This is a genomic window from Halorientalis litorea, from assembly GCF_023028225.1.
Classification (GTDB): domain Archaea; phylum Halobacteriota; class Halobacteria; order Halobacteriales; family Haloarculaceae; genus Halorientalis; species Halorientalis litorea.
In genome coordinates this window covers 1919262-2141588 of record NZ_CP095482.1, presented here as the reverse complement: position 1 = coordinate 2141588, position 222327 = coordinate 1919262, and the positions used below count along the sequence as shown (strand labels likewise).

Below are 222327 nucleotides of genomic sequence, written 5' to 3'. Positions count from 1 at the left end.
CGTCCGCGCGGTGGTCGTCTCCGGTCCACGCGAAAACGGGTACCTCAAGGCCAACAACGGCGTCGCACGGATGTGCGTCGAACGCCCGTTCGTCGCGTTCGCCCGCGTCACCGGCGCGCGCGACCCGGGGACGGGAGCCGGTGCCCGCCTCCGTAACCTCACCTCCAAGCGCGAGGAGTTTCACACCTCGCCCGCCGACGTGGAGCAGTACGCCTACGACGACCGGTTCGCGGGGTTCAAACTCCATCCTGCGGTCGACGGCCTGCCGGACGAGGCCGTTCTCGACCAGTTGGCCGACGCGGGACTGCCGGTCGTGGTCCACACCGGCGAGCGGTTCCCGCCCGCGGCCGTGGCCGAACACCTGCTGGGGCGCGGGTTCCCGGTGGTGCTCGAACACTTCGGGGGCTACCCCCTGAACCGCGAGTTGATGGCCGACGGCATCGCGCTGTTGGGCAGTCACGAGGCGTGTTTCCTCGACACGAGTTTCGTCCCCTTCCGTGACCTGCTGGAGCAGGCCATCAGGGAACACCCCGACCGGGTCCTGTTCGGGAGCGGCGCGCCGGCCTCCCACCCGAACGCCGCCGTCATGGAGATACTGACGTTGGACGTGACGGAGGACGCGATGCGGAAGGTGTTCTCCAAGAACCCCTCGCGGGTCGTCGCGGAGTTGGGACCCGCCGGCGGGGAGTGAGCGGTCGAGCATCCGCGCGCCGTTGGCGCGCGGTTCACTGAACTCGCGGCGGTGCCGCGAGTTCAGCAGTTTTTCGCCCACGTTTTTCGAGGTTCACGAGACGCACCGCGTCTCGTGAGCAAACCAGAAATCTCCGATTTCTGGTGTGAGTGGTCGCCTCCGGCGACCCGACGACGAAAAAGGTGGTTAGTCGGTATAGACAGCCACGGCGCGGTCGGTGCGGGCGGAGCAACCCTCGGGGTTTCGACGGGGGGTCCGGTCGTCGAGGCGGGCGCGGGCACCGTCTTTCAGCCCGCGACCCATCCCCGACAGCACGTCACGGCCGTTGCCGAGCCAACTCGACGGGCGGGCGGAGCCGGTTGCCACGTCCCGGAGCGCGCCCGCGGCGTCGCTGACGCCGTGGGTGAGGAGACGACGGAGAACGGTCGGACGGACCCCGTAATTCTTCGCGAGGCGGTAGGCGAGCGAGCGGTACCGCCGCTCCCAGTCACGGTCCGTGACGCCGCCGTCGGCACTGTACTCGCGGCGGGCACACATGTCGCTGTTCCAGTCGACGGTCCGGTCCATCCCGGCGAGCCGGTGGGCGGCGTCGCGCGCGCCGCCGGTGTGGAGGTACTCGTCGAAACCGTCGAGCGCGTCGAGCGTCTCTCGAGTGAACGCGACGTTGTCCCCGTTGAAGTAGGAGACGGTCCGGCCCTTGATGATCCGCGATTCGGGCTCCTCCGTGGCGACGCCCGTGTCGAGTTCTTGGAGCGTCGGCCCCGTCACCACGTCCGCACGGTCGATGCCGGTGAGGAGGGCGTCACGCCACCCGTCGGTGACGGTGAGGTCGTAGTTGAGGAGCGCGACGACATCGCCCGTCGCGCGGTCGATGCCGGCGTTGCGGGCGACGTTGATTCGACGGTCCGCGACTTCGACGAGGACGTCCACGTCCGAGCGGTCCCGCACCATGCCGGTCGTCCCGTCGGCCGACGGCCCGTTGACGACGACGATTTCGGCGTCGGGGGCGTGGTCGGTGAGTGCGTCCAGACAGCCCACAAGTTTGTCGCGGGCGTTGAGCGTCGGGACGACCACCGAAAGGCGCATACCACCGATACGCCGCCCGGTCATTAAAAAGCCCGCGGCGTACTACAGCGGGGCCGCCGTCAGGGCACCTGCGTGTTCCAGTAGGAGACGGACGCGAGGTACTTCCCGAGGGGCGAACGCACCACTGCCGTGTCGAGGTCGCGAATCAGGCTGGCGAGGCGGTTGGGCGTCTGTCGGTACAGGCCGTACGGGAGCGCGAAGTCGTGTTCGGCACCCGCGAGTTCGAGGTCGGCGCTGTCGAGCAGGCGGTTGACCTCCGCCTTCGAGTAGAGCCGCGACCCCATCGGGAGTGCCCACGTGTACAACGACCGCGTGGTGTACCGATTGAACGTGTCGAAGAAGACCTGTTCACGGGACACGCGGCGCATCTCGCTGAGGAACGACGCGGGTTGGTCCGCGAGGTGGAAAAAGCGCATCGCCACGATGGTGTCGAAACTGTCGTCCGGGAACGGCAGGCGACCCGCGTCGCCGCGCATGAACTCCAAGTGGTCGGCTACCCCAGCGTCGCGCGCCCGCTCGCGGCCCTGCTGGAGCATCGGGCCGGAGATGTCGAGGCCGACGACATCGGCACCGCGCTCTGCGAGCATAGTGGTGAACCGTCCGGTCCCGCACGCGATTTCGAGGACATCACGGTCTTCGACGGGGCCGACGGCGTCGAGGACGGCCCGCTTCTCGCGCTGGTCGATGAGGCGGCCCCCCTTCGAGAACCGCTTGTCGTCGTACTCTTGTGCGATGTCGTCCGCCTGATACCACTCCTGTCCCTTCACGCTATGTCCCGTGACGCACACCGGGGGAATAAAACGGTACTGGAAACCCCCGCGAACCGGGCGCGTTCCACCCGCCGCTCTGCTTCCCCACGTCGTCGTGTCAGCCGGACAGTTACTGTATAGAGAGAGAGGGGTTCTGCCGGATACCGTGGTCGTCTGCCGGACAACCACTGGACTGAGGGAGACTGTCGGTACCGGCAAATTGTGTCACCCGGCTTTGTATAAGGTCGCATAATACACACATGATTCTTCGTATTGTTTGGACACCCATATAGCCAAGTTTTACCAGTATCCTCGGGTGATACGTCGGTATGAGTACGACGCCCGAGGAGCGCGCGCGGCAGGAAGAGGCGGACGACAATCCACTCGCAGACCCGGAGTTCCGTGACCGTCTCCGGGAGTTGCCGCCGAGCGCGAAACTGGTCGCGAAGGTACTGGAGGGGGAGGCACCGCTGTCACAGGGACAACTGGCCGAGGAGTCGCTGCTGCCCGACCGGACGGTCCGGTACGCGTTGAACCGCCTCGAAGAGTCGGACCTCGTGGGGTCGCGGTACAGTTTCCACGACGCGCGCAAGCAGGTCTACTACCTCAGTAGCTGACCACCGGACCTTTCTTCGGGGCATCCCTCGGGGCGTGTATGCACGTCACTCGCGTTCCAGTCGAAACGCCAACCCGCGGTCCCGGTGGGACGACGAACGCGTACCAACTCGGTCGCGACGACGCGCTTCTCGTCGACCCTGCAGCCCGGACCGACGACCTCGACGACGCCCTCGCGGACACGTCGGTCGCACACGTCGCGGTGACACACCACCATCCCGACCACGTGGCCGCGGTCGAACACTACGCCGACACACACGACGCGACGGTGTGGGCACTCGCCGGCCGCACCGACGAGTTCGTCACCGCGACGGGCGTGACGCCCGACCGGACGTTCCGGGAGGGGACGACCATCGAGACGGGCGACAGGGCGGTCACGGTCCGGTACACGCCCGGCCACGCGCCCGAACACGTCGCCTTCGAGTGTGCGGGCGGCGCGGTGGTCGGCGATCTCGCGGTCGCGGCCGGGAGCCTCGTCGTCGGCGCGCCCGAGGGCGACATGCGCGCGTACCTGACCAGCCTGCGCCGCCTCCACGCGGCGTGTCACCGGCCGATGTATCCGGGCCACGGCCCCGTCATCGAGGACCCACGGGCGACGCTCGAACGACTCATCGACCACCGCCTCGACCGGGAGATAGCGGTCCGCGCGGCCGTCCGCGGCGGCGCGAGTACACTCGACGAGATTCTCGACGCCGCCTACGAGAAGGACCTGACCGGCGTCCGCGACCTCGCGCGAGCGACGGTCGTGTGCCATCTGGAGAAGTTGGCGGTCGAGGGAGACATCACGTGGGACGGGACGAACGCGGCACCGCGGTGACCGGACGCAATCGAAACCTACAAACAATCGACCGCGGTACCTTGGGGTGAGCCGAGGTAGCCTAGCCTGGCCAAGGCGGTTGCTTCGAGAGCAACTGTCCTCACGGACTCAGGAGTTCAAATCTCCTCCTCGGCGTTCTCCACGAGCCACCCGGCGAGTGGGAACGCTGTCGTCGTCGGGCCGTCACCCACGGGAGGGACAGGCCACCCGAGGAACACTGATAAAGACCCACACATGACGAGCGGAGGGACCTTCACGGAACGCGACGACAAAATTGGTATGGCATCAGTTGACACGGGCGAACTCCGGGGACCCGACGGCGTGCCGATACTCGGGAACACCTTCCAGTTCGCCCGGGACCCGTTCGGCTTCTACGAGGAGTGTGCGGAGTTCGGCGACGTGGTTCCCTACAGCGTCGGGCGTCAGCAGTTCTACATGGTGATGCACCCCGACGACGTGAAGCGCGTGTTGTCGACGGAACACGACTCGTTCAGGAAGGGGCAGTTCCAGCGCGAGCAGTTGGACTTCGTCCTCGGCGAGGGGTTGCTCACGAGCGAGGGGGACCGCTGGCGCGAGCAACGGCAGCGGATTCAACCGTCGTTCAGCCCCGAGAAGATACAGTCCTACGTGGCGACGATGACCGACTGCGCCACGGACGCAGTCGAGCGGTGGGACGCCGGCGAGCCGGTGGAAATCGACGAGGAGATGCGGCGAGTCACGGTCAGAATCCTCGCTCGGTCGCTGTTCGGGACGGACATCACCGAACACGTCGACACCATCTCGGAGGCGATGGCCGACATCGGCGCGCTCTCGGAGGCGACGACGATGGTGGCACTGTTGCCGACGTGGGTACCGACGCCGTGGAACCGACGGGCGAAGCGGGGCGTCGACGCCATCGACGGCGTCATCGACACTCTCGTCGCGGAGCGGGAAGGTGACGCCGAGGGCCGGGACGACCTGCTCTCGACGCTCATCGTCGCCCACCGGAACGGCGAGATACCGCGGGAGACGCTTCGGGACCAACTGGTCACGTTCCTGCTGGCCGGCCACGAAACCACGTCGCTCGCGCTGACGTACACGTGGTACCTGCTCGCACGGAACCCCGACGCGCGGGAGCGACTGCACGCAGAACTCGACGCCGAACTCGGGGGCGAGCCACCGGGGATGAGCGACCTGCCGAACCTGTCGTACACGGACCGGGTCGTCACCGAGTCGATGCGGCTCTACCCGCCGGTGTACCGGGTCGTCCGCGAGGCGACCGAACCCGTCGAACTCGGCGGCCACACCGTCGAGTCGGGGGCGAAACTCACCATCCCGCAGTGGAACGTCCACCGAGACGAGCGATGGTACGACGACCCGGAGCAGTTCCGGCCCGACCGCTGGACCGACGACAGCGACCGGCCGGAGTACGCGTACTTCCCGTTCGGCGGCGGTCCGCGTCGGTGCATCGGAATGCGATTCGCGCGGATGGAGGCGAAACTCGTCCTCGGGACTATCGCACAGACCTACGAACTACACCTCGCGAACCCGGAGCGGACGCTCGACCTCCAACCGGGCGTGACGGCGGGGCCTGCCGACCCGGTGGAGATGGTCCCGCGAGAGCGGTGAGTTACGGCTCGGCGTCCGTTTCAGTCCCCCGCACGTCGCCCGTCCGGTCGTTCACGAAGCCGGTTCGGAACGCTATCCACGCGAGGACACAAATGAACAGCACCGGGGGAAGCAGAAGGAAACCCCAGATGCCGTCGAGACCCCACCCGAGGATGAGGACGACGTTTCCGACACCCAGCGCGAGAAACGGCAACACCGCGAGTGCCGCCCGCTTGCGATTGAGCGTCCCGTCGTCTGTCTCGGGGTCAGCCATACGGTCCGTTGGAACCCGGACGACAAAAACACCACGTTCGGGCGTGGACCGCCCGTGGCTCAGAACCGGCCCAGCGACGCCTGTTCCGGGGTCGAGTGGTCGCGCGTTCGGCCCCGTCGCGCACCGCCGACGAGGTAGCCGTCGACGGGCCGCTCGTCGGCCGGTGCGGCGTCCTGCACCCAGACCGTCGCGCCGGGACCACGGCAATCGCGTGCCCACTGGCGGGCCAGTGCCTTCGAGTCGAACCGGCGGCGAGTTCCGTCACGGTTGACCCACTCGCCCACGCGGCGACAGACCCGGCGGGCCGACGGCTTGATTTCGAGGCGGTACGTCGAGTCCGTCACGGACGCTCGTACGTGCCCGGGGCACTTCCATTTCTCGCCGCGGGGTATCTTTTCATACCTGCTCGTCGTACGGATGGGCATGAACGAGGCCACCGTCGAGGGCGTCGGCGTCGGTGTCGGCGACGAGGGGTCCGGTGCCCCCGTCGTCGTCCTGCACGCCCGCGACGAACTGCTCCCCATCTTCGTCAGTAGTGACCAAGCCCAGTCGATGCAGTTGGCACTCGACGGGGAACCGTTCGACCGCCCGTTGACTCACGATTTGTTCGTCCAGATGGTCGCCGAGTTCGGCGGTGCCATCGACCGGGTACGCATCGACGACCTCGCGGACGGCACCTTCTACGGGAAAGTCGACGCCGAACAGTACCACGGCGGCGAGCGCAAGGACCTCGTGTTCGACGCCCGCCCCAGCGACGGCATCGCCCTCGCCCTCCGTGTCGACTGCCCCATCCTCGTCTCCGACACCGTCCTCGACGACGCCGGCAGACCGCCCGAGGAGTTCGACGTGGAAGGCGCGGAGTAGGCCAGCCGTTACCACCGCTCAGCCGTCACTCGCATCGTCCAGAAGTGCCCCGTGTTCGTCTATCTCGCCGCGTGCGATACGGGTCGATGAGATACGTTCACCATCCTCGGCGAGGACGTACGGCGCGACGATGCCCTCCAGTGGGACCATCCCCTGTTCTCGCCGCGTCTCGTTGATGTCGGCCAGTTCGGGTGCCGTCTCCGGCGAGACGACCAGGGCGTCGATGTCCGGGTCCGCGTCGACGATGTCCGCCTCGCTGTCGATGGCCCTGACCTCGTGTTCGCGCCCCCACTCGTCGACTTCGTCGATGGCCGCCTCGACGCCCGCCGCCCGGTCCCCGAACGGGGGGACATCACGAGTCCGTGAAGCCTGTGCGAACGTGTCGGTCGTCAGTCCGACCACGATTCCACCGTCACCGTACTTCAGTGCCGTCCGCAGGAGGTTCCGGTGCCCGTCGTGAAGCGGACCGAACGTCCCGGCGACGGCGACGCGAGTGCCACCCATACTCCCGCTTTGCCCGCCGGGTACTTCAACGCCGACGGCTCCGGCGGTCGGCACCGACCTTTTCAGTCGCGGGAGCGAAGCCCGGGCACCATGACCGCCGACCTCGACGCACGACTCGACGAGGCGTTCGACGGCGACGTGCCGGAGAGCGTCGACGACGCGGCACTCGAACGACTGCGGACGGTCGCCTACATCCTCGACGAGAGCATCCGCGTGCCGGGCACGGAGTTCCGTGTCGGCCTCGACCCGCTGTTGAGCGCGGTGCCCGTCGTCGGCGACGTGCTGAGCGGCGGCCTCTCGCTGTACATCGTCGCGGAGTCGGCCTACCTCGGCGTACCGTTCACCACCGTCGTCCGAATGCTCGGGAACATCGCCGTCGACGTGGCGGGCGGGTCGCTCCCGTTCGTCGGCACTCTGTTCGACGCCGTCTGGAAGACGAACAAACGTAACGTCGACCTCCTCGTTTCGGAACTGGAGTCCAAGGCGGCGGCCGATACTGCCGACGAACCGGTGACAATCACCATCGACGTCGAAGAAGAATCGAAAGCGGTCGAGGAGTGACGGAGGCGCGGCCGCTGTTCGGGTGCAGTCGCGGCCAGCGTCACGGTGCGGGACCACGAGCATCCGGCGCGCGCCGGTTCACGTCACGCGAGGCCAACGACCGAGCGTGACGGTATTTTTATACTAGAGGGTGTCATAGAACACTTCGCAAGGGATTGGTTTCACAGGTTCAGTAGCGAATCACCCGTCAAACTGCTCCTGCATGTGTTTCGCAGTGAGAAATACGTCGAAACTAACATTCAGTAGTCTAAACAATCACGAATATGTCGAAGCTGTCTCTGATAAGTATAGTACTGGGGATTGTGCTGCTCGGAGTTGCTGGATACATGGCATACTCTCAGCAACAAAGCCTCTCGTCCGGGGTGCAGATTGAAGCCACGGTAGAGAGCAAAGAAGTCACCATGGATTCCTCAAAAAGAGGGGACAGGTACACACCCCACGTCACTTACAGCTACACGTACAACGGAACCCAATACACTTCCGACAACATCAGACCGGGAATCGGAACAAAAGCGTCCGACACAAGGACTGCCGCGGAAGACAGAATTGACCAGTACAATGTCGGGGAGACAACCACGGCCTATGTCGTGCAAGGCTCGCCCTCGAAATCGTATCTTGAGAAAAAGAGTAGCCCTCTACCACTTATATTCGGCATCTTAGGCCTATTCCTGATCGGAAGACCAGTCTACAAATCCGTCGCTTCTTAATTTCGAACCGCTCCGTTAGGGTGATGTCCTTCCGCTTGGTTGCTGAATCACTGCTTCATCTGCTGGCTCTAAGTCTCGCACGTGATTCGTAACAATATTATGGTATTTTTGAGTGTCGGGCTGGTATGTGGGTATCCTGAATTGACCGATTCGGGGCGGTGCTAACAGGTATGGGAACCGTTGTACGACACCCTGTTATACTAAATTTTGCGAGGAGCGGTGCCGCGCGAAGCGTGGCACCCGACGACGTAAAATTTAGTCGGCGATGACCTGCTCGTCGTCGTCGGCGACCAGTCGGTCCATCGCGTCGACCATCGCGGTCACGGACGCGCGGGTAATGTCCGAGTCGCTCGCGGTGACGGTGACGTGGTCGTCGCCGCGGGACATCTCCACCTCGACGGTGACGATGGCGTCGGTGCCTTCGGTGATGGCGTCGACGTGGTAGGATTCGAGCGCGGCGTCCGCGCTGTGGCTCAGTGCCACCTCGGCGGCGTTCATCGCGGCGTCGACGGGGCCGCTCCCGGTCGCCGCCTGTTCGCGGACTTCGTCGTCGACGGACAGGCGGACGCTCGCCGTGGGTGGGGAGACGCCGCTGACGGCCGTCAGGTCGAGCAGTTCGACGCGGCGGTCCCGGTCGGTGCCGCGCACGTCCTCGGCGATGGCGAGCAGGTCGGCGTCGGTGACGCGCTTGCCCCGGTCGCCGAGTTCCTTGACGCGGGCCACGATGTCGTCGAGGTGGTCGTCGTCGACTTCGATGTCGCGCTCCGCGAGGGTCGCCTCGACGCCGGCGCGGCCAGCGTGTTTCCCGAGCGCGAGGCGGCGTTCACGCCCCACCGTCTCCGGCGGGTACGGCTCGTACATCGCGTCGTCTTTGAGCGTCCCGTCGGTGTGGATGCCCGACTCGTGGGTGAAGGCGTTCTCGCCCACGACGGCCTTGTTCGGGGCCAGCGGGATACCGGTGAACTTGGCGATGAGTTGCGCGAGGTCGTACACCTCGGTGAGGTCCATCGACGGCACGTCGTAGCCGTGTGAGAGGGCGATGGCGACCTCTTCGAGGGCGACGTTGCCCGCACGCTCGCCGATGCCGTTGATAGTGCCGTGGACGAAGTCGGCCCCGGCGGCGATGCTGACGAGGGCGTTCGTCACGGCCAGTCCGAGGTCGTCGTGTGTGTGGGTACTGGTCGGCCCCAGCTCCGCGAGCGCGGCGACCCGTTCGAGCGTCTCGTCGGGCGTCGCGTGGCCGACGGTGTCGGCGTAGCAGATGCGGTCCGCCCCGGAGTCGATGGCCCCGCCGAGCACCTCGACGAGGTAGTCCACGTCCGCCCGGGAGCCGTCCTCGCCGATGACCTCGACCCAGAGGCCGTGGTCTTTGGCGTACTCGACGAGTTCCACCGTGTTGGCGACGTTCGCGTCGTGGTCGGTGCCGACCTTCCCCTCGACGTGGCGGTCGCTGGCCGGGACGACGAGGTCGATGCCGTCGACGCCGCAGTCCAGCGCGAGGTCGATGTCGTTTTTGATGCCACGGCAGAAACTCGTCACCGTGGCGTCCAAATCGAGGTCGGTCACGCGCTGTATCGTCTCGCGTTCGCCGGGGCCGGTACAGGCACTGCCAGCCTCGATGAAGTCGATATCGGCCCTGTCGAGTCCTTGTGCGATGCGGGCCTTCTCCTCGGGCGTGAGCGACACACCCGGGGCTTGCTCGCCGTCGCGTAGGGTCGTATCCAGGAACTGTACGCGGTCGACCTCCGAGAGCGCGCGGGTCTCGGGATGGCCACCGAAGAAGCGGTTCGCTGTCACGTGCTCTCCGCTTCCATCAGTACGAACCGAGAATTTCGCGCCCAGCCGCCTTGCGGCGACTTCCTCTATCCTCCGTCGGGTTGTGTTCCGACATTGTACACCCACTTCGGTGTGGACCCTTTATTAATCCGTTGGGTTCGTGCCATCGAACGGACCCTTACGCCTCGACGACGATGTCGTCACCGACTGCCACGTCGGCGGCGGTTCCGGCGGGGAACTCGACGACGGTGTCGGCACTCGCCATCCCGAGACCCGTCCACGGCGAGAGCGTCTTGACGTGGACGACGCGGTCGCCGTCGAGCCACACCACGTCGATGGGAGTGCGGACGAACAGGGTGTGGATGACTCTGCGGCTGGCGTCGTCGAACGGGAACACGAGTGCGTAGTCCTCGGGGAGCGACGACCGACCCATCAGACCGACGACTTTCTGCCGGACGGAGTCCGCCGTGTCGACAGTCGTCGCCAGCGTCCGCTGCTCGCCGTCCGGGTCGTGAACGATACGCATACTGTTCGGCAGGCTCAGCGACCGCTAAACTCCTTTGGTCTCGTGCCGTCCGGTTGTTTCGAGTCGATTTGGCCTGAAGAGTTATCTACCGGCAGACAGAGACGAAACTAGCATGCTCGGTGGCCCCGTCGAATTCGTATACGCAGGGCTTCCGATACTCACCGTCCTCGTCGGGTCGGTCGTTCTGTACTGGATACGGTCGCGGTTCTGGGACGCTCGGGGCGCGAAGTGGTACACGGCGACGCTCCTCGTGGGTGGCGTCTGGATGCTGGCACTGGCCGGCTACGTCCTCGCGACGGACCCGACACGGCAACGCCAGTTGGCAGTCCTCGCTCGGACGTTCGGTATCCTCTCGCTGGTCGTGTGGTCCCTGTTCCTCAGTCGGTACACGGGCACACAGCTTCACCGCCGCCGCTGGTTTCGGGCTCTCGCGGCTTTAGCGTCGGTCAGTTTCCCCGTCTTGGCGGTCACGAACGGATTCCACGGGCTGCTGTACACGGGATGGGTCCAAGCGTCGACGCCGTTCCCGCACACGTTCGGCGTCTTCGGCCCGGCGTACGCCGCCGTCGTCGCACTCGTCGCCGCCGTCAACGGCTACGCGTTCTTCGTGCTGGTTCGGTATCTGCTCTCGACGCCCAACCAATCGGACGTTCGCATCACCGCTGTCGTGCTGGCTGGCCTCTCCATCCCGGTCGCAGAACTGCTCGGCGTGGCTGGCGTGTTCCCCGCCGACGGCATCGGACACGCCGGGTACGGAGCACTCCCGTTCGTCACGCTTGCCACGGTCGGTCTCTTTCGGTTCAGCCTGCTGGACGTGCGACCCGTCGCACGCAACACCGTCATCGGTGACCTCCGTGACCCCGTCCTCGTTCTCGACGGCGACTCGCGGGTCGTCGACTTCAACCGTGCGAGTAGCCGCATCTGGTCGGGACTGGAGACCCACGTCGGAGACCCCTTCGAGACGGTCTGTCCTACCCTCGCCGAACGCCTCACGCTCCCGGACGGAGAAGCGAGTACCAGCGCGCAAGTCGTCCTCTCGGTCGACGGGTCGGACCGGCACTTCTCGGTCACCGTCTCACGGACCGAGCAGGCGACCAACGGGGTCGGTTGGTACTCGGTGTTGCTCCGGGACGTGACGGAGTTAGAGCGGTCCCGGTGGCAACTCGAAAAGCAGAACGACCGCCTCGACCAGGTGGCCTCGACCATCTCCCACGACCTGCGCAACCCCATCAACGTCGCCGACGGGAACACCGAACTCCTGCGAACGATGATAGACGACGACGGCATTCCACCGGAGCGGGTCGCCGACGCCGCCGACAAACTCGCCAAGACTCGCGAGACACACGAGCGGATGGAGGAGATAATCGACGACGTGTTGACCATCGCCCGCGAGGGCAAAACCGTCGAGGACACCGAGCGGCTCTCGCTGGTGGCGGTCGCCCGTGAGGCCTGGGGCAACGTCGGCACCGGCGACGCCGCGCTCACCATCACCGGCGACCGGACCCTCCGAGCCGAGCGGAGCAAACTGCTGCGTATCTTCGAGAACCTCTTTCGCAACAGCGTCGAGCACGGCTCGACAGGCAGTCAGAACTCGGGGCGGTCTGACGACAGTGTCGACCACGGCCCCGCGGAGGTGACCGTCGAAGTCGGTCCGACTCCCGACGGGTTCTTCGTCACCGACGACGGCCCCGGCATCCCCGAGAGTCACCACGAGAACGTCTTCGAGTACGGCTACACGACAACCGACCAAGGTACCGGCCTCGGCCTCTCCATCGTCCGCACCATGGCCGAATCCCACGGCTGGACCGTCGAACTCGACGACTCCCACGACGGCACTCGCTTCGTGTTCGACACCAGCGGAGAATCGAGGTCCGCCGACGCCCGGGACGAGTCGGCCGCCCCGTGAGCGTGCCACGACGTTGAAGTAGCGAGCGACCGAGCAGACTGTATGGAGAAGACGCCGTCGGGAACCTCCGTCGGGGTGGACGACCCCTACGCGTTCGTCGACCGGTGCGACCACCTCACCGACGACGGGCGGTGTCGGTTCGCGGTCGAGCGCGGCGAGGAGGACCCCGCCTTCGCCGACGCCCGGAGTGCCGAGGCGTTCCGGTGTCCGGTGGCCGGTGACCCGGATACGGACACCGCCGACGGCCCGTGGAACTGGACCGACTGCCCGCACTTTCGCTGTCGTAACCGTGACCGTGAGTGTACCCGCTGTGGCCTGACCGAGCGGCGGATGGCCCACTCCGACGAGCGACCCCTGCTGGAGGAACACCACCTGTCGTACAGCGACGACTCGCGGGCGGGCGAGGGCGACCCGAGCCACGAAATCACGGTGTATCTCTGCCGCTGGTGCCACTCGAAGGTCCACGACTCGTGGGCTCGAATCGACGACGACGCCACGCCGGACCCCGACGCCATCGCCGAACAGGAGGGGCGGCGCGCCCGGGAACAAGACGAACTCGGCTTCGAGTCGGCCGCCGAGCGGTTCGAGTAGTCTTTCGAGGTGTGAAAGCCCGGACAGGTAATTAAGCAGCCGTCCGTAGAACGTAGTATGGGACCCGGGCCGGACCTCGTAGCGGCGGCGTACTACGGCCTCCCACCACTGTCGACAGTTCTACAGGCAGTACTCGCGCTGTGGATTTCCCGCAAATTCCGGGACCAGCGCGGGACGAGGTGGTTCGTCGTCACCTTGGCCATGGGCACCCTCCACACGCTGTTTTTCAGCATCCAGTTGCTCGGCGAGACGGTCGCGTTCCAAGCGGCGTTCGCGTCGCTCGCGGGGTTCTTCGCGTTCTGCTCGTTCGCCACGTTCACCGTCTTCGCCGGCCGGTACACCGGTGCCGATTTCCACCGCCACCCGCTCCTCGCCACCGCGCTGGTGGTTATGACCGCGGGATACCCCGTCCTGTTCGCGCTCGGACTCGTCACCGACCTCTGGGCAGTCAACCAGCGACTGGTCGAGGGACCGATACTGTATCTCGCGTACGAACCCGGGCTGGGCCTCGCGGCCCTGTCCATAGCCGCGTACGCCGTCTCGCTGTACACGTACTACCGGCTACTCGTGTTCCTGCTCTCCACCTCCCGCCGCGCGACGGGCCAGCTCGTCCTGTTGCTCCTCGGCGCGCTCGCGGTCTCACTCGGCCCAGTCGTCAGCGTACTCGGCGTGTTCCCGGCCGAGGACCTCAATCACGTCCCGTACACGACCGTCGTGTTCGTCCTGTTTACCGGGGTCGCACTGTTCCGTTTCGACCTGCTGCACATCCAGCCAATCGCCCGCAGCGACGTGGTCGAGAACCTCTGGGACCCCGTCCTCGTCCTTGACGGCGACCGACGAGTGGTCGACTACAACGTCGCCGCCACCCGCATCTGGCCAGAGGTGAGCGACGACATCGGCGACTCCTTCGAGGCGACCTGTCCGGCACTGGCCGATGTCGTCGACCCCGACCAGTTGGCTGACACACAGCGCGTCACGCTCCCCGTCGACGGCCAAGACCACCACTTCTCGGTCACTGTCTCGACCGTCCGGAAGCGTGGTGACGACGGCGAGTGGCTGTCGATACTGTTGCGCGACGTGACGGCAGTCGAGCAGTCCCGATGGCAACTCGAAAAGCAGAACGACCGCCTCGACCAGGTGGCCTCGACCATCTCCCACGACCTGCGCAACCCCATCAACGTCGCTACCGGCCAACTCGAACTGATGGACCGCCGACTCGGCGACGCCGACCTCGACGACGAGACCGAGGCACAGCTCCGCGACGCCATCACGGAAGTCGACAGGGCCGCCGACCGAATGCAGGACATCATCGACGACATCCTCACCATCGCCCGCGAGGGCAAAACCGTCGAAGATACCCAGGAACTCTCGCTCGCGGCCGTCGCCCGTGAGGCGTGGCGCACCGTCGACACCGGCGACGCCACCCTCACCGTCACCGACGACTGCGCCCTCCGAGCCGAGCGGAGCAAGCTACTGAGCATCTTCGAGAACCTCTTTCGCAATAGCGTCGAGCACGGCTCGACAGCCGAGAGCGGCCCCGACAGCCACAGCGACTACCAACCGGCGGGGGTGACCGTCGAGGTCACTCCCACCCCCGACGGCTTCACCGTCACCGACGACGGCCCCGGCATCCCCGAGAATCACCGAGACGATGTCTTCGAGTACGGCTACACCACCACGAGGGCGGGCACCGGCCTCGGCCTCTCCATCGTCCGCACCATGGCCGAATCCCACGGCTGGACCGTCGAACTCGACGACGGCTACGAGGGCGGTACCCGCTTCGTGTTCGTGACCGCCGCAGTGGATTCCGTCGCCGACTCGGAGGAGCGCGGCGTCGGACTCCCCTGAGCGGCGGTCGGTCGGGTTCCGGGCCGCTTATACGCCCGCCCGGCCTCTCGGTTCACATGACGCGTATCGACGTGGTGGACAACCACGGTCAGTTCACCCACCTCGAACAGCGGGCACTCCGGGACATCGGCGTCGACGTGGAACTCGTCGACAACGAGACGCCGCCGGCAGACATCGAGGCCGACGGCCTCGTACTCTCGGGCGGCCCCGACATCGACGACATCGGTCGGTGTCCGGACTACCTCGAGTTGGACGTGCCCGTGCTGGGCATCTGTCTCGGGATGCAACTCGTCGCACAGGAACTCGGCGGTACCGTCGGCCCCGGCGACTACGGCGGCTACGCGGACGTGACTGTCGAGATAACGGACGACACCGACCCGCTCGTCGGGTCGCTGGCACCCGAGACGCGGGTGTGGGCGAGTCACGCTGACGAAGTCAAGGAGGTGCCGCCGGGGTTCATCCGCACCGGCCGGAGCGACGTGTGCGGCGTCGAGGCGATGAGCGACGCCGAGCGAGACATCTACGGCGTCCAGTGGCACCCGGAAGTCTCCCACACCGAGGAAGGCGAGGCAGTGTTCCGGAACTTCTTGGCGCGGTGTGAGTGAGGTCCCAGTCGTGACGTTGCCGCGTCGGGTGGCAGGAGAACGTCACAGATGTATCAAGAATTATGCCGGTGAGGGCACTGGTGACGCGTAATGACCGCCACACAGAGTGACCTCGCCAGTCTCTCGCGGTTCGTCTTCCGCGCCCCGCGGTGGTACTCGAGTCTGGCGTTCGCCCTCCTCATCGCGGCGGTGACCGGCGTCGCCGCCTTCGACTCGCGGTTCGTCCTCGAAGACGCGTGGCGGGGCGTCTTCTACGTCGGTCTCCCCACGATTGCGGCCGTCGGCGTGACGCCGTACATCGACGCGCGACTGGGCGGACAGTTGACCGCGAACCGCGCGTCGCTGTTGGCCCTGACCTGTGAACTCGTCACCGTCGCCTTCCTCGTCGTCGCCGGTGGCATCGCGGTGTTCACGACGCTCGGCCAGCAGTTCGTCTTCGACGCGCTCATGGTCTCGCTCGCGTCCATCTTCGCGCTCCGGTTGCTCGTCCTGATGGCCGTCTCCCGGCACACACTACTGGTCGCCGCTATCCCCGCGAGCATCCAGACCGTCGCCGCGGCCGCCCTCCTGTTCGTCTACAGCGGGACGATGCGGTACTTCGAAGTCGGCGGCCCGCTCACCCGGTCGTACCTCTCCCGGCCCGAGGTTGCCCCGGACGAGTTCCTGCTCGTGACGCCGGAGGACTTCCTCGTCCTCGCGTTCATGTGCGTTCTCTACGCCGGTGCCGTGGGGCTGTTCCTGCGGACCATCGACTACCCGTGGCGGCGAAGCCTCGGCGTCTCCGTTCTCGATTTCGTCAGGGGGTTCATCGGCCACATCGCGGAGGGGACACACGAGTTAGAGGAATTCTTCGAGGAAATCGGCGAGGAGGCGGTGGTCCCCGTGACGGTACTCGCCTTCCGCCGCCCGGACGGGAGCGAGAAGGCGCGGTTCGTCCTGCCGATGATACACCCCGGTCCGATGGGTGAAATCGGCGGCGGGAATCTCCCCAAGCGCGTCGCAGAGCAGGCCGACGGACTGGCGTTCCCACCCCACGCCACCGCCGGACACGACTTCAACCTCGTCACCCGTCGAGAGGTCGATACGATTCTCGACACCGCGGCCGACGCCTTCGCCGATATCGAGTTCAGCGACGAGGCGACGGTCAGCCAGCGCGTCACCGAGGGCGAGGCGAAACTCGTCGGCCAGTCCTTCGGCGACGACGCGCTCACCGTAGCGACGTACTCCCCGAGTTTCGCCGACGACGTGGAGTACGCAGTCGGCCTCTCGGCTGCCGCAGAGGCGCGTTCGGCGGGGTTAGACGACGTGATGCTCGTCGACGCCCACAACTGCAACAACGGTCTCGACGGCGAGGACCTCGGCCACGTCGTCCCCGGGAGCAAACGCTCGTTCGACATGATACAGGGGGCCAAATCGGTCGGTGAGCGACTGGCCGGGGCGAAGCGGGGCCGCCCGCACCTCGGAGTCGCGTGGGACGAGACACCGTGGGAACCGACGGAGGGCATCGGCCCGCTCGGCGTTCGCGTCGCGGTACTCGAAGTCGCCGACCAGCGCACCGCCTACGTCCTCGTCGACGGCAACAACATGGAACCGGGACTCCGGGAGAAAATCGTCGCCAACCTCGACGGCGTCGACGAGGTAGAGGTGATGACCACCGACACGCACATCGTCAACACCGTCGAGGCGGACAATCAGGTCGGCGCGGCCATCCCGGACGACGAACTCGTCGCCCTAGTCGCGGACCTCACGGACAGGGCCGTCTCGGACCTCGAACCCGTCGAGGCCGGAATGGCGAGTGAACGCGCCGAGGTCACCGTCTTCGGCAACGACCGCACGGAGACGCTCGCCTCCCACGCCAACGCGATGATATCGATGGGGGGCGCGCTCGCGGCCGTGTTCATTCTCGGCGTGTTCGCCGTCTCCGCGCTCGCCTTCTTCTTGACCTAAAAGAGGTCGTCGACGGCACTCTGTGCGGCCAGCGCGGCGTCGTCGGCGACCCGTTCTGGGTCGCGCGTGTCGGCGGGCGCGTTCAGGTACACGTCGACTTCGAGGATGTCGTCCTCGAACGTCACCGTCACGTCGAGGTCGTCGACATCGCTCTGCTTGTACCGGGAAAAGACGACGCCCTCGGCCGCCTGCGCGGCGGTCTGTACGACTTCCTCGTCGCTCGGGTCGCTCATCTTACGCGCCGCCGGCACCGGGACCCATCGGGCCGCCGCCGCCACCGCCGCCACCGAGCATCTGCTGGAGTTCTTCCTGCAGGCTCTCGAACTGCTCTTGGACGCGTTCTTCCTGCTTTTGGAGGGTGTCGACGCGGACGTCGAGGCTCTCGACCTTCTCTTCGAGGTCCTCGCGAGCCTCGTCGTAGTCGGTCTTCACGAGGAGTTCGCCGACCTCGCGGTACATCGTCGTGTCCTCGTCGACGTCGTCGAGTTCGTCGAGTGCCGTCTCGGACTCGTTCAGTTGAGTCTCAGCCTGCTGTTTCTGGGCCGCGACCTGTTGGGCTGTCTCCTGAAGGTCCTGCAGTTCTTCGATCTTCTCTTGTGCTTCCGGCGGCAGATTACCCTGCATACCCGGTCATCGGACGCCCGGAGTGAAAAACCCCCGCATGTCACGGCGCGCAGCGATGGAGGGCAGAACAGGAGCGTGGCGGACGGTCGGCCTCCGTCCCGGTGTTACGGTTCGTCGCTGACGTACTTGTTCTGCTCACGGACGTGGCGCGCCCACTTCTCGACCGTCGGTTGCCCCCAGTACCGCGCGGTGTTGCTCCGCGGGTCGTAGTCGATGATACCGGCCGCCGAGAGTTTCGGGAGGTGCCGGTGGTGCAGGTCGATAGCCAGTCGCTCCTGTTCGGCGTCCGGACAGTCCTCGGCAACCGCCGCCACGATTTCCTCGACCGTGATAGCCTCGGGGTCCTCACGCGTGAGGTAGAGACAGACCCGACGGCGGTCGTCGTCCGCGAGGACGTCGAAGACAACGTCCATCGTGGGCGTCACCGGTGCCCGCTCGCTGTCCAGTGGTCCGCCGACTACAGTCCCCCCCTCGCGACCCTCAGAGCAGTTGTCGTCGCTCATTCTGACTCTGTGGGTACTCTCTCGTGTAGCACAAAGAGGGGTGTACCTAATCACTTAGGGACGGGGCGAGTCAGTCGCCGAGAAGAGTCCGGACCGCCTTCTCCTGGGCACAGCGGAGGTGCTGGTGGAACGTCGGCGGGGTGACACCCAGCGAGTCGGCGATTTCCTCGGCAGTGCTGTCCCGCGGCCAGTCGTAGTACCCGCCGAAGTAGGCGGCGGCGAGTGCCGCGTGCTGTCGGTCGGTGAGTTGGTCGAGGACATCCTCGCACGCCGCCTTGCGCGGTTGCTGTCTGTGGTCGCCCTCCTGTTTCGAGAGCAGCGAGACGGTGTCGTAGGTGGATTCGAGGCGGTCGATGACAGCCCGGACATCCACGTCCTGCGGTGCCTCCGCGACGATGTCGACCGTGCTGTGTTCGGCCGTGCCTTCGACCGGCCTGACGCCGGCCGCACGCAACAGCGACGAGAGCGACTCTGCGTGGCGTATCTCGAAGACTGCTTCCGCGTCGTCCGTCCGAACGCGACGAACCTCGGCGTCGGGAACGGCGTCCGTGACTGCGTCCGCGGCCGCCGCGGGCACCGCGACGTAGTGGAGTGTCTCGCCTTCCGTGGCCTTCGCGGACCCGAGCAGGTCACACGGCGCGCCGACGTGGTTCGAGAGACGGGCGAGGAGCGAGGTGTCGTCGGTCACACGGAAGGCGAGTTCCAGAGCGGTATCGGCTTCGATGAGTCGGCGGTCCTGCGTGGCACTGATTGCGAACCCGACCATCTCCCCGAGGACTGCGAACGCCTGTATCTCGCGCTCGCTGAACGCGTCCATCCGGTCCGCGTAGACGGCGAGTACGCCGTGGACCACCGTGCCGTGAGTCAGCGGTACCACCGCGACAGACCGGAAGTCCCGGGCGAGTGCCGCCTCACGGAACGCTTCGAAAAGCGGGTCCGATTCGATATCGTGTATTACCGTCACCTCGCCCGTCTCGATGGCGCGTGCCGCCGGCCCGGAACCGAGACTGTCCGTGTCTGTCGGTACCGACACGTCGTCGAAGTACGACGTGCCCTCGCCGGCCGTCGCACGCGGGTTCACGGTGTCGCTGCCGGGACTTCGGCCACCGATGGCCACCATCTTGTACAGCGAGGAACTGCCGAGTCGGGTACACACCGTCTCCTCTATCTGCTCGCGCGAGACGGCCGAGGCCAGCGCGCCGATGGTCTCCTGGACGAGTTCGTTGATGCGGTCCAGCGTCTCCAGTTCGTCGCGCTGGCGGCGAACCCGCTCCTCGCGTTCCTTGCGCTCGGTCACGTCCCAGTGGACGCCGATTGCGCGCACCGCGTGGCCGTCCTCGTCCCGTTCGACTACGCGGCCGTGGTCGCGCATCCAGCGTTTCTCCCCGTCGTTCGTCACCATCCGGTACTCCATCTGGTAGTACTCCGATTCCCCGATGATGTTCTGTCGCACCGCCGCTTTGGCGGCCGGGAGGTCCTCGGGGTGGACGTGGTCGGTCCACGTCTCGTACGGGTCGGCGATGTCCTCGGGAGCGTAGCCGTGCATCTCGGCCCATCGGTCGTTGATGGTGATTTCCTCGGACGGAATGTGCCAGTCCCACAGACCGAGTTCGGCCCCCTCGAAAGCCAGTTCGAGGCGGTCTTTGGTCTCCCGCAACTCCCGTTCGCGCTCCACACGCTCGGTCACGTCCCAGTGGACGCCGACGGCCCGCACCGCGTGGCCGTTCTCGTCCCGTTCGACCACACGGCCAAGGTCACGTATCCACCGCCACTCCCCGTCTTTCGTCTGCATCCGGTACTCGGCCCGGTAGTAGTCGGACTCACCGGCCAAGTGGCGGGCGAGTTCGCTTTCGGCCACCGAGATGTCGTCGGGATGGGCGTGTTCGGCCCACGTTTCGTACGATTCTTCGAGTTGTTCGAGCGAGTACCCCAGCATCTCGGCCCACCGGTCGTCGAACGTCACCTCGTCGGCGTCGAGGTGCCAGTCCCAGACGCCGAGGTCCGCGCTCTCCAGTGCCATCTGGAGACGCTCCTTTGTCTCGCGGATTTCCTGCTCGTGTTCCACGCGCTCCGTCACGTCCCGGACGACACCGACCAGCCCCGGTGGCCCGTCACCGGGAAGCAGCGAGAAGCGAATCTCCACGGGGGCAGTTTCACCCTCGGTACCCGTCGCAACGGTCTCGTGAGAAACGACATCCGCGTCCGACGCACGGAGCCGTTGATACAGCCGCTCTATCTCGGCGGCAGTCTCCGCGTCGGTCACATCGCTGATTCGTTTCCCACGGAGAAAATCCCGGTCGGCCCCGAGCATCTCGGCCATCGCACCGTTGACAGCCGTCAGCCGCAGGTCCTCGTCGGTCATGTACACGCCGTCGCTCATCGTCTCGACCAGCGTGCCGTACTGTTCGAGTTCGCGGTTCTGCTCGCGGACCTCCTGCTCGCGGGCGGCCAACTCGAAGGCCAACCGTGCGTCGGCGGCGAACACTTGGCCGATTTCGAGGTCCCTGTCGTCGAACGCATCCCGTTCCCCGGCGGCGATGGCGATGGTCCCCCACCCCTCGACGGGCAGGACCATCGCGCTCCGCATCGGGTCGTAGTCGTGCGGCGAGTCGGCCGTCGGGAGGTCCGAGACGACGGTTGGCTCACCTTGTTCGTACGCCCGTCCGACGAATCCCTCACCGACCTCGTACGGCGGTTTCCGCTCGCGGAGCTCCGGCCTGTCGGTTTCGACGGCGACCATTTCGAGGCGGTCGTCGCGCAGAAGGCGGACCTCCGTCGTGGCGTACTCGAAGTGACGCTGTGCGAGTTCGGCAGTCGTCTCCGCCACCTCGGCCACCGTTTCGGCGGTCATGAGTTCTCTCGTCCCCTCGTGGAGTTGTTCGAGCAACTGGCCGCGCTCGCGGCGGTCACGGATGTCCCGAACCAATCCTAGCGTGACGTGTTCGTCGCTCTCGGGCAGTCTGGAGAAGCGCGTCTCGACGGGGACCGTCTCCCCGTCCGCCCGCACGAGTTCGTTCTCGAAGGTGACGACCGGCCGGTCGCTCTCGGCGGCGAGTCGCCGGTACCGCTCGGCGGTTTCGAGTGCCGCCTCGGTCAGGACATCTGTGATGTGCGTCCCGACGAGTTCGTCGGGGGTGTAGCCGAGCATGTCGGCCAGAGCCTGATTGACGCGGACGAACTCCCGGTCGGCGTTCAGCAGGTAGACACCGTCACCGACCGTCTCGATGATTCGCTCGTACTGTCTGAGTTGCTCTTCGCGTTCCTTGCGTTCGGCGATACACCGGGCGGTCCCGACCAGACCGACCACGTTCCCGTCGTCGTCCCGGAACGGCGACGCCGTCACCTCGTGTGGTTTCCGCTCACCGTCTTTCGCCTCGAACGTGACATCGAGCGTGATTTCCTCCCCGGCGGCGACCCGCGCAAGTCCCGACCGAACCCGGTCACGGTCCGCGGGTGCGACCAGTTGGAACGGGTCGAAATCGCCGAGTTCCGCGTCGCTGTAGCCCGACATCTCCCGGAACGCGTCGTTCCACTCGACGAGGTTCCCGTACCGGTCGTACACGTAGAACGGGTCCGTGATGGCGTCCAACACCGTCACCGGTACTGTCTCTATCTCGGACGACGCCGGACGGTCGGCACCTGTGAGCCACCAGTCCCGCTGGTCCGTCTCACTCACGCGAGACCCTCCGCTGGCAGTCCGAGTTCCGCGTTCGCACGACCCCCGAAACCATACCCCGAACTGGGGTAATCTGGCGGATAAGCGTATCGGACGGTTCAGCTATTGACAGGTTTCAGGCCGGGACGGCACCGGCAGTCCGCTCGGCGACATCCACGAGCGTCGTCCACGTGTTGACGCCCGCCCGGAGTGCCACGAGGTCGCTCGCGGTGACGGTCACCGTCACCGTCGTCCCGTCGCGGGTGACTGCGGCGCGGGTGCGGTCCCCGGAAATCTCACCGACCTCCTGTGTGACGCTTCGCTCGACGATGCGCGCGCTGTCAGCGTCGTCGTAGGTGAACTCCAGAAGGGCGTCGTGTGTGGCGGCGGTCACTCGACGGGGACTTCCTTCACGTCACGGCTCCGCTCTTTCAGGAGGACGCGGTGCCCACAGTACGGACAGCGGACGCCGCCGTAGTCGTCGAGTTCGACATCCCGCTTGCACCGGGAGCACTTGTAGCTCATGTTACTCCTCGTCCTCTGCCAACGCGGCGCGGATGGACCGCTGGACCGTCTTGCCGCCGGGGGTCTGTGGACTGTACGTGCCACCGGCGAAGCGGTAGCCACAGTAGCCACACTCCCAGATGCCGGTGCCCTGTCGCTCGACGCGGTCGTTCCCGCAGTCGGGGCACTCGTGGTCTTCGCGCATGTCTCCCTCTATCTCTGCGACTCGACGGCGGGCGACGCGCCCGTAGCGAGCACCGAACCGACCCGCACTGCCAGTACGTGCGTCCTTGGCCATAGTACCGTACAATCACCGGACCTCGCTGATAAACCCTGCGAGTTGCGACGGCCCCGCGACGGGGCCGGCCACGTCCCCCGGACCGCACATCACTCCTGTAACTCGGCCTCGGCGAGTGCCTCGTTGAGGTCCGCCCGGACCTGCTCGCCGAGTTCGCGGTCCCCCGCCGTCGTCACGACGCGGTTCTCCTGCACGCTCGACCCGTCCCGGATGAGGAGACGGACGTTCCCGTTGGCGTCGGCCCGCGTCGCCTTCGCCCGGACGCCACCGCGGGACCCGGACCCGCTGGCGTCGATGGGGCCGGGAATCACCTTCTTGACGTGTGGGTGGCCGGCGACCGTCTCGACGGCGCGTTTCCCCGCCCGCTCGCCGATGAGCGTCGTGTGAGAGCCACCGAGAATGTCGGCCATCGACGCCTCGACGACTTCCAGTCCCGCGTGCCCGCCGCGCTCGACGGCGGCACGAACCGGGTCCTCGTCCTCGACACGGTAGAACTCGTAGTGGAGGGCCGCCCGGACCGCGCGGAGGACTTCGCGGTTCCCCGTCGCGTACACCTCTTCTGGGCGTTTGCGCCGCACCTCGTCGGCGACTAGCCCGGCGAAGTTGCGGAGTTCGACGACGCCCGCCTCGCCGCCCTCCTCCGGCGTCGTCGTCACCGTCCGCTCGCCGACCACCTCCTCGTCCAGCAACGCCGTGACCGTCGCGCGGTCCCGTTCGAGTTCGAGAACCACGGTGTCGGCGTTGGCCGTCCGACAGACCAGACAGTAGTCGCCGGGTCTGGCGAGCGACGACGCACACTGCCGACACTGCATACCCGACAGTTGGGGTACTCGGCGGCATAAGCGAGACGGTTCGGGCCGTCAGGAGAGGGCGTCCGGGTCGGCCTTCAGGTACTCCCGGAGGACGACGGTAGCGTAACTCCCCTTCGGGAGCGAGAACGAAAGCGTGAGGGGGTCCTGCTCGACGGTCAGGTCCGTCCGCACCAGCACCGCCCGGCGGGTCCCCGTCGAGTGGAACTCCCCCGGCAGGTCGAAGTCCGCGGGTTCGATACCCACGTCGGTCAGCACGTCGCGCGCTATCTCGCCGGGTTCGCCCCCGTCGAGGTCCGTCTCCGTCCCGACCAGCGGCGCGGTGACGAACGCCCGCCCGCGCTCACAGTGGCGGGAGACGGTATCCACGCGCTCGTCGTCCACGCGCTGTGTACGGTCGGTGTCCGGCAGTGCCAGCCCCTCGGGCGCGTCCGCGTCGGCGAAACACACTACATCGCCGGCGACCGGGCGGTCGAACGGGAGGCCACGCGCCAGTCGCGCCGAGAGAATCCGGTTGAACACGTACGACTGGGCGGCGTTGACGAACAACTGCTGGAGGTTCGTCGGAACCGTCTCCAGTGCCGCGCGATAGTCCGCGGCCCCGAGGCCCTCGCCCCTGTCGGCCAGTTCGTGACACATCGACCGCTCGTACCGGAGGTGTCGAGGGAACTCGTCGAGCGCGCCAGCCCAGTCGCGGGTCTCCGCGGCATACTCGCGGGCGTCCCGCGTCGCCTCCGGTTCCCGCTCCGACGGGTTACCCACGTAGGCAAGGACGGCCCCCTCCCAGTCGCCGCGGAGAATCGAGAGTCCGACCTCGTGGGTGACCGGCCGCTTGCTCCCGAACCGCTGTTGGCCGAAGTAGTTGGGGACGCCGACTGGGGCGTCCGGGTCCTCGGGGGCACCGCCCGCGAACGCGCGGAGGTCTGCGGTGACGGCGTCGGCGCGTTCGGGCGCGTCGGCGTCCCGGACGGTCACCTCGAAGGCGTTGCCCGCGAGGTCACCGAACAGGATGGGGCGACCGGTCCGGCCCAACACCTCGACATCCGCGTCCGAGAGGTCGACGGCGGCGACGGCCTCGGGGTCGGCATTCTTCATCGAGAACAGTTGCGTCGTGACGGCGTGTTTGTCCTTCGTCCCGGCCCACGAGACGCGCTCACGGCTCGCGCCGAGGGCGTCGGAGAGCGCGCTCGCGAAGTCGTTGGTGTCCCAGCCACGGAGCGTCGCCCGGAGGAGGACGTGCGGGTACGCTCCCGGGTCGGCCTCGACGGGTTCGTGGTCGAACGCTTCCAGTTCGCGGACGCGGAAGTCCTCGGTCCGGTCCCTGAGGTGGCCGCCGACACCGTCGCTCTCGCTGACGTAGTGGGCCATGCCGACGGTCCGTTCGACGGGGTGTGCCGGGCGCATCAACAGGTGCCTCCGCGGGCGAGTCCAGTCATACTCGCGTCGTTGGGGGCGGCGGGTTAAATCGTTGGACATCGGCGACGGAACTGCACGGCGGTCGGTCCGGCCTACTCGCCGCTGTCGAGGTACTGGACCGCCTCGTCGTCGCTCACCTGGTCGAACCGCTCGTAGAACTGCCCGACGGCCCGGAAGTTCGCCGGCGTCTCCAGACAAACCACCTCGTCGGCCACGGTTTCGAGGTCCGCGACGGTGTCGGGCGGGCCGACAGGGATTGCCACGACGATGCGGTCGGCCCCGGCCGCGCGGACTTGCTCGATGCACGCGAAGGCGGTCGACCCCGTTGCGACCCCGTCGTCGACGACGACGACCACCTCGTCGGTCAGGTCCGGGGCCGGGCCGTCCCGGTAGCGTTCGGCCTTCTCGCGGGCGGCCTCGGCTTGTTCGGCCTGTTCGCGTTCGAGGTAGTCGTCGTCGACACCGGTGCGGGCCACGGCGTCGTCGTTCAGCCAGACCGTCCCGTCGCTGGCGACGGCACCGACGGCGTACTCGGGGTTGTCCGGCGCGCCGAGTTTGCGCGCCACGACGACGTCGAGCGGCGCGTCCAGCGCGTCGGCGACTGGCCGTCCGAGCGGGAGACCGCCGCGCGGAATGGCGAGGACGATGTCCGCGGCCACGTCCGTCGATACGAGGCGGTCTGCGAGTCGTTCGCCGGCGTCACGCCTGTCGCGGAACATGGGGGCCGATTCGACGACCAGCGGGATATACTTCGGTGCAGGCTCCCGGCGAGGCCCATACACTCAGTTCGGACTACGCGCCCGTTCCCTGCGAGGTCAAAACAGCGAGAGGTCGCCCGTCACGCGGTCGACGGCGTCCTCGTCGCCGGGTCCGACCGCCAGCGCGGTGACGGTCCCGGGGTCGAGTTGCGTATGTCCGGCGTCGCGGACGACGGCGTTCGGGAGACCCTCGCGCTCGGCGGCGTCCGCGAGTTCGAACAGTTGGGCCTCGCTCTCACCCTTTAGGACGATTTTCTTCTGCCCCTCACCCTTCCACGCGCGGCGCGTCTTCGCGTCGGCGTCCTCGAAGGCCGAGAGCGCGGCGTGAGCGACCTGTGCGGCGAGTTTTCCCTGCCCCATCCCGATGTCGGTGCGGGCGACGATGGCCTGTTTCATGTCCGGCGAGAGCGCGCCGACCGGTATAGGTCTGACTCTCGGACGGCAACGACTCGGCGAGTTTTATGTCGGTGGCTCCCGGTGGTCGAGGTATGATACTCTCGGACGCGGACATCCTCGACCGGCTCGCGGCGGGTGACCTCGCCATCGAGCCGCTCTCGGACCCCGACTTGCAGGTCCAACCGGCCAGCGTGGACCTGCGGCTGGGTCGGGAGTTCCTGGAGTTCCAGCACGCGAACATCCCGTGTATCCACCCCGACAGCGAGCAAGAGGTGGCCGAGTACGTCGAGGAGACGTACATCGAGGAGGGCGACGAGTTCATCCTGCACCCCGGCGACTTCGTGCTCGGCACGACCGTCGAGCGCGTCGAGATTCCACCGGACCTCATCGCCCACGTCGAGGGGCGGTCGTCGCTCGGCCGTCTTGCGATTGTGGTCCATGCGACAGCCGGTCTGGCAGACCCCGGGTACCAGGGCCAGATTACCCTCGAACTCTCGAACCTCGGGACTGCTCCGGTCGCCCTGACGCCCGGCATGCGCATCTCGCAGTTGACCTTCACCGAACTGAAGACGCCCGCCGACCGGCCCTACGGCGCGGAACGCGGGTCGAAGTACCAAGGTCAGAAGGGGCCGCAGGCGTCTCGCATTCAGGGGGACGACGAGTTCGGAGGTGACCAGACGTGACGATGGGGAGGGGGAATCACGGATGAAGTTCGTCGAGGAGATAGTCGTCGACGAGTTCCTGCCCACGTTCCGGTCGTTACTGGCGGAGGAGTTGCGCGAGCGGGGTCACACCCAGAGCGAGGTGGCGGACCTGCTCGGCATCAGTCAGAGTGCTGTCTCGAAGTACGTCCACGGCGACGTGGCGCGCAACGAGCGACTGCTGGAAGACGACCGGGTGCGTGGCCTCGTGGCCCGTCTCGGAGAGGGGCTGACCGAGGGGACGATGCGGCCCGTGCAGGCACTCGTCGAGGCGGAAATCGTCATCCGGCAACTCGAACAGGGCGACGTGCTGGCACAGATGCATCAAGCGGAAGTCCCGGACCTCGCCGAGTACGGCCCCTTCGACGTACACGACGCCGACAGCGACGTGCGGGTGGCCGAGCAAGTACTCGCGTCCGTCCGGCGTGGCCTCGCTGTCGTCGAGAACGCCGCCGACTTCGCGGGCGCGATTCCGGCCGTCGGGACGAATCTCGTGGAGTGTCTGCCGGACGCGGACGGCATCGAGGACGTGGTGGCCGTCCCCGGCCGCATAATCGACGTGAAGGGGCGGCCCGAGATTCCGGCGGAACCGGAGTTCGGCATGAGCGAACACGTCGCGGGCATTCTGCTGACCGCACGGGAACACGGGAGCGACGCGCGGGCGACGCTGAATCTCGCCTACGGCCCCGACATCGTCGCCGGGTTCGAGGACGCGGGCTACAGCACCGTCGAATTCGACGCCGAAGCGGACGCTGACGCCGCCATCGCGGCGGCACTGGCCGACGACCCAGACGCGGACGTACTCTACCAGACCGGCGGCTTCGGCATCGAGGCGGTGGCGTACGTCCTCGGCCCGGACGCGCCGACGGTTGCCGGGATGGCCCGCGACGCGCTCAGATGAGCGACCTCGCGGCGACCCAATCGTTCTACGGCCGCTGGGCGCGCCTCTACGACCTGCTCGCGAGCGCGCCGGGTGTCGCCGCGTGGCGTCGCCGCGCCGCCGCGTCGCTCTCGCTCTCGCCCGGCGACACGGTGGTCGAGATGGGGTGTGGGACGGGTGCGAACCTCCCCTACCTCCGCGAGCAAGTCGGTTCCGACGGGACGGTCCTCGCACTCGACGTGACGCCGGGCGTGCTCGCCCGCGCCCGTGAGCGAATCGCCCGGGCCGGGTGGGAGAACGTCCACGTCTGTCGGGCCGACGCGACGCGCCCGCCCGTGGCCGGCGTCGACGCGGTCATCGCCACCTTCGTCGTCGGGATGCTCGACACCCCCGCGGCCGCCGTCGCCGACTGGACCGCTCTCGCGCCCGGTGGTCGGGTCGCGCTGTTGAACTTCCAGCGGAGCGACCGCGCCCTCGCGCTCCCGGTGCTGGTGGCGTTCGAGGCGTTCGTCTGGCTCTCCGCACCGGGGCTGACCGTCCCCAGCGAGTTGCCGTCGGCGGCACTCGACCGGCGCGTCCGGGCCGCCCGGGAGGCACTGACTGCCCGTGCGGTCGACCGGGAGTACGAGACGCTGGCGGGGGGGTTCCTCGGTTTGCTCTCCGGACGGGTCCCCGGCTAGCGGAGGCGGTCTCAGTTCCCTCGGACGCGGCGACCCGAGAGGAGTGTCACCAGCACCGCGACGACGGCGGTCACGGCACCGAACCCGGGGCCGTCCACCGGGAGGGAACTGTCGGTCGCCCCGCCGTCCCGCACCGTCACGCTCGTCGTCTGGTTCGCAACGGTAAAGCGGTACGTGCCGGACGCTCGAACCGGCCGCTGGAAGGTGAGACGGCCGCGTTCGCCGGGTTCGAGGACGACGCGCTCCGTCGCCACGGCCGTCCCGTTCTGCCCGAGCGTGACGTTCCCGACGGCTATCGTGGGGCCGCCGTTGCGGACCGTGACGGTGAGGGTGAGCGTGTCACCGACGGTGGGGTCGGTCGGAGCGGCGTCGAGGCCGACGACCGTCGGGGCGACGGGGTCCCGGACGACCACCGACCGACGGGCACCACCGAACGAGAGGGTGTAGTTCCCCGGGGAGCCGAAGGTGTGAGCCACCGGGACGGTCGTCTGCGCGCCGGGGTCGACGGTCCCGCGGTAGCGGTCGACGCTGACGCCGCTGACCAGAAGCCGGGTGTCGTACGTGCCCGCTGCGGTGCCGTCGTTCGTGACGGTGGCGTCGAGCGTGAGTCGCTCCCCGGTGGCGAGTCGAACCGGGTCACCGCCGACGGTCCCGTTCCGGTACAGTCCGTCGACGCGCTGACCCGACCCGTTCCGTGGGAACTCGTGGATGAGACGAGCGATGGCCGTGTCGAAGGCCCGCTCGTGGGCCTGACTCGACCACATCGACGGGGAGTCGGTCGTGGTCGTGTACCTGTCCGTGGCGGCCGCGACGGACTCGTCGGAGACCCGTGCGACTATCCTCCGGAACTCGGCCGCCGTCGCGCCGTCCTCCCGCGCGTTCAGTGCCCGAAGGACGGACTGGAGCGTCCCGCCGTCGGAGGCGAGGCGGACCCGGCGGTCGATATCGCCCGCGACGAGCGCGCCCTTCCGGTACGGCGCGTCGTTCGACCACGTGGCGGGGTCACTGAGAATTACGGACTGGCGTTCGCCCGCCCGGAGGCGGTCGCTGAACGCGTCGAACCCGACGCGCCCCTGCTGGAGGGTGAACAGTGCGGCGTAGTAGGAGGCACTCGCCTCCGTGAACCACTGAGTCTCCGCCGTCTGCTCGTACTCCTGTCGTGTGTGGACGAGTTCGTGAACCCACACGTTGTTCGCCGAATCGACGCGCTCGCTGGCACGGACCCAGAAGTCCGACTCACCGGTCTGGAGGCCGAAGACAGACCACTCGACGGTCGTCGGTGCCGCTATCATCAACACGCTGTCGTCGGGCGTCCCGACCCGGAGTCGCTCGCTGGCGTCGGTCACCGAGTCGAAGATATCCCCGGGCGAAGAAGCGAGATTGGCGTGCTCGGGGACGACCAACCGGAAGGTCTGCCCGTTCGCGGTCCGCCGTCGCTCGGTGTGCGCGCCGAGGAAGGCCATCCGGTCGCCAGCGACGCCCTCGCCCGCAACGGTGGTCTGCCGGGCCGCGGTGACGCGGTCGCCGCCGCGCCACGTCCAACTCGCACCGACCTGCGGTATCTTGACGAGTGCCCACGGCCCGGTGTCGGCGAACAGGTACTCGCCGTCGGACCGTGGCCCCGAGCGGTCCCGCGTCCGGTTGGCCGGGAGGCGGTACGTCACCGAGGGGTCCGCCGTCTCGCCGTCCCAGACGTAGCCCCCATCGCCGCGCGAGAAGCCGTCCGTCGCGGTCACCGTCGCGTCCGGCGGGAGCGTCGTCTCCAACTCGACGAGGTTGTCGGGCGTCCCGTACTGGAGGGCGACGGTAATCTCGCCCGGCCGTCGTGGGGTGAGCCGTAGCTCTTGGGTGATTTCGAGCGTCTCCGTCGCCGCGTCGACCGTACTGTTCCCGACCGACACGTTCGTCGCTCGCTCCTCGGCAGTCGCCGCCACGGCGGTCCCCGAGAGGGCCGCGAGCGCGACGACAGACAGCGCGCAGACGACGACAACACGTCGTTTCATCTGTTGGGCCGGACGGATCGGCCCGGCTTAGTTCCACGGGCCACACGGCGCGTGGCTACTCGGCCGCTCAGTCGTCGGCCGGTGTCGGGGAGTCCATCTCGACGGGGTCCGCGTCGACGCCGAGTTCCTCGATGGCGGCCTGTGCGGCGCGCTTGCCCGACAGGAGCATCGCGCCGAACGTCGGCCCCATCCGTGGGAGGCCGTAGGTGGTCGCGGTGGCCATCCCGGAGACGACGAGGCCGTCGTGGGCGACGCCGGTGTGTTCGACGACGGCATCCTCGCTCTCGCCGACCCACATCGAATCGTGGCCGGGCGAGTCGTGGCCGGGCGCGCCGTACTCCCCGTCCTCGGTCTGGTCCATCCCGGTGTTGTGCTCGCTCGCGTGTTCGATGCCGGGCGCGTCCAGCACGCCTCGCTCCTGCAGTTTCGAGACGGCGACGGCGTCGTGACCCGTCGCATCGATGACGAGGTCGGACTCGACGGCGATGGGGTCGACGCAGGTTATCTCGCGGGGCAACGCGTGGACTGGCGTCCAGTTCATCACGATGCCGCCGACTCGGTGGTCCTCGCGGACGACGATGTCGGTGAACTCCGTCATGTTCTGCATCTTCGCACCCGCGTCACAGGCGGCCTTGATGAGGCCGGAACAGGCCTCCGGCCCGTTGGCGACGTAGAGGCCCTCGGTGTCCTGGGAGGGCTTGTAGTCCACGTCGAGTTCGTCCAAAACGGTGTGGGCCGGGTCCCGGACGGTCACCTTGTTCATCAGGAAGCCGCCGAGCCAGAACCCGCCGCCGAGGTAGTTGTTCTTCTCGACGACCATCGTCTTCACACCGCGCTCGCCGAGTTCCTTCGCGGCCATCAGCCCCGACGGGCCGCCGCCGACGATGATGACCTCGCTGTCGGAGAAGTCGAGGAACTCTTCGGTCCACTCCTGCCCGATGGCACGCGTGACTTCGGCTTCGCCAACGTCGCTGAACTGGTCGAATTCAGACATAGTACCTAGTGATACTACCGAGTAGTAAAAGGTGTTCTGGTCGCTTTCACCTCGGTAGCCTGAGTGCCGTCAGTCGAGGTCGCCGCGCCGGATGGCGTCCTCCGCGGCGTCGAGGGCCGCCTCGCGGTCGAAGGCCGCGACGATATCCCGCAGGTCGGCCTCGCTCGCGTCCTGCAGGTCGCGGGCGTGGGCGGTCACGTTCGGGACGGCGCGGATGATGTTGTCCACGATGGGGACGGTTGCGGTCTGTGCGGAGCGGGAAAGGGGATTCAGGTCGACGACCAGTTCGGTTTTCCCCATCTCCGCAAGTGCCTCGGCCCGGTCGCCGTCCTCCAAGGGGACCAGCACCACGTCGGCGTCGCCGATGCCGTCGGCGTCCACCTTCGCCCGCTCGTGGTCGAGACCCGGGATGCGCCCGTCCGCCGTCAGCCCCTTCACGTCCTCGGCTCCGTGTTCGCGGAGGTGGTCGGCGATGCGCTCCATCCGTTCCTGGGTCCGGTTGAACAGGTTCACCTCGATGTCCGCCCCCGTCGCATCGGCCAGTTCCACCATCTCACCGGGGACGAGGGCGGCGACGTTCCCGTTGACCGAGAGCACGGGGTGGTCGGCCAGCAGGAGGTGTGCGGCCGCGGCGCGTTCGGCTTGGTCGGCACTCCCGAGCGTGCGCTCGCCGAGCAGGTAGTCGTAGGCCTCGCCGCGGCCCTGTGCGATGAGGCCCTGTTTCGAGGTGATGCCCTTCTCGACGCCCGCCTCGATACGGTGGCGGGTCAACAGCGACTCGTAGCGCGGGTGGCTCTCGGGTACGTCGACATCTGTCATATGTCGAGTGGACGGCGGGCAGGGCAAAAATCGGCCGGTCGGCGCGGCGTGTCAGTCGGTGAGTGCCGCCCCAGTGTGGTCGACCCAGCAGACCGTCGGGTCGTAGCCCGCGTCCGAGAGCCCCGTGTCGAGGGCGAAGACAGTCTCCCCGAGCATCGCCATCGCGGCGTCCCCGTCCGCTTCGTTCACGTCGAGAATCACGTCCCGCACCGCCGTCGTCAGCAGTTCCGCCTCGCGGGCGAACTGGCGGGAAGCACGCATGAACGAGGAGAGAGTGGGTTCCTCGACCACCCGCGAGAGGGCGCGCTTGCCCGCCTGCGTGAGGAGGTCCGGGTCGTCCTCCAACACGTCCGCAGTCGGGAGTTCCCCCAGGGTGTGATACTCCACGCGCGTCCGGGCCGGAATCCCGTCGAGGAGGTTGTCCTGTGGCCCACCGGGTTCCAGTCGGATGGGGATGCCGCCGCGGGCCTGCGCCACAACGTCCCCGAGTCCCGTCCCCGCCTGTACCTCCGCGCCGTGGGCGATGGTGAGGAGTTCGTTCTCGGAGAGGCGGCGGTCGAACGCCGCGTTCGCCGCCAGTGCCGTCCCGAGAGCCATCCCGCCGGAGACGCCGAACCCCGACCCGATGGGGAGGGGCGTCTCGGCGTCGACGCGCGCCGTCGCCTGCAACGTGTCAAGCACCGTCTCGACGGCCGCCATCTCGATGGGAACGTCGTTGAGCCGAACGGTCGTCTCCTCGGCCGGTCGGACCGTGACCGTCACGCCGTCGGACAGCGTCAGTCCCGCCCCCCGTGACCCCGTCTTCGTCGGGTCGTCGCCCCGATTGATGGTGAAAAAGCCAGTGATGTGGCCCGGGACGAACGCCTCCACTTCCGTCATACCTCCGTCTCGGGTTCCCCTTCGGTTAAACTGTTGCCGTCTCGGGGACGCCGGTCACGGCCCCCGGTAGTTTGATTGTATCCGCTGTCATCGTACGTATACATGCCGACGATAAGTGCGCGGCTCTCGGAGGAGGAGCTGTCGGAACTGGAGCGGGTGGCCGAGTTGCTCGACGACGACCGGAGTACGACCATCAGGAAGGCCTTGGAGGAGGGACTGGAGGAGTTGCGCACCCGCGAGGCCGTGGGCCGGTACCAGCAGGGTGACGTGGCCGTCACGGAGGCCGCCCGCATCGCCGGCCTCTCGGTGGCGGAGTGGCTGGCTGTCGCCCGCGAGCGCAACCTCACGACACAACTGACCGCCGCCGACCTGCAACGCGACGCCGACGCCGCGAGCGAACTATGACGGACGTGTACGTCGGCCCGTCGGTCCTCGTCGCGTTGGGGTCCGTCGGCGAACTCGACTTACTGACTGCCTTCGACGGCACCCCCGTCGTCCCCGAGTCCGCTCGCACGGAGGTGACGACCGAACCCGCGAAGACCAACCTCGACCGCTTCTGCGATGACACCGGCGCGGCCCGGACCGTCGACACCGACTGGACCGACGACGCGATGGCCGTGTTGGACACGACGGCGGCGACCAGCGACACGCGCCTGCTCGAAGGCGTCCTCGCCGCGACGGATGCCACCGACGGCGGCCGCGACGGCCCCGCCGTGGGGCTGGTCTCGGACGACCGCCGCCTCCGCACGGTGGCAGAGGGTTTCGGCGCGACGGTCACGGGCACGTTCGGCGTCGTGGTCCGCGCCGCCAGCGAGGACAAGTACGTCTCCGCGACCCAAGCCAAGCGCATCGTCCGCCGCATCGACAGCCACGGCCTCCACCTCACCGGCGAGATGCGCGAGCAGGCCGTCGGGTCGACCGAGAGCTGAGGCGACAGCCGCTGCCGGTCCTGCGGGACTCGTCGCGCTCACGGCCACACCGTCGGCCGTCGAGACACTCTGTGGCTGGTACGTACCACAGGTCATCGGCTCCGCCCGGCGACGGAGACGAACACCGTCTCTGCCCGGAGTGAACGACCGACCACCCGTCTCAGGCACTGGTGTCGCGGCTGTACTGGGTCCGTTCTGCTCCGGCCCCCAGATACCATCCGACGCCGACGCTCAGGAGAAACGGGATACCGACCGTCGTCCACACGCCACCGAAGAGAAACAGGAGTGTGAATCCTGCGAACTCCCGGAGGAAGTTCAGACCGAGCGCAGTGAGTGCCGTCCCGTGGACGACCCGCGCGAGTTCGGCGACATCGACGCTGCCGAGCAGGTACATCAGCGCGACGGCACTGGATGCAGTGATGTAGGTTACGACACCGATGGCGGCGCCGGCAAGTGCTCCACGGGGTGCTGTGAGCCGGTATCCGCGCCGCTCGAACAGGTGTCGCCAGAGCAGGCCACCCACGACGCTGGCGTTGAGGACACAGATAACACAGATACCGACGAGCGACACTCCCGTGGGGAGTCCACCCAGACCGGCCAGAAGCCCCCAGAGCGTCGAAAAGACGACCGCCACTTTGAATAGCTGCCAGCCTGCGGCCCACCCACTCGTCGGATCGGCGGCGCGGCGTCTGACACGGGCAAGCATATCTGTGCGTTCCGTGCCGACGGTCTTCACTGTTGGGTGAGACATCGCGAACCGCCGTTGGCGAGAGCCACAGGGTGAGTGACGTGCTCCCGCTCGACTGCCAGCGACCAGTCCTACGGACTGAGTCGCTGCCGGTCTCGCGGGAAGAGAACAGCCTCGCGGATGTTCCCGAGGCCGAGCATCGTCATGACCAACCGCTCGCCGCCGAGGCCCCATCCGGCGTGGGGCGGCATGCCGTACTTGAACATCTTGGTGTAGTACTCGAAGGCCTCGGGGTCGAGTCCCTGCTGTTCGAAGCCTTCCACGAGGCGGTCGTAGCGGTGTTCACGCTGGCCGCCCGAGACGAGTTCCATCGACGGGTGCATCATGTCGAAGCCCGTCGACACTTCCTCGTCGTCGTCGTGGTCTTTGATGTAGAAGGGCTTGATTTCGCTCGGCCAGTCGGTGATGAAGTAGTGTTCGCCGACTTCCTCGCCGAGCGCGTGTTCGGCCTCGGTCGACAGGTCGTCGCCCCAGACCAGCACCTCGTCGAGTTCGCCCGTCGCATTGACGCGTTCGAGTGCCTCCTCGTAGGTCAGCCGCGGGAAGTCACCCGCGGGTGCCTCGAACTCGTCGGTCAGGTCGAGCGCGTCGAGTTGTTCCTGACAGTTCTCGGCGACGCCCTCGTAGGCGGCTTTGACGACGGCCTCGCAGGCGTCCATCGCCTCGGTGTGGTCGTAGAACGCCGACTCGAAGTCGATGGACGTGGCCTCGTTGAGGTGGCGGGGCGTGTTGTGTTCCTCGGCCCGGAAGATGGGGCCGATTTCGAAGACACGCTCCAACCCGGAGCCGACCATCAGCTGTTTGAACAGCTGTGGTGACTGGTTCATGAACGCCTCGCGGCCGAAGTACGTGATGGGGAACAGTTCGGTCCCGCCCTCGGTCCCCGTGGCGACGATTTTCGGCGTGTTGATCTCCGTACAGCCCAACTCGCGGAACTGCTCGCGGACCGAGCGGAGGACCTCCGCGCGAATCTCGAAGATGGCCTTGACCTCGTCCTTGCGGAGGTCCAGCGTCCGATTGTCCAGCCGCGTCGGGAGTTCGGCGTCGACCTTCCCGGAGGGGTCCAGCGGCAGTTCCGGGTCGGCCTCGGCGACGATGTCCACGGACTCGGGAACGATTTCGACGCCCGTCGGGGCACGTTCCTCCTCCTCCACGTCGCCGGTGACGGCAACGACGCTCTCACGTTGGACCTCGGTCCCGGCTTCGACGAGGTCGTCGTCCATCTCGTCTTTCTCGAATTTGACCTGTATCTTGCCGGTCGTGTCTCGCAGGATGAGGAAGGCGATGCCGCCGAGGTCACGGACTTCGTGGACCCAGCCGGCGACGGTCACGCTGTCGCCCGGGTCGGCGTCCGCGGTGTAGGTTCGGTCGTCCATGTTCACCCGTATCGGTGGGCGGGACTTAAGAACAGTCGTTTGTCCGTGGCATCACCCCCAGCCGAGAGGTGGGTCGCCCGAACACGCTCACCGTGGCGGTACCCTTATCACCGTACTGGACGGTTCGCTGGCTATGAGTGAGCGGGAGGACATCGTGGAACTCGACGAGCTAGACCGGCACATCATCTATCGACTCCAGCAGGACGCCCGCCGAACGTCCGCGAGTACCATCGCCGAGGAGAACGGCGTCGCCGCCAGCACCGTTCGGAACCGCATCAATCGACTCGAAGACGAGGGCATCATCGACGGCTACTATCTTGACGTGGACTACGAACGGACGGGTTTCCAGCTGCACACGCTCATCGTCTGCTCGGCGGCCATCCCGGACCGGGAACGTCTAGCTCGTGACGCACTGGAAATCGAGGGCGTCGTCGCTGTCCGCGAGGTGATGACGGGCAGCGAGAACGTCCACGTCGAGGTGGTCGGCCGCGACGGTGACGACCTGAGTCGCATCGGTCAGGAACTCGACGCGCTCGGCCTCGAAGTCGTCGACGAGGACATCATCAGAAACGAGTACGTCCACCCCTACGAGGGGTTCTCACCGAAGAACCAGTGAGTGCGCGCCAGACTGATATCGGTACGCGAAAATGACACACATTTTGTTGCGCTTTCGCCAATCAGACCGCCCCATTTATGCTGAAGTAGCAGCAACTAGCACGTAGCGGCGCGTCAGCGGCCGTCGGGCGAGGCTCGAGTCCGGGTCCATGAGCACCTGCTGGCGCGTTCACGAGACAGATGAAAACGAAACTGACACAGCGACCACGACTGCCGATTTCCGGGTCGAAGGGACCGGTACTCGTCGTCGGCGACGAGACAGCACGGGGAATCGCGAACCGGCTCGCGGACTCCACGTCCGTCGAGTTCGCGACGGCGGACGCGGCCATCGCCGCCGGTGCGCGTTCGGTGGGCATCGAGACACACACGGTCGACGTGACCAAGGCCGCCGACCTCGCGGCGATTTCTCGTGATGTCGACGTAGCGGTAGTCGCGTCCGGCCAAGACCGGACGACCTTACTCGTCGCTCAACTGCTTCGAACGCGGTGTGAGGTCGACCACGTCGTCGCCGGTGTCGCGGACGAGCGACACACGGAGGCGTTCGCGGCGGCAGACATCACGCCCGTCCATCTCGATGCCGTTCTCGCCGAGGCAGTCTCTGAGGTACTCGAAAAAAGCAGATAGTATGCCGAAAGAACTGGAACGGGACCTCGGTCTCCTGTCGGTACTGGCGATCAGCATCGGTGCGATGGTCGGAAGTGGCATCTTCATCCTTCCGGCACTGGCACTCGACCTCGCCGGGCCTGCCGTCGTCCTCGCGTATCTCGTCGCCGCGATTATCGTCCTGCCAGCGGCACTGAGCAAAGCGGAGATGGCGACTGCGATGCCCGAGGCGGGCGGCACGTACGTCTACATCGAGCGGAGCATGGGGCCGCTACTCGGAACCATCGCCGGCGTCGGGACGTGGTTCTCGCTGACGTTCAAGGGCGCGCTGGCGCTCGTCGGCGGCGCGCCGTACATCGTCCTGTTGCTCGACCTCCCGGTGATGCCGGTCGCCGTCGGGTTGGCCTGCCTGCTCGTCGCGGTCAACATCCTCGGTGCCAAACAGACCGGGCGGATGCAGGTCGCAATCGTGGCCGTGATGCTGGTCGCGATGGGGTGGCTCGTCGCCGGGTCGACGGGGTCGGTCCAGCCCGCCGGTTTCGACGGCTTCTTCACCGAAGGAACGGGCGGGTTGCTGGCGGCGGCAGGCTTCGTGTTCGTCTCCTACGCGGGCGTGACCAAGGTTGCGAGCGTCGCCGAGGAAATCGAGAACCCCGGACGGAACATTCCCCTCGGGATGCTCGGCTCGCTGGCGTTCACCACGGTACTGTACGTGCTGGTCGTGTTCGTGCTGGTCGGCGTTGCACCGTCCATCGACCTCACGGACGCACCCATCGCCGACGTGGCGCGGTTCACGCTCGGTGAACTCGGCCTCGTCGCCGTCGTCATCGCGGCCGTCCTCGCGCTGGTCAGCACCGCCAACGCGGGTTTGCTCTCCTCGTCACGGTATCCGTTCGCGATGAGCCGCGACGAACTCGCGCCCCCGTCACTGTCCCGCATCAGCGACCGGTTCGACACGCCAGCCATCGCCATCCTCCTCACCGGCGGCGTGACGCTGTTACTCATCGTCGGGGTGCCCGTCAGCGACATCGCGAAACTCGGGAGCGCGTTCCAGATTCTCGTGTTCGTGATGGTCAACGTCGCCCTCGTCGCGTTCAGGGAGAGCGACCCCGAGGGGTACGACCCGGAGTTCACCGACCCGTTTTACCCGTGGACGCAGGCGTTCGGCGTGGTCGGCGGGCTCGTCTTGCTCAGTCAGATGGGGTTCCTGCCCGCGGTGGGTGCCGCCGTCATCATCGCCGGGAGTTCCCTGTGGTACTTCCTCTACGCCCGCCCGCGCGTCCGCCGTGAGGGTGTCGCCCGCGACGAGTTCCGCCGCCGCGTCGGCAGGCGGGCCGTCGAACGCACCCGGTCAGCCTTCGAGAGCAGTGCGGAGTACAACGTCGTCGTCGCCGTCACCGAGGGGACGACGGTCGAACAGGAGGACGCACTCACGAGTACCGCCGTCGACGTGGCCACCCAGCGCGACGGGCGCGTCACCGTCGTCCGGTTCGACCGCGTCCCCGACCAGTTGGCACTGGAACAGGCGACCGAGATACAGTCGCCGAGCGACGCGGCCTTCGAGTCGCGGATGGCGTCGGTCGCCGACGCCGTCGACGTACCCGTTGAGTACGGCGAAATCGTCAGCCACGACCCGCGGCACGCAGTCGTGAACTTCGCCGACCACCACGACGCGGACCTGCTCGTGGTCGGAACCGGGTCCGAGAGCCTCTGGTCGCGGCTGTTCGGCACCGACACCGACTGGATGGTCCAGCACACGCCCTGTGACGTGGTCCTCGTCGACGCCGAGGACGTGACTGCCGAGGACGGCGAAGTCGCACTCGTCACCGACGAAGGCCCGTTCGAGCCGGTCAAGGTCAAACTCGCGGACTCCCTCGCCAGCGCGACGGGGGCGCGCCTCACGCTCGTCCAAGGGGTACCGCCGGATGCGACGCCCGAGCAACGCCAGACCGTCGAGGACTACCACGAGGAACTGGTCGCGCTCTGTAGCGTCCCGGTCGTGTCCCGCGTCGTCGAGAGCAACGGGGCGGCCGACCTCGCGGCGTCGGCGGACGAGGCCGACCTCGTCGTCGTCCAGACGAGCGGGTCACCGACCACCGCGCGGCGACGCCAGCGACTCATCGACGCCGTGGACTCACCCACCGTCGTCGTCCGTCCCGAGCGAGAGAACCAGTCGGGACCGCTCGGCCGACTCGCCGAACGGTTGGCCTTCTAGGCGTCGTTCGCGCCCTCGACCGTCTCACGAACAGCGTCGACGCCCTCGTCGTGGACGAGGTCGCCGACCACGACCACGTCGGCGTGCTGGCCCATCGTGTACGCCGAGTCGTAATCGTGGATGCCGCCGCCGTAGAACAGCGTCGCCTCGTCGAGGTCGGCCTGTGCGGCGGCGACGATATCGGGGTCGCCGAGCGTCCCGGAGTACTCGATGTAGACGATGTCCTGTCCGAACATCTGTTCGGCCACCTCGGCGTAGGCGGCCACCTCCTCAGCACCTAGGTCGCAGTCGGCACCCGTGTACTCGGCCACGGAGGAGTCGGGGTTGAGGACGATGTAGCCCTCGGTGAACGTGTTCGCCCAGTCGATGTCGTCGTCGAGGCGCGCCCACTCCTTGTGCGCGCCGGTGACCCACGCGATGTCGCCTGCGTTGAACACGATGGGGATGAGATAGCCGTCGAGGTCGTCGCTGTGGACGACGGCGTTCGAGTGGCTCGGTTCGATGTAGAGTGGGACATCGTGGGTGCCACAGGCCTCGACCACCTCGGCCATCTTGGCCTCGGTCATGCCGGTGGTCCCGCCGACGGCGATCGCGTCGGTTCCGGTCCGGCAGACGTCCGCGAACGTCTCGCCGTCGACCAGCGTCTTGTCCGGGTCTACCTTCAGTATGTGACTCCACTCCGTCCAGGGACCGCCCATACCCGCTCAATCCAAACGGACCGTCAAAACACTTCGGAAACCGCCCGGGGAGGTCAGTCCCCGGCCGCCTCCGCCTCTTCGGCGGTGACCTGTGCCTGCCACTCGCGTACCTGCTCGGCACTGATGCCTTGGACCTCGGTCGCCACCTCGTCGGCGTCGACCCCCCGGAGGTCTGACAGCGTCTCGACGGCGGCCTCTGCGAGTTTCTCGGCCGTCGCGGCCCCGATGCCGTCGAGGTCCTCCAGTTCGTCGACGGCCTGCTGTTGGCGGTACTCCTCGTAGTTGCAGATGGGACAGCCCAGTTCCCACGGGTCGTCGCCGTCGTGGACGACCAACTCGGGCAAGTCGTGTTCCTCACACCGGGCGTCCGTCACCTCGATGTCGCCCCGGCGCGGGAGCGGCAGGGAGTACTCGCAGTCGGGATAGCGCGTACACCCGACCAGCCGCGAGCCGTTGCGGAGGTGTTTGATGGCCAGTTCGCCGCCGTGTTCGTCCCCACAGTCGGGGCAGGTCCCGATGACTTCGTCCTCGCTCTCGTCGGCCTCGTCGGCGCGACACTGCGGACAGCCGTGGACGAACGTGTCCCGCCCGGCGAGCATCTTCACGTGGTGCAGGTCGTGCTCCTCGCACGTCTCCTCCAGCACGAGCGGCTCACCCGTACTCGGCAGGGGGAGCGTGTACCGACAGTCCGGGAAGCCGTCACAGCCGACGAAGTACGACCCGTGGCGGCTCTGCCGGACCAGCAGGTCGTGGTCGCTCTCCGGGCACGGGCCGAGCCGTCGGTCCGCCTTCAGCGACTCCTGGAGGTGGTCGCCCACGGCCTCGCGGGACTCGTGGAGTTCCTCGAAGACGCGTTCGAGCATCTCGCGGGATTCGTCGGTCACGTCGTCGAGCGTCGCCTCACCGTTGGCGATAGCCGCCATGTCGCGTTCGAGTTCCGCGGTCATCTCCTCGCTGACGACGTGGTCGGCGAACTCCTCCGCGGCCTCGACGACGGCCATCGCCAGCCGCGTCGGCCGCGGCGGGTCCTGCTCGATGTACCCCCGGTCGTACAGTTTCTCGATGACGTTGTGGCGGGTCGCCTTCGTCCCGATGCCCATCTCCTCCATCTTCTCGATGAGACGGGACTGTCCGTAGCGGCGGGGCGGTTGGGTCTGCTTGGCGTCGAGCGTCACGTTCGAGATGGCGAGCGTCTCGCCCTCCGTCACGTCGGGCACGAAGTTCTCGCTGGCACTGGAGTAGGGGTACACCGCGTGATAGCCCGGTTCGACCAACCGCTTGCCGTTCGCTTTCAGGTCGCAGTCGTTGGCATCGGCGACGACGCGCAGGTGTTCCCACGTCGCGGGTTCGGCGACGGTGGCGAAGAACCGCCGGACGACGAGTTCGTACACTTCCCACTCGTCCTCGCCGAGTTCGCTCCGGTTCGGGAGTTCCCCCGTCGGATGAATCGGCGGGTGGTCTGTCGTCTCCTCGTCACCCTCGGTGGGTTCGATGCTCTCGAGCGCGAGCAGCGACTCGGCGTCGTCGCCGAAGGTGGGGTGGCTCACGAAGTCGTCGAGGAGTTCGTCCGGGTCCAGATCCTCCGGGTAGACGGTGTTGTCCGTCCGCGGGTACGTCACGTACCCTGCGGTGTACAGTTCCTCTGCGATGGACATGGCGCGTTGGGCCGAGTAGCCGAGCGACGACGCGGCACTGATGAACTGCGTGGTGTTGAACGGCGCGGGCGGCGAGTCCGTCCGGGTGCGTCGCCGAACCGATGTGACGGTCGCACTGTCGGCGTCGCGCAGTCGCTCGAAGGCGTCCTCGGCGGCTGCCTCGTCCCAGACGCGCTCTGCCTCGTTGTCGTCCTCGTCGAGGTAGAAGTACTGAGCCTCGAAGGCCTCCTCGCCCTCGGTGAGGTCGGCAAACAGTTCCCAGTAGTCCTCGGGGTCGAACGCCTCGATTTCGCGCTCGCGGTCCACGATGAGTTTCAGCGTCGGGGACTGGACCCGCCCCACGGAGATGAAGTCCTCGCCCAACTGCCCGGCCGAGAGCGAGAGAAACCGGGTGAGTGCCGCGCCCCACACGAGGTCGATAATCTGGCGGGCCTCGCCCGCGGCCGCCAAGTCGAAGTCGATGTCGTCCGGGTCGGCGAAGGCGTCACGAACCTCACGCTCGGTGATAGACGAAAAGCGTACCCTGCTGATGGGGATGTCCGTCTCCTCGCGGAGAATCTCGTAGGCCTCCTTTCCGATGAGTTCGCCCTCGCGGTCGTAGTCGGTTGCGATGACCGCCTCGTCGGCCTTCCGCGCGAGTTGCCGGAGCGTGCGGACGATGTTCTCCTTCGTCGCCGCCTTCCGCACCTCGGCGTCGATGAGTTCGACCGGTTCCACGTCCCGCCAGTCGTTGTATTCCGGCGGGAAGTCCACGGCGACGACGTGGCCCGACAGTCCCACGACACGCGTGTCGCCCCACCGATAGACGTTGACGCCGTTGCGCCGCTCCGCGTCGGCACTGTCACCGCTGAGAATCTCGGCGATACGCCGCGCGGCGTTGTCCTTCTCCGTGATTATCAGTTCCACGGCGACCCACCTCCGCGTAGACGAGTGCTCATTGGTCCGACCTACGCGCAGGCCGGTTCTAAAGGTTTCGTCCAGAAACCGCATGACAGCGCGGGTACGGGCGCGAGCGTCCGCGTGCGGGCGGTCTACGGTCTTTGGCCGGTCACTCGTCGTCCATCGCTTCCAGCACCTCGCGGAGGGGGTGGTTCACGACCACCCTCTTTCGCCTCGGGTGCGCGGAGCGCGCCACTCGGCAAAAAACGTCCCCAAAAATCTCCGATTTCCGGTGGGTGGTTCGAGAGACGCCGGACGGCGTCTCTCGTCATCCCGAAAGGCCTCGCCTTTCGGACGACTGCGCAAGATATTCGCTCTTGTGAACGTGGGCCAAAAAGCCGCTCGCTCCCACAGTCGCTCGCGGTCTACGACTCCAACTCCTCGCGCAGGAGTTGATTCACGTCGCCGGGGTCGGCACTCCCGCCGGTCTTCTGCATCACCTGGCCGACGAGGAAGTTGATGGCCCCGTCCTCGCCCGCGTGGTAGTCCTCGACTGCGTCGGGGTTCTCTGCGATGGCCTCGGTGACGGCGGCGGCGACCTCGTCGCCGTCCGTCTTGCCCAAGTCCTCGCGCTCGACCACGGTGTCGGGGTCGATACCCTCGTCCAGCATCGTCCGCAGGACCGTCTCGTGGGCGTTCTTGGCGGTTATCTCCTCGGTCGCGACGAGTTCGACCAGTCGCGTCACCTCGTCCAGTCGGTCCTCGATGTCGGTGACCGCCATGTCGCGGTAGTTGAGTTCGCCGAGCAGGTTGTCGGCCACCCACGTCGCCGCCAACTCGGGGTCGAACTCGGTCGCCACGTCCTCGAAGAAGTCCGCGACTTGTTTCGTGGAGGTGAGTTTCGAGGCCGCCTCCTCGCTCAGGCCGTACTCCGCCGCGAAGCGGTCCCGGCGGGCGTCGGGTAGTTCGGGGATGTCGAGTTGCTCTTTCCAGTCCGAGACGCGCAAGGGCGGCAGGTCGGCCTCCCGGAAGTAGCGGTAGTCTTTCTCCTCTTCCTTCGAGCGCATCGAGACGGTGTTACCGTGAGTCTCGTTGAAGTGGCGCGTCTCCTGTTCGACGGCGCGGCCCGATTCGACCAGTTTCTTCTGTCGGGACCGCTCGAAGGAGAGGGCCTTCTCCGCACCCTTGTGACTGGAGATGTTCTTGACCTCGGTCCGGTTCGCCTCTTCGAGTACCGCGTCGTCGATGGACCCGTCGTCGTTCACGTCCGCGGCGGGCACGATGGAGAGGTTGGCGTCGATGCGGAGCGACCCGTCGCGGCCGGGGTCGAACACGCCCAGATACTCGAGGACTTCCTCCAGTTTTTCGAGGAAGGCCCGCACTTCGGCCGGGTCGCGGAAGTCCGGTTCCGTGACGATTTCCATCAGTGGCGTGCCCGCGCGGTTGTAGTCTACGAGGGTGTAGTCGGCCCGCTCGATAGAGACGGTCCGGGATTCGAGGCCGCCCGCCCCCTCGCGGACGTGGCGCAGACTCCCGGGGTCCTCTTCGAGGTGTGCGCGGCGGATGGTGACCGAGCGGCGGTCACCGGCCACCGAGAACTCCAGTTCGCCGTTCTGACAGATGGGCGCGTCGTACTGGGTGATCTGGAAGTTCTTGGGGAGGTCCGGGTAGTAGTAGTTCTTCCGGTGGAAGGTGGTCTCCTCGGGTATCGTCGCGTCGATAGCCTTCCCGACTTTCACGGCGGCTTCGACGGCCCCCTCGTTCAAGACAGGGAGCGCGCCGGGCAGGCCGAGACAGACCGGGCAGGTGTTGGTGTTTGGCTCCTCGGCCGTCTCGGTCGAACAGCCACAGAACACCTTCGTCGCCGTCTCCAACTGGACGTGGACCTCCAGTCCGATGACGGCCACGAGGTCACCCGTTTCGGCAGCCTGTGCAGTCATTACCCGCGGTTGGACGGCCGCTGGCTAAAGGCTAACGACCCGCTGACAGACCACCCCCGTCCCCACGTCGTGGGAACGGTCAGGTGATTCATACCCGTGGGAGCCATAGCGAGACCTGATGTTGGCGACCCTCCGAAAACTCGGGTACGGCTGGCTGGTCGTGCAGGGACTCGTGACTGCACTCTTCCCGGCCAAGAGCATCAAACTGAACGTCAAGCTCTGGGGCTTCCCGTTCGAGAACACCGGCGAGTTGGAGCCGAAAGCGTGGTACGTCAGGGCCGCCCGGGCCGGTGGCGTCGGGATGGTCGTCGCCGGGGTTACCGCCCTCCTCCTCGACGAACGGGCGAGCGACCGGGAGACGGCACCGCCCTCCGACGGGTCCGACGTGACGGCTCCGGAGGCGGACGAGACGGCGTAGACGCGCTGTGGGCCGTGCGAACGTATCAGTCAGTATTTGAATGTCTGACGTAAGTTTATGTCCGGGGAGACGACCAGTAGAGGTATGGCGAGCGGCAATCACGTCGAGGAACTCGAATCGCGCGTCAGGGAACTCGAAGCCACCGTGGACGGCCTGACGGACGAGCTCGTGGAGTGCAAGGTCCGCATCCGCGAGTTGGAGAACGTCGTCGACGCCGAAATCGGTCTCGACAACATCGACACCGTCACCGGCAGTGACGCCGGAGCCGGCGAGTCCCAGAGCGACTCGGCGGACGACGGCGCGAGCGGCGTCCAAGTCGCAGACGAGTCGACACCGGGGCCAGAGGCAGCCGAAGCGTCTAAATCGGAGGGCTCCGAGGAAGCGGACAAGACTGAGGCCGACGACGGCGACTCGGACATCATCATCGCCTGACGGGCGGCGCCCACGAGCACCCCATGCACATCAAAGAGCTCGTCCTCGACAATTTCAAGAGTTTCGGCCGGAAGACGCGCATCCCGTTTTACGAGGACTTCACCACCGTCAGCGGCCCGAACGGTTCCGGGAAATCGAACATCATCGACGCGATTCTGTTTACGCTCGGACTGGCCCGTACCTCCGGTATCCGGGCCGAGAAGCTGACCGATTTGATATACAACCCCGGGCACCAGGACGGCGACAGGGAGACCACCGAGGAGCGCGAGGCCAGCGTCGAGGTCATCCTCGACAACGGCGACGGGACGCTCCCACGGTCGGCCGTCGTCAACGCCGCCGGCACCGAGGACGTGGGTGACGTGGACGAAATCAGCGTCAAACGCCGCGTCAAGGAGACCGAGGACAACTACTACTCCTATTACTACATCAACGGCCGCTCTGTCAACCTCTCCGACATTCAGGATCTCCTCGCACAGGCAGGGGTCGCACCCGAGGGCTACAACGTCGTGATGCAGGGCGACGTGACCGAAATCATCAACATGACACCCGGCGCGCGGCGGGGTATCATCGACGAGATAGCTGGCGTCGCGGAGTTCGACGCCAAGAAGGAAGACGCCTTCGAGGAGTTGGAAGTCGTCGAGGAACACATCGAGGAAGCCGAGTTGCGCATCGAGGAGAAGCAGAGCCGCCTCGACCAACTCGAAGACGAACGCGAGACGGCCCTGGAGTATCAGGACCTCCGCGACGAGAAAGAGGAGTACGAGTCCTATCGGAAGGCCGCCGAACTGGAAGACAAACGCGAGGAGCGCGCGGCAGTCACGGACGACATCGCGGCGTTGGAGGCCGAACTCGACGACCTCCAGCGTGAACTCGACGAACGGCAGGGCAAGGTCGTCCGTCTCGAAGAGGACCTCGCGGACCTCAACGCCGAAATCGAGCGCAAGGGCGAGGACGAACAACTCGAAATCAAGCGGGAAATCGAGGAGGTCAAAGGGGAAATCGCCCGCCTCGAAGACGCAATCGAGAGTGCCGAGGAGAAAATCGCGGCCGCCGAGACCGAACGCCGCGAGGCGTTCGTCAGTATCGACCGGAAACAGGAGGAGATAGACGACCTCGAAGCCGACATCCGCGAGACGAAGGTCGCCAAATCTTCGCTGAAAGCCGAGATTCAGGAGAAAGAGACCGACCTCGCGGACATCGAGGCCAAAATAGAGGAGGTCGGCGCGGAGTTCGAGGAGGTCAAGGAGGAACTCGACGAGAAGCGGGCCGCCGTCGAGGCGGCGAAAAGCGAGAAAAACGACCTCCAACGCGAGCAGGATCGCCTGCTCGACGAGGCCCGACGACGCTCGAACCAGCAACGCGAGAAAGAGGCGGCCATCGAGGAGGCGGAGGCCCGAGTGCCCGACATCGAGGCCGAAATCGAGGACCTCGAAGCCGAACTCGAGAAGGCCCGGAAGAACCAGCAGACCATCACCAGCGTGGTGAAAGACCTCAAAGCCGAGAAGCGGGAACTGCAGTCGGACTTGGACGACATCGAGGACGACATCTCGGCGAAACAGCAGGAGTACGCCCAACTCGAAGCGAAGGCCGGGTCGGACGGAGACTCCTCGTACGGTCGAGCGGTGACGACCATCCTGAACGCGGACCGGCAGGGCGTCCACGGCACCGTCGGGCAGTTGGGCGGCGTCGACCCCGAGTACGCCACGGCCTGTGAGACGGCGGCCGGTGGCCGGTTGGCACACGTCGTCGTGAACGACGACAGCGTCGGTCAGCAGTGCATCGAGTACCTGAAGTCGCGGCAGGCCGGGCGCGCGACGTTCCTGCCCTTGACGGAAATTCACCAGCGGTCGCTCCCGTCGCTCCCCGCCCACGACGGCGTCGTCGACTTCGCGTACAACCTCGTGGACTTCGACGGGGAGTACGCCGGCGTGTTCTCCTACGTCTTGGGCGACACGGTGGTCGTCGAGGACATGGAGACCGCCCGCGAGTTGATGGGCGACTACCGGATGGTGACCCTCGACGGTGACCTCGTGGAGAAGTCCGGCGCGATGACTGGCGGGTCCTCCTCGGGGACGCGGTACTCGTTCTCCGGCGGGGCGGGGAAGTTGGAGCGGGTCGCACAGCGTATCAACGAACTCGAAGACGAACGCCAGTCCATCCGGTCGGACCTCCGGGACGTGGAGGACCGACTGGACGACGCCCGCGACCGCAAGACGGACGCGACCGAGCAGGTGCGGGACATCGAAGCCGAAATCGAGTCGCTGGAGAGCGAACGCGAGGACATCGGTGAGCGAATCGATCGCCTCGAAGCGGAACTGGCCGACATCGAGGACCAGCGTGAGGAGGTCTCGGACCGGATGGACGACCTCGAAGCCGACATCGAGGAGCGGACGGCCGACATCGAGGCCATCGAGGCAGACATCGACGAGTTGGAGAGCGAAATCGAGGACTCGCAACTGCCCGAACTGACCAGCGAGGCGGACGAGGTGCGGGCCGACATCGACGAGTTGGAGGACGACCTCGACGCTCTCGACGCCGACCTCAACGAACTCCAACTCGAAAAGCAGTACGCCGAGGAGGCAATCGAGGACCTCCACGACGACATCGAGGACGCACAGAACCGCAAGGCAGAACAGGAAGAACGCGTCGCAGACCTCGAAACCCAGGTCGCCGAACAGGAGGACGTGCTCGACGAGAAGGAGGCGGCCGTCGCGGAACTCGAAGCCGAACTCTCGGACCTCAAAGACGAACGCGAGGAGTTGAAGTCGGACCTCGCGGACGCGACGGCGGCCCGCGACGAACAGCAGGCCGCCGTCGAGAGGGTCGAGAGCGACCTCGCGGACTGTCGCGAGGAGAAAGAGCGTCTCGACTGGGAGATAGACGAACTGGAGGGGCAGGTCGGCGACTACGACCCCGAGGAAGTCCCGGACCACGAGGAGGTGGCGAGCGAAATCGACCGCCTCGAACGCGAGATGGAGAAACTCGAACCGGTCAACATGCTCGCAATCGAGGAGTACGACGACGTGGCCGAGGACTTGGCGGAGTTAGAGGACAAGAAGGGGACGCTGGTCGAGGAGGCCGACGGCATCCGCGACCGCATCGACACCTACGAGGCCAAAAAGAAGGCGACGTTCATGGACGCCTACGAGAGCATCAACGCGGAGTTCGAGGACATCTTCGAGCGACTCTCGAACGGGACCGGGACGCTGCACCTCGAAGACGAGGACGACCCCTTCGAGGGTGGCCTGACGATGAAGGCCCAACCGAAGGACAAGCCCATCCAGCGGCTGAACGCGATGTCCGGCGGCGAGAAGTCCCTGACCGCGCTCGCGTTCATCTTCGCCATCCAGCGACACAACCCCGCGCCGTTCTACGCGCTGGACGAGGTGGACGCCTTCCTCGACGCCGCCAACGCGGAGATGGTCGGCGAGATGGTCGACGAACTCGCGGGCGACGCGCAGTTCGTCGTCGTCTCGCATCGCTCGGCGATGCTCGAACGGTCCGAGCGCGCCATCGGCGTCACGATGCAGGACGACAACGTCTCCGCCGTCACCGGTATCGACCTGAGTTCGGTCGGCGATGGGGACGGCGACGAGGAAGTGATAGCCGATGACTAGGGACGGCGAGCGAAACGAGTCGGCCGACGCGGGAGACGACGGAACCATTCCGCTCGACATCGCCGGCCACGAGGACCGCGACCCGCCCGGTGACGGCGACGCCTCGTCGCTGTTCGGGGCGGACGGCGACGGTGGGGAAGGAGACACCGACGCGGCGGCCGACGACGAGGACGAGGCGGAGGTCCAACCCGTCGAGGTGTTGGTGCAACTCGCCAAGGACGGCGAAATCGAGCCGTGGGACATCGACATCGTGACCGTGACGGACAAGTTCCTCGACCGGTTGGACGAGGCGGACCTGCGGACCTCCGGGCGGGCACTGTTCTACGCGAGCGTCCTGTTGCGGATGAAAAGCGACGTGATGCTGAACGGCGACGAGGAGGCCGAGGAACCCGCCGAAGAGCCGTGGGAGGCCGCGATGGACGGCGACGCGCCGGTCGAACCGTCGGGTGACCCGTTCGCCGCGTTGGACGCCGAGATGGACCGGCGACTGGACCGCAAGCGCGCCCGCGGGATGCCACAGACGCTCGACGAACTCGTCCGTGACCTGCGCGAGGCCGAACGCGACTCGCGGTGGAAGGAGTCCCGCGAGTACGACACCAGCGACTCGCCGGGCACCTATCAGCGCGGGACGCAGGAACTCGACTACCGGGCGGGCGACGACTTCCGGATGGACGACGAACCGACGGCCGCCGACGTGACCGGAACGGCCCACACCGAGGACATCGACGCCGTCATCGACGACGTGTACACCGCGTGTCTGGAACGTTGGGAGGCGGGCCGGGACGAGGTGTTGTACGCCGAAATCGACGACGCGGGCGGGTCCCGGGTCGAAACCTTCCTCGGGTTGCTCTTTCTCTCCCACCGCGGGCAGGTCCGCCTCCAGCAGGACGACCTGTTCGGCGACCTCTGGGTACAGGACCCCAACGCGGCGACCGGTTCGGAAGAAGCCATCGCCGACTGAGCCACCGTTTTCTCGGCCGTCACCCCGCCTCGGCGAAAGAACTATCACGGTTAATGGTGTATGTTAACAGCACACATGACACCGACGAAGTTCCGGGAGCGCGTGGCGGAGACGGGAGACCGTCTCGACACCGAGCAGTTCCTGACCGCGCTCCGGTACGTCCGCGACGACGGACGGACGCCTCCCAAAAGGTAATCCGAACCGTCGCCGAACCAGCGGGTATGGACACCCGACAGGTGCTGTTGGTCGACGCGTTCACCGACGAGCCGATGAGCGGCAATCCGGCCGGCGTCGTCCCCGACGCGGCGGGACTCGACGGCGAGCAGATGGGGGCTATCGCGGCCGAACTCGGGGCGAGCGAGACGGCGTTTCTCCTCGGTTCCGACGAGGCCGACCGACGGGTGCGGTACTTCACGCCAGCGACGGAAGTCGACCTCTGTGGGCACGCGACCATCGCCAGCCACGCCGCCCTCTTCGAGCGGGGAGACATCGCGGCCGGCGAACACAGCCTCGAAACGAACGTCGGGACGCTCACGGTCACCGTCGAAGACGACGGGACGGTGTGGATGACACAAGACCATCCGGAAATCAGCCGCGTCGACGCGTCCCACGACGAGGTGGCGGCGGCCCTCGGCGTCGACGTGGCGGCCCTCGAAGACGTGGGTGCGGACCTACCGCTGGCCCAGAGTTCCACGGGCCTGCCGTTCCTGATGGTCCCCGTGAACTTCATCGACCACCTGCGCGCGCTCGACCCGGACATGGCCGCCATCGAGGCTCTGACCGAGGCGGTCGACGCCACGGGCGTCTACGCCTTCACTTTCGACACGCTCGACCGGGACGCGACGCTCCACGGCCGGATGTTCGCGCCGGGAGCGGGCGTGCCCGAGGACCCGGTGACGGGGACGGCGAGCGGCGCGGCGGGCGCGTACTTGCGGGAGTACGACGCGTTCGACTCGCTGCCCGACGAGATGGTGTTCGAGCAAGGGCACTTCGTGGACCGACCCGGGCGCGTCCGAGTGCGGGTCGGTGCGGGCGTCGAGGTTGGCGGCCGAGCGGTGACCACGCTGGACGGGGACCTCGTGGTGCCCGAGTCGGCGGACGACGAGATAGTCGAGGCGTGAACGGCGCGCCGGTCCGGGCAGTTCGGCGCGGACCGCGCGGTTCGGAACCTTCTTTAGCAGTGTTGTGCAGGAAACCAGTAAGGACATGGCTGTACTCTGGCTGGACGAAATCGGGGCGGACGACCTCGAATCGGTCGGCGGCAAGGCGGCCTCGCTGGGGGAGTTGACGGCCGCAGGCCTGCCGGTCCCCCCGGGATTCGTCGTAACCGCGGGCACGTACCGGCGGTTCATCGAGGAGACGGGCATCGACGAGGAACTGTTCGCGGCCGTCGACGTGGACGCAGAGGACTCGAAGGCACTCGCGGAAGCGGAGGCGCGCGCACAGGAACTCATTCTCGAAACGGAGATGCCCGAGGACCTTCGCGAGGAAATCCTCGCGGCCTACGACGACGTGGGCGACGGCGAGGCGTTCGTCGCCGTCCGTTCGTCGGCCACCGCCGAGGACCTGCCAGACGCCTCCTTCGCCGGCCAGCAGGAGACGTTCCTCAACATCACCGCCGAGGACCTGCTGGACCGCGTCAAGCGGTGCTGGGCGTCGCTGTTCACCCAGCGAGCGACGTACTACCGGCAGGAACAGGGCTTCGACCACGACGTGGTCGACATCGCCGTCGTCGTCCAGCAGATGGTCGCCGCCGAGAAGTCGGGCGTCATGTTCACGAGTCACCCCTCGACCGGCGAGCCGAGAATCATCATCGAGGCCGCGTGGGGACTCGGTGAGGGTGTCGTCTCCGGGTCGGTCACGCCCGACAACTACACCGTCGACCGCGAGAGCGGCGAGGTGACGGCCGTCGAGGTGGCCGACAAGAAGACGATGTTCGACAAGGACCCCGAGACCGGACAGACCGGCGAGCGGGAGGTTCCCGAGGAGAAACGGACCGAACGCGTGCTCGACGAATCCGAAATCGACCGCCTCTGTGAACTCGGGGAGCGCGTCGAGGACCACTACGACACGCCACAGGACGTGGAGTGGGCTATCTACGAGGGCGACGTGTACATGCTCCAGTCCCGCCCCATCACGACCATCTCCGAGGAGAGCGAGGCCGCCGCGTCCGCCGATGGGGCCGGCACGACAGCCACACAGGCCGACGAGGAGAACGTACTGCTCTCGGGCCTCGGCGCGAGTCCGGGCATCGCCTCCGGCGCGGTCCGCATCGTCGACAAACTCGACCAACTGGACAAAGTCGGCGAGGGCGACATCATCGTCACCGCGATGACGACGCCCGACATGGTGCCCGCGATGAAACGCGCCGCCGGTATCGTCACGAGCGAGGGCGGGATGACCTCCCACGCGGCCATCGTCGCCCGCGAACTCGGCGCGCCAGCCGTCGTCGGGACGGGCGGGGCCACCGAGACACTGGCGGACGACCAGATGGTCACCATCGACGGCGACAAGGGGACCATCCGCGAGGGCGTCGAGACAGTCGAGGAGACGGAACCCATCGAGGAGGTCCGGCCACAGGCACCCGTCAAGCCGATGACCGCGACGGAGGTCAAGGTCAACGTCTCGATTCCCGAGGCCGCCGAACGCGCCGCCGCCACCGGTGCGGACGGCGTGGGTCTGCTCCGCATCGAGCACATGATTCTCTCGACGAACAAGACGCCCGAGCGGTACATCGAGGACCACGGCGAGCGGGCCTACATCGACGAAATCGTCAACGGCGTCCGTGGCGTCGCCGACGAGTTCTACCCGCGTCCCGTCCGGGTCCGCACGCTCGACGCCCCTACCGACGAGTTCCGCCAGTTGCAGGGCGGCGAGGACGAACCACACGAACACAATCCGATGCTGGGGTACCGCGGCATCCGCCGGAGCCTCGACCGACCCGACGTGTTCGCCCACGAACTCGAAGCCTTCCGGCGACTGTTCGAGATGGGCTACGACAACGTCGAGATTATGTTCCCGCTGGTCAACGACGCCGAGGACGTCCACCGAGCCAAGTCACTCATGACGGAGGCTGGCATCGACCCCGAGAAGCGGTCGTGGGGTGTGATGGTCGAGACGCCCGCCGCCGCGCTCGGCATCGAGTCGATGGCCGAGGCGGGCATCGACTTCGCCTCCTTCGGGACGAACGACCTCACCCAGTACACGCTCGCAGTGGACCGGAACAACGAGAACGTCGCCGACCGGTTCGACGAACTCCACCCCGCCGTGTTGGACCTCATCGGACGCACCATCGAGACGTGCCGTGAGCACGACGTAGATACGAGCATCTGTGGGCAGGCCGGTTCGAAGCGGCAGATGGTCCAGTTCCTCGTCGACGAGGGCATCTCCTCCATCTCGGCCAACATCGACGCCGTGCGGGACGTGCAACACGAGGTCAAGCGCGTCGAGCAGAAACTCCTGCTCGACTCCGTACGCTGACGCCGCCGACACGCTTTTTCGCGCGCTTCCCCTGCCACGACTGGATGGACAGCCGTCACGCCGCTACGCTCGTCGTCGCGCTCGTGGCCGTCCTCGCCGGGTGTAACGTCGGCCCGACGACGGCGACGCCGACGGTGACACCGGCACCCGGCGTCGACGTGACGACGGCCCCGTCGGAGCCACGGACGGCCGCCGACGCGGCACCGTTGCCACCGGGCGTGACGGCGACGCGACTGACCGACGTGCGGGCACTGTTTGCGGCCGACGCGCGGGCACTCGCCGGGGACGGGTACGTCGCCGAGGTTCGGATACGTGGTTCGCGCGCTGGGGACACCGGACGGCGGACGGCCCCGCCAGCACCGGGGCGAATCACCCGGACGGTGCGAGTCGGGGCCGGGGGTGACCCGACGCTCCTCACCGTGGCGCGGGTCGCCGAGGGCGAGCGACGGTCACGGGCACACTGGGTTGCCGGGAACCGCTCCGTCGAGCGTCTACAGGCGAGCGACGCCGTCCCGGCCACGGTTGCGGCCCGGAGCAACGCGACGGCGTTGGCGGGCAATCCAGCACTCGGGCGGACGGCGCGTGACTTCGTGGCCGTCGGCAACTGGGTGACGGCTCGCCGGGCCGCCAACGGGACGACGGTCCTCCGAGCGCGAAACGCGTCGGCCCGATTCCGTGACGGCGTACCGCGGAACCTCACCGGCTACGAGGGGCGTCTCGTGGTCGACGAACGCGACCGTCTGCGGTCGGTGACCGTCGACGTGGAGGTGTCCGACAGCGAGCGGTTTCACTACCGGCTAACCTACGCCCTTCGGCAGGTCGGGAACGTCACCGTCGCCCGGCCGGAGTGGGTCGCCGAGTGACCGGCCACAGCGGGCGGCGACAGGCTTTTTCGGCCGTTTCCCTGTTGGGGACACGAATGGACCGTCGAACGGCCGCGGTTCTCGCGCTCGTCGTCCTGACGGCACTCGCGGGGTGTAACACCGGTGGCTCCGGCGGGACACCGACGCTCACGCCCGTCCCGGTCACCGAACCGGCGGCCGACACCGTCGACAACGTGTCCCTCCCGGCGGGCGTGACCAGTGCGGGGCTGGCCGATTCGGCACTGTTCTGGGCGGGCACCGACCGGGCACTCGCGGAGACGGGGTACGTCGTCGAGGTGTGGATAAACGGAACCGCAACGGGGAACGCGAGCGGTATCGACCCGCCAGCACCGGGACAAGTCCACCGCGTCGCCCGTGTCGAACCGGGCGGCGCGCCGACCTCGCTGTCGGCGTCGCGGCGCGTGGACAGCATCGAGCGAGAGTGGTCACAGTGGGCGAACGACTCGTGGGCAGTCGTTCGCCCGGTCCGGTTCGGAGGTATCGTCGCCCGACCAGTCAGGGCGGAGCGAGTGACGAACCCGGCGGTTACTGAGGATGTTCGCCGTCTCGTCGCACTCGGGGACTACCGGGCGGTGTCGACGCGCCGGACCGAGGGGGCGACGCGGGTCGTCCTCCGAGCGAGCGACGTGAGTCCCGTCAGGCGGGACGGCGTGTTCCGCGACGTGACGGCGTACCGCAGCCGCCTCGTTCTCGACGAACGCGGACGGTTACGCTCCGCGTCCGTGCGGGTAGCCACGGACGGTGGCCTCAGGTACCGACTGTCCTACGACCTCCGGCAGGTCGGGAACGTCAGCGTCGGGCGGCCCGTGTGGGCGCGGGCCGCCATCGAAAACGCCCGAGTGCGTGGGGGCTAACGGCCGCCGAAGAGCTCGAACTTGTCACGGCGCGTGATGTCGAGTTCGTGTATCATCGACGGGGACTGCCGGGCAGCGAAGACGATGGCCCGTGCGACTTCCTCCGGTTCCGTCACCTCGCCGGGGTCGTACTTCTCGGCGTAGGGGGTGCCGTACTCGGCTCCGAACTGACTGCGCACTTCCGAGGGGTTCACGAGCGTGACGGCCACGTCGCCGCCGACCTGTCCCGAGAGGCTCTTGGCGAACCCGCGAACCCACCACTTGCTGGCGGCGTAGACGGGGTTGACCGGGCGCGGATACTCGCCGGCGAAACTGGCGACGAACACGAGCGTCCCCTCGCTGTCTTCGAGGTGCGGGAGGGCGGCCCGAGTCGTGAAGAAACTCCCGTCGACGTTGGTGTGCATCATCGTCCGATACTCGTCGGTGGTCATGTCCGCAACCGCCCCGCCACGGGCCAGCCCCGCGTTGTTCACGAGAACGTCGAGGCCGCCGAACGCCTCCACGGTGGTTTCGACCAGCGCGTCGACGGCGTGTTCGTCCTGTACGTCCGTCGGGACGGCGACGGCCTCGACGCCGTACTCCTCGGTGATGTCGGCCGCGATGGCCTCGAGCGTGTCCGCGCTCCGGGCGGCGAGGACGACGTTCGCCCCGGCCGCGGCCAGTTCGTGTGCCGTCGCACGGCCGATGCCGGCACTCGCACCGGTGACGATGGCACTCTGCCCGTCGAGGGTCGGTAACTCAGACATGAGAGGGCGTTCGGCGTACTGCCAGATAAACCCGATTGCGAGTTCTGGAACAACTGGTTTACTGTTCCACGAAGGGAGCGCAACGGCTAAACCGCTCCCCACACAGAACGTGTGTATGCAGCGGGCCGAACCGCAAGACTTCGACCGCGTGCTCTCCTCGATGTGTACCCAGCCACATCCGGCGGCGCGCGAGGCGGCCGAACGGTTCCTCGCCACGAACCCCGGGGACCCCGGGACGTACGAGACGGTCGCCGAGTTGGAGGACCGGGCGGTCGAACTGCTCGGGACGGTCACCGGCCACCCGAACCCGAACGGCTACGTCACGAGCGGCGGCACCGAGGCCAACATCCAAGCGGCCCGCATCGCCCGCAACCGCGCCGACACGGACACGCCGAACATGGTCGCGCCCGAGAGCGCGCACTTCAGTTTCACCAAGGCCGCGGACCTGCTGGGCGTCGAACTGCGGCGCGCCCCCACCGACGAGGACCACTGTGCGGACGTGGACGCGATGGCCGAACTCGTCGACGGGGACACCGTTCTCGTCGCCGGCGTCGCCGGGTCGACGGAGTACGGGCGCGTCGACCCGATTCCGGCGTTGGTCGACCTCGCACACGACGTGGACGCGCTCTGTCACGTCGACGCGGCGTGGGGCGGGTTCGTCCTCCCGTTCACCGACCACCGCTGGCACTTCGGACACGCCGACATCGACACGATGACCATCGACCCGCACAAGATGGGGCAGGCGGCGGTCCCGGCGGGCGGCTTCCTCACCCGTTCAGAAGACCTACTCGACGAACTCGCGGTGGACACACCCTACCTCGAATCGACCTCGCAGGCGACGCTGACCGGCACCCGGAGCGGTGCGGGCGTCGCCTCCGCCGTGGCCGCGATGGAGGAGTTGTGGCCGGTCGGCTACCGCGAGCAGTACCACACCTCGATGGAGAACGCGGAGTGGTTGGCGGCGGAACTCGCCGCCCGCGGCCACGACGTGGTCGAACCGGACCTACCCATCGTCGCCGCCGACATGACGATGCCGGTCACCGAGGACCTCAGACAGCGCGGGTGGCGCATCTCAAAGACCGGTGCGGGTGAGATGCGCGTGGTGTGTATGCCCCACGTCACTCACTCTATGTTGCGGTCGTTCGTCGCGGACCTCGATTGGTACTGACCGCGAGCAGGGCGGGACTTGCGGCCCCGTCGCCTTTTTCGCCCACGGTTTTGCGGTGAGCGGCGTGCGAACAGCGTGAGCGCGCCCGAACTGGAAAACGGTGGTTGCCGGTCGTTCGTCGCGGACCTCGATTGGTACTGACTGAGTTATTTCCGCCACGTCTGTGGCTGTTCTCACGATTTTAGCGGCGAAAGTTATTCAACGGATGGGGGGAAATGACACGGGTAGAGTTGGGGATGGCAGTTCACACCACACACGAGCAGTTACGGGGGGATTCGCGCGTACTGGTACTTGCACCGGTGCAGGGACACGAAGAGCTGTGTGGGAGTGTCCTGACGAGTGGACAGGCGGCGACGCGGCGCGTCCTGTTGGTCACCGACCGCTGGGCACCGTCGGAAGTCGTCGCCGACTGGCGGCACCACCACGGCACGCTCCCCGCGTCGCTGGCACTGGTCTGTCCGGGGCGACCCGACCCGGACACCGCGGACCTCCCGGCGAGCGTCCACGCGACGGGCGTCCCGGCGGACGACTTGACGGGCGTGAGCCTCGCAGTCTCGCGCTATCTCGACAGGTGGGGGCGGAACGCGTCGGTCGGCGTCTGCGTGGATTCGCTGGAGGGGATGCTCTCGGGACTCTCGCGCGACGAGGAGTTCCGATTGCTCCACACGCTGACCGACCGGTTCCTCGCGGCGGACGCCACCGCACACGTCCACGTCGACCCGGCGCGACGGGACGAGCGGACTGTCGAGTCGCTGCGGTCGCTGTTCGACACCGTGGTCCGACCCGACGGCGAGAACTGGACCGTCGACTAGGCTGAAAGCGAGACTTTTAGGCCCGCATCGCGGATACGGGGACACATGAGTCACGAGGAGTTCCCGACGGACAACCCCGCAGTGGTGACCGTCGGACTGCCATACGCGAACGGCGACCTCCACGTCGGTCACCTTCGCGGCTACGTCACCGGCGACACCGTCGCCCGCTCGCTCCGGCGTGTCGGCCAGCAGACAGCCTTCGTCTGCGGGTCTGACATGCACGGGACGCCCATCGCCGTCAACGCCGCCGAGGCGGGCGTCTCCCCCGAGGAGTTCGCCTTAGAGTACCACGAGGAGTACGCCGCAACCTTCCCGAAGTTCAACGTCGAGTTCGACAACTACGGACACACCCACGACGAGACCAACGTCGAGACGACCCGTGAGTTCGTCCGGTCGTGGATAGACGACGACCACGTCTTCGAGAAGGAGATACAGGTCGCCTACGACCCCGAGGCCGACCAGTGGCTCCCGGACCGCCTCGTCGAGGGAACCTGTCCCTACTGTGGCGAACACGCCCGCGGCGACGAGTGCGACGAAGGGTGTCAACGCCACCTCGAACCCGGCGAAGTCGAAGACCCCGTCTCGACGCTGACGGGCAACGCCGCCGAGTACCGCGAGCGCGACCACAAGTTCCTGCGCCTCTCGGACTTTCAGGAGTACCTGCAGGGCTTCATCGACCGCGTGGAGGGCACCGACAACGCGAAGAACCAGCCCCGCGAGTGGATAGAGGGCGAGTTACAGGACCTCTGCATCACGCGGGACATGGACTGGGGCATCGACTATCCGGGCGAGGGCGGCGACGCCGCCGGAGGCGATGACCTCGTGCTGTACGTCTGGGTCGACGCGCCCATCGAGTACGTTTCCTCGACGAAACAGTACACCGAACGCGTCGGGAGCGAGGAGTACGACTGGGAAGATGTCTGGACAGTCGAGGACGAGAGCGAGTTGACCGGCGACGACACCGGGGAAATCGTCCACGTCATCGGCCGGGACATCATCCAGCACCACGCCGTGTTCTGGCCCGCGATGTTGCGGGGCGCGGGCTACAACGAACCGCGCGCGATTCTCGCCACCGGGTTCGTCGGCATCGACGGGAAGGCACTCTCCACCTCGCGTAACCGGGCGGTGTGGGCCGACGAGTACCTCGACGAGGGGTTCCACCCGGACCTGTTCCGGTACTACATAGTCAACGGGAGCGGCCTCGAAACCGACGTGGACTTCTCGTGGGACCGCTTCGCCGAGCGAGTCAACGGCGAACTCGTCGGCAACCTCGGGAACTTCTGTTACCGGTCGCTCCTCTTTGCCCACCGCAACTACGACGGGACGCCGGACACCGACGTGAGCGCGTCGGTACGCGAACGCATCGAGGAGGCCGTCGAGGCGTTCGAGACCGCACTCAACGACTACCGCATCCGTGACGTTGGTGCGACGGCCATCGAACTCGCCGACTTCGGCAACGAGTACATCCAGCGCAACGAACCGTGGAAACTCGTCGACGACGACCCGGCGGAAGCCGCACAGGTCATCCGCGACTGCGTCCAACTGGCGAAGGCCTGCGCCGTGTTGATGCAACCCGTCATGCCCGAGAAGGCCGCCGACCTCTGGACACAACTGGGCGAGGACGGGTCGGTTCACGCGACGGAGTTGGCCGACGCGCTTGCCGCTCCGCCCGCCGAGTTCGGCGAACCCACCGAGTTGTTCGCGGGCATCGAGGACGAACGCATCGCGGAGCTGAACGCCAAGTTGCAGGAGCGCGTCGAGGAAGCGACCGAGGACGCCGACTTCGAGCCGGAGCCGCTCGCCGACGACCGAATCGGCGTCGAAGACTTCGAGGACCTCGATTTGCGCGTGGGTCGCATCGAGGCGGCCGAGCCGGTCGAGGAGTCGGACAAACTGGCGAGGCTGGAGGTCGACATCGGCGTCGAGCGGCGGCAGGTCGTCGCGGGTATCAAGCAGTTACACGACCTCGACGACCTACCGGGGACGCGGGTCGTCCTGCTCGCGAACATGGAGAAGGCGGAACTGTTCGGCGTCGAGTCGAACGGGATGGTGTTGGCCGCGGGCGAGGAGGCCGACCTGCTGACGACCCACGGGGACGTGCCGCTGGGCTCGAAGATTCGCTGACGCCCGTGGTCTTTTATCGCTGAAGCGACTACCGAAGGTATGGCTGATTCCGAGGACGATGAGTGGCAGTTCACGCTCGACGACCTCGACGACGAGACCACGGACGACCCGGCGGCCGTGGACGACGGGAGCGGTGCGCGCGAGCGGAGTGACGAACACGACGGTGGCGACGGGGAGGACGGTGGCAACGTCGCCGGGTCGCTGACCGTCGAGGACGGCGTCGAACCCGGGCAACCGACGGCCGAGAACGCGTTCTTCGTGGCTCTCGGCTTCGCCTCGACTCTCCTCCTGTTCCTCTCTATCGCGGGCCTCATCTGAGCCGGGACCGCCCGACGCGAACCGCACACGAAGAGACACGTAGGCGCGTGTGGTGGTCGCTCCCGAAGGGTTAACCGCCGGGCACCCCTACTCGCGGGTATGGTCGAGTCCCTGATTACGGACCTCCCGGTGTTGCTCGTGTTCGTGGGGGCGGTGCTGGTCATCGCCGAGGCACTCGCGCCCGGCGCGCACTTCATCGTCCTCGGAGTGGCACTCCTGACCGCGGGCCTCGTCGGGTTGTTCTTGCCGCCCAGTCTCGGGCTGTTCGCACCGCTGGTGTTGGCGGCGTTGGTCCTCGTCTCCGGCGGTATCGCCCTCTACGGGTACCGGCAGTTCGACTTCTACGGCGGCAAGGGTGCCGGGCAGACGAGCGACTCGGACGACCTGCGCGGGAAGACGGGCCGAGTTACCGAGCGCGTCACCCGCAACGAGGGAGAGGTGAAAATCGACGGCGGCGGCTTCAACCCCGTCTACCGCGCTCGAACCGTCAGCGGTGAGATCCCGGAGGGTACCGAGGTACTGGTCATCAACCCCGGCGGCGGCAACGTCCTCACCGTCGAGGCCATCGACGACATCGAGGACGAAATCGACCGCGAACTCGCCCGCGACGCCGCCGACGAGTCCGACCCTGACACCAACACCGAGGCCGACGCGGACACCGCCTGAGCCACCGTTCGCTGCCCGTCCCTTCGCCGCCCGCCTCGTTCGACCGCCCGTATTCGTGAAACGCCCAGTCGTACCGAATACAATGAAATTATCTCAACCCCAGAGCGATTTTTGTTATTGTGTCCAACACTGTAGGGCGATATTAGTTCCCTTATACCCAAATTTTATTACCAAGGCCGGACGTTCGTTGAACTGTAATGTCCATCAGACGGCAGACGTACAGCGCGACGGGTGACCGCCCGCACACGTCGGTTGTGAGCCACCCGCCATCGCGGCGGGCTAGCGTGTGTGGGCACGACGGGCCGGGGGTGGTCGATAGGTAAGCCATTTGGAGCCATACACCGGCTGGCTGTCCACCACAGCATGCGGTTCGTTGTCCACACCCTGCGGAAGATGACTCCACGACACCCTTCCGCGCCGTCCGGCACGGCGTCGCCGTCACCACCACCACGGGACTCCGTACCGAACGCTTTTCACTCGCACGCACCAACCTTGAGACGATGCTCCCCGCACTAGTACCACTGGTTTTAGGCGGAGGGTTCGGACTGCTGTTCCTCCTCCTCCTCGGTATCGCCATCATCGCCGTCTACAGCGCGGTGGAAATCGTCGACGCGACGGAGAAGCGGGCACTGACGGTGTTCGGCGAGTACCGGAAACTGCTCGAACCGGGTATCAACTTCGTCCCACCGTTCGTTTCGCGGACCCACAGGTTCGACATGCGGACGCAGACACTCGACGTGCCGCGCCAAGAGGCGATTACGCGGGACAACTCGCCGGTGACGGCCGACGCGGTCGTCTACATCAAGGTGATGGACGCCAAGAAGGCCTACCTCGAAGTCGAGGACTACAAGCGCGCCGTCTCGAACCTCGCCCAGACCACGCTCCGCGCCGTGCTCGGCGACATGGAACTGGACGACACGCTGAACAAACGCCAGGAGATAAACGCCAAGATACGCAAGGAACTCGACGAACCGACCGACGAGTGGGGTATCCGCGTCGAGTCCGTCGAAGTCCGGGAGGTCAACCCCTCCCAAGACGTCCAGCAGGCGATGGAGCAACAGACCTCCGCCGAGCGTCGCCGCCGTGCGATGATTCTCGAAGCCCAAGGGGAACGCCGCTCCGCCGTCGAGAAGGCCGAGGGTGACAAGCAGTCCAACATCATCCGCGCACAGGGTGAGAAGCAGAGCCAGATTCTCGAAGCCCAAGGTGACGCCATCTCGACCGTCCTCCGCGCGAAATCCGCCGAGTCGATGGGCGAACGCGCCGTCATCGAGAAGGGGATGGAGACGCTGGAAGAGATCGGCAAGGGCGAGTCGACGAAGTTCGTCCTGCCGCAGGAACTGACCTCGCTCGTGGGCCGCTACGGGAAACACCTCACGGGGAGCGACGTCAAGGCCAACGGCGAGTCCGACCTCGACAGCCTCGAGTTCGACCAAGAGACCCGCGAGATGCTCGGCCTCGACAACATCGAGGAGATACTCGGCGAGATCGACAAGTCGGCGGAAGTCGACGTCGAGGAGATGGAACAGGCCGCACAGGCGGTCAAGGCTGGCGAGGACCCCGCCGACATCAGAGACCCCGACGAGGTCATCGAGGAGATGGACGCGGAGATGGACGCGGAGGGCGACGACGGAGCAGACGGCACGTAACGGGCCCGGACCCGCAGGCGAAGCGTTTTAGGCCAGTCTTGCTAACCGATACGTATGACAGACGAGGGCGTTGACGAAGACAAGCGGGCGACACTCCGCCGCTTCGCCGCCCTCGGTGCCGCCGCCCCCTTCTCGGGCTTTACCGGTGAGAGCGACAGCGACGCCCCCGACGCCATCGCCGGCTACGTGTCAGCGACCCCCGGCGCGCACTTCTCGAAGATACGCGACGACCTGCAACTCGGGACCGGCGAGACCCAACACCACCTCCGCCGTCTCGTCGGCGACGGGACGCTGGAGCAACGCGCCGACGGCGACTACCAGCGGTACTTCCCTGCCGGGCAGTTCTCGACGTTCGAGCAGGTCACGCTGGGGTACCTGCGCCGCGACACGCCGCGGGGGATGCTCGTCGCCCTCCTGCGCGACCCGGACCTGACGGCCAGCGAGATAGCCACGCAGTTGGGCGTGTCGGCACCGACAGTCAGTAACTACGCGGCCGACCTCGAAGCCGCAGGCCTGCTCTCGCGGACCGACGGCTACACCGTCCAAGACCCGGAGACGGTCCTCCTCCTGCTGGTTCGCTACGCCGACTCCTTCGACGCCGACGCCGCGACGCTCGCGTCCGTCGCGGACGAACTCGTGCAGTACGACCCCTAGACTCTCAGGCGGTCACTTTCCACGTCGTCGAGGAGGAGTAGCCCCACTTCTCGACCTCGATATCGAACTCGCCCTGCTGGATGGCGGGCATGTTCGTCCCGACTTCCTTGGCGGACATGTCGAGTTCCTCGCCGATGAGCCGTGACTTGAAGTAGGTCTGCTCGTCGGCGTTGTCACGGAGATACACGAGAATCGCGCGCTGTTTGTCCGTGAGTGTCGTCTCGGCTGGCGCGTTCGACGACGCTGTAGCACTCATACTAGTCCGAACGGTAGGACGACCCTTAGCGGGTTTGGTACGGTCGATTAACCGGTCGCTGTCTGGCGGTTTGGTGGTTCAGGAGGCGACGAGAGCGCGCGCGAGTGGCTGTGTCCCGGGGCCGTTGGTACGGTCGGGAAAGCTAGACGCCCTCGTCGATGATTTCGCCGACTGCGAAGTTCGACTTGACCTCCGTGACCTCTATCTTGACGCGCTCGCCGATTTCGGCACCGGGGACGATGATGACGTACCCGCGTTCGACGCGGGCGATGCCGTCGCCCTGCTTGCCGATGTCCTCGATTTCGACGTAGCGTATCTCGCCGGGTTCGACCGGCGGCTGTGGCTCGGTCGACGGCTCTTCCGGTTCGGAAGTCGGTTCGGCGTCGTCCTCGCTCGCGATGAGAGCGACGCGATACGTCTCACCGGGGTCGATAGAGCCAGTGTCGACTTCGCGTTTGGGAATTTCGACAGTGTACGAGTCGCCGTCGCTCGTGACCTCCGCACTGAACAGACACAGGAGTTTCTCAGAGATTTCCAAGGGTGTAGACCTCCACAGACGAATAGGCGGCCTCCGTCATAGAAGTTGCCCGTCGCTTCGGGGGACGGGGCGACTCACGGCGTCACTCGACTGGCGACCCGTCCGGCCGTTTCGCCCCTTCGGAGTCGTGAACGACCACCCCACCCGGCCCGGGGTCGACCGCCTCGTAGTTGTCCCTGACCGCGATGGCTTCCTCCAGTTCCCGCACCGCCCGCGTCTTGAGTGCCGCCGCCAACGCCTCGGCGTCGGCCCGCGAGATGTCCCGCCCCAACCCCTCGCACTCGTGCGCGCGGACCAACCGCTCGCCGTCGGCGGACTCGCCCGCCGGGGTTCCGTCCGTACCCGATACCGTCGGCCCCGCGCTGTCGACGGCCTCGCCCATCGGCTGGCTCGTCCCGCCGAGCGCGACGGAGAAGGGGTACGTACGACAGATGAGCGGCCGGTCCCCGTGGACCGTGCAGGCACCGGTGCCGTCGTCGGCTTCGTCGTAGAACGTGCAGTCCCCGCAGTCGTCGGTCTGGAGTGCCCACTCGAAGGTTTCACCCTCCGGGCCGTCACTGCCGTCGGTCAGTCCGTACGGCATCGGGCGCGCCACGTCCCGGAAGTCGTAGTCGTCGGTCGCCTGTAGTCGGCGAATCTCGTCGGGGAACACCGTCGCCGTGTGCGGTTCGGTGTCTCCCCCAGCCGCGTCGTCGGTCTGTGCCGTATCCTCACCGCACGTCTCGGCTTTACAACAGGCCCCACAGCGCGTACACTCGAACCCGATGGACTCGATGGCGTCGGCGATGACGGCCACGTCCAACTCGCGGGCGCGGGCCAACTCGGATTCGAGGCTCTCCATACGGCGAGTTACTGCCAGCGAGGCAAAAGCCTCGCGTCTCCGTGCAACCGGTCCGTCACTCCGTGAGCGGGAGTACGACGCCGAACAGCATCGGCGAGAAGAAGCCGACGAGGAGGCCAAGCACTTCCAAGTCGAACAGGAGCGTCGCCTCCCACTGCGGCAGGGGACCGGCGACTGCCGGACCGACGAGTCCACCGAGCGCGCCGACGAGGAACAGCGCGAGTCCGACGAAGAACCCGCGTTTCGCCATGGTTGGGTAGTCGATGTTGCCGTATCGTCCCATAGTACGACGGTTTCCGGCCACCATCCTAATCGTTTCGAGTCACCGAAAGTGCTATGCGTTTCTCCGGCCCCAGTCGACGTATGACCGACATCGCGTACGGACCGCTCGGGGAACTGCTCGGTTTCGTCGTCACCGCCGTCGGGTCGGTATTTTTCACCGTCGCCGGACTGCTGGCCGAGCAGGCGGCACTCACGAACCTTCTGGCAGGACAGTCGGTGTTCGGACTGTGGGAGCTCTACATGGGAACACTCGCGCTGGTCGTCGGCGTGTACGTCCTCGGCTACGAGAACGCGTGGCACCAGCTACAGGCACTCCGCCAGTCGGCGTGACGCCTGCCTGTCCGCGACGCTGAACGGAGTCCGTACACTACACCCGCACTGGACGCGCTGCAACCGTGTCACTCGCCGTCTTCTACTCGTCGTCCGCGTCACCGTGCCCGCTACCGCCCGGCGTCTCGAACCCGGACGGGACCGCTCAGTCGGTCAGTCAAGCCCCCAAGTTATGTCGTCTGCGCGAGTAGGTGTGTGTATGCAGGGAGACACGGACGAGGGAGCGACAGGCGAGAGTGACACGCCGGCGCGACTCGGTCGGGTACTGTTCGGCCTCGGGTTGGCACTCCAAGCGACCGAGGACTTCCGGGACATCGAGGAGGCAATCGAGTACGCCGAGTCCGAGGGTGTGCCCTTCCCCGACCTCGCGGCCCCGTTGGCCTCGGGAATGATGTTTGTCAGTGGCCTCTGTCTGGCTCTCTGGCGACTGCCGCGGCTGGCAACCGGCGCGGTGGTGACGTTCCTCGCCGTCGTGACTCCGACGATGCACGACTTCTGGAACGACGAGGACGGGAGCGGCGACCGCCTGGCCTTCTGGGGCAACATGGCGATGCTCGGGGCGGCACTGGCGTACATGAAGAAGGCGTGGGAGTGAGACGGTACCTCGGGTCGGCGGCACGGTAGTCCCCGCCCTCCGCTACTCGGCGTCCGCGTCACCGTGTCCGCCACCGCCCGGTGTCTCGATTCTGACGGTCGTCCCCGCGGACACCTCGCAGGTCGTCTTCGCCGGAACGGGGTCGCCGTCTATCAGGTTCCGGCCAGGCGCGCCGTCCGCACCGCCGGCCAATCCGCGGGGCGCGTGCCGACGACGCTCCGTGAGCAAGGACACGGTGGCGTCAGTAAGCACGCGGAGTTCGCGGACGAGGCCGTCGCCGCCGCGGTACCGACCCGCACCGCCGCTATCCTCGCGGAGCGCGTACTCAGTGACCCGGAGCGGGTAGGCCGCCTCGACGGCCTCGACGGGCGTGTTGAGCGTGTTCGTCATCCCGACCTGAACGCCGGCGAGGCCGTCGCCGGTCGGCCGCGCGCCCGTGCCGCCGCCGATTGTCTCGTAGTACTGGAAGTCGGCGTCGCCGACGACGAGGTTGTTCATCGTCCCCTGCCCGGCCGCGGGGACCCGGTCGGGGGCTGCCTCGGCGAGTGCCGCGAACACCACGTCCGTGACCCGCTGGCTGGTTTCGACGTTCCCCCCGACGACGGCCGCTGGCGGCCGCGGGTTCAGCAACGACCCCTCCGGTGCCCGAACCGTCACCGGGTCGTAACACCCCTGATTCGGCGGGATATCCGGGTCTGTGATACACCGAATCACGTAGTACACCGCGCTTTTCGCCACCGACAGCGGCGCGTTCACGTTGCCCGGGACTTGGTCGGCGGTGCCGGTGAAGTCCACATCCACCGTCGCGCCGTCGACGGTGACGGTCACCGCGACGGGGATGTCCCGGTCGGCCGGGTCCTCGCCCGCCCCCCGCCCGGTGACGCCGTCGCCCTCCAGCACGTCTGTGGCGTGGTACTCCCCGTCCGGGAGGGCACCGAGTTCCGCCTCGACGCGCTCGCGGGAGTAGTCGATGACCGCCGAGAAGGCCGTCAGGAGACGCTCGCCGTGAGCGTCGAGGAGGTCACCGGTTCGGGCCTCGCCACGGTCGTTGGCCGCCCGCTGTGCCCGGAGGTCCGCCCGGCGTTCCGCCGGGTTGCGGACGTTCGCCAACAGGAACGACTCCACGTCCGCGACGACCGACCCGCGCTCGACGAGGCGGACCGGCGGAATCCTGACACCCTCCTGCTGGATATCCCGCGCTCCGGCGGGCATGCTCCCGGGGGTCATCCCACCCACGTCGGCGTGGTGGGCGCGGGAGACGGCGTAGCCGAGAATCTCACCCTCGGGAGCCATCGGCGAGACGAGCGTCACGTCGGGGAGGTGTGTCCCGCCACGGAACGGGTCGTTCAGGACGAACACGTCGCCGGGCTCGGGGTCACAGTCGAGGACGGCGTCGACGGCCGCGGGCATCGCGCCGAGGTGGACCGGGATGTGTTCGGCCTGTGCGACGAGTCGCCCGTCGGCGTCGAACAGTGCCGTCGAGCAGTCCCGCCGCTCGGTGATGTTCGGCGAGTACGCGCCGCGTATCAGCACCTGTCCCATCTCCTCGGCGACGCTCTCCAACTGGGTGCGGAGGATTTCGAGGGAGACAGCATCGATGTCGTGGTCGGTCATCGGTCACCTCGTTCACTGCGTGTGACCGACGGGAGCACGCAGGTCGTTTTGGCCCAGCTTTTGCGAGGAGCGGGCGCGGCCGTGCCGCGCCCCGACGAAGTAAAAGGTGGTTCGACAGCATCGAGGTCGTGGTCGGTCATCGGTCAGCCTCCAACACGAGTGCCCCCTCGTCCGTTACGCTCGCGGCCCACGCCGGGGGGAGGACGACGGTGCTCTCCCCGCCCTCGAAGATTGCGGGGCCGTCGTAGGATGCACCCGGTGGGACCCGCTCGCGGTCGTACACAGGCGTTTCGTGGCGGCGTGTGTCGCGTTCGTCCGTCCCATCGCTCGTCGTGAAAACGGCCTCGCGCGTCCCCGTCCGCGGGTCGCCGGTGGGGTCGTGTGGGAGGGTCGGCCGCTCGCCTGGAACCGTCGCCGTCGCGCGGAGGGTGACGAGCGTCACTGGTTCGCCCTCCATCCGGTAGCCGCGAACGCGTTCGTGAGCGTCGTGGAAGCGGGCACGCACGGTGTCGGCGTCGAACGGGTCGGGGACCGGGACGGACAACTCGAAACTCTGGCCGGCGTACCGACAGTCCGCGGCCCGGGCGACAGTGGCCGCGTCGGGGGCCGTCGTCTCCGCGAGCACCTCCTCAGCGAGGGCGGCGTAGGTGTCCTCGACGGCCGTGGCGTCCGCCTCGGCGACGGCGGTCCGCCGGGTGCGGACGGCGTCGTGGCGTTCGTCGGCCGCCAGCAGGCCGAGTGCCGAGAGGACGCCCTCTGCGGGCGGGACGACGACGCGCTCGACGTCGAGTCGGGCGGCGAGGGCGGCGGCGTGCATCGGGCCGGCACCGCCGAAGGCCGCCAGCGCGAACGTCCGCGGGTCGTGCCCGCGCTCGACGGTCACGCCACGGATGGCCCGCGTCATCGTCGCGTTGGCGATCCGGTAGACGCCCCGGGCGGCGGCCGTCGGGCCGTCCAGTCCGGCCTCGGCGGCGAGGGTAGCGAGAGCCTCCGTGGCGGCGTCGGAGTCGAGCGTGAGGCCGTCGCCGAGCGTCGTGTCGGGGCCGAGATAGCCCAGCGCGAGTGCCGCGTCGGTGACCGTCGGGTCCGTCCCGCCCTTCCCGTAGCAGGCGGGGCCGGGGTCGGCTCCCGCCGACTGCGGGCCGACGCGGAGCGCGCCGCCCTCGTCGACCCACGCGACGGAGCCACCGCCCGCACCGACCGTCTCGATGTCGACCATGGGTATCCTGACCGGGTGCCCGCCCACGTCGGCGTCCGTCGTACGCGCCACGTCGCCGTCGCGGACGAGGCTCACGTCCGTGGACGTGCCACCCATGTCGAGCGTGACGAGGCCGGCTTCCTCGACGGCAGGCCCGGCGACGCGCGACGCGCCGACGACGCCCGCGGCCGGCCCGGACAGCACCGTCGCCGCGGCGTGGTCGCTGACGGTTCCAGCGTCGGCGATGCCGCCGTTCGACTGCATCACCCGCGGCGCGGGCAGGCCCCGGTCTGTCGCCCGCGACTGGAGGCGACCGAGGTAGTCGGCGATTGCGGGTGTGACGTAGGCCTCCGCGACGGTAGTGGCCGTGCGCTCGTACTCGCGGAAGGTCGCCAACACGTCGTGGGAAGTCGTCACTGGTACGTCGAGTGTCTCCCGGAGCGTCGCGGCGACGGTCCGCTCGTTGTCGGGGGCGGCGTAGGCGTGCAGGAACGAGACGGCGACGCTCTCGGCGTCGCTCGCCGCCACGTCCTCGGCAATTTCTCGGACGGCCCCCTCGTCGGGCACTGTCTCGACGCCCTCGGGCGTCGCTCGCTCTCGCACCTCGAACCGTCGCTCACGGGGCACCAGCGGGTCCGGTTTCTCGGCGTCCAAGTCGTACAGCGCGGGGCGGTCCTGTCGCCCGATTTCGAGCACGTCGGCGAAGCCCTCGGTGGTGACGAGTGCCGTCCGCGCGCCCGTCCCCTCCAGTAGTGCGTTCACCGAGACGGTCATCGCGTGGCGAAAACTGTCTACCGCCGCCGCCGGGCAGTCGGCGGCCGCACAGGCAGTCTCGACGCCCGCGAGGACGCCCTCGCTTTGGTCCTCGGTCGTCGGAACCTTGGCCGTCGTCCGGTCGTCACCGACGAGCAACACCACGTCGGTGAAGGTGCCGCCGACGTCGACCCCGATCGATACCTCCGCGTCCATACCCGCCCCTCGGCCGCGAGTCCCGTAACGCTGTCCGTCGGTGCAATTCACTCCCCGAACACGCGCTTTGCGTGTTCGGGTTCGTCTCCGGGACGGGCAACGAGGTTCTCCCGGCCGACGCGTATCTTGCGCACGTCGCCGTCCTCGGCCATCGAGGAGAGGACGCGGCTCACCTTCGACTTCGACCAGTCTGTCCGGGCGACGATTTCGGACTGGGGCAGTCGGCCGTCGTTCGCGTCGAGGAGACGGCGGACCCGTTCGGCGTCGGAGTGGGGTGCGTCGGAGCGCGTCCGTCCCGGACGGTGCGGGTCCGCGTCGGCGGTGTCCCTCGCCGCCCGTTCCCGCCACGCCCGGACGGCGACCACGGTCAACACCGCCACGACACCCGACAGCACGGTCCCCAGAAGGAGAGGACCGACCGGTCCCTGGACCGGGACGACGGGGAGAATAAGCCACCCTCCCCCCTCTTCCGGCGCGGTGTTGGCCCGCGTCGGGTCGGTGCCGTACTGGTGTACCTCCGCCCCGTCGTCGAAGCCGTCCCCGTCCGTGTCCGCCCGCGTCGGGTCCGTCCCGTGCTGGTTCACTTCGGCACCGTCGTCGACGCCGTCACCGTCCGTGTCCGCCCGCGTCGGGTCCGTCTCGTAGGCGTTGACCTCCGGGCCGTCTTCGAGGCCGTCCCCGTCCGTGTCTGCCCGCGCCGGGTCAGTCCCCGTCCGGTCGACCTCTGTCCCGTCTTCGAGGCCGTCCCCGTCCGTATCCGCCCGCGTCGGGTCCGTCTCGTACATCGTGACTTCGTCCCCGTCCGGGAGGCCGTCCCCGTCCGTGTCTCTCGCGGTTGGGTCCGTCCCGTACTCCCGGACTTCGAGGTCGTCCGCGAGGTCGTCCCCGTCCGTGTCTCTCGCGGTGGGGTCCGTCCCGTAGGCATCGACTTCCGGGCCGTCTTCGAGACCATCGCCGTCCGTGTCCGCCAGCATCGGGTCGGTCTCGCCTGTACGTTCCGCCCGGTTGGGACGGCCGTCGTCGTCGTAGTCGTCCCCGGGTGCGAGGACGAGGAGGGGCCGCTCGGTACGGTCGAGCGTCCCGTTCGCACCCGCCGTGACGGCGACGAGCGTCACCGTCCCCGACTGGTTCACCGGCCACTGCTCGACGGACACTGTCGCCGTACCGCCGGCGGTGTCAGCGAGCGAACGGCACCCGAGCGGTCGCTGTCGTTCGCTCGTGTTGAGGTGGAGGCACAGGTCCCGCGGTTCGTCCGCGTCCGCGAGAGAGACGGTGACGGTCGCGGATTGCCACGACGCGACGGCAGGCGAGTCGCCGCCGTCGACGACGCCCGGGCCGGTGACGGCGAGAGACGCGAGGGCGGTAGCACCTACCGGGACGCTGCCGACGGTGACCGCGAGCGACAGGACCACGGCGACTGCGACGACGAGGGGACTCGAACGTGCGTGCTGTAGCGGAGTGGCCATCGGGACGTGTACTGTCGGCATCACCGGGCGGTGACTAATGTCTCGTTGCACCGTCCACACCGGTCGCTTGCGGGATGTCTCCGGAACAGTTCGAAACAGTACCCGTCGGTGCAACGGTCGCGCCGATTTATAGGCTGAACAGGCGCAATACCGCGCCGTTCACGGCGTGGATACGCGCCGTCACTCAGTGATTCTTTCCACCGACTCCGACAGGCCGGATATTCCACGTCAAACACATACTTTAATACACTTTGTTTCATAACTAGTTATGAACACAGTACGATGCTGGAGACGACCCGCACCTACGTCGCACGCATCACGAACCACAGTCAGGTTCGTGACGACCTCGACCAGTGCGGGTTTGCCGCATCGAAACTGTGGAACGTCGGTCGCTACTATATCCAACAACGGTGGGATGACGATGGCGAAATACCCGACGAAGCCGAACTGAAATCGGAGTTGAAAGACCACGAACGCTACAGTGACCTCCATTCTCAGTCAAGTCAGCGAGTTCTCGAAGAACTTGCTGAGGCGTTCACGGGCTGGTACAACTCCGACGACGGCAACAACCCACCGGGCTACCGGAAACGTGGCGATGACCATCCACGCTCGACCGTGACGTGGAAACAGAAGGGCATCAAACACGACGACAAGCACGGCCAACTCCGGCTCTCAAAAGGCTTCAACCTGAAAGAGAATCGATCTGACTACATCCTCGCGGAGTACGAAACCCGCCCCGACGTACAGGTGGAGAACATCCAACAGGTGCGTGCCGTCTGGAACGGCAACCGCTGGGAACTGCACCTCGTCTGCAAGAAGGAAATTCCCGTCGAGGACGCCCCCGGCGAGAAGACGGCGGGTATCGACCTCGGCATTAGTAACTACCTCGCCATCGACTACGGGGACGGTCCCTCGGAGTTGTATCCGGGGAATGTGCTGAAAGAGGACAAGCACTACTTCACCCGCGAGGAGTACCAGACCGAAGGCGAGAACGGCCCAAGCAAGCGTGCGCGAAAGGCTCGTCGGAAACTCTCCCGGCGCAAAGACCACTTCCTCCACACGCTCTCGAAACACATCATTGAGCGGTGTGTCGAAGAAGGCGTGGAGAAGATAGCAGTTGGCGACCTCAGTGAGATTCGAGAGGACGACGACGGCGGGTCACGGGACTGGGGAGCGTCGGGGAACAAGAAGTTGCACGGCTGGGAGTTCGACCGATTCGCCCGTCTGCTTGAATACAAAGCCGAGGAACACGGTATCCTCGTTGACCGCGTTGACGAGGAGAACACCTCTAAGACGTGTTCGTGTTGCGGGCAGATTCGAGATAGCAACCGTGTGGAGCGTGGTCTGTACGTTTGTTCGTCGTGCGAGACGACGATGAACGCAGACGTGAACGGAGCGGTGAACATCCGACGAAAGATAACTCAGAGTCCCCCAACCGGGGATATGAGTAACGGCTGGTTGGCACAGCCCGGAGTCTACCTGTTCGACCGCGAGAGCGGACGGTTCACACCGAGAGAACAGGGAGACTGCAAACCCTAATATCCCAACGCTCGGGATTCCTCCGGCTTTAGCCGGAGGAGGATGTCAACCTGCCGTCCGTGGTACGGTCGGACGCGATGCAAGACCGAATCAGCAGACGACGCGCGCTTGCAGGACTCGCCGCCGCCGGTGCCCTCGCGGTCGCTGGCTGTGGCTCACCGGACGGCGAGGGTACCCCCGGCGGTGCCGAAGAGTCGCCGATGGACGGCGAGGAAACACCCGGCGATGCCGAGGAATCCCCCACGGACGACGGCGGCGTCGGGTCCCCGAGGTGAGTACCGTCGAGCGGCGGGACTGGCGCGGTCCCGCGTGCCTGTGACCGACCCGGGTGGTCGAACCGTCGACCCGTCTGCATAGACTACCCAATGGCTACTGTTGTCATTGTAGTCCGAGTCCACAGGTAATTCCACACACCCCTACCAAGTAGTGCGTGTGTTGGCGCAGACTCTCGGTGGGTTCGTCCTCACGGTCAGTCTCGACTCGCTGCAAGAATGGATCGTCTCGATGGACGTCCTCCGGCAGGCCGTCGAGACGGCGACCGGCTGGGTCGGACTCGCCATCGTGGCAATCTACTCGTTTCTCATTGCTATCGTTCTCCCGCTCCCGAGCGAGACGGTGCTCGCCGCGCCAATCGACATCCTCCCCGCGTACGCTCTCAACGTTGGCCTCATCATGCTCGTCAGCGGCCTCGGCAAAGCCGCTGGGAGCGTCATCGCCTTCCAGCTCGGCCAAGGGGTCAAAAAATCCGGGCCGGTGATGCGCGGGTTCGAGCGGCTCGGATTCGATGTCGAGGCGTGGGCACGCAACACCACCGCCCAGCTGACGAACCAGTACGGCTACGCCGGCCTCGCTGTCGCCCTCTCTGTCCCCTTCTTCCCCGATACCGTCTCCATCTACGCGTTCTCCGTGTTCGGCGACGACACCCGTCGCTTCGCCTTCGCAACCTTCGTGGGTAGCGTCGGCCGGCTGGTCGTGACGGTCGCCGTCGTTCAGGGCGTCCTCGTCGTCTGGTGACTTACACGAGGGCAGGTTCGGTGCGGATATGGTGCGGCGACGGCAGCGGAGTTCAGCCCCGCGGCGTACCCCGTCACAACCAGTGCGTGACGGCCACCGCCGAAGGCCACGTCCGGGCGGCCATTTATAATGTAACAGCCCGTACGCCTGTTCGAAATCATGTGCTTCGGTCTCGCGCCCGGGTTCATCCTCCGGGACGAAATCGCTGAGGAACTGCTCGAACAACAGCGCGAGAAGGAGACGGCGGCGGCCGAGTCGTCCGCCGGGACGCCCTCGTTCGCCACCGACGAGACGGCCGACACAGACCTGCTGACCGGCGGGGCCGCCGACGAGGCCGACGGCACGAAGACGCCGCGCTGACGCGAGTTCTGGCCGTCGTTTCCGGCGTCCGTGTCCCGGTATGCCGACCACAAACGTATAGGGTCGTCTCCCGCAACTACCGACGATGCCCTCCACAGACGTGGCCGCCGCTATCGAAGCGCGCGAGTTGCGAAAGACCTACCGCTCGGAAACGGCACTTTCCGGCGTCTCCTTGTCCATTCCGACGGGAACGGTGTACGGTTTCCTCGGGCCGAACGGGGCCGGGAAGACCACCACGATGCGGCTCCTGACGGGTCTCTCGACGCCTACCGCCGGTGCAGCCCGCATCTGTGGCGTCCCCGTCGACGACCGGCGCGCGCTGGTCCCCCACGTCGGCTACCTCCCCGAGGAACCGCCGCTGTACGAGGAGTTTACTGCCCGCGAACAACTCGAGTACGTCGCCGACCTTCGGGACATCCCTGACGGGACGGCCACGGAGCGCGTCGACACGTACCTCGACCGCTTCGAGTTGGCCGACGACGCCGGGCGGCGCGTCAGCACGTACTCCAAGGGAATGCGCCAGAAGACGGCATTCATCCAGAGTGTCCTCCATGACCCCGACGTGCTCTTTCTAGATGAGCCGACCAGCGGGCTGGACCCGCGGGCCGCCCGACGCATCCGTGAGTCCATCGCCGAGTTCGCCGACGCCGGCACGACCGTCTTCCTCTCGACGCACATCCTCCCCGTCGTGGAGGAGGTAGCCGACACCGTCGGCGTGCTCTTCGGCGGCGAACTCGTCGCCGAGGGGACGCCCGACAAGGTGAAGACCCGCGCCGAAACCGAGTCTGCGAGCACGCTCGAAGACGCCTTCCTCGCCGTCACCGACAGCGTCGAGTCCGGAGCCGACGAATGAGCCTGCGCCGTGACTGCCGCCACGGCGGCCGCATCGCTCGCGCCGAGTTCGTCCGCAGCGTTCGCCGGTACTTCCGTGACGCCCGCCGTATTGCCGGGTTGGGCATCGCCGCGCTCTTTCTCGGCGGGAACCTCCTGCTTGCCCTCCCGTCGGTGCAGGCACTCGGGGGGCGCGTCGGGAGCGTCGGTTCGATTCCGTACTTCGGTCCCGTGACGACGCTCCTGCCGGTCGGGTTAGTCCTGCTGGGGGCGTTACGGACGGTCGAACGCATCGGCGGCGTCGACGGCGATGACTTCCTGCTGACTGCGGTCCACCCGCGGGCCGTCGTCCTCGGTCTCATCGCCGCGGAGATCGCGCGGCTGTTGCTCTGGTTCGGCCTGCCCATCCTCGCCGTCGCCGGGGCCTTCGCCGCGGGCCTCGGCACGCCGCTGCTGCTGGTCGGCGGTACGCTCGTCCTCGTCCCGCTGGTCTGTTCGGCCGCGGTGTGGGGCTACGCTGTCGGCATCGGCGTCCTCCGCCTGCTCCGGCACCTCCCGCGGTTCCGCCGAGTGCTGAAAGTCGGTGGTATCGTCCTGTTGGTCGCGTTCGTCGTCCTCTCACAGGTCGGCGTCCAGTACGTCGCGTCGAGCGACGTGTCACTGTTGGGACTGGTCGGCGTCCTCGCCGTCGCGCCGCTGACGGAGTACGCCACGCTCGCCTTCCTCGGAACGCCACTCGCGGCCCCCGTGACCCCGGGCGCGCTCGCCGTCCTCCTCTCCCTCATCGCGCTCACCCCAGTCGGTCTCGCCGTCGCAGAGCGACAGGCGACCGCACTCTGGTTCACCGACGGACCGAGCGGTGACGAACCGGCACAGGAGCGGGCGGACACGCCCGCCCCTGCAAGCGGCTTCGCCCCGCCACGGCCGTTCGCGTGGACGACGACCGGGATTATCGCGTGGGGCCACCTCGTCCGCACCGTCCGCCACCCGCAGAACCTCGCACACCTGCTGATGCTCGTCTTCTTCGCCGGCCCCTTCCTCGGCGGTTTCACGCAGGGGTCGGGCAGCGACCACGCACTCCTCCTCGGGGGTGCTGGCGTCGTCGTCGGGGTGTACCTCGCCGGGGCGACGTTTGGCCTGAACCCGCTTGGCGACGACCGCCCGGTGCTCCCGCTGGTCCTCCTCACCGAGACCGAACCGCGGACCTTCCTCCGAGGCCGACTGGCCGCCGGGTTGGCTGTCGGCGTCCCCGTCGCCGTCCTCGCGCCGCTCGGGAGCACCGCGCTCGGTGCGTCCCCCCTGTGTGCCCTCGCGTTCGCCGTCGCGGGCAGCGGCTTCTGCGTCACCGCGGGCCTGTTCGCGCTCGGCCTCGGCTGTGCGTACCCCATCTACGAGAAACGGAAGATATGGGGTGCCGAGACGGTCGCACCCTCGACGCTCGTACTCCTCGGCTACACGTCCGTCGTCGTCGGAGGCGCGGCGGTTGGACTCGTCTTTACGTTCCTCGGCGTGACCGAGAACTTCGGCCCGACAGGCGTCGTGGTGGTCCTGCTGGCCGTCTACCTGCTCCTGACCCTCGGCGTGCCGTACATCTCCTACCGATACGCCCGCCAGCGCTACCGGAAGTACACGCTCGACTGAGCCGCCGCGTCACCCGGGCATCCAGCCGAGTTCGGTAGTAGCCGTACCTCCTCGTGCCCGCCGCGGATGCTGAAGATCTCGCCGGTTCGAAACCGAACTCGAAGGCGTGTCGTTACCCTCGTGTATGGTGTGGTCGGCGTCGGAGTGCCGACTGTGGCGGTCAGTTCCGCGAGTGGGTCGGCGGACAGCAACGTCCCTCATCTCCCCGGCCGCGTGTACCCGATAGTGATGCGGTTACTGGTCACCGCCTGGCGCTGGATAGTGTCGAGTGCGTCGTCGTGTGCTACCCCGCCCTCGAGCGACAGCCGGCGGTCAAGTGCGTAGGTCTCCACCCAAATTTCCGAGCGTTCGCCCGGCCGCGGACAGGGTGGGTCGTAGCCGGGGTCGCCACCCGGACTGGCTCCCTGCCGCGCGCCGTCGAGGGTGGCGACGGTCGGCTCACGCGGCAATCCCGCTGGTATCGTCTCCGTCGTTGTCGGGACGTTCCAGAGGGTCCAGAAGAGGGGATTGGCGAACGGGCCGCCGACGGTGCGGGCAGTGACCGCGAGTGTCTCGACGGGGCCGGGAACGCGCTCGACACTGACCGGCGGGGAGACGCCCTCGCCATCGCAGGTGAACCGCACCGGGTAGTCCTCGCCGGATGCGAAGGCCGGGCTGTTCGTCTCGAACGCCGGTGTCGTTCTATCGGTCGACTCCCTGTCCACACAGCCCGCGCCGGTAAGCACCGCTCCGAGGGCCGCCACGACCCGCCGCCGTCCCGAGTCCACGTTCCAGTTCGTCATCGTCGTCCCGAGTCCACGTTCTAGTCCGTCGCACCGAGGTCGGTCCCCGGCGTCGGTTGTTGTATCTCCGAACTGACCACCAATATCGCCGTCGGTTCGGCCGGCGTCGGAAGACGGAGTGGTCACTCCGGTACTTCCAGTCCACCGATCGATGGCGTCGCCCGCAGGACTCCGCGCGACGGGGCGGCCGCGACGGATGGCCGCCGCCGTACCGCACACGCACCGTCGTCGACGGCGACCACTCCGAGCACACTGTTCGCTGTTCCATAATTTTAAATCAAATAACACGACGAGCGGAGAGTATGCTCGGCGAACAGGCGACAGTCCCGGCCCCAGCCTTCGCTTTCGAGCGCGGTGACGCAGCCAGTCCGCTCCACAACACCGAGAGAGGCCCCAGGAGACGACCCGAGCGAAGTTATATCCGCCACCAGGTCGATTGATGGACGATGCGCGTTGCTGCGTTCACCGAACTGACCGGCCCAGACGGCGTCACGGTTATCGAGCGAGAGAATCCCCAACCCGGTCCCGGTGAGGCCGTGGTGGACGTCGAGGCGTGTTCCATCAACCGACACGACCTCTGGATTCTGCAGGGTGACTCGGTGTCCGTCGACACCGACGCCCTCCCGTTCGTGAGCGGACTCGACGTGGCTGGGGTCGTCCGTGCCGCCGGTGACGGCGTGACCAGCGTCGAAGAGGGTGACAGGGTCGTCCTCTTTCCGGGCGAAACCTGCGGTCGCTGTCGGTTCTGTCGCGAGGGACCGGAGAACCGCTGTGAGTCGTTCTCCCTCTTCCACGGTGGCCTAGCGGAGCAGGCGTGTGTCGATGCGGACCGTCTCGTCGCTCTCCCCGACTCGGTCGACACGACGACTGCCGCCGCCCTCCCCACCGCCTACCTGACCGCGTATCGGATGCTACAGAAAGCGAACGTCGGCCCGACGGACCTCGTTTTCGTGCCGGGTGTGACCGGCGGCGTCGGTGTCGCGAGCGTCCAACTCGCCCGCGTGTTCGGTGCCGACACCGTCGGGACCTCCTCGTCACGGACGAAACTCGACCGGACGGTGGATTTGGGCCTCGACCACGCCGTCCGCGGGACCGACCCCGACGCCCTCAGAGGCGACGTCGAGGCTGTCGGGACGCCGGACGCAGTGCTGAACCACCTCGGTGGCGACTACACCGAACTCGGGTTGGACGTGCTCCGTCGCGGTGGTCGGATGGTCGTCTGTGGTCGGACGGCCGGGAAGCGGTCCGAGTTCGACGTCGGGGACCTGTTCCTCGGGCACAAAGAGATTCTCGGGAGCACGATGGGCACACAGCGAGACCTCGAAATCCTCGTCGAACTCGTCGCCGACGGCGAGTTGACCCCCGAAATCGCCGACACGTATCCGCTCGCCGAAACCGGTGCTGCCTTCGAAGCGATGGAGAACCGCACGACAGTCGGGAAACTCGTCGTCACGAACGGGAGCGAGGACAAATAAGAGTCGCCGTCCGCTCGCATCCCACCGCAACCACGTCGACTGCGACGACCACTCCGAGCACACTGTTCGCTGTTCCATAATTTTAAATCAGATAACACGACGAGCGAGGAGTATGCTCAGCGAACAGGCGAGCGTTCCGGCCCCGGTTCCACCGGACGACGCCGATGCGTGGTACGCCCCCGACGTGTGCGCACAGGACGAACTCCACCCGGGCGTCGTCGCGACGGTCCGGGAGACGCCCGACGCGTTCGCGTACGAGGTTCGCGAGCCGTCGCTCACCGTCGCGGGTGCGACGGCACTCGACCGGGTCCAGGAACACTTCGCCGACACCGGCCCCGACCGGCCAGTGACTCGGGAGGGGGCGGTCGAGCGGATGACCGACGGGTTCTCGCCGAAGGCACGGCGCGTCGTGGACCGGTTGGTCGAGTGTACCCCCACACAGCGGCGACGCGTCGACTACCACGCGCTCGCCGACCTGCGCTGTCTCGGTGAGTTGACGCCGTACGCGCTCGACGAGCGCATCGACGTGGCCGACACCGCGCGGGACCGGTTGGTCGTCCACACCGAGGACTACGCCCCGGCGGTGACGGCACTGCCCTCGGACCCCGAGCATCTGAAACGCTTCGCTAGCGAACGCATCGAACGCCACACGGTCCCGTTCCACGGCTTCGATATTCCCGTGGTCATCTACCGAGAGAACGTCCTCGGGGCGGACCCGTTCACGACGAAGTACGCCGTCCAAGAGCCGGACCTGCTCCCCGGCGACGAGGAACTCATCGCGGACTGCAAGGAGCGTGTCTGGGAGACGAGCGTCGACGGCGTCGTCGAGGACGCCGCGGCCTTCGTCGAGGAACGCGCCCGTGAGTTGCTCTCCCGGCAATTGACCGCACACAACACGCGGGCGTGGCTGGACTCGCTCGCCTATCGGGTGCGGTCCGCGCTGGCGGCGTACGACCTCGCCGTCCCACCGGTGGACCGGCGATTCACCGACGACCGGCTCTCGGATTTGGTGTACTACGTCCTCCGCGATTACGTGGGCCACGGGAAACTCACGGTGCCGATTCGGGACCCGACGCTCGAAGACGTGGAGGCCAACCGTGTCGGCGAGCGCGTGAAGGTCGTTCCCCGCGCCGACGTGGGCCACAACGAGCGGATTCCGACCAACCTCACCTTCGAGGACGAGGAGACGTTCGTCAACGTCGTCACGCAACTGGCGGCGGCGGACGGCACGGAGTTGAACGCCAGCACGCCGAGCGCGAAGGTGAACCTCCGACCGGAAGGCGTCACGGAGACGATTCGGTGTGCCGTCGCCCTGCCGACCATCAGCGAGGACGGCCCGCACATCTCCATCCGCAAACAGGCACCGGACGTGCTGACGCCGGTGGACTTGCTCGACAGCGACAGCATCTCGACGGAGTTGGTCGCGTTGCTGTGGCTCCTGTACGAACACCACGGCGTCGTCCTCTTTTCGGGACCGACGGGCGTCGGCAAGACGACGCTGATGAACGCCCACATGCCGTTCGTCCGGTACGACGACCGGCCCATCAGCATCGACGAGGGGTCCCGTGAGGTGCAACTTCCCCACGAGACGGGCGTCTCGCTCACCACCCGTGACCACGAGAACGAGTACAAGCGCGTCTCGATGTCGGACCTGATGACCGAAGCGAACTACCTCAACCCGGACGTGGAGGTCATCGCGGAGATCAACACACCGGCCTCCTTCGAGACGTTCGCGGAGAGCCTGAACACCGGCCACGGCATCATCGGGACGACGCACGCCGAGGACGTACAGACGCTGGTCAACAGGGTCGTCGAGCAGGGACTCCCACCGTACCTGATGCAGGAGATAGACCTCGTCGTGTTCCCGCGACAGGTCGACGGCGACCGCTACGTCGGCCGGGTGGTCGAACTGCTCGACGAACACGCGTTCCGTGACCTCGACCGCTCGGACGAGGGCTGTGGGTCCATCCGCAAGGACGGGACGACGGTCCACTGGAACCGGGTGGCAGCGCGTGACCACGACGGCACCTATCGTTTCGCCTACGACCATCCACAGATGGGCGACGACGAGCGGTCCCTGCGAACACGCGTGTTCCACCGCATCGCCGAGCGCGCCGACAAACCGGTCGAGGCGGTCGAAGCCGAGTTCCACCGGAAGCGTCGGTACGTCAAGTACCTCGAACGGGAGGGCATGGACGACTTCGAGGAACTGTTCGGGTTCCTCGCCGACTTACAGACCGACGAAGCCGCCACAGTCGAGCGCGCGAGTCGGGCCGTCGGTACGACCGGTGGCGACGAGGGACTCGAAGCTAGGCCCGACCAGACGCCCGAATCAGACGGAGGGTCCACCAGTGGCGACGACTGAACGCTCGGGCGAGCGGGTCGGCCGGTCGTTCGCGGCACTCGACCGGGGGTTGTACGCGCTGTTCTCCCGCCACGCCGACCGGCCGCGGCACGAACGCGACCGGCAACGCTACCGGGCCGCGGACCTCCGAACCGGCTTCGACCTCTACATCTCCCGGGTGTACGGCGTCTCGTGGCTCGTCTTCGCCGTCGTCGCAGTGGCGGGTGCCGGGACGCTGTTGGCACTGCCGACGGCCGTCGCCGATGCGGTTCTGTCGTTTCTTGGGACGGGGGTGCCGGTGCTGAACCGTCTCTCCCTGCCGACGGTTCCGCGGGCGTACGTCGCGCTCGGGTTCGGAGCCGTCGGGGGACTGCTCGGCAAGCGGTTGGCAGTCCGGTTCGGTGGCGTCTATCTCCGGTGGGTCGGGAGTGCCCGCCGCTCGGACATCGAGCGGACGCTCCCCGGTGCGGTCCGGTATCTCCGCGTCCTCTCGTCGGGCAGCGGCGACGCGGGCGCGATACTGGCGACAGTCGCGGAGCAAGATGCCTACGGCGAGACGGCCGCCTCACTTCGGACCGCGCTCAACAAGGCCGAACTCACCGGGAGTCTCGAACGCGGACTGGAGACTGTCGCTCGGGACACGCCGTCGCGTGACCTGCTCGCGCCCTTCCTCCTGAAGTTCCGCGAACACGCGAATCAAGGCGGAGACGCGCTGGCGAACTACCTCCGGTTGGAGGGGCGGATGCTCTCGAACCGGCAGGCACGCGCCCGCGAGCGGACCAGCGGGTTCCTCGAACTCGTCTCGGAGTTGTTCGTCGTCCTCCTCGTCCTGCCCGCGCTGTTCGTCCTCATCCTGACCGTCATGAGTGTCCTCACACCGGGTCTGTCCGGCAGCGTCGCCACGCCAGTCGGCCCGGTTCCGCTCCGGAGTCTCCTCGTGTACGGGAGTGCGGGGTTCGTCCTGGCGGTCGGTGCGGGGGCCGCGTTCATCGTCGGGACGCTCCGCCCCGCGGACCACTCGGTCCAGCGGTACGAACGGCCCGACGGCGTCCGCGCGACGCTCCGGTCGGTGCCGCACAATCCGACGAGCGCGGCCGTGGTCACACTGCCGTTCGCCTGCGTCGTCGCCGCGGTGTTGTGGGCGTGGGAGTACGCGCTCCTGAACGCGATGCTGTTCGGCTACGTCACCGTCGGGTTGCCCGTCGGTGCGGTCGCCGTCCGGCGCGCCCGGTTGGACGACGCGAAAGACCGGGAAATCAAAGACTTCGTTCACGCGGTGTCCGGGCACGTCAGCCTCGGTCGGCCGTTCCCCGAGGCGGTCGAGCGTGTCGCCCGCGACGTGGACCTCGGGCCGCTCCAGACCGACGTGGACGACCTCGCGTTCACGCTCGGGCTGACCACCAGCGGCGCGGGCGACGGCGACACCGACGACGTACAGGCCGCCGCTCTAGAGTCGTTCGTCGACCGAGTCGGCACGCCGATGGCGGCCCAGACCATCGGGCTGGTCACCGGCGCGCTCGACGCGGGAAGCGACACGGAGGCCGTCTTCGAGACGCTACAGACAGAAGTTGGACGGCTCTACCACGCCCGGAAGCAACTCCGCTCCGCGCTGCTCGTGTACGTCGCCGTCGGGTGGACGACGGCACTGCTGGTCATCGGCATCATGGTCACGGTGAGTGGCTACGTCCTCGATGGCTTCACGCAACTCTCGGCGGTCGCCGGGTCGGGCTCCGGCCTCGCACTCAACCCGGAGGGTGTGACACCGGCGGCGGACCGCTGGCGGTTCTACGTCGTCACGCAGGCGACGATGCTGTCCTGTGGCTGGTTCGCGGGTACCGCGAGCCGTGGCCGGTACGAGGCACTCCTCCACTCGGCCCTGCTCGTCACCGTCGGCTACGTCGTCTTCGCGGGGGTCGGGATGGTATGACGGCGACGCGCGCACAGTCACACGTCGTCGGCGTCGCGCTCCTCATGGGCGTAACTGTCCTCGCACTGGCCGGTCTGACGGCGAGTATCGGCGCGCTCGTGGAGACGAACGCCGCGACGGCCGACGCGACCCGGGTCGCGGACGAACTCGACGGCGCGCTCGACCCGATGGAGACGACTGGGCGGAACAGCGGCCGGGTCCACTTCACCGCCGGGAGGTTGCGAACGGTCGAGCGGGAGGTGCGAGTACTGGACGCACGTGCAACTCGAATACGGATAGACGCCGGCGGCCTCGTCTACGAGTCGGGAGACCAGCAGGTCACCTACGTTACCGACGCTGTTCTCCGCGGGGCGGGTGAGAACGCGTGGCTGTACGACGCGCCACCCGTGACTGCCGAACAGGACGGCGACGTCGTGGTCCTGAGCGTCACGCGATTGAACGTCAGCGGCGTCGCCGTCAGTGGGGCCGGCGAGACGGCCGTCACGCTTCGGTCGAACGTCAGCCACGAACGGACGCGACTCGGTGCCGGGACCCACGGTATCGCCATCGAGACGACGAAACCGGAGCCGTTGCTCCGCTGGTTCCGCGACCGGAACGCGACGGCTGGGCGGTGGGACTTCGACGGGGACGGTATCGAGAGCGTCGTCGCACGGTTCCCCGGGAACCGGACGGGCTATCTCGTCGTCCACGACGTGCGCTTGGAGGTGGGGCATGAATAACCGCGCCGTCAGCACCGTCGTCGAGAAGACGCTCGCCATCGGCCTCGTCACGCTGTTCGTCTCGCTGGTGTCGCTGACGATGTTCGGCGGCGTCGTGCCGGACTTCCGTGCGGCGAGCGGCGAGGAACTCGCCGAGCGAACGTTGGCGAAGGCTACCGAGCGCGTCCAGCAAGCCGTCCCCCCGAACGCGACACGGGCGGACGTGCGGATGCGCGTCTCCCTCCCGGGCACCATCCGGCGGGCCGGGTACAGAGTCCGGGTCGACGGGCGAGCGTTGGTCCTCGACCACCCGAGCGACCGTATCTCGGCTCGAACGCCGCTGGCACTCCCGCAGTCCGTCGTCACCGTCGATGGCGAGTGGCAGAGCGGCGGCCCCGCGTACGTTCGCGTCGAGCGAGTCGAGGACGGGCTGGCCGTTCGACTCGAAACGGAGGGTCGGTAATGCGGGCACAGACGAGCCTTCCCGCGCTCGGTGTGGCGTTGCTCCTCCTGACGACGACGGCCGGCCTCGGTATCGCGTTCGCAGAGGGGGCGTTCGGGAGTGCCGAGCGCGACGCCGCCGAGCGTCGCGTCGCCGTTGCACTCTCTGAGCGTCTCGTGGGTCCCGAGTCGTCGCTGACCACGCGGGCGAACACGCTGAACGCCACGGCCGTCGGGGCACTCACGGAGCGTCGGTTGCGGACCCAGTACCCCGTCGTCGGTGACCGCGATGTTCGTATTCGGCTCGCCGACCGGACGGTGGTCGACGCCGGGACGGCGGCGGACGGCCACACCGTCCGCCGCATCGTCGGCGTCCGCGAGACACAGCCCCGAGCGTACGACCCGACGTTCGACGCGAGCGACGAGACGACGCTCCCCCGGCGGACGGACGAGGTCACCCTCGATTTCGACCCGCCGCGGCGGACGGCCATCCGGACGGTGCGAGCGAACGGGCGGGTCGTCCTCCGGAACGTGTCGGGCATCCGCGGCCGAGCGACGGTCGACGTGTCGCGGTTCGAGACTACGACGCTCCGCTTCACGGCCAACCGCAGTCTCTCGACGGGCGACGTGCAGGTGACGTACACGCCCGCGCGGACGACCAAGGCGACGCTGGTGGTGACGGTCGATGACTGACCGCCGCGGCCAACTCTCGCTGTCGCTGGTCGAGGCCGGCGTCGGCGTCGTGTTCCTGCTCGCCGTCGCCGCCGGGTTCGCCCTCGGCGTCCCGCAACCGGACACGCGCGAGCCACAACTCGACCTGTACGCCGACGATGCCGCGACGGTACTCGCAGGGGAACCGCCGCGGCACAGCGGTGCCACGCGGCTCGACGAGGTGCTCCAGTCACGGGCGGCGTTCGCCCGCGAGCGTGACGCGCTCGACCGGCGCGTCGGCCGGATTCTCCCGGACAACCTCGCCTACCGCGTCGAGACGACACACGGGGCAGTCGGCTTCCGAAAGCCGGGTGGCGTTCCCACGGGACGGGCGACGGTCACGACGAGCAACGGCGACGTGACGGTGTGGGTGTGGTACGCGTGACCCGTCGTGAGCGGGGCCAACTCGTGTTACTCGCCGCCGCAGTTCTCGCGGTAGCCCTCGTGCCGGTGGTCCTCACCTACCTCCAACTGGGCTATCACGAAGACGTGGCCGCCAGCGGCGACTACGACGCGCCCGGGGAGGACGCCGCGCGGTTCCTCGACCGGACCGTCCACGACGCCGCGACGACTGTCGGGACGGACGACTGGGGCAACCGGCGGGCGGTGGTCACGGCAGTCCACGGCGAACTCGACCCCCGGCTAGAGAGACTCGCCGTCTCGCGCGTCGAAAGCGGCGTCGCCTACAGCGTGGCGTACAACCGGTCCGCCGCACGGGCGTGGCGGCGGGAACACTGCCCGAGTGGCCCGAACCGGCAGTTCGGTGGGTGTGTGGCAGACCGGGGCGTCGTCGTCCAACGGCGGGCGGGCAACGCCCACACCCTCGCCGTCGCGCTGGACGTGACCGTCACGACCGAACGCGGGCGGTCGGAGTTGACGTTCGTGGTCGAGACGGTCGGCGGGGCGTGACGGGACGACCCCAGCGCGCGCCGCCGACTCGGCGGTTCGGATGGATGTGTCCGATGTCCGGCGAGACGGACGGTGGTGACCGACGGACACCGGGACTCACACGGAACAGGTCGTCAGGGCGCGCAGTCGCGGGGAGGTCGGCTTCGGCTGGCCGTATCGGGGGCAGTCTTATCAAACGAGACTCGGAGGGTAGGGTATGCCACTCTCAGACGTGCGTGTCATCGACTGTGGACAGGTCATCGCGGGCCCAATCTGTGCGACGTACCTCGGCGACCTCGGGGCCGACGTGGTCAAAATAGAGCGTCCGGGTGGAGAGGTCTACCGGACCGACCGCCGCGAGAGGGACGGCGAAGGGTTCAACCCCGGGTTCGAGCAGTTCAACCGCAACAAGCGGTCGCTGTGTCTCGACATGAAGGCCCCGGAGGGAATGGCGACGCTGTACGACCTCGTGGAAACCGCGGACGTGTTCGTCCAGAACTGGCCGCCGGGCGTCGCCAGCCGTCTCGGCGTCGATTACGACACCCTCCGAGACATCAACGAGGGCATCGTCTACGTCCACATCACCGGCTACGGCGAGACGGGGCCGATGGCGAACAAACCGGCGATGGACGCCATCATCCAGCACGTCTCCGGACTGTCGAGCGTGATGGGCTACGACGACGGGAAGCCCCCCATCCGCGCCCAGTCGTCGGTCGCCGACTACTACGCTGGGTGTCACGCCGCCATCAGCGCGCTCGCGGCGTTGCGCCACCGCGACGTCCACGACGCTGGCGGCCAGAAGGTCGACGTGTCGCTCCTGGAGTCGGTCATGCACAACATGGACGGGGCGTTCGAGTACTACCACAACTGCGGCGAAGTGCCCGGGCGGGGCGGCCGCAACGCCATGTTCAACCCCGAGATGCTCTACGGGGCGGCCGAGGCGGCCGACGGCTGGGTCTGTGTCGCGTTGTTGCTGTACTCCGAGCGTATCTGGGAGGGGTACTGCGATGTCATCGGCCGGGAGGACCTGCTGACGGAGGAGAAGTACCAGACCGACGCGGGGCGGATGGACGACGCCGGGGAACTGACGGCACTCTTGGAGGAGTGGTTGGCCGACAAACCCGCCGACGAGGCCGTCGAGACGCTCGTCGCCGCCGGCGTCCCGGCCGCGAGACACCGGACCATCGACGAAGCGGCGAGTCTCGACCACGTCCGAGAGCGCGAGGTGTTCCGGACGGTCCCACACCCGCGACTGGACGAGGTGACGCTGACCGACACGCCGCTGTCGCTGTCCGAGACGCCGCCGCAGTCGCCCCGCCACACGCCGGTGCTCGGTGAGCACAACCGCGAGGTGCTCGCGGAACTGGGCTACGACGAGGCGGAGATAACCGACCTCGCTTCGGCCGGCGTCATCGAGACCCGCGAGGACGACTGACGGTCGTTGCCGGTCGGTGGGATAACGTTTTGACGGTCCTGCTGTTTGTGGACTGCATGCAACCGTTCGAGGACATCGACGTACTCGACCTGACCCAGTCGATAGCTGGCCCCGTCGCGACGCAGTTCCTCGGGGCATTAGGCGCGAACGTCGTCAAGGTCGAACCGGTCGAAGGAGACAGGTTTCGCAACGTACTCGACGGCGCGATGTTCGCGTCGGTCAACCTCGCGGACAAACGGAGCGTCTGTCTCGACCTGAAGAGCGACGCGGGCAAGCGTGCGGCCAGTGACCTCGCCGCCGAGGCGGACGTGGTGGTCGAGAGTTTCCGGCCGGGCGTCATGGAGCGGTTCGGGTTGGACTACGAATCCGTCGCCGCCGACAACGAGGACGTGGTCTACCTGTCGCTGACCGGGTTCGGACAGGACGGCCCCTACAGCGACCGGCCGGCGTACGACCCCATCATCCAAGCGATGAGCGGCCTGATGTCGACGATCGGCTACCCCGACCGCCCGCCGGTCCGCATCGGCGCCAGCGTCATCGACTGGGGGACCGGGACGACGGCGGCGTTCAGCCTCGCGTCGGCACTGTTGCACCGCGAGGCCACCGGCGAAGGCCAGCGTATCGACGTGAACCTCTTCGAGGTGGCGGTCACGTGGATGGGATACTGGATTTCCCACTACTCCGGTAGCGGGGAGAACCCCGAGCGGTCGGGGCAGGGATTCGCCGGCCTCGCGCCCAACGAGGTGTTCAACGTCGCCGGCGACGGGAACATCTACATGTGTGTCTTCACCGACGGGATGTTCGCGGACCTGTGTGACGCCCTCGACCGGGAGGAGTTGGTGACCGACGAGCGGTTCGAGACGAACGACGCTCGCTGGGCGCACCGCGAGACCCTCAAGGAGATACTCGAAGACGAGTTCGCCGACTACGACCGTGAGGAGCTCTGTGAACAACTGGCGACGGTCGGTATCCCCGCCGGGCCGGTCCAGAGCGTCGAGGAACTGGTCGAGGACGACCCGCACCTCGCCGCGCGTGAACTGCTGGTGGAGTCACACAACGTTCTGACGGACACGCCCGTCGAGACGGCCGGCGTCCCGTTCACGACGAGCGAGGGGCGACCGGACATCTCGGGTCGCCCGCCGGAACTCGGCGAACACACCCGGGCCGTACTCGAAGAACTCGGCTACGACGACGAGACGGTGTCGCGGATGCTCGCCGCGGCCGACATCGCGGACTGACCGCTCCGGGTAGCGGGACCTGCCCGTCGTGGTGGAGCCTGTCTGTCGAGCGTGACTCACCGCCCCACACGGTCGAGAGCGACCGATACCCCGGCGTGGTCGTGACTGCCGGACTCTGAATCCGCGATAAATTTTTCTAAGCGGACGTGTTGTTTCCTCTATGTGCCGTTTCCGGTATCGGAGCAAGTACCCGGAGACAGGACCACACTCGTAGGCAGACGGTTCGAGAGACCCACGTTCTGTGCTCGAGGCGGCGTTCCGAAACCCCACCCCACCGATGATGACCACACGTTCCAGCCGTCGTTTCGCGGACGATGTCCTCGCGACACGCTGTACGACGAGTCACGCACGCTCAGTGGCTGCCCCTGACACGGAGGCCGTCGGCCCATGAGTCGAAACGCCGCCGAGGTGTCCACACCTCAGGGGTCGATTACAGTACTGCACGTCGACGACGAGCCGAGTGTCGTGGACCTGACTGCGACCTGTCTCGAACGCGAGGACGAGCGGTTCGAGGTACTCACAGCCACCAGCGTCGACGAGGGACTCGAACGGCTCTCGGAGAGAGACTGTGACTGTATCGTCTCCGACTACAACATGCCCGAACAGAACGGCATCGAGTTCCTCTCGATCGTCCGTGCGGAGTACCCCGATTTGCCGTTTATCCTGTACACCGGAAAGGGGTCCGAGGAAATCGCCAGCGAAGCGATTTCGACCGGCGTCACCGATTACCTCCAGAAAGGGACCGGGACCGAACAGTACACCGTCCTCGCCAATCGAATCGAAAACGCCGTCGAGCAGTACCGGGCGAAGACGGCACTCGAAGCCAGTCAGGAACGGCTCTCGCTGTTCGTCGAGCAGTCACCGCTCGGCGTCTTGGAGTACGACGAAGACTTCGAAATCGTCCGGTTGAACGAGGCTGGCGAGGAAATTCTCGGCTACACCGAAGCGGAACTTCGCGGAGAGACGTGGGAGACGCTCGTGTCCGAGAACAGTTACGACGACAGCGACAAGGTCACCGACGAACTCGCAGAGGCGGCCGGCGGTTTCCGGAGCATCGACGAGAACGTTCGGAAGGACGGCGAACGAATCGTCTGTGAGTGGCACAATCGCGTCATCACCGACGACGACGGCGACATCGTGACTGTCGTCTCGCTGTTCCAAGACGTCGCCGACCGAACGGAGCGAGAGCGGGAACTCGAACAGTATCAGGCGTACTTGGAGGGGTCGACGGACGTCATCACGGTGCTGGACGAGGCCGGAACGATTCAGTACCAGAGTCCGTCGGTGACGCAAGTCCTCGGGTACGAACCGGGCGAGTTGCTCGGCGAGAACGGGTTCGAGTTGGTCCATCCGGACGACAGGCCGGGGACCATCGACGCCTTCGAGTCCCTTCTAGCGGGGCCGGAAGACCGAGTCAGCCACGAGTTACGGTTCCGAACGGCCGACGACCAGTGGTGCTGGCTCGAAATCCGCGGGACCGACTACCGGGACAATCCAGACATCGGTGGAGTCGTCGTCAACAGCCGTGACATCTCCGAGCGTAAACAGCGCGAGCAGACGCTTCGTGAAACGACCGCGCGGTTGGAATCCCTGTTCGAGGAGTCGCCCGACATGGTCAACATCCACGACGACGACGGGAACATCATCGACCCGAACGCACGACTCTGCGAGCAGACCGGGTACGACGAAGCGGAACTCACCGAGATGAGCGTCTGGGACCTCGACGAAAACATCGACGAAGAGACGGCACAGGACCTCTGGGACGGCATGGCGGAGCACTCCCAAGTCAAAATCGAGAGTCGGTACCGGCAGAAAGATGGAGGGACGTTTCCGGTGGAGGCACACATCAGGCGTCACGACATCGACGGCGAACCGAGGTTCGTCGTCATCAGCCGCGGCATCTCCGAACGCAAACAGCGCGAGAAACAACTTGAACAGTTCGCGTCCGTCGTCAGCCACGACCTCCGGAACCCACTGAACGTGGCCCAAGCACGCTTGCAGTTCGTCCGAGACGAGTGTGAGAGCGAACACCTCGACGACATCGAAACCGCACACGACCGAATGGAGACACTCATCGACGACCTGCTGACGCTCGCACAGAACGGGCGACAAGTCGACGATATCGAGGCCGTGACCCTCGGGTCACTCGTCGAGGAGTGTTGGCAAACCGTCGAAACAGCCGAGGCGACCCTCCGGGTCGACACCGACGTTCGACTCCACGCCGACCGGGGCCGTCTCAAACAACTGCTGGAGAACCTCATGCGAAACGCGATAAAACACGGCGGCGAAACCGTCACCGTGACTGTCGGTGAACTGCCCGACGGATTCTACGTCGAGGACGACGGCCCCGGCGTACCCGAGGCGTATCGCGACGACGTGTTCGAGGCCGGTTTCTCGGGCGCGGAAGACGGGACGGGATTCGGACTGAGTATCGTCGAACAGGTGGCCACCGCACACGGTTGGCGAATCACGCTCGCCACCGAACACGACGGCGGCGCGCGGTTCGAGATTACCGGCATCGAGACTGCCGAGTAGACTGTATCCGGAGCGACTGCCGTCGCCAGTGAGTGCGGAGCGAGCGAGTTCCCGACGCAGATGTGTCAGTACGTTTTTGCGATGCGGCGGATGGACAGGTGAGCGCGTGGCCGAGGGCTGGTCGGCACACACGTCGCGCCCGGACGAAGTGAGAAACAGTTATCGGGGTCCTATGCGAGGACTCGATACCGCGTCCTGAATGAATATTTATAGATCTATCAAGGATGAATTAACCGAGCTGTGGGGCGGCGGAAAGGGCAAGTCACTCGTCGTCATCGCGAGCGGGTGGGGCGTGTTGCTGGGTGCGCGGATGGTCTACCCGGTGTTGTTGCCGTATCTTCGGGAGTCGTTCGGTCTGAGCCTCACCGTCGCGGGGCTGTTGGTGACGGTGTTGTGGCTCGGGTCCGCGCTCGGCCAACTGCCGGGGGGTATCCTCGCGGACCGCTACAGCGAACGCGTGGTCATGACGGCGGGAGCGGTCGTCGTCGCCGCCGCGCTCGTCGTCGTCACGGTCGCGCCCACGCCGTTGGCACTGTTTCTCGCCACGGGACTCGTCGGACTGGGCCAGTCGCTCTACCCCATCGCGCGGATAACGATTCTTTCGGAGACGTATCCCGGGCGCATCGGGAGCGCGCTCGGCGTGACGATGGCGACGGGTGACCTCGGTCAGACCGTCTTCCCGCCGGTCGCTGGCGTCCTCGCCGTCGCCGTGGCGTGGCAGGCGGGCATCGGTTTCCTCGTCCCGTTGTTGGTCCTCGTGGGTGGGCTCCTGTGGGTCGTGCTTCCGGCACAGACGCCGACCGAGAGCGCGATGGACACGCTCTCGGCCGGGAGTGCCCGGTACGTCATCGGAGAGCTGCGTCGCGCGAACATGACCTTCGTGGCCTTCATCCTCTTTCTGTACATCCTCGTCTGGCAGTCGTTCACCGGGTTCTACCCGACCTATCTGGTCGAGCAGAAGGGGTTGGCCTCTTCGACGGCGGGACTGCTGTTCAGCGTCTTCTTCGCCTTCGGCGTCGTCGTCAAGCCGATTGCCGGTGCGGCCTACGACCGCATCGGGATGCGCAACGCCTTGGTCCTCGTCCTCGTGGGTCCGGTCGCCGGACTCGTCCTGTTGCCGTTCGTCAGCGGGTTCGTGCCGCTGTTCGCGATTACTGCCCTCGTGAGTACGATGCTGGGGTCCGGGGCGATTACCCAGTCGTTCCTCTCGGACGCGATTCCCGACGACATCCGAGGGACCGGTCTCGGCGTCGTCCGCACCGTCGCCGCCACGCTGGGCGCGCTCGGCCCGGTGCTGTTCGGTGCCGTCGCGGACCGCGGCTACTTCGACGAGGGGTACCTGCTGTTGGCAGTCGTGCTGCTCGCCGTCGTCCTCCTGACGCTGCGCCTGCCACGGGCCGCGGCGTCGTGAGTACGGCGGGCGTGCCCACCCGACCGGTCACAGTTCGACGGTGCCGAGGTCCGCCTCCAGTTCGGCGACGTGCTCGTTGTACGCGCGGACGAACGCCCGGAATCGCGGGGCGTACTCGCGGATGTCGGCCGCCGACGGCTCGTCGTACTGCGAGAGGAGATACAGGCCGTCGGAGCCGCCGATGCGGAGGTAGGACACGCCGTCGCGGTCCCAGTTCAACTCCCAGCGGGTCCCGTCGACGCGGGTGGTGTAGGTGCCGTAGTCGCCGCCCTCGTAGCGGTGGAGTTCGGCGGCGATGCGGTCGCACACCTCCCGGATGCGACCCAGCACGCGGTCCCGTTCGGCGACCACGCCGTCCGTCGAGGCGGCGTCGGGGAACTCCGTCGACACCCCGTCGAGGACGCCGTCGAGCGAGGCCACGTAGTCGTTGAACCCGCGCACGAACGCGTCGTAGTCGGCCAGCGCGTCGGCGAGCGGTTCCGGGTCCGGTGGGTGTTTGGTCGAGACGACGTACACGTCCTCGCCGCGTTTGGGAGCGAATCGGAGATAGGAGAGGTCGCCGCCCTCGAACTTGACTGTCCACTCGCCGCGGTCGGTTTCGACGGTCTGCTGTCCGTAGTCACCGCCCGTCAGCCGTGCGAGGTGGTAGGCTATCTGCCCGGCGTGGTCCCGGACCGCGGCGACCAGTTCGTCGCGGTACTCGGCGACGGCCGTCGCGTCTTCGAGGTCTGCCGGTGGCCAGTCGGTCACACCGTGAAAAGCGGGTGGAGTGACATAACGGGTGCGGTGCCGGTCGCCGTGCCGACCGGTTCGAGCATCAGGCGTACGCGATGTCGAGTTCGAGTTCGTTGACCGTCTCCAGCAGCGTCGCCCTGAGGTCGTCTCGCACGCCCTCGTGTTGTAGCCGATGGACCGGTGCCGAGACACTCATGCTGCCGAGCAGTCGGCCGTCGCCGTCGAAGACCGGGGCAGCGACCGACCAGAGGTTCCGGATATACTCGCCCTCGTTGTAGGCCACGTCCGCCGAACGCACCCGGTCGAGTTCCTGTCTGAGAGCCGCCTCGTCGGCGACGCTCTCCCGGTCGACCGACTCGAAGTCGATGGCCGCGACGATGGCGTCGATTCGGTCCTCGGGGAGGTGCGCGAGAATCGCCGTACCGCTCGCCGTCGCGTACAGCGGCTCGCGGTACCCGGGCGAAACGTCCGTCTCGACGGCGTTCTCGCCGGTCTCGGAGAACAGAAAGACGGCATCACCGCCCTCTTCGACGATGTAGTGGGCGCGCTCGCCGGTTCGGTTCGCGAGTTGGGTCACCTTCGCCGCTGCCTCGGCACTCGCTCGCGTCCGGCGACGGAGGTCGAGACCGAACCCGAGGAACCGGTAGGAGAGTCGAAGGCCCTCGTCCGTCCGCACGACGTACCCGAGTTCGATTAACGTCTCGACGTGGTCGTGAACGGTGCTCTTGGCCAAGCCCGTCTCCTCGGCGACGACCGTTACGCCACCCTCGTCGGTGTCGTGAATCGCTTCGAGGACCGACAGCGAGTTCCGACTCGATTCGATCACGCCCGTCCCTCCACGCCGAGGGCGTCGATTCGTGTCACGTTCCGTTCACTGGATAGCGACCGGCACGGAACACGGACTCGTTCGGCCTTGCGGAACATATCTCGCTCCGAGGCCCCGGAAACGCAAAAACGTACGGGCGGCGTTCGGCAGAAGCGAACGGAGAGTGGTCGGGCCGGTGCCAGTGCGTCGTCCGAAACCGAGAGAGAACGGCGACTTCGTGTGTGACAGCGGGGCACAGACGTCGCTATCTCGTTCCCCGCCCCGGAACACTATTTCACCATTTGAGGGGGTGAGAGCTATAATTTCACCGTATCTGAGGTCAAAGAACGCGCTGGGTTTATTCCGATAGACGTGGAGATGTGAGCGGAAACGATGATCGGAAAAGACACCAGCCTGACACCAGAGGAGCGGCAGTACCTCGCGGACACTATCGAGACGCTGGAGACGGAGGTGTTCGTCGACGGCCTCGGGTCGGACCACTTCGGCGCGCTGGACGACAACGAGGAGTCACAGGCAGACTGGGCGGAGTACGTCCGGCGGATGGGCGAGGCGGACCTGACCGGTATCGCGGTGCCCGAGTCCCACGGCGGTCCCGGCGGGTCGTTCGTGGAGACGGTGTTGGCCGAGCAGGCCATCGGCTACGCCGGGACCATCGTCCACGCCTGTCAGGTGTCGCTGAGCCAGCACATCGGGCAGACGATGTACCAGCACGGGGACGAACACATCCACGAGGCGTACCTGCGGCCGATACTCGACGGCGAGGTGGTCGTCTCGCAGGCCTACACCGAACCCTCCAGCGGGACGGACCTCCCGAGCATCGGCACGACGGCCGAGCAGGCGGGCGACGAGTGGATACTGAACGGGGAGAAACGCTTCATCGACTTCGCCCAGTACGGCGACTTCTACTTCCTGCCCGCCCGGACGAGCGGGGACGACGGTGACCGCGAGGGTATCTCGCTGTTCGTCGTCGACGCCGACACCGACGGCATCGACATCCGCGACGACATGTCCGACTGGCACGGCTTCCGCGGCACGGGCGCGGCGTGGATGGCCTTCGAGAACGTCCACGTCCCCGACGCGAACCTCGTCGGCGAGGCGGGTGGCGCGTGGCCGTACATGAACCAGGAACTCAACCTCGAACACCTCACCGTCGCCCGCTACTGTCTCGGTGCGAGTCAGAAAGCACTGGAAGTCGCGGCCGACTACACGGAGAACCGCGAGGTGAACGACCGACCGATTTCGGACTATCAGGCCGTCAATCACGAAGTCGCGGAGATGGCGACGAAACTCGACGCCGCCTACATGCTCAACACCCGCGCCGCCCGCGTGCTGGACGAGGACGGCCTCTCGGCCGGCCGCATGGAGAGCGCGATGGCGAAGTGGTACGGGAACGACCTCGCCCACGAGATGGCCGACGACTGCATCCAGATTATGGGCGGCATCGCCACGACGGACAACTACCCGATAGAGCGGACCCAGCGGGACGTGCGGGCCGGACGCTTCCTCGGCGGTGCCAGCGAAGTGATGAAGAGCATCACCCAACACTACGCGTACAAGACGCTGACCAGCGACGAGTTCAACCCTGCCTACGTGGGGAACGAACTCGACGAGGTGCCGTGGCGCGACGCGAAGGCGTCACCGCCGGCCGACGACGACTGAGCGGCATCGGGACTGGTTTTCCGCCGGACGGCGGCTACAGCGTGAGCCGCCAACCGAGGACCGTCGCGAGATACACCACGACAGCGAGAAGCGTCACGAAGAGGGTGAGGACGTACAGGTAGCTCGACAGACTGACTCGGTTCAGCATGCGACGGTCCGTGTGTCGCATCGAGTGAAACGTCGTCAGCACGCCTTGGAATTCGGGGACGGACCCCTCGATGCGGGCGATACGGTCCCAATTTGCGTCGCGGGAATCCTTGTACGAGTTGACGGCGACGGCGAACGCGAACATGACGAGCGACGCCAGCATGGCGACGAACGACTGGGCCGCTGGCGGAACTGCGGTGAAGACCCCACCGAGGACACCCACCACTGCCAGCGCGAAATAGCCCGTTCGGAGGAGGAGTCGGTCACGATAGCGCGCCTCCTCACAGAGTTCGCTGTACTCCAACCGAAGCGACTCGATGTCGCGGTCGCCGTCGAAGGGGACCCCGCTCAAATCGAGCGGTGGGCCGCCATCGTCCGGCTCCCACTTACCCGACTGCGGGAACCACCCGAGTCGATACCTGATACTAACCGGAACGAGCGTCGCGACGGTGAGAACGAGGACGGCTCCAATCGCTGGGACGAGCCCCGTCGGCCCGCGCGCCGGTGGGGCAACGGTCCAGATAGCGGGGAGTGCGTACGCGAACAGCACACCCAACGGCGCGAGCAGTTCCGTGTTGTCGTGTTTGACGCCACGTGGCGACGTGCGATACTCGTCGCTGTCCCCCACAGCGTCCGGACGGTCGTCGGTCATACAGTCGAACGTGTTTCGACGCGTTCAGAAAGGGTACCGGTCTGTGCCGTCGACCGGTGACGGACGGAGAGTGCGACTATCGACGGTTGCAGTCGTGGGAGCCGTCAGCCGGTGTAGTGTTCGACGATGGAACGCAGTTGTTCTTCGGGTTGAACCCCGACCAGTTCCTCGACTTGCTCGCCGTCGGCGAACAGGACGAGCGTCGGGACGCCCCGGACGCCGTAGGCACTGGCGAGTTGCTGGTTGACGTCGACGTCCACCTTCGCGACGGCGGCGTCGGTTTCCGCCGCGATTGCCTCCACGATGGGTTCGAGCATCTGACACGGCCCACACCAGTCGGCGTAGAAGTCCGCGAGCACGACATCGTGTGCGTCTACGGCGTCGTCGAGGGCCGCCTGCCCGTCGACGTGAATCGGTTCGTCCGGCGTGGCACTACTGGCCTCGGAAGCGGTGTCGGTTGTCATCACTCACTCGTACGCGCCGGGAGAAGTTAAGAGTTTTGGGTATTTTGTACAATACTAAACTGCCCGACGGCACGCGACGCTGTCCGTGGGAGTGAGGCAAAAAGAGCCGGGTGAACGTCAGCCCTCGACGGAGGGGGCCGACGCGTCGCCCTCGTCGTACTTCGTCTCGAACTCCTGGATGAGTTGGCCCATCTTGGCGTACCAGTCGTTGAGGAGCCGCTGCATGTCGTCGGCGATTTTCGAGGGGTCGGAGGGGCGGTAGACGTGGTAGTAGCCACCCTGGTCGTAGTTGACCTGCTCTTTCTGGATGAACCCCGACTGGAGGAGCCGCTGGACGGCTCGGTACGCCGTCGAGCGTTCCCGGTCGACGGCGTCGGCGATTTCGTCGACGGTGAGGGGTTCCCCTGTGTCGACGAGTGCTTGGAACACGTCCCTGTCGAGCTGCTTGAGACCGTGGAAACACTCCAACAGACCCTCACACTGCATGTCTCGTTGGAGTTGTTCCGACATCGAGTCTGGCATTACTCCAACGTTGTCGCCGCGCGGTTAAAAGACTTGTGTACGGATCACACAATCCTGTGGAGAATCAGTCGGCGGTGGGTGCCGTGGATTGGGACTGCTCGCGGAGTGCCGTGATGCTGCTGTAGACGACGGCACCGCTGACCAGGAGCGCGGAGCCGAGTATCAGCAGGAGGCTAACCGTGTCGAACACGCCGATGCCGTAGACGTTACCGGCTTCCCGGACGGCGACGGCGACGGAGCCACCGAGCAGCATCAGGCCGAAGTACACCTTGATGTCCTCCTCGTCGACGATGCTGGTGGCCGCCGAGCCGACCCGCGCACCGAGCGCGCTCCCGGCCAGCAGCGGGAGGACGATGGAGAGGTCGACACCGCCGTCCATCGCGTAGAGGAACGACCCGATACCGCCCGAGAAGACGATTTCGAACAGGTCCGTCCCGACGGCGATGGGTACGGGCACGCCGATGAGGTAGAACAACGCGGGCATGCGGATGAACCCGCCACCGACGCCGAGGAACCCGGAGAGGAGGCCGGTGGCGAACGCCACGCCGAGAATCATCCACAGCGACACCTGCACGCCGCCGCGGAGCGACATCATCGGGGGCACCCGGTAGGACTGAATCGTCTTCGCGATGTCGGGAATGTCGGCGTCGTCGACGGCCGCGTCCGCCGCGTCGTGGTCGATGCCGCCGTCGTCGTCACCCTTCAGTGCCTCGTAGGTGACGAAGAGGCCGATGGCTCCGAGCAGGAAGACGTACGTGACGCTGATGATGCTCCCTGCCAGTCCCAACTCCTCTAGGTGCAGGACGATTTCCTTCCCGACTTCGATGCCAGCTGTCGTCCCAGCTATCATCAGTACGCCGAGTTTGTAGTCGACCTGTCCGAGGTCACGGTGTTTCAGCGTCGCGATGACGGAAGTCCCGAACACGAACGCGAGACCGCTCCCGACTGCGACGCGTGACGGGTACCCCATCACAATCAGTGCCGGTGTGACGAGGAAGGACCCCCCCATGCCGAAGAACCCGAACAGGACGCCGATGAGGAGGCCGAACCCGACGAACAACAACAGCAACGCCAGGCTGATTCCGAACACGTCCATATTATGTACTCTTGATGCGGTCTATCAGTCTCTCTCCGACGGCCTGTTCGACGATACCGTAGCCCACGTAGAGGATGATGGCCTCGACGAGGACGGCCCCGACGAGGACACCAGCCTGTGCCGCGGGCGAGAGTGTCGTCACGTCTATCATCCCAACTCACCTTCGTTCTTGTACAGCAGTGTGTGCATCATACTGTTCTACTCGCGTAGTCGTAATCCGAGGGTGGCCTTAACGGTTTTGGATACACCATACAATATTACTGCAACGGATTACACGACTAACCAACCGAGATATTCCCGTATGTTTCGGAAATATAGGGCGCGAGCGGTCCTCCCTTCCTGCGCGAATACATCCGTCTCGTTCGCTCGCACGCGGCCGCTCTCGCGTCTTGTCTGGCGGGGACGGACGACGAACACGACAGCGACGACCCCACCACGGCGACGACACTCGACCGGTATCGTGGCCCGTGTCTCGGGCAGACTGTCTTGTGCAGTCGAAACAATATTATACGTCGCGGTCGAACGCCGAGGTATGAGAGTAGTGTACGCGACAGACCTCTCGGCGGCCAGTGAGGCGGCGATCGAGAACGAGACCTGCCTGAACTGTCTCGGACGCATCGGCGTCGAGACGTTCCACCTCGTGACCGTCATCCCGTCGAACGTCCACGCGGGGATGCCCGGCATGAACTTCGAGGAACGCCGCCAACGCGGCCTCGACCGGTACCGGCGCGTCATCGAGGATGCCGGGTTCGAGGTGGAGACCCACGTCGTCCGCGGGACGCCCCACCGCCGCATCAACGGCATCGCAGAGGCCGTCCGCGCCGACCTGACGCTGGTCGGGTCGCGCGGGCAGAGCCCGCTCGAAAACCGGGTCATCGGGTCGACGGCCCGGAACCTCGCGCGGACCACCGTCGTCCCGCTGGTGGTCAACCGGGTCGAACGCGCCGACGACGACCCCGAGGTACTCCGTGAACACCTCTTCCAGCGGATACTCTACGCGACCGACTTCTCGGAGAACGCCGAGCGAGCCTTCGACGCGTTCTCGTACCTCCGACACGCCACCGAGGAGGCGACGCTCGTCCACGTCGAGTCGCCGAAGGAGCCGCCAGCCGCGGACACGCGCGAGGAACTGGCGGACCTCGCAGACACGCTCGAACAGTGGGATATCGAGACCGAAACCCGGGTCGGGCAGGGCGACCCCGCCGACGAGATTCTCGCCGTCGAGGACGAGGTGACGCCTTCGACCGTACTGCTCGGGTCGCGCGGGCAGAGCCGCCTCCGACGACTGTTGCTCGGGAGCGTCTCCGAGGAGATCGTCGCACGGGCGGCCGGGAACGTCTTCCTCGTGCCGCCGCCTCGGACGGCCTGAGTTAGGCCATCGCGAGGGCGGTCATCGACCCGTACCCCGCGGCGAACGCGAGAACGAACGACCCCGCCCACGCGCCGACGGTGACGAAGATTTTCCGCGCGCTCACCGCGCCGCCGCCACCGACGGCCGCGCCGCTCCCGATGATGGCACTGACGACGATTTCGTTGAACGAGACGGGGACACCGAACAGCACCGCCACCTGCGCGATGAGGAACGACGGGACGAGTGCGGCGATGGAGCGGCGCGGCCCCAGCGAGGAGTAGTCCTGTGCGAGTGACTTTATCATCCGGGGCGCGCCGGTCCAGGACCCGACGAGGATGCCGACCCCGCCGCCCGCGAGGACGACGACCGGCGAGAGCATCCCCGCGTCGTCGAGCAGGGGCAAGAGCGGGCCGACTGCGAGGCCGACCTGACTGCCACCGGCCGAGAACGCGACGAGCGACCCGAGGGTCAGCAGGACGCGCGTGAGCGCGCCCGACTCGTCGTGGCGAACGTCGGCGTGGACGACGGCCGCGACGACGACGGCGAGGCCGAGCGAGAGCGCGAGCGGAGCGACCCACCCACCGAATCCGACCGAACGGGCACCGAACCGGGCGAGCGACCCGGGGGCACCGCCGGGGCCGAGAGAGGCGAACCGGACGTTGGCCAACACGAGGCCGACCACGCCCGCGAGAACCGGGACGCTCGCCCACTCCGGCACGTCCTCGCGGGGGAGGACGCTGGCGATACCGTAGGCGATACCGCCGCCGACGAACGGCGTGAGCACCCAGACAGTTCCGATTTGCTGGTACTTCGCCCAGACTGGCGTCCCGCCGAGCGCGAGGCCGACGCCGATGACGGCCCCCGTGACGGTGAACGCCGTGGCGATGGGGTAGCCGGTGTAGATACCGACCGCCATGAGCGTCGCGCCGATACCCAGCGCGACGATGACGCCCGTGGCCGGGAGACTGACGCCGCCGACGAGGCCGCGCCCGACCGCTTCGGACACGTTTCCACCCTGCGTGACGGCACCGGCGAGGCCGAAGAGACCGACGACGAATGCGGCGCGCATCGTCGAGATGGCGTTGGCACCGACCGCGGGCGCGAACGGCGTCGCGCCGCTCGACCCGGCACCGATGACCCACGCCATGAACAGACTGGCGAGTCCGGCGACGAGGAACAACGCGAGAAGTGAGGGTTCCATCAGTTGTGTGAGAGTGCTGTGCGCTAGTCCGCACCCGTCACCGCGGTGTCGGCGTCGGCTGCGCGACTCCGCCACAACCCCTGGGCGTACGCGCCGAGGAACATCCCGGCGAGTGCCCAGAGAATCGTGACGTTCCCGACGCCGAGGCTAGCGTAGGCCGCACCGGGACAGATGCCCGAGAGGCCCCACCCGACGCCGAAGAGGGCACCGCCCACCAGTACGTTCCGGTCGAACGACTTCAGTCGACGCTCGAACCCCGTGCCGGTCAGCGGCGCGCGGTCGAACAGTCGCGGGGCGAGGAAGAAGGCGACGCCCGTGACTGCGGCACCGCCGAACATCACGAACACCAGTCCGAAATCCTCGAACTGGAGGAAGTTCAGCACCACCTCGGGGCGGGCCATGTGGCTGAACCCGAGCCCGAATCCGAATATTACGCCGCCGACGAGCACCAGCGGCATGAACAGCGGGTGGCGGTCGCTCATCAGGGCGTCACCCCCATCGCCGCGACGAGTTGTGCGGTCAGGATGGCGACGAGCAGGAAGGTGACGACGCCGACGATGGACGTCTTCGACGCCGAGCCGACGCCACAGACGCCGTGGCCGGACGTGCAGCCTTTGCCGACGCGGGTGCCGATTCCGACGAAGACGCCGCCGACGAACAGCCGCCACGGTTGCACGGTGGTCTGCCAGAGCGTCAGGCTCCCAATCTCGTACAGTTCACCGGTCGTTCCGGCCGTATAGAGCGAACTCGTGAGGAGGCCGGACTGGACCGTCGCCGCGAACGCGAGGCCGCCGAGGACGATGCCGAGCGTGAACACGACGCGCCAGTCCCGCGAGGCGACGTACTGCTGGAAGCGCGATTGCTCGGAGACGTACGACAGCGTCGATTCGAGGAACGTACTCGCACCGGCACTGATGCCCGTTCCGAGGTAGATGACCGTCGCGCCGAGTCCGACCAGCAGGCCCCCGACGGCGTAGCGACTGACCCCGTTCGGGAACAGCTCGACGCCCAACTGCAGTGGTACTGGATCAGTCACGGTTGGCGTGTTCAGTCACCCGCGAGCGACTCTTGGCTCGCGGCGCAGTTGTTCGGACCGAGTTCCAGCGTGAACGCCTCCTCGTCGTCGACAGCGTTCTGTCCGAGGTTCGTCGCGATGATGTCCTCGTAGTTGGCCGGCCGGGGCGGCATGTCCGAGAGGATGAGGTCGACGAACTCGTCTTCGTCCATGGTGAGCGCGTCCATCTCCGCGACGAGGTCGCCGATGGGTGCGACGTACGTGCCGTCGTCGGCGGGCACCGCGGCGTCGCTGAAGTGCGCACCGCCGACGAGCGTCTCGTCGGGGAGCGTGAGAACGCGCTCTTGGAGCGTCTCGTAGAGCATGCGCGCAGCGTCGGGCGCGCCCTCGTCGCCCTCTTCGAGGTCCGGACGGGCGACGCTCTCGACGAACAGACCGTCACCGGTAGCCAGCAGGCTGTCGTCGACGAGGTAGGAGGTCATCCCCGTCGTGTGGCCGGGCGTGTGGACGGCTTCGATGGTCGCGTCCCCGACGGTGAACGTGTCGCCGTCGGCGGGCGTCGTCAGTTCGTCGGCGTAGGTGACGCCGCGGTCGACCGCAGGTTCGGGAATGACGCCCTCGACGCCCGCCGCGTCGAGTTCGCGGACGCCCGAGATGTGGTCGGCGTGAATGTGCGTGTCCAGCGCGTACGTCAGGTCGACACCGAGGTCCGCGGCGTCGTCGAGGTAGCGCTCGGTGAAGGCACGTAGTGGGTCGATGATAGCTGCCTCCCCGTCGTCGTAGAGCAGGTAGCCCAGACAGCCACTGGAAGGGCGCTGGTACTGGAGCAGCGTGCCGGCACCGTCGTAGTCGGTGACCTCGACGGCGTCGTAGATACTGGCCCAGCCGTTCATCCCGTCTTCGAGGTGGTTCACGTCGTACCCGCGCTCGGCGAGCGTCCCGGCGACGTACTCGCTCGCGCCGCCCTTCGCACACAGGACGGTCACCTCGCGGTCGCTCGGAATCGCGTCGAGCACCTCGTCGTCGATGTCGTCCTCGAGGAACTCGAAGTACGGGACGTTGACCGAGTCGACGTTCTCGCCGTCGATACGCCACTCCTCGTAGTCCGAACTCATCCGCGCGTCGAGGAGCGTCACGGCCTCGCCCGCGTCGATGCGGTCTTTCAGCGTCTCGGGTGCGACCGATTCGACTTCGACATCCGGCGTCGGGAAGTCTTCAGCGTTCATGTGGTACACCTCCATCTATAGGGTTGATGTACAAAAGAGTTTGCATAGAAATCCACTATTTGCACAATACACTATCCACCAGTGTGAGGGCAAAAACGTTACAGCGCGCCTTATAGATACCATATCGTGCATGTTCGCGCACCTAGCCAGTATCGGATGTTTGCAGTGAGTACAAGAACCAACATTCTTTTAACCGAGGAGTTGGTATTGTGCGATAGCTCCAATACAGACCACGGGGCAGACAAAACAATGAGTGCAGAATTCGACATCACGGAGACGCTCGACGTGAAAGGTGCATCGTGTCCCATGCCGGTCGTCAAGACGAAGACGGCCGTGGACGAACTGGCCGCAGGCGAGGTGCTCGAGGTAGTCGCCACAGACTCGGGGAGCATGAGCGACATCGACGGCTGGGCCGCCGGCACGGACGGCGTCGAACTGCTCGACCAAGCGGAGGGCGACGGCGTGTACAAACACTACGTCCGCGTGACGGAGTAACGATGAGTACGGACACACCCGACGCGTCGGCCGACGACGGTCCTTCGCGCGCAGAACTCGCCGCCCGCATCGAGGAGTTGGAGACGGACCTCGCCGAGGCGACGGCCGACGACGGGACTGAGAAAATGAGCATCATCGCGACGAAGGGGACGCTCGACATGGCGTACCCGCCGCTCATCCTCGCCAGCACCGCCGCCGCTTTCGGCTACGAGGTGACGGTGTTCCACACGTTCTGGGGACTGGACATCCTCCACGAGGAACGCTCGAAGGAACTGAAGCTGAGTTCCGTCGGGAACCCCAGCATGTCGGTGCCGAACCTCGTCGGCGCGCTGCCGGGGATGGACCGCCTGACCACGACGATGATGGAAAAGCGCATCGACGAGAACGACACTGCCACCATCGAGGAACTCATCGAAACGTCGCTGGACATGGGCGTTGAGTTTCAGGCGTGTCAGATGACCATCGAGCTGATGGACTACGACGAGGACGACTTCTACGACGGCGTCACCACCGGCGTCGGCGCGGCCACCGCGATTCAGGACATGGCCGAAGCCGACATCCAACTGCTCGTCTGACGGGGTGACGCGGGAGTCGAAACCGGTCAGGCGTCCGTCTTCGACCGACCGATAGCCTTCGCGACCGCGAGCAGGTAGCCGAGTCCGTGCTGCACGTCCGGGTCACGCGCCGATTTGAACAGGCCGACCAGTCCGACCCGTGTCGACTCCTCGCGTTCGGCGGCACCGACGCCCTGCAGCACCGTCTCCAGTCCGTCGCGGGTGTCCTCGTCGGCGGCGGTGTCGGCGACTTCGCCGAGCGCGCCCCCCGTCTCCGCCAGCGAGCGGACCATCTCGTCGTCGAGTGCAGCCGTCAGCAGCGACAGCACCTCCGCGAGCTTGACGACGTCGTCGAGCGTCCCGGCACGCTGGAGCGTGAGCAGCGTGTCGAGGGCGTCACCGAGTTCGTCACCGTTCTGCCCGACGGTTTCGGCCAACGCGGCGGTCTCGTCGGTCGCGAGCGCGTCGGCCGATTCGGCGAGCGTCGCCGTCGTGTCCGCGAGGTCACGCGCCATCTCGTCCGTGAGCGCGCTCTCGCCGAGCGCGAGGGCGTCCAGCAGTTCGTTGACGGCGTCCAACCGGCGGACGAACGCGGCGACCGCCTCGGGGTTCTCCGCGATGGCCGCTTCGAGGTCGGTGTCCTCCGGTGCGGGTTCGGAGGCCATGCTCAGAGCAGCCCCCGTGCGGTGAGCCAGTAGGACTCGTTGTACGCCAGTTTCGACCAGTGGAGCGTCCGCGACGGCGGCACCGGCGAGGGCGGCTTCTCGTAATCGAACTCCACGAACGAGGCGGCGTCCATCCCGGTCTCGATGAAACAGAGGGTCTTGCCGTCGTAGATAGCGGTCGGCGGGCGACCCCGGACGTGGCTCGCGAGCCGTTGCCCGACGACGCCTGCCTGATAGTGGGCGACGCTCCCGGCGTTCGGGACGCCCGTATCGGCCGTGTCGCCGAGCGCGTAGACGTTCTCGGCAGCGGTGGCCTCTAGGGTGTGTTTGTCCACGTCAACCCAACCGTCGTCGCCCAGTCCCGCCTCCGCTATCAGGTCGACGCCGCGGTGTGGGGGAATCGCCACGAGCAGGTCGTACTCGATGTCGGTCCCCTCCATCGAGGTCATCGTTTGGCCGTCGGGGTCGACCGACTCCGCGTTGAAGAACGTCTCCACGGCGATGTCGCGCTCGTCCATCAGCGGGCGGGCCCACTCGGCGATGTGGGGGTTGCCGTGAACCCGTTGAATCGGGTACGTGTAGGTGATGTCGATAGCCTCGCGGAGGCCGCGCTCGCGGAGCCAGTCGTCGGCCATGAACACGAACTCCAGCGGCGCGGCCGGGCACATGTGGGGCGTCCCGACGACGCTCAGCACGAGGTGGCCCTCGGTGAACGACAGCAACGCCTCGCGGAGACGTTCGGCACCGGACTCGCTGTAGTAGTCGTGCCCGCCTTCCGGGAGGCCGGGGATTTCCTCGGGCGCGAGCGTCGACCCGGTTGCGAGGACGAGGTAGTCGTACTCGACGGACCGGGCGGCGTCGCGGTACCGAATCCGCTGGGCGTCGGTGTCGATGTCGGTCACCCGGTCGATGCGGAGGTCGATGCGGTCGTCGACGAGTTCGTCGAGTCGGCGACGGCCGTCCGCGGGTTCGCGCTGGTCGAACGGGACGTACAGCCACACGGGCTTGTACACGTGGTCCGGGTCGTCGTTGACCAGCGTCACCTGGACGTCCCCCGCGTCGATGTCCGCACCGAGTCTGTCGGCGAGGTCGTTGGCGAGTACCGTCCCGCCGGTGCCGCCGCCGACGATAACGATGTGGTCCGTCATGCCTTCTCCACGTAGAACGCGTAGTGGTCGTCCGCCTCCACGACTTCGAGCAGGTCGTTCCCGGACTCCTCGGTCCACTCTGAAACGTCGGTGAGCGACTGCTCGTTGTCACTCAACAGTTCCACCACGGCCCCGGACTCGACGCCCCGTATCTTCCCGATGAGGTCCATCAACGGCCCCGGACACGCCGCTCCCCGTGCGTCGACCGTTTCGGTCGGCTCGATATCGATGTCAGTCATGGTCACAGGAGATACTCCGGGCCGAGGCGTATTAATATTGTGCGGCAATTCCAATATAATGGAAACAGTGGGCGGTCGTACCGCGGGGCGACAGTCCCGGCGGGTCCCGGAGGGGACACGCCGGTTCCGGGCCGTCGCCGAAAGAACCCAATCTTACTGCGTTCTACAGGTGTCGACGCCGAGGACCCGGTAGATAGGACACATGCTGGTCGCCCCGGTCACGAAAAGAATCGCGCCGACGGCCACCGCGGCCCCACCGGCGATAGGACCGAAGTCGAGTGCCCCCGCGAAGACGGCGACACCGAATGCGGCGAGGACGCCGCCGAGTGCCAGCCGAACTGTCCGGTCGGTCGCGCCGATATTGTTTTCCATACCCATTTCTTTGCACTACTAGCTGTTAAACGTTTCCGCATCGGCGAGAGCGGTGAGTTCTCGGCGCGTCAGTCGGTCGCGTCGCTCCACGCGGTCGGCAGCGTGACGTACACCGTCGCGTTGCCGACGAGCGCGTCGGTGGTCGTGTACTCGTCGACGGCGTGGGCGGTATCGGTTCCGAGTGCGAACTCGACGGTCGGAATCCCGGCGTGCCGGAGTTTCTTGGCGTCGCCGCCGCCGGTCGCACTCCGGCGATACACCCGCGTCCCCGTCACGTCTTCGGCGACCGACGCGACGGCGTCCACGAGGGGGCTGTCGACCGGTTCGACGGTCCCGACGCTCCATGACACGTCCGCTATGGTGATGCCCGGACAGCCGTCGACACACGCCCGAATCTCCGAGAGGACGGTCGGGGTGTCGACCCCCGCCGTCAGCCGGATGTCGATTTCCGCGCTGGCCGACTGGGGGACGCTGTTGATGGCGTCGCCGCCCTCGATGGTCCCGAGGTTGATTGACGGCGACGTGAACAGTTCGTAGGCGGTCCCCGCACCCATCGCCGGGGCGTAGTACTCGACGGACTCCTCGAGGACGGGCTGCATCGACGCGTCGATGTCGAGTTCCTTCGTTCCGAAGCGGTCACGGAGCGTCTGAACGGCCCCGTAGAGACGGTCGATGGCGTTCTCGCCGAGGACCGGCCGCGAACCGTGAGCCGCCTCACCCGTGGCCGCCACCGTGAGCCAGATGCTTCCCCGGTCGGCCACCGTCACGGAGTGGCGGCCGTCCCGACACGTCGGTTCGCCGATGACGCAGGCGTCGGCGTCGAGTCGGTCCGCGTCGAGGAGCGCGGGGAGGCCGGCGTCGCCGCCGACTTCCTCGTCGCTGACGAACGCGAACAGGAGGTCGACCGGCGGTTCGGTGTCGGTCTCGACGAACGCGCGAATCGCGAACAGCATCGCCGCGAGCGCGCCCTTCATGTCGGTCGCACCGCGGCCGTAGATACGGTCGTCGACCCGTTCGCCCAGCGGGTCGACCGACCACGCGTCACCGTCGTACGGCACCGTGTCGAGGTGCCCGTTGTAGAGGAGCGTCCGGTCGGCCGTGCCGGGGAGCGTCACGAGGAGGTTGGGTTTCGCCGGGTCGACGGTCACCCGTTCGACATCGACCGGGAGCGGACGGAGGTACTCCTCGATTCGCGTGACGAGCGCGCTTGTCTCGCCCGGTGGGTTCGACGTATCGACCGCCAGCAGGTCGAGGACGAGTTCGAACAACTCGTCGCGGTGTGCCCGGACGTACGCCGCGGGCGTGTCGGCAGTCGCACTCATTCGAGTTGCCCCGCGAGCACCTTCGCCGCCGTCAGTACCGGGTCCCAGACGGGACTGAACGGCGGCGCGTAGGCCAAGTCAACGTTCTGGAGTTCGGAGACGGTCATCCCGCCGTGGAGTGCCGTCGCAATCGTGTCGACGCGCTTGACCCCCTCGGCACCGACGAGGCTTCCCCCCAAGAGGCGGCCCGTCTCCCGGTCGGCCGACAGCGTCACCGTGAGTTCCGCGCCGTTGGGGTAGTAGTGTGCCCGCGAGCTGGCCGAGATGGTGACCGAAACGGGGTCGAACCCGGCCCCACGCGCCCTGTCCTCGTCGAGGATGCCGGTTCTGGCCGCCCCGAGGTCGAACGCCTTCACGATGGCTGTCCCGGCGATGTCGCCGACCGGCGTCGGCGACCCGGTGACCGTCTGCCCGATGGCACGGCCGGCGCGGTTCGCGGTCAGCGCGAGGGGAACGTGGTCGGGGCCTCCGGTCACGACGTGGCGGGACTCCGCGCAGTCCCCCGCCGCGAAGACGTTCTCGTAGTTCGTCCGCCCGTACTCGTCGGTAGCGACGGCACCGGTCGGCCCGAGTTCGAGACCGGCGTCGGCCGCGAGGTCGACGTTCGGTGTCACCCCCACGCCGACGATTGCGATGTCGGCGGGACGCGTCTCGTCTTCGAGGTGGACGCGTTCGACGGGTCCGTCGCCGCCGAACCCGTCGACAGCGGTGTCGAGGTGGAGTTCGACGCCGTTGTCGCGGAGGTGTGCCTCGACGGCCTCGGCGACTGGCTCCCCGAACGGTTGGAGGACGTGGGGCAGCATCTCGTAGAGGTGGACCTGTACGTCGTGTGCCGCCAGTGCCTCGGCCATCTCGATGCCGACGTAGCCACCGCCGACCACGGCCGCCACGTCCGGCGACTCCTCGGTGACGTACCGCTCGATGGCGTCCGCCTCGTCCATGTCGTGGATGGTGAATACGCCGTCCGTGTCCAGTCCGTCGAAGGGCGGTTCGATTGCCGTCGCCCCCGTGGCGACGAGGAGGTAGTCGTAGGCCTGCGCGAACCGTTCGCCGTCCTCGGCCGCCACGGTCACCCGCTCTGTCTCCGGGTCGATTTCGAGGACTTCGTGGCCCGTCCGCAGGTCGATGTCCCGTTCGTCGCGGAACTCCTCGGGCGTGACCGTCACGAGGTCGTCCAACTCCGCGACGTCGCCCTTGACGTAGTAGGGCATCCCGCAGGCCGCGTAGGACACCCACTCGCCCTTCTCGAAGACGACGACCTCCATCTCCGGGTTCTCGCGCTTTACCTTGCTCGCGGCACTCATTCCCGCCGCGTCGCCGCCGACGATTACGAACGTTTCTCCCATACGTGGGTGTTGGCGCGGCAGGCTCAAAAGTATGCTGTGGATTTCCCAATACTGCAAACACGCGCTGGTCGCGCCGACGGCACGCCGGTCACACGGTAGCGGACCCCCGGCTGAGAGCGGGCGGAGCCGTCCCCGGCGGACCGTCGCCTCAGTCGACGATGCCGTCGAAGCGGGCGCGCAGGTGGTCGAGTACCTCGTCGTCGATACCGGTTCGTGGGAGGGTGAGCGGCGAGACGCTCACGTAGTCGTCGAGTATCGCCCGGCGGTCGGTGTCGTCCTCGTCGGGGATGTCGCCGTGGGCCATCTCCGCCCAGAGGGGATTGTGGATGCTGAACCGCCCGTCGGCCATGTCGGCGTGCATGTCGTACTGTTCGGTCGGGCGGGTAATCGAGAGCCCCGAGAGTTCTCGCTGTGGCCCGGGCACGTTCACGTTCAGGTAGTCGGCGGCCTCGAACACCTCGCCCGCGAGGGCTTCGGCGACGACGTCCCGGCCGATGGCACTGGCGCGTTCGTAGTCCGCGGGGCCGAGGTTCGACCGGCCGGACCCGAGTACGTCCATCGAGACGGCGACGCCGGGGACGCCGAGTGAGGCCGCCTCCGTCGCAGCGCTCGCGGTACCCGACCGGGGGAGGACGTGGACGCCGAGGTTCGCCCCCGCGTTACACCCCGCGACTACCACGTCGGGTTCGAACGTCCCCACGCCGAGGATGACACAGTCACAGGGTGTCCCGTGGACGGCGTAGCCGAGTTCGTGTGACTCGTGGGGGATAGTCACGGTGAAAGGGTCGTCCGCGCTCTCACCGAGGCCAGTGCCGCCGCCGTTGTCCTCGTCCGGCCCCATCCGGCCGTACGAGAGCCCCCGACCGACGGCACTCTGGTTCGTGGCGGGGGCGACGACAGTCACGTCTCCGAGAGCCGAGAGCGCGTCGGCCAACGCCCGGAGGCCGGGCGCGTCGATACCGTCGTCGTTGGTGAGGAGAACGTTCATCCCTGCGTCACGCTCCGTGCGACGCTGTCCCAAACGCGTGGCGTCGGCGTCATCGGTAGAGAGTGCCCTCGCCGGAGGCATAAATCGGTGTGGCCCGGAGGCGGGAGGTGTCACTGAGCAACCGCCGCCACCGAACCGCCGCCGTCTGGCGTGGCGTGGTGCCCCCGGCGGCCACGTTCCCGGTCCGGGAGAATCGAGCGACCGTTTATATCCGAGGCCGTCGCTATGTCAAACGAGATGTACGATACGATTCTCGTCCCGACTGACGGGAGCGACCACGCGGTTCGGGCCGCCGAACACGGTCGCTCTCTCGCACGGGCGTTCGATGCGACGGTACACGTGCTCAACGTCGTCGACGTGCAGGCGGCGGCCGGACTGTTCGATGCGGGCGGCGTCGACGAGGAGTTCGTCGAGCGACTCGAAGCGGAGGGCGAGGCGGCAATCGAGGACGTCGAAGCGGTCATCGGCGCGGACGGCACGCTCCGGACGGCAATCCGTCGCGGGAAACCGGGCGAAACCATCCTCGACTACGCGAGCGAGTGTGACGCCGACATGCTGGCCATGGGGACCCACGGCCGTACGGGCGTCCGCCGGTACGTCGCGGGGAGCGTCACCGAACACGTCGTCCGTCACGCGGCCGCGCCAGTCCTCACGGTCCGAGCGACCGACCGGAGCGTCGTCGGGGGCGACTACGACGACATCCTCGTCCCGACCGACGGGAGCGACCCGGCGACTGCGGCCGTCGACCACGCGCTCGCCGTCGCCGAGGCGACGGGGGCACGCGTCCACGCGCTGAACATCGTCGACGTCGGCGCGTTGGCCACGGACCCCGAGTACACCGTGCCAGCCGACGTGGTGAACAGTCTCGAAGCCCAAGGGGAGAAGGCGACGGACGCAATCGCGACACGGGCACAGGAGGCCGGACTCGACACGGTGACGGCCGTACACGAGGGGTTCCCGGCGAGTAGCATCGTGGAGTACGCCGACGAGAACGACGTGGACCTGGTCGCGATGGGGACGACCGGTCGAACTGGCCTCAGCCGTTACCTCCTCGGGAGCACGGCCGAGCGCGTCCTCAGACACGCCGAGATGCCCGTGCTCGCGGTCAACGCGCGCGAAGAGTGACTGGCGGCCCCGCGGCAACATTCCTGTCTGACCGGCCGCTTTATCACTGAGTTGGAATAATTGTACCCATGACCGACGGTGCCGAGCCACCCGGGTGGCGTGCCCTCGCGGAGACGATACCGGACTGTCTCGGCGTACACGTCGGCGACGAGTTCGTCTACGTCGCCGACCGACTCGCGACACTCGCGGGCACGACTCCCGACGCGCTCACGGGCGAGTGCTGGCGGACCGCAGTCGACGCGGCGGCGGCCGAACGGCTCGCTGGGTCGGTGTTTCCGGCAGTTCGGGAGCGCGGGCAGTGGGAGGGGCAGGTGCGGTTCGGTGACACGGACGACGGCGAGACGTGTCGCGTCAGACTGACTGTGACTGAGACCGGTGCCGTCGTCTGGACGGCGGCCGACACGCCCGGTGCCGACAACCGTTCCGCTACCGCGGACGAACACGAGCAGAGCTACCGAGCCGACTCCGCCGCACTCCTGCGGCCCGTTCTCGACGCCGTCGACGACGTAGTGTACGTCATCGGCGAGGACGGGTTGTTGCAGTTCTGGAACGACACGCTGCTGGAGGTGACGGGGTACAGCGACGAGGAACTCGCCGCGATGCACCCGATGACACTCATCCCGGAGGACCAACACGAGTTCGTCCCCGGGCTGATGGAGGCCATCGAGTCCATCGACGACCGCTGTGTCGAAGTCGACATCCTCACCAAAGACGGGGAGCGGATTCCACACGAGTTCAACGGGACCACGTTCGTGGACCCGGACACGGGCGACCAGTTCCGCTGTGGCTTCGCGCGGGACATCACCGAGCGACTGGAACGCGAGCGCGAACTCGAACGCCAGCGCGACGACTTGGCGACACTCGACCGCATCAACGAACTCCTCTTGGAGACGGTTCGGGCACTGACACAGACGGCGAGCCGCGAGGGGGTCGAACGGACCATCTGTGACCGCCTCACCGCCTCGGAGTTCTACAAGTTCGCGTGGGTCGGCGAGCGTGCGTTCGACAGCGACACCGTCCGTCCCCGGGAGCGCGCTGGCGAGGGGGACGGCTACCTCGACGCGGTGACGATTACCGCCCACCGGAGCGAGACGGGTGCCGGGCCAGTCGGGCGCGCGATGCGGACCGGCGAGGTTCAGGTCACGGATATCGAGGACGAGGCGTTCGAGCCGTGGCGGGCGGCCGCGAGCGAGCGCGGGTTCGCCTCCGTCGCCGCCGTCCCCCTCTCACACCGGGACACCGTCTACGGTGTGCTGGTCGTCTACGCGACGCGCGAGGACGCGTTCAGCCCGCGGGAGCAGGCCGGGTTCGACGTGCTCGGGAGGACCGTCGGGTCGGTGATTCGGGCCGCACGGAGCCGCAAGCTACTGTTCGCCGATACGGTCATCGAACTGGAGTTCCGGGTCACCGAGGCCGACTTCGCGCTCGTCCGAGCGGCGGCCGAGCTGGACTGTACAATCGAACTGGACGGCTACGTGGCCTCGGGAGAGCGGTGGCTCCTGTACGTGACCGTCGACGGGGTGGCCCCCGACGAGGCGGCGACAGCCGTGGCCGCAGACCCCCGAATCGAGACAGTGAGGGTCATCCACGACAGGGGTGACAGCGGCCGTCTCGAACTCGTCGCCGGGGCGTCTGTCCTCGACATCGTCGTCGACGCGGGGGCAACCGTCCGGACGGCGGTCGCCACGGCCGGCGACGCCACGCTCGTCGTGGCGGCACCGGTCGACGCCGAGATTCGACAGGTCGTCGACCACGTCCGAACGCAGTATCCCGCCGCAGATCTCGTCGCACACCGGGAACGTGACCGTGAGGTCACGACCGTTCGTCGTCCCGACGGCGTCCTCGACGGCCTCACCGACCGACAGCGCGAGGCCGTCGAAGCGGCGTACCGCGCGGGCTACTTCGCGTGGCCGCGCGCGAGTACCGCCGAAGAAGTCGCCGAGTCGCTGGACTTGGCCGCGCCGACGCTCCACGCCCACCTCCGCAAGACCGAGCAACACGTCCTGCAAACCCTGTTCGACGGCGAGTGAGACAGCCGCCGGACCGTCAGCGACGCATCGCAGCGAGGGACCCGACGAGGACGACGAGCGCGAGTAGCGCGGTGACGAACCCGAAGCCCGGGCCGTCGGCGGCCGTCGCCGTGTCCGTCGTCACGGTCGGTTCGTCGGCGGGTTCGGCTGTCGTCTCCGTCGCCGGCTCCTGTTCGGTCGTCGGTTCGCCCGGCGTCTCGGTCACGGCCGACCCGACCCCATCGTCAGGCGAGGAGACGCCGACGGCGAACACCGAAAAGCCCGGCGCCGACGCCTCGAACGCCGTCCCGTCACGGGTGGTATCGAGCGTATCCCACGACCCCTCGTGGTAGCGGTACAGCGACACGTCGTCCAGCGTCGCCCCGTCCGGGAGTGCCGACTGCGACACCTCGAACCGGAACGTGCTCGCACCGTAGGCGTCGTTCGGGGCGTCGTGTTCGACTTCGACGTACCCGAGGGAGTCGGCGGTGTCGAGTGCCGGCGTCTGCCCGGGCGTGTCGGCGGTCGACCGGACGGTCAAACCGAGACTCTCGCGGTCGGATTCGGCCGTGATGTCCAGTCCGGTGAGGGTTGCGTCGCCGGCGGCGTCGTCGAAGTCGACCGACGCCGTGGCACCCGGACGGCTGTTCCGAATCTCGACATCGGTACTACCGTCGGTCAGCGTAGACGTGTCCACGGCCATGGTCGATTCGGACCCGCCGTCGCCGCCACTGCTCCCGGAGGACGGTGACGCGGACCCACCGCCGCCACCGCCGCCACCGCCGCCACCACCGCCGTCATCGAAGTCGGCTTCGTCGACCGAGACTGTGACGTTCGCCGTGTCGGTCGCTCCGTGCTCGTCGGTGACTCGGACCCTGACCGTCCGCTCGCCGGCCGTGGAGTAGGCGATGACCGACGTGGGGATGCTCCGCGTCTCGTCGTACACCCCGTCACCGTCGAAGTCCCACTCGTACGTCTCGATGTCCCCCGTCGGGTCCGTCGCGTTCGACGCGTTCAGCGACACCGACTCTCCGACCAGTACCGCCTTCGGCGACGCGTTGAGGGCCGCGTCCGGCCCGCCCGGAGTGATAGTCACAGACTGAGTGACGGTATCGATGTTGCCATCGTCGTCAGTCACTTTGAGCCCGACGGTCCGGTTCCCGGCAGTTGAGTAGGCGATGACCGACGTGGGGATGGTCCGCGTCTCGTCGACTACCTCGTCACCGTCGTAGTCCCATCCGTACTCCACGATAGAGCCGTCCGGGTCCGTCGTGTTCGATGCGTTCAGCGACACCGACTCTCCGACGGACGCCGTCGCCGGGTCCGCCGTGAATGTCGCGTTCGGGGCCCCGTCCGAGACGGTCACCGTCACGTTCGCCGTGTCGGTCGCCCCGTGCTCGTCGGTCACCTTTACGCGGACGGTACGGTTCCCGACAGTGGAGTAGGCGATGACCGACGTGGGAATGGTTCGCGTCTCGTCGTACACCCCGTCACCGTCGAAGTCCCACGCGTACTCCACGATGTCATCGGTCGGGTCCGTCGTGTTCGAGGCGTTCAGCGACACCGACTCCTCGAGTAGTACCGCTCTCGGCGACGCACTGACGGCCGCAGTCGGCGCGCCCGAGACGATTTCGACCGTCCGGGTCGTCGTGTCGGTGTTGCCATCGTCGTCAGTGACCCGGAGCCCGACGGTACGGTTCCCGGCAGTGGAGTAGGCGATGACCGACGTGGGGACGGTCCGCGTCTCGTCGTACACACCGTCACCGTCGTAGTCCCAGGCGTACTCCGCGATTGAGCCGTCCGAATCCGTCGCGTTCGAGGCGTTCAAAGACACCGACTCGCCAACGTACGCCCTCGCCGGGTCCGCCGTGAACGTCGCCGAGGGGGCGGTCCCCGGCGTGTCGACGAACACGCTGGCTGTGTCGGTGTCGTTCTCGCTGGCCACCGTCGCCGTGTAGGACCCGGCGTCACCGGCCGCAGTCGCCCACTCCAGCGTCACGGTCGTCGAGGACTGACTGGCGAGAGTTACCGCCGTCGAGTCGTGCGTCGTACCGCCGGCCGAGAGGGTAACCGTCTGTGTCCCGGTGGCACTCCCGTCGTTGGTCACCGTCGCGTCGACTGTCAGCGTCTCGCCCTCGGTGACAGGGCTGTTCGTGCTGTCGACCCCCACGGAGAAGTTCGCCGTCTGCGAACTGGCGGCGAGTACCTCCACGCTCGTGGACGCCGTATCGTCGTCGCTTGCCACCGTCGGGGTGTACGTCCCCGCGTCGCCTGCTGCGGTGCTCCACTCCAGCGTTACCGTCGTCGAGGACTGCCCCGCGAGGCTCACCTCCGTCGAGTCACGCGTCGCGCCGCCGGCCGACAGGGTGACCGTCTGAGTGCCCTGACTGTCGCCCGTGTTCTCGACGGTGGCGTCGACGGTCAGCGTCTCTCCCTCGGTGACGGGGGAGTTCGTGCTGTCGACAGTGACCTGAAGCGAGGCAGTACTCGGACACGTCGGCGTGCCGTCCGCGAACAGGCCGACGGTGCCGAACGTCGTGAGGTTCGCATGGACCGTCTCGGCCTGCTGGTCCACCGTCGTCGACACTGGTACCCAGTCGGTTCCGTTGTATCGGTAGAGTTGCAGCGAGGACTCGTCGACGCCGCTCCCGACGGCGTCGGCGTAGTCGACGGTGAGGTTCAGCCACGCCTGCTGGGAGGTGTTCGTCGTGTTGAGGAACACGCCCGTTTTCTGGCGGCCAGCCGGGTCACAGGCCGGTTGTGCCGTCTCGACCAGTCCGGCCTCACGGTCGGTGAAGGAGAGGCTGGCACTCGACAGCGAGAGGTTCGTCACGCTCCCGTCCCACCCGCTCGACCCGTACTCGTCGACGTTGTAGTAGGCCCACGACTCGCTGTTCGTGACCGCGTTGTCGGTGACGTCGTAGCTTCCCACGGCCTCCGAGTCGACCCAGATACCGACGTCGCTGGACTCGACGGAGTTGTTCGTCACCGTCCCGTAGCCCCGGAGTCGGAGCGCGTACGTGTTGTTCACGAAGCGGTTGTCGCGGACGGCCGTCCCGCTGCCCTCCTCGGTCTCGTCGTAGACGCCAGCCTCGTCGTCGCTGGTGCCGGTGATTGTCCGGAAGGTGTTGTTCTCGACGGTCACGTCGCCCGCGAACGTCGCCGTCACGACGCCGCTCGTCGCCGTGTCGACGGTGTTGTTGGCGACCGTCACGTTCGACCCGGTGACGTCGAAGGCAATCCCGGAGATGTCCCGGAGGGAGTTGTCCGTCACGAGGCCGTCGTCGCCGGACACCCCAATGCCGTCAGCACTGTCTCTGACCTCGGTGACGCTGTTGTTCCGGACGACCGCACCGGCACCGGACTCGATGCCCGCGTTCGTCGTGTTGTGGACGGTGTTGTTCAGGAGGCGGGTGTCGATTCCCCCGTCGTCGATGCCGGAGGTGTCGGTGTCCCGGACGTCGTTCCCGCGAACGACCGTTCGGTAGACGCTCTGGATTTCGAGTCGAACACCGACGAGTTCGTTGTCCGTCACCCAGTTGTCGTTCGTTCTGGACCCACCCAAATCACGGACGAGGATACCAGTGTCGCCGCGCTCGCCCGGCGCGAAGCTGACGGTGTTGTTGTGGACGAGGTTGTTCGAGGACCCGGCGTCCAGAAGAATTTCGCTGTCCCCGCCCGTGGTCTGCCGGAGGGAGTTGTCACGAACCGTGTTGTCGTCGGCGTAGTACAGGGCGACACTCTGTCTGCCGTTGTTCGCGATGTCGGACTCGACGACCGAGGAGTTGTCAGTCTGCATGAACTCGACACCACGTCGCTGGGTGTCGGTCGTGAGGTTCCGGACCGTGGTTCCGGTCGTGTTGACCGCGAGGACGCCGTGGCCGTTGTTCGAGAGCGCGAGGTCCCGGACCGTCACGTTGGACGCGTCGACGATGCCGACGAACCCGGCGTTCGTGGCCGCGCCGACCGTCCGGTCACTGACGTTCCGGTAGTAGTGGACCGGCCGCCCGTCGACGGTGTTCGAGGTGTCGATGTCGTGACGGTAGTGGTCGAGCGAGTGGGACGGCCCGACTCGCTCGTACTCCTCGATGACGAGGTTCTCCTCGCTCCCGGCCACCTCGTTGTCCCGCAGGGTCACGTTCGTCGACGACGAGAGGACGACGCCGGACTCCTCGCTGTTCGTGACGGCGTTGTCCCGGAGCGTGATGTCGTAGACCGCACCGACGACGTCGTCGTACTGCGCGCGGCTGTCCCCGTCGACCAGAATCCCCTGGTCGTTGTTGTCGAGGGTGTTGTCCGCGACGGTCACGTTGTCCACCGTCGTCGGCGCGGAGTAGCCGATGCCGCTGGCGGTGTCCGCAGTCTGGACGCCGATGCCGACCCGCGAGTGGCCGGTGACGGTGTTGTTCCGCACGGTGTTGTTCGAGGAGTCCGTGACGAAGATGCCGTGCCAGCCGTTGTCGACCACCGTGTTGTTCACGAGGAGATTGTTGTCGGACTCGTCGTCTTTTCGCGTGTACCCCCGGCGTTGGTCCACCTCGAACCCGTAGTCGCCGTTCTCGCTCGCCGTGACGTTTCGTACCACGCTGTCCTCGACCGACTCGAAGAGGACGCCGGTGTCCCCGTTGGACAGCGCGGTACTGTCCGCGACGGTGAGGTCACTGGAGGTGTTCAGATACATGCCGAACGAGTCCTCCGCCGTGGCGGCCGAGGCGTTGACGCCCCGAACCGTTCCCCCGGAGACGTTCTGGACGTAGAGGTTCCGCAGGTCGTTGGCGACGAGCGTCGAGTCGACGACGGTCACGTTCGAGGACTCGGTGACGAGAACGCCGAACCGTTCGCTATCCGAAGCGTGAATGTCCGACAGGCGAACGTCCTCGGACCCGTTCACCTCGATACCCGCTTCCTGCGCGTCGGTGTACCGCTCGGAGGTCGCCCGTGGCGCGGTAACGTTCGTAATCGTCCCACCGGTGAGCGTTCCGACGTAGACGTTCTGGGTCCACTCGGTGGCGTTGAGGTTCCGAACCGTCACGTTGCGGTCCGCGGTGACGTTGATGCCGACCGGTCCCGTCTGGCTGTCGCCCGGCCCCTGCACCGTGTGGCCTTGCCCGTCCAGCACCACGTCGCTCGCCGTGACGTTGAGACACGACCCGGAGCCGCTACTGACGATGTCCCCGGACAGTTCGTAGACGCCCGAGGAGGAAATCGTCGTACACGAACTGACAGTCGAGACGTTGCCCGCGTTGCCAGCCGCGGCCATGCCGACGACGCCAACCGGGGCCGCCAACGCCGACAGCACCAGTACGGTGGCCAACACGAGTGCCCGCACGCCGGCCGCCGGGTTCCGAGCGGTCATCGGTCACCCCGATAGCGGGCACTGTTGGCTCGCGCGCGTGTGCATCGTTCTATCCGTTGAGAGAGCTGTCGTTGCATTGGTTAATTTCACCTGTGGACAGGTCATAAAAGAGGTCGCTACACAGTTAGTGTCCGAGCGACACCGGACCACGGAGCAACTTCGCTCCTCGTCGCCGTCTCGGAGAACGCCGGGTCCCGTCGCTGTCGCCGGCGGAACGACGCCCTCGCAGTCGCCGCCGTGACGCCTCAGTCGGTGCTGGGAATCCGTCTCGGAGCGGGAGAAACAGGTCGGGTGCGGTGCCACCCCCTCCGAGTTGAGAGTCAGTCGCGGCGAGTCGTCGTGGTACTCACGCGTGCGGGCGGAGGACGGCGGGACGGGGTAGCGCGAAACTGCATGTCACTTCGACGTGGTACTGTTGCAGTCGAGACACTCGGGGGCGAGTGCCTGGCGGTCCGGGAGCCACACGAGGTGCACCGCCTCGTAGTCGTGGGTGTCGCCACAGTCGTGACAGCGGTACAGGATGTGCTCCGGTAGCCAACACCCGTCGGCACAGACCGGAACGGTGGTGTCGAGGGCTGGGTCCGGGTGGTCGATTCGGCGGGCCTCGTCCACCAGTTCCATGCACCGCCAGCACCGGACGGCGTCCGACGGCTGTGGTCGCGTCACCTCGGAGAGACCGGTCGACGAGTGGGCACCCGACATCATCTCAGGCGGGTTCTCCACAAGCCCGGCAGCGCGAGCCTTCGAGTTCGGCGTCGTAGACCAACGTTCCCTCACGACAGTTGCGACACGGCATGTAGTTCGCGGACCGGAGGAACGACGGTGCCGCTGGGTCGGTGGCCGATACCGAATCGACGGGCGTTTCGTTTACGCTCATCAACGTACTCATCTGTCGAGAGATACTAAAAACTTCTGCATAGTCGTCCACTATAGTGCTAATATTGTTCTAGTGTATGCTGTAATGCAGCGTCTGGGGTTACAGGAGATGGTATTCTCGCACTATTCGCCAACGTTCGTCCATTCTCGGTCGGCGAGTGGGGGTGAGAGAGCGGACACGCGTCAGACGGGCAGTTTCGGGGCGGTGCCGTCCGGCAGTTTCACTTTCACTCCGCGTGGCGTGGATACATATGCCCGGCGTCCGTGCTACTGAGTAGAGGGCGACCAGCCCTCCAGTGTCACACGCTCCTTCGGGTCACACAGTTCCTCCGAGCCACGGCTGTGGGCACTGGTATTTTGTCGCCCCGGTTCGTATCTCGGCGTACCGTGAGTTCGCCCAGCCATCGGTGTGGAGGCTGTGGGGCACTGCTCGAATCAGTCACCGAACTCGACCGGGAACCGAACCCCACCGGCCGGTCGTGGTCCTGCACCTACTGCGGGACATCCGTCCCGAGCGTCGTCGGCGAGAAACTCAGCCACCGGCGCGACGGGTCGGCGACCGACCGGCGGTCCTGAGTCGCGCCCCGCGAGCGTCCGGCGGTTAGCGTCGGCCCACCCTCGACCCTACTTAAACGCCCACGAAATGGTGGGCGACAACTGACGGGTATCCCCGTCAGTCGTGGTACATGATGGCAGACGAAGAGGCGGTACAGGTGGAAACGGGGCGAATCGACATCGACAACCAGTGGTACGAACTCTACCGGAAAGGCATCGAACTCGGGACGTGGGACGCCGACAAACTGTTCGAGAAGGTGGGGGTCGAACGCGACATCGAAGCGTGGGAGAGCATGGCTCCCGAGGAGAAAGAGCAGTGGGCGCGTCTCATCGCCGCGTTCGTGGACCTCGAACACGCCGTCGCCGAGGACGGCCGTCGCGTCATCGAACAGATGGGGTCGCCGTACCTCGACGACTCCATCGAGAAGGAGATGTACGCGACGGTCTTCACGATGACCGAGGCCAAGCACACGCAGTTTTTCGACATGTACATCAACACGGTGATGGCCGACGTATTCCCGGACACGCATCTGGACATCCGCCGCGGCGGCCAACCGCTCCCGCGGACCGCGGCCTGTGGCATGAGCGACCTCGGCGAGCGGCAAGGGGCGTTCATGGCACAGGCAGCCAACGGCGGCGACCCGACGGACATCGCCCGCGCCGCCACGACCTACCACATGATGGTCGAGGGCATCGCCGCCCGGGGCGGGTACTTCCTGAAGAACAACATGATGCAGGAGGCCCCGCTCCCGTTGCTGAACAAGGGGTTCCAGTTCGTCAGCACCGACGAAGGCCGCCACGTTACCCACGGCCTCTACCTGCTGGGTGAACTACTGGAGAAAGAGCGTGCGGGCGTCCCCGAGTACCAGGGCGTCGACGAGGCAATCTGGGAGGAGGCACTCACCTGTCTCCCCCACGTCATCGACACGTCGTACTTCGTCTCGGCCGCGATGGACGACCCCCTCGGTGCGGACTTCGACGGCCTCATTCAGCGCGGGGCCGAACTCTGGCGCGGCCAGTTCAAGGAGACGCTCGACTTGGAGAGTTACGACCCCGACCGGTTCATGTCGGTCGTGCAGGACGCCGCCGCGGACTGTGAGGCGACCGACTACGACGCCCGCATCGAACGCCACGCCGAAACCTACGCACACAAACTCGACCTCGACGCGTCGAACATCGTCACGGGAGGTGTCGCCGATGACTGACCTGACCGACATCGAGGGCGGCGGCGAGTTCACGGCCACGGACGAGGAGGTACGGGAAGCACTCGAAGAGACCGCCGAGGAACTGGGCCGTCCCGTCGAGGACGTCGAGGAGGAGGTCGCCTACATCCTCGATTCGGGGACCGGCACCGCGACCAACGAGGGCGTCGGCGGCGTCGCCGTCGGGTCGAACTCCAGCGCGGCCTCGGACCCCCGGCTGGAGGCCCTCGAAGTGTACAAACTGAACGAACAACTCTGACGATGCACGAGGTGGAACTGGTCGCCGACGAGACGAGCGAGACGGTGACCGTCGCCGAAGACGAGTCGGTGCTGGCCGCGAGCGACGAGCGCGCGGAGACGGTCACCCTCGACCGCTCCTGTCAGCAGGGCGCGTGTACGTCGTGTGTCGGCCGCGTAGTGGAAGGTGATGTCGACCAACCGGGCGCGACGGGTCTCGACCCGATGCAGGTCGAGGATGGCTACGCCCTCCTCTGTGTCGCCGAACCGACCACCGACTGTCGCATCGAGGTCAACGTGCAGGAAGAACTGTTCGAGTTGGTGTGAGTCGGAGTTCACACGTAGGAGATAAGTAGCAGGGTTCAGACAGCCTACACGAGATGGCAGACCCCGGCCGCGAAACGGAGTTCACGAAGTCGAACGTCGTGGAAGTGTTCAAATCGCGTGCGGACCACGCCGAACCGCTCACCGCGACGGAGGTAGCCGACCGACTCGGCTGTTCCCGGCGGACGGCACTGAACAAACTCCACGAGTTACAGGACGAGACGAACATCACGAGCAAGAAAGTCGGCGGGCGCAGTCGCGTCTGGTGGGTGCCGGTTACGAGTGACTGACGACGCCAGCGAGCGGCCGACGGCCGCTCAGTGTACCAAGAGCCCGTGTTCGTCTCGGGCGTGTTCGAGGAGTTCCGCCGTCGAGTCGAACTCCTTGCCACAGCCACACGTGTGGTAGGCCGCCGAGGGTTGGCGTGTCGCCATACCTCTACACACGTTTTGCAACGGCAAAACTGTTTACCCGTGTGTATCACTCACATCCTCGAGGGTGTCGAAGCCCCACTCCTCGGCACGGGCCTGTGCCTCGCTGCGGGCCTGCTCGCGGATGGCCGCTATCTGCTCCTCGTTCTCTAAGAACGCCTCGACGGGACTGTGCGCGTCCCCGTCGGTCCCGCTGTCGGCGTCGGCGGCAGTCGGTCGTTCCGTCTCGGGTGCGTACCGCCGCGTCCGGTCGGCCAGCGCGGCGTCGCCGGCGAGTCGCTCGGCCGGCATCCCGGGCGGGACTTCGAGTGCGGCCGTCTCGCGGAGGTCGGTCACGGCGTCGGCGGACAGCGCGACGAGTTCGGCGCGGGACGGTCCGGGGACGGCGAGGTCCGCCAGTGCCGCCGGGCCGCCCCGTTCGGTCCCGGTGTGGTAGGCCAGCGTCGGCACGCCGTCCTCGAAGACGAGGACGCCACGGCCGTCGCCGTCCAGCAACAGCGCGTCCTGTGGTTCGAGGACGGCGTACCCGGTCAGCCGACAGTCCAGGGCGTCGGTGAGTACCGTCGCCGGGTCACGGACCACGCGCGAGCGCACGAGGTCACCGCCGGGCAGCCTCATCGTCGCTCCGGGATGACCGCGCTCCGGAACCGGTCGGCGACCGCTCCCGCCTCGCCCAACTGCACGTCCAGTTGTCGGGCCGCACGCCGGTAGGCCGCCGCGGCGTCGGAGGCCGGGGCGTGTGCGAGCAGCGGTTCGCCGGCCCGACGCGCCGCGCGCGCCGCCTCGGCGTCGGGCACCGTCGCCAGCGTCGGCCCCTCGAAGTAGCGTTCGGCCTTCTCGGCGATCCGGTCCACGTCGTCGGGGTCGGTCACCTTGTTGAAGATGGTGCCCGCCGTGTCGGTGCCGTAGGAGTGAGCGTACTCCTGTACCTTCAGCCCGTCCGAGAGTGCGGGAATCGTCGGCTGGAGGACGACGACGACCCGGTCCGCGAGGACGACGGGGAGGACGGCGGCCTTCGACCCGAGCGTCGCCGGGGAGTCGAGCAGAATTACCTCCGTGTCGGCCGCGAGGCGCGCGACCACCTCGCGCAGGCGTTCGGGTTCGGCCGACTCGAAGCCCGCGAGACTCGTCCCGCAGGGCACCACGGACATCCCGAACCGCTCGTAGACGGCCGCCTCGACCGGCGCGCCGTCGGCGACCAACACGTCGTGTAGCGTCGTCTCGACGGTTTCGAGGCCGGCGTGAAAGAGGAGGTTCGCCATCCCCGTGTCCGCGTCGACCACCGTCACGTCGTACTCCTCGGCCAACGCCATCCCCAGCGCGAGCGTGCTGGTCGTCTTGCCGGTACCCCCCTTCCCGCTCGCCACCGCGAACGCCTCGACCATTCGTGACTGGGTGGGCGCGGTTTCCGATTAAAAGGTTCGGATGCTACAGCGAGAGGGGGGCGAGGTCGGCGTGGTCCCGCAGGAGGTCCGCGGCCCGGTCGTAGGGTGACGGGCGGTCCTGGTCCCGGGTCGGCCGCTCGACGCCGGCGGCAGCGAACACCGAATCGAGGAACGCGTCGCGGGCGACGCGGTTCTCGAAGAGGCCGTGGAGGTACGTGCCGAAAGCGCGTTCCGTCGCCGCCCCGTCGGGGGCCAGCCCGTCCGCACCCGGGAACGGTCGCGCCGCCTCGCCGACGAGTCGGGACCGACCCATGTGAATCTCGTAGCCCGCCACCGACCCAGACGCACCCGCGAGCGGCCCGGTCCCGCGCAGGTCACGCTCGACCGGTTCGACCCGCTTGTCCGCCTCGAACTTCGTCTCGACCGGCAGTACGCCGAGTCCGGGAACCGTCTCGCGGTCGCCGGTCCCCTCGATAGCGGCGTCCGTGACGCGCTCCCCGAGCATCTGGTAGCCCCCGCACAGGCCGACCACGGGACCGTCGAAGGCGTCGAGTGCGGTCGGAAAGCCCGCGTCGCGGAGCGCGAGCAGGTCGTCGACGGTGTTCTTGCTCCCCGGGAGGACCACGGCGTCGGCGTCCGCGAGGTCGGTGTCGAGTGGCACGTACGCCACCCGAACACCGGGTTCGCGAACCAGCGGTTCGAGGTCGGTCACGTTCGAGGCACGCGGGAAGCGCGGGACAGCGACGGTCACGCTTCGGTCGGCGGGGACGCCATCGTCGTCGCCGTGGACCGCACGCTCACCGACCGCCGGGAGTGACACGCTGTCCTCCTCGGGCAGGCCGGGGTCGTCGTACGGGAGGACGCCAAGCACCGGCACACCCGTGCGGTCCTCGAACTCCTCGACGCCCGGTTCGAGCAGGGAGCGGTCGCCCCGGAACTTCGTAACGAGCGCGCCCACGACCTGTTCCCGAAGGTCCGCGGGCATCAGTTCGAGCGTCCCGACGAGCGAGGCGAACACGCCCCCGCGCTCGATGTCGGCGACGAGCAGAATCTCGGCGTCGGCGAAGCGGGCTGTCTCGACGTTGGCGAGGTCGCGGTCCCGGAGGTTCGGTTCGGCGATGGACCCGGCACCCTCCGCGACGACCACGTCGGCCGTCTCGGCGAGGCGTGCGTGTGACTCGCGGGCGGCGGCGAGTGCCCGGTCCCAGTGGGCGTCGTAGTACTCGCGGGCGGCGAAGTGCCCGACGGCCTCGCCCTGTATCACGAGTTGTGACTCGCCGTCGCCACGTGGCTTCAGGAGGACCGGGTTCGCGTCCGTCGTCGCGGGCACGCGGGCGGCGCGCGCCTGTACGTACTGGGACACACCGATTTCGCCCGTCCGCCCGTCCGAGTCGGCCACCGCGCGGGCGTTGTTGCTCATGTTCTGGGCCTTGAACGGGGCGACGGCCGTCCCCTGGTCAGCGAGCAAGCGACAGAGGCCCGCGGCCACGGTGCTCTTGCCGACGTGGCTCGCGGTGCCCGCGACCAACAGCGTCCGCGTCATTGTCCGTCTGTTCGGTCCCGCGGCAAAGAGTTCCCCGGAGAGTGATAACCGTTATATCGTTCCTCGGATAACGACGTTGTATCAATGCGAAAACAACGCACAGGAGCCGATGGGAGCGGACAGCAACGCGGGACTTCGCGTCGAGGATTCCTGACGGCGGTCGGGGCCGCCGGGACGCTCGCACTGGCCGGCTGTCTGGCTGGCAGTGACGATGACAGTGGTGGCGGGGATGGAGCCAGCACGGGGACCGGAACCGGCACGGCGGACCTCGCAGATTCGATGAGTATCTTCCACGCGGGGAGTCTCGCGCCGCCGTTCAGCGCGGCCGAACCGCAGTTCGAGGAGGAGTACGGTGTGGACGTGACCCGCGAGGCACAGGGGTCGGTCGCTTCGACACAGAAAATCACTCAGCAAGGGCGGTCGGCGGACGTGCTGGGCGTCTCTGACTTCCGTCTACTCCGGGGTGACGACGGGTCGGGCGACGTGGACCTCCTGCCGGAGTACGGCGATTGGTACAGCATCTTCACCACGAACTCCATGTCCATCCAATATCGCGAGGACTCACCGGGTGCGGACGACATCTCCGCGGACAACTGGTGGGAGGTGCTGACGCGCGACGACATCACCATCGGCCACTCCGACCCCGCGGTGGACCCCGGTGGCTACCGCGCGGTCATGACCCAGCAGTTGGGTGCCGAGGAGTTCCAAGGCGAACGGCTCTACGACGAGTCGACGCTCCAGCAGTTGCGGGACAACTCTACGGTCCCGACGGGCACCGAGACGAACCTCGAAGGCCAACTGGAGAGCGGCGAACTCGACTACGTATTCTACTACCAGTCGATTAGCTCCACGTCCGGACTGCCTTACATCGACCTCCAGCCGGAAGTAGACCTCTCACAGGCGACCAACGAGTACGCCGAACACTACGCGAAGGCCGAAGTCGAAACCGGCAGTGGGACGTTCACGGGCGCGCCCATCGCCTACGGCCTAACCGTCCCGAGCGTCGCCGAAGCACCCGAACGGGGCGCGCAGTGGGTCGAATTCTTTGGAACGGACCCCGGTCGAACTATCCTCGAAGAGCAGGGACTCACCCCAGTTGACCCCATCGTCGTCCCGTCCGACACGGAGGACGCGGTGCCCGACACCATACTCGAAATCGCCAACGCGCAGGACTCGCTCGGCCCGCTCCAGTTGTGACCGAGCGATTGACGGTGCCCAGCCACAGAGGTCAACTACCCACCGAGGACGATGGCGACTGACACCGATTCGCGGTTCGTATCGGGCAGCGTCGGACGAACACCGCTGGTCGTCGCGTTCGTCGTCGCACAGGCTGTGGCGTTCGCGGCGACCTATCTCGCGGGTCGCCCGACGCTGTACGCGTACGCCGTCGTCGTTAGCACGCTCGGCGTCGCCTACGCCTACGAGAGCGATGTCACCGCCGTGGCGGCCATCGGGAAGTTCGCTGCCGTCCAAGTCGTCGCGTTCGTCGCGGCGTACGTCGTCGGGAGCACCGTCCTGCTAGTCCTCTACGCGCGGCCGCTCGCGGGCGTCGGCGACCCGTTCCTGTACGTCCTGTACGTCCTCGTCGCCGCGGCCGGGACGGCCTACGTCGTCGAGGACGGCGGTTTCGCCGTCGTGACAGCGGCGATGGGGAGCGTCGTCGTCGTGGCACTCGGCCTTCCGCTCGTGTTGTTCGTCGCGCGGCAGTCGCCCGCCGCAGTCACAGAGAAGGCACTGGACCCGAGCGTCCACCGTGTCATCTATCTGGGCGTGTACGGTCCACTGCTGGCGGCCCTACTGAGTTTGTTGTTCGGCGTACCCCTCGCACACCTGCTCTCCGAGGGGTTCGCAGGGCAACCGCTGGTCGAGAGTCTGGTCGATTTGCCGCTCGTCGTCCCCCACAGCGTTGCCGGGATTCTCATCCTGTTCGGCTTCGGGCAGGGCGGGGCCTTCCCGGCGCTCTCGGTTCTGGGGACGATGCTCGGGATGGTACTGGCGATGACGTTCGTCAGCGCGCCCTACGCTATCAACGCCACGCGGGAGGCGTTCGAGACGATAGACGACCGACTGGAGTACGCCTCCCGCGCACACGGCGCGAGTCGCTGGGAGACGTTCCGCCGCGTCACGGCACCGCTGGCCGCCCGCGGAATGGTCACCGGCGGCGTCCTCGCGTGGGCGCGAGCGGTCTCCGAGTTCGGAGCTGTCGCGGTGGTCGCCTACAGCGTCCAGTTCTTCTACCCGCCCGCCGGCGGGCGCGTGACCGCCCAGCACGCGCCGGTGTTCGTCTACAACACGTATCTGCAGGGCGGCCTCGAAGAGAGCGGTGCCGTAGCCTTCCTGTTGCTCGCAGTGTCCGGCCTGCTCTTTCTCGTCGTCCGGTCGCTCACGAACGACGGGTCCGTCTCCGGAGGGATGCCGTGACCGGGCTCCGTGCCGACATCACGGCGTCGTTCACTGCCGACGGTACGGACACGTTCACCGTCGACGCCGAGTTCGGGGTCGAGACCGGTGAGAACCTCGTCGTCCTCGGTCCCAGCGGAAGCGGGAAGACGCTCCTGCTGGAAACCGTGGCGGGCTTTCACGGGCACGAGGGACACGTCACTCGCAACGGGACAGTCGTGGGCGACCGGCCGCCGGAACAGCGGGACTTCGGGTTCGTGTTCCAAGACTACGCCCTGTTCCCACACATGACCGTCACCGAGAACGTCGACTACGGTCAGCGGTACCACGACGACACGCGCCCGGCCGAGGACTTGCTCGCGGAACTGGGCGTGGCCCACCTCGCGGAGCGATACCCGCCGACGCTCTCGGGCGGGGAGAAGCAACGGGTCGCGCTCGCACGGGCACTCGCCATCAAACCCGACGTACTGTTGCTCGACGAACCGCTCGCGGCACTGGACGTGCCGACCCGCCAGTCGCTCCGCGACGACCTCGCGGACGTGTTGACCGAGGTGACCGCTGTCTACGTCACGCACAACCGGACGACTGCGCGCGCACTCGCCGACCGCCTCGCGGTGATGGCGGACGGCGAAATCGTCCAGTCGGGGTCCGTGGCGGACGTGTTCGATCACCCCGCCTCGCCGATGGTCGCGGAGTTCACCGGCTCGAACGCCCTGTCACTCGCCGAGGCACCAGCACTCCGGGAGATACTCGGAGATGGCTTCGGGAGCGGTGACCACGTCGCCGTCCGGCCGGAGGCAGTCCACATCGCGGCCGACGGGCGCGCGAACGGGACAGTCCCCGCCACCGTCGAGCGCGTCGTCCGCGAGGACGCAACCAGTCGCGTCACCGTGCGCGTCGACGGCGTGACCGTCGAGGCGTTCAGCGACGACCCGCCCCGGCCCGGCGAGACGGTCCGGTTGCGGGTCCCCCCCGAGCGCGTCCACCGCTATCGGTCGGGCTGAGTCACGCGTCGCCGACGTGTTCCCGCGTCGGGTACGACTCGGGGACCGAGAACCCGGCCGTTCGGAGTCGCTCCCTGCCGGTCACGAGGGCGTCGACCCACGGCTCGCCCGCGTCCGTCGTGGCCGTCGCGGCGTACCGAATCGGCGCGCCCTGCACCGTCCGGTCCCCGATGTCGTAGGAGACAGTCGCGTACGTGTCGGCGTGGGTCGGGTCCGAGAAGTCGACGCTGGCCGGGAGTTCCCAGTATGGGAGGTCACGTTGGACAGCCATGTTCCGGTAGGTGACGGCAACGTCGACGGCACCGCCCTCGACGGCGTTCAGCAGGTCCGTCTCCGGGAAGACGGTCGACTCGGCGAGGACGGCCTCGGCGTCGAACTCGCCGCGTCGCGCGGTCAGCCTGAGTGCCATGACCGTCCGGTAGCCGAGCGGGTCGAGCGTCGGGTCGGTCCGGCCCACCCGCACGTCCGGGCGTTCGAGCGTCCCGCGCCAGTCCTCGCGCAGGGCGTCCGCGACGGGCGTCGCCGGTGCGTGCGTGAGGACGAGCGCGTTCGTGGCGAACAGCGTCGCGCGCTCGCTGACCCCGTCGAACAGGCGCGGGTCGGCCAGTGCGACGGCATCCGGGTCGCGGATGCCCTCGACTATCAGCCGCCGGACTGCCGCGCTCCCGTGGGCTTCGACGGTCGCACCCGGTACCGCCGAGGCGAGTTCGAGGAGACTTCCCGCGACGAGGGCGTCGGCCGTCGGCGACTCGTCGCCACCGTCGGCCCACGTCGTCGCCCCCGCGACGCCGACGGCAGTCGCACCACCGAGGGCGGCGACGACGGTGCGGCGCGAGAGCTTCATCTCAGCGTAACTACTTTCGGGCGCGTAATAACGGCTGCGAGACGCATTGTGATTTCACGCGCGGCCGTGCCGCGAGGGCGGGGAGAACGCGTAAACCGAGCGACGCCGAACGGGGGAGTGAATGCGCAGGGAGTTCGAGACGCGCCTCGCCGTCGGCGACGTGACCGTCACGGAGCGAGACGTGGAGATGCTCCGCGCAATCGACCGACACGGGTCGATGCACCGGGCGGCCGAGGTACTCGGTCGTTCGTATCCCCACCTCCAGCGGCGACTGGTCGAAATCGAGGCGGCCGCCGGTGACCTCACCGAACGGGAGCGCGGCGGGGAGGGCGGCGGCGGCACCACGCTGACGCCGGCGGCCCGGGACCTCATCGGGCAGTTCTCGCGCCACCGTGCCGGACTCGAAGGCGTAGCCTCGGTCACCGAGACGGTCCTCCCGGGGACGGTCACCGACCGTGACGGTGAGATAGCGACCGTCGAGACGGACGCCGGGCCGGTGACCGCACTCGTCCCCGAGGACGCGACGGCCGTCGAGGTGGCCGTGCGGTCCGACACCGTGGTCCTCCGGCGGCCCGACGAGGGGGACGACACCGCAACGACGAGCCTCCGCAACGACCTCGCGGGCACCGTCACTGACGTGACGACGGGCGAGGCAGTCACCCGGGTCGACCTCGAACTCGACGGTGGCCCGACGCTGGCGGCCCTCGTGACGGCCGAAAGTACGCGACGGCTCGCCCTCGAACCGGGGTCGCGAGTCGTCGCCTCGTTCAAGGCGACGGCGACCCGGGGCGTCGCACGGCCGGACGGCGGTTAGGTGAGGTGTACCGGGGCGACCGTCGCCGCGAAGGCGATATCGAACAGCGCGAGGAGTATCACGACGACCGCCCCCGGAACCCCGAAGACCGCACAGACCAGGAGCGTGACGATGGATATCTGGACGCCCAGTCCGAGGACGTTCGCCACGAACAGAATCACGAGGCCGACGACGGCGTTGACTACGAGTGCCCTCAGTGAAACCATGGCACGTGTCGACGACGGAGACGGTTTGTTAGTCGTCGCTTTCGGCTCGAAAGAGTAGCCAAACCGAGACCGGCCCGCCACCCACGGCGCGCAGAGCCACCCCGCCTCAGAACTCCGTGCCCTTGCGCGCGCCCTGACCGGCGTCGATTGGGTGTGTCTCCTTGCGGACGTTCGTCACGAGGTCGGCGTGGTCGGTGACGTACTCGGGTCGGTCGTGGCCACCCGTCAGGACGAGTTCGAGGTTCTCGGGTTTGTCCGCGACCAGCGCGGTCACGTCCGCCGGGTCGAGCAGGTCCCGGTTGGCCGCGTACAGCACCTCGTCGAGAATCAGCATGTGGAGGCCCTCGTCGGCGTCGCCGTCCGCGGCGAGCGGGGCGGTCAGGTCGGCCGCACGCGCGCCGTCGAGCAACTCGCGAGCACGGGCGAGTGCCCCCTGTGCGCGGGCCGCGTGTTCGTCGTCGTCGCTCCCGTCGAGGAAGCCGTGCCAACCGTAGTGGCCCGCGTTCTCGTAGGAAAAGCCCGGCATCGCCGCGATGGCGTTGTACTCGCCGCGCACGTCCTCGACTGTCGAAGTGCCGCCCTTCATGAACTGGAGCATGTGGACGCGGTAGCCGTGGCCGGCGGCACGCATTCCCATCCCGAGTGCCGCCGTCGTCTTGCCTTTCCCGTCGCCCCACCACACCTGCACGAGACCGAACTCCTCGGGCGCGCTCGGCGTAATCGGGGCGGCCGTTGGCGGTCCGTCGGACGTGTCGTCGCTCATACCCATCCCTCGTTCCGGCGGAACCTATGTCTCCCGGTCGGTTGCAGTTGTCGCCCCCACCTCGAACACCGTCGCCTCGCGGTCAGTCACGACGCCGTGGTCGGCGTCGGCGACCGAGGTCGGAACCGAGCAGTCGGCGTACCGCGAGGCGAGACTCGCCCGGACGGCCTCGCGAACGCAGGCCCGTGTCGCCGCACCGACCGGCGTCGCACTCCCCGCGAACGCCGCCGTGTCGCCGTCCGGGTCAGTTCCGACGACCACGCCGTCGCTGGTCGTGCCCGAAAAGCCAGTCGTGGCCGTCAGCGTCGCCGTCTTCGCCTCGACGGCGGTCGCCAGCAGGGTCGCCAGTCCGCCATCGGGGAGCGCGCGCGTCGTCCCGACCAGCAGATTGACCGTCCCGACACGGCCGCCGTCGGTGGTGTCGGACGGAGCACCGTCGGGAGCCATCGGAAGCGCGGCGGGGTTCGAGAGGCCGACCGTCGCCACGGCTTCGACCGGCCCCGAGCGCGCGCCGCGGGCGTGGGCGAGTGACACACCTGTCAGGAGCGCGGGGCCGGCGTCCGGGAAGCCGGCGCGCTCGCGTCGCTCCCGGACGTAGGCCGCCAAATCCGTCCGGTCGAATCCCTCGGGAACGGAGACGTTGTACGCGGCGTCTGCGGTCCGATAGCCGCCGTCGTGGTCGGTGACGAGCCATCGCGTGCCCGGGCGCGCGAGGCGGAGAACCCCCTCGGCGACGCGTGCCGCGAACATCAGACCCCCAGTGCCGCGAGCAAGCGGTCGTTCTCCTCGGGCAGGCGGACGGCGACGCGGACGTGTGCGTCCAGTCCGTGGAACGTCCGAGCGTCCCTGAGTGCGATGCCCTCGCTTCGGGCGTCGGCGAGTGCCGCGTCCGCGGCGTCGCCCGTCCCCGCATCGAGCAGGAGAAAGGGCGCGTCGGAGGGGTGGACCTCGAACCGAGCGGCGAGTCGCTCGGCCATCCGCGCGCGCTCGGTCCCGACGCGTTCGCGAGTGCGGGCGACGAACGCCGACTGTCGCATCGAGTGCGTGCCGACGGCCGCGGCCGGAGCGGACAGCGACCACGTGCGCCGCGCGGCGTCGAGTCGCTCACGGTGGCGACCGGTCGCCACGGCGAACCCGGCACGCAGACCCGGCAGGCCGAACAGTTTCGTCAGCGACCGGGCGACGACCACGCCGTCGGTGCCGGCGAGCGACGGCTCTTCGGTGAACCCGAGGAACGCCTCGTCGGCGAGGAGCGCGGTGTCGGCGGCGCGGCACCGTCGGGCGAACGCCCGGAGCGCGTCCGCGTCGTAAGATTGCCCGGTCGGGTTGTTCGGGTTACAGACGACGACCATCGCGTGGTCGGTCGGGTCCACGTCGAGGACGTCGGGGGCGGGGACGAACGCGGGGTGGCCGCCCTGAAGTCTGACCTCGCGGGCGTACTCGCCGAAACTCGGATAGGGGACTGCCACCGACTGGCCGGGACTGACGGCGGTGGCGACGGCGAGGCGGATGGCGGCCAACCCGCCCGGCGTGGGTATCACGTCGCCGGCGTCGCAGTCGGCGAAGTCGGCGGCCGCGATGCGGTACTCGGGGTAGTCGTCGGCCGGGTACGAGCGGGCGGACGCGAAGGCCTCGCGGTACACCGCCGCCGCACCGTCGGGGACGCGCGGGTTCGTGTTCGCGCTGAAGTCCAACACGTCCGGGTCGTCGACGCTCCCGTGGTGGACGCGGGCGTCGTCAGCCTCCGGGGTCGCTCCGTCGGTGGCTGGGTGCTCGCCGAGCAGGGCCTCGACGGCGTCGGGGTTCATGACTCGTGTCAGGGTCGGAGCCGGGATTAACGCTTGCCCTGCTCGGCGATACTGGCCGCGACGGCCGCGTCCGCCCGGTGGTTCACGTTGACTGCCAGTCGGTCGTCCGCCCGGACCAGCACGCCCCCCTCGTCGTCGCCGAGGACGTTCAGCCCCGTCGGCGCGAGTTCGCGCCCCTCGCGCTCGAAGGTGGTGTCACAGCTCACACCCAACTCACGTTTCAGGGCCGCGGGGACGGCGACGGTCAGCGACGTTGCCTCGCGGTCGGCGTGTGCCGCGAGGACCGCGTCCACCACGTCGGCGGTGAGCAGGGGGAGGTCGGCGGCACAGGTCAGGACTGGGCGAGCGAATCCGGCGGCGTCGAGCGCGACATCGAGGTCCGCAACGTAGCCCTCCCCGGGCGTCTCGACGACCGTACAGTCCGCGCGCTCGCGCAAGTGGGCACGCGTGTCGGGAGTATGTAGAGAGACAGCGGCGGCGACGCGTTCGGCGCGACTGTCGGCGAGTGCGTCACAGACCGCATCGACCATCGGGCGGTCACGAACCGCGAACAGCGGTTTCTCGACGGATGCGTCGAGGCGGGTGCCACGGCCGCCACACATCAGGAGAGCGTCCACGCGACCACCCCCACGTGGAGCGCGGCGGCGCGTGCGAGTTCGTTCGTCGCCCCGAACACGTCACCGCTGACGCCGCCGAGGTTCGTCCGCGCCCACCGGCGGGCCGCGAGCGCGACGACGGGGCCGGCGGCGACTGCGACCCCGGCGGCGAGCGACGGCCACGCGAGGGGGACGACCGGGAGCGCGAGGACGACCGGAACGAACAGGTCGGCGGCGTCGGCCGGCCGGACCAGTTGCGCGCCGAGGCCGTCGTACGGGGCGGTCCCGAGCGCGGACAGCGTGGCGAGGCCGAGTTTCGCGCCCACCTCCGCGGCGACGACGAGGACGACGGCCGTCCGGGTCGGCAGACCCGCGAGGAGCAGGCCCGCGAGCGCGAGCGCGGCGACGAGGATGGCGAGCGCGAGCGTCCCACCGACGCCGAGGTCGCTGTCCTTCATGACGGCCCGGCGCGACTCGTGACGCTCCCGCGGCGTCTCGCCCGTCGCGTGGACGACTGCGGCGTCCCCGAGGTCGGCGACGCCGTCGGCGTGGTTGATGCCGGTGACGGCGACGACGCTGACGGGCACGACGAGGGCGAGCGTCGGCCCGGGAACCGGCACGGCGAGTGCGACGGCGACCGGAAGCGCGACGAGCAGGCCCGCGAGGTAGCCGACGGGGACGAGCGGCCACGGGTCGCGCCGGAAGGCCGCCCACGCGTCGGCGTCGCGTCCGACCGGCAGGCGCGTGAGGAAACCGACCGCACCGCGGAGCGCGAGCGAGGGGGCGGGAGACGCCGCGTCGGTATCGTCCTCGGTTCCGTCACCACTCATCCGACCACCCCCGGCACCGCGAGCGCGGCGGCCGCGAGGACGTACGCGAGCAGGCCGGCGACGCCGACGGTCCGGACCCCGCGCCGCGCCACCGTGACCGACGGGAGGGGTGCGTCCGGGTTGAGTGTATAGACCCCGGGTTTCTCCAGGCGCGCGTCGACGGCCGCCGCGAGCGTCCCCATCGGCCACCCGGAGTTCGGCGAAGGAACGTCGTCGTCCCAGCGGGCGGCGCGACCGAGCGCGCGGGGGGCGCGTGCGGCGAGCGCGAGGAGGACGGCACTCACGCGGGCCGGGACCCACATCACGGCGTCGTCCAGCCGCGCGGGTCCCCAGCCGACCGGTTTTTCGCGGTAACCGAGCATCGAGTCCATCGTGTTGACGGCCTTGACCCAGACGGCCGCGCCGGTCCCGACTGCGAGGGATACCTGCGCGCCGAGCGCGAACGCCAGCAACGGCGCGACCAGGCCGTCCGCGAGGTTCTCGGCGGCACTCTCGACGGCCGCGCTTCGGACTTGCCCGGCCGAGAGGTCGGTCGCGTCCCGGCCCGCGAGCGCGCGGAGGTCCCCGCGGGCCGTCGAGAGGTCGTCGTCGGTGGCCGCGACGACCTCGCTCGCCCGAGTGACGAGCATCCGGAAACTCGTCACCGAGAAGAGGGCGAACCCGGCGACTGCGGCCGCCCCGAGCGGTCGTGCGCGCACGGCCCACACGAGTCCGGCGACGGTCCCGGCGGCAAGGAGCGGAAGGAGGAGTACCGCGATAGCCCCGACGAGGCGCGGCCGGCCCCACGCCCGGTCGAGCGGTGCCACGAGTCGGCCGAACCACGCGACGGGGTGACTCAGTTCCGGCGGCTCCGCGAACGCGGCGTCGAGGACGAGCGCGAACCCGACGATGCCCACGCCCAGCGACGCCCCGGTGACGGTCACGGGACCCCCTCCGCGAGCGCGGCCGGGAGGTCGGCGAGCGGCGTGTCGTCGAGAAGGAGTGCGGTCGCGCCGGCGTCGTCCGCGCCGCCGTCGGTCGCCGGGTCGTCGCCAATGTGGACGACATCGGCGAGCGGAACGGCAAGTCGGCCCGCGACGGTCTCGAAGGCTCGGGCGTCGGGCTTGCGCCACCCACACCCGGCACTCGTGACGACGGCGTCGAACCGGTCGCGGTCGAGGTCGGCCCGGACCAGCGTCCGCCCCACCAAGTCGGGGACGGAGCAGTTCGAGAGCAGGCCGACCGGCCCGTGGTCCGCGGCGGCTTCGACGGCCGCGGGAGCACCCGGCCGCGTCCGGACGTCCGGGTCGAACGCCGCGACGACGGCCCGCCGAACCGCGTTGTCCGCTGGCCGTTCGACACCGCGGCTGGCGAGGGCGGCCGCGACGTGTGCGGGGAGCGGGACCTCCGCGCCGGACGGAACGTCCATGTGTGGTTCCCGGTAGGCGTCGGCCCAGTCCTCGGGGACTGCGACGCCGCGCTCGCGCAACTCGGCGGCCACCGCGGCGGCGGGGTCGTCCGGGCCGTCGACGGTCACGAGCGTCCCGAACAGGTCGAACGTTACTGCCACTGGGCGTGCATCGGCGCAAGTCCACTTGAACGCCTCGGTGGCCGCCGGGACGGTGGGGGGAGACTGGCCCGGCCTCGCCGTGTCGACTGGACGGACGCTCCAGCGGGGCGCGGGACGGGGACAGTTGGAGACGGCTAGTTCGTCTCACGTCCGGCGGTTGAACGGTCTAGTGTTTTCAAGAGCGGCGAGCCCATCTACCGAGACATGACTGAGGTCGAACGAGTGCGCGAACTGTCAGGGGCACCTCGGGCGACAGGCGCGAGGTGTTGAGAGAGATGGGTCGGTGGGCGCGGTTCAAGCGACTCCTGACGAGCGAGACAGTCGACACACCGTATCAGTGTCAGAGCTGTCGGACCGGCCTCGAACGGCGGTATCAGGTCTGCCCGGAGTGTGGCGGGTACGACATCCGACGGTCGGAGTGGGTCGAGACCATCGACCCGCCGAAAGAACACAGCTAAACCTGCTCGCGAAACTCGATTTCGCCGTCGCTGTGGACGACGACGGTCAGTCCTTCGTAGACGAACGAGACCGACCCGTGGTTCCCGGGGGCGTTCCGGGTCGGGCCGAACACGGCGTCGAGCGCGTCCGGGTCGACGGACTTGTCGAGTTGTTCGAGGGCGGTCGGACTCACGTCTTTGATTGCCGCGACGCTCTCGATGAGTCGGACACTCGGCGACTCGGTACCGGGGTCGTATGACGTCCGATAGGTGCCACTGTCCGCGTCGTATTCTACGTGGGTATCGTCGGACGCTGTCATCTGGTGACTCCAGTCGGCCCAGTGTCTGTTACCCGCAGTTCCGCATCGTTCCATATAAGCGGTGCTACTTCGGGACGCGTCGTCTGTCGGAGTCGATTCGTATAGGTGTCCAACGTGCCGCTACATCGGCGGGACAGGCGAGTCGGATACGCCCGACTACGAGTCGACTTCAGGGAAGGACCGCCCTCCCCGATTTGAACACTGTAAGACGGTTCGACTCGCTACGCTCGTCGACTGCGACTCACAAGCTCAACTCGGCTCAGTTGGATTTTCGGAGAAAATCCGCCCTCCCCGATTTGAACGCCGGAAGACGTGCTCGCTTCGCTGCGCGCGCCTTCCCAGCCCTCGTTCGCTTCGCTCACGAGGACGGGGGACAAGTCGATTATGAACCGGCTTGAAAACGAGTCCGCCCTCCCCGATTTGAACACTGTGAGACGGTTCGACTCGCTACGCTCGTCGACTGTGACTCACAAGCTCAACTCGGCTCAGTTGGATTTTCGGAGAAAATCCGCCCTCCCCGATTTGAACGGGGGGCAAGTCGATCTACAGTCGACTGCTCTACCAGTCTGAGCTAAGGGCGGGCGCAATTTTACGTAGGTCGACTGTCGGACTTAACGGTTATCATCCGAGAGCGTCGGCGCGCCGGCAGACACGTGTCGGACACGCGGGAAGATTCAAATACCCCCGAAGACATGGTGTATGACAAGTCGGTATGAGCAAGATTACCTTCCGGGCGGACGACGAACTCATCGAGCAACTCGAAGAGTTCGACGCGTCCAAGAGTGAGGTCATGCGGAAGGCACTCCGGGAGTTCCTCGACGCCGACATCGAGACGCGTGCCGACGCGTCCGCGGAACGACGCGGGGCCGACAGCCTCGACGAACTCGTCGCCGAACGCGTCGACGCCATCGTTTCGGACCGCCTGAACGGCGCGTTTACGCCGAGTCAGCCACAGGATATCAACGTAAACATCACGCTAGACGGCGATTCGGCGGCCGAAGCGGCAGTCGACGCTGACGACCGTAAGACGGGTGTTGACGAGGCCGGAGACGTGTCAGACACGGCCGCCGACGCGCGTAAAACGTGCCAGCAGTGCGGCGACGAACTGGGTTCAGACGACGTTTACTGCCCGAATTGTGGGGAGAAGGCGGCCCACCGGGTGTTCTGCGAATGTGGTGACGAACTCCGGTCTGACTGGGCGTTCTGCCCCGGCTGTGGCCGGCGGACGCCGGCCGCCGATGTCCTCGACCGGCCGTAGACGGGCGTAAACGCCGTTAACCGCATGTTTACCCGCGTAAGCACCTACTGTCTTACGCCCGGGGAAAGTTTTATAATCCACCGGTCAGATGTAAACTCTGCGTAAGACGGCGCGTCTTACACACCGCGAATTCGCGTTGCATCCCGCCGCAGTATGGTGGTATTCGGTGTGTAAAACGATGGGGCGCGGTACCACACCCCGGCTGTCTTACCCCAAAGGGGAATAACAATATGGAGCGTGTGACACTACGGATTCCGAAACAGCAGATAGAAGAGGTCGAACGAATGGTCGAATCGGGAGAGTACCCGAACCGGAGCGAAGCAATTCGCGCGGCCGTTCGAGATATGCTCAACGAGCACGAGGGAACCCAAGAGTCCTCGCAGAAGCGCAAACGCACTTGGGCGCAGGTGTAGACGATGCAGGACCTCGTGAAGTCGGCACTGGAGAACGACGAGCAGGAGAAGAAACAGCAGGCCGAGATGGACGCCGACGGGTTCGGCGACCCGCGCATCGTCATCGTCGGTGCGGGCGGTGCCGGGAACAACACGGTCAACCGGCTGTACAACATCGGCGTCGACGGTGCCGAGACCGTCGCCATCAACACCGACCGTCAGCACCTGGAGATGATAGAGGCCGACACGAAGATTCTGGTCGGCAAGAGCCTCACCAACGGCCTCGGTGCGGGTGGCGACCCCAACATGGGCGAGCGCGCCACCGAGATGGCTCAGGGCACTATCAAGGAAGTCCTCGGTGAGGCGGACCTCGTGTTCGTGACCGCCGGGATGGGCGGCGGTACCGGGACCGGTGCGGCCCCCGTCGTCTCGAAAATCGCCAAAGACCAAGGTGCTATCGTCGTCGGGATGGTCTCGACGCCGTTCAACGTCGAGCGCGCCCGCACGGTGAAAGCCGAAGAAGGCCTCGAACGGCTCCGTAACGAGGCCGACTCCATCATCGTGCTGGACAACAACCGCCTACTCGACTACGTGCCGAACCTGCCCATCGGCAAGGCGTTCTCGGTGATGGACCAAATCATCGCCGAGACGGTCAAGGGCATCTCCGAGACCATCACCCAGCCGAGCCTCATCAACTTGGACTACGCCGACATGTCGGCAATCATGAACAAGGGCGGCGTGGCAGTCATGCTCGTCGGCGAGACCCAAGACAAGAACAAGACCGAAGAGGTCGTCAAGGACGCGATGAACCACCCGCTGTTGGACGTGGACTACCGCGGGGCCTCGGGCGGCCTCGTCCACATCACCGGCGGCCCGGACCTGACCCTCGACGAAGCCGAGGGCATCGCGAGCAACATCACCGACCGCTTGGAGGCCAACGCCAACGTCATCTGGGGCGCGCGCATCCAAGAGGAGTACAAGGGCAAGGTGCGCGTCATGGCCATCATGACGGGCGTCCAGTCCGCCCAGGTACTGGGTCCGACGACCCAGAAGCAGGCCGACCGGTCGAAGCAGGCGATGGGTCAGGACGTGGAGAACGACGGTATCTCCGAGCCCGCCGAGTTCGACGCGAGCGAGAACGTCGGGAACGAGGCAGGCCAGTCCTCGGGTCGCGGCGACGCGTGGGGCGACGGCGGCCAAGACGAGACGACCGAGACGAAAAACGGGCTCGACGTCATCCGGACAAACTGACGCGACCCCGGCGTTTTCTTCGACACGCTACCCCGGTAGTAGCAACCATCCCGCCAGCAGTCGGTTATCCTTCGGCGGCGTGGACAGCCTCGACCAGCGCGCAGGCTCGGCACACGTCACGGGTCGTCGCCGCGCCACAGCGGTCACACTCGCCGACCGACGGCCCGTCGTCGCCGCGGTACCGCTGGGCGGCGAGCGCGGCGAGTTCCTCGTAGCCCGCCAGTATCGAGTGGCGTGTCCCGGGGTGGTTCTCCTCCATATCGAAGAGGAGTTGCTGAATCTCGCCACGGTACGCCTCGCTTGCGTGGGGGCACTCGGTGATGTGTGCGGGGAGGTCCTGCAGTTGTGCGTAGAGGGCGACTTCTTTCTCGGGAACGTCCCGGAGTGGTTTCGCGCGGGGGACGAACGGACCGTCCGTGCGGACGCGGGCGGGCGTCTCCCCACCCCCCTCGAAGGCCCCGAGGCTGGCGTCGAAGTGTTTGGCCATCTGCTCGATGTCACCCTCGAAGAAGTTCATCAGCGCGGTCTGGGCCTCGTCGTCTAGGTTGTGGCCGGTCAGGAGTTTGTCGGCGTCGTACTCGTCTGCGTACTGTGAGAGCAACGACCGGCGGAACACGCCACAGTAGGCACAGGGAGCCATGTTCTCCGGGTCGTCTTCGGCCACGTCGTCCATTTCGAGGTCGAACTCCTCGGCGTAGGTGACGACTTCGTGGCGGATGTCCAACTCGTCGGTGAGTTCGAGACAGGCTTCCAGCGATGCGTCGCGGTACCCCTCGATACCCTCGTGAATCGTGAGCGCGACGAGTTCGACGCGCGGGTCCCGCGCGAACGTGTCGTGGAGAATCTGTGTGAGGACCACGCTGTCTTTCCCGCCCGAGAGGCCGACGAGCCACGTCTCCGGGTCCTCGGGTGTGGCGTCGTCGGGGAGGAGCGCGTCCTCGCGGATTCGGTGGCGGGCCCGCTCCTCTACGGAGCGACAGAGGTGGTCGGCACACAGGTGCAGACCCGAGTAGGCGGCGTGCATCACCGCGTCCGCGCCGCACTTGTCACAGTCCATTGCCGGGGACTTGTCGGCGCGTACTGTTGACCGTTACTCTTCGAGGGCGTCCACACCGCGGTCGATAGCCGCGAGCAGAGTGTCGGTGTGCTCCTCGCGGGCCGACGAGGAGAAGAACTCGTGGCCGCCGTCGTAGGCGACGCGGTTGGCCTCGGGTGTGCGGGCTTCGATTGCGGGGGCACTGACGACGCCGTCGGTGGGCGAGTAGAAGACGACGCCACCGTCGAACGGCGGGAGGCGGTCCTGGCCGCGCTTGGCCTCCCGGAGGAACGTCGGGGCGGACCGACTCGGCAGGGCCTCGACCTGTCGTTCGGTGGCCAAATCGCCCAGTTCCTCGCGTTCGATGCCGGCCGGGAGGAGGGGCGTGGAGACGGGGAGTTTCATGGCGAGAGTGACGAGGGGGTTGTCGAGGTCGTCGTGAAAGCCCCACCACGGGCTGAGGTGGACTTTCGTGACGGGGGCGGGGTCGGTGAGGAACTCGCCGATGAGGCCGCCCGTCGAGTGGGTCAGCAGGCGGTACTCGCCGAGGTCAGCGACGTGGTCGGCGATGGGGGCCAGCCACTCGGCGTCGAAGTCGGTCACGACGGTCGGTATCTCGAAGACGTGGAGGGCGTAGCCGGCGTCGAGGAGTCGGTCCGCCAGCCACGCGACACCCTCGAACTCGGGTTTGGTTCCCCACCCGAGGACGAACACGAGGTCCGGGTCGGACTCGTCGCCGTAGCGTTCGAGTCGCATACCAGTCGTTCAGCCGTCGAAGGTAATTACCTGTGGGCCGTGTCGGCGGCCGACACGGAGCGGAAACCGTTTTGCCGCGCGCCCGGCTACTGGGAGTGATGACCGACATGGACCGCGCGGACGCGGTGGCCCGCGTGGAGCGACTCGTCGAAACCGTCGAGCAGGACCCGATGCCGGTCCCGGTTCGGGAAGTGTGGGTGTACGGCGACGTGGCACTCGGCCTCGACCCGGTGGAGCGACTCGACGTGTACGTCACGAAGGACATGCTGTTCGGGCGGGACGGCGACCGGGAGGAAGCGTTCCGGGAGTCCCACGGTATCGAGGGCGTCGGCAAGACCGTCGACGCCGACTGGGCCGACCAGTTCCCCGAGCACCTCCGGGCGAACGCCAACGGCCACGCCGCACCCGAGCAGTGTCTGGCGGCACATCTGCTCGAACCCGACGAGCCGATTCACCTCGAAGTGTGCAACGCGTCCTTCGAGGACAACGTGACCCAGCGGCTGGAGGGCGCGCTCGCCCGCGAGGACTACACACAACTCCTCGACCCGCGCGGGGTCTGTCTCTGGGTCGAGGGCCAGCGAAGCGACGAGGCGTTCCGGAAACTCCGCGAGAGCGAGTTCGCATTCCCGCCGCTGTCGGGCGCGCTGGAGATGCTCGGGTTGGACCCCGAGGAGGCCGAGACGGCGGCTGCCACCGTCGAGGACCACCGGACGGCACAGGACGGCCGGACCGTCCGCGGGGACGTGCTGTGACTCGGGGCGTTCTCACCTACGGGAGTCTGTTGAACGAGGGCGAACTCACGGAGACACTCTCGGCCGAGTCGGTGGCCGATGCGGTGCCGGTACGAGTCGATGGCTACCGGCGGTCGTTCAACAAGCCCTCGAAGGGACGGGAAGGAGTGAACGGCGAGAAAGCCATCCTGAACGCCGAACCCGAGTCCGGGGCGTGGCTGAACGCGGTGCTCGTTCCCGAGGTGCCCGACGACGAGTTCGAGCGGTACCGTGCTCGCGAGTACCGCTACGACCTCACCGACGTTCCGGCCGCCGCCGTGACCACCTACGACGATGGGGACGGGGCGGCAGTCGAGCGACCCACCGAGCGACTGCTGGCCGTCAGCGAGGGGACGCTGACCGACCCGCGACCGATTCCCTACTACGCGCGGATGTGCGTCGAAGGGGCACGCGAGTGGGGCGAAGCGTTCCTCGCGGACTTCCTCGTGACGACCCACCGCATCTGAAACCGCCAGACTGGGGCAGGGTAGTCTCGTAATACGGTCGCGAAAACATACGTTTTCTGACTGTAATTGTATAATATTTCGTATGTGTAAGCAGTCAGCCGCTTGGCATACAATCATACGTATGCCGACACGAAGGCGGCTCAGACGCGGCCGACCGTAACGTAGAACGGGACGAGTTCCCGGCGGTGGTACTCCTCGGCCTGCATCTGTGCGACGACGGTCCGTCCCATCGCCCGCCACTGCTGGCGGAGGTCGGCGATATCCTCGGGCGTGGCGTCCCCGGCGAGCATCGTCTCGCGGTCCGTCGTGATACCCTCGCCGGTCGCCTTCCGCCGAGCAGCCTCGACGTCCTGCTCCGAGTAGGGTGGGTCGGTTCGCCGTTCGTGGTCGTACCGTCGCGTCGACACTTCCGAGAGCCCCGCCGCCTCGAAGGCGTCGGCGGCGTCGGGGCCGAGCGTCACGTCGGTCGCGATGCCGTCGAGATAGAGTGCCCGGGCACGGGCGGCGAGGCGGGCCTCGTCGTCGGCCGTCGACGTGACCGAGACAGCCGCGTTGTCGGGTTCGACTGCCGCGACCGCCTCCGTGGAGACGCGAGCGAACTCCGCAATCGCGGCCTCGGGGTCGGGGAGGTTGACCAACAGTGCCTGACAGACCACGAGGTCGAAGGTGTCGTCGGGAACGGGGAGCGAAAGCGCGTCCCCGCGGACGACGGGTGGGTCGACGTGGGATAAGAGGGTCGCGTCGGCGTCGATGCCCACGACGGTCCCGGGCACTTCCTCGCGGAGGACGCGGGTGAACTCACCCGACCCACAGCCCACGTCGAGGACGCGCTCGCGGGTGTCGAGTTCGAGGGCGGCGAGCGCGGCCCGGTCGTCCCACATCCCGGCCCGCGTGGTTCGGAGGTACTCTGCAGTGAACTCGCGCACGGCCGCTCTTGGCCGGACGCGCTGAAAAGCGGTCGGGTTCGGGCAGCGGTCAGTTCTCGCGCAGTTCCCGCACGCGCTGGACGTTCCACTCGAAACTCTTGCCGTTCTCGGTGGGCGTCTCCAGAACGAACGGCACGTCGCGCAGGTCTTCGTGGTTGATGAGGGCCCGCATGCCGGCCTCGCCGATTTCGCCCTCGCCGACGTGTGCGTGTTCGTCTTTGTTCGTCCCGCACGCGTGTTTGGAGTCGTTGAGATGGATGCAGGCCAAGTCCTCTAGACCGACCACGTCGTCGAACTCGGTGACGGTCGCGGCGACGCCGTCCGGCCCCGAGATGTCGTACCCCGCCGCGAAGGCGTGGGCCGTGTCGAGACAGAACTCGATGTCGAGGTCCGTCCGGTCTTGGACGGCCGCCAAGTGCTCGAACTGGCCGCCGAGTTTCGTCCCGCTCCCCGCGTCGCTCTCGATGAGGACAGTCACGTCGTCGGGAACGTCGAGTTCGTTCAGCGCGCTGGCGGCGTTGTCTAGGCCGCCCTCGACGCCCGCGCCGGTGTGGGCTCCGAGGTGGACGTTGACGTACTCGATACCCAACTGGTCGGCGGCGTCGACCTCCCGTTGCATGCTGTCGATGGACTTCGCGCGGAGGTCGTCTTTCGGGGTACAGAGGTTGACCAGATACGAGGAGTGGATGACCCACGGCCCGATGTCGTTGTCGGCCGACTGCTCGCGGAACTGCGTGGCGTTCTCGGGGTCGATGTTCGGGTCCTGCCAGACTTGCGGGGAGTGGGAGAATATCTGTCCGCAGTTCCCCTCGTAATCGAGTTGCTCCGTGACGGCGTTGTGGACGCCGCCGGCGATGGAGGTGTGCGCACCGACTCTGAGCATACCGACAGCAGGGACGACGGAGTCAAAGCCGCTTCGATGCGAGACGGGTTCCGATACCGTGCAAAGGGACTTAGACCTGTAGGTCGTTGTCGGTCCATGACCGAATCGGCCGGACTCGCCGTCGGCGACACTGTCCCCGACTTCGACGGTGAACTCGTATTCCCCACCGGTAACAGCGAGCAGGTCCCCCTCTCGGACCTCCTCACGGACGGGCCCGTCCTGCTCAACTTCTACACCGCGGACTTCAGCCCGGACTGCGTGAACGAGTGGTGTGAGTTCAGGGACTTCGAGTGGTTCACCAGCTCCGGCGACGTGCAGGTGGTCGGCGTCAGCAAGTCCGGGGCCAGCCTCCACCGGCGGTTCATCGACTACCTCGATTTGGGGTTTCCCCTCTACACCGACCCGGACCTCGCCATCGCCGAGGCGTTCGGCGTCCGCTACCGCGCGTTCAAGTTCTCGGCCCGCGCACGCCGGTCGACCTTCCTCGTCGACGAGGACCGGACTGTTCGGTACAAGTGGGTCAGCGACCACTGGCTCGACCCCAGCCGGGACACGCCGCCGGTCGGCGAGATACACGAGGCGGTTCGGGCCGAACTGGACGACCAGCAGGAGACGTTCGGCTTCAGTTGAGTGACGTGGGGTCCGTCCGGTCCCGGACCCACTCGTCGGCACCGTACTTCTTCTCCGCGCGCTCGCGTGCCCGGGAGAGTTCGTCGGCAGTCCAGTCGCCCTCGACGGCATCGCACCACGCCGCGAGCGCGTCGGTCAGTTCCGAGACCGCCCGCTCGCGGCCACATCCGGACTGCTCGTGAACGGACGTAACGCGTGCCTCGAACTCGGCGGGCGTCACGTCCTCGGTGGCGAAGACGGCGAGGTGGCGTTCGGGCCGGGACGTGTGCGTGAGCGACCCGTGCTGGATGACCGCGTCGCGTTGGCGGTACTGGGCGTTCCCGCTCAGTTTCCGGCCGTCGTCGGCTACCACGTCGTGTGCCGGGTGCCGCTTCCGCAGGTAACAGGCCGGTTGGTGGACTGCAGGCTTTTCATCTTGGGCGTACCCCGCTTCGACGCCCATCCCGTCGAGCGCGTCGAGAAGCGGCTCACAGAACAGGCGGTACGTCTCCATCAGGTCGCCCGGCACCGCTGCCGCCGGCGCGGTAACGGAGTAGGAGATGTCGCCCCGGTTGTCGTGATAAATCGCGCCGCCGCCGGTCTGTCGGCGCGTGACAGTAACCCCCTCGCGGTCACAGTACGCCCAGTCGATGGTCGCGGGGTCTTGGTGGTACCCCAGCGAGAGCGTACTCGGCTCCCAGCGGTACACGCGGACGGTCCGGGGGCCGCCCGCGGCGGCCGTCTCGGCCGCGATTTCGTCGAGTGCCATGTTCATCGGCCCGGACCACGACTCCTCGCGGACGAGCCGCCACTCCTCGGCGGCGAGGTTGGTCATGTCTCCGCGTAGCAACCCCGGGGGGAAAGCGATTGCGTCCGGCGGGCCATCGCGATTTCTATATCGCGTCATACCATTTACTGCTGCCGGACTGCGGACACGTCGGGCTTTTATCCGCCCGGCGGCTACGGAGCGGTAATGGTCCAGAACATCGCCCCGCTGATGGTTGACCTCGAACCTGAGGACTTCCATCTGCTCTCGGGCGTCGAGCAAGGGATGCGGTTCTCGGAGTGGGTCTCGAAGGGGAAGCTTCCGGAGTTCTCCCGGCTCACCGCCGAGGACGTGGACTACCGGCTGGACCGCTGTGAGGACCGCGGTCTGATAGAGCGAAAGACCATCCAGTACCAGGGGTTCAAGCTTACCTTCGAGGGCTACGACGCGCTCGCACTCCACAGCCTCATCGAGCGTGAGACCATCGAGGAGTTCGGCGCGCCGTTGGGGGTTGGCAAGGAGAGCGACGTGTACGAGGTACGCTCGTACAAGCCCTTCGCGCTGAAGTACCACCGCGAGGGCTACACCAACTTCCGGGAAGTCATGAAAGAGCGGGACTACACCGCCGACCGCGACCACGTGTCGTGGCAGTACACCGCCCGGAAGGCCGCCGAACGGGAGTACGACGCCCTCGAATCGCTGTACCCCGACGTGAGCGTGCCCCGACCGGTCGACCAGAATCGCCACGCCATCGTCATGGAGCGCGTCGAGGGGACGGAGCTCGGGCGGACGAAACTCGAACCCGAGCAGGTCGTGCCGATACTCGATTTGATTCTCGCGGAACTCCGAACCGCCTACGAGGCGGGGTACGTCCACGCCGACATGAGCGAGTACAACGTCTTCGTCACGCGCGAGGGCGTGACCGTCTTCGACTGGCCACAGGCGGTACCGACCGACCACGAGAACGCCGACGAGTTCCTCGCCCGAGACGTAGAGAACCTCGTGAGCTACTTCCAACGGAAGTACCCGAATCAGGTCCCCGAGTTCGATACCGACGACGTGGCGACAGCCATCGTCGACGGCACGTTCGAGAGCGTCGCACCCGACGCCTGACCCACTGTTTCAGTCGGCCGGCAGACGTACTGGCATTTTTTGTTGTATTGCACCGTCGGGTGCGCGAGTTGTGAATCGTATATCGCTATATAGAATCCGTGGTAGAGCGGGTTCCCGAGGGTGAGGAGACCACGTCACGGACTGGGCGCGCCGTTGGAGCGTCCTGACCGCTATCGGCAGTCCTGCGTGGCTACACGGTGCCGACCAGCGTTCAAGTGGCCGAGCACTGCAGCAAGCGAAACCCGTCAGCGGTCGGGCGGGTGCCCAGCGGAGACAGCCGACCGAGGAGATGCTGCAGCGGGTGGCGCGCCGACAACAATCAGAAAGGCAGCCCGTTGCAGAAGCGAGCAACCGGTGGCAGACGGCGGATTCGTCCGCCGGCGTGGGATGTCAGCCCGAGCGACCGGCGAATCTAGCGACCAGAGTGGTAGCGACGAGTGCGACGAGCGTCACGCCCACGCCGAACCCGGGACCGGAGCTGCTCGTTTGCGTCTCTTGGCCCGGCTCACTGGCCGTCGTCTGTGCCTCGTCGTCGGTCGTTTCCTGCGCCGTCCCGTCAGCCTCCTCGTACCGGAATCGATAGTTCGGGTTCGGCGGACGCCCCGCCTCCGGTTGTGGTCCGTTCGGCCGCCGGTGACCCCCCGTCGCTCGTCTCGGCGGTCGGTGTGTCGTCGCCCACGCCCAGACAGCCGGCCACACCGACAGTTGCGGTTGCGATACCGGAGATGAACGCTCGGCGACGCACTATCTCTCTCCCTGCTCCGCTCTTGTCCATGCAGAAGCAACCCTGCGGATACTCTTAAAAGTTCGATTTCCGACAGAACGTTCGTAGGGGTGTGCGGTCGACGGGACGGTGAAATCAAACTCCCCGTGTTTCACTCGGGAGCAGTCGCTGGAGCGTTTCGAGTGAGTGAGGTGAAACCGAACGTGTGACGCGCGGCCGTAGCGGCTATTCGTCAGACTGAGCCATCGCCGGACCGCCAGCGGGGGTGTCGGACCCGAACGGTTCGACGTCGACCTTGTGTTTTGCCAGTCGGGCACGGAGCATGTCGCCCTCCAAGTCGTCCCCGGCGAGTGTCGAGATGAATTCGAGGGACTGGGCGTGCGCGCCGAACGGCGTCTCGGAGAGGGACTCCAAGGGGCCGGTCAAGTGTGCCGGTTCGGCGTACTTCTTCGAGTGGATTTCGTCGAGTGACAGCCCCTGCAGTTGCCGCTCGACTGCTTGGCGGGCGGCGGGGGAAATCCAGCCGAGACGCTCGTAGTAGCGGAGTGCCGAGAGCGCGCCGCTGGTCCCGAACGTCGTTCCGAGGTACTTCGCCCACTGGATTATCGTCTCCGTCCGCGAAACGTCGATGGGGTGGTCGAGGTACGGCCGCGAGCCGTGTGCGTCGGTCATACGGCTGTATACGGTATCAACTGTCTAAAGCCGCCGTCTCGAATCGAACCGTGAGTCACGTCCCGAGGAGGCCACCGGCGACGGCCCGCGTCGCGACGGCGACGACCGAACCGGTCCACGTCAGCATCACGAAGTGGATGAGCGAGTTCACGAGGTGGCCACGGTCGATGACCCGAATCATCAGCGCGGAGATGACGGCGTTCAACAGCACGACGCCGAGCAGGAGCATCTCGATGACGAAGAGGTTGTAGTTCTCCGTCGTGAACAGCGACCCGATAAACTGGCTATCCTGCGTGCTGATGCTCTCGGCGACGGTGACCATCTGGGCGGCGATTTCGAGGCCGATGAACGCCGAGAACATCGCCGCCGCCGTGATACCGTAGACGACGCCGATGAACGTCCGCGTCGCCTGCTCGCGCTGTTCGCGCACGCGCAGGACTTCGTTGAGGTTAGCCGAGATGACCTGGCCGAGTTGCCGCGGGTCGCCACCCATCCGGCGTCCGACGACGTACATGTCACCGAACTTCTGGATGAGATACGACCCGGTTTCGGCGGCGAACAACCGCCACGCCCCCTCGGTGTCGATGCGAGTTCGGAGTCGCTTGTACAGGTTGTCGACGTTCTGGGTCAGCGCGCCGAAGTCTTTCTTCCGGAGGGATTCGAGGACGTTGGCCGTCGACGTCTGCTTGATGGCTTCGACGCCACCCAGTGCGCGAATGAACGACGGAAACCCGTCGTCGCGTTCGATGACGTTCTGTTCCTCGCGCCGCATCGCGATGCCGGGGATGAGAAGCGGCGTCGTCGGAATCGCGAGATACAACGGGATCGGCAACACGTCCCTCGGGAGCGGCGTGTACCCGAACGCGACGAGGATAACGCCGACAGTCGTGAACGCGGCGAGGAGGACACCGCCGACGAGTGGCACGCGGATTCGGCTGACCGGGGAGTGCCCATCCTGAGCCTTCTGCCATACCGGGTCACGCGGGGACGTGGTGTGGATGACGAACAGGAACCCCCCCTGAACGAGGCCGAACATGCCGACGACGCCGCCGATGAGGATGGTCGGGTTCACGCCGAGGAGAATCGGGATGACCGTCGAGAACACGAGGATGAACGTCGCCGACAGCATCAGCGACAGGTACAGTTCCTTCATCACGTCGAGTTTCGCCAGTGCCGATTCGTACCGGATGACGAATTCGTTTATCATCGACTCCTGTTCGTCGATGAGGAACTCGTCGATACCCTGCCCGGCCCCGACGGTGTAGGCCAGTCGCTCGAAGAAGTCCGCCAGCATCTCGGAGGGGACGCGCTTCGACCGCCGCCGACACGCGTCGTCGAGAGACTGGTTCCACGTGTCCACGAGGGCCGTCACGTGTCCCATCTCCTCGGCGAGCGCGCCGTACTCTTCGACCTGTGCGAGCGTCCGGAACACCTCCACGCGCTCGATGTTCGTCATGGACAGCACCGTGATGTGAGTCAGGAAGATGTGGAACTGCTCGCGGACTTCCCGGCGTTTTCGGTCGGCGACCACTTTCGGATACACAGAGGCAGCGGTGAGAAACAGGAGCGCGAGCAATGCCAGCGGAGCAGCGACGAAAAGCGGCGGAGCGAACAACACGATGGCGACGATAGCGACGAGCAGAAACACCACCGACGGCAGGAGGACGAGCAGCGCGTACCGTTGCACCGGCATCTCCATGTGCCGGTAAGCATCCGCGACTGCGCGGACGAACTGCCGAAAGTCGATTCGTGGTTCCTCCGTCTCGTTTTTGGTCGCCATTACGGATTCGCGACCTCCGTGAGTCCGTGGATGTCGATGGGGAGTTCCTGGACGCCGTCGCGCTGGAACGTCTCGATTGCATCGTTGACCTCGTGGTACCCGACGATATCGGCGTCTATCAGCCTCTGTATGATTTCGGCCCGCCGTTCCAGTTCGTCGTAGATGCGCCGAGTGTCCTCGTATCCGAGGAGGGTCGCGATTTGGTTTTCGAGGACGTGGCTGTTGTTCTGTCCTTTGAACACGATTTCGTCGTCACGGGGGTCCCACGAGAACGCTTCCCGGGTGACGACGCCGCCCTCGTGGTCGGAGTAGCCCTCTATCTCTTGGACGCTGGTGACGCGGCGCAACACGTCGTCGCCCTGTTTGACACGGTTCTGGAACAGTGCCACGTCGCAGTTGTCCATGAACGTCTCGGGGACGTTGATGGGGTTCGAGGTGAACCGCTGTATCATCGAGACGATGTCGCTGGCGTGGAACGTGATGAGAACCGGGTGGCCGGTCTGTGCGGCCTGAAACGCCATCTGCGCCTCGGCCCCGCGGACCTCCCCGACACAGATGTAGTCCGGGCGCGACCGGAGGGCGGCGGCGACGAGGTCGAACATGTCCACGTCCGACCCGCCGCCGCTCCCCTCCCGCGTGAGGAGTTGCTGCCAGTTCTCGTGTGGCGGCATCACCTCGGCGGTGTCCTCCGCGGTGTAGATTTTGTGGTCACGGGGGATGAACGAGAACATCGAGTTGAGCGTCGTCGTCTTCCCCGAGGCGGTTTCACCGACGACGAACACGGTCTGTTCGTTCTCCATGCAGAGCCAGAGGTACGCGGCGAGTTCGGGGGAGAGCGTGCCCCACTTGGTGATTTGGAAGATGGAGAGTGGCACGTCCTCGCCCTGTCGAATCGTGAGCGACGGCCCCTTGATGCTCACGTCGTCGGAGTAGATGATGTTGATACGCGACCCGTTCGGGAGCGTCGAGTCGATAATCGGGTCGGAGTCCGAGACGGGCGTGTTCATCCGTTCGCCCATGTTCCGGATCCAGTTGCTGAACTGGTCGACATCGCCGAAGTCGACCGTCGTCCTGACCATGCCGAACGTGCCGTTGTCGACGTAGCAGGCGTGCGGGCCGATGACGTGGATGTCCTCGTTTTCCGGGTCGGACATCACCGGTTCGAGCGGGCCGAGTCCCACGATGTCGCGCTGGAGGACGTACTGGAGTCGCTCGTACGTGTCCCTGTCGACCACGAAGTCCTCGCCGAGCAGCGACGTGCGCGCCCGGTCGAGGAACGTCTCCTCGTCGGTGTCGAGCGTCAGAATCTCGTCGACCAGTTCGTCGAGGTGGTCGATGAAGTCGTCACCCTCGGTGGGTGCGGGCTTGTTGACCGAGCGGTCCAGCACCTCGGCCCGGAGGCGGTCGTAGAGTACCGCCTCGTCACCCGTCAGCGTCGGTTCGAGACAGTAGTACGTCGTCTCTTCGCCCGCCTCGCCGTAGACGTGGGCGAAGATGGGCGGGTCCGCCGGGAAGAGGACGTTCGGCTTCTCCGTGGCGTGTTCGTCCCCCGGTTCCTCGGTGTACGTCGGGTACGTCCCGGTCCGTTGGTTGAACGACTGGATGTGCTCACGGATGTGTGAGTGGTCGTCCATGACACGACGCAACTCGTCGGAGAGGCGGGTACTCGAACTCATGCGATTGTCCTCGATTCGATGACGATTCCCCGTCCCTGCTGGACGGAGAAGCCGATAGTATCGTCGACCGGGCGTTTCATCCCGGCGAAACGACGAACCAGTGCCTTCTTGCGGATTTCCTGTCCGACAGCCTCGCTCTGGAGGTCCAAGTACACGTCGGCGGCCGACTGGAGCGGGCGCAGTGCCCGGTCGGGGAGTACCGACGGCTCCACGGTCAGTATGACGACTTTGTCCGCGGCCAGTGCCGTCTTGAGGCGGTCGACGACTTTCTCCATCGCCCGGTCCTCGTTTCCGGTGCCGATGGTCCGGGCGAACTGTACGTCGTTGCGACAGAGTTCGGCGAACCCGTCGACTGCGACGGTACGGGCGTCCCAGAGGGCGTTCGGGGTGAGAAACCGGCGCAACAGTTGCCGTTCGCCCGCCGTCGGTGCCTTGAAGTAGCGTAGCTGACCAGTGAGCAGGTGTTCGACGATATCGTACGACAGCGAGTTCATCTGTGTTATATATTCGCGTGCTGATAGTTGTGTCGAGGCCATGCCGACGGACGTTCCCTCCTCACAGAGGCCGTAGACGAACCGCGAGGTGAGCACGGACTTCCCCGCGCCGGCCGAGCCCTCGACGAGGACGAGTGCCCCCTCCGGGAACCCGCCACCGATGGCGTTGTTGACGCGGTCACGGGCTTCGAGGCCGATGGAGAGGTGATTCATACTCTGAACCGGAGCGTCTCTCGTTCGCTTCTGACGATGACCGTGGCTTGGTGGTCGCCGGTCGAGAGCGGTTCGTCGACGACGATTCGAACGACGGACCCGTCGTCCCACTCGCTCCCGTTGATGACGGTGATGCTGTACGAGGAGCGTTCGATGTACTGTCCGTCGATCAAGACGTCGACGGTCGACCCGCTCGTCGATATCTGGCGACGGCCCGTGTTCTTCACGAGGAGACGGACATCGTCGGCCCCGTCGTCGTACACGGCACCACTGCCGGGGTTGCTGATGATTTCGATGTCCGTGTCGAGGTCCGACGCCACGTCGGCCCCGCGTTCGTCGACTGAGTCGGAGATATCGCCGACGGTGGTCACCAACGCACCGGAAACGGCCGCGGCCACGCTCACGGCGGCGATGAAGATAACGAGTTCCGAGACGGACGCGCTCGCCATCTAGACCACCTCCACCGTCGTCGTCGTGGCGACGCCGGGGCCGGTGACGACGGTGACCTGTTCCGGCGTGGTCGACTTTGTCACCGTTATACTGAGGCGTTCGTTTGGTACCCACACCTCGGTCGTCGTGTCACCGCTGACGGTCACGTCGTTCGCCGCAACAGACGTGTGGGTCCCGTCCACGAGGAGGTCCAGTTCGGGGACGCTGAGGACGGAGGTACCGGTGTTCCAGACGGTGACGTTGAGACGGTCCGACGTGGCGTTGTACGTCGCGTTCAACGTCTCGACGGCGGTGTTTTGCTGTGTCAGCGCGCGCTCGTTCCGGTCGGCAACTGCGTCCGAGCGACGCTCTTCGTATCGGTCGACGGCAGGGTACAGTGTCGCAGCACAGACTAACACGCCGACGAGAATGACGGCCGTCGCGCCGCTGACACTGAATCCCATTAGACTTCAGAGAGTCGGTCAATCGCGCGAATGTACTTGTACGAGGCTGCGTGTTCGTCCGCCGTGGGTTCGTGCGGTTGCATCGGGTCGACGAACACGTCGAGCGACGGGCCACCGAGGATGTCGACGAGGTGTTCGGTGACCGTCGGTGAGAGCCAGCCGATATCCTCGTAGTGCTCTATCGCGCGGAGTGCACCGGCCGGGCCCGACTGTTCCATCAGCCCCGCCAGCCACTCCATCATGAGTACATCGCCCGCGTACGTGTCGGGGACGGACGCGAGGACGGGACGGTCACCGGCGGTGTCGGGACCGGCTTCGGTCGCCGCTGCTGCCGTACTTACCGCATCGTGGTCCTCGCCCGACGCCGTGGTCGGTTCGGGGTCGGCCGCACCGTCGCCGGTCGGGTCACTGTGGGGTGTCGGGTCCGCCGCTTGCGGGTTCTCCGAAGCCAGCGGGTCGGCGTTCGAGTCGGGGGCCGTGGCGGCGTGGTCGTCGGTCGGTTCGTCGTCCAAGTCCTCGAACGAGACGATGTCGTCGGTCGATTCGCCGTTGCCGTTAGCATCGTTCTCGCCGGCGAACCGCTCCATCGCCGCCGCGCCGGCGTCCTCGTCGGCGGGAGCGAACCCGTCCGTGTTCCCGTTTCCGTCCGCGCGCGGGTCGTCGGCGAAGGGGTTGTCCGCGGCCGTGAGTTGGTCGTAGACGCCCGCGAGCCGACGGACGGTGTCCTGCATCTCCGATATCGAGTCGTTTATTTCCTCCTGTGAACTGCGGACCGCGCGGAGCGACGACTCCGTCGAGTCGATGTCCTCCTCGAGTTCGTCCATCCGGGCGTCAAGGCCGTCAATATCGACGTCGAGGCCACCCTGTGCGGGCTGCTGTGGTTGGCCGTCGAGGGACATCCCGCCAACGTCGTCCGGGTCCTCCATCTCTGTCTGGTCGTCCGGTTCGTCGTCGGGGTCTGAGTCGTCTGATTCAAACATACGAGCGATATCCTCGAACATGGTCGGTTCCGTGTTGCTGTGCGCACCGTGGCTGCCAGAACAAAGTGGGACTGACAATATACAATGCGGGGCGGACTCAAGCCGCGTTTTGAGTTTCGATACGCTTGTCGAGTCCGGCTCTGATTTGATTCGCCGTATTAAGCCATTAGACGGTTACGACTGAGTGGGAGCACCCCACCAGACAACCGGTAATCAACTATGAAACTGCCAACACCCAACGACACCGACCGCGGGCAGGTCGGCATCGGCACGCTGATAATCTTCATCGCGCTGGTGCTGGTCGCCGCGGTCGCCGCCGGCGTCCTCATCAACACGGGCGGACAGCTCGAATCCCGTGCCTCGGACACCGGCGACGACGCACAAGCACAGGTCTCCAATCAGATCGACATCGTCACCGCTCGGGCCAAGACCGACGGTAGCTCCGCCGCAGAGAACATCACGCTCATCGTGAAGAAGTCGCCGGGTTCGGACACGCTGAACGTCTCGCAGGCGACGATTCAGTACACCGCCGACCAGTCGGCAGAGACGCTGACGAACTCGTCGAGCGGGGTCACGATTACGGGGCTACACGGCTCTACCACCGTCCTCGAATCGACATCCCAGCGGGCGATGATCGCAGTCGACCTGACGGCGAACACAGACCTCAACACGCTCGACGCGGGCGAGGAAGCTGAGTTGAAGATCGTCGACCAGTCGGGTGCAGCGACCATCTACGGGGTCAACGTCCCCGACGTCATCGCGGACACGTACGTGGGGGTGTAACACATGATAGACAAATTCATCTCTGACGACGCACGCGGGCAGGTCGGCATCGGCACGCTGATAATCTTCATCGCGCTGGTGCTGGTCGCCGCGGTCGCCGCCGGCGTCCTCATCAACACGGGCGGACAGCTCGAATCCCGTGCCTCGGACACCGGCGACGACGCACAAGCACAGGTCTCCAATCAAGTCGACGTCGTCTCCGCGACCGGCGTCAACAACGACAGCGACAACTCGATGGAGTACCTGAAGGTCGTGGTCAAGAAGTCCTCGGGGTCCGACGACATCGACCTCGAAGACATGACCATCGAGTACCAGTCCGGGTCTGCGGCAGCGAACCTCGAGTACCAGTCCGGGAGTACTGGTAATCAGGAGTTCAACACGACGCAGGTCGCAGGGAGCGCGTCCCCGACAGTGCTGAACGAAACGTCCGAACGCGTCGAAATCGGCATCGACGTGGCGGGCGTCGAAGGGACGGACCTGCAAGAAGGGTCCTCGGTCGAACTGACCTTCATCGAGCAGTCGGGCGCGACGACCATCTACGGGGTCAACGTCCCCGACGTCATCCAAGGGCAATACTTCCCAGTGTAGCGTATGACGACGAACCGCACTCCGACGACGGCGACGACGCACGACGTGTGGCCGTCCTGGCCACGTCGCACGCGGTCGCAGTGTGGCCCGACAGCATGTGTCGACCGGTACCGACGACGCGTTGAGCGGGTCGTCGACGGCCCGGCACGGCATCCGGCCACAGGAGTGCGGCATCGCTCTAAGTCACCCCCACGCGGACCGTCACGTCCCGTAGTCACGGGGGGGTCATGACTGAGGAGGCCCCCGAGGGTATCCTGTCGCCCTCGGACCTCGGCCCCGACGGCACACGTGGGCAGGTCGGCATCGGCACGCTGATAATCTTCATCGCGCTGGTGCTGGTCGCCGCGGTCGCCGCCGGCGTCCTCATCAACACGGGCGGACAGCTCGAATCCCGTGCCTCGGACACCGGCGACGACGCACAAGCACAGGTCTCCAATCAAGTCGACGTCGTCTCCGCGACCGGAGTCGACAAAAGCGTCCACGGTTCCATGGAGCGCATCGAATTGGTACTCAAGAAGTCCGCGGGGTCCGACGACATCGACCTCGAAGACATGACTATCCAGTACCGCTCCGGGTCTGCGGCAGCGAACCTCGAGCATACTACCGGAACTGCCGATGGCGAGTCATTCAGCACCACGCACATTGCGGGAACCGGAGGAGCCGCGTCCCCGACGGTGCTGAACGAAACGTCAGAACGGGTCGAAATCCGTATCGATGTCGTGTCCGTCGAAGGAACCTCGCTCGAGGAGGGAGCCTCGGCGGAGTTGACCTTCGTCGAACAGTCGGGTGCGACGACCGTCTACGGGGTCGACGTCCCCAATGTCATACAGAGTGACTACTTCCCGGTGTAACACATGAGAGCTGACCACACTCCGACGATGCTGGCAACGACGCACGGTGTACGCCCACCGCAGCCACGCCGTGCGTGGTTGCGATGCAGCCTTGAAGCGGACATCGATTACACCGACGACACGTCGGGTCGGCCAAGCCGGCCGTCACGTCCCGCAGTCACGGGAGGGAGTCATGACTGAGGAGGCCCCCGAGGGTATCCTGTCGCCCTCGGACCTCGGCCCCGACGACGAGTACGTCAAGCAACTCGACGACGGCCGTCACGTCGTCGTGACCGACGACGACGGGAGTCGCCCGGCCACGGACGGGGGCACGCCCCCGGCCGACGGGTCGGCACAGCCTGCCGCGTCGGCGGGGTCGCTCGCGGACCTCGACGGTGCGTACGCGATGCGAGCAGTCGCGCGAGCGGGCACGAGCGAAGACAGCCACAGCGTCGAGACGAACGACGTGTCGGAGGCGTTCGAGTCGCTGTTGCGTTGGTACGCCGAACAGGTGTCGGACGGAACGCCACCAGCAGAAGTGATAGCGGTGTTGCTCACGAACACGGACCTCGACGTCGAGGCCCGGGTTCGCTGACGCTATCAGTCACATTCCGGCTCTTTTTACAGAACGCTGTCCACCGTGAGCGGCGACACCGGCGAGTCGCCCGGCGGTATTACTGGCAGAACTGCGCGGACGGGACGCCCGGAGTCAGTGACCCGAGCGCGTGGACGAAACGGACTGCGCGGACACGGAGTGTGGGCGAGACTACTGTGTACAGGGGTCGGGCGTCCCGAAAAGGAGAACCGACAGGAAAGGGAACTCGGCTACCGCAGTTAGTCGAGATACTCCGACAGAGCCGTCTGTAGGTAAAACCCGAGTGCGAGGTGCTGCTCCATAGCTCCGCGGATACGTTCGGCGAACGCCTCCTCGTCCTTTATCTGGTACTCCTTGGTCCGGACGAGTTCCTGTGCTTCGAGCAAGTCGTCGTCGGACAGTTCGTGTAGTTGCGGATACACGGTCCCCGGGCTGAGGTGGGTATCGAAAACGACAGCGAGGTCGCTCATCAGCGTCTTCCCGTGTGTATCGGAATCGCGGTGTGCGACCAGCAGGAGCAGTATCTCGTCGAGGTTGTCCTTGACCGTCGAGTCCGCGAAGTTGAAGTTCTGTTCGTCGAACAACGCCGTTAGGACGTCGTCGAGAATCGCTTCTGATGACTGGTCCGGGGTGAGTCTGACGTTCGTGTCGTCGTCGTCGGAGCGGTTGGACTGGAGTTCGCTGTACAGTTGGTCGATGGTCACGCCGCCATCGCTTACCCGGACAGCGTCCGAGTCACGAACGCGCGTCCCGTCTTCGTTTGACATCCTTTCCCGGCCACCGTGTTTGCTCGGCACCTGACTACCTCTCTCAGACTCCATATTCAGTTTTGAACAGTGCCCCCTATTAATACAATCGTGCCGTTTACTATTCCTGATAATGTCTATATAAAACCGTTTTCACAGCCTGAGAATGCCGTTTTCACAGCCTCTGTATTGCGATATAATTTCATTATTTGATTTTGTATTATCTTATTAGATAATGGAATTTTTGGCGCGGGGCCAGAAAGCAGTCATAGCGACGCGGAAGGGCGGGTCGGCCGTGACCCGGCGTGCCGCGAGAGTTCGAAGGCCTTAACCCCGGTAGCAGGGAAGGTGAGGGTAACTCGCTGGACGACGGGCACCAGCGGGCACCTGTTTCACAGGTCGGGATGTGAACTGCGATATGCAGTTTGAACCACGCAACGCCCGTGGTGACAATCATGGCACGAAGCTTCTACTCCCACATCAAGGACGCGTGGGCGGACCCCGACGACGGGGACCTCGCCGAACTACAGTGGCAACGACAGCAAGAGTGGCGCGACCAGGGCGCGATAGAGCGCGTCGAGCGACCGACCCGCCTCGACAAGGCCCGCTCGCTGGGCTACAAGGCGAAACAGGGCGTCGTCGTCGCCCGCGTGAGCGTCCGCAAGGGCGGCGCGCGCAAACAGCGGTTCACCGCCGGTCGCCGGTCGAAACGTCAGGGCGTGACCCGCATCACCCGCCGGAAGAACCTCCAGCGGGTCGCCGAGGAGCGGTCCACGCGCAAGTACCGCAACCTCCGCGTCCTCAACTCCTACTGGGTCGGTGAAGACGGCCGGCAGAAGTGGTTCGAGGTCATCATGCTCGACCCCGACCACCCGGCCATCGAGAACGACGACGACCTCAACTGGATTTGCGACGACAGCCACCGCGGCCGGGCCTACCGCGGCCTGACCAGCGCGGGCCAGTCCAACCGTGGCCTCGACAAGAAGGGCAAAGGCACGGAACACACCCGCCCGAGCATCAACAGCGGCCGCGGGCGCGGCAGGTAGTCCCCGCCGAACCGTTCTGCGAGATTTCCACCGACCAGCGACCGCTCAGGCGTCCTCGCCCCGGAACGTATCGAGCGTCGCCGAGTTGCCATCGGACTGCCAGATGACGTCGATGGTCTTGTCTTCGAGTTCGGGGCTGGCGTTCGGCGGTTCGATGAGAACGGAGTCGCCGCCGGCGACACTGTCGCCCTCGCTCGCGCCGTTGTCTTCGGCCGCCTCGTACCACGACAGCCGATTCACCGGGCCGGGGCTTCCGTCCTCGTCCTGGACGCCGTCCGGGGACCCGAAGTAGAGGTCGGTGTTGACGATGCCGGTCCCGGTTTCGTGAGTGACCCGCAACTCGTCGGGTTGTCCGGAGAGTTCTATCTTCTCGAAGTCGAACGTCGCCGTCGGCACCGCCTCCGTGTCGCCACCGAGGCCGAGGACGAACGAGGCGATGACGGCGGCGAGGATGACGGTGATTGCGACCATCAGGATGACACCGATAACGGGGCTGACGGCGTCCTCCGAACGGACGAGTCGGCGCAGTTGCATGCCCGACCAATTAGCGGACTGGGTTAACTAGCTTCCGCCGCTCACGCCCACACCGACTGCTCGCGGTCCATCACGCTCACGACGACGACGTGCGGGAGCGTCAGCACGGCGATGAGGACGAGGTACAGCGCGACCCACCCCGGCAGTGTCGTGGGCGGGTTCGGAACGAGCAGGTACACCGCACCCAGCAGGGCGATAGAGACCAGCGTCAGCGGTGTCGCCTCCCGGGCGAACCGTGCGAGTGCGGGCCACAGGCGACGCTCGCGGAGCGCGGTTCGGGAGTCCCGCTCCAAGAGCGCGAGGCGGGCGATGTGGCGGTAGGCGTGCCAGACACAGAAGTAGACGCCGACGGCGAGTACCGGTGGCACGACGGCGAAGTAGGCGACGAGCAACGCCGTCTCCCCGGCGTCGACGGCCCACACCGACCGGTCGGCGGTGCGGACGAACGCGAGCGCGAGGGACGCGAGGACGAGGGCGGCGTAGGCGACGCCGAGGACGAGGCGGGTGTCGGCCCGGAACGCCCACGCCAGCGTGTCGACGGCCCCGAGCGAGAACAGGGAGACCAGCGCGTCGGCGACGCGGCGGTACCACTCGGGGAACGCGAGGAGGGGGACCAACATCGGCAGGCCACCCCGGACGACGACGGCGAGCCACCGGGTCAGCGGCGTATCGAGGTAGTCGGCCCGGCAGAACGCCCGGAGCGCGTAGAGGTCACCCTGTCCCCAGTGGCCCCACGTCAGGAGGATGAAGAAGGCGAACGCGGCGGCCGGGGCGACCAGCCAGCCCACGGCGTACGCGGCACCGAGGGCGGCGTAGATGCCGACGACGACGCCCATCGCTCGGAGTGTCACGGCCTCGCCTCTCACGCGCGGGTACGCGAGGTGGTCGATAGCACCGTGGGGCAGCCCCAGCAGAACGGCACTGGCGACGAGGGGAACGTACTGGACGGTCGGTGGGACGGAGACACCGAGCGCGAACGGGACGAGAACGAGCACCGTCACCACCCAGGACGGCCGGAGGACGCCGGCGACCAGCGTCCCGCGGAGGGGCGCGTCGAGGTCGGTTCCGGGGACGGTGACTGACACGAGTGGGTCACCCAGTTGTCGGCCGCGGCCACGTCTCCCGGACCGTCGCCCAGCGGTCGGTGACCCACCAGAACAGGACGAGTCCCTGCACGAGGAAAGCGTTGGTCAGCGCGAAAAAGAGGGCTTCCTCTATCGGGAGGCCGAGCAGTTCGATGCCAGTCATGTACTGGGGGTCGAACACCCAGATGCCGAGTTCGATGGCGATGCGGTCGGCTATCCAGAGGTACACCGTCGGGACGCCGACGCCCAACAGGAGCGTCCGGCGGCGGTCCCAGAGGACGGGCCACGCGAAGCCCCACTGGATGGCCAACACCGGGCCGGCCCACAGGAGGAGGGTACCGAGGTAGTACGTCGGTTCGGCGAGCAACAACCAGCCGGCCAGTGCGACCGCCAGTCCGGCGAGGGCACCCACGATGCGGTGCCCGAGCGGGATGCCGAACTCGCGGGCACTCTGCGTCTCCAGACGGGCGAGCCACAGCCCCGTCAACAGCGGCTGGAGGGCGAAAAACAGGTACTCCTCGACCGGAGCCTGCCAAACACGAGCGACGACGGCCTCGGCGGGGTAGTCCCAGACGCCGACCGCGATGAGGTGGTTGTCCCACGGCGTCGTGTACAGGACGGCGACGACGGTGAGGATGCCGAGTCCCCCGGGGAGCGCGTACCGTCGGTCGGTCCAGCGGGTCGTCGCGGCGAGGATGAGAAGCGGCGGGACGACGAACACGAGGTGAAACTCCAGATACGTCAGGGCGACGAGCGGGGTATCGAACATCAGTCACTCACCCGCCGGACACACGGCCGTGTCGGGAGACGTGTGAGTGCCACGTCAATATTAGTACGTTGTACGTACACAAAAAATTGGCTCCGGCGTCCGGTCAGTCGGCCGCAGTCGCGTCGGCCGTACTCGACGACACCTGGTCGAGGACGCTCCGGCTACGGAGCAGCAGGAAGCCGAACCCGACCTTCGCGAGCACGTCGAGGACCATGAACACCGCAGTCTCCCAGTACAGCGGGATGAGGCCCAGCCCCTCCGTACCGACGATCCAGACGATGGGGTAGGCCGTCCACAGCAGTATCACCACGTTCCGAAGCGTACTGAACAGGGCTCCGACCGACCCCGGCTGTGTCGACGCCTGCGCCGAGAGGCGGCTGACGAGGATGTACAGCAGTGCGAGGAAGAACCCGCAGCTGATGCCCCACCAGACGATGCGCATCGTCTGGCTGGAGGTGACCAGCGCGCCGACGAGGCCGGTCACGATCATCCCCACGTCGAGGCCGACGAGGGTGGAGATTGTATTGCGGTTCGCCCCGGCGAGCAGGGCGAGGTCGATCAGCAGCAGCGGCGTCGTGAACAGCCAGTCGGCGTAGCGGGCCCAGTAGATGTCGAGGGCCTCACTGGCCCACGGTACGGACAGTTCTGTGAGCCCGAATCCCATGGCCATCGAGAAATACGCCGACGCCGCGATGGCCGGGATGAATATCGTGATGATGTAGTACTCTTGTGCTTCGGGGTCTTCTTCGCCCCAACCCATGCCGATGAACGCCAACGTCCCTACTGCCATGAGTGCTGTACCGATCCACAGCCAAATTTGCTCTGCACCTGGTGAAGGCATAGTCCACGCTTTTATACGCAGTTCAATAGTAAAACATCCGTGCCACACTAGTTGGGGTTCGACATATTTCCGCGAATAGCGTCGTCGTAACCAGCAAACAGCAGGGCGCGTCATGGCTGGTAACGTGTAACAACGCGGGTCGCCTGTCAGTCCTCTGCCAGCCCGGAACGCAGTGGTGGCCACCTCGCAACCGATATACGTCCGACCCGACTCCACATCACTATGCACCCGCCGGGGGCGGAGACAGTACTCGTGCGGTACGGGGACGCGAGTACCAAGAGCCACGGCGTCCGCCACCGCATGGAGACGCAGTTGGTCGAGAACGTCGAGGCACTGCTGACCGACCGGGCCGTCGACGCCCGCGTCGAACAGCACGCGACCCGGCCGCGTATCCGGGCACCGACCACGCAGATACAGCGGGCCGCCGAGGTGGCCGCCGACGCGTTCGGCGTCGTCTCGACAAGTCCGGCCTTGTCGGTCCAGCCAAACCCCGACGCCATCTGTGACGCGCTGGCCGACGCGGCCCGGGCCTGCTACGACGGCGGCACGTTCGCCGTGGAGGCGCGACGGGCCGGTGATTCGTTCCCGCTGACGAGCCAAGAGGTACAGGAGGTGGGCGGGCAGGCCGTCTGGGACGCCGTCGCCGACGCGTTCGAACCGGCCGTCGACCTCACCGACCCGGACCTGACGTTCAACGTCGAGATACGCGCCGAGGAGGCGTTCGTCTTCTTCGAGCACGTCTCGGGACCGGGCGGGTTACCGCTGGGGACGCAGGCCCCCGTCGTCGCGCTGGTCAGCGGCGGTATCGACTCGCCGGTCGCCGCCTACGAGATGTTGCGGCGGGGCAGTCCAATCTATCCGGTGTACGTCGATTTGGGTGACTACGGCGGCCCGGACCACCGAGCGCGGGCAACCGAGACGGTCCGGACGCTCGCCCGATACGCGCCGAACTTCGAGATGCCCTTCCGGGTGGTCCCGGGCGGCGAAACGGTCGAACACATCGCCGACAGCCTCGACAGGGGCCGGATGCTCGCCTTTCGCCGGTTCTGCCTGCGCGTCGGCGAGGTGGTGGCGAGCGACACCGACGCGGTGGGCGTCGCCACCGGGGAAGCCATCGGGCAGAAGTCGAGCCAGACCCTCCGAAACCTCGGCACCACCGACCCCGTGACCGAGTTGCCCGTGTTCCGCCCGCTCCTGACGATGGACAAGAGCGAGATTACCGAACGCGCCCGCGACATCGGGACGTTCGACGACTCGACCATCCCCGCGGGGTGTGACCGCTTCGCCCCGGCACAGGCGGAGACGGGTGCCAGACTCGACGACGTGCGCGCGGCCGAACCCGACGACCTCGCAGAGCGCGCGCGCCGAGCCGTCGAGGACGCGGAACTGGTCGAGATACGGGGGTAGGAGCCCCACGTTTTTGTCCGAGAACGCGACCAGCGGCGCGCGTGGGGCACAGAGCACTCGTCGCCGCGGCGCGCTCGAACGGTCGGTACGACCTGTACGGTTCACAGTGGGGTGCCCACGAGTGGCGGCTGGCGGCGACGCTCGCGGGCGGCGTGACAGTCGAGCGTGCAGGGTCGTTCACGCTGGTCGCCACCGACTGCTCGTTCGAGGATGTCGTCGCCGAGTACGTCGATTTCCAGACCCACGAGGCACTGTTCGTCGTCACGAGCGAGCACGTCCGGCCGTATCTCGTCTGCTGGTTCGGCCTCCCCGGCGTCGACGCCACCGGGCCGCGACCCGGCGCGCTCGTCGGCGTCGACGCGGACCGGCCGACGGCCGACGGCGAGTACCTCCGGGGGCTGTTCACGGGCGCGAAGCGGACCCTCGTGGGACTGGCCGCGGACGAACGACTCGACCCGGCGACGGCGCGGGCGTCGTTGGTCCTCCGCGTCGCGTCGCTGGCCGAGGAGCGACCGGTCCACTTCGGGCCGGTGACTGACCGCCACGGGACGTGACCGCCCGAGGCAGTCCCGACGGCCTTATTGACCGGTCGGCACTACCCGCCGCCAGTGAGCAACCACGACGAGACGGCGAGCGACCCCGGAGCGGTCGACGGCGTCGTCGCCCCGACACCGGCGGCGGCCCGCGCGTTCGTCGCCGAGGGGGTCGACCGGGGGGACCTCGTGACGGTCTTCGGCCGCTGTACCGTCGACTACGACGGACGGGCGTCGAGCGAGCTCGGGCCGGGCGACCGGTTGGTCGTCTGCAAGCCCGACGGCACGACGCTGGTCCACACCGACGAGGGGCACCAGCCGGTCAACTGGCAACCCCCGGGCTGTACGCAGGAGGCCCGCGTGACCGACGGGGCCTTCGAGCTGTACAGCCGCCGGGAGACGCCCGCCGAGGAGTTGACGGTACGGTTCGAGCGCGTCGACCGGGCCACGCGATACGACGTGACCGACGAGCAGGACCTCGCGCTGTCGGGTACCGAGGAAGACCTCAGAGAGCGGATACTGGCCGACCCGGCCCTCGTGGAGTCGGGATTCGAGCCGCTGGCGACCGAACGGGAGACGCCAGCGGGTGCGGTCGACATCTTCGGCGAGGACGAGATGGGGCGGCGGGTCGTCGTCGAGTTGAAACGGCGGCGGGTCGGCCCGGACGCGGTCGGGCAGTTGACGCGGTACGTCGAGGCACTCCGCCGTGACCTCCACGCCGACGCCGAGGTGCGCGGCGTGTTGGTCGCCCCCTCCGTGACCGACCGCGCCCGCGAGTTGCTGGCCGAGGAGGGGCACGAGTTCGTCTCGCTCGCGCCCGCCGAGGACTAGTCGTCGAGACGGTCTTTCAGTTCCGAGAGCAGTTGCAGGGCTTCGAGCGGCGTCGTCTCCGCCAGCGACTGCTCGCGGAGCGTCGACTCGATGTCCCGTGGCGTCTGCGTGGCCGTGCCAGCCTCGTCGGCGACTTCGTGTGCGTCCGCGGGTTCGTGGCCGTTCGTTCGGCGGCCGCGCTCGGGAGATGCCGTCGGTTTCCCGGTGTCGGCCCCGGCGTCCAGCAGTTCCCGCGAGCGGTCGACCACGGCGTCGGGGACGCCCGCCTCCCGTGCGACTTCGACGCCGTAGGAGGCGTCGGCCGGCCCGCGGCGTATCTCGTGGTCGAACGTTACCGTCGCGTCTCCCGCGTCGGCCGGCGGCGGCTGCTCGCTGGCGGCGAAGTGCCAGTTGCTCGCCCCCGGCAGGGCCTCCGCGGTGGCGGTGAGTTCGTGGTGGTGGGTGGCGAAGAGGGTTCGCGCGCCCACCTCGTCGTGGAGGTACTCGGTGACGGCGCGGGCGATTGCGAGGCCGTCGGTCGTACTGGTCCCGCGACCCACCTCGTCCAGCAGGACGAGCGAGCGGTCGGTGGCGTGTTCCAGAATGTCGGCCAGTTCGGTCATCTCGACCATGAAGGTGGACTTCCCCCCGGCGATGTCGTCGCTCGCGCCGACGCGGGTGAACACCCGGTCGGCCAGCGAGAGGCGGGCGGCCTCGGCGGGGACGAACGACCCGGCCTGTGCGAGGACCTGTATCAGCGCGACCTGTCGCATGTAGGTGGACTTCCCGCTCATGTTCGGGCCGGTGACGACGGCGAGGAACGCGTCGGCGTCGAGGCGGGTGTCGTTGGGGACGAACGAGGCTTGGGTCCGCTCGACGACTGGGTGGCGGCCGCCGTCGACGTGGGTCGTCTTCGGGTCGGCCGTGAACTCCGGCCGGGCGTAGTCGTGTTCGGCGGCGACGGTGGCGAACGCGACGAGTGCGTCGAGTCGCGCGAGCGTGTCCGCGAGGGACTGGACCCGCTCGGCCTCGGCGGCGACGGTCTCGCGTACCTCGGTGAACAGGCGGTATTCGAGGTCGTCTGCCCGGTTCTCGGCCCGGAGTATCTCCTCCTCGCGTTCCTTCAGTTCGGGGGTGTAGAACCGCTCGGAGTTCTTGAGTGTCTGTCGGCGGGTGTAATCGTCGGGCACCGCGTCGAGGTTCGGGTCGGTCACCTCGATGTAGTAGCCGTGGACGGAGTTGTGCCCGACCTTCAGCGAGTCGATGCCGGTGCGCTCCCGTTCCTGCTGTTCGAGCGAGTCGACCCACGCCTTCCCCGAGCGTTCTGTCTCGCGCAGGTCGTCCAGTCGCTCGTCGTATCCCTCCCGGATGACCCCGCCCTCGGTGATTTCGATGGGCGGTTCCTCGCGGATGGCACGGCCGACGAGGTCCCGAACGTCGGGCAGGTCGTCGAGGGTCCCGTGGACGGTCCGTAGATACGCACAGTCGGCGTCGGCGAGGGCGGCGCGAACGTCGGGCACCACGTCGAGCGTCGCCTTCAGCGAGCGGAGGTCGCGGGCGTTGGCCCGCCCCCGCGAGACGCGCGAGACGAGGCGTTCGATGTCGTACACGTCCCGCAGTTTCTCGTGCAGACGCTCGCGCGTGCGAACGTCGCCGACGAGTTCCGCGACGGCGTCGTGGCGGGCCTCGATACGGTCGCGTTCGACCAGCGGACGACGGAGCCAGTCTTTGAGGGTTCGACTCCCGAGCGCGCAGGCCGTCTCGTCCACCACGTCGGCCAGCGTCGCCCCGGCGCGGCCGTGGACGGCGCGGCGGTCGAACAGTTCCAGACTCTCCAGAGCCACCGCGTCCAACAGCATGTACTCGCGCGGGTCGTAGCGCGTCAGGTGGGTGAGGTACGCCAGTCGCCCGCGCTCACCGTCCTCGTCACCCTCCGCCCCCCGCGTGTACTCGGCGTAGTCGAGCAGGGCACCGCAGGCGCGTATCTCGGCGTCGGCGGCCAGCAGCGTCTCCGGGTCGCCGAAGTACGCGGCGACCGTCTCGCGTGCGGCGTCGGGGGCGAAGGCCGTCTCGTCGTAGGGCGTGACCATGCACTCCTCGTGGAACACGTCCGTCCCGGCGTCGGGACCGACGACGGCCTCGGCGGGGTCGAACCGGCCGAGTTCGTCCGCGATGGCCGCCTCGCGGTCGGCACTCGTCGCGTAGAAGTCGCCGGTCGAGACGTCCAGCACCGCCAACCCGTAAGTGTCGCCGTCGCGGACGAGACAGGCGACGAAGTTGTTGTCGTCGGTCCGCAGGAGTTCGTCTTCGGTGAGCGTCCCCGGCGTGACGACGCGCGTGACCGCGCGGTCCACGACGCCGGTGGTCTCGCTGGGGTCCTGCACTTGGTCGGCGACGGCCACGCGGTAGCCGGCGTCCAGTAGCGTCTCGATATAGCTCTCGGCGTTGTCGATGGGAACGCCAGCCATCGGGTACGTCCCGGTGGAGTCCTCGCGTTTGGTGAGCGTAATCTCACAGAGGCGGGAGACGCGCTCGGCGGCGTCACAGAACGCCTCGTAGAAGTCGCCCACCTGAAACAGCAGGAGGGAGTCGTCGTACCGCTGGCACAGCTCGAAGTACTGGGCCATCATCGGCGTCAACTCTTCGGCCCGGTCGGCCATCTTCTCGGGCGGGCCAAGCGCCGCGTCCATGGGAGAGTGCCAGCGTCCCGAGGTGGAAATACGCATCGGACCGCGAGCGGCGGGCGGCCCGTCAGTCCTCGCCACGCAGGTCGGCCATCGCCGCCCACGAGGCGTCCATCGGGGGTTTCGTGACGCGTTCACCGTCCACGTAGACGCCCTCCCCCTCGGTGACGGTCCCGGCGACGCCGGCGGGCGTCCCGCGGGCTTCGAGGGCGGCGACCACCGCCTCGGCGTCCGCGGGCGCGACGGTTAGGAGGAGCGTCCCCGCGCTCGTGACCCGCCACGGGTCGACACCCACGGCGTCACAGACCGCCTCGACGCCGGGTGCCAGCGGGACGGCGTCCGTGTCGACCTCGAAGCGGACACCCGCACCGTCGGCCATCTCCACCAGCCCGCCGTGGACGCCGCCCTCCGTCGCGTCGTGCATGGCGGTCACGTCCCCGGTGTCGTGGGCCGCCATGGCGTCGGCCGTCGCCGCGATGTCGTCGACGCGGTCCCGTGCGGCCGCGAGGTCGGCGTCCGACAGGCCGAGCTCGTCGGGGAACAGCCACGAGAACAGGCCCGCCACCTCCGCAGCGGGGCCGGTGGCGACCACGAGTGCGTCCCCGGGGGTCGCGCCGTCGGGTCGCACCACGGCGGCCGGGTCGCCGACCCCGAACACCGTCGCGCCGCCGACCCACGACGCGGTGACGCCGGGGTAGCGGCCGACGTGTGCGTCGGTGACGGCGATACCGAGGTCGGCGGCGTGGGTCGCCATCGCCCGCCAGATGTCGGCCACCGTCCCGTCGTCCATCCCCGGCGGGAGCGTGAGCGTCACCGTCGCGTGCGAGGGGGCGACGCCGGAGACGGCCACGTCCGTCGTCACGATGTCGAGGGCGAGGCGACCCGCCCGCTCTGTGCCCAGTTCGAGGAGGACGGAGAGGGGGTCCGTCGCGGCGACGAGGGCGGCGTCCCCGAGTTCGAGGACGCCGAAATCGACGCCGTGCTGTGGGCCGACCGTCACGTCCGCCCGGTCGGTCCCGAGGTGGGGGTAGATGACGCGCTCGAAGAACGACGCGTCGACCTTGCCCAGACTCGGGGCCGGGTCGTCGCTCCCGCCGCGCTCCCCGGTCATCCGCCACCCTCACGGAGGAGGCGAACGTCCGCCGGGTCGATGCCGAGTCGGACCTGCTCGCCGACGGCGACGCGGTCGCTCGCTTTCACCAGCAACGACCGGTCGCCCCACTCACAGTGGAGGCGGTAGGCGTCGCCGAGGAACTCGACGCCGGTGACGGCCGCGTCGAGTCCCGCCTCGCCGCCGTCGAGACGGACGTGTTCCGGGCGGACGACGGCGGTGACAGACTCGCCGGCCGACACGCTGGCCGACGCGGGGAGCGGTATCGTGGCGTCGGCGACGGCGACGCGGGGCGGGTCGGTTCCCGTCACCTCGCCGTCGAGCAGGTTGTTGTCGCCGACGAACTCCGCGACGAACCGCGAGGCGGGGTCCCGGTAGACTGTCTCGGGCGTTCCGACCTGTTCGATACGCCCGTCCGACACCACGGCCACGCGGTCGCTGATGGCGAGTGCCTCCGTCTGGTCGTGGGTGACGTACACCGTCGTAATCCCGAGTTCCTGCTGGATGGCGCGCACCGTCACCCGGAGGCGTTCGCGGAGGCTGGCGTCCAACGCCGAGAGCGGTTCGTCCAGCAGGAGTACGTCCGGACCGGGCGCGAGCGCGCGTGCAAGCGCGATGCGTTGCTGTTGGCCGCCCGAGAGTGCCGTGGGGTCGCGCTCGCCCATCCCCGCCATGTCCACCAACTCGAGCAGTTCGTCGACGCGCTCCTCGGGGGTGACGCCGCCGGGTGGGTCCCGGAAGCGAAGGCCGTAGCCGACGTTCTCGCGGACGCTCATGTGCGGGAACAGGGCGTAGCTCTGGAAGACGACACCCACGTCGCGGTCTTCGGGTGGGACACCAGTCACGTCCTGCCCGCCGATGCGGACCGTGCCCGAACTCGGCGTCTCGAAGCCGGCGATTGCCCGCAGGGTCGTCGTCTTCCCACACCCCGAGGGGCCGACGAGCGTGAAGAACTCGCCCGGGTCGACGGCCAGCGATACGTCTTCGAGTGCGAGAACGTCGCCGTAGCGGACGGACACGCCGTCGAGTTCGACGCCGGAGTTCACGGTTGCCACCGTCCCCCGACGCGGTCGATGACTACGAAACTGGCGGCTGTCACGAACAGGAGGATGCTGCCCATCGCCGTCGCGGGGCCGAGGTTCGGCCCGAGCGAGCGGTTGCCGATGTACCGCTCCAGTGCGACCGGCATGGTGTAGCTCTCGACGCCCTCCGCGAGCAGGACGGTGGAGTCGAACTCCCCCACGCTGATGGCGACGGTGAACGCCGCCCCGGCGACGACGGCCGCCGCAATCAACGGGAGTTCGATGTCCACGAGCGTCCGCAGTCGCGTCGCGCCGAGCGACCGCGCGGCCGCGACCAATTGTGAGTCGATGCTCGCCAGCGCGGGCGTGACGTTCCGGGAGACGAACGGGTAAGCCGCCACGGCGTGGGCCAACACGATGGCGACCGGTCCGGTGACGGTGTAGCGTCGGCCGGCCAGCACCGTCCCGAACACGAGCACTTGGAGCAGGCCGAGACCGACGACGATGCCGCTGACGGCCAGCGGTGCGGTCAACCCGGCCTCGGCGAGACGGCTCCCGCGGCCGCCCCGTGTGGCGACCAGCGAGACGACGACACCCATCGGCACCGCGACGAGCAGCGTCCCGGCGGCGAACACGAGCGAGTTGCGGACGGCGGGGAGCGGCCGGGTCGTCCCCGAGACGGTGGCGGCCTGTTGTTCCAGCAGGAACTCGTAGTAGGCCGTGGTGAACGCGCCGTTGGGACCGGTCACGCTCTCGGCGAGCAGACTGGCGAGCGGCCCGACGAACACGAGGAGTGCGACCACGCCGTAGCCCAGCAGCGCGACCCGGCGGGGGTCCCGGAGCGTCGCCCGTCCGGCCAGCAACGCGCGCCGCTCCAGACTGGGACCGCCCGCTCGCGTCGCCGTCTGGCGTGCCTCGTAGCGCAGATAGAGGTAGGTGAGCGCGAGCGAAATCGCCGTCTCGATGACTCCGAGCGTCGCCGCCTCCGTCAGCGCGAGGTTCTGCACCCGGGCGTAGAGCCACACCTCGACGGTGGCCAGTTGGAGGCCACCCAGCGCGAGGACGATGGGGAACGACATGAACGTGAACAGGAAGGTCAGCAGCGCGGCGGTCAACAGCGCGGGCCGCAACTGCGGGAGCACCACGTCCCAGAACGCACGGACGGGCGAGGCACCCATCGCTCGCGCCGTCTCGACGTGTCGAGCGTCCACGTCCTCCCACGCCGCCGTGACCAGTCGAATCACCAGCGGTGCGTTGTAGAAGGCGTGTGCGAGGACGACGAGTTCGAGCGTGAACAGCAGGTTGACCGGGCCAAGACCCACGAGACCGAGCAAGTCGTTGAAGACGCCGGTTCGCCCGAACATGGCGATGAAGCCGACGGCGACCATGATGGAGGGGAGGACGAACGGGAGAATCGTGAGCGAGCGCAGCGTGGCCCGGCCGCGGAACTCGTAGCGGGAGAGGAGGTACGCGCCGGGCAGGCCGAGCAGGACGCTGGCACCGGTCGAGAGGGCCGCCTGATAGGCGGTGAACCCGAGGAGGCCGAACGAGGGCAGCGAGGGGCCGGCGCGGACCCACTCGGCGACGCCGCCGGGAATCGAGAGCGGGTCGGTGACGACGTGGTGTGCGACGCCGGTGTAGAACGGGTCACCGAGAACCGCGAGGAGCGGGGCGAGCGAGAGTCCACCGTCGTCACTGACGGCGGCGGCGAGGACGCTCCCGACGGGGTAGTAGAAGACGACGACAAGTACCGCGAGTGTCAGGACGACGCCCGCTGGGAGCGCGAGGCGGTCGAGCGTCCGCCCGGTCACCCGCTGACGACTTGTCGCGCCCAGTCGTCTATCCACGTTCCGACGTTGCCTGCGAGTTCGTCGTAGGTGAACGTTACCGGCTCCGGGGGACGGAGCGCGTACTGGCCGAAGTCGCCGCCGGGGTCGACCCCCGCGACGGCGGGGAACTGGACGTTCCGGACCGCGATTTCGGCCTGTGCCTCCTCGGTGAGGGCGAAGTTCATGAACTCGCGGGCGAGTCGCTGGTTGTCCGAGTCGGCGAAGGTGGCCATCGCCTCGGGGTTGGCGTACCCCTGGTCGTCGAGGAAGCCGACTTGGTGGCGAGACATGTCGACGCCCTCACCGTGGTAGTACACTTGGTCGGTCGAGTAGGAGACGACCATCGGGGCTTCCTCGTTGGTGTAGGCGTTGTAGGCCGGTTCCCAGTCCGAGAGGATGCGGACGCCGTTGTCCACGAGGCCGTCCCAGTAGTCGAGGTACTCGTCGGGACCGTACTCGTGAACCGTCCAGAGGACGAACGCCCGGCTGGGGTCGGACTGCTGGGCGTTCTGGGCGATGAGGCCGTCCTCGAACTCGGGTTCGAGCAGGGAGTCGAACGTCTCGGGGTCCGGCACCTCGTCCTCGTCGTAGACCAGCGAGATGAACCCCGTGTCGTAGGGAATCGCCCGGCCGTCGGGGTCGATGCGGAGCGAGTCCTCGACGGTGTCGGCCCGTTCCAGTTGGTCCTCGACGGGGACGAACAGTTGCTCGTCGAGTTGCTCGTCCACGCGGACGAGTTCGCCGGTGTTGAGGCCGACGTAGGCGTCCGCCTCGACGGGCGCGCCCTGCTGTTTCCGCTGGACGAACTGGTTGATGCCGTTGTCCGGCGTGGTGAACTCGACGGTCACGTCGGCGTACTCCTCCTCGAAGGCCGACTTGAGCCACGCGCCCGCCGTGTCCTCGCCGGTGAACGAGGAGTACGTGGCGACGGTGAGCGTCCCGCTCGGTTCGCCGGGAGTTCCCGTCGCCGTCCCCGTCGTCGTCCCGCCGTTGCCGTCCGAGCCGTCTGGCGACCCGCTCTCGTCGGTGCTACTACAGCCAGCCAGCAACGCCGCGCCCGCAACGCCCGCGCCAGTCCGTCGAAGGTAGGTTCGTCGCTTCATTACCCGATAAAATAACCGAGTGGTGGATAAGCGCACCGATACGGGGCCATCGCCGGGAGAGACCACCGCCACCGATAAGTACGACTCGGTGATACCACGTCCATGTCCGACCTCGGACCGGTCGACCGGGACTTCTTCGCGGACCACGTCGCGCCCCACCTCGGGGCCGACCGGACCGACGTGTCGCTGGACCCGCACCACGGCGGCGACTTCGGCGTCCTCGACGTGGACGGACGGGCCGTCGTGACGAGTACTGGCCCGCTGGTCGTCCTCCCGGCACTGGGGTTCGAGCGGGCGGCGCGGTTCGCGTTCCACACCCTCGTGAGCGACGCGGCGGTGTCGGGCCTGCCGCCGACCCACCTCGGCGTCGAGTTCACCCTCCCGCCCGAGACGACGGACGAGCAGTTCGAGACGGTTTGGACGGCGTTCGACGCGGCGTCCCGTGACCTCGGTGTCTCGGTCGTCACCGGACACACCGGCCGGTACGAAGGGTGTGCCTACCCGATGGTCGGGAGCGGAACGGTCATCGGCGTGGGCGACACCGCCGACGTGGTACGGCCCGACGGCGCGCGCGTCGGCGACCGAATCGTGGTCACGAAGGGGCCGGCCGTCGGGGCGACCGGCCTGTTGTCGAGGCTGGCGGCCCCACGCTTGGGCGACGCACTCGACGAGACGACGGTCGACGCCGCGAGCGACAGACTCCGGGAGGCCAGCGTCGTGCGGGACGCGCTGACGGTCGCGACGGGACCGGTGTCGGCGATGCACGCCGCAGGCGCGGGCGGCGTCTTCGGTGGCCTCGCCGAGATGGCCGCCGCCGCTGGCGCGCGTTTCGAGGTCACGACGGACCCGATTCCGGTCCGACCGGGCGTGTCCGAGGTGTGTGCGGCCGTCGGCATCGACCCGTGGACATCGTTCGGTGCGGGCGCGCTCTTGGTGACCGTCGCCCCCGCGGAGGTCGATGCGGTCCTCGCGGCACTCGACGGCGCGGGTATCCCGGCGGCCGAGGCCGGAACGGTCGTTTCGGGGTCCGGACTGGCAGTCGACGACACGGAGACGGCCCACCCCGGTACGGACCCCCTCTGGGCGGTACTGGCGGACGGGGAGTGAGTCGCGGGAACCAGAATCATTAGTACGTGCCGTCCGTCCGTGCGACCATGACACGACAACCGGCACCCGACCGGCCACCGGTCGCGCTGACCGTCGCCGGGAGCGACTCGGGCGGCGGTGCGGGGATTCAGGCGGACCTGAAGACGTTCGAGGCCTGCGGCGCGTTCGGGACCAGCGCGGTCACGAACGTCACCGCCCAACACACCCGCGGCGTCGAGAGTACACACCAGGTACCCACATCGGAAATATCCGCACAGATGGATGCGGTGCTCGACGACTTCGACGTGCGGGCGGTCAAGACCGGGATGCTCGGCACGGACGAGGTAGTCGAACTCGTCGGCGAGTACGCGCCGGACCTCCGGAACCTCGTGGTCGACCCGGTGATGGTCGCGGCCTCGGGCGACCGCCTCCTCGAACGCGACGCGGAGCGAGCGTACGAGGACGTGCTGGCCGAGGCGACGCTCGTGACGCCGAACGCCGACGAGGCGGCCGTCCTCACGGACGTGACCCCCGAGACCGGAGACGACGCCCAGCGGGCGGGCGAGCAGTTGGTCGAGATGGGTGCCGACGCCGCACTGGTCACGGGCGGCCACATCGGGGCCGAGACCGAGGACGTAATCGACGTACTCGTGACCGCGGAGACGGTCGAGACGTTCCGTCACGAACGCGTCGAGGGGACGGCGACCCACGGGTCCGGGTGTACGCTGTCGGGTGTCATCGCGGCACGACTCGCCCACGGCGACGACCTCGGGACGGCAGTGGCCTCGGGCGTGGACCTACTGACCCGGGCCGTCCGCTACCCGCTCGACGTCGGGGAGGGACCCGGGAGCGTCCACCACCTCGTCGAGACGCGCGAACGCGCCGCACGCCAGCCGACGGCCGAAGCCGTCGAGGGCATCGTCGAGGCGTTCGTCGACCGAGACGTGGGTCCGCTCGTCCCCGAAGTGGGGATGAACGTCGTCGGCGCGACGCCGTACGCGGAGCGGGCCGCCGAGACCGCCGCCGTCGAAGGCAGGATTACCCGGACGCTCTCGGGCGTCCAGCCGAACCGGGGCGTGCGGTTCGGCGCGTCGAGTCACGTCGCCCGATTTCTGGTGACCTGTCGGGAGTTCGACGCCGACCTGCGGTTCGCGGTCAACTGTCGGTTCGACGACGAGGTGGCGGCGGCATTCGACGCGCTCGCGGGGCCGGTGGTCGAGTTCGACCGGGGCGAGGAACCGCCGGCGGTCAAGGAGAGCGAGGGGTCGACCCAGCAGTGGGGTGCGCGGCGGGCCTTCGAGCGCGCCGATTCGACCCCCGTCGCCGTCGCGGACCGCGGCGAGGTGGGCAAGGAGGCCATCGTGAAACTGCTGGCCGCCGACGCCGAGACGCTGGTCGACCGGGCGTTCACCCTGCTTGACGCGCTGGAGTGACCGAAGACGGGACGGACCCGTCACGGTTTTACCGATGTCGCGTGCAGGGGGAGTATGACCGAGGCGACGGGCATCGTGGGGGAGTTTTTCGCCCTGCGGGAGGAGAGCGACGCGGACCTGCTGGCGATGCAGTGTGGCGACTTCTACGAGTTCTTCGGCGAGGACGCCGAGACGGTGGCCGAGGAACTCGACCTGAAGGTGTCACAGAAGTCCTCGCACGGGTCGTCGTACCCGATGGCGGGCGTCCCGGTGGACGACCTGACCCCGTACCTGACCGCACTGGTCGAGCGGGGGTACCGGGTCGCCGTGGCCGACCAACACGAGACCGAGACCGGCCACGAGCGCGCCATCTCGCGCGTCGTCACGCCGGGGACCTTACTGGAGACTGACGCCGCCGACGCCCAGTACCTCGCGGCCATCGTCCGGGCCGATGATGGCTACGGCGTCGCCGTGACGGACGTGACGACGGGTACCTTCCGCGTGACGAGTCTGGACGGCGGCGAGGACGCGGCGGACGACTTGCTGACGGAGTTGTACAAGTTCGACCCGGCGGAAGTGTTGCCCGGGCCGGGCGTGCGGACCGACGACGCGCTCCTCGACCGCATCCGGGACCGGACGGACGCGACGCTCTCGCTCCACACCGCCGACGCGTTCGCACCCGGACGTGCCCGCCACGCCGTCCGCGAGCAGTTCGGGGACGAAGCCACCGAGAGCGTCGGCATCGCGGACGACGAGGCGGCGATTCGGGCGGCCGGGGGCGTTCTCTCGTACGTCGAGGAGACGGGACAGGGCGTGCTTGCCTCCATCACTCGCCTCACCACCTACGGCGCGGCCGACCACGTCGCACTCGACGCGACGACGGGGCGCAACCTCGAACTCACCGAGACGATGCGCGGCGAGAGCGAGGGGTCCCTGCTGGCGACGGTCGACCACACCGTCACGAGCGCGGGCGGTCGCCTGCTCGGGGAGTGGCTCCAACGCCCCCGTCGGGCCCGGGGCGAACTGACGCGCCGCCAGTCCTGTGTCGCCGCGCTGGCCGAGGCGGCGATGGCCCGCGAGGAACTCCGGGAGGTGCTGGGCGAGGCGTACGACCTCGAACGCCTCGCCAGCCGTGCCGCCTCTGGGAGTGCCGACGCCGGGGACCTGCGGCGGGTCCAGGAGACGCTGGCACTCCTCCCGCGCGTCGCCGGCGTCGTCGAGAACACCGACCGCCTCGCCGAGTCGCCGCTCGCCGACGTGGTGTCGGGCACGGACCGCGACCGGGCCGCCGCGCTGGCGGCCGAACTCGACGACGCGCTGGTCGCCGACCCACCCAGTACGGTCACGCAGGGCGGCCTGTTCAGGACGGGCTACGACGACGAACTGGACGCGGTTATCGACCGCCACGAGGCCGCGAAGGAGTGGGTCGAGACGCTTGACGGCCGGGAGAAGCGCGCCCACGGCATCACCCACCTGCAGGTCGACCGGAACAAGACGGACGGCTACTACATCCAAGTCGGCAAGAGCGAGACGGAGAAGGTGCCCGACGAGTACGAACCGGTCAAGACACTGAAGAACTCAGAGCGGTACACCGTCCCCGAACTGGAGGAGAAGGAGCGCGAGATACTGCGCCTCGAAGAACAGCGCGGCGAGTTGGAGTACGAGTTGTTTCGGGAGTTGCGAGCGCGGGTGGCCGACGCCGCACAGGTCCTCCAAGACGCCGGGCGGACGCTCGCGGAACTCGACGCGCTGGGCAGTCTCGCCACCCACGCCGTCCACAACGACTGGACGCGTCCCGAACTGACCGACGAGCGGGAACTCGACGTGCGCGGCGGCCGGCATCCGGTCGTCGAACAGACCACCTCGTTCGTCCCCAACGACCTGCGGATGGACGAGGACCGTCGGTTCCTCGTCGTCACCGGCCCGAACATGAGCGGGAAATCCACCTACATGCGCCAAGCCGCGCTCATCACCCTGCTGGCGCAGGTGGGGAGTTTCGTCCCCGCCGACGCCGCGCGCGTCGGCCTCGTGGACGGCATCTACACCCGCGTCGGCGCGCTGGACGAACTCGCACAGGGCCGCTCTACCTTCATGGTCGAGATGCAGGAACTCTCGAACATCCTCCACTCCGCGAGCGAGGATTCGCTCGTGATTCTGGACGAGGTGGGCCGCGGCACGGCTACCTACGACGGCATCTCGATCGCGTGGGCCGCCACGGAGTACCTCGTCAGACAGGTCGGCGCGAAGACGCTCTTTGCCACCCACTACCACGAACTGACGGCACTGGCCGACCGACTGGAGGGCGTCCACAACGTCCACGTGGCGGTCGCCGACGAGTCGGACGGCGTCTCCGGGAGCGGCGCGACCGGAGGCTCGTCAGAGCCACGCTCCGACGATGACGTGACGTTCCTCCGAACGGTCCGGGACGGCCCGGCAGACCGTTCTTACGGCGTCCACGTCGCGAACCTCGCGGGCGTCCCGGACCCGGTAGTGGACCGCTCTCGGGAGGTGTTGAACCGACTCCGCGAGGACGAGGCAATCGACGTTCACGGGAGCGACGGGGAGACACAGCAGGTCGTCTTCGACCTCGACTCGGGACAGTTCCGCGCGGACGCCACGGCCGACGGCGGCGACACGACGGCCACACTCGACCCGGCGACCGAAGATGTCCTCGAAGAACTCCGGGACACCGACGTGAACGAGACGCCGCCCGTCGAGTTGATGGCGAAAGTGCAGGCGTGGCAGGACCGACTGGAGGACTGAGCCGTCGTCTCCGACGTTCGCGACGGTCACTCCAGCGGTTCGGACGCGGGCCGGTAGGCGCGGCTGACGACTTTCCACGTCCCGGTTCGGAACCGGAGGGCGTTGACGACCATCGGGACGGCCGTCTCGGCGACGAGTGCGGCCAGCAGTGCCACGCTCCCGAGCGGAGTGTAGACCCCGAGATAGGCGACGGGGACGGTGACGAGGTAGAGGCCGGCCAGCGTCGCCACGAACGGGACGCGCGTATCGCCCGCACCTCGGAGGGTCCCGGTGACGGACCCGTCGACACCGAGGGCGACGGCACTGACCGCGGCCACGGCGACGAACGTCGCCGTCGGTCCGACGGCAGTCCCGTCGACGAACACCGCCGCGATGGGGCGCGCGAGGGCGACGACCAGTGCCGCACCGAGGACGTAGACGACCAGCGAGAGCGCGGTGATTTCCCGGCCATACACCGCCGCGAGCGACTCGTCGCCGGCCCCCAGCGACTGGCCGACCAGCGTCGAGGCGGCGATGGAGAACCCCCAGCCGAAACTGTTGAGCAACTGCCTGACCTGCCGGGCGACACCGAGTGCGGCGAGCGTCACCGACCCGAACGACGACGCGACGGCCAACAGCGGGAACACGACGACGCCCTGTGCGACCCGGCGGGCGACCAGCGGTGCCGACACCGTGAGGAGTTGCCACGTCAGGTCCGCGCGCGGCATCGTCGCCCGGCCGACCGGGACCGGGCAGGCACCGCGTCCGGCGATGGTGCGGCCCGTGAGTCCCCACGCGAAGACGCTCGCGACGATGGCCGTCGAGACGGTCGTCCCGAGTGCAGCGCCGAGAACGCCGAGATCGGCACCGAACACGAGCGTCGCGCTGAGGACGACGTTGAGGGCGGCCCCCGTCGCACGGACCGTCATCGGCGTCACGGTGTCACCGACGCCGGCGTAGGTCCGGGACGCGACGAGGTTGAGGCCCTCGAACGCCAGCCCCGGGGCGACGACCACGAGGTACGTCACGCCGAACCCCGTGACCGAGGGGCCGCTACTGAGTGTCGCCACGAGCGGTTCGGCGACGAGAACGAAGACCGGGACGACGACGAGCGCCAGCCCGCCCGCGGCGAGCAGGCTCGTGAAGACGACCACTGCGGCGCGGTCGCGCTCCTCGCCGCCGTAGTTCTGGGAGACCATCGTGAGCGTGCCCCCGGCGAGGCCGATGAACGCGAGTTTGCCGAGGACCCAGTAGGCGTTGGCGACGGTGAGGCCGGCGACGGCGTCGGCACCGACCGCGAGGCCGACGACGGCGAGGTCGACCGTCCGCTTGGACATGATGGCGAAGCCGGTGAGAATCCGAGGCCACGCGAGGTCGACCGTTTCGCGGAGCCGCGACCGCTCGATGACGCCCGCACTCGCCAACAGTCCGGCCACCACGCGAGCGACTGCACGGAGTCGACGCACGGTCCCGGTTGTGACGGCACCGGCATACGGTTGTCGTCATCGACGGCGGGAAGCGAGCCAGCGGCGTCCGCTCGGAAAAGAGAACACCGGGGGCACCCGAGTCGACCGGTAGAATCGGTGTCGAGGTCAGGGCGTCCGAAAGACGCGGATGGTGTCGCGGTTGGTCGGCTCGGACAGCACTTGCGCGAAGCCGAGGTCGGTGAACACGCGCTTCCACTCGCGATAGTACAGCGGGAACTCGCCGTGGACGTAGTTGACCCTCTCGTCCGGACCGCGTTGCGGGCCGTTCCCCTCGTTCTCGGCGGTCACGAGCAGGTCGCTCGTGACGCGGGCGAGGTCCGCGAACACCCACTCGTTTTCCGGCGGGATGTGCTGGAGCGTCTCGACGGAGTAGACGACGTCGAACGCGCCGTCGTCGAACTCGGGAACGATGTCCTCGACGGCTCCCGTGTGGAACGTGCCCGTGTCGGCGAGTGCCGGGAAGTGGTCCGCCATCACCTCGAACGATTCGTCGTTGATGTCGATGCCGGTGAGGTCCTCGAACCCTTCCTCACGGAGACGGGCCAGATGGCGGCCGGAGCTACAGCCGACTTCGAGGATGGCGGCGTCCTCGTGGGTGTAGTACGACAGCGCGGTCGCAATCGTGTCGGTGACTTCGTTCGCCCCGATTTCGGCGTAGTAGGCGGGTGAGTACTCCCCCGACCGGTCGGCCCAACTGCGGTGTGTTTCCTCGGAGTCCATGTCGGAGCCGACGTGACGCGGACGGTAAGATACCTCGGTTGTCCGCACGGGCGCACACGACCGTAAGACTGGACTGGACACTGGCGTGATTACTGCAGGCCCAACTCGGAGGTGTTCGACATCGAGTTGCCCGGCCGGGGGACGCCCTTGACCGTCACCGTCTCGCCGGTCATGAACGCGGCGGCGGGCGAGACCAGAAACTGCACCACGTCGGCGATGTCCTCGCCGTACCCGATGCGGCGGTCGACCTGCTCGCGCGGGGGCATGTCCTCGCTGGAGATGCCGAGCGTCTCCGCGACGCCCGGCGTCTGGATGAGGCCGGGCGCGACACAGTTGACACGGACCCCATCCTCGGCCCACTCCGTCGCCACCGTCTCCGTCAGGCGGATGATGGCGGCCTTGGCCGCGCCGTAGTGGCTCTCCCCGGGCGCGGCGTGCTGGCCGTTGACACTCGCCATGTTGACGATGCGGCCGCCGCCGTCCTCGCGCATCGCCTCACCGGCGACCTGCATCCCGTGGACCGTCCCCATCAGGTTCAGGTCGACGATGGTCTCGAAGCCGTTGGGAGAAATGTCCTCGAAGGGGGCGACGAACTCCCCGCCCGCGTTGTTCACGAGGATGTCGAGTCCGCCGAACTCCTCGACGGTGGCCTCGACGAACGCCTCGACGGCCTCGCGTTCGCGGACGTTACACTCGACGGCGAGACACTGGCCTTCGGCGGCCTCGTTGATTGCCTCGGCCACGGGGTCGACCCGTTCCTGTGCCCGCGAACAGATGGCGACGTTCGCGCCGCCCGCCGCCAGCGTCTCCGCGATAGCGCGCCCGATGCCCTGACTCGCGCCGGTCACGATTGCCGTCTCACCAGCCACGTCGAAGTCCGCTTCGTGCATGGACGCATCCACCGGCCGGAAGGCCCATCACTCTACCGGTGAGACAGGGGACGTGTTCGCTCGGCAACACCCGCGTCGGCGTGTCGCAAGGGCTTTTGCCCACGTGTGCGGACGACGGAAGCGATGACGAGCGAGGCGCGGCGGCGCGCGTACGGGTTGGTCGTCGCCGGAGCGTTCAGCTACACCTGTCTGTTGTTCGTCTGGTTCACGCTTCCGGCGTACCTCTCGACAATCATCGAGGAGGTGGGACTCACCGGCACGGAGGCGGGCCTGCTCGCCGGCGCGGTGCCGCTGACCTACATCCCGCTCGCGCTGTTCTCGGGGCTGGCGGTGGACCGCATCGGGCCGGCCCGGAGCCTCGCCACCGGGTTGGTCGTCTTCGGCGTCGCCCAAATCGCTCGAAGCGTCGCCGGTGGGTTCCCGACCCTGCTCGCGGCCACCGTCGGCATCGGCGTCGGCGCGACGGCCATCACGTTCGGCCTGCCGAAACTCGTCGCCGTCCTCTTCCCGCCCGAGGAGACGGGACTGCCCTCCTCGCTGTACCTCGTCGGGTCCTCGGCGGGGACGGCGGCGGCGTTCGGCCTCGGCCGCCCCGTCCTCGGCCCGGCACTCGGCGGGTGGCGGCCGCTGTTTCTCTGGAGCGGCGTCGTCGCCGTGGGCTACGCCGTCGTCTGGCTGGCACTCGCCCGCCTCGCGGGCCTGACCGGCCGGGAAACCGAGGACGACGCGGCCTTCACGCCGGGGTCCATCACGGCGGACGCGCGGGCGGTACTGGCCCACCGCGAACTCAGGCTGGTAGTCCTCGTCGGTGTGACCTACCTGCTGGTCATCCACGGGCTACAGGGGTGGCTCCCGACGATACTGGAAGCACGCGGGCTCTCGCCGGGGCGGGCGGGCCAGACCACGACGTTGCTGGTCGGCGCGAACGTCGTCGGCATCCTCGCGATTCCAGCACTCGCCGACCGCTTCGACGCCCGACGGCTGGCCATCACGGCCTGCGGACTCGTCGCGTTCGCGGGCGTCGTCGGCGTCGTCACGGGTGGCGCGACGCTGCTCGCCGCGGCGGGCATCGTCGGCGCGGGGTTGGGCGTCGGCGGTCTCTCGCCGCTGGTGCGGGCGATTCCACCCGAACTGGAGGGTATCGGGCCGGGGCTGACCGGCGCGGCGGTCGGTCTCGTGTTCGCCGTCGGGGAGGTCGGTGGTTTCCTCGGACCCGTGACCGTCGGCGTCCTCCACGACCTCACGGGGTCGTACGTCCCCGGCCTCGCGGTGCTTGCCTGCGGTGGCATCGTGGCCGCGTTCGCGGGGGTCGGGATGCGACGGTGACGGCGCGGGCGGCATACTCAAGTGAGCGACGGCGCAGTGAGACAGTATGAGCGAGGAGTCGGGCGCGATACGGGAACTCGATGCGGCGACGGTCGAGCGCATCGCGGCCGGAGAGGTGGTCGAACGCCCCGCCTCCGCGGTGAAGGAGTTGGTCGAGAACAGCATCGACGCCGACGCCACCCGCGTCGAGGTAGCCGTCGAGTCCGGCGGGAAAGACGGGATTCGCGTGACCGACGACGGCGTCGGCATGTCCGAGTCAGAGGTCCGGGCCGCCGTCCGGGAACACACCACCTCGAAGATACGCGACATCGACGACCTCGAATCCGGCGTCGGGACGCTGGGCTTCCGCGGCGAGGCCCTCCACGCCATCGGTGCCGTCTCGCGGCTGACCATCGAGACCCGACCTCACGGCGGTACCCGGGGCACGCGTCTCCGCGTCGAGGGCGGCGAGGTGACGACGGTCGAACCCACGGGCTGTCCGGAGGGGACCACGGTCGAGATAGCGGACCTCTTCTTCAACGTCCCGGCCCGCCGGAAGTACCTGAAACAGGACGGGACGGAGTTCGCACACGTCAACACTGTCGTCACGGGCTACGCGTTGGCGAACCCGGACGTCCGCGTCAGCCTCGACCACGACGGGCGCGAGACGTTCGCCACGACGGGCGACGGCGACCTCCAGAGCGCGGTCATGTCGGTGTACGGCCGCGAGGTGGCGAGCGCGATGGTCCCCGTCGACGGGCCGGACGGGGGAGCCGAGGACGCCCCGCTCACGGACGTGTCGGGGCTTGTCAGCCACCCCGAGACCAACCGGGCGAGCGGGGAGTACGTCGCCACCTACGTCGACGGGCGGTACGTCCGCTCGACGGCGGTCAGGGACGCCGTGGTCGAAGCCTACGGGACGCAACTGGCACCCGACCGCTACCCCTTCACGGTCCTGTTCCTGTCGGTGCCGCCGGGGACCGTGGACGTGAACGTCCACCCACGCAAGACGGAGGTGCGGTTCGCGGACGAGGAGGGTGTCCGCAAGCAGGTCCGCAGTGCAGTCGAGACGGCCCTCCTCGAGGCGGGTATCCTCCGCTCGTCTGCCCCGCGGGGGCAGTCGGCCCCCGACCAGACCGAAATCAGCCCGGAACGGGACGGGCCGGACGACGAGGGTCGGGCAACGAGTGAAACTGTCGCGGACAACGACGAACGTGGTTCGGAAACGCAGGACGACCCGCCCACGCGTTCGGGCGAGGCCATCGGGCCGGGAGACATCCGTACCCGAGCGGACGCGGACCCGACCCCAGCGACGGACGAGGACAGCGACGAACCGCGGGAGACACCGACCACCGCGGACACGTCGGCAGGCGGCGGGTCGCGTGCGGACGACGCCCCAGAGCCACAGCGTACGGAGGACACCTCGGTGTCACAGCGTGCGGATGCGGACGCAGACAGTGACCATCACCGCCGGTTTCGCCCGGGCACGGAGCAGGCACGACTCGGTGACGACGAGGCGGTCGGTGCCGAGCGGGAGGCGTTCGACCGCCTGCCGTCGATGCGAGTCCTCGGGCAGTTCGACGGGACGTACGTCGTCGCCGAAACCGCGGACGGCCTCGTGTTGGTGGACCAGCACGCGGCCGACGAGCGGGTCAACTACGAGCGGTTGCGCGAGCGACTCGCGGGCGGGACGGACACGCAGGTGCTGGCCGACCCGGTGACACTCTCGCTGACGGCACGGGAGGCCGCGCTGGTCGCCGAGTACGAGGACGCGCTGGCGCGGCTGGGTTTTCGCGTGGACCTGACCGACGAGCGGACCGTGGCGGTGCGGACGGTGCCGGACCTCGTGGCCGAGGCGGCGGACCCGTCCCTGCTCCGGGAGGTGTTGTCGGCGTTCGTCACCGGCGAGTCGGCGGCCGCGGAGACGGTGGAGGCGGCGGCCGACGACCTGCTGGCGGACATGGCCTGCTACCCGTCGATAACGGGGAACACGTCGCTGACCGAGGGGTCGATTGGTGACCTCCTGCGGGCACTCGACGACTGTGAGAACCCGTGGGCCTGCCCGCACGGGCGGCCGGTCGTCGTGGAACTGGACCGCGACGAACTGGCGGCACGGTTCGAGCGGGACTACCCCGGGCACGGCGGCAGGCGGGACTGACGGGCAACCGCAGTCCAGCACCGCGTGCGAGTTATCCCCACGAACTAAGCCCCCCGGCTTCCATTGAGCGGACATGACAGAACTGGTGACATTCGGGGAGACGGCTCTCAGACTATCGCCGCCGGGGGACGGACGGTTGGAGACGACGGACGAACTCGACGTGTGGGCCTCGGGGGCGGCGAGCAACGTCGCCGTGACGGCGAGTCGACTCGGGACCGAGACGACGTGGACCTCGACGCTCGCGGACACGCCGCTGGGGCGGCGGGCGGTGTCCGAACTGCGTGGGCACGGTGTCACGACGGACCTGACGTGGACCGACGCCGACGAGAGCCGACAGGGGCTGACCTTCTTCGAGCGCGGGAACGAACCGCGCGGGAACCTCGTCCTCGACGACCGGCGCGGCACCGCCATCGAGTCGGTCGAACCGAGTCACCTCCCGATGGACGCGATACAGGAGGCCGGAGCCGTCTTCGTCAGCGGCGAGAGCATCGCGCTGGGTGACGCCGTCGCGGAGACGGCACTCGCCGCGCTCCGAGCAGCGAGCGGCGCGGCCGTCCTCGGCGTCGACCACCGACCGGACCTCTGGTCGGCCGAAGCGGCACGCGAGACGCTGACGGAGATGTTCCCGGCCGTCGATATCCTCGTCGTCAACGAGGAGCAGGCCGAGACGGTCCTGCAGGTGTCCGGCCGCCCCCCGGAAATCGCCCACCAAATCGGCTCCGAGTACGACTTCCAGACAGTCGTCATCACGCAGGGCGACCGGGGCGCGCTGGTCTGGCACGACGAGACGATTCACGACAGGGACGCCGTCGAGACGGAGCCAGTGGAGACGAGCGGCCAGCACGCGGCGTTCACCGGCGCGTACCTCGGGCGGCGCGTCGCGGGCGAGTCGGTGTCGGACGCGCTGACCCACGGCGTCGCGGCGGCGGCACTCAGCCGGACGATTCCCGGTCCGGTTCCGGCGGTCAACCCCGACGAGGTGGAACGCGTCGTCGAGACGATGGACGGCGGGTCGGGAGGCGGCGGGCGCAGCGGAATCCGGTAGCGGCCTCCCGAGCCGACCGTTCCGCTCCGGAGCGGAACGGTCACGTACGGAGCAGTCGGAACCCCGATTTAACACGAGTCGGCCGGTAGCGGACACATGGCAGACGCGAGCGGGGCGGCGTCCGACGAGGGCGCGGGACGGGAGGGAGACCCGAGTGTCCGCGCGACGGTTCGGCAGTTCCTCGCGTTGGAGCGTGACGTGTTCGTCCTCTCGCTGGCGATGTTCGCGTTCAGCCTCGGCTTCCAGATGACCGGACGGTACCTCCCACGGTACATGAGCGTCCTCGGGGCAGGGGGCGTGGCAATCGGGCTGTACGGGAGTGTGGGGAACCTCATCAGTGCCGTGTACCCCTATCCCGGCGGCGCGCTCTCGGACCGCGTCGGGTCGCGGTACGCGCTCACCCTGTTCGGCCTCGCCTCCACGGTGGGCTTTCTCGTCTGGGTCGCCGCGCCGCTGTTCGGGACTGTGACGGTCACGCTCCCCCCGCTCCCGCTGGTGAACGTCGAGACGGTGGTCCTCCCCGTCGGCGTCTTCCTCGGCCTCTTTCTGGCGCAGGCGTGGAAGTCCTTCGGCCTCGGGGCGACGTTCGCCGTCGTGAAACAGAGCGTGCCCCCCGAACGGCTCGCAACCGGGTTCGCCAGCACGGAGACGGTCCGGCGGCTGGCGTTCCTGCTCGGTCCCCTGCTGGCGGCCGGTCTCATCGCCGTGTTCGGGTTCGACGCCGGGTTCCGGGTGGTGTTGGTCGTCGCCGCCGTCGCGGGGCTGGTCGGCACCGTCGCCCAGCACGCCCTCTACGACGCCAGCGAGGACACCGTGGGCAAGTCCGCCGGCGGCGTCGCCGGGGTGGTCGCGGACCTCCGTGCGATGCCGCCGGAACTCCCGCCGCTGCTGGTGGGCGACACGCTCGTTCGCTTCGCCAACGGGATGGTGTACGTCTTCTTCGTCATCGTGGTCACGGAGTTTCTGGCCGTCGAGGCCACCCTGCCCGTCGTGGGCTACCTCTCCCCGGACGCGCTGTTCGGCGTCCTGTTGGCTGTGGAGATGGCCGTCGCACTCCTGAGCATGGTCCCGGTGGCGAAACTCGCGGAGCGCGTCGGTCTCAAGCCCGTCGTCGCCCTCGGGTTCGCCGTCTACGCCGTCTTCCCCGTCCTCCTGATTTCGGCCCCCGCGGACCCGCTGGTAGTCGGCCTGCTGTTCGCGTTCTCGGGGCTTCGCTTCGCCGGCCTGCCGGCCCACAAGGCACTCGTCGTCGGCCCCGCCGAGCAGGGTGCTGGCGGGCGGGTGACCGGTGCCTACTATCTCCTGCGCAACACGCTCGTCGTCCCGAGCGCGTTGCTCGGTGGGTGGCTCTACGACGCCTACTCGCCGGAGCTGGCCTTCGGCGTGGCCTCGGCCGTCGGCGTGGCCGGCGTGGCCGTCTTCCTCGTCTTCGGCGCGGAGTTCGAGGCCTCCCAGTGAGCGGCGTGTCGTCCTCTCACGTCTCGTCCGGGTCGTAGGGCCGGGCGTCGTCCACCGACGGCGCGCCGATAGCGAGGACGCGGACCGATTCGGTGGCGTCCTCGGGGTTGTGTGCCCGCTGTGGGTTGCCGGGTTCGACCACGAAGACGTGGTCCGTCTCGACGGTGAACGTCTCCGCGGGCGTCTCGACGTGGAGCGTGCCGTCGAGGACGTAGAACGCCTCGACCTGTTCGTCGTGGGAGTGGTACTTCAGCGGGAGTTGCTCGCCGGGGTCGGCCTCGTACACCCGGAGGCCGAGTTTCGCGTCCTGATACGGCAGGTCGGCCGCGTCGCTGACCGACCGCACGTCGACCGGCCGGTCGTCCCACTGGTCCAGTTCGGCGGGGTCGATGAGGTGGTAACCCATGCCACGTCTCGGACGGCCGGGTGCCTCAATCTTTGCCCCGTCGGGGCGGCGGCGAACCTGTCGCCGCGAGCAGCCTCAGCTCGTGGAGAACCCGCCGTCGACGACGAGGCCGTGGCCGGTAATCCACGACGCCTCGTCTGAGGCCAGAAAGAGGATGGCGTCGGCTATCTCCTCGGGTTCGCCGAGGCGTTTCAGCGGGTACTCCGCTTCCATCTTCTCGCGGGCGGCCGCCGGGTCGTCCTGCCCGGCGAAGAACTTCTCGGCCAGCGGCGTGTCGGTGAAGCCCGGACAGACGGTGTTGGCCCGGACGCCGTAGGGGCCGGCCTCGGCCGCGATGGCGCGCGTGAAGTTCAGGACCGCACCCTTCGACAGGGAGTATGCCGCCTGCTTCGGGAGGCCGAGAATCGACGCCAGTGACCCCACGTTGACGATAGCACCGTGACCCTGCTCTTTCAGCACCGGGAGGGCCGCGCCACAGCCGTTCCAGACGCCCTTGACGTTCACGTCGAGGACGAACTCGAACATGCTGTCGGCCACGTCCTCCATGCTCTCGGGCGGGTGGCCGACGCCGGCGTTGTTGACCATCACGTCGAGGCCGTGGTCCTCGGCCACGTCCAGTACCACCTCGTCGAAGGCGTCGCCGTCGGTCACGTCGAGTTTCCGGAACTCCGCACCGCCCGCGTCCGCGTCCTCGATGTGAGCGACGGTCTCCTCGCCGCCGTCCTCGTCCACGTCGGTGACGACGACGTACGCCCCTTCGCTGGCACAGCGTTTCGCCGCCGCGCGGCCGATTCCTGACCCTGCACCCGTCACGAACACGGTGTCGTCTTCGAGTCGCATGGCCCCACCCACAGCCGCCGCGCCAATAAAACTACCAGTTGGTGTGAAAGCTCGCCATCCAGTTTACAGAGTAAGTATTTCACGCCGAGACGCTACCAGTTGAAACGCCCTCAGTCGTCGAGCGCGGGCGTCGCCGCGCAGTTGTTCGGGCCGAGTTCCATCTCGAAGGCCTCGTCGTCGGCCGCGGCTTCGAGGCCGAGGTTCGTGGCGACGACGCGCTCGTAGTTCGCTGGCTGGGGCGGCATGTCGCGGACGACGCGGGCGACGAACTCGCTACGGTCCATCTCGAAGACGGGGAGCCGCTCGCGCAACTCGCCCAGCGTGGCGGTGTGGCTGCCGTCCGGAGCGGCCGTCGCCGCGTCGCTGTAGTGTCCGGGGGCGACGAGCGTGTCGTCCGGGAACTCGGCGAGGCGGTCGGTCAGTGACTCGTGGAGTCGCGCCGCGAGTGCCTCCGCGCCCCCGTCACCGCGCTGGAGGTCCGGCCGAGCGACGCTCTCGGTGAACAGGCTGTCGCCGGAGAGCAACACGTCGCCGACGGCGACAGCGGTCATGCCCGTGGTGTGCCCCGGGAGGTGGACGAACCGGAGCGTCGCGTCCCCGACGGTCAGTTCCTCGCCGTCGATGACCGTCGTCACGTCGTAGTCGGCACCGCGTTCGGCCGACAGTCGCGGCATGAGGCGGGCGGCCCCCGTCTCGTCGGCCAGTTCCCGCAGGCCGCTGACGTGGTCGGCGTGGACGTGCGTGTCGAAGACTGTGGTTATGTCGGCCCCCCGTTCTGCCGCATCCGAAACGTAGCGGTCGGTGAACGCACGGAGCGGGTCCACGACGGCCGCCTCGCCGCTGGCGACGACTGCGTAGGAGAGACAACCACTCGCTGGGCGGCGGTACTGTAGGACCGTCGGGTCGGTCGAGATTTCGGTCGCCTGATACACCCGTGCCCACCCGCGCATTCCCTCTGCGAGGTTGCGGGCGTCGATACCCACGTCCCGAAGGAGTTCGGCCACGTGGTCGCTCGCCTCACCGCGGCCACAGACGACGGTGATGGGACCGTCGCCGTCGATGCCGGCCGCGAGGTCAGCCACGCCGTCAGTGACCTCCGCCTGTATCCACTTGCTGTTTGGAATCTGCGTCGCAGTGACGCCGGGGCCGTCGATGTGCCACTCCTCGAACTCGTCGCGGTTGCGCACGTCGAGCAGTCGGACGGCCTCGCCGGCGTCGATGCGGTCCGCGAGTGCCGCCGGAGTCAAGGCGTCGGAGTCGGTCATGCACGCCGGTACGGCCGCCCGGCGAATAAACGACCCGGCGGGAGAACTATGAGCGGGCCGGTGGTAGAGCCGACATGGACGCCGAAACGTTTCTCGACAGCGTGAGCGACGAGGAGTACACCGCAATCGAACGCCTCGGGTCGGACAAGGCACTCATCGCGGCCACCGACGCGACGCTCGAAACGGCCGTCGTCCTGCGCGTGGTCGCCGCGACGGAGCAGGCACTCCACGAGACGACGACGGAGTGGGCGGAGATGGCCGAGAACACGGCGGCACGGGACCTGTTCGAGCGCGTGGCCGCCGCGGCGGCGAACCGCGCCGAGGCGGTTGTCGCCGAACTCGACGACGAGACAGTCCCCCCCGCCGAGACGTTCCCCGCCGCCGACGTGGCCGTCGCCGACGACGTGGAACGGGTCGCCGCGCTGGTCGGGCAGGCCGTCGTCGCCCAGCGGACGCTCCTGCAGGCGGTGAACTTCTTCGTCAACGAGGCCGACGAGCGGCGAGCGGGCCTCCTGCGGGACCAGCGGAGTGCGGCCAGCAACCGCGCCGACGACGGCGCGGCGACGCTCGAATCCCTCTGTGCCGACGACGGCGACTGGGAGCGGGCACTCGACACCGCCTGCGACGTGGTCGACGCCGCCTACGGCATCTACGTGTCCCGTCTCGAAGCAATGGGTGTCGACCCCAAGCCCGTCTGTTAACGCTCGCCGCTCTCGGCACCCTCGGGCGGGTCGTCTTGGAACGCGGCGACGGCCGCGCGGAACTCGTCGGGAATCCGCGTCGGCTCCTCGGTGTCGGCGTCGACGGCGACGTGGGTGACGGTCCCCTCGGCGAGCAACACGCCGTCGTCCGTCCGGCGGGCGACGTACTCGGAGGTCATGCTCGACTCGCCGACAGTCGCCACGCGCAGGCCGTGGGTCAACTCGTCGCCGAACCCCGCCTGCCCGCGGTAGTCGATGTCGACGTTCACCACGTGGATGTCCCAGCCGGCGGCTTCGATGTCCGCGTAGCTGTACCCGATTTCGCGGAAGAACTGCGAGACCGTCTCGTCCTGAAAGGTGACGTAGTTGGCGTAGAAGACGACGCCCTGCCGGTCCGTCTCCTCGAACCGGACGCGGTTCTCCCAGATGGTGGGGAGGTCCATAGCGTGGGAGGTGCGGCCGCGAAGTTACCTCTTACGCCTCCTCGATGGTGCCGAGGACGCGCTGTGAGAACTCCGTCTCGGTCACCTCACCCGTCGCGAGTTCGTGGAACCACTCGGCGTCTGCGTGCCACGTCCCGAGTCGGTCACCGTCCAAATCAGTGACGGTGCCGTCCACGTCGACCGGGTCCCACCCCTCCTCGCGCAGGTCACGCAGGAGGTTGAGTACCCGGCCGATGTCGCGGTGTGGGACGCCGTCGGTGGCGTGGACCGTCTCGTAGGTGACCACCAGCGTCTCCTCGCCGTGGGTCAGTCCGGTGACGTAGATGCCGTGGCTCAGGAGGCGGTTCTCGATGCGGTCGTCGATGTCCTCCGGCGCGGCCATACGCTACGTACGGAAACGAACGGCTTGTGCCTTCGGGCGGACAGTCAGGCACCCGACGGCCGCGGGCGGTCGTACTCGTCTCTGAGCGTGTTCGCCAGCAGGCCGTCCTTCTGGAGGGTAAAGTAGAGCGCGACGAACGGATGGGTCTCGGGACGGATGACGAACACCTCGTACGGCGGTTCGGCACCGCCGTCTTCGAGTTTGTCCAGCATCGGCTCGATGGTCATCCGACCCGTTCTGAACGAGTCGAACACGTCCCGTTCGCCGCGCTGTTTCGCCACCGTGTAGACGACGCCGTTGGCCTCGCCGTCCGTCCCGTAGGTCACGTCCGAGGCGATTGGTTCCCGGTCACGAGTGCTCTGCTGGAAGGTGCGCTCGGCCTGGTCGAAGATGTCCGGCGTGCCGTCCACGAAGACGAACAGCGTCTCCCGTTCGACCGACAGGTCGGCGAACGCGGGGCCGTCGTCCTCGGCCCAGTCGAGCGTCGCGGCGACGAGATAGCCCGGCCGTAAGCCGTCGACTGTCGATTGGAGCGCGTCGTCGTAGCCGTCGGCCCGCACGGTAATCGGGTCCTCGGTGCCGCGTTCGACGAGGCGGATGCTCTCCCCCCGGTCGCTCTCGAAGACGCGGTACGTGCCGGATTCCGTCCTCGTCATACGCCGGGGTAGACGGTCACGGCCTAAAGCACCGCCGATAGGCGACGGCCCCGCGGCGGGGTTTTTGCCCGTCCGGGCACAAGACCGAGTATGAACGTCGTCTCGCTCCTCCCCTCGGCCACCGAAATCGTCTACGCGCTGGGACTCGACCCCGTCGGCGTCTCCCACGAGTGTGACTACCCGCCCGAAGCGACCGAGAAGCCGACGGTCAATCGCTCGCGAGTCGACCCGGAGGCGAGCAGTTCAGAGATAAACGAACAGGTCGCGACAGCCGAAGACGACGGCGGCGTGTACGCAATCGACCGCGAGACGCTGGCGACGCTCGACCCGGACCTCGTCGTCTCGCAGGGCATCTGTGACGTGTGTGCCGTCGACGAGGTACTCGTCCGGGAGGCAGTCGACGAACTCGGACTCGACGCCGCCGTGCTGACGACGGACCCGCACAGTCTCGACGACGTGTTCACGGACATCCAGCGTCTCGGCGACGCGACGGGGCGGAGCGAGCGAGCGCGGGAACTGGTCGCCGACCTCCGGGAGCGCGTCGCGGCCGTCGAGCGCACGGCCACGGCACACGTGAGCGAACGGCCGAGCGTCGCCGTGTTGGACTGGATGGACCCCGTGATGGTCGCGGGCCACTGGATTCCCGAGATGGTCGAGACGGCCGGCGGCGAGTACGGCCTCGCCGACCCCGGCGCGCGCTCCCGTCCCCGCGAGTGGCGCGAGATTCGGGAGTACGACCCGGACGTCCTCGTCGCCGCCCCCTGTGGGTTCGGCCTCGACCAGACCATCGAGAACATCGGTGACCTGACCGACCGCGAGGGGTGGGCGGACCTGACCGCCGTCCGCGAGGGGCGAGTGTACGCCCTCGACGGCCACCACTACGTGAACCGCCCGGGGCCGCGACTCGTCGAGACGCTGGAGTTTCTCGCGGGGGTGTGTCACCCCGACACGTTCGCGTCCCCGCCGTCGGACGTGGCCCGGTCGCTCACAGAGGTCACGGCGTAGATGCTCGCCCTGTCGCGTGCGGCGTACGACGCGGTCATCGACCACGCACGGACCGGGGCACCGGAGGAGGTGTGCGGCGTCCTCGGCGGGGACCACGGGGACGGGGAGAGCGAGGTCGACAGCGCGCTCCGAGCCACGAACGTCGCCGACAGCCCCCGGGCCGCCTACGAACTCGACCCCGCGGAGCAACTCGACCTGATGCGGACCGTCGAGGACGCGGGCCGCGAGGTTGTCGGGTTCTACCACTCACACCCCGCCGGGCCGCCGACACCGAGCGAGACGGACAGAGAGCAGGCGACGTGGGTGGGCTACGTCTACGTCATCGTTTCCCTCGACGGCGAGTATCCGTACGTCGGCGCGTGGCGGTGGACCGGGGCGGCGTTCGAGCGGGAGGCCGTCGCGGTCAGCGGCGGCGGGGACGCGTCACGGTAGCGGCGGGAGAGAACGACGCGGCCGACGGCTCAGTCCGCACCGATGGCGCACGTCTCGACGTACTCCACCTCCGCGACGGAGTCGATGGCGGGGTCGTCGCCACAGACCGGGCAGTCCGGGTTGGGTTGGATGGGAACCTCCTCGAAGTCCATCGCCATCGCGTCGTAGAAGAGGAGGCGGCCGTCGAGCAACTCGCTCTCGTCGGCGAGACCCGCGTCTTCGAGTATCCACTTGACCGTCTCCGTGGCCTGAATGCACCCGACGGTTCCGGGGAGGACGCCCAGCACGCCCGCCTCCGAGCAGTCGGGAATCTCCCCGGCGGGCGGTGCCTCGGGGAACAGACAGCGGTAACACGGCGAGTCCGCACGCTGTGCGAACGTCGTCACCTGCCCCTCGAAGCGGTAGATTGCACCGTGAGAGAACGGCTGTCCGGCGAGCGTGCAGGCGTCGTTTATCAGAAAGCGCGTCTCGAAGTTGTCGCTGGCGTCGACCACGAAGTCGTAGTCCGCGATGAACGCCTCGACGTTGTCGGCCGTGACCCGCACCTCGTGAGGGTCGACGGTCACGTCGGGGTTCAGGTCGGCGACGAACTCGGCGGCACTCTCGACTTTCGGGCGGCCCACGTCGGCGTCGGCGTGGACGATTTGCCGCTGGAGGTTGCTCCGCTCGACAGCGTCGGCGTCGGCGATGCCCACCCGACCGACGCCCGCGGCCGCGAGGTACTGAATCACGGGGGAGCCGAGACCGCCCGCGCCGACGACGAGGACGCTGGCATCGAGCAGGGCCTTCTGTCCGTCCGGCCCGAGGTCCTCCATGATGATGTGCCGGGAGTAGCGGTCCAGTTGCGTCGGGTCGAGGTTCAGGTCGCTCATACGCGGGCTTGGACGCCGGCGGGAATAAGCGGCCGGGGCGTGAGTGCGAACGCTACGCGAGCGACCGGCCTCAGAGGTCGTAGAGGTCGCCGAACTTCCCGGTGGCGTAGTCGAGGAAGTAGTCCGCAGTCAGGTCCTCGCCGGTGGCCTCCCGAATCAGCGCGTCCGTCTCGTACCGACAGCCGTGACTGTGGACGTTCTCGGTCAGCCAGTCGTGGAGGGTGCCGAACTCGCCGGCGTGGATGTCCTCGTCGAGTGACCCGAGGTCCGCCTCGGCGGCCGCGAACACCTGTGCCGCGAGGACGCTCCCCAGCGAGTAGGTCGGGAAGTAGCCGAACGCGCCGTTCGTCCAGTGGATGTCCTGCAGACAGCCCTCGGCGTCGGTGTCCGGGCGGACGCCGAGGTACTCCTCCATCTTGTCGTTCCAGACGGCGGGGACTTCGGCCACGTCGAGGTCGCCGCGCACGAGGTCACGCTCGATTTCGAACCGGAGGATGATGTGCATGTGGTAGGTGAGTTCGTCGGCCTCGACGCGAATGAGATTCGCGGGGTCCACCTGATTGGCCGCCTCGTGGAGCGTCGCAGGGTCGGCGTCGACGCCGAGGTGGTCGTTCACCCGCGGGGCGAGGAAGTCCCAGAACGGCCGCGAGCGGCCGACGTGGTTCTCCCAGAGCCGGGACTGTGACTCGTGGACGGTCAAGTCGCGGGACTCGCCCAGCGGCGTCCCGTAGTGGTCCTGCGGGAGGCCGAGCGTGTAGGTGGCGTGGCCGAACTCGTGGATGGTCGAGCCGAGGGCGTCCAGCGGGTCCTCGGGGGCGAAGCGGGTGGTCACCCGGGCGTCGAACTGCGTGCCCATCGAGAACGGGTGGGGTGCGGTGTCGAGGCGGCCGCGGTCCCAGTCGTAGCCCAGTTCGTCCAGTGCCTCGCGGACGAGTGCCCGCTGTGTGTCCTCGTCGTACGTTCCGTCGAACGGGTCGGCGAGGGTGCGGTCGCTCTCCGCGATGGCGTCTATCAGCGGGACGAGTTCGTCCCGCAGGCGTTCGAGGATTCGCTCGGCGGTGTCGATGTCCAGATACGGCTCGTACTCCTCGAACAGCACCTCGTAGGGGTCGCGGTCCGGGTCGATGTGGTCGGCGTACTCGCGTTTGAGGTTCAGGATCTCCTCCAGCGTGGGCGCGAAGGCGTCGAAATCGTCCTCGCCTTTGGCCTGCTCCCAGACCGGGAGGGCGTTGGAGGTCGTTTCGGAAATCTCCTCCACGAGGTCGCCCGGGACGCGGGTGGCGCGCTCGTGTTCCCGCCGGATTTCGCGGACGGTGGCCGCCTGCTCGGCGTCCAGTTCGGCGGCCTCCAGGTCGTCCAGATAGTCCGAGAGGGCGTCGTCGGTCAGCATCTCGTGGTGGACCGCCGAGAGCGCGGCGGTCTGCTGTGAGCGGGCGGGCGTCCCGCCCTCGGGCATCATCACCTGCTGGTCCCAGTTGAGGAGGCCGGCGGCGTTCCCGACGTTGGTCATCCGTCGAACGTGGTCGGTGAACTGCTCGTACGTGTCCCCCGTCGTGGCGTTCTCACTCATCGTCGGATGGTGGGGGCGGGAGCGTAATAACTGGCGGGCTACCCGGCCCGGTCACTCCTGCTGTTGGACGAGTTCCCGAACCCACACGGGGACCGTCTCGGTGTGAGACTCGCCGCTCAGGACGACTGTCGCCGTCACCGCCCGCGGCGTCGCGGCGACGGTCGGGTGGAAGGACGCGTCGGGCGTGAACACCACGTCGCCGTCACGGTCGAGCGTGGTCGTCAGGTTGACCGTGGCTGCAAGTCCGTCGCCCGCCGGTGCGGTGCCGAATCCGACGCTCGGTGACCCGTCGGTGCGGGCGTCGAGGTGGTCCGCGACAACGTCGGCGGCGACCGACGCGCACTCGGTCCGCCCCCATCGCTCGAAGGGCATCGTCTCGTACACCGGTTCCCGGGTCGGCGGACCGTCGCCGGGCGTCCCGACGTGCCGGTACGCGGCGACGTACTCGACGGCGTGTTGCTCGGGCAGGTACGTCAAGTCGGGGTCGGTGACCGTCCGTTCGACGGAAACCGGGTCGGCCTCGCCGCGTACCGGACCGCGGCCGTCGCCGAGCGAGGGCGCGTCGTCGGTCGGCGTTCCTGTCGTCGCGGTGTCGGTCCCTGTCGGAGCGGCCGTCTCGTCGGGGTCGGCGGCGGGCGGCCGGCCGCCACACCCAGCGAGTGCGACGGTGCCACCGGCGAGGGCGGCGAGGAGGGCGCGTCGTGAGCGGGGCATCGTGGCTGACTGACAAGACCAGCGACAAGTGTCTTCTGGACGGGACTATCCGACCGTCTCTGCGACCCGGCGATAGATGTCGGCGCACCGCTCGATGACCGACAGCGACGCCGACTCCGCGGCCGTGTGGGCCTCGCCGGGTTCGGCGACGCCACAGATTACGCAGTCGGTGCCGGCCTGTGAGAGCCATCCGGCGTCCGTCGCGTGCGGTTTGACGACGTGTTCGGGGTCGCCGTCCTGTGCGGCGTCGGCGGCGGCCAGCACCGCGTCGGCGAAGGCCTCGTCCCCACACTGCATCGGCGGCAGGTCCTGGTCGGCGGTCCACGCCACGCCGTCGATGGTCTCGACGCGGCCCACGTCGGCGCGTTCGCCGGGGACGGTGCGCTCGTCGACGGTCACCGCACAGCGGTCGGGCACGACGTTCATCGCCGTCCCACCGTCGATTTCCGTGACTGCGACGCTCCCGGTCAGGTCGTGCCCGAGTACGCTGGTCGAGGGAAATTCGAGGTCCCGAATCTCGGCCACGGCGTCCGTGGCGCGGTAGATGGCGTTCTCACCTTCGTCCACCTCGCTCGCGTGTGCGGCCTCGCCGCGGGCCGTGACGGTGCTCCCGCGCCGCCCCTTGTGGGCGATAGCCACGTCGGTCACGCCGTCGGCGGAGTACCCGGTCGACCCCTCGCCCACGATGGCGTAGTCGGGGGCGAACCCGTCGTCGATTGCGACACGCGCGCCGACGCCGCCGACTTCCTCGCCGACGAACGAGGCGAAGGCGAGTTCGCCCGCGGGGTCCGCCTCGGCGAACGCGACCATCGCCGCCGCGACGGCACCCTTCATGTCGGCCGTCCCGCGGCCGTGGAGGCGGCCGTCACGCCGCTCGACGACGTACCCGTCGCCGTCGACCTGTCCGTCGTCCGGCGGCACCACGTCGTGGTGCCCGACGAACGCGAGCGTTCGGTCGCCGCTACCTTTGTGGGCAACGACGTTGCCGCCGCGGCCCTCGTCGGCCCCGGCGTCGTCGCGAGTCACGGTCGCGTCGGTGTGGTCGCGGAGCCAGTCCGCGATGAAGTCGCCGACGGCGGCCTCGGACTCGTGGCTCGGAATCGAGGCGAGGTCGTGGGCGAGGTCGGTCGCGTCCATGTCCTGTGGGTGCGAGCGGTCGGGCATAAGCCCACGGGCACGGCGACAGACGGGTGGCCGACACGCGCTGTTTCCCAAGAGATTTGACGCTGTTCGTGAAATCTCGGGTGAATGCCGTCATCGCCGGACCACGCGACAGAGAGTCGACCGACGCTCCGCGAGTCGGTGCCGCCGCTGCGGGAGTGGGCGAGTACCTTCCTCGTCGGCCTGTTCATGGGGAGTGCCGACGCCGTGCCCGGCGTCTCCGGCGGGACCATCGCGCTCATCGCCGGTATCTACGAGCGGCTCATCACCGCCGTCACCGCCGTCACGCCCGAGCGCGTCGTCGGCTTTCTCGCCGCCCTGACGCCGCTTTCGGGGGGCGTGTCGGTCCGCGAGGCGGTCGGCATCTTCGACGACGTGGACGGGTGGTTCCTCCTCGCCCTGCTGGGCGGTATCGTCACTGCCGTCGTCACCATCACCAGAGTCGTCCACTGGGCCGACCAGCAGTACCCGGTCGTCCTCTTTGGCTTCTTCTTCGGCCTCATCGCAGCCTCCGCGGTGGTCCTCCTGCGGGCCATCTCCATCCGTACCGTCGGGTCGGGGGCCGCCGCAGTCGTCGGGTTCCTGTTCGCGTTCCTCCTCTCGGGCAGCGCGGACGGCGTGCTCGGCGGCGACCTCCCCGTCGTGTTCGTCGCCGGGGCCATCGCGGTGAGCGCGATGATTCTCCCCGGCATCTCCGGGTCACTCCTGCTCGTGATTCTGGGGCAGTACACCCGGCTCTCGACGGCCCTCTCGGAGTTCGTCGACGGCCTGACTGGCCTCGTCACCGACGGGTCGACCGACGCGATAGCCGGGCAGGGACCGGTCATCGTGACGTTCGTCGGCGGCGGCCTCGTCGGCTTGTTCACGGTGTCGCGGCTGGTCCGGTACGCGCTGGACCGCAACCGCGAGGCGACGCTGGCCTTCCTCGTCGCCCTCGTCGTCGGCGCGCTTCGGGCACCGGTCGCGGAGATTCGGGGGCGGCCGGGATACGGGTTCTCGGCGGAGGTGGTGGCCGCGTTCCTCGGCGTCGCAGTCCTCGGGGCCGTCTTCGTCCTCGCGCTGGACTGGTACGCGGCCGACTTCGAAATCGAGGACATCTGACCCCGGCCGTGACACGTCGGCGGGGCAGGCCATCACGCCCCTTATGAGGGAACCGCTCCAAGCGGGGGTATGGACATCGTACCGGACACGAGCGTGGTCATCGACGGCCGCGTGTCCGAACACGTCGAGTCCGGTGAGTTCGCCGGCGCGACGATACACGTTCCCGAGGCCGTGGTGGGCGAGCTGGAGGCACAGGCCAACGACGGCCGCGAGAGCGGGTGGGACGGCCTGTCGGAACTCCAACGACTCGCCGGCCTCTCGGACGCGGACGAGATGACGCTCGAATACGTGGGCCGACGGCCCGACGCCGTCGAGAAGCGCGACGCCGGCGAGGGCGAAATCGACGCCCTGATACGCGACATCGCCGCCGAGTACGAGGCGACGCTGTTCACCTCCGACGTCGTCCAGAGCGAGGTGGCCCGGGCGAAGGGGCTGACCGTCGAGTACGTCGAGCCACGGACCGAGGCCGTCGAGGACCTCGCCATCAAGCAGTTCTTCGACGAGCAGACGATGAGCGTCCACCTGCGGGCCGGGGAGCGGCCGCGGGCCAAGCGCGGAGCCATCGGCGACATGCATTACGAGGTCATCCGCGAGGACGTGACCGACGAGGGGCAACTCAAAGACTGGGCACAGGAGATAGAGAACAGTGCTCGCGCCGACCCGGACGGGTTCATCGAACTCTCGGAACCCGGGATGGACATCGTGCAGTTCCGGGAGTACCGCATCGCAATCGCACGGCCGCCGTTCTCGGACGGCTTCGAGATTACCGCCGTCCGACCCATCGTCAAGACGGACTTAGACGACTACGCGATGGCCGACGAACTCCGTGACCGCCTCACGGAGCAACAGCGCGGCGTCCTCATCTCGGGGTCGCCCGGGGCCGGGAAGTCCACGTTCGCACAGGCCGTCGCGGAGTTCCTCGCGAAGAGCGACTTCGCGGTCAAGACGATGGAGAAACCACGGGACCTGCAGGTCGGCCCGGACATCACGCAGTACACCGCGCTGGGTGGGTCGATGGAGAAGACGGCCGACTCCCTGCTGATGGTCCGGCCGGACTACACAATCTACGACGAGGTGCGCAAGACCGACGACTTCGAGGTGTTCGCGGACATGCGACTGGCGGGCGTCGGGATGATCGGCGTCGTCCACGCCACCCGCGCCATCGACGCGCTCCAGCGGCTGGTCGGCCGCGTCGAACTCGGCATGATTCCCCAAATTGTCGACACCGTCGTCTACATCGAGGCCGGGGAGATAGCCAAGGTGTACGACGTGACGACGCAAGTGAAGGTCCCCCACGGGTTGATGGAGGAGGACCTCGCGCGGCCGGTCATCGTCATCCGGGACTTCGAGACGGGCGAACCCGAGTACGAAATCTACACGTTCAACCGGCAGGTCGTGACCGTCCCGCTGAACGACGAGGACGACGGGGCCGGGAGCGAGTCCGGCGTCGACCGCATCGCCAAACAGGAGGTCGAGCGCGAGATTCGGTCCATCGCCCACGGGCACGTCGAAGTCGACCTGCGCGGGCCGAACACCGCCGTCGTCTGGGTCGAGGACGACGATATCTCCCAAGTCATCGGCAAGGGCGGCGGGCGCATCTCCGACGTGGAGAACCGCCTCGGCATCGACATCGACGTGCGCACCCTCTCGGAACGCCCCTCGGGTGCGGGACAGGGGAGTAGCGGTTCGAGCGGCGGTGGCGGCGGCCAACAGGCCGGCGAAATCGTCACCCCGGAGGTTACTTCACGACACATCATCGTCCCGATGGACGGCCACGCGGGCGACACCGTGGAGGTGCAGGCCGACGGCGAGTACCTGTTCACCGCCACCGTCTCGCGGGGCGGCGAAGTCCAAGTCTCCCGTGGGAGTGCAATTGCAGAAGAGTTAGAGCAAGCCATCGACCGCGGCAAGACGATTACCGTCGTCCCCTCCTGAGTGCTGGCCGCGAACTGGGAGCGAGGCTTACAGTTTGCGGGCCATCATCAGTTCGTCGACGGTCTTCTCGCCGATGGTGTAGTGGTCCTTGCGCATGGCCTCGGTGTTCCAGCCGTGGTCTTCGAGGAAGCGGATGGCGGGTTCGTTGGTGACGGGGACACTGTTGTACGCCTTCCGGTAGCCGTTGGCTTCGGCCCAGTCCAGTCCGCGTTCGAGGAGGGCACTACCGATGCCGTGCCGGCGGTGGTCGGGGTCGACGCCGACGGTCTGTTGGGCGGTGTGGCGCAACTGGTCGAGTTGCGGGAGGTCGAGATGGGTCCAGCCGACGAGGGTGTCGTCGATGGCGGCGACGAAGAACACGCGGGACTCGACTGGGTTGTGGCGAGTCACGGTGTCCTCGTAGAGCAGTTCCTCGGCGACGCTCTCGGCGACGACGTACGTCTCCTCGTCGGTGACCGACCGGATGGTCTCGACCAGTCCCTCGAAGTCCTGCTGACGGGCCGGGCGAATCGCGTAGGCCGTTCCGTCCTCGGCTTCGTGTTCCTCGATGGCACCGACGTTCAGCGCGACGCGGAAGTTCCCGTTCTCCTCCTCGATGTACCCTTTGGCGGTGAGACGGTCGAGCGCGTCCCTGAACTCCTCGGCCGACAGCGACACCACGTCGAGTAACTTGTGTCGCTTCGCCGTCCCGTGTCGCTCGACGTATCGGTATATCTGCTCCGTCTCTGCCGACTCGAACGTCGGACGCTCTTCGGCGTTCATAACAGTCTCTACGGCCACGACCGATATATAGGTTGGTCACAGGTACCACACCACACAGTCGGGTGGCGGACCGGCCGCTCCCGGTCGGGGAACGACTGCGTGGGTCGACGACTGTCGGAGAAAGAGGTCAGTCTGAGACGGCGGTGTCGGTCTGGTCTGCGGGCTGGTCGTCGACGACGAGTTCGTAGAGGTTCTGGCGTGCGTCGGCGAAGTAGACGTCCTCGTCGACGACTCCCACCTCCTCGAGACGTTCGAGCGCGTAGCGGACGGTCCGGGCCGATAGCATCGACTCTTCGACGATACCTTTCTGCGTGAGCGGGCCGTCGTACTCCAACACTTTGTAGACGAGCTTCGCGCTCGGCGGGAGGTCCGCGATGGTCTCGCCGTCGGATTCTGCCATTATGATGTCGGTTGGTCCCCGGCGGCATAAAGATTGATGGACGGACACGAAGGGAACGTAAATAGGGCGGCTCTCTCGGGTGTTCGTCGGCCACGCGCGGAGCGGCTGAACAACGAACGGTTTTTGCCTCCGGGTGGCCGACGGGGACGTATGGCAACGGACACGGCCGACAAGCGGGCCGCGCACCTCCGTGGACTGACGGTCACGATGCTGGCCTGTGTCGCCGGTATCGGGGCGGCCGTCGTCTCGCAGGCACTGGCAGCGTCGGCCACCGACACCACCGCCCTGTACGTCGTCGTCGGGGCCATCGCCGTCCAGTTCCCGATTCTGCAGGTGGTAGGCATCGACGTCAACGACTTCTCGACGAAAGACTACCTCTACGTGGCGTTCATGACGTTCTCGCTCTGGTTCGTCTCGTGGGGTGTCCTCCTGACCGCCGGAACGCCCATCAACTTCTAACATGGCAGACGACAGCATCGCGGTCGTCGACCTCGACAGGTGTCAGCCCGACCGGTGTAACTACGAGTGTGCGAACTTCTGCCCGCCCAATCGGACGGGCGAAGAGTGCATCGTCACCCGGGAGGACCGCTTCGAGGACAACGACCTCTACGAGGGAACACCCGACCAGATATCAATCAGCGAGGAACTCTGCCTCGGGGAGAGTTGTGGCATCTGCGTCGAGAAGTGCCCGTTCGACGCCATCGAAATCATCAACCTCCCGCAAGAACTCGACGAGGACCCGGTCCACCGCTACGGCGAGAACGCCTTCTCGCTGTACGGCCTGCCGGCACCGGCGGAAGGGCAGGTCACGGGCATCCTCGGGCCGAACGGTATCGGGAAAACCACCGCCGTCCGCATCCTCGCCGACGAGATGATGCCCAACCTCGGGGAGTTCAACACCGACATCGACTGGGAGCGCGTCTTGGACGAGTACCGCGGCACGGAACTGCAGGACTACCTCGTACAACTGCGCGACGGCGACGTGACCGTCGCCCGCAAGCCCCAGTACGTCGACCGCATCCCAGACCGCTTCGACGGGACGACGCGTGACCTGCTTGCACGCACCGACGAGCGCGGTGCCCTCGACGAGTTGGTCGAGCGGTTCGGCATCGGCGCGGTCATGGACCAGGACATCGACGCCATCTCCGGCGGTGAACTCCAGCGCGTGGCGATGACGGCGACGCTGGCCCGGGACGCCGACTTCTACTTCCTCGACGAGATTACGCCGTATCTGGACATCGGCCAACGCGTCACGGCGGCGCGCATCATCCGCGAACTCGCCGAGGAGGAGGACCGCTCGATGCTCGTGGTCGAACACGACCTCGCTATCCTCGACTTGCTCGCCGACAACGTCCATCTCGCGTACGGGCAGTCCGGCGCGTTCGGTATCATCACGCCGCCGAAGTCGGTACGCAACGGCATCAACGAGTACCTCTCGGGCTATCTGGAGAACGAGAACATGCGCATCCGGGAGTCGGCCATCGAGTTCGAGGAGCACGCTCCCCGCTCGGTGAGTAGCGGCCAAGTCGCCGTGGAGTACCCCGACCTCACCAAATCCTACGGCGACGGCGAGTTCTCCCTCGAAGTCGAGGGCGGCGAAATCCGGGAGAGCGAGGTGCTGGGCGTCGTCGGCCCGAACGGTATCGGGAAGTCGACGTTCGCCAAACTGCTCGCCGGCAGACTCAGCCCCGACGAGGGCACGGTGGACGCCGACCTCGACATCGCCTACAAGCCCCAGTACATCGAAATCGACCAGCACATGCGGGTCGACGCGTTCCTGCGCTCCGTCGCCGACGACTTCGGGTCCTCCTACTGGCAGACCGAAATCGCCCAACCGCTCCAGTTAGAGCGGGTGATGGAGCAGAACCTCACGGACCTCTCGGGCGGGGAACGCCAACGGGTCGCCATCGCGGCCTGCCTCTCGGAGGACGCCGACCTCTACCTGCTCGACGAACCGTCGGCGCATCTGGACGTGGAGCAGCGCGTACTGGCGACCACGGCCATCCGCCGGTACGCCGAACACCACGACGCCACCGCGCTCGTCATCGACCACGACATCTACATGATAGACTTACTGGCGGACCGACTACTGGTGTTCGACGGCGAACCGGCCGACTACGGGCACGCCTCCCCGCCGACGGACATGCGGGGCGGGATGAACGAGTTCCTCGGGAACCTCGACATCACGTTCCGCCGGGACGAGCGGACCAAACGCCCCCGCGTGAACAAGCCGGGGTCACAACTCGACCGCGAACAGAAGAAGTCGGGCGAGTACTACTACACCGACTAACCACCTTTTTGTCACTCGGGTTCGCGCTCCGCGCGAACCGCTCGCGGCAAAAACGTGGGCGAAAAACACCGCAACTCGCGGCGAGGCCGCGAGTTGCGTGAACCGGCGGCCGCCGGCCGCCGGATGCTCGTTCGCACCGCGACCGTACCGTTCCGTCAGTGCCCTATTCAGTCAAGTCGCCGACCCTCCGCCGAGAGGTCGACGTTCTCGTCGAGCGGGTCCTCGATGTCGCCCATGATGGCTTCGAGCGCGTCCGTCGCAGTCAACAGACCGACGACCTCACCATCGGAGAGTACCAGCGCGAGTTCTTGACTCTCGGCCTGGAACTGGTCGACGGCGTCGCTGATGGTCGTTTCGGGACCCATCGTCATCGGCGGCGCGGCGATGTCCTCGAAGGTGGTGTCACCGGCCTGCAGTTCGTCGATGCGGTCGACGACGGAAGGCACGTACACGATGCCCCGGAAGTCCTCGGGGTCGTCGCCGACCAGCGGGAAGCGAGTGTGCGGGCTAGAGCCGATGCGGTCGAGGTTCCCCGCGACCGAACACCCTGTCGAGAGAAAGACGGTATCCTCGGCGTCGGTCATGACCGCCGAGATGGGTTCCTCGCCCACTGTGAGGGCGTTGCGGATTTCCTCGCGGCGTTCCTCCGAGAGGTCACCGCGTTCGAGCAGTGAGTCGAGGCGGTTTCGGAGGTCCGCACGGGACTCGATTATCTCTTCCTCCGTTTCGAGCCACGCGCCCGTCATCTCGACGCCGAACAGTTTGAGGGTCGCCTTGGCGACCCAGTCGCCGAACTTGATCAGTGGTGAGATAAGCCAGGCGAAATAGTACAGCGGCTTCGCGCCGTACCGAGCGACCTGCTTCGAGCGTTCGACGCCAAGGTACGTTGGAGTCTGTTCCCCGTGTGTCAGGTGAATCATGTTGATGATGAAGAAGCCAAGCAAGGACCCCGCGCCGACAGACGCGAGGAACGTGTCCCGGAACAGCGGCTCAAGCAGGGCAGCCAGTCCGGGTTCGGCGACGATGCCGAGCGCGATGCTGGTTCCGGAAATCCATATCTGACAGGTCGTCAGGTACAGTTCGAGGTCATTCGTCATCTCCCACGCCCGCCGCAGGCCCGGCGTGTCGAACTCTGATTCGGGGAACTGCCGGACCCGCGTCAGGGCAAACTCGATGGCGACGAAGTACGCATTGATCAGAATCAGGAACACGCCTGCTGCAAGGCGGAGGCCGACTTCGAGCGGGGTCATCGGACGTGGTTATCGACGCTCGTGGAAAATAACTGTTGAAAATGTGCGAGCTCTGCGGTGGCAACTCGAACGTGCCGTCGCGGCCGTCGCCGCGGTGCCTCGACCGCCGAAACACCACGGGTAACTATGCCGAACGGGTGCAACGTGCCTATGGATGGAGTACGACTATCACGTCCACTCGACGTACTCCGACGGCCGCTTCCTGTTCCAGATGGTCAGGGCGGCCGCAGAGGCGGGGCTGTCGGGCGTGGGCATCACCGACCACTGTAGTGTGGCCGACGACGCGGACCTCAGAGAGCAGAAGCATCTGCTCGGGTTCAACCTCGACCAGACGTACGAACGCCGGCGGGAGGCCATCGAGCGACTCCGGGAGGACGTATCCATCGACATCTACGACGGCGTCGAGATGGACTACCACCCCGACGACGAGGACGCCATCGCGTCGTTTCTGGACGAAGCCGGGTTCCAGTACGCCATCGGGAGCGTCCACCACCTCGACGGCGTGAACATCCACGTCGAACCGTACTTCCGGCAACAGTCGGCGTCCGAGCGTGAAGCCACGGTCGCCCGGTACTTCGACCGCCTCGTCTCGCTGGTCGAGTCCGAGTTGTTCGACGTGGCCGCCCACGTCGACCTGATAGAGCGCAATCCCGCGCTCAGAGGGCACGCGACCGAGACGCAGTACCGGCGGGTCGCGGAGGCGTTCACCCGCTCGCGGACCGTCCCGGAGTTGAACGCCGGGCGCGTGCTGGACGAGTACGGCGAGTTCCACCCCAGTCCCGACTTCCGCGACGTACTCGCGGAGTACGGTGTGTCCTTCACTGTCGGGACCGACTCGCACAAGCCGGGAGAAATCGGGGAGCGGGTCGCCCACGTCGAGCAGTACCTCGACCGACGTGACCTCGCCCCCGTCGAGTTGCCCGTCTAGCGGAACGAGACGCCCAAATCGTGGAGGCCGTCGTTGTTCTGTGCGACGTTGATGAGCAACGGTGTCACCGCCTCGATTTCGGCGGCGTTGGCGAGCGACCCGGCATCGAGCGGACGCAACCCCTCGATGCCGTCGGCCAGCGCGGAGACGGTGTCGACGGCGTCGGCGTCGTCGCCGACGACAAGCGTGTCGATACCCAGTTCGGCGTCGAGGTTTGCGAGGCGGCCGGCGGGGAGGTTGTGGAATGCTCCGACGACGGACACGTCCCCGGGGGCGGCGTCAACCGCGAGTTGCGTGACGCTGCCCGCGCCGGGCCGGTTGTAGTGGAACCCGGCGTCGTCGCGTTTCATCCCGACGGCGGGGCTGACCAGCACCGCGTCGTCGGCGAGAGTATCGGCGACCGATTCGACGGTGTCGGCGAGGTGGTAGGCCGGAACGGCGAGGACGACAACGTCCGCACCGGCGGCGGCCTCGGGGTTGGCCGCGCCGCGGACCGTCGTCTCGACGCCGCGGCTGGCCAGTTCCGTCTCGTACTCCTCGGCTTTCGTCTCGGCGCGGTCGGCGTCGCGGGACCCGATAACGACGTCGTGGTTCGTGTCGTACGCCCAGCGCAGTGCCAGTCCTTCGCCGATGTCGCCGGTGCCGCCGAGCAGTGCGATTTCCATATCCGAGGGTGGGGCGAGACTACGTTAAGGGTTGCGTGCCCGGCCGACGTTGCCGAGGGCGTCAGTCGGTGGCCCCGATGGCGTAGTACAGCAGCGGTGTGGCCACGAGGACGATTGCGGCCGTGGTACGCAGTTGCGTGATGGGGTCGGGCGGGGTCAGCAGGGCGGTCATCACGAACGCGACGACGGTGGCGGCGACGAGCGCGGTCACGGCACGACGGACCCGAATCACGCTCGGGGCTCCAGCGCGCTCGGCAGGTCGTTCACCGAGTCGAGGACCAGCGCGGCACCAGCCTGCTCGTACTTCCGTCGGCCGCCCTCGCCGGTGAGGCCGCCGGTGAGGACGCCGATGCCGTGGTACGTGCGGCTCGGGTCGGCCTCGCTCGCGTTGACTGCCGTGCGCACGTCGTCGAGGGTGTCGCCGGCGAAGGCGACCGTCTCCGCGTCGAAGCGGTCGGCGAGCGTCGTCAGCGCGTGTGGGTGTGGTTTGCCCTCGGTCCAGTCGTCCATAGTGAACCGATGTTCGTCGGGCACGTCGAGGCCCACCCGGTCGAGGGCGATGTCGGCCTCGGCGGCGGGGCGGCCGGTGAGGACGCCCACGTCGAAGCGGTCGGTGAGGCGGGCGAGCGTCTCGGGGTCGGCGAGTTTCGGTTCGTCGTTGATGAAGCCGCTCGCGTCGATATCCGGGTCGCCGTCCTCCAACTCGCGGTACAGGTCGCTCCCGAGGTAGAGTTGCTGGAACACGTCACGGAGGCGGTCACGGTCCCACGCGTCGTAGATGCGTTCGCGCTCGGCGGGCCCGACGGCGTTGACGACGACAGTCTCGGCCGCGGCCAGACCGCCGCCAGTCGCCGCGATGTGGTCGGTGAACTCGTCTACGTCGTGGTCGAAGCCGTACTGCCAGGCCAGCACGTACAGCGCGATGGCGTGGGTCAACTCCCAGTCGTTGTTGAACCCACCCGCGTCTTTGAACGGCTGGATAGCCTCCCGGTCGAGCGTGTCGCCGTACACTTCCCTGACGGACTCGACGACGGCGCGACGGTAGGAGTTGGCCACGTCGACGAGCACGCCGTCGATATCCAAGACGACCGCGTCAGCCTGCATAGACGGTCTATGACACCCCGGGTAGAAAACCGCTACTGACCGCGCGGTCGCTGAGTCGGTGCGACCCCCGTGCGCGTGGCCGCTCAGTCCGAGCGGTCCGCGCCGGGTCGGTCGCGGGCGGCCACGTACAGCGTCGCCTGGCCGACCGTCTCCCGTCGCACCGGGACGATGGGTTGCTCGCCGCCCAGCGTCGTGAACAGGAGCGTGGCGTCGTGGGCACGCGCCACGTCGAAGGCGGGGCGGTGGAGTTCCGGCGGGAGGTTGCGGGCGTAGACCGCCTCCGTATCCGCGTAGACGGCGGGGTCGGGGTCGGTCACGTCGTCCTGCACGAAGGTGACGCCCGCCGGGACGGTGCGGTTGCGGATGTCCGTCGCGGTGACTGTCCGTCCGCGTGCGGCGAGAGCGGCGGCGGTGCCGGGGCGTTCGCCGATACCGACCTCGACGAGGGTGTCGAAGGCGGCTAGTCGCGTGACGAGAGCCTCGTGACGGGCGTCAGACACGGCGGGATGTTTATGAGTAGGCCCCGCATATAGGTTTGCATGCACGTCGATATCGTGCCGATCGGCGAGGTTCCCGCGGCAGTCAAACGGGAAGCCTCCGCCGGGTTGCGGACCGTCTACGACTGTGACGTGACGGTCCACGATGCCCAGTCGGTCCCCGACGGTTCCTACGACCGGAACCGCAACCAGTATCGGGCCGAAGAGTTCATCGAACTGGCGAGTCACATCGGCTCCGGAGAGAAAAACATCGCAATCACTGCGAAAGACCTCTTCTACCGCCGCCGGAACTACGTCTTCGGTCTCGCGTATCTCGACGGGAACGGCAGCGTCATCTCGACGTATCGGCTCCAGACATCCTCCGACGGTGGCTTCTCGAACCGCTCGGCCGACGACATCTTCTCCGACCGCGTCCGCAAGGAAGTCGTCCACGAAATCGGCCACACGCTCGGGCTGGAACACTGCGACAACAAACGCTGCGTGATGAACTTCTCGCCGACTGTCCGCGAAGTGGACGTGAAAGAGGAAACGCTGTGTGGGTCGTGTCAGCGGCAGGTGCTCTGACTCAGGCCTCGGCCTGTGCGCCCGCCTTCTCGAAGGCCGCCTCGATGTCCTCTGCCTGCGTGACGCCGACGAACCGGTCGACGATGCCGTCGTCGTTCTCGACGATGAGCGTCGGGAGCGAGCGTACCTGGTACTCGTTGGCAACGTCCTGCTCCTCGTCGACGTTGACCTTCTCGAACTCGACTGTCTCCCACTCCGTCGCTAACTCGTCCAGAATCGGGTCCTGTGTCTTACACGGACCGCACCAGTCCGCGTAGAAGTCCTTGAGCGTGACTGTCATAGGCTACGAAGGGTGTAGCCTGGCGGCCTGCATAAGGGTTTCCACTACCCCGGTGGCCCCTACCGTGGGACGGCCCGCGGGGACGTCGGGGTATCCCCCAGCCGCAAGGCGAAAAGCTTAGGCGGGGGGAGTTACCACTGATGGGTATGAGTGGTAGTAGCGACGGAGGCGGGCTGATGTCGAGTGCCGGTCTCGTCCGGTACTTCGACGCGGAGGACAGCAACGCCATCCGTATCGACCCCAAGACCATCATCGTGGGCGGTGCCTTCTTCGGCATCCTCGTCCAGGTGCTGAACCTCCTGTTCTAAACGCGTCTTTTAGGAGGGGGCCACCCGAACCCCGCGGTATGCACTTCGACCAGCGGACACAGCAGGCACTCCGCGAGGTGGGACTCTCGCAGGCCGACATCGAGGCGGCCTCGGAGGCAGTCGTCGCGGCGACGGCGGACGACGCGGCGCGCATCGAATCGTTCTTCGCGGACGTCGAGACCGTCCACTCGGACATGGACATCGCCCACAGCACGGGGTCGGTCGTCGAACACGACGTGGAGTATATCGACCTGTTCACCCACGCCGCCGACCTGCGGGGCTACCTGCGGTTCTCGAACTGGGGCGTCCCCGTCGAGGACGGGCGCGTCCTGAGCGAGGAGACGGTCGAGTTGACGCTCGGGCCGACAGTCGACGACCGAGTGCGGTTCACGACCGACCCCGACTCGCTATGAGCGTCCGGGTCCGGGGCATCTACAGCACGGCCCTGACCGACCTGCTCGAAGATGTCGGGGTCGTACAGGCCTCCGACGCCATCGCCGACCGCTTCGACGCCGACCTGCCGCTCGAACCGGCCGCGGCGACGGTCGAGACGACGGGCGACCGGCAGGGTGTGGGCGTCCACGGCGACGCCGACACCGTCGGGACAGTCGCCGACCGACTCGCGGACGTGGGCCGGGACGCGTTCGTCTGGCCCGACGAGACGCCGCGCGACGCCGTCTTCGACGGCCGCGTGACGGACACGCTCGGGCGCGGCGCGGTGGTCGACCTCGGCGTCGGCGAGGGGTTCCTCCCGTTCGACGAGACGGCCGACCGCATCGACGAGGGGGACCATCTGCGCGTGCAGGTGCGCGACCCCGCACCGCCGTGGGGCGACGACCGGCCGCTGCTCGGGACCGACATCCAGGTGTCGGGCGAACTGGCCCGCCTCGTCCGCGGCGGGCGGAGCGAGGGCGGGACCGGCGCGGCCGACATCGTGGACTTGCTCCCGACCGACCCCCGCGAGGGGTGGGGTGTCCGATGGGGGACACCCGCTGACGACGCCGAATTCGACGCGCTCGACGCGGCACTGGCGGCGGCGACGGACCGAGCGGCGGCGATAGACGACGCGCTCGCGGACGCACCCGCCCCCGACGAGGGTGCCCCAGCGACGGTGTGGGCGGGGACCGCCGGCCGGTGGTGCTGGTTCGGCCGGGAGGCACGGTTCGCGCTGGACGACGTGCGCGGCGGCGTCGTCCCGACGATGGCGGGGCACCACCGCATCAAGGCCGGTGCGCGGAGCGCGAGTGCCGCCGTCGACTTCGTCGAAGCCGTCTGCGGGGCCGAAGCCAGCGGTGCCGAGTTCCCCTTCGGCGTCGTGACGCGGCAGTTCGGTCCCCGCGGGGGGGACAGCGTGGCGATTCGACACGGGAAGCCGGACGGCCGAGCGTTCAGCCTCGGCACGGGAGAGGTCGTCGAACGCGACCCGGCGGGTGCCATCCGGGTCGAGCGCACGCTCTCGCCGGGCGGGACGCTCGACGCGCTCGGCGTCGACATCGAGGCCGGCGACGTGGCGGTCACGAAACTCAAGGAGGGGCGGTGGTGGTACCCGACGATGTACCGGGACCGCGACGGGCGGTCGAAGGGGACGTACGTGAACGTCTGTACACCGGTGGAAGTGTTTCCGGACGCCGCGCGCTACGTGGACCTCCACGTCGACGTAATCAAACACGCCGACGGCCGCGTCGAGCGGGTGGACGACGACGAACTCGACGCCGCCGTCGCGGCGGGGAACGTCAGCGCGGCACTGGCCGAGAAGGCGCGGGCCGTCGCGGCGGCCGTCGCGGACGCGCTCTAGTCGCACCAGCGGAGCGCGCCGTAGCCCAGTGCCGCGAGCGCGCCGAGCGCGCCGAATCCCGGGCCGGTCGTGGCCGTCGAGTCGGCGGTCGTCGTGGGTGCGGTCGATGTCGGCGTGGACGTGTCGGTGTCAGCCGTCCGCGTCGGTGTGCGGTCGGGCGTCACCGTGGCGTCGGCTGGCGGGTCGGGAAAGACGAACAGCGCGCCGGGCGCGTCGTCGTTGCTCGGGTTCTCGCGGCTGGCGGCCACGAACACGTCGCCGGCGGCCTGTGCCGTCCAGAAACTCGTCGTGTCGTCCCGTCGCCACGCGGCGAGGGTGCGGGGGTCGGTCGGGTCCGACACGTCGAAGACCTTGACGCCGCCCTGATACCACGAGGTGTAGAGGCACTCTCCGGCGAAGTCGAAGTTGTGTGAGGTGGTCCAGACGCCGCCGTAGGACGGGTCGGGCGACGGCGGCGGGTCGATGGTCGACAGTCGCTGCGGGTCGGTTGGCGTCGAGAGGTCCCAGAGTTCGATGCCGCTGGGGCCGCCCGCGGCGTCGCCCGGGGTCACGTCCCACGACTCGCCGCCGACGGCCAGCAGGGTGGCGTCGTCGTTTACGGTGACGTAGTGGTCGTTACCCGGCGGTTCGGTGGACGCGACGATGGCGGCGTTGTCGCTCAGTTCCGCGAGTTCTGCGACCGGGCGACCACGGACGCGGGTGACGGTTTCGGGTGTAGTCGGGTCCGACACGTCCAGAATCCACGTGCCTGCGTCCCAGTGGGCGACGTAGGCTCGCTCGCCCTGTACAGACACGTCGTGGAGTGAGCGGACGCCAGCGGGCACGTCCGTCCAGCGGTCGTCACGGTCCGCCAGCGACCACGTGCCCAGTCGGGTCGGGTCCGGCCCGGCCTCGACGAGGACGAGGTCGTTGCGGTCGCCCCGGTTGCCCGTGAGGTAGGCCACGCCATCGGCGAAATCACAGTTGTGGATGGGGTAGTCAGTCTCGTAGACGCCCACCCGTTCGGGGGCGGCCGGGTCGGACACGTCGTAGAAGACGGCGGCTTCGAGCGCGTCGGCACGGCCGTTCGCCGGGCCGACGACGGCCACGCGGTCGCCGTCGAGTTTCACGTCCTGTATCCCGACGAGGGGGCCGTCCGGGCGGTCCGCGAGGATGGCACTCCGGTGGGCGAGCCGTTCGGGTGCGGTCGGGTCGGACACGTCGAAGACGGCGAAGCCGTCGGTCGCGGCGGCGTACACCGTCTCCTCGTCGGGGGCGACGACGGCCTCCTTCAGCCCGTCGAGCGGCGTCGTGCCGAGCGGTTCGAGGGTCCCGGCGGTGGTCGTGGCGGACGGACGGGGGGTGGCGTGGCCGACTCCCGGGAGCGTGCCGAGGGCGGCGGTGGCGGCGAGGAACTGGCGGCGGCGCATGGGTCGAAAAGAGGGGTCGGACACCTATCGGTTGTGGTCGGCTCGGGCGTCGTCGGCGAGGAGTCGGGTACGGAGGTACTCGCTGAGTTCCGCCTGAATCGAGGCGGCGTCGGTGTCGGCCGTGGCGTTGCGGGTCATCGCGCCGAGGAACGTCGTCGCCACCATCGACGCCACGCGGTCGGCGTCCACCTCGCGGAACACCCCTTGTTCGATGCCTTGCTCGATGATTTCTACGAGACGGTTCTCGAGGAAGGCGTCGTTCTCGGTGAACTGTTCGCGGTAGGTCTCGTCGTGACACGCCTGCGCGCGTAGTTCGGTCAGCGCGCGCAGGAACGCCTCGTCGTCGCCGTCGAGGAGGTCGTCGAAGAAGTGGTCGAACCCGACGCGGAGTTGTTCGTCGGCGGTGTCGCCCTCGTCGATGGGGACCTGTTGCTCCATTCGGCGGAGCATGAACGCCAAGAAATCGACCAACAACGCGTCTTTGCCGTCGTAGTGATGGTAGAGTAACGACTTGCTCTTGTCGAACTCGTCACCGATGCGCTGGATGGTGAGGTCCGCGTAGCCGTGCTTCGAGAGCGCGTCGTACGTCGCCAACATGATAGCCTCTCGCGTGTCCTCGGGCTCGTCGGCGAACAACTCCGTCCTTCGACCCATTGTTGATTGAATATTCATTCACCACTGATATCCATTTCGTTCGGGCCGAAGTGAAAAGATTCTTGTACTGATTGAACGTTCATTCAACACGAGCGAACAGCCCTGTGTTCACCATGAGATGGAAACCTGCCGCAGTCGTTCTCGTTGTAGTGTTGTTGATACTTCCGGCCCCCGCACTCGGTGTCGTCAGGGGAAGCCCGGAGCTGACTGTATCGGCACCGGAGAACAGGTTCATCGCCGGCGAAAACACGCAGTTCGAGGTGACGCTCACGAACGAGGGTGACCTCGACACTGGGTCGGCACGCAACCCCGCGCTCAACAGTGAAGTGACGAGCGCGCGTGCCCTCGAAGCGACGCTCCAAGCACGGAACGCACCGGTCGACATCAGGACGGACACGCGGTCGGTGAGTCGGCTCCCGCAGGGCGAGTCCGCACCGCTACCCTACAGTATCTCCGTCGACGAGGACGCGGAGCCGGGGACCTACCGGATGCAACTCAACGTCCGGTACCGCTACACCTCAACCATCGCCGAACAGACCGGTGCCCGCAACCAGAACACACAGAACCGCTCGTTCGACGTGACCATCAGAGTCGACGAGCGCGCACAGTTCGAAATCGTCGAGACCGAGTCCAATCTGCGGGTCGGTTCGACCGGGACCGTCGAGGTGACGATGCGCAACGACGGCTCGGAGACGGCTTCGGACACCACCGTCGCGTTGGAGTCGTTGAACGGCGACCTGACGCTGGGCGGGGCGAATACGGCGAGTCGCTTCGTCGGCGACTGGGAGGCCGGTGAGCAACGGACCGTCGACTACGAAGTGGTCGCCACCGAGAGTGCCGAACAGCAACGCTACGCGTTCCGGGTAACAACTAACTTCGAGGACGGCGACGGCATCACGCGACAATCCGAGGCGTTACCGCTGGGTGTCATGCCGAGTCCGGAGGCAGCGTTCTCCCTCTCGAACGTCGAGAGCGACCTCAGGGTCGGCGAGGAACGGACACTCGAAGGGACGATTACCAACGACGCCGACATCACGGCCGAGGACATCGTCGTCCAGTTCACGACCGAAAACGAGAACATCAACGCCGCTGAACGGGACTACTCCGTCGGGACGCTCGCATCCGGAGAGTCCGCGGACTTCGAGTACACGGTCGAAGTGACGGAATCCGCAGGCGCCGGCCCGCGACAGTTCAGCTTCGTCGCGCAGTACCGCGACGAGGGCGGTGACACCCTGACCGGCGACACGCTGAACGCCCGCGAGTTCGTCCGGCCGGAGACGAACACCTTCGACGTGAACGCCGTCGGCAGTACCGTCCAGAACGGCGGGTCCACGGAGATGAGCGTCGTCGTGACCAACCAAGGCAACGAGACGCTGACGGACATCTCGGCGAAGCTGTTCGCCGACAGCCCCATCTCGGCCGACGACGACGAGGCGTACGTCAGCGAACTCGGACCGGGCGAGACGGCGAACCTGACGTTCAGAGTGGGTGCGAGCGGCGCGCTCACGAAAGACTACCCCGTCTCGATGGACTTCCAGTACGACGACGCGGACGGTGACACGCTCATCTCGAACACGTACCGGGTCCCAGTGACGGTGACCGAACCGGAGGGTGACGGCAGCGGACCGCCGCTCGTCATCATCGGCGGCGTCACCCTCGTCGCTCTAGTCGCCATCGGCGGCTACTTGCGCTTCCGATAGATGGACCACCAGCGCGTCATCAACCGAATCGACGAAACCATCGTCGAGCGACCACAGCGTATCGTCGTCGGGTTCCTGCTGCTGACGATGGTGTTCGGGTTCGGTCTGGGAAGCGTGAGCACCGAGGCGGGAACCTCACAGTTCACCACCGGCCTCCCCGCCGAAGAGGCGTTCACGGAGGTCAACGAGGACTTCAGTCCGACGTTCCAGCCCGACAGCGGGAGCACGCAGCTCATCCAAGAGTCACAGAACGTGCTGTCGCGCTCGTCGATGCTGGCGATGTTGCGCGCTCAAGAGCGACTCGACGAACGGACGAATCTTCGGGTAACGGGCACGTCCTCGGCGGCGGGTATCGTCGCACAGCAGTTGGACCCGGCCGCGACGACGCCCGGCGAGCAAGTCGACGCCATCGAAGACGCGACGGCCGGCGAAGTCCAGAGCGCGGTTCGGCGAGCGGCGGAGCAGAACCCGCAGTTCCGGGTCCTCCTCAGCAACGACTTCAACCGCCGGAGCACCTCGGCGACGGCGACCATCGGAACCGTCTCACACGAGATACCGGCCGGAATCTCCTCCGGGTCGGGGCAGGGCGGGTCGAGTCCGCTGACGCCGATTCAAATCCAAGCACAGGACATCGTCGGGACGGTGGACGGTGACATTCGCGTGTTCGGGTCGGGTATCGTCGCCGACGAGTTCTCGAACGTCATCACGGACTCGCTGCTCATCGTCGTGCCCGCGGCCGTCGTCTTCATCATCCTGTTTCTGGTCATCGCGTACCGCGACCCAATCGACCTGCTCGCAGGCGTCGTCTCGCTGGCGATGGCCATTATCTGGACGTTCGGGTTCATGGGACTGGCCGGCATCCCGTTCAGCCAGATGCTCATCGCCGTGCCGCCGCTGTTGCTGGCGGTGGGTATCGACTTCGGTATCCACGCTGTCAACCGCTATCGCGAGGAGCAGGTCCTCGGGAAGTCAGTCGGGGAGGCGATGCGCATCACGACCGACCAGTTGGTCGTCGCCTTCTTCATCGTCACCGGGACGACGGTCATCGGCTTCGCCGCCAACCTCACGAGTTCGCTCCCGCCCATCCGTGACTTCGGTCTCGTCGCCGCCATCGGCATCGTGTTCACGTTCCTCATCTTCGGTATCTTCCTCCCCGCGCTGAAGGTATTGATAGACAAAGCACGGGAGAAGTATCCGATTCCGACCGTGAGCAAGACGCCGCTGGGGTCCGAAGAGTCGGCCCTGAGCAGCGTGCTGCGCGGCGGCGTCGTCGTCGCCGACAAGGCCCCCGCGCTGTTCCTCATCCTGATTCTGGTCGTCAGTGGCGGAGTCGGGTTCTACGCGACGGGCATCAGCACCTCCTTCGCACAGGAGGACTTCCTTCCGCCCGAGGACAACCCCGACTGGGTGATGAACCTGCCCGAACCGTTCCGACCCAACGAGTACAGCGTCACGGCCACCGTGAACTTCCTCGAAGACAAGTTCGACAGCACGCAGTCCGACTCCGTGACCATATACGTCGAGGGACCGATGGAACGCGATTCGATACTCGAACAGATACATCGAGCGGGGTCTGACCCACCCGACAGCGTGGTGAGCGAGGACCGCCAAGCCGACAGTGAGAGTATCGTCACGGTCATCCAGTCACGGGCCGAACGTGACGAGGAGTTCGCACGACTCGTCGCCCGCAACGACCAGAACGGGAACGGCGTCCCCGACAACAACCTCGGGGAGGTGTACGATGCACTCCTGTCCTCGCCCGCCCGTGACCGGGCACTCCAGTACATGACCGAAGACCGGCGGAGTTCGCGGGTCGTCTACACCGTCAAATCCGACGCCGAACAGGCCGACATAGCGGCCGACGCCCGCGAGATGGCCGACAAGTACCGCGTCACCGCCATCGCGACCGGCCAGACCGTCGTCTTTCAAGCCGTCTCGGACGTCATCTTCATGTCGGCGATTCAGAGCCTCGTGCTCGCGCTCATCGGGGCCGCGCTGTTCCTGATGTTCATCTATCAGGTCATCGAAGGTGAGTGGACGCTGGCTCTCCCGAACATCGTCCCGATTCTCGTCACGGTGGCGTTCGTCGCGGGGTCGATGCGGCTTGCGAACATCCCGTTCAACGCCATCACCGCGACGCTGTTGGCCATCACCATCGGCCTCGGTATCGACTACTCCGTCCACGTCGTCCACCGGTTCATCGACGAACGCCACGAGCGGCCGTTGATGGAAGCACTCGACCGGACGGTGCGGGGCACCGGCGGCGCGCTGATGGGGAGCATGTTCACCACCGTCTTCGGCATCGGTGTGCTCGCGCTCGCGCTGTTCCCGGCCATCGGCCAGTTCGGGATTCTGACCGCGCTCTCCATCTTCTACGCCTTCCTCGCGTCGTTGTTCGTCCTCCCCGCCGCGCTGGTGCTGTGGGACCGCTTCTTCGGTCCCGACGGCCCCGCCCCGGACCTCTCGCCCGGGGAGTCCGTGGGGACGGTCGACCCCGACGCAGACCCGGACCCAGACCCGGATTCTGACCCGACTCCCGGCGGCGACTGACTGGGCCTCTGTATCCCCTGCCTCGCCACGCGCGGGTCGGCTTCTCTCTCCGCTCCGCATCGAGGCCTCCCTTCGGTCGGCCTCGCAACCGCTCTGCGGTTCACTCCGTTCACCGCTCCCCATCGAGGCCTCCCTGCGGTCGGCCTCGCAACCGACAGTGTTTCACGACCCGCGCCCCTGACTCGGGACAATGAGTCGGGATGTCATCGAGGTCCGCGGGGCCGAGGAACACAACCTCAAGGACGTCGACGTGACGATTCCCCGCGAGGAGTTGACCGTCGTGACGGGGCTGTCGGGGTCGGGCAAGTCCTCGCTCGCGTTCGAGACAGTGTACGCGGAGGGCCAGCGACGCTACATCGAGTCGCTGTCGGCCTACGCCCGGAACTTCCTCGGGCAGATGGACAAGCCACAGGTCGAGAACGTCGAGGGGCTGTCGCCCGCCATCTCCATCGACCAGAAGAACGCCGCCAACAACCCCCGGTCGACGGTGGGGACCGTGACGGAACTGCACGACTATCTCCGCCTGCTGTACGCCCGGGTCGGCACACCCCACTGCCCGGAGTGTGGCCGGGAGGTGGGCGAGCAGAGTGCCCAGAACATGGTCCGGCGTATCGTGGACCTGCCGGAGGGGACCCGCGTCAAAATCGCCGCGCCGGTCGTTCGTGACCAGAAAGGGGCCTTCGAGGACCTGTTCGACGAGTTGGTGAGCGAGGGGTACTCGCGGGTCGAAGTCGACGGCGAGCCCTACGATTTGACGATGGACCGTCCGGAGTTGGACGAGAACTACGACCACACGGTCGACGTGGTGGTCGACCGCGTGAAGGTCAGCGAGGAGGCGCGCTCGCGCATCACGGACTCGGTGGAGACCGCGCTGGCGGAGGGCGACGGCGTCCTCAAACTCGTCCTCCCCGACCCGCCCGAGGGCGTCGAAGTCGGCGGCGCGACGGCGCGGGCGACGGGCGATTTGGCCGACGGTGACGCCGACGGGGACGCCGACCGCCTCGTGGTCGAGTTCTCCGAGGACCTCGCCTGTACCCACTGTGGCATCGACATCTCCGAGATAGAGACGCGGTCGTTCTCGTTCAACTCCCCACACGGCGCGTGCCCGGAGTGTGAGGGTATCGGCTCGACCAAGGAGGTCAGCGAGGACCTCGTGATAGAGGACCCCACGAAGCCACTGAAACACGTCTTCGAGCCGTGGAGCTACAACCGGACCTACTACTCACGGCAACTGGACAACGTGGCCGAACACTTCGGCGTCTCGCTGGAGACGCCGTTCGCGGACCTCGACCCGGAGATTCGACGCCAGTTCCTCTGGGGCACCGACGACGTGGTCCACTTCGAGTGGACGACCAAGAACGGCACCCGCGAGAAGACCGAACGGTTCGAGGGTGTCATCGAGAACCTCGAACGCCGCTACGTCGAGACCGACAGCGACCGGGCACGGGACCACATCGAGGAGTACATGGCCGTGACGACGTGCCCGGTCTGTGAGGGGACGCGTCTCAAGCCGGAGTCCCGGGCGGTGCTGGTGGACGGCACGTCCATCACCGAGGTCAACGAGATGTCCATCGGGGACGCCCTCGAACACTTCGAGGGGATGGAGGAGACGATGAGCGACCGCGACCGCAAGATAGCCGAGGAGATTCTGAAGGAGATTCGCTCGCGTCTCGGCTTCATGTGTGAGGTGGGCCTGGAGTACCTGACGCTCGACCGCGAGGCGTCGACGCTCTCGGGCGGCGAGAGCCAGCGCATCCGACTGGCCACCCAAATCGGGTCGGGGCTGGTCGGCGTGCTGTACGTGCTGGACGAACCGTCCATCGGCCTCCACCAGCGGGACAACGACCGCTTGTTGAACACCCTCGAAGAACTCCGGGACATCGGCAACACCCTGCTCGTGGTCGAACACGACACCGAGACGATGCGGCGGGCCGACACCATCATCGACATGGGTCCCGGACCGGGCAAGGACGGGGGCGAAGTCGTGGTCAACGGGTCCGTCGAGGACGTGAAGGCCACCGAGGACTCGGTGACGGGCGACTACCTCGCGGGCGACCGCTACATCGAGGTCCCGGACGAGCGACGCGAGGCCGACGGCGCGATTACCGTCCGCGGAGCGCGCCAGCACAACCTGAAAGACCTCGACGTGGCCCTGCCGGTCGGGTGTTTCACCGCCATCACGGGCGTCTCCGGGTCGGGCAAGTCCACGCTGATGCACGACGTCCTCTACAAGGGGCTGGCCCGCCGGATGAACGACAACACCTCCGTCGACCCCGGCGACCACGACGACATCGAAGGGCTGGACCAGATAGAGACGGTGCGGCTCATCGACCAGTCGCCCATCGGCCGGACGCCGCGGTCGAACCCCGCGACGTACACGAACGTCTTCGACCACATCCGCGAACTGTTCGCCGAGACGGACCTCGCCAACCAGCGGGGCTACCAGAAAGGACGGTTCTCGTTCAACGTCAAGGGCGGCCGGTGTGAGGGCTGTGGCGGGCAGGGCACCGTCACCATCGACATGAACTTCCTCTCGGACGTGCAGGTCCCCTGCGAGGAGTGTGACGGCGCGCGCTACAACGACGAGACGCTCGACGTTACATTCAAGGGCAAGACAATCGCGGACGTGCTGGGGATGAGCGTCACCGAGGCTCGCGAGTTCTTCGAGAGTCACCCCCAGATTCGGCGTCGACTCCAACTGCTCGAAGACGTGGGGTTGGGGTACATGCGGCTGGGCCAACCCTCCACGACGCTCTCGGGCGGGGAAGCCCAGCGCGTGAAACTCGCCGAGGAGTTGGGGAAGAAAGACTCCGGCGAGACGCTGTACCTGCTCGACGAACCGACGACGGGACTCCACCCCGAGGACGAGCGGAAACTCGTGGACGTGCTCCACCGCCTGACCGACGACGGCAACACCGTCGTGGTCATCGAACACGAGTTGGACCTCGTGAAGAACGCGGACCACATCGTCGACCTGGGGCCGGAAGGCGGCGAGAACGGCGGTGACGTGGTCGCGGCCGGGACGCCCGAGGCGGTGGCCCGGACCGACGAGTCACACACGGGCCGGTACCTGCGTGACCTCTTGCCGGACGTGGAACTGGAGGGGCCGCGGAGCGACCGGGTGGTGACGGCAGAAACCAACGGCGAGCGGGACCAAGCGACCGGTACCGGCGACGATTGACGCGCTGGCGTGCGTCGCCGACGCCGCTCGTTAAGCTATTATTTCCGATACTCAGCTGACCGGCCAAGCCATAGTGATTTCGTACGGCGTTTGCGGAGTGTAGGGAGGTTACCGTCCGTTATCATATTTGATGAGTTGACGCGTCAACTGAAGTGATAGCAGTGTCTACGAGGAAGTATGGCAGCCGCGAACGTCGGTCTGTGGTTCGGCTACGTCACG

The 222327-nt window shown here is 67.4% G+C and carries 225 protein-coding genes, 2 tRNA genes and 1 pseudogene (2 of these 228 running past the window's edge); 110 read left to right on the top strand and 118 right to left on the bottom strand.

The genetic code is table 11. The features are described from left to right. On the top strand, positions 1 to 691 hold the 3' portion of the coding sequence (locus MUG95_RS11525) for an amidohydrolase family protein (protein WP_247007554.1). Its footprint begins 131 nt before the window's first position; 691 of the gene's 822 nt are visible here — the last part of the coding sequence; its start codon lies off the left edge, out of view; it ends in the stop codon at positions 689 to 691. 186 nt (positions 692 to 877) lie between these two features. Here the strand turns inward: MUG95_RS11525 and MUG95_RS11520 are convergent, their stop codons facing one another. After that, positions 878 to 1777, bottom strand: coding sequence for a glycosyltransferase family 2 protein (locus MUG95_RS11520; protein ID WP_247007546.1), 900 nt, complete (start codon positions 1775 to 1777; stop codon positions 878 to 880). A 59-nt stretch (positions 1778 to 1836) separates the two neighbouring features. After that, a complete protein-coding gene (locus tag MUG95_RS11515) occupies positions 1837 to 2544 on the bottom strand; it encodes a class I SAM-dependent methyltransferase (RefSeq protein ID WP_247007545.1) in 708 nt (235 codons plus the stop codon). 311 nt (positions 2545 to 2855) lie between these two features. Here MUG95_RS11515 and MUG95_RS11510 point away from each other — a divergent pair, with 311 nt between their 5' ends. The 4 genes from MUG95_RS11510 to MUG95_RS11495 all read left to right on the top strand — a co-directional run bounded on the left by MUG95_RS11510 (position 2856) and on the right by MUG95_RS11495 (position 5566). Next, positions 2856 to 3143, top strand: a complete 288-nt coding sequence (locus MUG95_RS11510; protein ID WP_247007543.1) for a MarR family transcriptional regulator — start codon at positions 2856 to 2858, stop codon at positions 3141 to 3143. Positions 3144 to 3181: 38 nt separating this feature from the next. Beyond that, positions 3182 to 3958, top strand: a complete 777-nt coding sequence (locus tag MUG95_RS11505; RefSeq protein WP_247007532.1) for an MBL fold metallo-hydrolase — start codon at positions 3182 to 3184, stop codon at positions 3956 to 3958. Positions 3959 to 4008: 50 nt separating this feature from the next. Then, positions 4009 to 4093, top strand: a tRNA-Ser gene (locus MUG95_RS11500). A gap of 144 nt (positions 4094 to 4237) precedes the next feature. Then, positions 4238 to 5566: a cytochrome P450 gene (locus MUG95_RS11495; protein ID WP_247007525.1), complete on the top strand. Its 1329-nt coding sequence runs from the start codon at positions 4238 to 4240 to the stop codon at positions 5564 to 5566. 1 nt (position 5567) lies between these two features. On the opposite strand, the gene MUG95_RS11490 is transcribed toward MUG95_RS11495, so the two are convergent. Together MUG95_RS11490 and MUG95_RS11485 are read right to left on the bottom strand one after the other, a co-directional pair. Beyond that, positions 5568 to 5819, bottom strand: a complete 252-nt coding sequence (locus MUG95_RS11490) for a DUF8142 family protein (protein WP_247007523.1) — start codon at positions 5817 to 5819, stop codon at positions 5568 to 5570. 59 nt (positions 5820 to 5878) lie between these two features. Continuing rightward, positions 5879 to 6163: a DUF8081 domain-containing protein gene (locus tag MUG95_RS11485; RefSeq protein ID WP_247007521.1), complete on the bottom strand. Its 285-nt coding sequence runs from the start codon at positions 6161 to 6163 to the stop codon at positions 5879 to 5881. A 79-nt stretch (positions 6164 to 6242) separates the two neighbouring features. Here MUG95_RS11485 and MUG95_RS11480 point away from each other — a divergent pair, with 79 nt between their 5' ends. Then, positions 6243 to 6683: a bifunctional nuclease family protein gene (locus MUG95_RS11480; RefSeq protein ID WP_247007512.1), complete on the top strand. Its 441-nt coding sequence runs from the start codon at positions 6243 to 6245 to the stop codon at positions 6681 to 6683. Positions 6684 to 6701: 18 nt separating this feature from the next. Here MUG95_RS11480 and MUG95_RS11475 read toward each other — a convergent pair whose 3' ends face one another. Beyond that, complete coding sequence (locus MUG95_RS11475; protein WP_247007510.1) at positions 6702 to 7187, bottom strand: phosphopantetheine adenylyltransferase; 486 nt, start codon at positions 7185 to 7187, stop codon at positions 6702 to 6704. 90 nt (positions 7188 to 7277) lie between these two features. Between MUG95_RS11475 and MUG95_RS11470 the strand changes: the two genes are divergently transcribed. Together MUG95_RS11470 and MUG95_RS11465 are read left to right on the top strand one after the other, a co-directional pair. Then, entirely contained in the window at positions 7278 to 7748 is a 471-nt protein-coding gene (locus MUG95_RS11470) for a DUF4112 domain-containing protein (protein ID WP_247007509.1), read from the top strand. 263 nt (positions 7749 to 8011) lie between these two features. Further along, positions 8012 to 8455: a DUF3592 domain-containing protein gene (locus MUG95_RS11465; protein WP_247007506.1), complete on the top strand. Its 444-nt coding sequence runs from the start codon at positions 8012 to 8014 to the stop codon at positions 8453 to 8455. A gap of 255 nt (positions 8456 to 8710) precedes the next feature. On the opposite strand, the gene MUG95_RS11460 is transcribed toward MUG95_RS11465, so the two are convergent. Together MUG95_RS11460 and MUG95_RS11455 are read right to left on the bottom strand one after the other, a co-directional pair. Then, positions 8711 to 10252 (bottom strand): (R)-citramalate synthase, encoded by a 1542-nt coding sequence (locus MUG95_RS11460; RefSeq protein WP_247007499.1) that lies wholly within the window; start codon positions 10250 to 10252, stop codon positions 8711 to 8713. A 157-nt stretch (positions 10253 to 10409) separates the two neighbouring features. Then, positions 10410 to 10757 carry a DUF192 domain-containing protein gene (locus MUG95_RS11455; protein ID WP_247007497.1) on the bottom strand — a complete coding sequence of 116 codons (348 nt, stop codon included), beginning with the start codon at positions 10755 to 10757 and terminating at the stop codon, positions 10410 to 10412. 112 nt (positions 10758 to 10869) lie between these two features. Here MUG95_RS11455 and MUG95_RS11450 point away from each other — a divergent pair, with 112 nt between their 5' ends. The 5 genes from MUG95_RS11450 to MUG95_RS11430 all read left to right on the top strand — a co-directional run bounded on the left by MUG95_RS11450 (position 10870) and on the right by MUG95_RS11430 (position 17654). Beyond that, positions 10870 to 12663, top strand: coding sequence for a sensor histidine kinase (locus MUG95_RS11450; protein WP_247007495.1), 1794 nt, complete (start codon positions 10870 to 10872; stop codon positions 12661 to 12663). A gap of 42 nt (positions 12664 to 12705) precedes the next feature. Beyond that, entirely contained in the window at positions 12706 to 13254 is a 549-nt protein-coding gene (locus MUG95_RS11445; RefSeq protein WP_247007487.1) for a DUF7097 family protein, read from the top strand. A gap of 57 nt (positions 13255 to 13311) precedes the next feature. Next, positions 13312 to 15102, top strand: a complete 1791-nt coding sequence (locus MUG95_RS11440) for a sensor histidine kinase (RefSeq protein WP_247007485.1) — start codon at positions 13312 to 13314, stop codon at positions 15100 to 15102. A 56-nt stretch (positions 15103 to 15158) separates the two neighbouring features. Next, on the top strand, positions 15159 to 15707 hold the full coding sequence (locus MUG95_RS11435; RefSeq protein ID WP_247007478.1) for a GMP synthase subunit A: 549 nt from the start codon (positions 15159 to 15161) through the stop codon (positions 15705 to 15707). A gap of 90 nt (positions 15708 to 15797) precedes the next feature. After that, entirely contained in the window at positions 15798 to 17654 is a 1857-nt protein-coding gene (locus MUG95_RS11430) for a DUF2070 family protein (protein WP_247007472.1), read from the top strand. Here MUG95_RS11430 and MUG95_RS11425 read toward each other — a convergent pair. The 11 genes from MUG95_RS11425 to pth2 all read right to left on the bottom strand — a co-directional run bounded on the left by MUG95_RS11425 (position 17651) and on the right by pth2 (position 26617). Further along, positions 17651 to 17887, bottom strand: coding sequence for a DUF3194 domain-containing protein (locus tag MUG95_RS11425; RefSeq protein WP_247007470.1), 237 nt, complete (start codon positions 17885 to 17887; stop codon positions 17651 to 17653). The genes MUG95_RS11430 and MUG95_RS11425 overlap by 4 nt on opposite strands. Before the next feature lies 1 nt (position 17888). Beyond that, positions 17889 to 18278 carry a prefoldin subunit beta gene (locus tag MUG95_RS11420; RefSeq protein WP_247007466.1) on the bottom strand — a complete coding sequence of 130 codons (390 nt, stop codon included), beginning with the start codon at positions 18276 to 18278 and terminating at the stop codon, positions 17889 to 17891. 104 nt (positions 18279 to 18382) lie between these two features. Continuing rightward, positions 18383 to 18781, bottom strand: coding sequence for a DUF7344 domain-containing protein (locus MUG95_RS11415; protein ID WP_247007450.1), 399 nt, complete (start codon positions 18779 to 18781; stop codon positions 18383 to 18385). 70 nt (positions 18782 to 18851) lie between these two features. Next, positions 18852 to 22457, bottom strand: a complete 3606-nt coding sequence (locus tag MUG95_RS11410; RefSeq protein WP_247007447.1) for a PAS domain S-box protein — start codon at positions 22455 to 22457, stop codon at positions 18852 to 18854. Positions 22458 to 22572: 115 nt separating this feature from the next. Continuing rightward, positions 22573 to 22830: a KEOPS complex subunit Pcc1 gene (locus MUG95_RS11405; RefSeq protein WP_247007446.1), complete on the bottom strand. Its 258-nt coding sequence runs from the start codon at positions 22828 to 22830 to the stop codon at positions 22573 to 22575. Beyond that, positions 22827 to 22961, bottom strand: a complete 135-nt coding sequence (locus tag MUG95_RS11400; RefSeq protein WP_247007438.1) for a DNA-directed RNA polymerase subunit P — start codon at positions 22959 to 22961, stop codon at positions 22827 to 22829. Before MUG95_RS11400 ends, MUG95_RS11405 begins: the two co-directional genes overlap by 4 nt. A 1-nt stretch (position 22962) precedes the next feature. Then, on the bottom strand, positions 22963 to 23238 hold the full coding sequence (locus MUG95_RS11395) for a 50S ribosomal protein L37ae (RefSeq protein WP_247007436.1): 276 nt from the start codon (positions 23236 to 23238) through the stop codon (positions 22963 to 22965). An 89-nt stretch (positions 23239 to 23327) separates the two neighbouring features. After that, entirely contained in the window at positions 23328 to 24050 is a 723-nt protein-coding gene (locus MUG95_RS11390; protein ID WP_247007424.1) for a DUF2103 domain-containing protein, read from the bottom strand. Between the two features lie 48 nt (positions 24051 to 24098). Then, entirely contained in the window at positions 24099 to 25451 is a 1353-nt protein-coding gene (gene truD, locus MUG95_RS11385) for a tRNA pseudouridine(13) synthase TruD (protein ID WP_247007422.1), read from the bottom strand. Positions 25452 to 25555: 104 nt separating this feature from the next. Further along, positions 25556 to 26182 carry a phosphoribosyltransferase gene (locus MUG95_RS11380; protein ID WP_247007419.1) on the bottom strand — a complete coding sequence of 209 codons (627 nt, stop codon included), beginning with the start codon at positions 26180 to 26182 and terminating at the stop codon, positions 25556 to 25558. A gap of 96 nt (positions 26183 to 26278) precedes the next feature. Continuing rightward, positions 26279 to 26617, bottom strand: a complete 339-nt coding sequence (gene pth2 / locus MUG95_RS11375) for a peptidyl-tRNA hydrolase Pth2 (protein ID WP_247007417.1) — start codon at positions 26615 to 26617, stop codon at positions 26279 to 26281. Positions 26618 to 26709: 92 nt separating this feature from the next. Here pth2 and dcd point away from each other — a divergent pair, with 92 nt between their 5' ends. Genes dcd through MUG95_RS11360 form a run of 3 tightly spaced genes read left to right on the top strand, consistent with a single transcriptional unit; the run spans position 26710 to position 28878 of the window. Then, the gene (gene dcd / locus MUG95_RS11370; RefSeq protein ID WP_247007409.1) at positions 26710 to 27300 is read left to right on the top strand and encodes a dCTP deaminase; all 591 of its coding nucleotides are present in this window, start codon (positions 26710 to 26712) and stop codon (positions 27298 to 27300) included. Positions 27301 to 27322: 22 nt separating this feature from the next. Beyond that, positions 27323 to 28219: a thiamine-phosphate synthase family protein gene (locus tag MUG95_RS11365; RefSeq protein ID WP_247010483.1), complete on the top strand. Its 897-nt coding sequence runs from the start codon at positions 27323 to 27325 to the stop codon at positions 28217 to 28219. Further along, positions 28216 to 28878, top strand: coding sequence for a class I SAM-dependent methyltransferase (locus tag MUG95_RS11360; protein WP_247007401.1), 663 nt, complete (start codon positions 28216 to 28218; stop codon positions 28876 to 28878). Before MUG95_RS11365 ends, MUG95_RS11360 begins: the two co-directional genes overlap by 4 nt. An 11-nt stretch (positions 28879 to 28889) precedes the next feature. On the opposite strand, the gene MUG95_RS11355 is transcribed toward MUG95_RS11360, so the two are convergent. The 4 genes from MUG95_RS11355 to MUG95_RS11340 all read right to left on the bottom strand — a co-directional run bounded on the left by MUG95_RS11355 (position 28890) and on the right by MUG95_RS11340 (position 33573). Then, positions 28890 to 30881 (bottom strand): CARDB domain-containing protein, encoded by a 1992-nt coding sequence (locus MUG95_RS11355; protein WP_247007399.1) that lies wholly within the window; start codon positions 30879 to 30881, stop codon positions 28890 to 28892. Positions 30882 to 30948: 67 nt separating this feature from the next. Further along, entirely contained in the window at positions 30949 to 31875 is a 927-nt protein-coding gene (locus MUG95_RS11350) for a sulfide-dependent adenosine diphosphate thiazole synthase (protein WP_247007397.1), read from the bottom strand. 69 nt (positions 31876 to 31944) lie between these two features. Beyond that, positions 31945 to 32694 carry a 4-phosphopantoate--beta-alanine ligase gene (locus MUG95_RS11345; RefSeq protein ID WP_247007389.1) on the bottom strand — a complete coding sequence of 250 codons (750 nt, stop codon included), beginning with the start codon at positions 32692 to 32694 and terminating at the stop codon, positions 31945 to 31947. 51 nt (positions 32695 to 32745) lie between these two features. Then, on the bottom strand, positions 32746 to 33573 hold the full coding sequence (locus tag MUG95_RS11340; RefSeq protein WP_247007386.1) for a pantoate kinase: 828 nt from the start codon (positions 33571 to 33573) through the stop codon (positions 32746 to 32748). Between the two features lie 102 nt (positions 33574 to 33675). Between MUG95_RS11340 and MUG95_RS11335 the strand changes: the two genes are divergently transcribed. Continuing rightward, entirely contained in the window at positions 33676 to 33978 is a 303-nt protein-coding gene (locus MUG95_RS11335; protein ID WP_247007384.1) for a UPF0175 family protein, read from the top strand. Then, on the top strand, positions 33975 to 34502 hold the full coding sequence (locus MUG95_RS11330; protein ID WP_247007382.1) for a PIN domain-containing protein: 528 nt from the start codon (positions 33975 to 33977) through the stop codon (positions 34500 to 34502). The genes MUG95_RS11335 and MUG95_RS11330 overlap by 4 nt, the downstream gene beginning before the upstream one ends. 160 nt (positions 34503 to 34662) lie before the next feature. Here the strand turns inward: MUG95_RS11330 and MUG95_RS11325 are convergent, their stop codons facing one another. Both MUG95_RS11325 and aspS read right to left on the bottom strand, forming a co-directional pair. Further along, positions 34663 to 35208, bottom strand: a complete 546-nt coding sequence (locus tag MUG95_RS11325) for a hypothetical protein (protein ID WP_247007380.1) — start codon at positions 35206 to 35208, stop codon at positions 34663 to 34665. A gap of 113 nt (positions 35209 to 35321) precedes the next feature. After that, complete coding sequence (gene aspS / locus MUG95_RS11320) at positions 35322 to 36626, bottom strand: aspartate--tRNA(Asn) ligase (protein ID WP_247007378.1); 1305 nt, start codon at positions 36624 to 36626, stop codon at positions 35322 to 35324. A gap of 133 nt (positions 36627 to 36759) precedes the next feature. Between aspS and MUG95_RS11315 the strand changes: the two genes are divergently transcribed. From MUG95_RS11315 to MUG95_RS11305, 3 genes are all read left to right on the top strand, one after another. Next, positions 36760 to 37242, top strand: a complete 483-nt coding sequence (locus MUG95_RS11315) for an Lrp/AsnC family transcriptional regulator (RefSeq protein WP_247007374.1) — start codon at positions 36760 to 36762, stop codon at positions 37240 to 37242. 179 nt (positions 37243 to 37421) lie between these two features. Further along, positions 37422 to 37865 carry a hypothetical protein gene (locus MUG95_RS11310; RefSeq protein WP_247007372.1) on the top strand — a complete coding sequence of 148 codons (444 nt, stop codon included), beginning with the start codon at positions 37422 to 37424 and terminating at the stop codon, positions 37863 to 37865. Position 37866: 1 nt separating this feature from the next. Then, positions 37867 to 40059 (top strand): universal stress protein, encoded by a 2193-nt coding sequence (locus MUG95_RS11305; protein ID WP_247007369.1) that lies wholly within the window; start codon positions 37867 to 37869, stop codon positions 40057 to 40059. Here MUG95_RS11305 and MUG95_RS11300 read toward each other — a convergent pair. From MUG95_RS11300 to gatB, 3 genes are all read right to left on the bottom strand, one after another. Further along, positions 40056 to 40757 (bottom strand): phosphoglycerol geranylgeranyltransferase, encoded by a 702-nt coding sequence (locus MUG95_RS11300; protein ID WP_247007367.1) that lies wholly within the window; start codon positions 40755 to 40757, stop codon positions 40056 to 40058. The genes MUG95_RS11305 and MUG95_RS11300 overlap by 4 nt on opposite strands. Before the next feature lie 53 nt (positions 40758 to 40810). Beyond that, entirely contained in the window at positions 40811 to 43318 is a 2508-nt protein-coding gene (locus tag MUG95_RS11295; RefSeq protein WP_247007365.1) for a DNA topoisomerase I, read from the bottom strand. 398 nt (positions 43319 to 43716) lie between these two features. Continuing rightward, complete coding sequence (gatB, locus tag MUG95_RS11290) at positions 43717 to 45231, bottom strand: Asp-tRNA(Asn)/Glu-tRNA(Gln) amidotransferase subunit GatB (protein ID WP_247007358.1); 1515 nt, start codon at positions 45229 to 45231, stop codon at positions 43717 to 43719. Between the two features lie 118 nt (positions 45232 to 45349). On the opposite strand from gatB, the gene MUG95_RS11285 reads away from it, so the two are divergent. From MUG95_RS11285 to MUG95_RS11250, 8 genes are all read left to right on the top strand, one after another. After that, positions 45350 to 45649: a DUF6199 family natural product biosynthesis protein gene (locus MUG95_RS11285; RefSeq protein ID WP_247007351.1), complete on the top strand. Its 300-nt coding sequence runs from the start codon at positions 45350 to 45352 to the stop codon at positions 45647 to 45649. 84 nt (positions 45650 to 45733) lie between these two features. Next, the gene (locus MUG95_RS11280) at positions 45734 to 46081 is read left to right on the top strand and encodes a DUF7518 family protein (RefSeq protein WP_247007349.1); all 348 of its coding nucleotides are present in this window, start codon (positions 45734 to 45736) and stop codon (positions 46079 to 46081) included. Positions 46082 to 46104: 23 nt separating this feature from the next. Next, positions 46105 to 49698 (top strand): chromosome segregation protein SMC, encoded by a 3594-nt coding sequence (gene smc, locus MUG95_RS11275; RefSeq protein ID WP_247007347.1) that lies wholly within the window; start codon positions 46105 to 46107, stop codon positions 49696 to 49698. Continuing rightward, the gene (locus MUG95_RS11270; RefSeq protein WP_247007339.1) at positions 49691 to 50659 is read left to right on the top strand and encodes a segregation/condensation protein A; all 969 of its coding nucleotides are present in this window, start codon (positions 49691 to 49693) and stop codon (positions 50657 to 50659) included. The genes smc and MUG95_RS11270 overlap by 8 nt, the downstream gene beginning before the upstream one ends. A 221-nt stretch (positions 50660 to 50880) precedes the next feature. Further along, entirely contained in the window at positions 50881 to 51780 is a 900-nt protein-coding gene (locus tag MUG95_RS11265) for a PhzF family phenazine biosynthesis protein (RefSeq protein ID WP_247007332.1), read from the top strand. An 85-nt stretch (positions 51781 to 51865) separates the two neighbouring features. Further along, on the top strand, positions 51866 to 54139 hold the full coding sequence (gene ppsA / locus MUG95_RS11260) for a pyruvate, water dikinase (protein ID WP_247007329.1): 2274 nt from the start codon (positions 51866 to 51868) through the stop codon (positions 54137 to 54139). Positions 54140 to 54183: 44 nt separating this feature from the next. Beyond that, positions 54184 to 55002, top strand: coding sequence for a hypothetical protein (locus MUG95_RS11255; protein ID WP_247007320.1), 819 nt, complete (start codon positions 54184 to 54186; stop codon positions 55000 to 55002). A gap of 56 nt (positions 55003 to 55058) precedes the next feature. Then, on the top strand, positions 55059 to 55877 hold the full coding sequence (locus MUG95_RS11250; protein WP_247007317.1) for a hypothetical protein: 819 nt from the start codon (positions 55059 to 55061) through the stop codon (positions 55875 to 55877). Here MUG95_RS11250 and MUG95_RS11245 read toward each other — a convergent pair. Next, the gene (locus MUG95_RS11245; RefSeq protein ID WP_247007315.1) at positions 55874 to 56623 is read right to left on the bottom strand and encodes an SDR family oxidoreductase; all 750 of its coding nucleotides are present in this window, start codon (positions 56621 to 56623) and stop codon (positions 55874 to 55876) included. The two genes, MUG95_RS11250 and MUG95_RS11245, sit on opposite strands and share 4 nt — an antisense overlap. A 115-nt stretch (positions 56624 to 56738) precedes the next feature. Between MUG95_RS11245 and mfnA the strand changes: the two genes are divergently transcribed. From mfnA to MUG95_RS11210, 7 genes are all read left to right on the top strand, one after another. Next, positions 56739 to 57791: a tyrosine decarboxylase MfnA gene (mfnA, locus tag MUG95_RS11240; RefSeq protein ID WP_247007309.1), complete on the top strand. Its 1053-nt coding sequence runs from the start codon at positions 56739 to 56741 to the stop codon at positions 57789 to 57791. A gap of 215 nt (positions 57792 to 58006) precedes the next feature. Then, positions 58007 to 58603: a DUF7504 family protein gene (locus tag MUG95_RS11235; protein WP_247007301.1), complete on the top strand. Its 597-nt coding sequence runs from the start codon at positions 58007 to 58009 to the stop codon at positions 58601 to 58603. Positions 58604 to 58648: 45 nt separating this feature from the next. After that, positions 58649 to 60727 (top strand): methionine--tRNA ligase, encoded by a 2079-nt coding sequence (metG, locus tag MUG95_RS11230; RefSeq protein ID WP_247007299.1) that lies wholly within the window; start codon positions 58649 to 58651, stop codon positions 60725 to 60727. 39 nt (positions 60728 to 60766) lie between these two features. Further along, positions 60767 to 61045: a DUF7312 domain-containing protein gene (locus MUG95_RS11225; RefSeq protein ID WP_247007291.1), complete on the top strand. Its 279-nt coding sequence runs from the start codon at positions 60767 to 60769 to the stop codon at positions 61043 to 61045. Between the two features lie 99 nt (positions 61046 to 61144). Further along, positions 61145 to 61711 carry an NfeD family protein gene (locus tag MUG95_RS11220; RefSeq protein WP_247007289.1) on the top strand — a complete coding sequence of 189 codons (567 nt, stop codon included), beginning with the start codon at positions 61145 to 61147 and terminating at the stop codon, positions 61709 to 61711. Positions 61712 to 62211: 500 nt separating this feature from the next. Further along, complete coding sequence (locus MUG95_RS11215; RefSeq protein WP_247007287.1) at positions 62212 to 63360, top strand: SPFH domain-containing protein; 1149 nt, start codon at positions 62212 to 62214, stop codon at positions 63358 to 63360. 54 nt (positions 63361 to 63414) lie between these two features. Next, the gene (locus MUG95_RS11210; protein WP_247007285.1) at positions 63415 to 64014 is read left to right on the top strand and encodes a winged helix-turn-helix transcriptional regulator; all 600 of its coding nucleotides are present in this window, start codon (positions 63415 to 63417) and stop codon (positions 64012 to 64014) included. Positions 64015 to 64018: 4 nt separating this feature from the next. Here MUG95_RS11210 and MUG95_RS11205 read toward each other — a convergent pair whose 3' ends face one another. From MUG95_RS11205 to MUG95_RS11190, 4 genes are all read right to left on the bottom strand, one after another. Further along, positions 64019 to 64270 (bottom strand): DUF7123 family protein, encoded by a 252-nt coding sequence (locus MUG95_RS11205; RefSeq protein ID WP_247007276.1) that lies wholly within the window; start codon positions 64268 to 64270, stop codon positions 64019 to 64021. A gap of 142 nt (positions 64271 to 64412) precedes the next feature. After that, positions 64413 to 64808 (bottom strand): TRAM domain-containing protein, encoded by a 396-nt coding sequence (locus MUG95_RS11200; RefSeq protein WP_247007274.1) that lies wholly within the window; start codon positions 64806 to 64808, stop codon positions 64413 to 64415. A gap of 82 nt (positions 64809 to 64890) precedes the next feature. After that, entirely contained in the window at positions 64891 to 65649 is a 759-nt protein-coding gene (locus tag MUG95_RS11195) for a YkgJ family cysteine cluster protein (RefSeq protein WP_247007271.1), read from the bottom strand. A 55-nt stretch (positions 65650 to 65704) separates the two neighbouring features. Further along, entirely contained in the window at positions 65705 to 65932 is a 228-nt protein-coding gene (locus tag MUG95_RS11190; protein ID WP_247007269.1) for a DUF7860 family protein, read from the bottom strand. An 80-nt stretch (positions 65933 to 66012) separates the two neighbouring features. Here MUG95_RS11190 and MUG95_RS11185 point away from each other — a divergent pair, with 80 nt between their 5' ends. Together MUG95_RS11185 and MUG95_RS11180 are read left to right on the top strand one after the other, a co-directional pair. Next, entirely contained in the window at positions 66013 to 66261 is a 249-nt protein-coding gene (locus tag MUG95_RS11185) for a DUF8151 family protein (protein WP_247007267.1), read from the top strand. Positions 66262 to 66460: 199 nt separating this feature from the next. Then, the gene (locus tag MUG95_RS11180) at positions 66461 to 66856 is read left to right on the top strand and encodes a DoxX family protein (RefSeq protein WP_247007265.1); all 396 of its coding nucleotides are present in this window, start codon (positions 66461 to 66463) and stop codon (positions 66854 to 66856) included. A gap of 42 nt (positions 66857 to 66898) precedes the next feature. Here the strand turns inward: MUG95_RS11180 and MUG95_RS11175 are convergent, their stop codons facing one another. The 3 genes from MUG95_RS11175 to MUG95_RS11165 all read right to left on the bottom strand — a co-directional run bounded on the left by MUG95_RS11175 (position 66899) and on the right by MUG95_RS11165 (position 72124). Beyond that, complete coding sequence (locus tag MUG95_RS11175; protein ID WP_247007262.1) at positions 66899 to 68470, bottom strand: hydantoinase B/oxoprolinase family protein; 1572 nt, start codon at positions 68468 to 68470, stop codon at positions 66899 to 66901. Positions 68471 to 68606: 136 nt separating this feature from the next. After that, positions 68607 to 70637 (bottom strand): hydantoinase/oxoprolinase family protein, encoded by a 2031-nt coding sequence (locus MUG95_RS11170; RefSeq protein ID WP_247007255.1) that lies wholly within the window; start codon positions 70635 to 70637, stop codon positions 68607 to 68609. Between the two features lie 47 nt (positions 70638 to 70684). After that, the gene (locus MUG95_RS11165; protein WP_247007253.1) at positions 70685 to 72124 is read right to left on the bottom strand and encodes a helix-turn-helix transcriptional regulator; all 1440 of its coding nucleotides are present in this window, start codon (positions 72122 to 72124) and stop codon (positions 70685 to 70687) included. 261 nt (positions 72125 to 72385) lie between these two features. Here MUG95_RS11165 and MUG95_RS11160 point away from each other — a divergent pair, with 261 nt between their 5' ends. From MUG95_RS11160 to MUG95_RS11135, 6 genes are all read left to right on the top strand, one after another. Further along, positions 72386 to 73642 carry an RNA-guided endonuclease InsQ/TnpB family protein gene (locus MUG95_RS11160; RefSeq protein ID WP_247007248.1) on the top strand — a complete coding sequence of 419 codons (1257 nt, stop codon included), beginning with the start codon at positions 72386 to 72388 and terminating at the stop codon, positions 73640 to 73642. A gap of 77 nt (positions 73643 to 73719) precedes the next feature. After that, a complete protein-coding gene (locus MUG95_RS11155; RefSeq protein WP_247007246.1) occupies positions 73720 to 73917 on the top strand; it encodes a twin-arginine translocation signal domain-containing protein in 198 nt (65 codons plus the stop codon). A gap of 229 nt (positions 73918 to 74146) precedes the next feature. Next, positions 74147 to 74656, top strand: a complete 510-nt coding sequence (locus MUG95_RS11150) for a YqaA family protein (protein ID WP_372608202.1) — start codon at positions 74147 to 74149, stop codon at positions 74654 to 74656. A gap of 159 nt (positions 74657 to 74815) precedes the next feature. Beyond that, entirely contained in the window at positions 74816 to 75016 is a 201-nt protein-coding gene (locus MUG95_RS11145) for a hypothetical protein (protein ID WP_247007229.1), read from the top strand. An 85-nt stretch (positions 75017 to 75101) separates the two neighbouring features. Next, on the top strand, positions 75102 to 75869 hold the full coding sequence (locus MUG95_RS11140; RefSeq protein WP_247007221.1) for an ABC transporter ATP-binding protein: 768 nt from the start codon (positions 75102 to 75104) through the stop codon (positions 75867 to 75869). Then, complete coding sequence (locus MUG95_RS11135; protein WP_247007209.1) at positions 75866 to 77488, top strand: hypothetical protein; 1623 nt, start codon at positions 75866 to 75868, stop codon at positions 77486 to 77488. The genes MUG95_RS11140 and MUG95_RS11135 overlap by 4 nt, the downstream gene beginning before the upstream one ends. A 197-nt stretch (positions 77489 to 77685) precedes the next feature. On the opposite strand, the gene MUG95_RS11130 is transcribed toward MUG95_RS11135, so the two are convergent. After that, positions 77686 to 78270 (bottom strand): YbhB/YbcL family Raf kinase inhibitor-like protein, encoded by a 585-nt coding sequence (locus MUG95_RS11130; RefSeq protein WP_247007207.1) that lies wholly within the window; start codon positions 78268 to 78270, stop codon positions 77686 to 77688. 446 nt (positions 78271 to 78716) lie between these two features. On the opposite strand from MUG95_RS11130, the gene MUG95_RS11125 reads away from it, so the two are divergent. From MUG95_RS11125 to MUG95_RS11070, 12 genes are all read left to right on the top strand, one after another. Then, positions 78717 to 79745: an alcohol dehydrogenase catalytic domain-containing protein gene (locus tag MUG95_RS11125; protein ID WP_247007204.1), complete on the top strand. Its 1029-nt coding sequence runs from the start codon at positions 78717 to 78719 to the stop codon at positions 79743 to 79745. Positions 79746 to 79857: 112 nt separating this feature from the next. Next, positions 79858 to 82110 carry a type II/IV secretion system ATPase subunit gene (locus MUG95_RS11120; RefSeq protein ID WP_247007202.1) on the top strand — a complete coding sequence of 751 codons (2253 nt, stop codon included), beginning with the start codon at positions 79858 to 79860 and terminating at the stop codon, positions 82108 to 82110. Further along, complete coding sequence (locus tag MUG95_RS11115) at positions 82097 to 84016, top strand: type II secretion system F family protein (protein ID WP_247007192.1); 1920 nt, start codon at positions 82097 to 82099, stop codon at positions 84014 to 84016. Before MUG95_RS11120 ends, MUG95_RS11115 begins: the two co-directional genes overlap by 14 nt. Next, positions 84013 to 84735, top strand: coding sequence for a DUF7289 family protein (locus MUG95_RS11110; protein ID WP_247007184.1), 723 nt, complete (start codon positions 84013 to 84015; stop codon positions 84733 to 84735). Before MUG95_RS11115 ends, MUG95_RS11110 begins: the two co-directional genes overlap by 4 nt. Next, positions 84728 to 85177, top strand: a complete 450-nt coding sequence (locus MUG95_RS11105; RefSeq protein ID WP_247007182.1) for a DUF7266 family protein — start codon at positions 84728 to 84730, stop codon at positions 85175 to 85177. The genes MUG95_RS11110 and MUG95_RS11105 overlap by 8 nt, the downstream gene beginning before the upstream one ends. Next, complete coding sequence (locus MUG95_RS11100) at positions 85177 to 85848, top strand: DUF7263 family protein (protein WP_247007174.1); 672 nt, start codon at positions 85177 to 85179, stop codon at positions 85846 to 85848. Before MUG95_RS11105 ends, MUG95_RS11100 begins: the two co-directional genes overlap by 1 nt. Then, positions 85841 to 86251, top strand: coding sequence for a DUF7262 family protein (locus MUG95_RS11095; RefSeq protein WP_247007167.1), 411 nt, complete (start codon positions 85841 to 85843; stop codon positions 86249 to 86251). The genes MUG95_RS11100 and MUG95_RS11095 overlap by 8 nt, the downstream gene beginning before the upstream one ends. Continuing rightward, positions 86239 to 86775, top strand: a complete 537-nt coding sequence (locus MUG95_RS11090; protein ID WP_308219569.1) for a DUF7261 family protein — start codon at positions 86239 to 86241, stop codon at positions 86773 to 86775. Before MUG95_RS11095 ends, MUG95_RS11090 begins: the two co-directional genes overlap by 13 nt. A gap of 196 nt (positions 86776 to 86971) precedes the next feature. After that, entirely contained in the window at positions 86972 to 88189 is a 1218-nt protein-coding gene (locus tag MUG95_RS11085; RefSeq protein WP_247007159.1) for a CaiB/BaiF CoA transferase family protein, read from the top strand. 56 nt (positions 88190 to 88245) lie between these two features. Then, complete coding sequence (locus MUG95_RS11080; protein ID WP_247007146.1) at positions 88246 to 89427, top strand: CaiB/BaiF CoA transferase family protein; 1182 nt, start codon at positions 88246 to 88248, stop codon at positions 89425 to 89427. 387 nt (positions 89428 to 89814) lie between these two features. Next, positions 89815 to 91962 (top strand): hybrid sensor histidine kinase/response regulator, encoded by a 2148-nt coding sequence (locus MUG95_RS11075; protein ID WP_247007144.1) that lies wholly within the window; start codon positions 89815 to 89817, stop codon positions 91960 to 91962. Between the two features lie 199 nt (positions 91963 to 92161). Further along, positions 92162 to 93373 carry an MFS transporter gene (locus MUG95_RS11070; RefSeq protein WP_247007134.1) on the top strand — a complete coding sequence of 404 codons (1212 nt, stop codon included), beginning with the start codon at positions 92162 to 92164 and terminating at the stop codon, positions 93371 to 93373. A 27-nt stretch (positions 93374 to 93400) separates the two neighbouring features. Here MUG95_RS11070 and MUG95_RS11065 read toward each other — a convergent pair whose 3' ends face one another. Beyond that, a complete protein-coding gene (locus MUG95_RS11065; protein ID WP_247007131.1) occupies positions 93401 to 94123 on the bottom strand; it encodes a profilin-fold protein in 723 nt (240 codons plus the stop codon). 67 nt (positions 94124 to 94190) lie between these two features. Next, the gene (locus MUG95_RS11060) at positions 94191 to 94934 is read right to left on the bottom strand and encodes an IclR family transcriptional regulator (protein ID WP_247007129.1); all 744 of its coding nucleotides are present in this window, start codon (positions 94932 to 94934) and stop codon (positions 94191 to 94193) included. Positions 94935 to 95306: 372 nt separating this feature from the next. Here MUG95_RS11060 and MUG95_RS11055 point away from each other — a divergent pair, with 372 nt between their 5' ends. Then, complete coding sequence (locus tag MUG95_RS11055; protein ID WP_247007127.1) at positions 95307 to 96593, top strand: acyl-CoA dehydrogenase family protein; 1287 nt, start codon at positions 95307 to 95309, stop codon at positions 96591 to 96593. Positions 96594 to 96627: 34 nt separating this feature from the next. On the opposite strand, the gene MUG95_RS11050 is transcribed toward MUG95_RS11055, so the two are convergent. From MUG95_RS11050 to MUG95_RS11030, 5 genes are all read right to left on the bottom strand, one after another. Continuing rightward, positions 96628 to 97392, bottom strand: coding sequence for a hypothetical protein (locus MUG95_RS11050; protein WP_247007125.1), 765 nt, complete (start codon positions 97390 to 97392; stop codon positions 96628 to 96630). Positions 97393 to 97496: 104 nt separating this feature from the next. Next, entirely contained in the window at positions 97497 to 97856 is a 360-nt protein-coding gene (gene trxA / locus MUG95_RS11045) for a thioredoxin (RefSeq protein WP_247007123.1), read from the bottom strand. Positions 97857 to 97973: 117 nt separating this feature from the next. Further along, positions 97974 to 98378: a helix-turn-helix domain-containing protein gene (locus tag MUG95_RS11040; protein WP_247007116.1), complete on the bottom strand. Its 405-nt coding sequence runs from the start codon at positions 98376 to 98378 to the stop codon at positions 97974 to 97976. A 64-nt stretch (positions 98379 to 98442) separates the two neighbouring features. Continuing rightward, positions 98443 to 99474: a sulfite exporter TauE/SafE family protein gene (locus MUG95_RS11035; protein ID WP_247007109.1), complete on the bottom strand. Its 1032-nt coding sequence runs from the start codon at positions 99472 to 99474 to the stop codon at positions 98443 to 98445. Position 99475: 1 nt separating this feature from the next. Next, positions 99476 to 99625 (bottom strand): DUF7512 family protein, encoded by a 150-nt coding sequence (locus MUG95_RS11030; RefSeq protein ID WP_247007101.1) that lies wholly within the window; start codon positions 99623 to 99625, stop codon positions 99476 to 99478. Positions 99626 to 100006: 381 nt separating this feature from the next. Here MUG95_RS11030 and MUG95_RS11025 point away from each other — a divergent pair, with 381 nt between their 5' ends. Beyond that, a complete protein-coding gene (locus tag MUG95_RS11025) occupies positions 100007 to 100843 on the top strand; it encodes a universal stress protein (RefSeq protein WP_247007099.1) in 837 nt (278 codons plus the stop codon). A 1-nt stretch (position 100844) separates the two neighbouring features. Here the strand turns inward: MUG95_RS11025 and MUG95_RS11020 are convergent, their stop codons facing one another. From MUG95_RS11020 to MUG95_RS11005, 4 genes are read right to left on the bottom strand one after another with little or no spacing between them, the layout of a single operon-like run. Further along, complete coding sequence (locus MUG95_RS11020) at positions 100845 to 102026, bottom strand: inorganic phosphate transporter (RefSeq protein ID WP_247007093.1); 1182 nt, start codon at positions 102024 to 102026, stop codon at positions 100845 to 100847. 23 nt (positions 102027 to 102049) lie between these two features. Then, positions 102050 to 102508, bottom strand: coding sequence for a YeeE/YedE family protein (locus MUG95_RS11015; protein WP_247007090.1), 459 nt, complete (start codon positions 102506 to 102508; stop codon positions 102050 to 102052). After that, positions 102508 to 103062, bottom strand: a complete 555-nt coding sequence (locus tag MUG95_RS11010) for a YeeE/YedE family protein (RefSeq protein ID WP_247007088.1) — start codon at positions 103060 to 103062, stop codon at positions 102508 to 102510. The genes MUG95_RS11015 and MUG95_RS11010 overlap by 1 nt, the downstream gene beginning before the upstream one ends. Before the next feature lie 11 nt (positions 103063 to 103073). Next, a complete protein-coding gene (locus tag MUG95_RS11005) occupies positions 103074 to 104267 on the bottom strand; it encodes an MBL fold metallo-hydrolase (RefSeq protein WP_247007081.1) in 1194 nt (397 codons plus the stop codon). 249 nt (positions 104268 to 104516) lie between these two features. Between MUG95_RS11005 and MUG95_RS11000 the strand changes: the two genes are divergently transcribed. Together MUG95_RS11000 and MUG95_RS10995 are read left to right on the top strand one after the other, a co-directional pair. Continuing rightward, entirely contained in the window at positions 104517 to 104762 is a 246-nt protein-coding gene (locus tag MUG95_RS11000) for a sulfurtransferase TusA family protein (RefSeq protein ID WP_247007072.1), read from the top strand. A gap of 2 nt (positions 104763 to 104764) precedes the next feature. Continuing rightward, positions 104765 to 105337 (top strand): DsrE/DsrF/DrsH-like family protein, encoded by a 573-nt coding sequence (locus MUG95_RS10995; RefSeq protein WP_247007064.1) that lies wholly within the window; start codon positions 104765 to 104767, stop codon positions 105335 to 105337. A gap of 26 nt (positions 105338 to 105363) precedes the next feature. Here MUG95_RS10995 and MUG95_RS10990 read toward each other — a convergent pair whose 3' ends face one another. The 7 genes from MUG95_RS10990 to surE form a co-directional block, all read right to left on the bottom strand. Further along, on the bottom strand, positions 105364 to 105981 hold the full coding sequence (locus MUG95_RS10990) for a helical membrane plugin domain-containing protein (protein ID WP_247007056.1): 618 nt from the start codon (positions 105979 to 105981) through the stop codon (positions 105364 to 105366). A gap of 2 nt (positions 105982 to 105983) precedes the next feature. Next, the gene (locus tag MUG95_RS10985) at positions 105984 to 107129 is read right to left on the bottom strand and encodes an NAD(P)/FAD-dependent oxidoreductase (protein WP_247007041.1); all 1146 of its coding nucleotides are present in this window, start codon (positions 107127 to 107129) and stop codon (positions 105984 to 105986) included. Continuing rightward, positions 107126 to 107368, bottom strand: coding sequence for a sulfurtransferase TusA family protein (locus tag MUG95_RS10980; RefSeq protein WP_247007033.1), 243 nt, complete (start codon positions 107366 to 107368; stop codon positions 107126 to 107128). Before MUG95_RS10980 ends, MUG95_RS10985 begins: the two co-directional genes overlap by 4 nt. Positions 107369 to 107521: 153 nt before the next feature. Beyond that, entirely contained in the window at positions 107522 to 107740 is a 219-nt protein-coding gene (locus MUG95_RS10975) for a YgaP family membrane protein (RefSeq protein WP_247007026.1), read from the bottom strand. Between the two features lie 68 nt (positions 107741 to 107808). Beyond that, complete coding sequence (locus MUG95_RS10970; RefSeq protein WP_247007011.1) at positions 107809 to 109062, bottom strand: M20 family metallopeptidase; 1254 nt, start codon at positions 109060 to 109062, stop codon at positions 107809 to 107811. Then, positions 109059 to 110408, bottom strand: coding sequence for an FAD-dependent oxidoreductase (locus MUG95_RS10965; RefSeq protein WP_247007009.1), 1350 nt, complete (start codon positions 110406 to 110408; stop codon positions 109059 to 109061). The genes MUG95_RS10970 and MUG95_RS10965 overlap by 4 nt, the downstream gene beginning before the upstream one ends. Before the next feature lie 148 nt (positions 110409 to 110556). After that, the gene (gene surE / locus MUG95_RS10960; protein ID WP_247010481.1) at positions 110557 to 111396 is read right to left on the bottom strand and encodes a 5'/3'-nucleotidase SurE; all 840 of its coding nucleotides are present in this window, start codon (positions 111394 to 111396) and stop codon (positions 110557 to 110559) included. 237 nt (positions 111397 to 111633) lie between these two features. Between surE and MUG95_RS10955 the strand changes: the two genes are divergently transcribed. Both MUG95_RS10955 and MUG95_RS10950 read left to right on the top strand, forming a co-directional pair. Further along, entirely contained in the window at positions 111634 to 112521 is an 888-nt protein-coding gene (locus MUG95_RS10955; protein ID WP_247010480.1) for a universal stress protein, read from the top strand. A gap of 68 nt (positions 112522 to 112589) precedes the next feature. Next, on the top strand, positions 112590 to 114551 hold the full coding sequence (locus MUG95_RS10950) for a bacterio-opsin activator domain-containing protein (RefSeq protein WP_247006996.1): 1962 nt from the start codon (positions 112590 to 112592) through the stop codon (positions 114549 to 114551). 16 nt (positions 114552 to 114567) lie between these two features. Here MUG95_RS10950 and MUG95_RS10945 read toward each other — a convergent pair whose 3' ends face one another. From MUG95_RS10945 to MUG95_RS10935, 3 genes are all read right to left on the bottom strand, one after another. Next, positions 114568 to 119886, bottom strand: a complete 5319-nt coding sequence (locus MUG95_RS10945) for a right-handed parallel beta-helix repeat-containing protein (RefSeq protein ID WP_247006983.1) — start codon at positions 119884 to 119886, stop codon at positions 114568 to 114570. Between the two features lie 396 nt (positions 119887 to 120282). Next, a complete protein-coding gene (locus tag MUG95_RS10940) occupies positions 120283 to 120507 on the bottom strand; it encodes a hypothetical protein (protein ID WP_247006972.1) in 225 nt (74 codons plus the stop codon). A gap of 85 nt (positions 120508 to 120592) precedes the next feature. After that, a complete protein-coding gene (locus tag MUG95_RS10935) occupies positions 120593 to 120763 on the bottom strand; it encodes a hypothetical protein (protein WP_247006971.1) in 171 nt (56 codons plus the stop codon). Positions 120764 to 121149: 386 nt separating this feature from the next. Between MUG95_RS10935 and MUG95_RS10930 the strand changes: the two genes are divergently transcribed. The 5 genes from MUG95_RS10930 (at position 121150) to MUG95_RS10910 (ending at position 123370) form a co-directional block, all read left to right on the top strand. After that, a complete protein-coding gene (locus MUG95_RS10930; protein WP_247006960.1) occupies positions 121150 to 121338 on the top strand; it encodes a hypothetical protein in 189 nt (62 codons plus the stop codon). Between the two features lie 113 nt (positions 121339 to 121451). Then, positions 121452 to 122522 (top strand): ribonucleotide-diphosphate reductase subunit beta, encoded by a 1071-nt coding sequence (locus MUG95_RS10925; protein ID WP_247006953.1) that lies wholly within the window; start codon positions 121452 to 121454, stop codon positions 122520 to 122522. Beyond that, entirely contained in the window at positions 122515 to 122778 is a 264-nt protein-coding gene (locus MUG95_RS10920; RefSeq protein ID WP_247006944.1) for a hypothetical protein, read from the top strand. Before MUG95_RS10925 ends, MUG95_RS10920 begins: the two co-directional genes overlap by 8 nt. Before the next feature lie 2 nt (positions 122779 to 122780). Further along, positions 122781 to 123083: a 2Fe-2S iron-sulfur cluster-binding protein gene (locus tag MUG95_RS10915; RefSeq protein ID WP_247006942.1), complete on the top strand. Its 303-nt coding sequence runs from the start codon at positions 122781 to 122783 to the stop codon at positions 123081 to 123083. Positions 123084 to 123136: 53 nt separating this feature from the next. Then, entirely contained in the window at positions 123137 to 123370 is a 234-nt protein-coding gene (locus MUG95_RS10910; protein WP_247006931.1) for an HTH domain-containing protein, read from the top strand. Positions 123371 to 123547: 177 nt separating this feature from the next. Here the strand turns inward: MUG95_RS10910 and MUG95_RS10905 are convergent, their stop codons facing one another. The 3 genes from MUG95_RS10905 to MUG95_RS10895 are packed head-to-tail and all read right to left on the bottom strand — an operon-like array spanning position 123548 to position 126439. Continuing rightward, positions 123548 to 124129, bottom strand: coding sequence for a DUF8054 family protein (locus MUG95_RS10905; protein ID WP_247006930.1), 582 nt, complete (start codon positions 124127 to 124129; stop codon positions 123548 to 123550). Continuing rightward, positions 124126 to 124896, bottom strand: a complete 771-nt coding sequence (locus tag MUG95_RS10900; RefSeq protein WP_247006929.1) for a nucleotide-binding protein — start codon at positions 124894 to 124896, stop codon at positions 124126 to 124128. The genes MUG95_RS10905 and MUG95_RS10900 overlap by 4 nt, the downstream gene beginning before the upstream one ends. A 43-nt stretch (positions 124897 to 124939) precedes the next feature. Then, entirely contained in the window at positions 124940 to 126439 is a 1500-nt protein-coding gene (locus MUG95_RS10895; protein ID WP_247006921.1) for a cobyric acid synthase, read from the bottom strand. Between the two features lie 84 nt (positions 126440 to 126523). Between MUG95_RS10895 and MUG95_RS10890 the strand changes: the two genes are divergently transcribed. The 3 genes from MUG95_RS10890 to MUG95_RS10880 are packed head-to-tail and all read left to right on the top strand — an operon-like array spanning position 126524 to position 129843. Continuing rightward, positions 126524 to 127636, top strand: coding sequence for an extracellular solute-binding protein (locus MUG95_RS10890; RefSeq protein WP_247006915.1), 1113 nt, complete (start codon positions 126524 to 126526; stop codon positions 127634 to 127636). 51 nt (positions 127637 to 127687) lie between these two features. Continuing rightward, positions 127688 to 128860, top strand: coding sequence for an ABC transporter permease (locus MUG95_RS10885; RefSeq protein WP_247006912.1), 1173 nt, complete (start codon positions 127688 to 127690; stop codon positions 128858 to 128860). Further along, positions 128857 to 129843 carry an ABC transporter ATP-binding protein gene (locus MUG95_RS10880; protein ID WP_247006910.1) on the top strand — a complete coding sequence of 329 codons (987 nt, stop codon included), beginning with the start codon at positions 128857 to 128859 and terminating at the stop codon, positions 129841 to 129843. The genes MUG95_RS10885 and MUG95_RS10880 overlap by 4 nt, the downstream gene beginning before the upstream one ends. Position 129844: 1 nt before the next feature. Here MUG95_RS10880 and MUG95_RS10875 read toward each other — a convergent pair whose 3' ends face one another. After that, the gene (locus MUG95_RS10875; RefSeq protein WP_247006902.1) at positions 129845 to 130687 is read right to left on the bottom strand and encodes an extracellular solute-binding protein; all 843 of its coding nucleotides are present in this window, start codon (positions 130685 to 130687) and stop codon (positions 129845 to 129847) included. 121 nt (positions 130688 to 130808) lie between these two features. On the opposite strand from MUG95_RS10875, the gene MUG95_RS10870 reads away from it, so the two are divergent. Beyond that, entirely contained in the window at positions 130809 to 131501 is a 693-nt protein-coding gene (locus MUG95_RS10870) for a TOBE domain-containing protein (RefSeq protein ID WP_247006899.1), read from the top strand. Here the strand turns inward: MUG95_RS10870 and MUG95_RS10865 are convergent. From MUG95_RS10865 to MUG95_RS10830, 8 genes are all read right to left on the bottom strand, one after another. Next, complete coding sequence (locus MUG95_RS10865; protein WP_247006896.1) at positions 131498 to 131707, bottom strand: pro-sigmaK processing inhibitor BofA family protein; 210 nt, start codon at positions 131705 to 131707, stop codon at positions 131498 to 131500. The genes MUG95_RS10870 and MUG95_RS10865 overlap by 4 nt on opposite strands. A gap of 106 nt (positions 131708 to 131813) precedes the next feature. After that, positions 131814 to 132470, bottom strand: a complete 657-nt coding sequence (locus MUG95_RS10860; RefSeq protein WP_247006893.1) for a cob(I)yrinic acid a,c-diamide adenosyltransferase — start codon at positions 132468 to 132470, stop codon at positions 131814 to 131816. Positions 132471 to 132494: 24 nt separating this feature from the next. After that, positions 132495 to 133220 (bottom strand): adenosylcobinamide amidohydrolase, encoded by a 726-nt coding sequence (locus MUG95_RS10855; RefSeq protein WP_247006879.1) that lies wholly within the window; start codon positions 133218 to 133220, stop codon positions 132495 to 132497. Continuing rightward, a complete protein-coding gene (locus tag MUG95_RS10850) occupies positions 133220 to 134278 on the bottom strand; it encodes an aminotransferase class I/II-fold pyridoxal phosphate-dependent enzyme (RefSeq protein ID WP_247006871.1) in 1059 nt (352 codons plus the stop codon). The genes MUG95_RS10855 and MUG95_RS10850 overlap by 1 nt, the downstream gene beginning before the upstream one ends. Positions 134279 to 134304: 26 nt before the next feature. Then, positions 134305 to 134880, bottom strand: coding sequence for an NTP transferase domain-containing protein (locus tag MUG95_RS10845; RefSeq protein ID WP_247010479.1), 576 nt, complete (start codon positions 134878 to 134880; stop codon positions 134305 to 134307). Beyond that, on the bottom strand, positions 134880 to 135704 hold the full coding sequence (gene cobS, locus MUG95_RS10840) for an adenosylcobinamide-GDP ribazoletransferase (RefSeq protein WP_247006868.1): 825 nt from the start codon (positions 135702 to 135704) through the stop codon (positions 134880 to 134882). The genes MUG95_RS10845 and cobS overlap by 1 nt, the downstream gene beginning before the upstream one ends. Next, on the bottom strand, positions 135701 to 136627 hold the full coding sequence (gene cbiB / locus MUG95_RS10835) for an adenosylcobinamide-phosphate synthase CbiB (RefSeq protein ID WP_247006864.1): 927 nt from the start codon (positions 136625 to 136627) through the stop codon (positions 135701 to 135703). The genes cobS and cbiB overlap by 4 nt, the downstream gene beginning before the upstream one ends. Continuing rightward, the gene (locus MUG95_RS10830) at positions 136624 to 137253 is read right to left on the bottom strand and encodes an HAD family hydrolase (protein ID WP_247006855.1); all 630 of its coding nucleotides are present in this window, start codon (positions 137251 to 137253) and stop codon (positions 136624 to 136626) included. Before MUG95_RS10830 ends, cbiB begins: the two co-directional genes overlap by 4 nt. Positions 137254 to 137528: 275 nt before the next feature. Between MUG95_RS10830 and MUG95_RS10825 the strand changes: the two genes are divergently transcribed. After that, on the top strand, positions 137529 to 137711 hold the full coding sequence (locus MUG95_RS10825) for a hypothetical protein (RefSeq protein WP_247006842.1): 183 nt from the start codon (positions 137529 to 137531) through the stop codon (positions 137709 to 137711). Here MUG95_RS10825 and MUG95_RS10820 read toward each other — a convergent pair. Both MUG95_RS10820 and MUG95_RS10815 read right to left on the bottom strand, forming a co-directional pair. Next, positions 137708 to 138010, bottom strand: a complete 303-nt coding sequence (locus MUG95_RS10820; RefSeq protein WP_247006832.1) for a HalOD1 output domain-containing protein — start codon at positions 138008 to 138010, stop codon at positions 137708 to 137710. The two genes, MUG95_RS10825 and MUG95_RS10820, sit on opposite strands and share 4 nt — an antisense overlap. A 507-nt stretch (positions 138011 to 138517) precedes the next feature. Continuing rightward, positions 138518 to 138591 (bottom strand) — tRNA-Tyr (locus MUG95_RS10815). Positions 138592 to 138722: 131 nt separating this feature from the next. Between MUG95_RS10815 and MUG95_RS10810 the strand changes: the two genes are divergently transcribed. From MUG95_RS10810 to ftsZ, 3 genes are all read left to right on the top strand, one after another. Further along, the gene (locus MUG95_RS10810) at positions 138723 to 139268 is read left to right on the top strand and encodes a double zinc ribbon domain-containing protein (RefSeq protein WP_247006830.1); all 546 of its coding nucleotides are present in this window, start codon (positions 138723 to 138725) and stop codon (positions 139266 to 139268) included. 230 nt (positions 139269 to 139498) lie between these two features. Next, on the top strand, positions 139499 to 139681 hold the full coding sequence (gene cdrS / locus MUG95_RS10805) for a transcriptional regulator CdrS (protein WP_247006827.1): 183 nt from the start codon (positions 139499 to 139501) through the stop codon (positions 139679 to 139681). Between the two features lie 3 nt (positions 139682 to 139684). Next, on the top strand, positions 139685 to 140911 hold the full coding sequence (ftsZ, locus tag MUG95_RS10800) for a cell division protein FtsZ (RefSeq protein WP_247006818.1): 1227 nt from the start codon (positions 139685 to 139687) through the stop codon (positions 140909 to 140911). 64 nt (positions 140912 to 140975) lie between these two features. Here ftsZ and ncsA read toward each other — a convergent pair whose 3' ends face one another. Further along, positions 140976 to 141968 (bottom strand): tRNA 2-thiolation protein NcsA, encoded by a 993-nt coding sequence (ncsA, locus tag MUG95_RS10795; RefSeq protein ID WP_247006702.1) that lies wholly within the window; start codon positions 141966 to 141968, stop codon positions 140976 to 140978. Between the two features lie 33 nt (positions 141969 to 142001). After that, positions 142002 to 142703, bottom strand: coding sequence for an alpha/beta fold hydrolase (locus MUG95_RS10790; protein ID WP_247006696.1), 702 nt, complete (start codon positions 142701 to 142703; stop codon positions 142002 to 142004). A gap of 98 nt (positions 142704 to 142801) precedes the next feature. Between MUG95_RS10790 and MUG95_RS10785 the strand changes: the two genes are divergently transcribed. Together MUG95_RS10785 and MUG95_RS10780 are read left to right on the top strand one after the other, a co-directional pair. After that, on the top strand, positions 142802 to 143455 hold the full coding sequence (locus MUG95_RS10785; RefSeq protein ID WP_247006694.1) for a DUF7095 family protein: 654 nt from the start codon (positions 142802 to 142804) through the stop codon (positions 143453 to 143455). Continuing rightward, the gene (locus tag MUG95_RS10780; protein WP_247006692.1) at positions 143452 to 143940 is read left to right on the top strand and encodes a hypothetical protein; all 489 of its coding nucleotides are present in this window, start codon (positions 143452 to 143454) and stop codon (positions 143938 to 143940) included. Before MUG95_RS10785 ends, MUG95_RS10780 begins: the two co-directional genes overlap by 4 nt. A 140-nt stretch (positions 143941 to 144080) precedes the next feature. Here the strand turns inward: MUG95_RS10780 and MUG95_RS10775 are convergent, their stop codons facing one another. After that, positions 144081 to 144866: a class I SAM-dependent methyltransferase gene (locus MUG95_RS10775; protein ID WP_372608173.1), complete on the bottom strand. Its 786-nt coding sequence runs from the start codon at positions 144864 to 144866 to the stop codon at positions 144081 to 144083. 49 nt (positions 144867 to 144915) lie between these two features. Next, positions 144916 to 145749, bottom strand: coding sequence for a deoxyribonuclease IV (locus MUG95_RS10770; RefSeq protein WP_247006690.1), 834 nt, complete (start codon positions 145747 to 145749; stop codon positions 144916 to 144918). Positions 145750 to 145845: 96 nt separating this feature from the next. On the opposite strand from MUG95_RS10770, the gene MUG95_RS10765 reads away from it, so the two are divergent. After that, positions 145846 to 146379 carry a redoxin domain-containing protein gene (locus tag MUG95_RS10765; RefSeq protein WP_247006688.1) on the top strand — a complete coding sequence of 178 codons (534 nt, stop codon included), beginning with the start codon at positions 145846 to 145848 and terminating at the stop codon, positions 146377 to 146379. On the opposite strand, the gene MUG95_RS10760 is transcribed toward MUG95_RS10765, so the two are convergent. Beyond that, the gene (locus MUG95_RS10760; RefSeq protein ID WP_247006681.1) at positions 146372 to 147193 is read right to left on the bottom strand and encodes a lipoate--protein ligase family protein; all 822 of its coding nucleotides are present in this window, start codon (positions 147191 to 147193) and stop codon (positions 146372 to 146374) included. The genes MUG95_RS10765 and MUG95_RS10760 overlap by 8 nt on opposite strands. Positions 147194 to 147331: 138 nt before the next feature. Here MUG95_RS10760 and MUG95_RS10755 point away from each other — a divergent pair, with 138 nt between their 5' ends. Next, entirely contained in the window at positions 147332 to 148237 is a 906-nt protein-coding gene (locus tag MUG95_RS10755) for a serine/threonine-protein kinase RIO2 (protein ID WP_247006674.1), read from the top strand. Between the two features lie 390 nt (positions 148238 to 148627). Here the strand turns inward: MUG95_RS10755 and MUG95_RS17055 are convergent. From MUG95_RS17055 to MUG95_RS10710, 9 genes and pseudogenes are all read right to left on the bottom strand, one after another. After that, positions 148628 to 148714 (bottom strand): annotated as a pseudogene (locus tag MUG95_RS17055) (PGF-CTERM sorting domain-containing protein); the annotation flags it as partial. A 79-nt stretch (positions 148715 to 148793) separates the two neighbouring features. After that, on the bottom strand, positions 148794 to 149012 hold the full coding sequence (locus MUG95_RS10745; RefSeq protein ID WP_247010511.1) for a hypothetical protein: 219 nt from the start codon (positions 149010 to 149012) through the stop codon (positions 148794 to 148796). Between the two features lie 174 nt (positions 149013 to 149186). Beyond that, a complete protein-coding gene (locus MUG95_RS10740; protein ID WP_247006672.1) occupies positions 149187 to 149633 on the bottom strand; it encodes a FlaD/FlaE family flagellar protein in 447 nt (148 codons plus the stop codon). A 55-nt stretch (positions 149634 to 149688) separates the two neighbouring features. Then, positions 149689 to 151413: an archaellar assembly protein ArlJ/FlaJ gene (gene arlJ, locus MUG95_RS10735; RefSeq protein WP_247006664.1), complete on the bottom strand. Its 1725-nt coding sequence runs from the start codon at positions 151411 to 151413 to the stop codon at positions 149689 to 149691. Further along, positions 151413 to 153089 (bottom strand): archaellum flagellar ATPase motor FlaI, encoded by a 1677-nt coding sequence (gene flaI / locus MUG95_RS10730; RefSeq protein WP_247006662.1) that lies wholly within the window; start codon positions 153087 to 153089, stop codon positions 151413 to 151415. The genes arlJ and flaI overlap by 1 nt, the downstream gene beginning before the upstream one ends. Further along, a complete protein-coding gene (gene arlH / locus MUG95_RS10725; protein WP_247006660.1) occupies positions 153086 to 153796 on the bottom strand; it encodes an archaellum protein ArlH in 711 nt (236 codons plus the stop codon). Before arlH ends, flaI begins: the two co-directional genes overlap by 4 nt. Beyond that, positions 153793 to 154245: an archaellum stator protein ArlG gene (arlG, locus tag MUG95_RS10720; protein WP_247006652.1), complete on the bottom strand. Its 453-nt coding sequence runs from the start codon at positions 154243 to 154245 to the stop codon at positions 153793 to 153795. Before arlG ends, arlH begins: the two co-directional genes overlap by 4 nt. Continuing rightward, a complete protein-coding gene (arlF, locus tag MUG95_RS10715) occupies positions 154246 to 154689 on the bottom strand; it encodes an archaellum stator protein ArlF (protein ID WP_247006650.1) in 444 nt (147 codons plus the stop codon). Next, positions 154689 to 155669 (bottom strand): FlaD/FlaE family flagellar protein, encoded by a 981-nt coding sequence (locus MUG95_RS10710; protein ID WP_247006648.1) that lies wholly within the window; start codon positions 155667 to 155669, stop codon positions 154689 to 154691. Before MUG95_RS10710 ends, arlF begins: the two co-directional genes overlap by 1 nt. A 219-nt stretch (positions 155670 to 155888) precedes the next feature. Between MUG95_RS10710 and MUG95_RS10705 the strand changes: the two genes are divergently transcribed. The 4 genes from MUG95_RS10705 (at position 155889) to MUG95_RS10690 (ending at position 158465) form a co-directional block, all read left to right on the top strand. Beyond that, positions 155889 to 156452 (top strand): flagellin, encoded by a 564-nt coding sequence (locus MUG95_RS10705; RefSeq protein WP_247006646.1) that lies wholly within the window; start codon positions 155889 to 155891, stop codon positions 156450 to 156452. 3 nt (positions 156453 to 156455) lie between these two features. Further along, positions 156456 to 157040: a flagellin gene (locus tag MUG95_RS10700; RefSeq protein ID WP_247006635.1), complete on the top strand. Its 585-nt coding sequence runs from the start codon at positions 156456 to 156458 to the stop codon at positions 157038 to 157040. Positions 157041 to 157267: 227 nt separating this feature from the next. Further along, entirely contained in the window at positions 157268 to 157891 is a 624-nt protein-coding gene (locus MUG95_RS10695) for a flagellin (protein WP_247006626.1), read from the top strand. Positions 157892 to 158063: 172 nt separating this feature from the next. Continuing rightward, positions 158064 to 158465: a DUF7500 family protein gene (locus MUG95_RS10690; protein WP_247006624.1), complete on the top strand. Its 402-nt coding sequence runs from the start codon at positions 158064 to 158066 to the stop codon at positions 158463 to 158465. Between the two features lie 239 nt (positions 158466 to 158704). On the opposite strand, the gene MUG95_RS10685 is transcribed toward MUG95_RS10690, so the two are convergent. Next, on the bottom strand, positions 158705 to 159232 hold the full coding sequence (locus tag MUG95_RS10685; RefSeq protein ID WP_247006622.1) for a helix-turn-helix transcriptional regulator: 528 nt from the start codon (positions 159230 to 159232) through the stop codon (positions 158705 to 158707). A gap of 434 nt (positions 159233 to 159666) precedes the next feature. Here MUG95_RS10685 and MUG95_RS10680 point away from each other — a divergent pair, with 434 nt between their 5' ends. Next, positions 159667 to 160257 (top strand): 50S ribosomal protein L15e, encoded by a 591-nt coding sequence (locus MUG95_RS10680; protein ID WP_247006620.1) that lies wholly within the window; start codon positions 159667 to 159669, stop codon positions 160255 to 160257. A gap of 45 nt (positions 160258 to 160302) precedes the next feature. Here the strand turns inward: MUG95_RS10680 and MUG95_RS10675 are convergent, their stop codons facing one another. The 4 genes from MUG95_RS10675 to MUG95_RS10660 all read right to left on the bottom strand — a co-directional run bounded on the left by MUG95_RS10675 (position 160303) and on the right by MUG95_RS10660 (position 163486). Continuing rightward, positions 160303 to 160791, bottom strand: a complete 489-nt coding sequence (locus MUG95_RS10675; protein WP_247006618.1) for a type IV pilin domain-containing protein — start codon at positions 160789 to 160791, stop codon at positions 160303 to 160305. 41 nt (positions 160792 to 160832) lie between these two features. Beyond that, a complete protein-coding gene (locus MUG95_RS10670) occupies positions 160833 to 161825 on the bottom strand; it encodes a Brp/Blh family beta-carotene 15,15'-dioxygenase (RefSeq protein WP_247010477.1) in 993 nt (330 codons plus the stop codon). A gap of 58 nt (positions 161826 to 161883) precedes the next feature. After that, positions 161884 to 162645, bottom strand: coding sequence for a lycopene cyclase domain-containing protein (locus tag MUG95_RS10665; RefSeq protein WP_247006612.1), 762 nt, complete (start codon positions 162643 to 162645; stop codon positions 161884 to 161886). Between the two features lie 103 nt (positions 162646 to 162748). Then, on the bottom strand, positions 162749 to 163486 hold the full coding sequence (locus MUG95_RS10660; RefSeq protein ID WP_247006604.1) for a bacteriorhodopsin: 738 nt from the start codon (positions 163484 to 163486) through the stop codon (positions 162749 to 162751). A 222-nt stretch (positions 163487 to 163708) separates the two neighbouring features. Here MUG95_RS10660 and MUG95_RS10655 point away from each other — a divergent pair, with 222 nt between their 5' ends. From MUG95_RS10655 to nucS, 3 genes are read left to right on the top strand one after another with little or no spacing between them, the layout of a single operon-like run. Further along, positions 163709 to 164893, top strand: a complete 1185-nt coding sequence (locus MUG95_RS10655) for a tRNA sulfurtransferase (protein WP_247006596.1) — start codon at positions 163709 to 163711, stop codon at positions 164891 to 164893. Positions 164894 to 164934: 41 nt separating this feature from the next. Beyond that, entirely contained in the window at positions 164935 to 165447 is a 513-nt protein-coding gene (locus MUG95_RS10650) for a DUF6735 family protein (RefSeq protein WP_247006588.1), read from the top strand. Positions 165448 to 165501: 54 nt separating this feature from the next. Then, entirely contained in the window at positions 165502 to 166257 is a 756-nt protein-coding gene (gene nucS / locus MUG95_RS10645; RefSeq protein ID WP_247006586.1) for an endonuclease NucS, read from the top strand. Here nucS and mutS (MUG95_RS10640) read toward each other — a convergent pair. The 5 genes from mutS (MUG95_RS10640) to MUG95_RS10620 form a co-directional block, all read right to left on the bottom strand. Next, on the bottom strand, positions 166254 to 168926 hold the full coding sequence (mutS, locus tag MUG95_RS10640) for a DNA mismatch repair protein MutS (RefSeq protein WP_247006575.1): 2673 nt from the start codon (positions 168924 to 168926) through the stop codon (positions 166254 to 166256). The genes nucS and mutS (MUG95_RS10640) overlap by 4 nt on opposite strands. A 61-nt stretch (positions 168927 to 168987) precedes the next feature. Beyond that, a complete protein-coding gene (locus MUG95_RS10635) occupies positions 168988 to 170031 on the bottom strand; it encodes an AIR synthase-related protein (protein ID WP_247006573.1) in 1044 nt (347 codons plus the stop codon). Next, positions 170028 to 171086, bottom strand: coding sequence for an ABC transporter ATP-binding protein (locus tag MUG95_RS10630; protein WP_247006565.1), 1059 nt, complete (start codon positions 171084 to 171086; stop codon positions 170028 to 170030). The genes MUG95_RS10635 and MUG95_RS10630 overlap by 4 nt, the downstream gene beginning before the upstream one ends. After that, positions 171074 to 172888 carry an ABC transporter permease gene (locus MUG95_RS10625; RefSeq protein ID WP_443984540.1) on the bottom strand — a complete coding sequence of 605 codons (1815 nt, stop codon included), beginning with the start codon at positions 172886 to 172888 and terminating at the stop codon, positions 171074 to 171076. The genes MUG95_RS10630 and MUG95_RS10625 overlap by 13 nt, the downstream gene beginning before the upstream one ends. Further along, complete coding sequence (locus MUG95_RS10620) at positions 172861 to 173985, bottom strand: thiamine ABC transporter substrate-binding protein (RefSeq protein ID WP_247006561.1); 1125 nt, start codon at positions 173983 to 173985, stop codon at positions 172861 to 172863. The genes MUG95_RS10625 and MUG95_RS10620 overlap by 28 nt, the downstream gene beginning before the upstream one ends. A 102-nt stretch (positions 173986 to 174087) precedes the next feature. Between MUG95_RS10620 and MUG95_RS10615 the strand changes: the two genes are divergently transcribed. Genes MUG95_RS10615 through mutS (MUG95_RS10605) form a run of 3 tightly spaced genes read left to right on the top strand, consistent with a single transcriptional unit; the run spans position 174088 to position 179246 of the window. Continuing rightward, positions 174088 to 175092 (top strand): AIR synthase-related protein, encoded by a 1005-nt coding sequence (locus MUG95_RS10615; RefSeq protein WP_247006559.1) that lies wholly within the window; start codon positions 174088 to 174090, stop codon positions 175090 to 175092. A gap of 47 nt (positions 175093 to 175139) precedes the next feature. Continuing rightward, positions 175140 to 176504, top strand: a complete 1365-nt coding sequence (gene thiD / locus MUG95_RS10610) for a bifunctional hydroxymethylpyrimidine kinase/phosphomethylpyrimidine kinase (RefSeq protein ID WP_247006557.1) — start codon at positions 175140 to 175142, stop codon at positions 176502 to 176504. A gap of 54 nt (positions 176505 to 176558) precedes the next feature. Then, entirely contained in the window at positions 176559 to 179246 is a 2688-nt protein-coding gene (gene mutS / locus MUG95_RS10605) for a DNA mismatch repair protein MutS (protein ID WP_247006555.1), read from the top strand. 26 nt (positions 179247 to 179272) lie between these two features. Here the strand turns inward: mutS (MUG95_RS10605) and MUG95_RS10600 are convergent, their stop codons facing one another. The 3 genes from MUG95_RS10600 to MUG95_RS10590 all read right to left on the bottom strand — a co-directional run bounded on the left by MUG95_RS10600 (position 179273) and on the right by MUG95_RS10590 (position 182322). Beyond that, positions 179273 to 180691, bottom strand: coding sequence for an MATE family efflux transporter (locus MUG95_RS10600; protein WP_247006553.1), 1419 nt, complete (start codon positions 180689 to 180691; stop codon positions 179273 to 179275). 126 nt (positions 180692 to 180817) lie between these two features. After that, positions 180818 to 181432, bottom strand: a complete 615-nt coding sequence (locus MUG95_RS10595; RefSeq protein ID WP_247006551.1) for a class I SAM-dependent methyltransferase — start codon at positions 181430 to 181432, stop codon at positions 180818 to 180820. Between the two features lie 89 nt (positions 181433 to 181521). Then, positions 181522 to 182322: an SDR family NAD(P)-dependent oxidoreductase gene (locus MUG95_RS10590; RefSeq protein ID WP_247006549.1), complete on the bottom strand. Its 801-nt coding sequence runs from the start codon at positions 182320 to 182322 to the stop codon at positions 181522 to 181524. A 123-nt stretch (positions 182323 to 182445) separates the two neighbouring features. Here MUG95_RS10590 and MUG95_RS10585 point away from each other — a divergent pair, with 123 nt between their 5' ends. The 4 genes from MUG95_RS10585 (at position 182446) to MUG95_RS10570 (ending at position 188288) form a co-directional block, all read left to right on the top strand. Then, complete coding sequence (locus MUG95_RS10585; protein ID WP_247006547.1) at positions 182446 to 183648, top strand: MFS transporter; 1203 nt, start codon at positions 182446 to 182448, stop codon at positions 183646 to 183648. A 46-nt stretch (positions 183649 to 183694) separates the two neighbouring features. Beyond that, on the top strand, positions 183695 to 185785 hold the full coding sequence (mutL, locus tag MUG95_RS10580) for a DNA mismatch repair endonuclease MutL (RefSeq protein ID WP_247006545.1): 2091 nt from the start codon (positions 183695 to 183697) through the stop codon (positions 185783 to 185785). A 73-nt stretch (positions 185786 to 185858) separates the two neighbouring features. Then, positions 185859 to 186830, top strand: a complete 972-nt coding sequence (locus MUG95_RS10575; RefSeq protein WP_247006519.1) for a sugar kinase — start codon at positions 185859 to 185861, stop codon at positions 186828 to 186830. A gap of 96 nt (positions 186831 to 186926) precedes the next feature. Then, positions 186927 to 188288: an MFS transporter gene (locus MUG95_RS10570; RefSeq protein WP_247006517.1), complete on the top strand. Its 1362-nt coding sequence runs from the start codon at positions 186927 to 186929 to the stop codon at positions 188286 to 188288. A 16-nt stretch (positions 188289 to 188304) separates the two neighbouring features. Here MUG95_RS10570 and MUG95_RS10565 read toward each other — a convergent pair whose 3' ends face one another. The 3 genes from MUG95_RS10565 to MUG95_RS10555 all read right to left on the bottom strand — a co-directional run bounded on the left by MUG95_RS10565 (position 188305) and on the right by MUG95_RS10555 (position 190799). Beyond that, on the bottom strand, positions 188305 to 188694 hold the full coding sequence (locus MUG95_RS10565) for a cupin domain-containing protein (RefSeq protein ID WP_247006503.1): 390 nt from the start codon (positions 188692 to 188694) through the stop codon (positions 188305 to 188307). Between the two features lie 75 nt (positions 188695 to 188769). Beyond that, positions 188770 to 189534, bottom strand: coding sequence for an SDR family NAD(P)-dependent oxidoreductase (locus MUG95_RS10560; RefSeq protein WP_247006501.1), 765 nt, complete (start codon positions 189532 to 189534; stop codon positions 188770 to 188772). Between the two features lie 110 nt (positions 189535 to 189644). Further along, the gene (locus tag MUG95_RS10555; protein ID WP_247006499.1) at positions 189645 to 190799 is read right to left on the bottom strand and encodes an MBL fold metallo-hydrolase; all 1155 of its coding nucleotides are present in this window, start codon (positions 190797 to 190799) and stop codon (positions 189645 to 189647) included. A 74-nt stretch (positions 190800 to 190873) separates the two neighbouring features. Between MUG95_RS10555 and MUG95_RS10550 the strand changes: the two genes are divergently transcribed. Next, the gene (locus tag MUG95_RS10550) at positions 190874 to 191500 is read left to right on the top strand and encodes a hypothetical protein (RefSeq protein ID WP_247006497.1); all 627 of its coding nucleotides are present in this window, start codon (positions 190874 to 190876) and stop codon (positions 191498 to 191500) included. On the opposite strand, the gene MUG95_RS10545 is transcribed toward MUG95_RS10550, so the two are convergent. Genes MUG95_RS10545 through MUG95_RS10535 form a run of 3 tightly spaced genes read right to left on the bottom strand, consistent with a single transcriptional unit; the run spans position 191497 to position 192981 of the window. Beyond that, complete coding sequence (locus MUG95_RS10545; protein ID WP_247006494.1) at positions 191497 to 191943, bottom strand: acyl-CoA thioesterase; 447 nt, start codon at positions 191941 to 191943, stop codon at positions 191497 to 191499. The two genes, MUG95_RS10550 and MUG95_RS10545, sit on opposite strands and share 4 nt — an antisense overlap. Positions 191944 to 191974: 31 nt before the next feature. Next, a complete protein-coding gene (locus tag MUG95_RS10540; protein WP_247006492.1) occupies positions 191975 to 192325 on the bottom strand; it encodes a DUF8159 domain-containing protein in 351 nt (116 codons plus the stop codon). Between the two features lie 44 nt (positions 192326 to 192369). Beyond that, a complete protein-coding gene (locus MUG95_RS10535) occupies positions 192370 to 192981 on the bottom strand; it encodes a DUF6663 family protein (RefSeq protein ID WP_247006489.1) in 612 nt (203 codons plus the stop codon). 90 nt (positions 192982 to 193071) lie between these two features. Here MUG95_RS10535 and MUG95_RS10530 point away from each other — a divergent pair, with 90 nt between their 5' ends. Next, a complete protein-coding gene (locus MUG95_RS10530; RefSeq protein WP_247006487.1) occupies positions 193072 to 193986 on the top strand; it encodes a BtuF-related (seleno)protein in 915 nt (304 codons plus the stop codon). Continuing rightward, a complete protein-coding gene (locus tag MUG95_RS10525; RefSeq protein ID WP_247006485.1) occupies positions 193987 to 194418 on the top strand; it encodes a desampylase in 432 nt (143 codons plus the stop codon). Positions 194419 to 194447: 29 nt separating this feature from the next. Here MUG95_RS10525 and ubaA read toward each other — a convergent pair whose 3' ends face one another. The 4 genes from ubaA to MUG95_RS10505 form a co-directional block, all read right to left on the bottom strand. Then, a complete protein-coding gene (gene ubaA / locus MUG95_RS10520) occupies positions 194448 to 195290 on the bottom strand; it encodes an SAMP-activating enzyme E1 (RefSeq protein WP_247006483.1) in 843 nt (280 codons plus the stop codon). Between the two features lie 70 nt (positions 195291 to 195360). Beyond that, entirely contained in the window at positions 195361 to 196860 is a 1500-nt protein-coding gene (locus MUG95_RS10515; protein WP_247006481.1) for a carboxypeptidase M32, read from the bottom strand. A 51-nt stretch (positions 196861 to 196911) separates the two neighbouring features. Then, positions 196912 to 197574 carry a hypothetical protein gene (locus MUG95_RS10510; protein WP_247006479.1) on the bottom strand — a complete coding sequence of 221 codons (663 nt, stop codon included), beginning with the start codon at positions 197572 to 197574 and terminating at the stop codon, positions 196912 to 196914. 45 nt (positions 197575 to 197619) lie between these two features. Further along, the gene (locus MUG95_RS10505) at positions 197620 to 198711 is read right to left on the bottom strand and encodes a M20 family metallopeptidase (protein WP_247006477.1); all 1092 of its coding nucleotides are present in this window, start codon (positions 198709 to 198711) and stop codon (positions 197620 to 197622) included. Positions 198712 to 198822: 111 nt separating this feature from the next. On the opposite strand from MUG95_RS10505, the gene MUG95_RS10500 reads away from it, so the two are divergent. Both MUG95_RS10500 and MUG95_RS10495 read left to right on the top strand, forming a co-directional pair. Continuing rightward, the gene (locus tag MUG95_RS10500; RefSeq protein ID WP_247006470.1) at positions 198823 to 199836 is read left to right on the top strand and encodes a DUF368 domain-containing protein; all 1014 of its coding nucleotides are present in this window, start codon (positions 198823 to 198825) and stop codon (positions 199834 to 199836) included. A 69-nt stretch (positions 199837 to 199905) separates the two neighbouring features. Beyond that, complete coding sequence (locus tag MUG95_RS10495; RefSeq protein ID WP_247006468.1) at positions 199906 to 201771, top strand: PINc/VapC family ATPase; 1866 nt, start codon at positions 199906 to 199908, stop codon at positions 201769 to 201771. Positions 201772 to 201798: 27 nt separating this feature from the next. On the opposite strand, the gene MUG95_RS10490 is transcribed toward MUG95_RS10495, so the two are convergent. Continuing rightward, positions 201799 to 202533: a GNAT family N-acetyltransferase gene (locus MUG95_RS10490; protein WP_247006466.1), complete on the bottom strand. Its 735-nt coding sequence runs from the start codon at positions 202531 to 202533 to the stop codon at positions 201799 to 201801. 127 nt (positions 202534 to 202660) lie between these two features. After that, entirely contained in the window at positions 202661 to 202933 is a 273-nt protein-coding gene (locus MUG95_RS10485) for a winged helix-turn-helix domain-containing protein (protein WP_247006459.1), read from the bottom strand. 150 nt (positions 202934 to 203083) lie between these two features. On the opposite strand from MUG95_RS10485, the gene MUG95_RS10480 reads away from it, so the two are divergent. Beyond that, the gene (locus MUG95_RS10480) at positions 203084 to 203392 is read left to right on the top strand and encodes an EMC6-like membrane protein (RefSeq protein ID WP_247006456.1); all 309 of its coding nucleotides are present in this window, start codon (positions 203084 to 203086) and stop codon (positions 203390 to 203392) included. Position 203393: 1 nt separating this feature from the next. Continuing rightward, positions 203394 to 205223: a ribosome biogenesis/translation initiation ATPase RLI gene (locus MUG95_RS10475; protein WP_247006454.1), complete on the top strand. Its 1830-nt coding sequence runs from the start codon at positions 203394 to 203396 to the stop codon at positions 205221 to 205223. Positions 205224 to 205390: 167 nt separating this feature from the next. Here MUG95_RS10475 and MUG95_RS10470 read toward each other — a convergent pair whose 3' ends face one another. Further along, positions 205391 to 206473: a CNNM domain-containing protein gene (locus MUG95_RS10470; protein WP_247006453.1), complete on the bottom strand. Its 1083-nt coding sequence runs from the start codon at positions 206471 to 206473 to the stop codon at positions 205391 to 205393. 154 nt (positions 206474 to 206627) lie between these two features. On the opposite strand from MUG95_RS10470, the gene MUG95_RS10465 reads away from it, so the two are divergent. After that, positions 206628 to 207401: a PHP domain-containing protein gene (locus MUG95_RS10465; RefSeq protein ID WP_247006451.1), complete on the top strand. Its 774-nt coding sequence runs from the start codon at positions 206628 to 206630 to the stop codon at positions 207399 to 207401. Here the strand turns inward: MUG95_RS10465 and npdG are convergent. The 4 genes from npdG to MUG95_RS10445 form a co-directional block, all read right to left on the bottom strand. Beyond that, entirely contained in the window at positions 207398 to 208066 is a 669-nt protein-coding gene (npdG, locus tag MUG95_RS10460) for an NADPH-dependent F420 reductase (protein WP_247006449.1), read from the bottom strand. The genes MUG95_RS10465 and npdG overlap by 4 nt on opposite strands. A gap of 61 nt (positions 208067 to 208127) precedes the next feature. Further along, positions 208128 to 208298, bottom strand: a complete 171-nt coding sequence (locus MUG95_RS10455; RefSeq protein WP_247006447.1) for a hypothetical protein — start codon at positions 208296 to 208298, stop codon at positions 208128 to 208130. Then, a complete protein-coding gene (locus tag MUG95_RS10450; RefSeq protein ID WP_247006445.1) occupies positions 208295 to 209170 on the bottom strand; it encodes a TIGR01548 family HAD-type hydrolase in 876 nt (291 codons plus the stop codon). The genes MUG95_RS10455 and MUG95_RS10450 overlap by 4 nt, the downstream gene beginning before the upstream one ends. Before the next feature lie 83 nt (positions 209171 to 209253). Beyond that, positions 209254 to 209670: a UPF0146 family protein gene (locus tag MUG95_RS10445; protein ID WP_247006444.1), complete on the bottom strand. Its 417-nt coding sequence runs from the start codon at positions 209668 to 209670 to the stop codon at positions 209254 to 209256. Positions 209671 to 209709: 39 nt separating this feature from the next. On the opposite strand from MUG95_RS10445, the gene MUG95_RS10440 reads away from it, so the two are divergent. Then, on the top strand, positions 209710 to 210231 hold the full coding sequence (locus MUG95_RS10440; RefSeq protein WP_247006442.1) for an archaemetzincin family Zn-dependent metalloprotease: 522 nt from the start codon (positions 209710 to 209712) through the stop codon (positions 210229 to 210231). A gap of 1 nt (position 210232) precedes the next feature. Here the strand turns inward: MUG95_RS10440 and MUG95_RS10435 are convergent, their stop codons facing one another. Then, positions 210233 to 210511: a thioredoxin family protein gene (locus MUG95_RS10435; RefSeq protein WP_247006440.1), complete on the bottom strand. Its 279-nt coding sequence runs from the start codon at positions 210509 to 210511 to the stop codon at positions 210233 to 210235. Between the two features lie 146 nt (positions 210512 to 210657). On the opposite strand from MUG95_RS10435, the gene MUG95_RS10430 reads away from it, so the two are divergent. From MUG95_RS10430 to MUG95_RS10420, 3 genes are read left to right on the top strand one after another with little or no spacing between them, the layout of a single operon-like run. After that, on the top strand, positions 210658 to 210819 hold the full coding sequence (locus MUG95_RS10430; protein ID WP_247006438.1) for a preprotein translocase subunit Sec61beta: 162 nt from the start codon (positions 210658 to 210660) through the stop codon (positions 210817 to 210819). Between the two features lie 38 nt (positions 210820 to 210857). Further along, positions 210858 to 211232 (top strand): DUF7532 family protein, encoded by a 375-nt coding sequence (locus tag MUG95_RS10425; RefSeq protein ID WP_247006437.1) that lies wholly within the window; start codon positions 210858 to 210860, stop codon positions 211230 to 211232. After that, complete coding sequence (locus MUG95_RS10420; protein WP_247006435.1) at positions 211229 to 212614, top strand: ribonuclease FAU-1 family protein; 1386 nt, start codon at positions 211229 to 211231, stop codon at positions 212612 to 212614. Before MUG95_RS10425 ends, MUG95_RS10420 begins: the two co-directional genes overlap by 4 nt. Here MUG95_RS10420 and MUG95_RS10415 read toward each other — a convergent pair. Both MUG95_RS10415 and MUG95_RS10410 read right to left on the bottom strand, forming a co-directional pair. Further along, the gene (locus tag MUG95_RS10415; protein ID WP_247006423.1) at positions 212611 to 214023 is read right to left on the bottom strand and encodes an LVIVD repeat-containing protein; all 1413 of its coding nucleotides are present in this window, start codon (positions 214021 to 214023) and stop codon (positions 212611 to 212613) included. The two genes, MUG95_RS10420 and MUG95_RS10415, sit on opposite strands and share 4 nt — an antisense overlap. A gap of 24 nt (positions 214024 to 214047) precedes the next feature. Then, positions 214048 to 214677, bottom strand: coding sequence for a TetR/AcrR family transcriptional regulator (locus MUG95_RS10410; RefSeq protein ID WP_247006421.1), 630 nt, complete (start codon positions 214675 to 214677; stop codon positions 214048 to 214050). 113 nt (positions 214678 to 214790) lie between these two features. On the opposite strand from MUG95_RS10410, the gene MUG95_RS10405 reads away from it, so the two are divergent. The 4 genes from MUG95_RS10405 to MUG95_RS10390 form a co-directional block, all read left to right on the top strand. After that, the gene (locus tag MUG95_RS10405) at positions 214791 to 216377 is read left to right on the top strand and encodes a COG1361 S-layer family protein (protein WP_247006419.1); all 1587 of its coding nucleotides are present in this window, start codon (positions 214791 to 214793) and stop codon (positions 216375 to 216377) included. Then, positions 216378 to 218927: an efflux RND transporter permease subunit gene (locus MUG95_RS10400; protein ID WP_247006417.1), complete on the top strand. Its 2550-nt coding sequence runs from the start codon at positions 216378 to 216380 to the stop codon at positions 218925 to 218927. It abuts the gene before it with no gap. A 190-nt stretch (positions 218928 to 219117) separates the two neighbouring features. Beyond that, positions 219118 to 222108: an excinuclease ABC subunit UvrA gene (gene uvrA, locus MUG95_RS10395; RefSeq protein ID WP_247006416.1), complete on the top strand. Its 2991-nt coding sequence runs from the start codon at positions 219118 to 219120 to the stop codon at positions 222106 to 222108. Between the two features lie 177 nt (positions 222109 to 222285). Further along, on the top strand, positions 222286 to 222327 hold the start of the coding sequence (locus tag MUG95_RS10390; protein ID WP_247006404.1) for a histidine kinase N-terminal 7TM domain-containing protein. 1752 nt of this gene lie beyond the right edge of the window; 42 of the gene's 1794 nt are visible here — the first part of the coding sequence; its start codon is at positions 222286 to 222288; its stop codon lies beyond the right edge, outside the window.

What these genes read in the sequence shown, in the direction of transcription:
- surE (WP_247010481.1), bottom strand. Translation starts at nt 111,396, where the DNA reads ATGAACGTTCTCCTCACCAACGACGACGGTATCGACGCGCCCGGCCTC.
- mutS (WP_247006555.1), top strand. Translation starts at nt 176,559, where the DNA reads ATGACCGAGGCGACGGGCATCGTGGGGGAGTTTTTCGCCCTGCGGGAG.
- MUG95_RS11400 (WP_247007438.1), bottom strand. Translation starts at nt 22,961, where the DNA reads ATGAGCTACAAGTGCTCCCGGTGCAAGCGGGATGTCGAACTCGACGAC.
- MUG95_RS10905 (WP_247006930.1), bottom strand. Translation starts at nt 124,129, where the DNA reads ATGAGGCTGCCCGGCGGTGACCTCGTGCGCTCGCGCGTGGTCCGTGAC.
- MUG95_RS10565 (WP_247006503.1), bottom strand. Translation starts at nt 188,694, where the DNA reads ATGGGTTACCACCTCATCGACCCCGCCGAACTGGACCAGTGGGACGAC.
- MUG95_RS11140 (WP_247007221.1), top strand. Translation starts at nt 75,102, where the DNA reads ATGCCCTCCACAGACGTGGCCGCCGCTATCGAAGCGCGCGAGTTGCGA.
- ftsZ (WP_247006818.1), top strand. Translation starts at nt 139,685, where the DNA reads ATGCAGGACCTCGTGAAGTCGGCACTGGAGAACGACGAGCAGGAGAAG.
- MUG95_RS11365 (WP_247010483.1), top strand. Translation starts at nt 27,323, where the DNA reads ATGAAGTTCGTCGAGGAGATAGTCGTCGACGAGTTCCTGCCCACGTTC.
- MUG95_RS11495 (WP_247007525.1), top strand. Translation starts at nt 4,238, where the DNA reads ATGGCATCAGTTGACACGGGCGAACTCCGGGGACCCGACGGCGTGCCG.
- MUG95_RS11185 (WP_247007267.1), top strand. Translation starts at nt 66,013, where the DNA reads ATGACCGACATCGCGTACGGACCGCTCGGGGAACTGCTCGGTTTCGTC.
- MUG95_RS11315 (WP_247007374.1), top strand. Translation starts at nt 36,760, where the DNA reads ATGAGTGAGCGGGAGGACATCGTGGAACTCGACGAGCTAGACCGGCAC.
- npdG (WP_247006449.1), bottom strand. Translation starts at nt 208,066, where the DNA reads ATGGAAATCGCACTGCTCGGCGGCACCGGCGACATCGGCGAAGGACTG.
- MUG95_RS11420 (WP_247007466.1), bottom strand. Translation starts at nt 18,278, where the DNA reads ATGCAGGGTAATCTGCCGCCGGAAGCACAAGAGAAGATCGAAGAACTG.
- thiD (WP_247006557.1), top strand. Translation starts at nt 175,140, where the DNA reads ATGACACGACAACCGGCACCCGACCGGCCACCGGTCGCGCTGACCGTC.
- MUG95_RS10690 (WP_247006624.1), top strand. Translation starts at nt 158,064, where the DNA reads ATGACTGAGGAGGCCCCCGAGGGTATCCTGTCGCCCTCGGACCTCGGC.
- MUG95_RS11425 (WP_247007470.1), bottom strand. Translation starts at nt 17,887, where the DNA reads ATGAGCGACCCGAGCGACGAGGAAGTCGTACAGACCGCCGCGCAGGCG.
- MUG95_RS11210 (WP_247007285.1), top strand. Translation starts at nt 63,415, where the DNA reads ATGACAGACGAGGGCGTTGACGAAGACAAGCGGGCGACACTCCGCCGC.
- MUG95_RS11280 (WP_247007349.1), top strand. Translation starts at nt 45,734, where the DNA reads ATGGCGAGCGGCAATCACGTCGAGGAACTCGAATCGCGCGTCAGGGAA.
- MUG95_RS10980 (WP_247007033.1), bottom strand. Translation starts at nt 107,368, where the DNA reads ATGACTGACATCGATATCGAGCCGACCGAAACGGTCGACGCACGGGGA.
- MUG95_RS10505 (WP_247006477.1), bottom strand. Translation starts at nt 198,711, where the DNA reads ATGGACGCGACCGACCTCGCCCACGACCTCGCCTCGATTCCGAGCCAC.
- MUG95_RS11165 (WP_247007253.1), bottom strand. Translation starts at nt 72,124, where the DNA reads ATGCCGACAGTACACGTCCCGATGGCCACTCCGCTACAGCACGCACGT.
- MUG95_RS10950 (WP_247006996.1), top strand. Translation starts at nt 112,590, where the DNA reads ATGACCGACGGTGCCGAGCCACCCGGGTGGCGTGCCCTCGCGGAGACG.
- MUG95_RS11025 (WP_247007099.1), top strand. Translation starts at nt 100,007, where the DNA reads ATGAGAGTAGTGTACGCGACAGACCTCTCGGCGGCCAGTGAGGCGGCG.
- truD (WP_247007422.1), bottom strand. Translation starts at nt 25,451, where the DNA reads ATGCGCCCGGCACACCCCGTCGAACGGACCGTCGGCATGGCCCACTAC.
- MUG95_RS10560 (WP_247006501.1), bottom strand. Translation starts at nt 189,534, where the DNA reads ATGCGACTCGAAGACGACACCGTGTTCGTGACGGGTGCAGGGTCAGGA.
- MUG95_RS11245 (WP_247007315.1), bottom strand. Translation starts at nt 56,623, where the DNA reads ATGTCTGAGTTACCGACCCTCGACGGGCAGAGTGCCATCGTCACCGGT.
- MUG95_RS10530 (WP_247006487.1), top strand. Translation starts at nt 193,072, where the DNA reads ATGAACGTCGTCTCGCTCCTCCCCTCGGCCACCGAAATCGTCTACGCG.
- MUG95_RS11155 (WP_247007246.1), top strand. Translation starts at nt 73,720, where the DNA reads ATGCAAGACCGAATCAGCAGACGACGCGCGCTTGCAGGACTCGCCGCC.
- MUG95_RS11035 (WP_247007109.1), bottom strand. Translation starts at nt 99,474, where the DNA reads ATGGACGTGTTCGGAATCAGCCTGGCGTTGCTGTTGTTGTTCGTCGGG.
- MUG95_RS11125 (WP_247007204.1), top strand. Translation starts at nt 78,717, where the DNA reads ATGCGCGTTGCTGCGTTCACCGAACTGACCGGCCCAGACGGCGTCACG.
- MUG95_RS10440 (WP_247006442.1), top strand. Translation starts at nt 209,710, where the DNA reads ATGCACGTCGATATCGTGCCGATCGGCGAGGTTCCCGCGGCAGTCAAA.
- MUG95_RS11300 (WP_247007367.1), bottom strand. Translation starts at nt 40,757, where the DNA reads ATGGGCGGTCCCTGGACGGAGTGGAGTCACATACTGAAGGTAGACCCG.
- MUG95_RS11145 (WP_247007229.1), top strand. Translation starts at nt 74,816, where the DNA reads ATGTGCTTCGGTCTCGCGCCCGGGTTCATCCTCCGGGACGAAATCGCT.
- MUG95_RS10655 (WP_247006596.1), top strand. Translation starts at nt 163,709, where the DNA reads ATGCACCCGCCGGGGGCGGAGACAGTACTCGTGCGGTACGGGGACGCG.
- MUG95_RS11475 (WP_247007510.1), bottom strand. Translation starts at nt 7,187, where the DNA reads ATGGGTGGCACTCGCGTCGCCGTCGCCGGGACGTTCGGTCCGCTTCAC.
- MUG95_RS11070 (WP_247007134.1), top strand. Translation starts at nt 92,162, where the DNA reads ATGAATATTTATAGATCTATCAAGGATGAATTAACCGAGCTGTGGGGC.
- cdrS (WP_247006827.1), top strand. Translation starts at nt 139,499, where the DNA reads ATGGAGCGTGTGACACTACGGATTCCGAAACAGCAGATAGAAGAGGTC.
- MUG95_RS10665 (WP_247006612.1), bottom strand. Translation starts at nt 162,645, where the DNA reads ATGTTCGATACCCCGCTCGTCGCCCTGACGTATCTGGAGTTTCACCTC.
- MUG95_RS11305 (WP_247007369.1), top strand. Translation starts at nt 37,867, where the DNA reads ATGCCGAAAGAACTGGAACGGGACCTCGGTCTCCTGTCGGTACTGGCG.
- MUG95_RS11330 (WP_247007382.1), top strand. Translation starts at nt 33,975, where the DNA reads ATGACGGACGTGTACGTCGGCCCGTCGGTCCTCGTCGCGTTGGGGTCC.
- MUG95_RS10575 (WP_247006519.1), top strand. Translation starts at nt 185,859, where the DNA reads ATGACAGAACTGGTGACATTCGGGGAGACGGCTCTCAGACTATCGCCG.
- MUG95_RS10525 (WP_247006485.1), top strand. Translation starts at nt 193,987, where the DNA reads ATGCTCGCCCTGTCGCGTGCGGCGTACGACGCGGTCATCGACCACGCA.
- MUG95_RS10680 (WP_247006620.1), top strand. Translation starts at nt 159,667, where the DNA reads ATGGCACGAAGCTTCTACTCCCACATCAAGGACGCGTGGGCGGACCCC.
- MUG95_RS10435 (WP_247006440.1), bottom strand. Translation starts at nt 210,511, where the DNA reads ATGACAGTCACGCTCAAGGACTTCTACGCGGACTGGTGCGGTCCGTGT.
- smc (WP_247007347.1), top strand. Translation starts at nt 46,105, where the DNA reads ATGCACATCAAAGAGCTCGTCCTCGACAATTTCAAGAGTTTCGGCCGG.
- MUG95_RS11380 (WP_247007419.1), bottom strand. Translation starts at nt 26,182, where the DNA reads ATGTTCCGCGACAGGCGTGACGCCGGCGAACGACTCGCAGACCGCCTC.
- MUG95_RS11040 (WP_247007116.1), bottom strand. Translation starts at nt 98,378, where the DNA reads ATGCCAGACTCGATGTCGGAACAACTCCAACGAGACATGCAGTGTGAG.
- MUG95_RS10660 (WP_247006604.1), bottom strand. Translation starts at nt 163,486, where the DNA reads ATGCCTTCACCAGGTGCAGAGCAAATTTGGCTGTGGATCGGTACAGCA.
- MUG95_RS10890 (WP_247006915.1), top strand. Translation starts at nt 126,524, where the DNA reads ATGCGAAAACAACGCACAGGAGCCGATGGGAGCGGACAGCAACGCGGG.
- MUG95_RS10900 (WP_247006929.1), bottom strand. Translation starts at nt 124,896, where the DNA reads ATGGTCGAGGCGTTCGCGGTGGCGAGCGGGAAGGGGGGTACCGGCAAG.
- MUG95_RS11100 (WP_247007174.1), top strand. Translation starts at nt 85,177, where the DNA reads ATGCGGGCACAGACGAGCCTTCCCGCGCTCGGTGTGGCGTTGCTCCTC.
- MUG95_RS10415 (WP_247006423.1), bottom strand. Translation starts at nt 214,023, where the DNA reads ATGCGCCGCCGCCAGTTCCTCGCCGCCACCGCCGCCCTCGGCACGCTC.
- pth2 (WP_247007417.1), bottom strand. Translation starts at nt 26,617, where the DNA reads ATGAAACAGGCCATCGTCGCCCGCACCGACATCGGGATGGGGCAGGGA.
- MUG95_RS11105 (WP_247007182.1), top strand. Translation starts at nt 84,728, where the DNA reads ATGAATAACCGCGCCGTCAGCACCGTCGTCGAGAAGACGCTCGCCATC.
- MUG95_RS10620 (WP_247006561.1), bottom strand. Translation starts at nt 173,985, where the DNA reads ATGAAGCGACGAACCTACCTTCGACGGACTGGCGCGGGCGTTGCGGGC.
- MUG95_RS10955 (WP_247010480.1), top strand. Translation starts at nt 111,634, where the DNA reads ATGTACGATACGATTCTCGTCCCGACTGACGGGAGCGACCACGCGGTT.
- MUG95_RS10570 (WP_247006517.1), top strand. Translation starts at nt 186,927, where the DNA reads ATGGCAGACGCGAGCGGGGCGGCGTCCGACGAGGGCGCGGGACGGGAG.
- ncsA (WP_247006702.1), bottom strand. Translation starts at nt 141,968, where the DNA reads ATGGACTGTGACAAGTGCGGCGCGGACGCGGTGATGCACGCCGCCTAC.
- MUG95_RS10935 (WP_247006971.1), bottom strand. Translation starts at nt 120,763, where the DNA reads ATGAGCGTAAACGAAACGCCCGTCGATTCGGTATCGGCCACCGACCCA.
- MUG95_RS11110 (WP_247007184.1), top strand. Translation starts at nt 84,013, where the DNA reads ATGACGGCGACGCGCGCACAGTCACACGTCGTCGGCGTCGCGCTCCTC.
- MUG95_RS11355 (WP_247007399.1), bottom strand. Translation starts at nt 30,881, where the DNA reads ATGAAACGACGTGTTGTCGTCGTCTGCGCGCTGTCTGTCGTCGCGCTC.
- MUG95_RS11130 (WP_247007207.1), bottom strand. Translation starts at nt 78,270, where the DNA reads ATGACGAACTGGAACGTGGACTCGGGACGGCGGCGGGTCGTGGCGGCC.
- MUG95_RS10490 (WP_247006466.1), bottom strand. Translation starts at nt 202,533, where the DNA reads ATGAACGCCGAAGAGCGTCCGACGTTCGAGTCGGCAGAGACGGAGCAG.
- MUG95_RS11360 (WP_247007401.1), top strand. Translation starts at nt 28,216, where the DNA reads ATGAGCGACCTCGCGGCGACCCAATCGTTCTACGGCCGCTGGGCGCGC.
- gatB (WP_247007358.1), bottom strand. Translation starts at nt 45,231, where the DNA reads ATGACTGCACAGGCTGCCGAAACGGGTGACCTCGTGGCCGTCATCGGA.
- MUG95_RS10695 (WP_247006626.1), top strand. Translation starts at nt 157,268, where the DNA reads ATGACTGAGGAGGCCCCCGAGGGTATCCTGTCGCCCTCGGACCTCGGC.
- MUG95_RS11335 (WP_247007384.1), top strand. Translation starts at nt 33,676, where the DNA reads ATGCCGACGATAAGTGCGCGGCTCTCGGAGGAGGAGCTGTCGGAACTG.
- arlG (WP_247006652.1), bottom strand. Translation starts at nt 154,245, where the DNA reads ATGGCGAGCGCGTCCGTCTCGGAACTCGTTATCTTCATCGCCGCCGTG.
- aspS (WP_247007378.1), bottom strand. Translation starts at nt 36,626, where the DNA reads ATGGACGACCGAACCTACACCGCGGACGCCGACCCGGGCGACAGCGTG.
- MUG95_RS11180 (WP_247007265.1), top strand. Translation starts at nt 66,461, where the DNA reads ATGCAGGGAGACACGGACGAGGGAGCGACAGGCGAGAGTGACACGCCG.
- MUG95_RS11270 (WP_247007339.1), top strand. Translation starts at nt 49,691, where the DNA reads ATGACTAGGGACGGCGAGCGAAACGAGTCGGCCGACGCGGGAGACGAC.
- MUG95_RS10970 (WP_247007011.1), bottom strand. Translation starts at nt 109,062, where the DNA reads ATGAGTGCGACTGCCGACACGCCCGCGGCGTACGTCCGGGCACACCGC.
- MUG95_RS10915 (WP_247006942.1), top strand. Translation starts at nt 122,781, where the DNA reads ATGCACGAGGTGGAACTGGTCGCCGACGAGACGAGCGAGACGGTGACC.
- ubaA (WP_247006483.1), bottom strand. Translation starts at nt 195,290, where the DNA reads ATGAGCGACCTGAACCTCGACCCGACGCAACTGGACCGCTACTCCCGG.
- mfnA (WP_247007309.1), top strand. Translation starts at nt 56,739, where the DNA reads ATGCAGCGGGCCGAACCGCAAGACTTCGACCGCGTGCTCTCCTCGATG.
- MUG95_RS10475 (WP_247006454.1), top strand. Translation starts at nt 203,394, where the DNA reads ATGGCAGACGACAGCATCGCGGTCGTCGACCTCGACAGGTGTCAGCCC.
- MUG95_RS10500 (WP_247006470.1), top strand. Translation starts at nt 198,823, where the DNA reads ATGCCGTCATCGCCGGACCACGCGACAGAGAGTCGACCGACGCTCCGC.
- MUG95_RS11005 (WP_247007081.1), bottom strand. Translation starts at nt 104,267, where the DNA reads ATGAACGCTGAAGACTTCCCGACGCCGGATGTCGAAGTCGAATCGGTC.
- MUG95_RS10585 (WP_247006547.1), top strand. Translation starts at nt 182,446, where the DNA reads ATGACGAGCGAGGCGCGGCGGCGCGCGTACGGGTTGGTCGTCGCCGGA.
- MUG95_RS10810 (WP_247006830.1), top strand. Translation starts at nt 138,723, where the DNA reads ATGAGCAAGATTACCTTCCGGGCGGACGACGAACTCATCGAGCAACTC.
- MUG95_RS10675 (WP_247006618.1), bottom strand. Translation starts at nt 160,791, where the DNA reads ATGCAACTGCGCCGACTCGTCCGTTCGGAGGACGCCGTCAGCCCCGTT.
- MUG95_RS10865 (WP_247006896.1), bottom strand. Translation starts at nt 131,707, where the DNA reads ATGGTTTCACTGAGGGCACTCGTAGTCAACGCCGTCGTCGGCCTCGTG.
- MUG95_RS10755 (WP_247006674.1), top strand. Translation starts at nt 147,332, where the DNA reads ATGGTCCAGAACATCGCCCCGCTGATGGTTGACCTCGAACCTGAGGAC.
- MUG95_RS11080 (WP_247007146.1), top strand. Translation starts at nt 88,246, where the DNA reads ATGCAACCGTTCGAGGACATCGACGTACTCGACCTGACCCAGTCGATA.
- MUG95_RS11265 (WP_247007332.1), top strand. Translation starts at nt 50,881, where the DNA reads ATGGACACCCGACAGGTGCTGTTGGTCGACGCGTTCACCGACGAGCCG.
- MUG95_RS11465 (WP_247007506.1), top strand. Translation starts at nt 8,012, where the DNA reads ATGTCGAAGCTGTCTCTGATAAGTATAGTACTGGGGATTGTGCTGCTC.
- MUG95_RS11055 (WP_247007127.1), top strand. Translation starts at nt 95,307, where the DNA reads ATGATCGGAAAAGACACCAGCCTGACACCAGAGGAGCGGCAGTACCTC.
- MUG95_RS10405 (WP_247006419.1), top strand. Translation starts at nt 214,791, where the DNA reads ATGAGATGGAAACCTGCCGCAGTCGTTCTCGTTGTAGTGTTGTTGATA.
- MUG95_RS10510 (WP_247006479.1), bottom strand. Translation starts at nt 197,574, where the DNA reads ATGCCCCGCTCACGACGCGCCCTCCTCGCCGCCCTCGCCGGTGGCACC.
- MUG95_RS10965 (WP_247007009.1), bottom strand. Translation starts at nt 110,408, where the DNA reads ATGGGAGAAACGTTCGTAATCGTCGGCGGCGACGCGGCGGGAATGAGT.
- dcd (WP_247007409.1), top strand. Translation starts at nt 26,710, where the DNA reads ATGATACTCTCGGACGCGGACATCCTCGACCGGCTCGCGGCGGGTGAC.
- MUG95_RS10875 (WP_247006902.1), bottom strand. Translation starts at nt 130,687, where the DNA reads ATGAAGCTCTCGCGCCGCACCGTCGTCGCCGCCCTCGGTGGTGCGACT.
- mutL (WP_247006545.1), top strand. Translation starts at nt 183,695, where the DNA reads ATGAGCGAGGAGTCGGGCGCGATACGGGAACTCGATGCGGCGACGGTC.
- MUG95_RS10760 (WP_247006681.1), bottom strand. Translation starts at nt 147,193, where the DNA reads ATGACCAACCTCGCCGCCGAGGAGTGGCGGCTCGTCCGCGAGGAGTCG.
- MUG95_RS10745 (WP_247010511.1), bottom strand. Translation starts at nt 149,012, where the DNA reads ATGGACAAGAGCGGAGCAGGGAGAGAGATAGTGCGTCGCCGAGCGTTC.
- MUG95_RS11430 (WP_247007472.1), top strand. Translation starts at nt 15,798, where the DNA reads ATGACCGCCACACAGAGTGACCTCGCCAGTCTCTCGCGGTTCGTCTTC.
- MUG95_RS10765 (WP_247006688.1), top strand. Translation starts at nt 145,846, where the DNA reads ATGACCGAATCGGCCGGACTCGCCGTCGGCGACACTGTCCCCGACTTC.
- mutS (WP_247006575.1), bottom strand. Translation starts at nt 168,926, where the DNA reads ATGGACGCGGCGCTTGGCCCGCCCGAGAAGATGGCCGACCGGGCCGAA.
- MUG95_RS10825 (WP_247006842.1), top strand. Translation starts at nt 137,529, where the DNA reads ATGGGTCGGTGGGCGCGGTTCAAGCGACTCCTGACGAGCGAGACAGTC.
- MUG95_RS11170 (WP_247007255.1), bottom strand. Translation starts at nt 70,637, where the DNA reads ATGGACGCGGAGGTATCGATCGGGGTCGACGTCGGCGGCACCTTCACC.
- MUG95_RS10870 (WP_247006899.1), top strand. Translation starts at nt 130,809, where the DNA reads ATGCGCAGGGAGTTCGAGACGCGCCTCGCCGTCGGCGACGTGACCGTC.
- MUG95_RS10590 (WP_247006549.1), bottom strand. Translation starts at nt 182,322, where the DNA reads ATGCACGAAGCGGACTTCGACGTGGCTGGTGAGACGGCAATCGTGACC.
- MUG95_RS10425 (WP_247006437.1), top strand. Translation starts at nt 210,858, where the DNA reads ATGCACTTCGACCAGCGGACACAGCAGGCACTCCGCGAGGTGGGACTC.
- MUG95_RS11190 (WP_247007269.1), bottom strand. Translation starts at nt 65,932, where the DNA reads ATGGGACGATACGGCAACATCGACTACCCAACCATGGCGAAACGCGGG.
- MUG95_RS11015 (WP_247007090.1), bottom strand. Translation starts at nt 102,508, where the DNA reads ATGAGCGACCGCCACCCGCTGTTCATGCCGCTGGTGCTCGTCGGCGGC.
- ppsA (WP_247007329.1), top strand. Translation starts at nt 51,866, where the DNA reads ATGGCTGTACTCTGGCTGGACGAAATCGGGGCGGACGACCTCGAATCG.
- MUG95_RS11440 (WP_247007485.1), top strand. Translation starts at nt 13,312, where the DNA reads ATGGGACCCGGGCCGGACCTCGTAGCGGCGGCGTACTACGGCCTCCCA.
- MUG95_RS11510 (WP_247007543.1), top strand. Translation starts at nt 2,856, where the DNA reads ATGAGTACGACGCCCGAGGAGCGCGCGCGGCAGGAAGAGGCGGACGAC.
- MUG95_RS10555 (WP_247006499.1), bottom strand. Translation starts at nt 190,799, where the DNA reads ATGACCGACTCCGACGCCTTGACTCCGGCGGCACTCGCGGACCGCATC.
- MUG95_RS11285 (WP_247007351.1), top strand. Translation starts at nt 45,350, where the DNA reads ATGTTGGCGACCCTCCGAAAACTCGGGTACGGCTGGCTGGTCGTGCAG.
- MUG95_RS11085 (WP_247007159.1), top strand. Translation starts at nt 86,972, where the DNA reads ATGCCACTCTCAGACGTGCGTGTCATCGACTGTGGACAGGTCATCGCG.
- MUG95_RS10420 (WP_247006435.1), top strand. Translation starts at nt 211,229, where the DNA reads ATGAGCGTCCGGGTCCGGGGCATCTACAGCACGGCCCTGACCGACCTG.
- MUG95_RS10855 (WP_247006879.1), bottom strand. Translation starts at nt 133,220, where the DNA reads ATGTTCGCGGCACGCGTCGCCGAGGGGGTTCTCCGCCTCGCGCGCCCG.
- MUG95_RS10685 (WP_247006622.1), bottom strand. Translation starts at nt 159,232, where the DNA reads ATGTCAAACGAAGACGGGACGCGCGTTCGTGACTCGGACGCTGTCCGG.
- MUG95_RS11150 (WP_372608202.1), top strand. Translation starts at nt 74,147, where the DNA reads ATGGACGTCCTCCGGCAGGCCGTCGAGACGGCGACCGGCTGGGTCGGA.
- MUG95_RS10710 (WP_247006648.1), bottom strand. Translation starts at nt 155,669, where the DNA reads ATGTTTGAATCAGACGACTCAGACCCCGACGACGAACCGGACGACCAG.
- MUG95_RS11325 (WP_247007380.1), bottom strand. Translation starts at nt 35,208, where the DNA reads ATGCTTGCCCGTGTCAGACGCCGCGCCGCCGATCCGACGAGTGGGTGG.
- flaI (WP_247006662.1), bottom strand. Translation starts at nt 153,089, where the DNA reads ATGAGTTCGAGTACCCGCCTCTCCGACGAGTTGCGTCGTGTCATGGAC.
- MUG95_RS11135 (WP_247007209.1), top strand. Translation starts at nt 75,866, where the DNA reads ATGAGCCTGCGCCGTGACTGCCGCCACGGCGGCCGCATCGCTCGCGCC.
- cobS (WP_247006868.1), bottom strand. Translation starts at nt 135,704, where the DNA reads ATGAGTGGTGACGGAACCGAGGACGATACCGACGCGGCGTCTCCCGCC.
- MUG95_RS10595 (WP_247006551.1), bottom strand. Translation starts at nt 181,432, where the DNA reads ATGGACTCCGAGGAAACACACCGCAGTTGGGCCGACCGGTCGGGGGAG.
- MUG95_RS10985 (WP_247007041.1), bottom strand. Translation starts at nt 107,129, where the DNA reads ATGACGGACCACATCGTTATCGTCGGCGGCGGCACCGGCGGGACGGTA.
- uvrA (WP_247006416.1), top strand. Translation starts at nt 219,118, where the DNA reads ATGAGTCGGGATGTCATCGAGGTCCGCGGGGCCGAGGAACACAACCTC.
- MUG95_RS11250 (WP_247007317.1), top strand. Translation starts at nt 55,059, where the DNA reads ATGGACCGTCGAACGGCCGCGGTTCTCGCGCTCGTCGTCCTGACGGCA.
- metG (WP_247007299.1), top strand. Translation starts at nt 58,649, where the DNA reads ATGAGTCACGAGGAGTTCCCGACGGACAACCCCGCAGTGGTGACCGTC.
- MUG95_RS10820 (WP_247006832.1), bottom strand. Translation starts at nt 138,010, where the DNA reads ATGACAGCGTCCGACGATACCCACGTAGAATACGACGCGGACAGTGGC.
- MUG95_RS11435 (WP_247007478.1), top strand. Translation starts at nt 15,159, where the DNA reads ATGACGCGTATCGACGTGGTGGACAACCACGGTCAGTTCACCCACCTC.
- MUG95_RS11215 (WP_247007287.1), top strand. Translation starts at nt 62,212, where the DNA reads ATGCTCCCCGCACTAGTACCACTGGTTTTAGGCGGAGGGTTCGGACTG.
- MUG95_RS10770 (WP_247006690.1), bottom strand. Translation starts at nt 145,749, where the DNA reads ATGCTCAGAGTCGGTGCGCACACCTCCATCGCCGGCGGCGTCCACAAC.
- MUG95_RS10910 (WP_247006931.1), top strand. Translation starts at nt 123,137, where the DNA reads ATGGCAGACCCCGGCCGCGAAACGGAGTTCACGAAGTCGAACGTCGTG.
- MUG95_RS11075 (WP_247007144.1), top strand. Translation starts at nt 89,815, where the DNA reads ATGAGTCGAAACGCCGCCGAGGTGTCCACACCTCAGGGGTCGATTACA.
- MUG95_RS10990 (WP_247007056.1), bottom strand. Translation starts at nt 105,981, where the DNA reads ATGGCCTCCGAACCCGCACCGGAGGACACCGACCTCGAAGCGGCCATC.
- MUG95_RS11470 (WP_247007509.1), top strand. Translation starts at nt 7,278, where the DNA reads ATGACCGCCGACCTCGACGCACGACTCGACGAGGCGTTCGACGGCGAC.
- MUG95_RS11445 (WP_247007487.1), top strand. Translation starts at nt 12,706, where the DNA reads ATGGAGAAGACGCCGTCGGGAACCTCCGTCGGGGTGGACGACCCCTAC.
- MUG95_RS11160 (WP_247007248.1), top strand. Translation starts at nt 72,386, where the DNA reads ATGCTGGAGACGACCCGCACCTACGTCGCACGCATCACGAACCACAGT.
- MUG95_RS11050 (WP_247007125.1), bottom strand. Translation starts at nt 97,392, where the DNA reads ATGACCGACGACCGTCCGGACGCTGTGGGGGACAGCGACGAGTATCGC.
- MUG95_RS11195 (WP_247007271.1), bottom strand. Translation starts at nt 65,649, where the DNA reads ATGGAGAGCCTCGAATCCGAGTTGGCCCGCGCCCGCGAGTTGGACGTG.
- MUG95_RS10925 (WP_247006953.1), top strand. Translation starts at nt 121,452, where the DNA reads ATGGCAGACGAAGAGGCGGTACAGGTGGAAACGGGGCGAATCGACATC.
- MUG95_RS11020 (WP_247007093.1), bottom strand. Translation starts at nt 102,026, where the DNA reads ATGGAACCCTCACTTCTCGCGTTGTTCCTCGTCGCCGGACTCGCCAGT.
- arlJ (WP_247006664.1), bottom strand. Translation starts at nt 151,413, where the DNA reads ATGGCGACCAAAAACGAGACGGAGGAACCACGAATCGACTTTCGGCAG.
- MUG95_RS10740 (WP_247006672.1), bottom strand. Translation starts at nt 149,633, where the DNA reads ATGACCGACGCACACGGCTCGCGGCCGTACCTCGACCACCCCATCGAC.
- MUG95_RS11120 (WP_247007202.1), top strand. Translation starts at nt 79,858, where the DNA reads ATGCTCAGCGAACAGGCGAGCGTTCCGGCCCCGGTTCCACCGGACGAC.
- trxA (WP_247007123.1), bottom strand. Translation starts at nt 97,856, where the DNA reads ATGACAACCGACACCGCTTCCGAGGCCAGTAGTGCCACGCCGGACGAA.
- MUG95_RS10400 (WP_247006417.1), top strand. Translation starts at nt 216,378, where the DNA reads ATGGACCACCAGCGCGTCATCAACCGAATCGACGAAACCATCGTCGAG.
- MUG95_RS11395 (WP_247007436.1), bottom strand. Translation starts at nt 23,238, where the DNA reads ATGGCCAAGGACGCACGTACTGGCAGTGCGGGTCGGTTCGGTGCTCGC.
- MUG95_RS10995 (WP_247007064.1), top strand. Translation starts at nt 104,765, where the DNA reads ATGAGTACGGACACACCCGACGCGTCGGCCGACGACGGTCCTTCGCGC.
- MUG95_RS11520 (WP_247007546.1), bottom strand. Translation starts at nt 1,777, where the DNA reads ATGCGCCTTTCGGTGGTCGTCCCGACGCTCAACGCCCGCGACAAACTT.
- MUG95_RS10450 (WP_247006445.1), bottom strand. Translation starts at nt 209,170, where the DNA reads ATGCAGGCTGACGCGGTCGTCTTGGATATCGACGGCGTGCTCGTCGAC.
- arlF (WP_247006650.1), bottom strand. Translation starts at nt 154,689, where the DNA reads ATGGGATTCAGTGTCAGCGGCGCGACGGCCGTCATTCTCGTCGGCGTG.
- MUG95_RS10430 (WP_247006438.1), top strand. Translation starts at nt 210,658, where the DNA reads ATGAGTGGTAGTAGCGACGGAGGCGGGCTGATGTCGAGTGCCGGTCTC.
- MUG95_RS10845 (WP_247010479.1), bottom strand. Translation starts at nt 134,880, where the DNA reads ATGTGTGGCGGCCGTGGCACCCGCCTCGACGCATCCGTCGAGAAACCG.
- MUG95_RS10470 (WP_247006453.1), bottom strand. Translation starts at nt 206,473, where the DNA reads ATGACCCCGCTCGAAGTCGGCCTCCGCCTTGCAGCAGGCGTGTTCCTG.
- MUG95_RS10705 (WP_247006646.1), top strand. Translation starts at nt 155,889, where the DNA reads ATGAAACTGCCAACACCCAACGACACCGACCGCGGGCAGGTCGGCATC.
- MUG95_RS10850 (WP_247006871.1), bottom strand. Translation starts at nt 134,278, where the DNA reads ATGAACCCCGACGCCGTCGAGGCCCTGCTCGGCGAGCACCCAGCCACC.
- MUG95_RS10975 (WP_247007026.1), bottom strand. Translation starts at nt 107,740, where the DNA reads ATGGAAAACAATATCGGCGCGACCGACCGGACAGTTCGGCTGGCACTC.
- MUG95_RS10940 (WP_247006972.1), bottom strand. Translation starts at nt 120,507, where the DNA reads ATGGAACTGGTGGACGAGGCCCGCCGAATCGACCACCCGGACCCAGCC.
- MUG95_RS11255 (WP_247007320.1), top strand. Translation starts at nt 54,184, where the DNA reads ATGGACAGCCGTCACGCCGCTACGCTCGTCGTCGCGCTCGTGGCCGTC.
- MUG95_RS10615 (WP_247006559.1), top strand. Translation starts at nt 174,088, where the DNA reads ATGTCCGACCTCGGACCGGTCGACCGGGACTTCTTCGCGGACCACGTC.
- MUG95_RS10945 (WP_247006983.1), bottom strand. Translation starts at nt 119,886, where the DNA reads ATGACCGCTCGGAACCCGGCGGCCGGCGTGCGGGCACTCGTGTTGGCC.
- MUG95_RS11490 (WP_247007523.1), bottom strand. Translation starts at nt 5,819, where the DNA reads ATGGCTGACCCCGAGACAGACGACGGGACGCTCAATCGCAAGCGGGCG.
- MUG95_RS11220 (WP_247007289.1), top strand. Translation starts at nt 61,145, where the DNA reads ATGGTCGAGTCCCTGATTACGGACCTCCCGGTGTTGCTCGTGTTCGTG.
- MUG95_RS10860 (WP_247006893.1), bottom strand. Translation starts at nt 132,470, where the DNA reads ATGAGCGACGACACGTCCGACGGACCGCCAACGGCCGCCCCGATTACG.
- MUG95_RS10465 (WP_247006451.1), top strand. Translation starts at nt 206,628, where the DNA reads ATGGAGTACGACTATCACGTCCACTCGACGTACTCCGACGGCCGCTTC.
- MUG95_RS10480 (WP_247006456.1), top strand. Translation starts at nt 203,084, where the DNA reads ATGGCAACGGACACGGCCGACAAGCGGGCCGCGCACCTCCGTGGACTG.
- MUG95_RS10790 (WP_247006696.1), bottom strand. Translation starts at nt 142,703, where the DNA reads ATGCGACTCGAACGCTACGGCGACGAGTCCGACCCGGACCTCGTGTTC.
- MUG95_RS10515 (WP_247006481.1), bottom strand. Translation starts at nt 196,860, where the DNA reads ATGAGTGAGAACGCCACGACGGGGGACACGTACGAGCAGTTCACCGAC.
- MUG95_RS10540 (WP_247006492.1), bottom strand. Translation starts at nt 192,325, where the DNA reads ATGGCCGCGCCGGAGGACATCGACGACCGCATCGAGAACCGCCTCCTG.
- MUG95_RS10495 (WP_247006468.1), top strand. Translation starts at nt 199,906, where the DNA reads ATGGACATCGTACCGGACACGAGCGTGGTCATCGACGGCCGCGTGTCC.
- MUG95_RS11505 (WP_247007532.1), top strand. Translation starts at nt 3,182, where the DNA reads ATGCACGTCACTCGCGTTCCAGTCGAAACGCCAACCCGCGGTCCCGGT.
- MUG95_RS11415 (WP_247007450.1), bottom strand. Translation starts at nt 18,781, where the DNA reads ATGAGCGACGACAACTGCTCTGAGGGTCGCGAGGGGGGGACTGTAGTC.
- MUG95_RS11390 (WP_247007424.1), bottom strand. Translation starts at nt 24,050, where the DNA reads ATGCAGTGTCGGCAGTGTGCGTCGTCGCTCGCCAGACCCGGCGACTAC.
- MUG95_RS10635 (WP_247006573.1), bottom strand. Translation starts at nt 170,031, where the DNA reads ATGACCGGGGAGCGCGGCGGGAGCGACGACCCGGCCCCGAGTCTGGGC.
- MUG95_RS11000 (WP_247007072.1), top strand. Translation starts at nt 104,517, where the DNA reads ATGAGTGCAGAATTCGACATCACGGAGACGCTCGACGTGAAAGGTGCA.
- MUG95_RS11175 (WP_247007262.1), bottom strand. Translation starts at nt 68,470, where the DNA reads ATGACCGACCACGACATCGATGCTGTCTCCCTCGAAATCCTCCGCACC.
- arlH (WP_247006660.1), bottom strand. Translation starts at nt 153,796, where the DNA reads ATGAATCACCTCTCCATCGGCCTCGAAGCCCGTGACCGCGTCAACAAC.
- MUG95_RS11350 (WP_247007397.1), bottom strand. Translation starts at nt 31,875, where the DNA reads ATGTCTGAATTCGACCAGTTCAGCGACGTTGGCGAAGCCGAAGTCACG.
- MUG95_RS10550 (WP_247006497.1), top strand. Translation starts at nt 190,874, where the DNA reads ATGGACGCCGAAACGTTTCTCGACAGCGTGAGCGACGAGGAGTACACC.
- MUG95_RS11450 (WP_247007495.1), top strand. Translation starts at nt 10,870, where the DNA reads ATGCTCGGTGGCCCCGTCGAATTCGTATACGCAGGGCTTCCGATACTC.
- MUG95_RS11095 (WP_247007167.1), top strand. Translation starts at nt 85,841, where the DNA reads ATGACTGACCGCCGCGGCCAACTCTCGCTGTCGCTGGTCGAGGCCGGC.
- MUG95_RS11310 (WP_247007372.1), top strand. Translation starts at nt 37,422, where the DNA reads ATGAAAACGAAACTGACACAGCGACCACGACTGCCGATTTCCGGGTCG.
- MUG95_RS10700 (WP_247006635.1), top strand. Translation starts at nt 156,456, where the DNA reads ATGATAGACAAATTCATCTCTGACGACGCACGCGGGCAGGTCGGCATC.
- MUG95_RS10895 (WP_247006921.1), bottom strand. Translation starts at nt 126,439, where the DNA reads ATGACGCGGACGCTGTTGGTCGCGGGCACCGCGAGCCACGTCGGCAAG.
- MUG95_RS11030 (WP_247007101.1), bottom strand. Translation starts at nt 99,625, where the DNA reads ATGATAGACGTGACGACACTCTCGCCCGCGGCACAGGCTGGTGTCCTC.
- MUG95_RS11345 (WP_247007389.1), bottom strand. Translation starts at nt 32,694, where the DNA reads ATGACAGATGTCGACGTACCCGAGAGCCACCCGCGCTACGAGTCGCTG.
- MUG95_RS11225 (WP_247007291.1), top strand. Translation starts at nt 60,767, where the DNA reads ATGGCTGATTCCGAGGACGATGAGTGGCAGTTCACGCTCGACGACCTC.
- MUG95_RS10485 (WP_247006459.1), bottom strand. Translation starts at nt 202,933, where the DNA reads ATGGCAGAATCCGACGGCGAGACCATCGCGGACCTCCCGCCGAGCGCG.
- MUG95_RS11235 (WP_247007301.1), top strand. Translation starts at nt 58,007, where the DNA reads ATGACACGGGTAGAGTTGGGGATGGCAGTTCACACCACACACGAGCAG.
- MUG95_RS10920 (WP_247006944.1), top strand. Translation starts at nt 122,515, where the DNA reads ATGACTGACCTGACCGACATCGAGGGCGGCGGCGAGTTCACGGCCACG.
- MUG95_RS10410 (WP_247006421.1), bottom strand. Translation starts at nt 214,677, where the DNA reads ATGGGTCGAAGGACGGAGTTGTTCGCCGACGAGCCCGAGGACACGCGA.
- MUG95_RS11205 (WP_247007276.1), bottom strand. Translation starts at nt 64,270, where the DNA reads ATGAGTGCTACAGCGTCGTCGAACGCGCCAGCCGAGACGACACTCACG.
- MUG95_RS11480 (WP_247007512.1), top strand. Translation starts at nt 6,243, where the DNA reads ATGAACGAGGCCACCGTCGAGGGCGTCGGCGTCGGTGTCGGCGACGAG.
- MUG95_RS10545 (WP_247006494.1), bottom strand. Translation starts at nt 191,943, where the DNA reads ATGGACCTCCCCACCATCTGGGAGAACCGCGTCCGGTTCGAGGAGACG.
- MUG95_RS11340 (WP_247007386.1), bottom strand. Translation starts at nt 33,573, where the DNA reads ATGACGGAAGTGGAGGCGTTCGTCCCGGGCCACATCACTGGCTTTTTC.
- MUG95_RS11455 (WP_247007497.1), bottom strand. Translation starts at nt 10,757, where the DNA reads ATGCGTATCGTTCACGACCCGGACGGCGAGCAGCGGACGCTGGCGACG.
- MUG95_RS10535 (WP_247006489.1), bottom strand. Translation starts at nt 192,981, where the DNA reads ATGACGAGGACGGAATCCGGCACGTACCGCGTCTTCGAGAGCGACCGG.
- MUG95_RS10785 (WP_247006694.1), top strand. Translation starts at nt 142,802, where the DNA reads ATGACCGACATGGACCGCGCGGACGCGGTGGCCCGCGTGGAGCGACTC.
- MUG95_RS10885 (WP_247006912.1), top strand. Translation starts at nt 127,688, where the DNA reads ATGGCGACTGACACCGATTCGCGGTTCGTATCGGGCAGCGTCGGACGA.